Origin of the sequence: Mesorhizobium sp. M0292 (genome assembly GCF_040321695.1) — a bacterium.
In the GTDB taxonomy this organism is placed as follows: domain Bacteria; phylum Pseudomonadota; class Alphaproteobacteria; order Rhizobiales; family Rhizobiaceae; genus Mesorhizobium.
Map to the genome: position 1 here is coordinate 55,596 of NZ_JAMYSB010000001.1, position 227,378 is coordinate 282,973.

Consider the following 227,378-nt stretch of genomic DNA (forward strand, 5'->3'; position numbering starts at 1 on the left):
CGGCCTGATCCCGTACCTGTTCGGCGGCATCGCCATGACGGCGGTCGGCCGCGCGGCGGGCGCCATCGTCGAGGAGGTGCGCAAGCAGTTCCGCGAGGACCCGGGCATCATGGCCGGCACCTCCAAGCCGAACTATGCCCGCGCCGTCGACCTTCTGACCAAGGCGGCGATCCGCGAAATGATCATCCCCTCGCTGCTGCCGGTGCTGGCGCCGCTCGTCGTCTATTTCGGCGTGCAGCTGATCTCGGGCTCCAAGGCGTCCGCCTTTGCGGCACTCGGCGCCTCGTTGCTCGGCGTCATCGTCAACGGCCTGTTCGTCGCCATCTCGATGACTTCGGGCGGCGGCGCCTGGGACAATGCCAAGAAGTCGTTCGAGGACGGTTTTGTCGACAAGGACGGCGTCAAGCACCTCAAGGGCTCCGAAGCGCACAAGGCTTCGGTCACCGGCGACACGGTTGGCGATCCCTACAAGGACACCGCCGGCCCGGCGGTCAACCCGGCAATCAAGATCACCAACATCGTGGCGCTTCTGCTGCTGGCCGTGCTCGCGCACGGCTAAGGCAACGCCACTGCTTCAGGAACAAACCCGCGGGAGCGATCCCGCGGGTTTTTGTTTGAGATTTACGCTGGTGGCAGTCAACCCTCATCCGGCTCGGTGCCGGCATCGCCGCGCTTGCTGTAGCGATCGAGCAATTCGCTCACGCCAGGTTCGCGCTCAGGCATCGGCGCCAGGCCACGCAGGCGCCGCAGCTTGGCAAGGAAGGCGCCTCGCTTATACTTGCGGCGGAAGGCGCGGGCGCGGGGATGGATGCCAAGAGCCGCCATCAGCCTGCGCCTGAGATAACTCGATGCCGCCAGGCGAATGGGTTCGCCCGCGCAGCCAAGGATTTTCACGCGCAAGGCGTCCGGCGTCTGCATGGCGTCCAGAAGATCCTTCTGTTCCTGCGCATTGTCGCCGAGATAGGAACCCTTGCGTATGCCGGAATGCAGCTTGATCACCGTGAGGTGCGGCATCGTCGCCATCACCGCGCCCTTTCGCCATGCCCGAAACAGCCAGTCCTGCGAACTTTCGCAAAAGCACTGGCTGGCGGGTCGCCAAGGTCCGAGCAGGCTGAACGAAGCGCGGCGAAACATGTGTGCCGAGCCAAATCCTTCCGTCGTGACGGGGTCGTAAAAACCATCCTTGCCGATCCCGAAGATCGAATTGAAAGGATTGCCGGCCGCCGACGGCGGCTGGATGACGGCACCGCGCGCCAGCACCACGTCGGCGCCCGAGGCGTCGATCCAGCCGGTCATCGCCGCCAAATGGTCGGGAAACCACAGATCGTCGTGGTTGAGCAAGGCGACGAAGCGGCCACGCGCCCTGGCAAAGCCGATGTTGTTGGGACCGGACTGTTCGCCGAAATTGACAGGAAGATCGATGTAGACGATGCGGGCATCGTCAAATTCAGCGACAACGGCCGCCGTATCCGGCCTGCAACCGTCGCCGATGACCAAGGCTTCCCAGCCTTGCAACGTCTGGCGCATGACGCTGGTCAATGCCTGCCGCAGTGCTGCCGGCCGGTTGTGCGTCGCGACCACGATCGAAACCAGCGGTTCGCCGCCGGCCTGGTCGCGCTGCGCCGATGCTTCCACGCTACACCAGTCTGTAGGGAATGTGGTCGGTGTCTGGCGGCAGGCGCCAATGGTCGGGCTGATCGTAGGCATAGGCCTTGTCGACGAGGTTGAGCAGCACCGCCGTCTCCGCTCCGAGCGAAACAACACCGTGCCATATTCCGGGTGGAATGATGACGACCGCCGGGCGCAACGGGCCGATAATCTTGTGCCAGACGGCGCCGAAGGTCGGCGAGGCCTTGCGTCCGTCAAACAGCGAAATGCGAACGCTGCCGACGCAGCAGAACAGCCGGTCGGTGGTCACCGCGTGTGCATGCCAGCCAGTCACCGCGCCGGCATACAAGGTCCGTTGGAAGACCTGGCCGACCGGCTCCGAATCGAGCTCCCACTCCTCGCGAAAGATCTCGGTCAGATAGCCGGTGGAGGTTGCGACCGGCCTGATCTCCTTGACCCTCACGCCATCGATCGCCACCGGCTCGATGGGTATCCAGTCAGGCGTGACCACCTGGCCGTCAGCCGTTCCGGTCGCCATCCAGCCTGTCGGTTTTGTCCGGGTTTTTTCCGGCACGGATACTCCTCCCAATTCAGCGTGATGCGCCATTGGCCAGCACGGTCTGATACGAATTTGACCGGTCGCTGGCAAGTACGCGTCAATGTTTGCTGATAGCTTTCGACCTCACGGCACTTGATGTTTCCGACGCAATCGGAGGGCCGCATTGCCCAAACATCGTTCCGTTCTGCCCAAGCCCGGACCGTTCGCCTGCTTTAATACCCCGGCCATGGCCAGGACATTGCGATCGACGCGGTGTCTGCTCGCCCTCGCGGCGATTTCGGGCAGGGAAAGGCATTTCGGCAGGAAAAGACATGGACATGTTTTTGATGAAGGCTTCGCTTGCGCTGGCTGGAATTATTGCCGGCATCTACGTCTCGGGCGTAATCCATGATTTTCGCATCGATGATCTTACCGCCGGCCAGTACATGGCCATGCATCAGATGCGCGACCGGACGTTTACCCGGGTGATGCCGGTCGTCAGGCTGACGACGCTGGTGCTGATCGCGGCGACGGCGATGTTTGCGGTCGATGCCGGCCTGCCGCGCATCCTGACGATCGTCGCCGCGGCGCTGGTGGTGATCGACATTGGCTTCACCGTCAGCCGTCAGGTGCCGCTCAACAAACAGGTGCAGAGCTGGACGCCGGTGACCATCCCCGATGATTGGGCGCAGACGCGCGACAGCTGGGCGGCCAACCACAATCTGCGCCTTGTGCTTGGACTGGCCGAATACGCCTGCCTGTTTGCCGCGGTCATCCTGACGCTCAGCCGGTGATTCAGTTTTCGCGGAACGCCGCGGCATGGGTCGGCACTCCTGCCGGCCGCCGCCGTTGAAAACAGGAGTATTGCCATGCTGCACCACGCTTCATTCAACGCCCGCGATCCGCAGGCCGTCGCCAGCGTCCTTGCCGAAATGCTTGTCGCCACCGCGGTTCGTGCGCCGTCGCCGCCATTTCCTGAGGGAGCATGGTTCGTCTGCCTCGGCGACGATTTCGGCTCGCTGATCGAAATCCTGCCGTGCGGCACGGTTCTGGACCAGCAAGCGCCGCTCGGCATCGGCTTCGACCCGAACATGCGCCTGCGCTCCGGCTCGCATGTGCTGCTCAGCACGCCCAATTCGACCGAAACCATCCAGGGCATTGCCGCCCGCATGGGCTGGCATAGCGAGCTGATCGATGCGCGCCTGTTCAAGGTGCTCAAGGTCTGGGTCGAGGACGAAACCCTCGTCGAATTCCTGACGCCCGAGATCGCACCGCTGTACCGCGCGACATTCGGCTGGGGCGGCATGGCGACACTCGACGCCAAGCTGCGCGAGCTGGAGAGCCAGATGGCGGCAGCGCTTGCCGCCAAGGCCGCGAACCAGTCGGGCCGCAAGGATGACCAACCGGCCGGTGCAATGAGTCCGTGAGCACCGGGGGGCGCCTTCTGCTGACCTCCCGAGGAGAGTTCCCAAACGGCCGCCGAGGTCAACCGGCGCCGGCGCTGTCGCCGGCTTCCGCCTTCAGCCAGTTGATGAATGATCTGGCAGGCTCCCAGGCGGAGATGGACGGGTGGACGACGACGTAGTGGTTCCAGTTCGTCGGTATGTCCGTTGTCAGGAGGCGGACGAGCCTGCCTGTGCGCAAATCGCTCTCGACCAGCGACTTCCTCGCGATGGCGACGCCCAGACCGCTCGCCGCCGCTTCGACCGCCAGCAAGGTGCCGTTCAGATTCATGCCGTCGCCAACCGTATCCAGCGGCAGATTGTTTCTCTCGAACCAGTGGCGCCAATTGGCGCCGCTCTCGTCATTTTCGGCCGTCGTGTCGAGGATGCGAAACAGTCGCAGCACATCGTGCTGGTCTCTGACCGGGCCGTTGGCGGCGAGATAGTCGGGACTGACGACAGGAAAGATCGCATCTGCCATCAGCCATTCGGTCTTGACGGCCGGATAGTGTCCGCCGCCGAAGCGCAATGCGATGTCGACTGTTCGCTGCGAAAGGTCGACGACTGCAAGATCCGCATTGATGTCGATCTCTGTTTCGGGATGCTTTTTGCGAAACCTGTGCAGGCGCGGGGCCAGCCAGCGTACGGCATGCGAAGGAATGGCGGTGACCCTCAGCCTCGTGCGCTCGTTGCGCGCGACACTCGCGATCGTGCTCTGGATTTCCAGCAATGCGCGTCGCACGCCTGCGGACAATCTTTCGCCTTCAAGCGTGAGTTCGACGCGGCGGACATGGCGGGTGAACAGAAGCACGCCGAGATCGGCTTCGAGATCGGCGATGCGGTGGCTGAGCGCGCTTGGCGTAACATTCAGCTCATCGCCGGCGCGCTTGAAGCTGCCCAGCCGGGCAATGACCTCGAAAGCCCGAATGGATTCCAGTTGTGGAAGCCGTCTTGTCATTTGCCGTTACCCTATCCTGCCCATGGGTTCCTTAGCATGAATGAACTAAGCTCATCCATAGCTTCGTAAATAGTCTTTTGTCCAAGTGCGCAAATCATTGTAGCCATCCACTGCCCCCCGATTGCCGCCGTCGGAATGAGAGGCCGTTCATGGAACGAGCCTCGACTACGAACGACAGTGAAATGAAGACAATCGCTTGGGAGTACCCCATGACTATTCGACCCCCCGAGTTTGCGCATGCGCGCTTTTCGACCGCCATGTGGCCCCGAGCCGAATGGAGAAACGTCTATTGCGACCTGTTGCGCCGGATGGTGACCGACATGGATTTTAACGTCACGGAGGAAAAGCTCTCCGTCGACGCGACCATCCTGCGGCTGCCGGGCGTCGGCATTGCCGATTCGAGGACCACCGCCTTCCGCACCATCCGTTCCAGCGCCATGGCCAAGGGGACCGATGACTACATTTTCTTCATGTGTCTGGAGGGCGCTGCCACCTTCTCGCATCTCGGCCGCGAGGCCAGCATCGAGGCCGGCCAGGCAATCCTTCTGTCCTCCTCTGATCCGCATGTGATCGAGCGGGCGATGTCGCATCATCTCTTCATCACCATCCCCAAGGCAGCGCTCGGGCCCGTGGCTGCGAATGCGGATGCCGCCCTGATGACGCCGATGTCATGCGTGGGCGAAAAGTTCTTGCTGCTGACCAGCTATGTCCGTCTGCTGATGCAGGAGCCGAACCTGGCCGCGTCCGAATTGCGCTGGCTTGCCGCCAAGCACATACAGGACCTTGTCGCGGTCGTGGTCGGGGCAACGCAGGACGCCACTGAGGTCGCCGCAGGCCGCGGCATACGCGCCGCGCGGCTGCGCGCCATCAAAGCCGATATCGAAAGCAATCTGGCTTCCGGCGATGTCGGGTCCGACGCGCTGGCCGGGCGCCACCGCGTCAGCGCGCGCTATATCAGAAAGCTGTTCGAGGGTGAGGGTACCTCGCTGTCGCAGTTCGTGCTTGGCCGGCGGCTGGCGCTGGTTTGCAGCAAGCTATCCGACCTGCGCCTGGCACACCGCACCATCGGCGCCATCGCCTTCGACGCCGGCTTCGGCGATCTCTCGACCTTCAACCACGCCTTCCGCCGGCATTTCGGCATGACGCCTTCGGAAGCGCGGCAGAGTGCGGCTGTGCACCGCGCCTCGCTGGAGCCCGGCGGCCGAACAGGCCACGCGCGGCAAAGCGCGACGGGTGTTGCGGCCGCATGACCTCAAAACAAAACGAAGCAAAAATCTAAGGAAGGCGGTCGCTTCTTAGGCGCCGCCGCCAGGAATGGGGGGCGCCAGCTTGCTGGCGCCTTTGATGATCTGGCTGAGGAAGTTCTGGTCCTTGCCGCCGGTCGGCGTGGTGCGCGAGATGAAGTCGAAGATCTTGCCGTCCTTCAGACCGTAATTGGCAATCTGGGTGACGCGCCCGTCCTCGCCAAAATAGACCGCGAGCACTTTCTGGTCGACCAGGCGCGGCTTGTCGAAAGCGACATAGCGCTTGCGCGTTTGCGAAATGTAATAGAACGCCTCATTGTCGAAGGTGGCTTTCGTCGATGGCGTGCCGAGCGCCAGAAGCACCTGTTCGCGGCTGGAGCCCACCGGCACCGAATCGACAGCCTGCTGGTCGATAACATAGCCCTGCGTCAGCGTCTCGCTAGGGTTAAGGTCGCCGAACATCTTGGACGAATTGCAGCCCGACAGCGCGGAAGCCACCAGCACCAGCGAAACCGCGGCGGTGGCCCCAGGCAGAAAAGTCGACTTGAATTTCAGCGCGCGCAACAACAACTCCATTAGCTGGCCGCAACTTGCGCTGGGCGGCAAAACCGGTAAACCAGCTTGCTTGCCGATGCAACAAGGCCCATTCAAACAATCGGTCCCCAGGAGACCACCCTCAATGTTCCAGCGCCTTTTTGGCCGCGAACGCAATGCCAACCGCGCTATCACCGAGGCGCTTTACGCACAAATCGTGGCGGCGGCGCGGCAGACCGTGTTTTATTCCCACTGGAATGTGCCGGATACGCCGCTCGGCCGTTTCGAGATGCTGTCGCTGCATATGTTCCTGTTTCAGCACCGGCTGCGCGGCGAAGAGGGCGTCGCGCATGAGGTCGCGCAGGTGCTGATCGACGAGTTCTTTCTCGATGTCGAGCATTCGCTGCGGGAACTGGGCGTTGGCGATGTCGGCGTGCCCAAGCGCATGAAGAGGCTGGCCAAAATGTTCTACGGCCGTACCGCCGCCTATGACGACGCGCTGGAACGCAGCGACCGCGACGCGCTTGCTGCCGCCCTGGCGCGCAATGTCAGACCCGATGCCGGCGCCTGGCCGCAAGCCTTGCCGCTGGCGTCCTATGTAATCGATGCCGCAAGGCAGCTTGAAGCACAGCCGTCCGAATCGATCGTTTCCGGTGCCGTGGCGTTTCCCGTCGCGAAAGCGGAGTGAGGAGGGGAGACCAAGATGAAACATGTGGACACGCCTAGCCCGGTCTCATTTGCGGCCAATGTCGGCCGCCTGCCGCACAAAGGTTTGCAGGTGGTGATCGACGCCGACGCCGCGCAGCGCGCAATGCTTGCGCGCGAGCACGAGCTGCTTTCGGTCGAAAACTACCGTGCTGAGCTTTTGGTGGCGCCGTGGAAGCGCAATGGCGTCAAGGTCAGCGGCCGCGTCGAGGCTGATATCACCCAGGCCTGCATCGTCACCCTTGAGCCGGTCGCGGCCCATATCGACGAAGAGGTCGAGGCGCTGTTCCTGCCCGAACAATCCAAACTCGGACGGCAAGGTTTCGAAGGCGGTGGCGAAATCCTGCTCGACGCCGAAGGGCCGGACAGCCCGGAAACTTTCTCCGGCGACACGATCGACGTCGGCGCGCTCGCCGAACAGTTCTTCGGGCTGGCGATCGATCCCTATCCGCGCAAGGCAGGCGCCTCGCTCGATGCCGCCGGCCCGAACGAGCCCATCGAGAATGAATTCCAGCAAAAGCTGCGATCCTTGCTTGGAAAATCCTAAAACACGAAGCGATCGGAGAAAAGCCGGTTGTGCGGCAGCCCAAAACCGCTATTTTCGCCGAACCTTCGCGAGCCCCCGAATTTCGCGAGTTTAGTATTTCTTTCGCGGGCCATGTGCCCTGGCCCAAGCTAGTGAGATAAAGACCGCGTGATCAGGATTTCCATCGATGCCATGGGTGGCGATCACGGGCCAAACGTGGTCATCCCGGCACTCATGACGGTCGCCGTCAGGCGTCCCGACATCCGCTTCGTCATATATGGGCGCGAGGAATTGGTGCGCCCCGAACTCGCCAAATTCCCCAAACTGGCCGAGGTCAGCGAGTTCCACCATTGCGAAGTCGCGGTCAGGATGGACGACAAGCCGAGCCAGGCGCTGCGCCACGGCCGCTGGAAGTCGTCGATGTGGAAGGCTGTCGAAGCAGTCAAGAGTGGCAGCGCGCAGGCCTGCATTTCGGCCGGCAATACCGGCGCGCTGATGGCGATGTCGAAATTCTGCCTGCGCACGATGGCGACCATCGACCGTCCGGCGATCGCGGCGATCTGGCCCACGATGCGCGGCGAGAGCGTGGTGCTGGATGTCGGCGCCACCATCGGCGCCGATGCGCACCAGCTGATCGACTTTGCCATTCTCGGCACCGGCATGGCGCGCTCGGTGTTCGGCATCGACCGGCCGAAAGTCGGCCTGCTCAATGTCGGCGTCGAGGAGATCAAGGGACAGGAAGAGGTCAAGGAAGCCGGGCGCATGCTGCGCGAGGCCAACATGGCCTCGATGAATTATCATGGCTTCGTCGAGGGTGACGACATCGGCAAGGGCACGGTCGACGTGGTCGTCACCGAAGGATTTGCCGGCAACATCGCGCTCAAGACGGCAGAAGGCACTGTGCGCCAGATCTCAGGCTATCTGCGCGCCGCGATGAACCGCACGCTGATGGCCAGGATCGGCTATGTCTTCGCCAAGGGCGCTTTTGACCGCCTGCGCGAAAAGCTCGATCCGGGCCGCTCCAATGGCGGCGTTTTCCTGGGTCTGAACGGCATCGTGGTAAAGAGCCATGGCGGCGCCGATTCGGACGGTTTCGCGGCGGCCATCGAGCTTGGCTACGACATGGTGCGCAACAATCTGATCGACCGCATCGAGGCCGATCTCGACCTGTTCCATGCGCGCAACCCGCATGCCCAGGCAAACAGGAAATCCGACGCCACCGTCGACGAAAAGGAATAGGAAAGAGCTTTGATCAGATCAGTCGTGCGCGGCACCGGTGCTGCGCTGCCCCGCCGCATCATGAAGAATGCCGATTTCGAAGGCATGGTCGAGACCTCGGACGAGTGGATCGCCCAGCGCACCGGCATCCGCCAGCGCCATATCTCCGCCGATGACGAGACGACGGCGTCGCTGGGCGAGGCGGCGGCGCGCGCAGCGCTCGACAATGCTGGTCTTACGCCTGCCGACATTGATCTGATCGTGCTGGCGACCTCGACGCCCAACAACACCTTTCCGGCGACCGCCGTCGAGATCCAGAACCGGCTCGGCATGCATCACGGCTTTGCCTTCGACCTGCAGGCGGTGTGCTCGGGCTTCGTCTATGCGGTGACCACCGCCGACCTCTACATCAGAGGCGGCCTCGCCAAGCGCGTGCTGGTGATCGGCGCGGAGACCTTTTCCCGCATCCTCGACTGGAGCGACCGCTCGACCTGCGTCTTGTTCGGCGACGGCGCCGGCGCGCTGGTGCTGGAAGCGGATGAGGGCACCGGCGGCATTGCCGACCGTGGCGTGCTGGCGATGAGCCTGCGCTCCGACGGCGCCCACAAGGACAAGCTTTTCGTCGATGGCGGTCCCTCGACCACCGGCACGGTCGGCCATCTCAGGATGGAAGGCCGCGAAGTGTTCAAGCACGCCGTCGGCATGATCACCGATGTCATCGAGGCGACGTTTTCGCAGGCCGGCATAACCGCCGACGACCTAGACTGGTTCGTGCCGCATCAGGCCAATAAACGCATTATTGACGCTTCGGCCAAGAAGCTCGGGATTGCTGAGCAAAAGGTGGTGGTCACCGTCGATTTGCACGGTAACACCTCGGCTGCTTCCGTGCCGCTGGCGCTTTCGGTGGCCGTCGCCGACGGTCGCATCAAGAAGGGTGATCTCGTGCTCCTGGAAGCGATGGGCGGAGGCTTCACCTGGGGCGCGGTTCTCGTTCGCTGGTAAGTGCCGAACGGTCCGGTTTCGGTCCTTGACCTTGCCGGATCAATTACTTAGGCTCTGCCTTTACCTGTATCGATTTATGTTTTTTGAACTGATGGGACGGTCGCATGGGGGGAAAGACACTTACGCGCGCCGACCTTGCCGAAGCTGTTTACCGTAAGGTCGGCTTGTCACGCACTGAATCGGCAGAACTCGTCGAAGCGGTGCTGGACGAAATCTGTGAAGCCATCGTACGCGGCGAGACGGTGAAGCTGTCGTCCTTCGCCACCTTCCACGTCCGTTCCAAGAACGAACGCATCGGCCGCAATCCCAAGACCGGCGAGGAAGTGCCGATCCTGCCGCGCCGGGTGATGACCTTCAAGTCGTCGAACGTGCTGAAAAGCCGTATCCTGCGCTCGCACCAGAACAGCAAGGCCAAGGGCGGCAAATAGGTTCTGCCGCAGGCTTCGGTTGAAAACGCCGGGCCGTTTTGACGCCGGGCTTGAATATTGTTTCATAAACCGCTGAAATGATACCCGATTCGGTAGACTGGGCCGGATCGCCGTCCAGCGAGAGGATTTCGCCCATGGACAAGAGCCCCGACGCTTTCCGCACCATCAGCGAGGTCGCGGAGGATCTCGATCTGCCGCAGCACGTGCTGCGCTTCTGGGAAACCCGTTTCAACCAGATCAAGCCGATGAAGCGCGGCGGCGGCCGCCGCTACTACCGGCCACAGGATGTCGAACTGATCAAGGGCATCCGCCACATGCTCTACGACCAGGGTTACACGATCAAGGGCGTGCAGAAACTGCTGCGCGAGAACGGCAACCATTTCCTGGTCGCCATCGGCAATGGCGACATGGCTGCCGTCGAAGCGATCTCGCAGCGCAGGCAGGCCGATCAGGTGCCGCTGACGCCAGCCGCCCAGCCGCGCGGCATGGATGACGAGATGCTGGTCGGTCAGCCCAAGGTAAAACCCAGCCGCCGCTTTTTCGGCCTGGGCAAGACCGAGGAGGAAGGTCCGGTCCAGCCCGGCGCATCGAAACTGTCGCGCGACAACCGGGCCTTGCTGCAGGAGGCGCTGTTTGACCTCCTGGAGTGCAAGCGCCTGCTCGACCAGGTGCGCTAACCTTTCCGCTGTCTCGGGCAAGCAGACCGGAACCGGTTCTGCGGCCATGCGTTTGGCCTTCTCTCAAAAAGAAGGAAAACAATCATGGTATCGCTTTCGACCCTCTCCGATCTCGATCTCGAAAAGCAGGTCGCGACCCTTTCCAAAGAGCTCGCCGCGTTGCGCAAAGTCGTGGCCAAACGCGGCGGTGCTTACTACGAGGACGGGCGCGATGCCGCTTCGGACTATTATGGGCAGCTTGCCGACCTTGTCAGCGATGCGTTGCCGGCGATCAGGAAGCAGGGCAGGGCGATCGAAAAGACGGCGCGCGATCGTCCGGCAACAGCCGCTGCTGTTGGGTTGGTCGTGGTCGGCCTTCTCGCCAGCCTGTTGCTCAGCCGGCGCTAAAACAATTCACGAAAACAAAAAGAAAATGGCGGCCGTCCCGCGGACGACCGCCATTTCCCTGATCTGCGGCCGATTACTTGGCGAGCTTGATCTTGGCCTGCGGCGAAACCTGCGCGGTCTGGCTGCACTTGCCATAGACAGTGCCATTCTTGTCCGTGGCGTCGGTATAGGTGCCTTTGCACTCGATCGAGAGCACCAGGCAATGACCGGAGCCCTTGCAAACCGCGCCGCCGTCGCCCGTGGGATGCGTGCCGTTGGCGAAGGCCGAGGTCGGAACGGAAGCCGAACCGAAGGCCGAGACGATGAGGGCCGCGGCGAGCGTGATGCGCTTGAAGTTGGTCATTTGAGCATTTCCTTCTCCGGTCGAGGATCGCCACCATGGCGTCCTTCTGTGTTGGGATCGCCTTCTCGGCGTCCATGCCGGGTTAGTGCGGCCTCCAAAGCAAAGGTTCATGCGTGGTTCGAATTTTCTTCGCGTTTTTTCGCGACGTCGATTTTTAGCCTTCGCCAACGGACGGCGCCTGGCGGGGCCGGCCGGCATCGATCATGCATTTCGCGTGAAGTACGCTGACGTAGTAGCGCGGCATCCCATGCGAAGGTCGCACCGTGGCGTGCCCAAATGGCCAGCCAAGACCGAGTCCGCCCCCGGCTCTTGTCAGGTGGCGGCAGCAGTCATTGCCGCCACTTGGCACCGCGCTTTCTGCCACTCCCGGCTGCGACTATAACGCCAGTCCAAAGGTACCGGCGGAGGAGACGGGCGTGGTCGCAAATTACATCGACGAGTTCATCATGTTCTGCGCTGGGTTGTGGATGACAGGCGTTGGTTTTGGGCTGCTCCAAAGTCCTTTTCAGGCCCAGCAAGGTCAGCAGCCATGGTGGCTGCAGGTCGCGAAGCATTTCAAATGGATGGGGCCGCTTTTGATTTTGATCGCAATAGTGCTCGCGTTCGCGGCGCCGTCCTAGCGGGTTCCGACGGCATTGAGAGACCCGGGTGTCCTGCAGCTGGCTACCGCTGTGTTGTCGGCCTTGCGCCTGATACGTTCGTTGGGTGCGCTGTGGTTGCTCGCATTCTGGCGCATGGGCGCCATCGAATCCTGCCTTCAGCTTTTCCACGTGTCGCCTGGCAAAAACCAACGGGAAGGCGGCCTTGGCGAGGACTCCAGGGCCAGCCTTCCCGTTGGGCAAGTCGGCCGTGTCAGGCCTTCTTGGCCTCCACCTTGTTGTGGTGGTGGTGGTGGTGATGGTGACGGCGGTGATGCTTGTTGTGATGATGATGATGATGGTGGTGATGCTTCTTGTGCAGCGGTGCTGCGTCGGCGCTGCTGGCGCCGATGAGGGGCAGAGAGACAGCCAGGGCAAAAGCCAGCCCGAGAGCCGACAGGAGGGACTTCTTCATGACTTCGTTTCCTTTTCTGCGGGCTGAATTTGACCGTCACGGAGCAAGATCGGTGCCGGTTAACCCCGCAGTCATGACTATCGCCTCCGAACTTTTCGACAGTTTTTCCGGACTGTAGAATTTTGTTTCTGGATTGTGTCTGGCGGCTTCGTCGGCAACTTACATCGGCGGAACGACGCCGTTGGTGCCGACCACGACCCGGCCCGCGGTCAGCTTGCCGTCGCTGCCACGCTCGGCGTTGACGAACACCACAGCGCCAGGCTTGAGGTCGGCGGGCGTCGCCGGCGCGAAGGTCACCACCGGCGTCGTCTGCGGAATGGCGATCTGCTTTTTCTGGCCATTGTCATAGGTCAGCGTCACCGTGCGGCCTGCGATCTCGGTGACATCGGCGACCGTGCCGTTGGTCATCCGGCTGTTGGGCTCGAGATCCCACGGGCGGTCGCCTTCGCCGGCGCCTTTGAGCGCGGCCGGGAAGATCACCACCTCGAGCGCGCCGCTGCCGCCATCGGCCTTCGAAACAGAGGCAATGCCGAGGAAATCGCCTTGCTTGATATCCCCGGCATCCGCCTTGACGACGCCGGAAATCTTCCACCCTTCAGCCAGCGCGATGGCGTCGGTAGCGCCTTCGCGGGTCTTCACCGTCAGCGTCGATCCGGCAAAGGCGGTCACCGTGCCGCGAATGCGCACGGCCTCGGCGGCTTGCGCCGCGACCACGCTCGCGCCGGCGAGGCCTGAGATCGTGGCGAGCACGATGGCTGATGTCTTAAATGTCATGGATCTGATCCTCTTGGGGAAAGCTGGCCCGATGCGGCTGCCAGCAACATCAGGCTAACGCGCGAGCGGCGCAAAACCGCTGAACACTTCGGCGTGCGGTCCTTCAAAAGAACTTGATTGGGAGATCGGGGCAGAGATCCTATATGTGCCTGGCGCCTGGGGTTTTGACGCCGGTTCACGATGCTGTGACGGTCGGTTTGGGTCTTGGCAAATCGCCGTCAAGCGGGCATTGTCCCGGCTCTCAGGCAACACCCTATTATTTGATCCAAAACTCTTTAGCCCCATGGAGTTGCCAATGCCCCAAACTGCAAAACACGAACCCTTCTCCAGGCTGGCGGCCGATGTTGCGGCCGATGTTGCGCTTGAGCACCCCGGCCTCAAAGCCATCCGGGAGACAAAGGGATACAGTATTGAAGAGCTTTCCCTGACCTGCGGTCTGTCGACCAGCGAGATTGCCGACATAGAGAGCGGCAAGGACACCGATCCGTCGAAACTTCGCCGGATCGCCGCAGCATTGCAATTGCCGGAAACGGCCCTGATCGATGCCCCGGCGCCGACGGCCCCTGTGGAAAATCGGTCCGTTTCATAAACAACGACGCCAAAGCGTCGTTCAACGCGTCGTTCAACAAGCCCGCCATGGTTTGCCCTGGCGGGCTTGTTACATTCGCCCAATGGCGAATGTCATTTCTTGCTCGGATCGTCCGCCGGGTTGACGTAGGTGATCGCGAACGGTCCCTCGCCATGAACCTGGACAATGGTATCGCTTGTCGCCCAGGCGTAATGGTTCATTCCATGCGGGGCTACGCCGAAGCCGCCAGCGGTCAGTTCGATGCCTTTGGCCTCGTCGAGCTTGTCGCCCATGCCGATATGAAAATTGCCGGATATCACCGTCACATATTCCGAGGTGGGATGATTGTGCGCGGCAATTTTGTAGCCGGCCGGCAACTTCAACCGCAGCACGTAGATGCCCTCCTTCGACGGGTCCCCGGCGATGACAGCCATGTCCGCGCCGGCGGGCAGGACGGCAGGAGCAGGACCCCATTTGATAGCGTCCGCGTTTATCGGCATGTCGTCGGCAAGCACGGGCGCCGTTCCGATAAGCAGCAGCGCCAGAGCCGAGGCGAGCTTGAGCATGATGATCTCTCCGGTTGGTCGTGGGAGCACAGCATCAGCGCCGGCCCTGATCCATTGCGACCTACCAAGGCAGCAGCCCGAACACATCTCCCGCACGGGGGATGCGCCTTGCGTTGCCGACATGCGGCGCGACCCGTGGCATCGCTGCAGCCGTCGAGGGGCGGGGAGGTTGCCGCCGACCGAGCGTGAAGCTATCCAGTGTGAACGCTAACCGTTTTCGAATGGGACAATGCCGAGATGAGCCTTGAATCCGTGCGCGCCTTCCTGGCTGCCCATGCGCCCGATGTCGAAGTGCTCGTCACCGAAGCGAGTTCCGCGACGGTGGCGCTGGCGGCTGAGGCGCATGGCGTGGAGCCGGCGCAGATCGCCAAGACCATCTGCCTGCGCGTCGGCGGTGAGACCATGCTGATCGTGGCCGGCGGCATGTCGAGGCTCGACAACCGCAAATTCAAGGACCGTTTCGGCGGCAAGCCGCGCATGCTTGACGCCGACGAGGTTGTCGCAATTACCAGCCATCCCGTCGGCGGCGTCTGCCCATTCGGCCTGCCGGCGCCGCTGCCGGTCTATTGCGACGTCTCGCTGCGCGCCTTCGATGAAGTCGTGCCCGCGGCCGGCGCCACCAACGCCGCTGTAAGGCTCAGCCCGCAGCGCATGGCACAGATTGTCGGCGCCGAGTGGGTCGACGTCTGCCAGTAGCGAATCGTCGGCTGATTTCAGCAGGAGATTTCTGGGAGCAAAACGACTGCGAGCGCAGCTAGTAGAAGATTGAACGACCCATTATACGTGGCGGAATGAACGACGTTTTTGGTTACATCGCCTATGGTGAGAACGAGCTTTACCATCGCGGCGCGCTACTCAGCGCCCTCAAGCTTTTGCACCGTTGCCCGACCGCCAGAATAGTCGTCGCAACGGACAGGACTGACCTCTTTCGCGCTTATCCTGTTGAGACAATGCTCATAACGGCCGAACAGAAAGACCAGTGGTCTTTCGGCGGAAGCTACCATTTCGGTATCAAGGCCGGGGCTATGCGTGAGCTTTTGCAGCGAGCAGATCGGCTCCTTTTCATGGACACCGATATGTACCCGGTGGGTGACCCCTCGAAGGGCTTCCGCTCGATCTCTGCGACCCATTCCACTATGCGCCTGTGCGAAGGGCCGCATCGCATCTATCAGAACGCGCTGCCGGGCAAGAACATCAGCGTCGGCGGCCAGGTCCTGACCGGCCAGGAACCGATGTGGAACAGCGGCATCGTCGGGATCCACCGGGACAACCTCACAGCCATGGTGGACGCCTTCGCCGCTATCAAGGCGGTTCATGAGGTGACCGACACTTGGGCGCCCGAGCAGTTCTGCCTCGGGGTAGCCCTTTCTCAAAATGGCCGAACCATAAGCCCTCATAGCCTGCCGATCCGACACTACAATACCCGAGGCAAAAAGCAGTTCGCTGAGCCGCGCGTACATGCGTTCTTTAATGCTTACGGCTCGGTGCCAGTCGGCCAGCAGGTTGCAAAGGCCGGTAGATATCGTCTGTGGCGGACGCCCTTGGATTTATGGCATCAAAAGCATAGGAAGTCACTGTGACGGGGGGGCTATGCATGAGGAATCCGTTTCGATCCAGGCTGCCCTCAAGCGTGATCCTCGGACGTCACACCTATGGGGTGAGCCGGAGGAAGGTGTTTGGAACGTCTGCGGCCACTCCGTTGACCATAGGGGCGTTTTGTTCGGTGGCCGGCAATGTCAGCTTTGAGTGTTCGGGGGGAAGTCACACGCCCTGGGCTGCAACCACATTCCCGATCCATAGCCGCTTGATGGAATCAGTTGATCCCACTGAGCACGGTGGCGAACCCGTGGGCATCACCATTGCCAATGATGTTTGGATCGGCCGCGATGCGCTGATCATGCCAGGCATTCACATCGCCGATGGCGCCATTGTAGCGGCCGGGGCCGTCGTCACCAGGGATGTGCCGCCATACGCCATCGTCGGCGGGGTCCCGGCCAAGCTCATCCGCTATCGCTTTTCAGATGATGTCATTGGGAAGTTGCTGGCGATCCGGTGGTGGGAATGGAGCGACGAGAAGATCAAGCAGGAGGCTGCTTTTCTTACCGGCCCGATCGAATTTTTCTTGGAGCGACATGCCGGTGCGACACCGTAAGAACGCATCTTGCTGGTCGCTGCAGTGGGGCTGAGAAATTGCATGGCCACTTTGGGGGAAGCAGCTAGTCGCCTGTGTTGTTTGGTCGGAGTGGCCGGATTCGAACCGACGACCCCTTGACCCCCAGTCAAGTGCGCTACCGGGCTGCGCTACACTCCGGACCGCGCAAAGCCTTATATTTTCGAGAGTTGTGGTGCAAGGGCTAAAACGGCGCATGTGAACGAGCCGAACGAATATCACCTCGCTTGGCGACAGCGTGCCGAATCGCGGCGGCTCTGCGGATAGCTGAGAAAGTGGGACGCACCCAAATATCCAGGCAAACGTTCAATAGTGAGCACCAACATCCAACTTGTCGATGAAACACCAAGGGGATATGGCTCGCGCTTGAGCGACGAGAAGGATTGGACGTGAACTCCTGCTTTTTTCTTGCGGCTGACGGGGGCTATTTTCCGTATGCATGCTTGACAGCGCGCAGAATATTGGACGTCTCGGCGCCGACGACGCCAGGCTTCATTCTTTACGTTGGCGCAGGCGACGATGACATGCGGGTGGCGCGGCGCCTGCTCAAGGGTCAAGTCGAACTGGTCGACGTTTCGTCGTTCATGGAGAAGGTGAGATCCGGATTTCGCGACAGCGGCATTGCCGCGTTCATTCGACTGTTTGCGGACCAGATACCTGAATTCGAAGCTTATGATCGTATCGCGTACACGGACTGCGACGTGTTGTTCAACCGAGACATTGGCGACCTGACAGGCCAGAAGCTTCAGGCCCCGCTGCTGGCGGCCCATGATGATTATATGTATTTCCTGCCGACCTATCGGCAGAAGCTCTCGATGCAGCCGGGAGCTCCGTACTTCAATTCGGGCGTGCTGCTGTTTGACATGATATCTGTGCGTGCCCAATCGCTTTTGGAGCATACCCGTCAAGTCGCCATCGAGAAAAAGCTGAACGACCAGAACGCGCTAAACATCGCTTTCGAAGGCAAGTGGCAGACGATGCATCCGAACTGGAATTTGATGTCCAACTACACGAAAGAGTATCGATTCTCTCAGGCATACGCCCGGCATTTTTCAGGCAGCAAGCCATGGGGAAGCCAGGTCGGCGTAGAGCTCGACGCCTTGGCGGTCTATCGCGACCTTGCGAAGGACACGCCTTGGCTTCAACGCTTTCGGCAACGCATTCCATTCGAGCGAGGCGTGCTGAAGAGGCTGGGGCGCCGGATCGATGCCGCTCGGGGGCTTCTGCTCAACGATAAGAGAAAGAAACGGCGAGCTTACTATGATGGCCGCAAGACCCACAAGATCTATGCGGAGCAAGCTGATTCCGGGGCCCTGGCCGTCAGTTTCCCAGAAGTACTGGGAGGGTTCGCTTGAGCCGCTACGACGGGCCACAGTCAACGGGCGGGTATTGTAGCATGCAACAGAGATCATGTTTCTTTTTTGCTGCCGACCAAAAATTCTTCCCCTTTGCCTGTCTGGCGGCTCGCCGCGTCCTGGATGTTTCGGCACCGGTCGACGGCTTTATCCTGCACACTGGCATGATCTCCGCCGAAGACCGGGTTGCCGGCGAGCGTTTGCTCGATGGGAGGATCGGCATCATCGACGTGACGAAATTCATGGAGGCGACGAACTTCAACCGTGGAACGCATCCCACCCTTGCGACCTACATCAGGCTGTTTGCCGATCAATTGCCTGAATTCGAGCCATACGACCGCATCGCCTATTCAGACGCCGATGTGCTTTTCAACCGATCGATAGCCGATCTCGGCAACACCCCGCTCAATGCACCGTTGCTGGCCGCTCACGACGAGCAGAGTTACTTCGATGCAAAGTACAGGCAACATCTGCCGATGCAGCCTGGAGCGCCGAAATTCAACGCCGGCGTTCTTCTCTTCAACATGCCCCTGCTCAGGGCTGAGGGGCTTCTGGAGCGTACGCGGCAGCTGGCGTCCGAGCATGTCTACGGAATGGATCAGGGCGCATTGAACGTGGCCTTCGAAGGCCGATGGCAGACGATGCACCCGTTCTGGAACGTGATGACCAACTACAGCAGCCAGATTCCTTTCAGCAGGTGCTATGCTCGGCACTTCGCGTGGGGCAAACCTTGGGAGCCCCGGCCAGTCGGTGTCGAGGTCGACGCCATGGCGGTCTATCGCGACCTGGCGAAAGGCACCCCCTGGGCAGGACGCTTCAGCCGCAGCTGGCCGGTCAAGAGAGGGTTGATGAAGAATTTTGGCCGCAAGTTCGATGCCATCAGCGGCATCTTGTTGAACGACGAGAAGCGCAAACGCAGGGCGAGATTCGACGCCGAAAAGGTCAGCGCCATCTTCGCCGATCACGCCGACAAATCGATGCTGGCAGTGCAGTATCCCGAGCGGGTGACCGGTATCGCGAGATAATCGTCGGTCGCAATTCGTCCCGAGGGCGGGCCACTCGAACCCGTCTGCTTTCCCATCGGTTCGGTTTGCCGCCACCGGCCGCAACCCGCGCTGATGCCTGTATTCCAGCGCGATCGCGCCCCAGATCAGGCCGAGCAGCAGGTAGACATGGCGCCAGTGGTCGATGTCGATGAAGGTGCCGAGCCCGATATTGCCGATGAAAGCGACGTAGGCGCAGAGCAGATAGGGCTGCCATGGCCGGTCGCGCAAAAGGATGCGGAAGCCGGCGGCGATCGTCCACAGCGTCAGCGACAGGAACGAGACGAAGCCGAGCCAGCCATAATCCATCAGCGTCTTCAGCCAGATGTCGTGCGTGTCTTCGCCGAAAATGGTGCCGAATACCAGCGGGCCGATGCCGAGCGGACGTTCGAGCGCCATCTCGAAGCCGATCGTGTAGCGGGCGAAGCGGCCAAGGCGCGCCGTGTCGTAGCTCTGTTCGAGCTGGGCGCGGCTGGAAAACATCTCGCCGACGCCGGGCAGCTGCAGGATGACGATCATGGCGACCACCAGCAGGGTGACGGCGGCAATGGTCATGATGATGACGCGCAGCCGGAACTTGCCGCTGTTGCTTTGCAGGAACAGGGCGCCGGTGAGCAGGATGGCCGAGACGGCGAACATGCCCCAGGCGCCGCGCGAGAACGAAAAGAAGATGCCGGCGGTGATGATCAGCAGCGGCACCGCCAGAAGCGGCATGCGCGCGATCGAGCCGGTCAACAGCAGATAGAGCAGATAGATGCCGGGCAGCACCAGGAATGGTCCGAACACGTTCGGATCCTGGAAGGCGCCCTGGGCGCGGTCGTATCTGGTGAAGATTTCAGCGCCCGGGAAAGCGTGGAAATAGCCGGCAATGCCGAGCAGCGAGGTCACCACCGCGGAGACGACATAGGCGATGAAGATCAGCCGGTAGAGGCCGGGCTGCACCGCCGTCACCGACGAGAAGAACACCGCGGTGAACGCGAGAAACAGCGAGACGGCGAGATAGAGCGGTGTGTTGGCGAGATCGGCCATCTGCGTCATGGCAATCATGCCGCCGATGTTCATCGTGATCAGCAGCACGAGCAGCGGCACGGCGGCGCGCGATATGCGCAGGCCAAACAGCACCCACACCCCGATCAGCCCGAGCATGAAAAGATCGTAGGGCGCCGGTTCGTCGATGACGAAGCCTGACAGGAAGACGCCGAAAAACACCGCGCCCGAGGATATCAGCGCGATCAGCTTGGCATTGACCGCAGCCTTCGGCACATCATGGGAAATCGCGCTCAATAGGCGTTTTCCGTGTTGAGCAGCCGCAGCGGCGTCATGAGCAGGATGCGCAGATCGAACAGCATCGACCAGTTCTCGATGTAATAGAGGTCGTATTCCGTGCGCATGCGGATCTTCTCATTGGTGTCCATCTCGCCGCGCCAGCCATTGATCTGCGCCCAGCCGGTGACGCCGGGCTTGACCTTGTGGCGGGCGAAATAGCCGTCGACCACCTCGTTGTAGAGAAGGTTGTGCGACTGCGCGGCAATCGCATGCGGGCGCGGACCGACCAGTGACAGCGTGCCGAACAGCGAGTTGAAGAACTGCGGCAGCTCGTCGATCGAGCTCTTGCGGATGAAGCGGCCGACGCGGGTGACGCGCGGATCGTTCTTGGTCACCGTCTGCTTGGCGGTCGGGTCCGAGCGGTCGGTATACATGGAGCGGAATTTGTAGACTTCGACGATCTCGTTGTTGAAGCCGTGCCGCTTCTGCTTGAACAGCACCGGACCCTTGCTGTCGAGCTTGATGGCGATGGCCGTCGCCAGCATCACCGGGGAAAACAGGATGATGCCGATCAGCGAGAAGACGATGTCGAAGGCGCGCTTGGCGACCGAATCCCAGTCGTTGATCGGCCTGTCGAAGATATCGAGCATCGGCACCGAGCCGATGTAGGAATAGGCGCGCGGGCGAAACTGCAAAGCGTTCGAATGCGCCGAGAGCCGGATGTCGACCGGCAGCACCCAGAGCTTCTTCAGCAGCTGCAGCACGCGCGTTTCGGCAGTCAGCGGCAGCGACACGATCAGCATGTCGATGCGCGCGATGCGAGCGAATTCCATCAGCTCCGAAATGGTGCCGAGCTTGGGATAGCCGGCCACGATCGGCGGCGAGCGCTTGTCGCCGCGGTCATCGAAGATGCCGCAGATACGGATGTCGTTGTCTGGCTGCTTCTCGACCGAGCGGATCAGCATCTCGGCCGCCTTGCCGCCGCCGACGATGACGGCGCGGCGTTCCATGCGGCCGTTGCGCGCCCAGCGCCGGATCAGCTTCGACATCACCAGCCTGAGGCCGAACAGCAGAAGCAGGCCGACGACAAACCAGGTGCCGAACAGCAGACGCGAATAATCCTCCGACATTTTCATGATGAAGGCCGTCAGCGCCATCAGCGCGAAGGTGCCGGCCCAGACCATCAGCACGCGGCCGAGATTGGAGATCGGTCGCATCAAGGCGGAGATCTGGTAGCAATCGCTGACGTCGAGCAGCACCACGGCCACGAATGACGCCGCGGCAATGGTCAGCGGATATTGCCAGGCGAGATAGTTGAAGAAGCCGACAAAGTGGAAGTAGAGCGCGAGCCCCGACAGGAACAGCAAGCCGAATTCGCCGATGCGCAATACGCCGCTGACCATGACCGGCGACATCGTATCGCGCCGGTATTGCGAGGCGACCTGGCGGGCAACACTGTTCATGCCGCCGGGCGTGGGGCTCTCGGCAGGACTGTCGAATTTGCGCACCGCATCGGCCGAAAAGCGGCGCGTGGGGTCGGTCTCGTTCATCGGGTTTCCCACAAGCTTCCGCGATGACGATAGCAGAAAGAGAGCTAAAAAAACCTTGAGACAACTTGTGGTTTTGGACGGTCGTCTATCTGTTGAGCGCGGCGAAATAGGCCTTTTCGATTTCGGCGGCCATCACATCGGCGCCGAATCGCGCCTTGAGGCTGGCGGTATCGGGCATGACGCGCCGGTAGGCGTCGAGATCGCGCAGCGCTTCACCCACCTTGTCGCCGAGTTGGCGCGGATCGGGACGGATCAGGGCAGGGGATCCCTCACCGAAGATTTCGGGAATGCCGCCGACGGCCGTGGCGATCATCGGCCTGCCTGCGGCCAGCGTCTCCAGCACGATATAGGGCATGGCTTCCGCGCGCGACGGCACAACCACGAGGTCGGCCAGTGCAAAGGCCTCCCTGGCTGGCATAGGCGGCAAGAAGCGGACCTGTTTTTCGAGGCCCAGCCGTTTCACCTGCGCATGGTAGCGCGGCAGGTCGTCGCCATCGCCGACCATGACCGCGGTCAAGCGGCGCTCAAGCTGGGACCCGGCCAGCACCAGCGCGTCGATGAAAATGTCAGGCCCTTTGAGGTCGCGCATCATGCCGATGTAGAGCAGGTCGGCTGCGTCGGGCTGTGTGACCACCGGCTCGAATTCGGCGGCGCGCAGGCCGTTATAGACCAGCGTGTTCGGGATAGGCGGCTCGCCGACCTTCCTGCGATAGGTGCGCCGCTCATAGTCGGAGACGAACAGCAGGCAATCGGTGAAGCGCCCCATGAAGCGCTCCAGCGCGAAGAACAGCTTTCCGGTGGTCGTCGTTTCGTCATAGTGGAGGGAGCCGCCATGCGGCGAATAAAGGCGGGCTACGCGAGACCTTGATACCCGCAACAATGAGCCGAACAGACGGGCATAGGCGCCACCTTTGGCGCCGTGCCCGTGCAACACGTCCGGCCGCAATTCCTTGATGATTCGATAGGTACGCCAAGCGGAGGCGAGGTCGCCCGGTCCGACATGGCGCTGCATCGGCGTGCGATGGATACCGAGCGCCAGGCTGTCCTTCATCTGGTCGAACAGGCGTTCCTCGTATTGGCCGCCGGTGGTCGAATCGCAGACGATGCCGACAACATGTCCGGCGGCGAGCTGGGCCTCCGTCAGGTCGCGCACATGCCGGAAGATCCCGCCGACGGGTGAGCGAAAGCAGTGGACGATCCTGAGCTGGTCCGCCACGTTGATGTCAGAACAGGCGTTCGCGAACGTAGACCGTGTCGCCCGGCAGCAGCGGATCGGAGGTAACCACCCGGCCTGTCATCACCTTGCCGTTGATGTCGCGGGTGATGTCGACGCTTTCCTGGTTGGCGCGCGGCGAGAAACCGCCGGCAATCGCGATGGCCTTCTGCACGGTGAGGCCCGGCACGTAGGAATACTGGCCGGCGGCGCCCACTTCGCCCATGACGAAGATCGGCCGGTAGCGATCGATCTCGACCGACACGTCGGGGTCGCGCAGATAGCCTTGGCGCAGTTTGTCGGCGAGCGCTTTTTCCAGCTGCTGGGCCGTGTGGCCGCGCGCCGGCACCGCGCCGACCAGCGGGAAGGACATGTAGCCGGACTGATCGACACTGTAGGTGTTGGTCAGACCGTCCTGTTCGAACACGGTGACGCGGACACGGTCGCCGGCGCCGAGCCGATAGGGCTGGTCGAGTACCTCGTGGAAGGCCGCCGGCGTCGGCCGGTAGCTGGAGCAGCCGGCGAGCATCGACACGGCCAGCAGAGCGCGAAACAGACCAGCAGCGCTTTTCATGATCGGACACACACCTTCGTCGCTATGGCCGCCAGGACACGGCGGCAAACCTTAAGGATCTGGGTTCGTTATCATCCTGTTAGGGTTAATGGCCGGTAAAGGGACGCGGCCGATTTGGCGGCAATCGACAAAAAGCCGTATAGTTTTGCTGGCTTTGTTTACCGGATGTCAGCAAACCCTAACAGCTGCTTACCGCGATCTTAACGGCTGAGTTACCATAGTTGTTTACGCTACCATCTAGCCTCATGTCCGGAGCAGGAATGCATGTCCGACCAGTCCGCGGCCGCAGATGTCGATGTCGACCTGAGACAGCTCTTCGCCAGCCTGGCGCGGAACTGGCTGCGCATTCTTGTGATCACGCTTCTCGTCACTGGTCTCGCCTTCGCGTTCGCGTGGCTTGCCACGCCGCATTATAAGGCCACGACGCAGCTGAAAATCCAGTTGAGCGAATCGGCCTATACGCGGCCTGCCGGCACCAATGAAGACGACAAACCTGTGCTCGATGCGGAAGGTGTAGCAACCGAGGTTCAGGTCATTTCCTCGTCCGACATTCTCAAGCAGGTGGCTGCCGACCTTAAGCTGGGCGACAAGCCCGAGTTCAACTATGCGCTCGGCATGTCGCCGGTCACCCGGCTCCTGGTCATTGCCGGGCTGAAGAGCGATCCGGAAGAAATTCCGCTCGAAGAACGCGTGCTGACGAAGATGCGCGACAAGCTCAATGTTTATGGCGTGGAAAAGACCCGCGTCATCGCCGTCGAATTTTCCTCTGAAGATCCCCAGCTTGCCGCTGACATTCCGAACGCCATCGCCAAGGCCTACCTGGCCTATCAGGCGGACGCCAAGACCAAGTCGAACGCCGCCGCGACCGCCTTCCTCGGGCCGGAAATCGACGATCTGCAGAAGCAGGTCAGGGATGCAGAGGCCAAGGTCGCGGCCTTCCGTTCCGCCCAGTCGGACCTGTTGATGGGCGGCAACAATTCGGTGCTGGCGACACAGCAATTGTCCGAGCTATCGACCGAACTGTCGCGTGTGCGCGCCAGCCGCGCTTCGGCCGAGGCGACGGCCGAAAGGGTGCGCCAGGCTTTGCAGAATGGCGGTTCGCTGGACGCTGTACCCGAAGTGCTGTCTTCCGATCTGATCCAGCGGCTGCGTGAGCGTCAGATCGAGCTCAGAACCAACATCGCCGATCTTTCCACCACCTTGCTCGACAACCATCCCCGCCTGCGGGCGATGAGGTCGCAGCTTGCCGATCTCGACGGCCAGATCCGCAACGAAGCGCAAAAAATCATGCGCGGGTTGCTGACGCAGGCGCAGACCGCCCAGGCGCGCGAAAACCAGCTGATATCGGACGTCAACAAGCTGAAAGCGGCGTCGTCGCGGGCCGGCGAGGAGCAAGTCCAGCTGGATGCGCTGCAGCGTGAGGCGAACGTCCGGCGCCAGCAGCTTGAATCCTATATGGCGAGCTTCCGCGAAGTGTCCTCGCGCAAAAACTATCTGCCGGTCGATGCCAGCGTGTTTTCCGAGGCGCGCGTGCCGTCGGAACCCTATTTCCCCAAGCTCGTGCCGATCGTCGGCGCCGCCTTAGTCGGCTCGCTGCTGCTGATGTCGGTCATCACGCTGCTGCAGGAGCTGTTTTCCGGCCGCGCCATGCGTCCGGCCCCAGGGGCGCGCTTCGAGCGTATCGAGCAGGTTGCGATGTCGGCAATGTCGGCGCCGGACGTCGACCCGGAACCGGCTCCTGAGGTCGTGGAAGTGGACGATCAGCCGACGACCATGGAGTCTGAACTGGTGCCAGAGCCCGAACCGGCTCCTGCAGTGCAGGAGGACGCAGCGATCGCCGGTTCCGAACCGCAAGCCGAACCTGAACCTGTCCGCTCCAGCCTTGGCGAGATCGATGTCGAGAAGGCGGCGGAGAAGCTGATCGCCAGCGGTGCTGCGCGCGCCATCTTCGTCTCGCCCGAAGGCGATGAGGCCGCGGCCTCGGCAGTGCTGGTAGCGCGCGAAGTCTCCGACGCCGGCCTGCGCGTGTTGCTGCTCGACCTGACCGCATCGGGCGCGGCGTCGCGGCCGATGCTGGACAGCGGACTTTTCCCCGGCATCACCAATCTGCTGGCTTCGGAAGCGCAGTTCAGCGACGTCATTCACGCTGACCTCTATTCCGACTGCCATGTCGTTCCCGTCGGCACCGCCGATCCGGTTCGCGCCATGCGCGCCGCCGACCGGCTGCCGATCATCATGCAGTCGCTGACCACCGCCTATGATCTGGTCATCGTCGAATGCGGACCGGCCGATGCGCAAGGCATCAGCCGACTGGTCGGCGACAGCACCGAGGTCTTCATGTCCATGCTGCAGGCGGACGATGAGGTGGCGCAGGCCGCCGTCGAGCTGATCGAAAGCGGCTATCCCGACCTCACTCTGGTGACGCCGATCGGCCACGAGACGCCGGGTAACCCGGTGCCGGGACGACGTAGCGCCGCCTGAGACATCGGACAATTCAACTTAGGCGGCGCTACTACAGATTGGCTCGTCCATCGCCCGCCGGCTCCCGAAAAACCAAGCCTGTCAGTCGGCGCCGGGATCTACCCCAACTCCAGGGTTGTCACGCCAAATATTCGGCGCGAGTCGACCTTCGGAGGCGGGCCCTTGTACATGCGCGTGGTGGTGAAGGTCGGCCTGAAACCAATTGCTGAAAGCGCCGTGGTGAAATCGAAATTTTCGGCAGGAACGTCGATATGCAGGTCGCCACCTTCGCATGCGGCAGCCAGACTGCCCATGAGCTGCATCGCCGTCTCGGTGTCGTCGGCAAACAGCGGGCCGATCTTGTAACCCGAACGGCAGGGACGAGCCACGGCGTAGCCTATGGTGCCGAGTGAACTGATCGCGGCGAACCCGCAATTCGGCGGCTGCGCCCAGCGGTGCAGGAAGGCTCGTCGAGGCGCGGGGAAACAGCGGGCGTCATAGGCGATGATGTCGGGCACGAGTTGCGTGGTTATCATGCGCACCCCTTCGCTTCGGACGGGCGGGGTCGCGATACGGCCGCTGAAGCGGATGGTTTCGTACGCCGAGCTGAATCCCGTGCGGCGATAATTCGCCAGCTGCGCGGCGACCCCGTCGAGGCCGACCGTTCGGCCGGCCAGCCTGGCCATGCCCGCATTCCAGACTGCTTTGCCATGGCCTTTGCCGCGCATGTCTGGTCGGCAGATGTAGAGACCGATGAAACCGAAGTTGCCGCCATAGGCGACAGCCGAGATGGCGGCGGTCATCTCGTTGGCGACAAAAGCGCCGATGAACCCTTCAGGATCGGTTGGCCGGAACGCGGCGGCATCATCAAGGCCAGGGTTCCAGCCTTCAGCCGCCGCCCAGTCGATGAGAACGGTCAGTTCCGGCGGAGACAATGCGCGGACGGTAGGCTTCATAGCGTTCACTCCGCGGCGACCACCCCCGGCGAGAAGGATTTCAGCACGCCGCGATAGGGCTTGGCCAGCGGACTGGCATAGGCGCCGCGCTTCGAGGTCGACAGGCCCAATGCGATCAGCGCCTCGGCCTGCTTGACCGCCGCGCCGACGCCGTCGATGACGGGCAGGTCAAACTCTTCCTGCAACCGGTGTGCCAGGTCGGCCATACCGGCGCAGCCGAGCACGATGGCCTCGGCGCGATCTTCCGCGATGGCGCGGGCGATCTCGGCGCGCAGTTTCTCGACAGCGCCGGAAGCAGCGTCTTCAAGCGAGAGTACGGGAATGTCGGCGGCGCGCACGCGGGCACGCCCGGCCATGCCATAGCGCTGCACCAGCCCCTCGACAGGGACGCGCGAGCGTTCGGTGGTCGTCACCACTGTGAAGCGCTGGGCAATGTAGGAGGCGACACTGAGTGCGGCCTCGCAGATGCCGATGACCGGAATGGAGGCCATGGCGCGTGCCGCATCCAGGCCGGTATCGTCGAAGCAGGCGATGATGGCGGCCTGAGCCCCGGCACGTTCGCCGGCGGCGATCTCCATCAAAAGGCCGGGCACGGCCAATGCCTCGTCATAATAGCCCTCGATCGAGGCCGGCCCCATCGAGGAGGTGACCGCGATCACCTCGGTCCCGGCGCCGGCGACGCCGCGCGCCGCCGCCGCGATCGTCTCGGTCATGCTCGCCGTCGTGTTGGGGTTCACCACCAGTATCTGCACGATCAAACCCTGGCCCGCCTGCGGCCGACATAGAGGATGGCGCCCAGTGTGGCCAGGATCACTAGGAAGGAGAACACGGTGGTCACCGTGCCCAGTGCGTAGAGCACCGGCGTCGTGACATTGGTGGTCATGCCGTAGATCTCGAGCGGCAGCGTGTTGAAGGTGCCCGACGTCATCAGCGTGCGGGCGAACTCGTCATAGGACAGCGTGAAGCCGAACAGGCCGACGCCAATCAGGCTCGGCGCGATCATCGGCAGCACGACATGGGCGAAGGTCTGCCAGGAGTTGGCGCCCAAGTCACGCGCGGCTTCCTCATAGGCGGGCGAGAAGCGGTTGAAGACGGCGAACATGATGAGCACGCCGAAGGGCAAGGTCCAGGTCAGGTGCGCGCCGAAGGCTGACGTGTACCAGGCTGGGCGCAAGCCCACCTGCTGGAAGACGACGCCGATGCCGAGCGAAATGATGATCGAGGGTACGACGAGGCTGGCGACTGAGAGGTAGAACAGCGCGGTGGCGCCACGAAATTTTTGCCGGAAAGCGAGCCCTGCCAGCAGCGACACGACGACGGTGACGATCATCACCATGAGGCCGAGCACGAGCGAGCGCTTGAAGCTGCCGCCGAAATCGCCGACCGCCTGACGCTCGAACAGATTGGCGAACCAGTGCAGCGACACGCCATTGAGCGGGAAGGTGAGGCCGCCGGTCTCGCCTTGGAAAGAAAGGATCAGGATCGCCGACAGCGGGCCATAGAGGAACAGCACGAACAGAGTGAAGAAGGCCGCAAGCACATAGAATTCGAGGGTGCGTTTTTCGTGGCTCACCTCAAAGCTCCTTGCGGATGTCGACGATGCGCAGGATGCCGGCGACCATCAACAGCACCAACACCAGCAACACCACGGCATTGGCGGCGGCCGCGGGATACTGCAGCAGCGACATCTGGTTCTTCATCATCAATGCGACCGACGCGCTCTGGCCGCCCGACATCACCTGCACGGTGGAGAAATCGGCCATCACCAGCGTGACGACGAAGATGGTGCCGATCGCCATGCCGGGCTTCGCCAGCGGGATGACGACGTTCCACAAGACCTGCCAGCCGGACGCGCCGGCATCGCGCGCGGCCTCGACCAGCGAGCGGTCGATGCGCATCAACGTGTTGAAGATCGGCGTTACCATGAACAGCGTGTAGAGATGCACCATGGCCAGCACCACGGCGAATTCCGAATAGAGCAGCCATTCGATGGGTTTTGGCACCAGCCCCAATTGCACCTGCGTCGAGTTGATCAACCCGTTACGGCCAAGCACCGGGATCCACGAGATCATGCGGATGATGTTGGAGGTCAGGAACGGCACCGTGCAGACAAGGAACAGCACCATCTGCATGGCGGTGGTGCGGATATGGAAGGCGAGGAAATAGGCGACCCAGAAGCCGATCAACAAGGTCAGAGCCCAGACGATGGCAGCGAATTTGATGGTGTTGAGATAGGTCTTCCAAGTGACCCAGGATCCCAGCACGTCGGAATAGTTCGTCGTCAGGAAATCCGGATACATGGCGGCGAAGTCATAATCCCAGAAGGAGACGACGGCGATCATGATGATTGGCAAGAGCAGGAACGCACCGAGGATGAGCGCCAGCGGCGCCGATTGCAAATAGGGCGTGACGGCGCCAAGGGAGACGCGGCGGCGTCTGGCGGGCTTGGCTGCTGCGATGGCGGGGCTTTCGAGCGCGACTGTCATTGGGAAAATCCTCCGCGTGATCGCGATGACTTGCGATCCTTCGCGCCCCCCTCTGTCCTGCCGGACATCTCCCCCACGAGGGGGGAGATCGAACTCTCATAACGGCCTTCGCCAAACTCCAACGTTGCTAACGAAGAGCCGGCCATGACGCTGCCAATCTCCCCCCAAGTGGGGGAGATGTCCGGCAGGACAGAGGGGGGCGCGAAGGATCGCAACATCACAGTGAACGCGTCCGCTCTACGCCGCGATGAATTCGTTCCAGCGCTTCACCATGTAGCGGTCCTCGTCCATGACCGAGTTCCAGCAGGCGACCTTGCCCATGCGCTCTTCGAACGAACCGCCGTCGCGCACGGCGCCGGCCTTTTCCATGACGGTGCCGTCCGGCGCCTTGATCTCGCCCTTGGCCGGCTTGCCTTCGATCCAGTAGCCCCATTCGTCCTCGGACATGAACTTCTTGGCCGAGACCATATTGGCGGAATAGTAGCCCTGGCGGTTGAGATAGCCGCCGACCCAGCCCGACGTATACCAGTTGATGTATTCGTAGGCGGCGTCGAGCTCGGCGCCCTTGAGATGGGCGGCAAGGCCAAGGCCGCCGCCCCATGAGCGGTATCCTTCCTTGAGCGGCTGGAAGCGGCATGCGATGCCTTTGGAGCGCACGGCGGCGACGGCCGGCGACCACATCGACTGGATGACCACCTCGCCGGACGCCATCAGGTTGACGCTCTCGTCGAACGACTTCCAGAAGGCGCGGAACTGGCCGGCCTGCTTTGCCTTGATGAGGAAGTCGATCGTCTTGTCGATCTCTTCCTTGGTCATGTTGCCCTTGTCGGCATATTCGATGCTGCCTGTGGCCTCCATGATCATGGCCGCATCCATGATACCGATGGACGGGATGTTAAGGATCGCGGTCTTGCCCTTGAAGGCCGGGTCCATGATGTCGGCCCAGGTGGTGATGTCGCGGCCGACGAGGTCGGGCCGGATGCCCAGCGTGTCGGCATTGTAGATCGTCGGCACCATGGTGAACCACTTAGTCGGCGCCTTGGCGAAGGTCTTTGAGTCCTGCGCTTCGACATAGCCGACCGTGTGCGGCGCGGTGCCCTGGGCAATGATGCTGTCGGGCGTCAGCTTGCCGGTTTTGAACAACGGCACCAGTTCGTCGTAGTATTTCAGCTTGCTGACATCCATCGGCTGCAGCACGCCGCTCGGGAACACCTTCTTGCAGATCCAGTATTCGATGTCGGCGATGTCATAGCTGTCGGGCTGGGTCACGGCGCGCTGGGCGGCCGCGTCCGAATCGGTCGCCGTCATTTCCAGCGTGATGCCGAGGTCGGCCTTGCACTTGTCGGCGATCGCGTTCAGGTTCGACACGCCGGTGCCGAACTGGCGCAGCGTGATGTTGGACTGCGCCCAGATGGTCGGGAAGCCTGTAATGGCGCCCGAGCCTGCGGCGAGGCCGACGGCGGCCGCACCTGTCTTGAGCAACGAACGGCGCGAAATTCCGGTCTTTGTTTCTACTGTTTTTGTCATTCCTATTCCCCTGTTTTGTTTTGCTTCGTCGAATTCATGAATGAAGGCGGCCGAGGACGATGGCGTCCTCGGAATCCCAGGCGAGCGGTACGGCGTCGCCAAGGGCGACGGGTTTGGCGAAGAAGTCGGAATCGTCGATGATAACGGTGAAATCGTCGATGCCGCCGCCGGTGACCGACAGCTTCACCGTGGCGCCGCGATACTCGATGTTGGAGACGATGCCGGTGAAGCCAAGGCCGGGCGAGGGCGCTTCGCCGATGCGCACATGGTCGGTGCGGATGGCAATGTCGATCGGCGTGCCCACCTCCTGGCCCGCCTCCCGGCCTTGCCCGCGGGCGGCGAGCGAGGCGCCACCATTGACGTCGAAGACGACCATGCCGCCACGCTCGCTGGTGACCCGGCCGGAGATGACATTGTGGTCGCCCATGAAGCGCGCGACAAAGGCCGTGGCCGGCCTTTCGAACACATCTCGCGGCGGCGCCGCCTGTTCGATGCGGCCGTCATTCATCACCACGATCAGGTCCGCCAAGGCCATGGCCTCTTCCTGGCTGTGGGTGACGTGGACGAAAGTGATGCCAAGCGAGGTCTGCAATTTCTTCAGCTCGGCGCGCATGCGTATCTTCAGGAACGGGTCGAGTGCCGACAGCGGCTCGTCGAGCAGCAGCGCCTCGGGATCGGTGATCAGAGCGCGGGCGAGTGCAACACGCTGCTGCTGGCCGCCGGAAAGCTGCGCCGGCCTGCGCGTCGCATAGGCCTCCATCTGCATCAGCTTGAGCATGTCGAGCGCCTTGGCACGGCGCTGCTCCTTGTCGACGCCCTTCATCTTCAGGCTGAAGGCGACATTGTCGACAAGGTCGAGATGCGGAAACAGCGCATAGGACTGGAACATCATCGCCGTGCCACGCTTTGCCGGCGGCAGGTCGGTGACGACGATGTTGCCGAGGCGGACATCGCCCGACGAAATGCTTTCATGGCCGGCAATCATGCGCAGCGTCGAGGTCTTGCCGCAGCCGGAGGGGCCAAGCAGGCAGCAATAGGTGCCTGCCGGTATTTTCAGGCTGATGGCCTCGACGGCAGTCGTCGTTCCGTACACTTTCGAAACGGAGACGATGTCGATCTCGGCGGCTTTGGACATTCAGGCTTCCCCGTTTGGTCGCATTAACCAATGCATTATGCGTGCCAATCGGCGGCAATCGGCCCAAGCGTTTGAATCGACAGCAAAATCGGGGTTCTTGCCCACTGCCTAGCCGGTGGGCTATCTTGTGCATTGCACAAATTATGGGCGATTGTGCGCGATCCGCGCAAGAATCGTATGCAATCTTTTTTCGCTTGGTGTCCACTTTGCCTCTCGTGCGCAGGCGACGAGTTGCGCTAGAAGAGGCTGGGAACCATCATCGCCATGAACATTGCCGATCAGATCCATTCCGCCGACAGCGCCAACCAGGATCGCGCCCAGGCGATTCGCGACAATCTGCGGGACGCCATCGTTGACCGTCGGCTGACGCCCGGCACCAAGCTGTCGGAAGGCGAGGTCGGCACGCTGTTCGACGTCTCGCGCACGGTCGCGCGCGCGGCGCTGCAGATGCTGTCCTTCGAGGGGCTGGTGCGTACCGAGCGCAACCGTGGCGCCTTCGTCGCCAACCCTTCGCCCGAGGAAGCGCGCCAGGTGTTCGCATCGCGCCGGCTGATCGAGCCGGGCATCGCCATTGCCGCCTGCGGGCGGGTCACAGCCACCGATATCGCTGCGTTCCGAGCGCAGCTCGACGAGGAAGGGCGCTTCATCGCCGAGCGCGGCCCAACCGCCCGGCGCTCCGAAATCAAGGCGTCGGGCGATTTCCATCTGCTGCTCGCCTCCGTCGCCGGCAATGCCATCCTGCAGCGCTTCATGGAGGAGCTGGTGGCGCGTTCGTCGCTGGTGATCGCCCTTTACGGACGATCCGGCGTGTCGGCCTGCGGGCACAGTGAGCACACGGAAATGGTCGGCGCGCTGGAGAGCGGCGATTGCGGGTTGGTGAGCCGGCTGATGCTGCACCATATCGACCACATCGAGGCGGATCTCGACCTGCGGGTCAGGGCCGGCCCGGCGCTCCGCGAAGCGCTGAATTTCTGAACGCTAGTTTTCGTCGTCCGTGGGAGCGGGCGCTGCCTGTCCGGCGGCCTTGCGGCGCAGCATCTTGGTCAGCTTCCAGACCGTCGGGTTGTTCTTGATGAAGGCTTTCGCCCGTGCGCCCTGCCGCAGCGCCGACGCCAGGGCGCGTCCCTTCAGCGTCAGGGGCGCCAGCACCTCGAAATGCTGGGTCTCGATATCGCACCAGAGCCGCTTGTAGGGCTCGTCGCCGACCGAGAAATCATAGACATCGAAGCCTGTTTGGCACGCTTCCTCGATGATGTCGAAGAAAAGGAAATCGCCGGGGCTGGTGTGGCCGAGATCGTCCTCGGCGATGGCGCCGAATTCGCAGATCAGGCGTTTGCCCGAGCGGCTCGAGCCGGTGATTGCGCGCAGCTTGCCGGCCACTTCGAGCCCATGCAGCACAAAGGCCGGTTTCTCCTCGGCTAGCGCGCCGGCGAAGAGGGCACGGAAGAAAGCCCGCACCTCCGGCTCGCCGAAGACATTGGCGATGCCCATCTTGGCGAAACGGAACTCCTTCATCTCGAAGAAAGCGTCGAGCAGCCGGTTCACGTCTTCGGGTGTCTGCGCCTCGATGCGGCGATGAACGCCGACCGCCTCGAATTTGCGTGTCTGCGAACGGTGCTTCTTGCGCTTGCGCTTGCCGCCCACACGCGACAGCAGCGCATCGAAACCACCGTCGAGATTGACTGCGAGCGACAGGTTTGGGCTCGGAAAGTTGGAGAACGCCACCAGCGGATTGGCAACGCCATCGAGGTCGGGCAGAAGCCTTTCCAAGGCAACGAGATCGATGTCGGGACGCGCCTTGCCGATCGCCGTCACCAGCCTGCGGATCCCCCCAGCATCTGCCTTTGCCAGCCATGCCGGATCGGCGGCGGCGAAATTGCCGTTGGCATGGCGCCCGCCCATGAAGCGGGCGACGCGGAATGGACCAGTTCGCGTGATTTCCAGTGCCAGTGCAAAGACCGGCCTGTCCTCGATTGTCAGCGTGGCAATGACGGCATCGGGATTAGCCTGCGCCGTCCAGGCACGAACCCAGTCCGCGCTTTGCGCCGGCGCAAACAGCGCCGAACGGCAGAATTCGCCGTAAGAGGCGAGCGCGGCAGCATCTGCGATCGACACCGACAGACTGGTCTGGTCGGCAGCCGGCGTGCGCGCAGACGCCTTGCTTGCGGCGAGCCGATTGCCGTCAAATGACGCTGTGGCGTCAACCATACCTCAATCCTTAAGGCGTATTCGTCGCGATCAGGAGTTCGCGTCGGCGCGTTCCGTGCTTGGATCGAGCCTAGGCGCAAAAGGTGAATGAATGATCGACGGTGGTGAGGCAGTTCGGAAACTGGCGCTTAATATCGCCCGCTTTACCGGCCTTGCACCGCTGGCCAAGCCGTTTGTCGGCGGCATTGGCGCCATCCTCATGTTGCATCGGGTCACCGCCACGCCGGAGAAGCCGGACGGCGTTAACCGCCACCTCAACATCGCCCCGCGATTCCTCGACGCTCTCGTCGCCGACATGAAGTCGAGGGGCTATGCCTTCGTCACCCTCGACGAGGCGATCGAGCGCATCAAGGCCGGCGGCAAGGACGGCCAGTTCGCCACCATCACCGCCGACGACGCCTATCGCGACAACATGACCGAAGCGCTGCCAGTGCTCGAAAAGCACGACGCGCCGATCACCATCTATGTCGCGCCGGGTCTGATCGACGGCAGCGCCGATTTATGGTGGGACGTGGTCGAGGATATCGTCAACGCGCGGGAGCGTTTGACGCTGGCGACGCCGAAGGGGCCGGTGACCATAGACTGCTCGACCCACAGCAAGAAACTCCACGCCAATGCGCGTCTGCATGCCTATCTGACGCTCGAGGTGCGCGAGGAGGGTCAGCGCGCCGTGCTGCGCGATCTGGCGCGCTCGAACGGCATCGACCTCGATGGCTTGCGCCCAAGCACGCTAATGACCTGGGACGATATCCGCGCCGTGGCCGGGCACAGGCTGGTGACGATCGGCGCGCATACGGTCAACCACCGCAATCTGAAGCGGCTCGACGAAGCCGATGCGCGCCATGAAATCGTCGACGTCAGGCGCCAGCTGCAGGCGCAGCTCGGCGAAAACCCCCGTCATCTCGCTTACCCCTATGGTTACGCCAGCGCTGTCGGCTGCCGCGAAGTGGGCTTTGCCCGCGACGCCGGCTACGCCTCGGCGGTGACCACTCGCCACGGCGTGCTGCACGCCGAGCACGCCGGCTTCCTGCACGCGCTGCCGCGCATTTCGATCAACGGCCGCTACCAGAGCGTCGCCCATATCCGCACCATGTTGTCGGGCGTAACGACGCCGCTGGCCAATGCCGGCAAAATGGTCGTCACCATCTAACCTGGGGCGGGCTCTTCAGCCTTTCGGCGGCGGCTCCAGGATCAGCCATTTGATGATGCCCATCGCAGGCAGCACCCAGAACAGGCCGCTGAACAGGAAGAACAGGAAGTGCACCAGCGGGCTGGATTGCGACAGCTGCGCGACCGCTATGATCGACGCTACCAGCGCATAGATGATGACCAGCGCCACCAGCAGGAAAGTTCCGATCAGCTTTTTCAGGCGGATGGGCATGAGCGTTCTCGTTGATCGCCTCCGCTTAGGCCCAACCGCGCGCCTGTGCAACCCGGGAGATGCGGCGCGACGGCGTGCCGCGCCGTCCGGTCTTGTCAGCCGGGTTGCGATGGTTCACCAATCCGCCACGTCAACCTGCCGGGACCAACCCATGGCCGCCATATCAGCCGCCGCGCCTTACATTGACCGCGATCGCGATCTGCAAAACCGGGCTCTGCTGCGCGGCTGGCTTTATGTCGTGCTTCTGGTGCTGTTTGCGCTGGTGCTGGTTGGCGGCGCCACCAGGCTCACCAATTCCGGCCTGTCGATTACCGAGTGGAAGCCGATCCACGGGGTGATACCGCCGCTCAATGACGCGGAGTGGCAGGAGGAATTCCAGCTCTACCAGAAGATTCCGCAATATGCCGAGCTCAACAAGGGCATGAGCCTCGATGCCTTCAAGTCGATCTTCTGGTGGGAGTGGGCGCACCGTATCCTGGCGCGCAGTGTCGGCCTGGTCTTCGGCCTGCCGTTGCTGGTCTTGTGGGCGACGCGCCGCATCGAGCGCGGCCTTGGGCCAAAGCTGGTCGGTATTCTGCTGCTTGGTGGCCTGCAAGGCGCCATCGGCTGGTGGATGGTGGCCTCCGGCCTGGTCGACCGCGTCTCCGTCAGCCAGTACCGGCTGGCCACGCATTTGACGCTTGCCGCCCTGATCTTCACTGCCACCATGGTGGTCGCGCGCGGGCTGGCGCCGCATTCGGAGCCTGCCGCCGGCCGGCCGACACAAAGGCTGGCCGGCTTCATCGTGCTGCTGGCGCTGATCCAGATCTATCTCGGAGGGCTGGTCGCAGGGCTCGACGCCGGCCTGAGCTACAACACCTGGCCGCTGATGGACGGCAAGGTGATCCCGTCAGATTTGCTTCTGCTCGAGCCGGCCTGGCGCAATTTCTTCGAGAACCCGAAGACGGTGCAGTTCGTCCACCGGCTCGGCGCCTATACGGTCTTTGCCATCGCGCTCTGGCATATGATAGCGACGCGCCGGCGGCTGCCGGGCACGACACACGCACGCCGCGCAACGCTGCTGTTTCTGCTGGTGCTGGTGCAGGCCTCGATCGGCATCGGCACGCTGCTGATGCAGGTGCCGCTGCACATGGCGCTGACCCATCAGGCCTTCGCGCTTGTCCTGCTGGGATTTGCCGCCGCCCACTGGCGCGGCAACAAGGGCGCCTATCCACTGCCAACGCGGCCGCCCATGAACGCAGGTACATCGTCTACGGTGTCTTGGCCGTCGCAATAATCTATTTCGCGAACGAACTGCCTCGCTACGTCTAACGCGCGAGGCTGCGCCGGTCAGAAGCTGAGCCGCACCTTTCGGATCACTCCCGCAACCGACAGCTCGCGGTTCTCGTCGACCGCATTCTCGTCCTCATGATGCCATGCGGCCGACAGGCAGCCATAGGCGATGGCATGGTCGAGAATGGCAGCCGGCGTCTGGCCGAGTGTCCTGGCGAAGATCTCGGCCATATGCGCGATGCGCTCGGGATCGAGGCAGAGGTCGTCGCGCCCCAGTGGGTTGTAGAACAGATTGGCGGCGTCGAAGCCGGGATCGCCGAGCACGCCCTTCGGGTCGATCGCCAGCCAGCCGCGCGCACCGTGCAAAATGTTGTCGTGATGCAGGTCGCCATGCAGCGGCTTGACCGCATGCGGCGCATCGAGCAGCCGGTCCGCGATTTCGGCGGCCTCGATATAGAGGCTGTGCTCTCCGGCGTCGCGATCGGCTCCGGCCTTTTTGAACAGGCTGGCAAACCGTGTCCGCAGCGGCTGCAGGTCCGGCGGGGCAGGGTGTCTTGAGGGCGAGAACAGTCTCCCCATCAACTCGGCCGCGATTGCGGTCGCGGCGTTGTCGCCTTCCTTGGCCAGAACTTCGGAAAGCAGGGTGTCACCGGCATATTCCAGCAGCATGCGGTGGCCGTCCCGGCCAAGCAGCCGCACCGCGCCTTCGCCGCGCCGCCATGCGAGATAGTGCTCGCCGCGCAACTCGTCCTCGACATCGTCGAATGGTTTGAGCGCCTTGACGATGGCCGGCGAGCCGTCCTCACGCCGCACCTTCCAGATGCGGCTCGAAAACGTCTCGGCAATGAGCTCGGGCGCGCTGATCTTCCAGCGCTTTGGAAATGCAGGCGCGTCCATTCAGAGCGTGATGCCGAAAAGTGTTAAGCGGTTTTCGGGCGACAGAATGCTCTCTCCAACTGAATTAAAGGCCGAGCATCAGATCCATGTTCTGAACGGCAGCACCCGAGGCGCCCTTTCCGAGATTGTCATAGACCGCAATCAGCAGCGCCTGCGCCCGGTCGTCATTGGCAAAGACATAGACCTTCATGCGGTTGGTGCCGTTATAGACCTCGGGATTGATCTCGGGCAGGCGCTCCACGTGCTCGTAAGGAGCTACCTCGACCACGCCGCCCTTGATGGCGGCAAAATGGTCGGCGATTGCCGCGTGCAGTTCGGCGCCGGCCGGCACATGGTCGAGCCCGCCGAGCTGCAGCGGCACCACTGTGATCATGCCTTGGGCGAAATTGCCGACCGCCGGCTGCATGATCGGATCGTGCGACAGCTTCGCATAGGTGCGCAGCTCCGGCACATGCTTGTGCTGCAGGGTCAGCCCATAGACCTGGAATTCAGAGGCATCCTCGCCCTTGGCGACATAGTCCTCGATCATCGGCCGGCCGCCGCCCGAATAGCCCGAAATGCCATTGACCGTGATCGGGAAATCCGCCGGCAGCAGACCGGCAGCGACCAGCGGCCGCAGCGTCGCGATCGGCCCTTGCGGCCAGCAGCCGGGATTGGCGACGCGTTTCGCATTGGCGATGATCCTGGCCTGATCCTTGTCCATCTCGGCAAAGCCATATTCCCAGCCCTCGGCTACGCGATGCGCCGTGGAGGCGTCGATCACCTTGGTGGTGTCGTTGGCAATCAGCGATACGCTTTCCTTGGCAGCCGCATCCGGCAGGCACAGGATGGCGACATCGGCTGCATTGAGGAACTCGGCGCGCGCCACCGTTTCCTTGCGGCGCTCGGCCGGGATCGAGATGATCTCGAGGTCGCCGCGCTCGGCCAGCAGCGCCCGGATCTGCAGGCCGGTGGTGCCGTGTTCGCCATCGATGAAGATTTTCGGTTTCATGTGCCCGTCAATTCCCTGCTAATTCAGGCCTATATGCCCTGGCCATGGTTTGCCGCGCCATGGTTGCCGCTGTTCAGCTCTTCCGCCCGCGCTTTTCGCTCGGCCACCAGGCCGAGATAGTGCATGGCCACCATCGAGCCGGCGATCGCCGTTATATCGGCGTGATCATAGGCCGGCGCAACCTCGACGACGTCGGCGCCGACAATATCGACCTGGCCGAGCTGGCGCAGCGTCGACAGGATTTTCGCCGAGGACGGTCCGCCGGCAACCGGCGTGCCGGTGCCGGGCGCAAAGGCCGGGTCGAGGCAGTCGATGTCGAAGGTGAGATAGGTCTTCCTGCCGCCGGTGCGGTCGACGATCGCATAGGCGATGTCGGAAGCCCGCATCTCCTCGATCTCGTGACCGTAAAGGATCTTGATGCCGAACGTATCGGGGGCATGCGTGCGGATGCCGATCTGGATCGAGCGGTCGGGGTCGATGATGCCTTCATTGACGGCGCGGCCGACGAACGAACCATGGTCGATGCGCTTGCCATCGTCAGGCCAGGTGTCCTGGTGCGCATCGAACTGCACCAGCGCCAGCGGCCCGTGGATGGCGGCATGTGCCTTGAGCAGCGGCCAGGTGACGAAATGATCGCCGCCGAGCGACAACAGGAAGGCACCCGATTTCAGGATCTTCGCCGCCTCGCGCTCGATCGTGCCTGGTGTCTTCTGGTGATTGCCCGAATCGAGCAGGCAATCGCCATAGTCGATGACGGCGAGATGCTCGAACAGGTCGCGCGAGAACGGATATTGCGGGTCGTTGTCGAGGATCGCCGAGGCGCGGCGGATCGCCTGCGGCCCGAAGCGCGCGCCCGGCCGGTTGGTGACGGCGGCATCGAACGGAATGCCCCACACGACGGCGTCCGCGCCCTTTGCATCCTTGGTGTATTTGCGCCGCATGAACGACAGCGCGCCGGCATAGGTCGGCTCGAAGGAAGGCCCCGTCTTGGAGCGGGCGGTGAACGCGTTGTCGATGGTCTGGTTCGCCATTACGGGTCCTTCTTTGTTCATCGGGCTGCCACAACTATAGAACCGGCACGCAAGATGCCAGTCACAGCTTGGCGAAGGAGTTGTATCGCCAAGGTGCAAGGCCCGGCGGCTTCCTCTCCGGCAGCTGCGGCGATGAACTGGCGGTGCAGGCCGGCATTTCGGCCGAGATCACGGTTTCTGGGCCGAACGCGGCGCCACCATCATCCAGACCGACGAACCGAAGGCTGCGATTGGCTGGCTGGGGGCCAATGGGTTTCGGGTGCCTTATGTGGATGAGGCGAAGCCAGCCGAGCCGCGAATACGGCGAGTATCAATTAGAAATCGTACGTCGGCGCCATCACCCCACCCGGCGCTGCGCGCCTACCTCCCCATCGAGGGGAGGTAGGGCGTTGGCGCTTTAGATTCCGACAGTCGTAGCGATTGCGAGGCATGCAAGGCTGCCGCGACCTCCTACCTCCCCTCGATGGGGAGGTCGCGCCGAAGGCGCGGGTGGGGTGACAGCGCCGCCCGCAAAATCTTCACGCCGCTTTCGCCACCCCATCCAATTCCCTCAGCACATCAGCCGACAGCTCCAGGTCCGCCGCCGCCAGGTTCTCTCTCAAATGCCCGACCGACGACGTCCCCGGGATCAGCAGGATGTTCGGCGAGCGGCGCAGCAGCCAGGCGAGCGCAACCTGCAAGGGTGTGGCGCCGAGCCGCGCGGCCACATCCGACAAGGTCGACGACTGCAGCGGGCTGAAGCCGCCGAGCGGGAAGAACGGCGTGTAGGCGATGCCGGCGCGCGCCAGTTCATCGATCAACCCGTCGTCGTCGCGATGCGCCAGATTGTACTGGTTCTGCACGCAGACGATCTCGGCGATCCCACGGCCTTCCTCGACCTGCGCTGGGGTGACGTTGCTCAGGCCGATATGGCGCACCAGGCCCTTGCGCTGCAATTCGGCAAGCGCCGTCAACTGCGCCCCGATCGAGCCCTCGGCCGGACCCATCACCCCGAACATGATGCGCAGATTGACGACATCCAGCACCTCAAGGCCGAGATTCCTGAGATTGTCGTGCACGGCCTGCTCAAGTTCCCTGGCGGAATAGGCAGGCAGCCATGAGCCGTCGCTGCCGCGCCGCGCCCCGATCTTGGTGACGATGACGAGGTCTTGCGGATAGGGCGCCAGCGCTTCGCGGATCAGCTGGTTGGTGACATGCGGGCCATAATAGTCGCTGGTGTCGATGTGGTTGACCCCGGACGCCACCGCTTCGCGCAGCACAGCAATGGCCGCGTCCCGATCTTTCGGCGGACCGAAAACGTGCGGGCCGGCAAGTTGCATGGCGCCGTAGCCGAGCCGTTTCACGGTGTGGCTGCCGAGGGTGAATGTGCCGGATTTTTGGATGGTGGACATGGTCGATCTCCTTTGAGGAGGCGAAGATAGACGCTGCTCAACCTTGGGATAATAAGGTACAATCCGTACAGCTTGTGCGGAATGGCGAACAATGATGGATCTTGGCGATCTGAATGCTTTCGTGACGGTGGCGCGTGCCGGCGGTTTTCGCGAAGGGGCTCGCGCCGGCGGCGGCAGCGCGTCGGGCCTGAGCGAAGCGGTGCGCCGCCTGGAGACGCAGCTCGGCGTCAGGCTGTTCAACCGCACCACACGCAGTGTTGTTCCAACCGACGCAGGCCTCAGCCTGCTCGGACGGCTTGGCCCGGCGCTGTCGGAGGTGGAGGCGGCCCTCGACGTGGTCAATGGCTTTCGCGACAGGCCGGCCGGTTCGCTGCGCCTCAACGTCCCGGTCAGCGCCGCGCGGCTGATATTGCCCGACATCGTTCCGGGCTTCCTCGCCGCCTATCCCGGCATTCGGCTGGAGGTCATCGCCGATGAGAACTTCGTCGACGTGTTGGCGGCCGGCTGCGACGCCGGCATCCGCTATGACGAGCGACTGGAGCAGGACATGATCGCGGTGCCGATCGGACCGCGCGTCCAGCGCTTCGCCACTGGCGCCAGCCCCGCCTATCTCGAGCGCCATGGGCGGCCGCAGCACCCGAGCGACCTGCTTGGCCATGCTTGTCTGCGCGGTCGTTTTGCCAGCGGTGCGATGCTGCCGTGGGAATTCGAGCGCGACGGCGAGGTGGTGCGGGTCGACACGACGGGGCCGTTGATCGTGCGGATCGGCGGGGCGAGCGATCTTGCCGTCCATGCGGCCATTGCCGGCAGCGGCATCGTCGCTCTCTTCGAGGGCTGGCTTCGCCCTCACTTCGAAAGCGGCGCCCTGGAGCCCGTGCTCGAACCGTGGTGGCAGAGTTTTCCCGGACCATTTCTGTACTATCCCGGACGGCGTCTGGTTCCAGCGCCGCTACGGGCGTTTATCGATTACATCAAGGCCAGCAAGTTCTGAGACTTGAACCGAGGCCGGCGCCATCACCCCACCCGGCGCTTCGCGCCGACCTCCCCATCGAGGAGAGGTAGGGCGTCGCGCTCTTATGGTCGGGTTTTGGTGTCAGCCGAGCCCCCGTGGATTGTTCAGGGCGGCAAAACCGCCGTGACCCCTACCTCCCCTCGATGGGGAGGTCGCGCCGAAGACGCGGGCGGGGTGACTGCCGTGACCCAAACAAAAAAGCCGCCCGGAGGCGGCCTTTCGAGGTCTGGAACGTCGCAGCGCTTAGCGCTTCGAGAACTGGAAGGAACGACGGGCCTTCGCCTTGCCGTACTTCTTGCGCTCGACGACGCGGCTGTCGCGGGTCAGGAAGCCGCCCTTCTTGAGCACGGCGCGCAGTGCCGGCTCGTAGTAGGTCAGCGCCTTGGAGATGCCGTGACGAACGGCACCGGCTTGGCCGGACAGGCCGCCGCCGATGACGGTGGCGACGATGTCGTACTGGCCGGCGCGGTTGGAAGCGATGATCGGCTGGTTGAGGATCATCTGCAGGACCGGACGCGCGAAATAGGTCGCGAATTCCTTGTCGTTGACGACGATCTTGCCGGAACCCGGCTTCACCCAGACGCGCGCAATGGCGTTCTTGCGCTTGCCGGTGGCATAGGCGCGGCCCGACTTGTCGAGCTTCTGGACATGCACGGGTGCTGCCGGCTGGGTGTTGGCGTTGCCGGTGGCGGCGCCCAATTCTGCGAGCGAGGAAAGCTCAGCCATCTTATGCAACCTTCTTGTTCTTGGCGTTCAGCGCGCCGACGTCGAGGGTGACGGGCTGCTGGGCGACATGCGGATGTTCCGTGCCTGCATAGACGCGGAGGTTCTTCATCTGGCGACGGCCGAGCGGCCCGCGCGGGATCATGCGTTCGACGGCCTTCTCGACGACACGCTCGGGGAAACGGCCCTCGAGCAGCTGGCGCGCGGTGCGCTCCTTGATGCCGCCGGGGTGACCGGTGTGCCAGTAGTAGACCTTGTCGGTGAACTTCTTGCCGGTGAACACCACCTTGTCGGCATTGATGACGATGACGTTGTCGCCGTCGTCGACATGCGGGGTGAAGGTGGGCTTGTGCTTGCCGCGAAGATGATTGGCGATGACAGTGGCGAGACGGCCGACGACGAGACCCTCGGCGTCGATCAGCACCCACTTCTTCACCACATCCGCAGGCTTCTGCGAAAAGGTTGCCATGGATTTTTCTGCTTTCGGTTAGGACCTTCCGAAGAAGGCGTTTCTTGTTGCTTGGATTGGCGACAAGGCACTTGCCCGCCGCCAATAACAAAACGGCGGCCTTTGCGGGCCGCTGCTTCGTGACGGCTTATAGGCGAGGGGAGTGGGCACGTCAAGGCGCAGGAAACGCACCTCTGCTCGCAAAGTGTAATAAAAACAAAGGTTTGACCAAAAGGTATTATTTTACCACATCGGCGGCGCGCTTCGGCGGGATCGAATAGGTGCCGGTCGCATGCGCTACCGTGTGTCCCTTCGGTCCGGCAACGATGTCGATATCGAACACCATCAGGCTCTTGCCCAGCTTCAGGATGCGGCAATGGCCGTCGATCGGCCCGGCTTCGGCCTTGCGGACAAAATTGATGTTGAGGTTGACCGTAACCGAAAGCGCATCCGGTCCTGCGTGGCTGAGCACGCAGACATAGCCGCCAATGTCGGCCAGCGTGAACAGCGAGGGCCCGGACACCGTGCCGCCGGGACGCAAATGCCGTTCGCTGGCGTTGAGCCGCACCGTGCAGCCGCCCGGAAACACATCGAGCGCCTCATACGACGTGAACTCGTCGTTGAGCTGCGGGTAGACGCTGGCCATCAGCGCATTGACTTCAGCCGCCGTCAGCACCGGCTTGAGATTATCCTGGGCGGGCATGTCGGTCTCTCGTTCAATGCCGGGCCTGTATGAACGCAATGATGCGCTTCTGGCAACACCTCTGGCGCAAGCGATGGGTGTTGATGAAACTCGATCCGATATTAGATAGTCTGGCGCGCCGGCGGAATCGCGGAGACCTTGTCATGGCCGAAATCCTTTCTATCAAACCTGTTGCCATAGACGGGCCGGTCATCGCCAGGCTGGACAAGGGCGTGCTGCGCCTGACGCTCGCCAATCCGCCCGCCAATGCCTTGTCGCTTTCCGTCATGGCGGCACTGAGCGCCGAGCTCGACCATGCCAAGGTCAACAAATCGGTCCGCGTCATCGTCCTGGCGGCCGCCGCGAAAGTCTTTTGCGCCGGCCACGATCTCAAGGAAATGACCGCGCGCCGCGCCGACGCCGACAAGGGCAAGGGGTTTTTCGAGCAGACATTTTCGGCTTGCGCGGCGTTGATGCAGCAGATCGTGCGCCATCCGCTCCCGATCATCGCCGAAGTCGATGGCCTAGCCACCGCTGCGGGGCTGCAACTGGTTTGCAGTTGCGACCTCGCCATTGCCTCGCATGAAGCGACCTTCTGCACGCCGGGCGTCAATATCGGCCTGTTTTGTTCGACGCCGATGGTGGCGCTGTCACGCAACGTGTCTCACAAGCACGCCATGGAAATGCTGCTCACCGGCGAGACCATCGATGCCGCAACCGCCAAGGAATTCGGCCTGGTCAACCGCGTCGTGCCGCGCGAATACCTGAATCAGATCGTCACCAAATACGCGCAAACCATTGCCTCCAGATCATCTCTGGTGGTCAAGACCGGCAAGGAAGCCTTTTACGCGCAGGCCGAGATGGGGTTGGCGGACGCGTATGCCTATACCGGCCGCGTCATGGTCGAGAACATGCTGGCCCGCGACGCCGAGGAAGGCATCGGCGCCTTCATCGGCAAGCGCAAACCGGAATGGACGGACGAATAGGTTTTCGATCCATGGAACCGCGCATCTCCATCATCACCATCGCCACCGACGATCTCGAGCGCGCCGTGCGCTTTTACGAAGGCATGGGCTTGAAGCGCCACGCCGGCATCACCGATGGCGTCGCCTTCTTCCAGATGGGCGGCGCCATTCTCGGCCTGTTCCCGAGGCCAAGCGCCGAGGAGGATTCAGGCATTGCCTTCGCCGCAGCACCGTCGGCGGTCTACCTCGCCTACAACACCCGCTCCGATGCCGAAGTCGACGACGTGCTGGCGGCCGCCGAGAAGGCCGGCGGCAGGATCGTCAAGCCGGCAAGCCGCGCCTTCTGGGGCGGCTGGTATGGATATTTCGCCGATGCCGACGGCCATGTCTGGGAAGTCGCACACAATCCGGCCTTTCCGATCACGGAAGACGGCTCGATCTCGCTGCCCGACTGACCCGGATGGCGTACCGCAAGCAACTGACGCGGCTGAAGGCGCCCTATCTCAAGCGCATCCTGATTGACCCCGAGCGCGTGGAAGATTGGGAAAAATATCCATGGAACCTGCCGCTGTTTCGCGGCCGTGAATTCGAGCTCGAATTCACCACGCCGATCACCATCATTGTCGGTGAAAACGGCACCGGCAAATCGACACTGCTGGAAGCCATCGGCGCGCTGGCCGGTTACGACGAGGCCGGCGGCGGCAAGGGCTATCGTCCGGTCGATCATTCCATCGCCATCGACAAGAGCGGTGCGGCACTGGCGAATACATTCCGCGGCCACTGGCTGCCAAAAGTCACCGCCGGCTGGTTCTTTCGTGCCGAATCTTTTTACTCGGTCGCGCGCTATCTCGACCAGGCGGCACTCGAAGACCCGTTCGGACCGCCGCCGCCGGACTTCCTGTCCTGGTCGCATGGCGAAGGGTTCATTCGCTTTTTCGAGGAGCGCTGCCGCCGGCAAGGCATCTACATCCTCGATGAGCCCGAAAGCGCGCTGTCGCCGTCGCGGCAGATCGAATTGTTGAAGATGCTGCGGCGCATGGACCAGTCAGGCACGGCGCAAGTGATCATGGCGACGCATTCGCCGCTGCTGATGGCTTGTCCCGGCGCGCGGCTGTTTCGCATCAGCCGCTTCGGCCTCGACCCCACAGATTTCAGCGATACCGATCATTTTCGCATGATGCGCGACTTCTGCACGGACCCGCAGTCCTTTATGGAGGAAGCACTGAGGGAGACCGACGAGTGAACCACGATAGCTACGACAATGCCTATATCGGCGGCATCCTCAATTCGGTGAAGACCATCGCCATGGTCGGCGCATCGGCGAATGATGTCAGGCCAAGCTTTTTCGTGCTGAAATACCTGCTGGCCAAGGGCTTTTCGGTGTTTCCGATCAATCCGGGGCAGGCCGGCAAGGAAATCCTCGGCCGCATGACCTATGCCAGCCTTGCCGATCTGCCTGAACCGGTCGACATGGTCGACATCTTTCGCGCCTCCGCAGCGGTGCCCGGCATTGTCGATGAGGTGCTGAAGCTCGACCCCTTGCCGAAAGTCGTCTGGATGCAGCTTGGCGTGCGCGATGACGAGGCGGCGACGCGTGCCGAGGCGGCCGGTATCAAGGTGGTGATGAACCGCTGCCCGAAGATCGAATATGGCAAGCTGTCGGGCGAGATCGGCTGGACCGGCGTCAACTCCGGTGTGCTTTCGTCGAAGAAGCCGCTGATGCGGTCGGGATTCCAGAGTTTCGGTGTGCGCCAGAAGTAAGGCAGTGAATGGTGAATGGTGAATAGAAGGATTTTCCTGGAAGCCGGGTAAAGCCGCATATGAGCGGCTTGCAATCAAGGTGGGACTGGCCGACTTTGCGACCACCATTCATCGCTCACCATTGACCATTTCATCATTCACACGTTTACCGCTCAGAGAGGTTTTCGATGACCCGCACGCCCGGTTTCAACACGCTCGCCGTCCATGCCGGCGCCAAGCCCGACCCGGCGACGGGCGCACGCGCCACGCCGATCTACCAGACGACCTCCTTTGTGTTCGACGATGCCGACCATGCCGCCTCGCTGTTCGGGCTGAAGGCCTTCGGCAACATCTACACCCGCATCATGAACCCGACCCAGGCGGTGCTGGAAGAGCGGATCGCGGCGCTCGAAGGCGGCACGGCTGCACTTGCCGTTGCTTCCGGCCATGCCGCACAGGTGATCGTGTTCCACAATCTCATGCGGCCTGGCGATAATTTCGTCGCCGCCACAAGGCTTTACGGTGGTTCGATCAATCAGTTCGGCCATGCCTTCAAGAATTTCGGCTGGGAGGTGCGTTGGGCCGACACCAACGACATCTCCACTTTCGAAAGCCAGATCGATGGCAAGACCAAGGCGATCTTCATCGAGAGCCTGGCCAATCCCGGCGGCACCTTCGTCGACATCGAGAAGATCGGCGACATCGCCCGCAAGCACGGCTTGCCGCTCATTGTCGACAACACGCTGGCCTCGCCCTATCTGGTGCGGCCGATCGAGCATGGCGCCGACATCGTCGTCCATTCGCTGACCAAGTTCATCGGCGGCCACGGCAATTCGATCGGCGGCGCCATCGTCGATGGCGGCACGTTCGACTGGTCGAAATCCGGCAAATATCCGATGCTGTCGGAGCCGCGCCCCGAATATGGCGGCCTTGTCCTGCACGAAACCTTCGGCAATTTCGCCTTCGCCATCGCCGCGCGCGTGCTTGGCCTGCGTGACATCGGCCCGGCGATTTCGCCGTTCAATGCCTTCCTGATCCTGACCGGGCTGGAGACCTTGCCGCTCAGGATGCAACGCCATTGCGACAATGCGATCACCGTAGCCGGCTGGCTGTCCAACCACCCCAAGGTCGCCTGGGTCAACTATCCCGGCCTGCCCAGCGACAAGAACAACGCGCTGCAGAAGAAATACTCGCCGCAAGGCGCCGGTGCTGTCTTCACCTTCGGCCTGAAGGGCGGCTACGAGGCCGGCATCAAGTTCGTCGAGGCGCTCGAACTGTTCTCGCACCTCGCCAATGTCGGCGACACCAAGTCGCTGGTCATCCATCCGGCATCGACCACGCATCGCCAGCTTTCCGACGAGCAGAAGGTCAAGGCGGGTGCGGGACCGGACACGGTCCGGCTTTCCGTCGGCATCGAGGATGTCAACGACATCGTCGCCGATCTGGAACAGGCTTTGGCCAAGGTTTGATTTTTTGTAGTGAGTAGTGAGTAGTGGTCGGTATTCACTAGTTAGCAGTGATTAGTGATTAGCCACCCGTTCGAGGGAGCGCTTTCCGCTCACTACTCACTACTCACTACTCACTACTCACTAACCTGTTGGAGGCAAACCCTGTCCGCGCATTACCTGGCCATATCGACCGACAGCGTCGACGCCGAGATTGGCGCCCCGGCGCCGAATCGTCTGATTGCGGGCGATCCGAAGTTCCGCACCTGGAATGTCGAGGAGCGCGATGGCCGCCTCTATGCCGGCATCTGGGAAGCGACGCCGGGCAAATGGCGCATCGAATATGACGAATGGGAGTTCTGCCACATCCTGTCCGGCGTCTCGGTGGTTGCCGAGGATGGCGGCGAGGCGCGCACGGTGCGCGCCGGCGACAGCTTCGTGCTCAGGCCAGGCTTCAGGGGCAGCTGGGAAGTGCTTGAAACGACCCGCAAGGAGTATGTGATCAAGCTCTGACGCTCGCGGCGCGCTTGGACTTCACAAAAGCCGATCGATGTCAGTGTCGGAAAAGCCGTATCCGCTCATCATCTCCCTGTGCCAGGGACTTCCAAGCAAATCACTGAGACATGAATCGACGCGCTGGAGCAGGGTGGCACTGCCTTTGGCGAGAGCGAAAGCGCCGGGCGCTGGCTGTTTTTCGACTGCCGGGACGTCGACGACGTCGAGAGGCGCGTCGGGTCGCCGGCTCAGATAGCCGCGATGCGCGAGCGCTGCACTCGCATAGGCATGCACCACGCCGGCCGCGACGGCGTTAGCTGCTTCGGCCTGAGTGGCAAATATCCTTAGCCGTTCGGGCTGAATAGCGTTTTGCAGGGCCGTCCGGTGCTGGATCTGGCCCGATATGACGCCGATCAGCGCCGTCCGATCATTGGCGACGGACCGATAGCCATCAAAGGCGCGGGGATTGTCTTTCGCGACCAGCAATCCATTCGCCAGCATCCAGATCGGCCTTGTGAAGTCGACCAGCTTCCGGCGGTCGTCGGAAATGAACAGGCCGGTGGTTATGTCCCACCGATCTTCGGCAAACCCAGGCAGCAGCTCGGCAAACTCGGTCTCGATGGGCAAAAGTTCCAGCCCGAGCGTCAGGCAGACCCTCTTGGCCAGTGGGCATCGCTGCCGCCCAGACGTCCCGATCCGTCGATAAAGCAGAAGGGTGGTTCCTGTAGAAAGGCGAATCTCATTTTCTCGGGCATGCGTCGGCTCCGCCGTCCTCACAAGCTCACAATGAGCTTTTCCAGCCCATGAAAATGATAGGTGTCGCGGAAGCGCGGCTGCTCCGCAAGATGGAGTTGCGGCTGCCGCTCGAACAGGGTTTTCAGCGACACCTGCAATTCCAGCCGCGCCAGCGGCGCACCAATACAGAAATGGATACCGGCGCCGAACGAGACATTCTTCTGGTCTGGTCGGCCGGGCCGGAAGGCGCCAGGTTCGGCAAAGGCAAGCGGATCATGATTGGCCATGCCGAGCAGCAGGCCGACCGTCTCGCCCGGTTGTACGACAACCCCGGATGTCACCTCGACCTCCTGATAGGCGTAGCGGGTGAACATGTGCAGCGGCGCGTCGAAGCGCAGGCACTCCTCGACCGTCGCAGCGGTTGCTTCCGGCGAGGTGAAGAAACGGCCGGGGTCGCCGCCTTGCGCCAGCAACGTGCGCACGGCGTTGCCGGTTTGATGGACGGTCGCCTCGTGGCCGGCATTGAGCAACAGGATGGCGGACGAGACCAACTCGTCTTCCGACAGCTTTTGGCCATCCTCCTGCGCCGCGATCAGCAGCGACAGCAGGTCGTCGCCAGGCTTCTTGCGCCGCTCGGCGACATAGCCGCGCAAAAAGTCGGAAAAATCGCGCGCGGCGCGATTGGCCGCTTGCTCGGTCTCGCGCGTGCGGCCATGCATGTACATGGCCACCATCCGGTGCGACCAGTCGAGCAGTTGCGGCCCCATTTCGACCGGCACACCGAGCATTTCGGCAATGATGGTGATCGGCAAAGGTGCGGCGAAGCTGGGCAATAGATCGACCTGGCGCGGCTCGAAACGGTCGATCAGCTCATTGGCCAGCGCCTCCACGCGCGGCCGCAGCCGCTCGACCTGGCGCGAGACGAAGGCGCGGTTGACCAGGGTTCTGAGCCTGGTGTGCACCGGCGGCTCCAGCTCCAGCATCGAATTGCTCTCGATGCCGTCGAAAGCGGCCAAATGCGAGCGATCCTCGCCGATGCCGCGGCTGTCGGGAATGCCGGCCGGGTTCTGGCGGCCGAAGCGGCGGTCGCGCAACAGCCGGTTGACGTCGTCGAAGCCGCCAAAGCACCAGAAGCCGAATTCCTCCCAGAAGAAGGCATTCGATGCGCCATGCAGGACGGCATAGGCGTCGTAGGGGTTCTGGAAAAACGCCGGTTCGTGCGGATCGAGCCGCAGGCGGCGCGTGGCTGGATCAAAGGCGAGGTAGGGCGGCATGGATGTGGTCATGCCAGACCATTACCGCGGCTTGCCGGCTTGGTGCCAGACCGGATGTTGGCACCCGACGGCCCTATGGATTGAGCCAACCGAGGCGGACCTCGGCGAAGTACCGAAGTCTAATCCTCGCAATGCCTGGCAATATGCACGCGGCGCCAGCTGGTCGAGCCTTCCTGCACCACCACCCGGCGCGCCATCCTCTGGTATGACGGCGCTATCTGGGTGACGTGCCGCCGCTCGGGCCGCACCAGCACTTCATGGGCGACGCTTTCATATTCGGCCGGCAGCACAACCCGGCGTGTGCGCTCCGGTTCAAGCATCACCGTTTCGGCGACACGCGCGTAGCGGGCCTTGCGCCACACCTTGCACAGCACCTTGCGGCCGTGGATGACGCGCCATTCCCAAGCATAGCCGCCATCGTCGACCTGGACCGTGCGGTAAACGGTGCGGGTTCTCGCCGGTACGATGTCATAGGTGACTCGGGGCGGCGCGATCTGCTCGACGCGCTCCATGGTGCCATAGATCGGCGGATCATAGTCGACCAGCTGCCCGCCGGGACTGACCATGACGTCTTCATAGACGGTGTCATAGAGCGCCGGCCTGTGCACCGGCTCATAGCATTCGGCGGCCCGGCCGTCGGCAACCGCATCGGACACCATGCCGAGACCGGCAAGGCCGGAAATGGCGAGGCAAACAGTTTTCCTGATCATGGCACTCCCCCTGTTTGAACGCGAGAAGGTGAGGTTCAACGTTGAACTGTAGGGGATGGTTCTCCGGGGGAAAGCGGTTTCGCCGCGTTTCGTTAAGCGACGCGGTTAAGGAATTGCTACACCGCAAAAACGCCGCTGGCCGCGTTCGGACTTTCCCTTGCGCGGAAACCTTGATTCGACTTAACCAGATGGCTAGGAGCAGGCGGCCTTGCGCTAGGGTGAGCCGGCATCCTATTTACATTCTAACCATCAAGAACCGATTCTGCCCGATGTTCCGGCGCCGGAATCCCCATCTCCAAAAAGGGTAGTCCATGAAGAACCCCGTCGAAACCTACATGAACCTCGTTCCGATGGTGGTCGAGCAGACCAATCGCGGCGAGCGGGCCTACGACATTTTCTCGCGCCTGCTGAAAGAGCGCATCATTTTCATCACCGGCCCGGTCGAAGACGGTATGGCGACGCTGGTTTGTGCACAGCTTTTGTTCCTCGAGGCCGAGAACCCGAAGAAAGAGATCAATCTCTACATCAACTCGCCGGGCGGCGTGGTGACCTCGGGCATGGCGATCTACGACACCATGCAGTTCATCAAGCCGGCGGTGTCGACGCTGTGCATCGGCCAGGCGGCGTCGATGGGCTCGCTGCTTCTGACCGCCGGCCACAAGGACATGCGTTTTGCCACGCCGAACGCCCGTATCATGGTTCACCAGCCTTCCGGCGGTTTCCAGGGTCAGGCCTCCGACATCGAGCGGCACGCGCAGGACATCATCAAGCTGAAGCGCCGCCTCAACGAGGTCTACGTCAAACACACCGGCAAGAGCTACGAAGACATTGAAAAGACGCTTGACCGCGACCATTTCATGACAGCCGACGAAGCCAAGGATTTCGGCCTCATCGACAAGGTCATTTCGTCGCGCGAGCCGGTCGAAGGCGCTGCGGCATAAGCGCTGCATGGCAGTTGCGTGGCTGGATAACGCGCTTTTGCTGGGATTTGCGGCATTTCGGCCACAATTGGCTGTTCCCTCGGTGGATGGGATTGCCTACGTTAAGGCTATGTTGATTTTCGACGGCTTAGCTTTGTGCAGGGTTGGCGCGAATCATTGCGACGTTTTCTGATTTGTGTTTCGTACGGAATGCGTTGCGGGAGCCGGGACACTGGCGGCGGCGAATTCCCGCGATAGATAGAATATGCGCCCTTTCAGCCAGACCATCGGCGGGCGGCCATGAAAGGACAGGAAAATGAGCAAAGTCGGCAACAACAGCGGTGATTCGAAGAACACGCTTTATTGCTCGTTTTGCGGCAAAAGCCAGCACGAGGTGCGCAAGCTGATCGCCGGCCCAACGGTGTTCATCTGCGACGAGTGCGTGGAGCTGTGCATGGACATCATCCGCGAGGAGAACAAGACCTCGATGGTGAAGTCGCGCGAGGGCGTGCCGACCCCGCAGGAGATCCTGAAGGTTCTCGACGACTATGTCATCGGCCAGCCCTACGCCAAGCGCGTGCTGTCGGTGGCTGTCCACAACCACTACAAGCGCCTGGCGCATGCCGGCAAGAACAACGACGTCGAATTGGCGAAGTCCAACATCCTGCTGATCGGCCCGACCGGCTGCGGCAAGACGCTGCTTGCCCAGACGCTGGCCCGCATCATCGACGTGCCCTTCACCATGGCCGACGCGACGACGCTGACCGAAGCCGGTTACGTCGGCGAGGACGTCGAAAACATCATCCTGAAGCTGCTGCAGTCGGCCGACTACAATGTCGAGCGCGCCCAGCGCGGCATCGTCTACATCGATGAAATCGACAAGATTTCGCGCAAGTCCGACAACCCATCGATCACCCGCGACGTGTCGGGCGAGGGTGTGCAGCAGGCGCTTCTGAAGATCATGGAAGGCACCGTCGCCTCCGTGCCGCCGCAGGGCGGCCGCAAGCATCCGCAGCAGGAGTTCCTGCAGGTCGACACCGCCAACATCCTGTTCATCTGCGGCGGCGCCTTCGCCGGGCTGGACAAGATCATCTCGGATCGCGGCAGGAAGACTTCCATCGGCTTCGGCGCCATCGTCGCTTCGCCCGAGGATCGCCGCACCGGCGACGTGTTCCGCCTGGTCGAGCCCGAGGATCTCTTGAAGTTCGGCCTCATCCCCGAGTTTGTCGGCCGTCTGCCGGTCCTGGCGACGCTGGAAGACCTCGACGAGCCGGCGCTGATCCAGATCCTGACCGAGCCGAAAAACGCGCTGGTCAAGCAGTATCAGCGGCTGTTCGAGATGGAGAGTGTCGACCTGACCTTCCATGAGAATGCGCTGTCGGCGATCGCCAAGCGCGCCATCGAGCGCAAGACCGGCGCCCGTGGCCTCCGCTCGATCATGGAAGCGATCCTGCTCGACACCATGTTCGAACTGCCCGCCCTGGAAGGCGTGCGCGAAGTGGTGATTTCGGAAGAAGTGGTGACCGGCAGCGCCCGGCCGCTCTACATCTATTCCGAGCAGAAGGAAAAGAAGGGCAACGTCAGCGCCTGATCTGGCATCTGGCCTAACCTTTTTATGGAACGGCGCCCGCGGGGCGCCGTTTTGCTGTGGTGAGGTACCGATCCTTGTGACGGAGTGGATGAACGAACGTGTCGACCCTTGATCTTTGCCCCTCGTGCATCCAACTAACATCGGAAGGCCGTGGTGCCGAATTCTGTGCTGTAAAACTCCCGTCACAAACGGTGGTAGGCGGAACGATCCCCGGTCGTTAATATGAGATTCGCGGTTGGCTCAATTAGCGGCCGCGACATGAAAGGTTGGACAATGGCCAAAATATCCAAGGCTCCCAGCGACGGCGTCTTCGCAGTCCTCCCACTGCGCGACATCGTGGTGTTCCCGCACATGATCGTTCCGCTCTTTGTCGGGCGTGAAAAGTCGATCAAGGCGCTGGAAGAGGTTATGGGTCAGGAAAAGCAGATCCTGCTTGCCACCCAGATGAATGCCGCCGATGACGATCCCGAGCCCGATGCGATCTTCGACATCGGCACGCTCGCCAATGTGCTGCAATTGCTGAAGCTGCCCGACGGCACCGTCAAGGTGCTGGTCGAAGGCGCTTCGCGTGCCAAGATCGTCTCGTTCACCGACCGTCCGGACTTCCACGAAGCTACCGCCACGGCGCTGGTCGAGCCGGAGGAGGAAGAGGTCGAGGTCGAGGCGCTCGCCCGTTCGGTCGTCACCGACTTCGAAAACTACGTCAAGCTGAACAAGAAGATCTCGCCTGAAGTGGTGGGTGCCGCCAGCCAGATCGACGACTATTCCAAGCTCGCCGATACGGTTGCTTCGCACCTCGCCATCAAGATCCCCGAGAAGCAGGAGATGCTGGCCACGCTGTCCGTCAAGGAACGGCTGGAAAAGGCGATGGGCTTCATGGAAGCCGAAATCTCCGTCCTGCAGGTGGAGAAGCGCATCCGCTCGCGCGTCAAGCGCCAGATGGAGAAGACGCAGCGCGAATACTACCTCAACGAGCAGATGAAGGCGATCCAGAAGGAACTCGGCGAAGGCGAGGACGGCCGCGACGAGGCCGCCGAGATCGAGGCGCGCATCAAGAAGACCAAGCTCTCCAAGGAGGCCCGCGAAAAGGCGGAAGCCGAGTTGAAGAAGCTGCGGACGATGTCGCCGATGTCGGCGGAATCGACCGTCGTGCGCAACTACCTCGACTGGATCCTGTCGATCCCGTGGGGCAAGAACTCCAAGGTCAAGCAGGACCTGGCGTTTGCGCAGAACGTGCTCGACACCGATCATTTCGGCCTCGACAAGGTCAAGGACCGCATCGTCGAGTATCTCGCCGTGCAAAGCCGCCAGAAGAAGCTGAAGGGGCCGATCCTGTGCCTCGTCGGCCCTCCCGGCGTCGGCAAGACCTCGCTCGGCAAATCGATCGCCAAGGCGACCGGCCGCGAATTTATCCGCATGGCGCTTGGCGGCGTGCGTGACGAGGCCGAGATCCGTGGCCACCGCCGCACCTATATCGGTTCGATGCCCGGCAAGGTCATCCAGTCGATGAAGAAGGCCAAGAAGTCCAACCCGCTCTTCCTGCTCGACGAGATCGACAAGATGGGCCAGGACTTCCGCGGCGATCCGTCATCGGCCTTGCTCGAGGTGCTCGATCCCGAGCAGAACTCGACGTTCATGGACCATTACCTCGAGGTCGAATACGACCTGTCGAGCGTGATGTTCGTGACGACGGCGAACACGCTGAACATCCCTGCGCCCCTGATGGACCGCATGGAGATCATCCGTATCGCCGGCTACACCGAGGACGAGAAGATCGAGATCGCCAAGCGTCACCTGATGCCCAAGGTGATCCGCGACCATGCCCTGCAGCCGAAGGAATTCTCCGTCGGCGAAGACGCGATCCGCGGCATCATCCAGACCTACACCCGTGAAGCGGGCGTCAGAAGCCTGGAGCGCGAGCTGATGAAGCTCGGGCGCAAGGCGGTGACCGAGATCCTGAAGACGAAGAAGAAGACGGTGAGCATCACGGCGGCGAACCTCGCTGATTACCTCGGTGTTCCGCGCTTCCGCTTCGGCCAGGTCGAGGCTGACGATCAGGTCGGTGTCGTCACCGGTCTTGCCTGGACGGAAGTCGGCGGCGAGCTGCTGACGGTCGAAGGCGTCATGATGCCCGGCAAGGGCCGCATGACGGTGACCGGCAATCTGCGCGACGTGATGAAGGAATCGATCTCGGCGGCGGCCTCTTATGTCCGCTCGCGGGCCATCGATTTCGGCATCGAGCCGCCGCTGTTCGACAAGCGTGACATCCACGTCCACTTGCCCGAAGGCGCCACGCCGAAGGACGGGCCGTCTGCAGGTGCTGCCATGGCGACGGCCATCGTATCTGTCATGACTGGTATTCCGGTCCGGGCCGATGTGGCGATGACTGGCGAGATAACGCTTCGCGGCCGCATCTTGCCGATCGGCGGCCTCAAGGAGAAACTGCTCGCCGCACTGCGCGGCGGCATCAAGAAGGTGCTGATCCCGGAAGACAACGCCAAGGATCTGGCGGAGATACCGGACAATGTGAAGAACGGTATGGAGATCATTCCGGTCTCACGTGTCGGCGAGGTTCTGAGGCACGCGCTGGTGCGCATGCCGGAGCCAATCGAGTGGGTCGAGCCAGTCAATCCGCCGGCTTCCACCGATACCGTTGACGATGCTGGAAAGTCGCTTGCACATTAGAAACTACTAAAGTTGCAGTGCACAAAGAGAGAGCCGGGCCTTGAGCCCGGCTTTTTCATGTGAAAAACCCACCATTTCCGGGCTTTTTTCAACTTTTTTCCGGCTTTTTGACTTGGGTTTGCGAGCGCTTCTTTCTAAAGTCCCTCTCCTGCCGGATGAGTCGAAAGTTCCGGTTTTCTCATGGAAGGGAATTTTTATGAACAAGAACGAACTGGTTTCCGCTGTCGCTGAATCCGCGAGCATTTCGAAGGGTGACGCACAGTCGGCGGTTGAGGCGGTGTTCTCCGTCATCACTGGCGAACTGAAGAAGGGCGGCGATGTACGGCTCGTCGGCTTCGGAAATTTCACCGTCTCCAAGCGTGCGGCATCGACTGGCCGCAACCCGCAGACTGGCGCGGAAGTGAAGATTCCGGCGCGTACCGTGCCGAAGTTCTCGGCCGGCAAAGGCCTCAAGGACGCGGTCAACTAAAAATTTTTCAGAGAATGTTGAAAAGCCGGGTTCGCCCGGCTTTTCTTTTGCCTCGATGGCGGCAGGCCGTCAGCCCGCTGAGGCGAGCCTTCAGCCCACCGGCGCATCCGCGCGCATCAGGCCTTCCTGCTTGAGGTCCGCCCACAGCGCCGCAGGCAGCTTGGCATCGAGCAGGGCGCGGTTGCTTTCGACTTCACTCGGCCGCTGGCCGCCGGGGATGACCGACACCACGGAAGGGTGCAGCAGCGGAAACTGCAGCGCCGCCTCGATCAGCCTGACGCCATGGCGCTGGCAGACGGCCTCGATGCGCCCGACGCGATCCATGATGTCCCTTGGCGCCTCGGAGTAATTGTAATAGGCGCCTGGCTTCGGCCCGGTCGCCAGGATGCCGGAATTGTAAGGACCGCCGAGAACGATGCCGATGCCGCGTTGCTCACAGAGCGGCAGGAAGGTGGCAAGCGCTTCCTGTTCCAGCAGCGTGTAGCGCCCGGCCAGCAGGAACAGGTCGAAGTCGCCACGCTCCGCCAGCGTCTGGCAAACCTCCCATTCGTTGATGCCGCCGCCGAAGGCCTTGATCACGCCCTGGTCGCGCAGCGCAACCAGTCCGTTGTAGCCCGAGGCCATGAATTCCTCGATGCGCTGGTCTGACGCCTCCTTGCTGCCATGGGTGAAGATGTCGAGGTCATGGACGAAAAGGATGTCGATGCGGTCGACGCCAAGCCGTTCCAGCGACGCCTCGAACGAGCGCATGACGCCGTCGTAGCTGTAGTCGTAGACCTCCTTGCGCGTCGGTGTGTCGAAGAACTTGCCGATGCCGGTTCGTTCCTCCGGCGGGCAGGCGCGCAACAGGCGACCGACCTTGCTCGACAGCACATAATCGTCGCGCTTCCTGCCGCGCAGGAAGGCATTGAGCCGTGTTTCGGCAAGGCCCAGGCCATAGAGCGGCGCGGTGTCGTAGTAACGGCAGCCGGTCGCCCACGCCGCCTCCAGCGTGGCGTTGGCATCCGCGTCGGGGACGGCGCGGTAAAGGTTGCCGAGCGGCGCGCTGCCGAAGCCAAGCTCGGTGAAGTCGAGGCCGCCATTGCCGATGCGGTCGAAATGCCGTGTCTTCATGTCGTGCTGATTTCCTGGATTGATTGTCTGACATGACACTATCACGCCGCTGGCTCAGCAAAAGCCGCCATGGCCGTTGGACAGGCATTTTCGCGGTGATAGCATGAACAAAAACAAGCCTTTTTCCGAAAGCGCGCAACCCGAAATCACCGGCCACAAACCCAGCCGGACAGATGGGACTCTCATGACGAATGCCGGCTCGGATATGTTTTCGACCGCCCTGCAAGAGCTGGGCGCCGTACTGGCGCGCGTCGACGAAGCCGGCATCGACACCGCCTGCGAAACCCTGGCCCGCGCGCAAAAGATCGTCGTCTATGGCTGCGGCCGCGAGGCCTTGCAGCTCAAGGGTTTCGCCATGCGCCTCTATCACCTTGGCCTTGAGGTGTCGGTGGTCGGCGACATGAACACGCCACCGCTTCGCCCAGCCGATGTCTTCCTGGTCAGTTCCGGCCCGGGCGAGACGACGACGGTGCTTACCTTGATGCAAGTCGCCCGCCAGGCCGGCGCCACCGTGCTTTTGCTCACCGCCGAGGCAGGCAGTAGTGCGGTCGCGCTTGCCGACTTCACCTTGCTGATCCCGGCGCAGACCATGGCGCGTGACCAGGGGCCACAAAAGACATCGCTGCTGCCGATGGGCTCGGTCTTCGAAGGGGCGCTGTTCCTGCTGTTCGAGGTGATGGTGCTGAAGCTCAAGGCGCTGACCGGCCAGTCGTCCGAGGCCATGCGCACCCGCCACACCAACATGGAATAGATCATGCGCTACGAACTGATGTTGCCGCACCAGATCCGCAAGGCGATCGCCGAGAACTGGCCGGTCGCTCTCCCGCTCGGCGTGCTCGAATATCACGGCGAGCACATGGCTGTCGGCATGGACACGCTGGCCGTCGTCAAGACGCTGGAGCTCTACGAGAAGGAGGCCAACATCGTCATCCTGCCGGCTTTCTACTACGGTGCGGCGAGCTATGTGGTGGCAGCACCTGAAGGCAACGGCTCGGTGCAGGTCGGCGGCAACCAGCTGGCGCCGTTCGCCGAAGAATTGTTCTACAGCCTGCTGCGCATCGGCTTTCGTAACATCAACGCCATCATCCACCACCAGACCGAGAACTTTGCCGCCGGCATGCCGACCGATCTCGCCTTCAAGGCCGCCGGCCGCCAGGCGATTTTCCGCTTCCTCGAGAAGCAGCGCGGCGAGGGCTGGTGGGGCTCAGACGAGATGGCCGATTATTATGCCGGGCACGCCGCCGGCGAGAATTTCTTCAACTGGGTGCAGGTGCACCCGCTAATGTCGGCTGCCATGAACGGGAAGTATCCGTTCGATCACGCCGGTGTTGGCGAGACATCATTGATGCTGGCACTGTGTCCGGAAGCGGTCGATGCCGGGCGTTTTGGCGAGAATACCGCGTGGTATACGGCCAGTGCGCCGGAGGCCTCGGCGGAGCTAGGGCAGAAGGGCGTCGCGATGATCATGGATCACCTGAGGGCGATATTGGGGCGCTAGCAGACAAAGTCGCTCTGTAGCGATCCTTCACACCCCCTCTGTCCTGCCGGACATCTCCCCCGCAAGGGGGGAGATCAGATGTCATTTCCGCTTTCGCCAATCACCTACGTCGCAAGAAAAGCGATGCAGCCAAAGCTGCCGATCTCCCTCCTTGCGGGGGAGATGGCCGGCAGGCCAGAGGGGGGGTGCTGTCCCGCCGAGGTCAACAGTAGAGGGGCACGCCGCCTCTCGCCCTACTTCACCGCGCCCGCCGTCATGCCCATGATCAGATACCGCTCAAGCGCAATCCCGATGACCGCCAGCGGTGCGATCGCGGCGGTGGCAAGCGCCGCCATCGACCACCAGTTGATGCCTTGCGAGCCGGTCTGGCTCGCCACCATGACCGGGATGGTCTTGGCGTCGGTCGAGGTCAGCAGCGCGGCGAAAAAATACTCGTTCCAGCACAGCACCATCGCCAGGATGAAAGCGGCGACCATGCCCGGCAGCGCAATCGGCATGACGATGCGGAAAAAAGCGCCCCAGATCGAGAGGCCGTCGACCAGCGCTGCCTCCTCGAGCTCGACCGGGATCGAGTTGAACTGGTCGCGCATGATCCAGATGACGATCGGCAGCACCATCAGCGTGTAGAGCAGGATCAGGCCGATGCGTGTGTCGAGCAGACCGACTTCCCGGTAGAGCACCAGGAAGGGCAGGGCCAGCACCACCGGCGGCAGGATCAGCTGCGACAGGAAGAAGAAGGAGATGTCCTCGTTCTTGAACCAGGCGAACTGATAGCGGTAGCGGGTCAGCCCATAGGCGGCGAGGCTGCCGATGACGATGGCGAGGCTCGACGCGCCGACCGAGGTGATGACCGAATTCATGAAGCGCTTGAAAAACTCCTCGCGCACCGTCGAGGTCTGGAAGATCGAATCCGGCGACAGGCCGAGCGAGCGCCAGCCCTTCCAGTCCGGCTGGAAGTCGACGAACGGGATGAGGTGTCCTTGCGTGACGTCGACCGCGGTCTTGAACGAGGTGGTGATGGTCCAGTAGATCGGGAACAGGCAGATGAAGGCCCAGAACGCCAGCGCGCCATAGATGAAGATGCGATTGGCCAGAAAACCCAGCGGTGAGCGGATTTCCGAGGCAGCATAGTCGGTGGTCTGGACGCTCATTGTGCCTCGTCAGTTCACGTTGCGCACGAAGCGATTGGCGAATTTCAACAGCCAGGTCACGAACACGACGATGATGACGAGATAGGCCATCGCCAGCATGGTGCCGTAGCCGACATTCGAGCGGTCGCGGTATTCGCGGTAGATGAAGCTCGACACCGAATCGGTGGCGCCGCCAGGCCCGCCGGAGGTCACGGTGATGATGATGTCGGCGAGCTTCAACTTGAAGATGATGCGCAGGATCACCGCCGTGACCGACACCGGCAGCATCAGCGGGAAGGTGACCTGCCAGAAAGTCTGCCAGGGCGTGGCGCCATCGACGCGCGCCGCTTCCAGCACGTCGCGCGACATCGCCTGCAGGCCGGCAAGCAGCATGATCATCATGAACGGGATGAAGGTCCAGGCGTCGAGCACCATGATCGAGATGCGGGCGGTGATCGGGTTGGAGAAGAAGGCGGGGTTCTCCCAGCCGAGATGGCGCGCCAGCGTCGCCGCCGGCCCGAAACGGTACTCCATCAGCGATTTGCCGATCATCCAGGATACCGCGACCGGCGACAGCATCAGCGGCATCAGGAAGACGACTCGGAAGAATTTGCGCGCCCGGATCTGCGCGTTGAGCAGCAGCGCCAGGCCGAAGGCAATCACATACTCAACCAGCACGGCGAGCACATAAAGCACCATGTTGAACAGCGCGTTGCGGTAGTAGGGATCGGCCAGCATCTGCCAGAAATTGTCGAGCCCGTTGAACTTGCGGCCGGAAAAGGACGACAGGTTCCAGTCGGTCAGCGCGATATAGAAGCCGAACAGCGTCGGGAAGATCACCATGGCGATGGTGAACAGCAGCGCCGGCAGCAGGAACAGCGCGCGCTGGCCGTCCTCGCCGCGCGTCAGCACCTGGCCGATGCCGAGCGCCACGCCCCACACAACATAGGCGTAGACGATCGGACGCCAGGTCTCGAAGCCGAGCGTGGTGATCTCGTTCTTGTAGAGGATCTCAAACGCGATCACCGCCAGCAGGCCAAGCGTGGCGGCCGCCATCAGGGCAAAACCCGCCCGCTTGCGGGCCGGCGAGATCAGATCGGCTGGGCCGGCGTTGGCCGGCCATGCATTGGTGGTCTGGTCTGCCACGCGTCCCCGTCCGTTTAAAAAATCAAGCCTGCGACCGGCCCGAGCCGGTCAGGTCCGGCGGCTTGCACCGCCGGACCTGTTGTCACGATAGGATCAGCCTACACGCCGAGCGAGGCCTTGTAGAGCTTGATCTGGTTTTCGCGGCCGATCTGGTCGGTCAGCTTCTCCCAGGCCGCGGCAATGGCGTCGGCGCCTTCCTGCGCCTTCATCTTGCCGGCGAATGTGTTGGCCAGAATGTCCTCGGCAGCCGAATAATACTGGAAGATGCCGGGGATGCGCGGCTCGATCGCCGCGTTCGGATGGTTGTAGCTGTCGGCTTCCGACTTCAGATACGAGGTGATGAACGCCTCGTCGTAGCCTGCCGCCACCCATTCGGGAATGTCGAAATGCGAGTTGCGGTAGGGCTGGAAGCCGGACGGATACATCGCCGTCCAGATTGACAGGTCCTTGCCGCCGAGATGAGCGGCGGCCGACCACGCCGCTTTTTTCTTCTTTTCGTCAGTATCGACGCGGGCCATGACGTAGACGCCCCAGCCGAGATAGGCGCAGTTCGGCGCATAGTTCGGGCCGCTGGCGAGTTTGTCCCAAGCGCCGGTCTTGGCATTGTAGACGTCGTCGGACCCCGGCAGGATCGAGAAGCCGGTGACGTCGCCGATGACCGAGCTATCATTGGTCTTGACGTTGGAGCCGACGTCGCCCCACCAGGTGACCATCGAACCGGTGCCGGCCAGGAACTGCTGGAAGGCTGTCGTGTTCGGGTCGGCGTTGATCTGGTCGGCGGGCTCCGACGGCAGCGCGTCGATGACGTCCTGGATGGCGCGCACCCAGGCCGGATTGTTGATGCGCGGCTTCATCGTGTCGGCATCGAACAGCCAGGCCTTGTCGTCGGGATGCTTGGCATAGGCGGTGGCGCGGCTGCCGAGGAAGTAGAAGCCGAAACCGCCCCAGGCCTTGGGCGCATCGAGATAGCCGAAGACGTCCTGGTCCTTGAACTTCTTGCCCTTGAGGAATTTTGTGACGGCCTGGACTTCCTGCCAGGTCTTCGGCACACCCCATTCGGTGGCCGCGCCGCCGTCCTTCCACGCCTTGGCGAGGTCGGCATCGGCAAAAACGTCGGTGCGGTAATTGAAGTTGTGCGCATCGCCATCGACGGTGATCCGGTACTGCTTGCCGTCCCAGGTGCCGACCGGCGGCTGCAGATAGGCCACGACATCCTTCATGTCGATCTGCTCTTTGACCCAGTCGGGCATCTCGGACGTCAGGCCCTTGCCGCAGACATCGCCTTCGAAGGGCGCGCCCATCTCGATGATGTCGAAGTCGACGGTGCCGGTGGCGATCGACTGCTGCAGGCGGGCATTGTAGTCGGCCTGCGCCAGGTCGATCCAGCTGATCTTGGCGCCGGTATAGGCCTCCCACGGCTTCAGGAAGCCGCGGAACAGCACATTGTGCAGGTTCTGGTTGTTGAGGCCCATGAAGGTGAGCTCGACGCCGGCGAATTCGCCTTCCTTGACGTTGGCCTTGGTGGCTTCCAGGCAGAGTTCGCCGACCTTCTGGAAATCGGCATCCGTCGGCTGACCCTTGCCGACGCCGGGGATCTGCAGAATTTTGGAGCGTAGCTCGCTGGCGGCTTCAGCCGGGCGGGTGAAAGCGCCGAGCCCAGCGCCCGATGCGGCGGCGATCGCGGCCATCGAGGCCGCGCCTTTGAGTATGTCACGCCGGGTGGCACCCGCGCGGACGAGTTTTTCGTACAGACCGACTCTCATCTATTCCTCCCAGAACAACAGTCGTGAATTAAAATGCCAATCCCTCCGACGCCGAAACGTCGGCGGTTCTCCTTTATCATACGGGGACGTGGGACCCCACCCTGCGTCGCCTGGAGCTCCGATTTTCGGATAAAAATCCGACTGCCGGATTGGCAACAGCCAATATTTGCGTAATCGATTACCTTGTCAACACGAATGGCTTTTTATCGATAACATACCGACTTGCCCTTGCCGTTGGCAATGGCTAGCTTCACCGCGAGAAAAGGGGGGACGATGGCTCAAGTCGCGATCAGCAATGTGGCCAAGGCGTTCGGAACCGTCAAGGTCCTGCACGAGGTCAGCGTCGACATCGCCGATGGCCAGTTCGTGGTGCTGGTCGGCCCGTCGGGCTGCGGCAAGTCCACGCTGCTCAGGATGGTGGCCGGGCTGGAGACCGTCTCCGGCGGCACGATCGCCATTGGCGAGCGCATCGTCAACAATCTGCCGCCGGCCAAGCGCGACATCGCCATGGTGTTCCAGAACTACGCGCTCTATCCGCACAAGACGGTGGAGCAGAACATGGCGTTTGCGCTGAAGCTGCGCAAGACCGATCCAGCCGTGGTCGCCGAGCGGGTCAAGCGCGCCGCCGACATTCTCGACCTCAATCCGTACCTGAAACGTTATCCGCGCCAGCTATCCGGCGGCCAGCGCCAGCGCGTCGCCATGGGCCGCGCCATCGTGCGCAATCCGCAAGTCTTCCTGTTCGACGAGCCGCTCTCCAATCTCGACGCCAAGCTGCGCGTGCAAATGCGCACCGAGATCAAGGAACTGCACCAGCGGCTGAAGACCACCACCATCTACGTCACCCACGACCAGATCGAGGCCATGACCATGGCCGACAAGATCGTCGTCATGCGCGATGGCCGTATCGAGCAGGTCGGCGCGCCATTGGAATTGTTCGACCGGCCGGCCAATCTGTTTGTCGCCGGCTTCATCGGCTCGCCGTCGATGAACCTGCTCAAAGGCGTGGTGCGCAAGGGCGACAAGGTCGAGATAGCAGGCACGCTGTTCCCGGTCGCGGCCGGCAGCGCCGCCAAGGAGGGCCAGGCCGTGGTCTATGGCGTGCGGCCCGAGCATCTCGAAATCCATCCCGACGGCGTGCCGGCAAAGATCTCGGTGGTCGAACCCACGGGTTCCGAAACGCTGGTCTTCGTGCGCTTCGGCGACAGCGGCGAGATGGTGGCGCTGTTTCGCGAGCGCCACGACTTCAAGCCCGGCGACACGCTCAATCTCAAGCCGCGCCTCGACCAGGTCCATCTCTTCGACGCCGAGACCGGCAACCGGCTCTGATTTCCAATCGACTTTGACCAAACTGTTTGACGAGGACTGCCATGCTCAAAGGGATCAACCCATTGCTCAATGCCGATGTGCTCCAAGCGCTCAGGGCAATGGGACACGGCGACGATCTGATCATCGCCGACACCAATTTCCCCGCCGATTCGGTGGCAAAGCAGACCGTGCTCGGCAAGCTGCTGCGCATCGATGCGCCGGCGGCCGATGTCGCCAAGGCGGTGCTGTCGCTCTATCCGCTCGACACTTTCGTCGACGACGCGGCCGCGCGCATGGAGATTGTCGGCAAGCCGGACGAGATTCCGCCGGTGCAAAAAGAGGTGCAAAAGGAGATCGACAAGGCCGAGGGCAAGGCCTGGCCGATGATCTCGGTCGAGCGCTATGCCTTCTACGAGCGCGCCAAGAAAGCCTATTGCGTCATCCAGACCGGGGAGCGCCGCTTCTATGGCTGCTTCGCCTTTCGCAAGGGCGTCGTGCCGCCGGACGCCGAGTAGGGCCATGGCGTCGGGCAAGCCTGTAGTCATTCTGGGCGTTTTCGTCGCCGACACCGCTTACCGGGCCGATCGACAGCCGCGCATGGGTGAAACCATTCTTGGTAATTCCTTCAAGCTGGGACCTGGCGGCAAGGGCTCGAACCAGGCGGTGGCGGCAGGCAAGCTCGGCGCGGACGTCACCTTCCTGACCCGGCTTGGCGTCGATGCTTTCGCCGACATGGCCAAGGCGACCTGGGCAGAGGCGAGCGTCAAATCCGCCGTCATCGACACGCCGCAAAGCTATACCGGCGCGGCCTATATCTTCATCGAGGAGACAACCGGCAACAACGCCATTATCGTCAGCCCGGGTGCAGCGATGCTGATCTCGCCTGAAGACATCGAGGCCAATGCCGGCCTGATCCGTGGAGCCGGCGTCTTCGTCACCCAGCTCGAACAGCCGATCGACGCGGCACTGCGCGCACTCGAGATCGCGCGCGGGGCAGGGGTGACCACCATTCTCAATCCGGCGCCAGCGGCCAAGCTGCCGGACCGCAGCTACACGCTGTGCGACTATGTGACCCCCAACGAAACCGAGGCCGAGGAACTGACCGGCATCAAGGTTTCTTCGATCGACGACGCTCGCCGCGCCGCCGACAGCCTGCTCAAAAAAGGCATCGGCTCGGTCATCATCACGCTCGGCGAAAAAGGCGCGCTGCTGCACACGGCCGCTCGGTCCGACCATGTCCCGGTGGTCAATGCCGGCCCGGTGGTCGAAACCACCGGTGCGGGCGATGCCTTCAATGGCGGCCTGGCCGCCGCACTCGCCAAAGGCGTGGAGCCGCTGCAAGCCGTCCGCTTCGCCTGCGCCGTCGCCGGCATTTCGGTGACAAGGCCGGGTACGGCGCCATCCATGCCGACGCTGCATGAGGTCGAGGCGCTGCTGGCCGAGGGGTGAGGTCGTTGCGGGAGAGATCGAGTTCAGATCCGACCGGATCTGAATTGCCTCATGCAAGACCATGATTCTAGACGATTATGTCACATTTCTCCTGAGGAGAAATGGCGCGAGTGACGGGGCTCGAACCCGCGACCTCCGGCGTGACAGGCCGGCGAAAACGCCTGATTAATCAACGACTGATTCAATTCCTTACGCTCTCGAATTTGCGGGAAAAAGCGCGAAATTGAAACATGCTTATCAGAACTCCTCGTCGTAATCCGCGAGTCATTAACTTCCGATCCTCAGCTTATCGACGACGCGTCCGGGGGGTGCACGATCCTTCTGACGACGACGGGCACTGCGCGCGCGTATTTGTAGCAAGCCGCCAGGCTGAAGCTACACAACCGCCGGGCATGTTACTGCCTCGGATCATTAATTTTTCGCTAGCGTTTGATTAAGCCCCTTAGGGCCGGACGTCTGGGCGTTTTGTAATGCACGGCAATAGCCGGGCGGGCGCCGGTCGCCTCCGTCATGTCGCCGCTGCGCCGCGTCAGGCTTCTTTCTCACCAAGCCCGAAAAGTGTTTTCGAGAACTCCCATATCGTCTCCGCGCAAGGTTTTGCACCAATGCAGCGAGAGCTTGGGGCAAGGAGCCCGGCATTGATCGCCAGGGCTCCTGAGAGAACGGTGGACTCGGCGTCAGAGTCTCGTCGGTGGCCTTTTTCCAAGTGCCAGATTGAGGAGCGACACAGCTTCGTCGCGGCCAAGTTCGGAAGCCCATGTGTTCATCGTGCAAAAGCGCGAAATCTCGTAATGCTCGAGGGCTTGGGCAACAGCTAGAAGGCCGGCATCTAGTGCAGGCGCGCCCTTGTATTCTTCCATGATCTCGGCGCCCATCCGTGATGCCGACGATAGCCGCGCAGGTCTTTGCCTGTGGCTTCTTGCCGATCTCTTCGAGAACTCTGGGGCCTATTAGCTGCCGTTCAGCATTCGCCCCGAAATCGCGGTCACGCGTCTGGTGCCACCGTCGCCCATTGCTCGCCCAAATTGCAGATCCTTAGCGGGAGAGCGCTTCTGCTCTCACCACTCGCAGGCACGAGATATTTCGGTGTTGGGCGTGATGCACCTTTTTTCTCCGTCGATCAAAAATGGTGGGGCGGGAGATTCGCTCCCTTTTCGCGCCCCCTAAAAGCAGACGCTTGATTCGTTGACTGACCCTTAGGCGAAATTGTCTGTCCGCAAGCCAAGTATGTTCCGGAAACCAACAAGACCATCAGCGTCGAGTCGAGAATATCATGGCCGACAAGGATGCCTGTCATCCCTCCAGCAACGTATATTATGACGGTGACCACCATTATGGTGGCGCCAAAACGTTCCAGCGGATCAGCACTGATGCGCAGGACTCTTGTCGCATTCCGGATCGTCACGACGAATATTGCAGCCAATGTCAGCGCACCTGCGAGTCCGGCCTGCACCAAAGCCGTAAGGAAGCCGTTGTGAAAGTGGTTGAAGCCTTCGGTGGCGCCAAAGCGCTGTTTGAACCCCTGCCTTGAAAGCATCCGGCCGGCGGCCATTCCGTGACCAAAAAGGGGCGCTTGGCGAAAGGCATCGAGCCCGACGTCCCACAACCCGACCCGCAACCCGAGCGGCGTGGTATAATCGCCGTTGACGGCGAGGGCATTCCAGTCCTCGAACAGGACATGTGTGCGATCGGCGACAATCGGAGACGTAATTGCCGTGATGATCAATGTCGATGCGCCGGCAATCACCAGCAACTGCTTCATGTCTGATCGGAAGACCCTTTCGCGATGGGTCACAAGCACCGCTACCAGCGCGATGAGCAAGGCCACCCAGACCATGCGCGAGCCCGAGTAGAGTGTCGCCACCACACCGGCAAGCGCGGCGGCCGTGAGCGGCTTCCACGCTTTCTCGACCCCAGACAGAGCACCTGTAAGACACATCATCACGGCCAGGCAGGTGACCGTGGCAAACACGATGGGGTTTCCGGCCCCACCTTCGGGTCTCAGCATCCCAATCCAGTGGTATTGGACGATGGCCAGCACCAGTGCCCCGACACATGCTGCGGCGCTGGCACGAACGGCAGTGCGTGCGAGGCTCTCCTTGTCCATGATGCTCCACGTCGAATAGGAAATCGGGAACAACAGCAAGGTCATCAGGGGCAAGAAATGAGTGGCATCGGCCCGCAGCGTCCCGTTTACGATCGACGCCAGGATCTGGGCGGCGCAATAGGCATAGATGGCAGTGGTCATGGCAAGCATAGGCCGATCAATGTTAAGGCGCCGCCGGCCGGCCGCCAGCAGCGCCAATGACCAGAGCGCGCCGCCATGGAAGACGAAGCTCACCACCGAACCGAATACCGGCGGCGAAAAGAAGCAGGCGATCGAGAAATACTGGTTGACCTGGTCAGTCGTGAAATGGCGACGGAGCGATTTAAACAGGGTTCAATGCCTTTGTTCGTTGGCTTCCAGGTCGCCTGAGGGTCGGTTCGAACGACCCTGGCGCACGTCGGTTCGCCCTCTCCCTCCCGTATAGCTGCTCGCTTTCGCGTCTGATAGTGCCGAACGTCTCGTCCCTTCCGACGGCATGAGCGGCACCGCAAAGACTAAACCGCCCGGGCTCACCACCCATCACGCTGCGATCGCGTTTGAAAATCCCTTGGTCGCTCCCCGCCAGGACTGGAACATCAACACGTCCCAGAGTAGATATTGGTTGTTTTGGTGCCCGGAGAGGTGCTCGAACCAGGCACGCCGGATCGCTTCAGGCCGGAAGAATCCGTCTTCGCGCAGCCGGCGCTCGTCGAGCAACTCCTCGGCCCATTCGCGCAAAGCGCCGCGCAACCAGGAATCAATGGGCACGCCGAAGCCCATCTTGGGGCGTTCGACAAGCTCTTTTGGAAGATGCCTGTAAAGCAGCTGTCGCAGAGGCCACTTGGTCTGGCCGCCGGCGCGCAGAATTGAGAGCGGTAGCGACAGCACGAAGCTTATGAGTCGATGGTCGAGAAACGGTACACGTGTTTCAAGACTGACGGCCATGGCGGCGCGATCGACCTTCACCAGTATGTCGTCGGGTAGATAGCTCATAAGATCGATGTACATCATCCGCTCGACGCTACCGGGCAAATCCGGCAACGGTTCCAGGCCGGTCAGCATTGTTGGCGGCTCGACCGCATCCGAGATGATCTCGGTCGGGTCCCAGTGCGAGCACAGGCGACGGTAGACATCGTCCATGGTCCGCAGCGAAAGCACAGACGCGGCTTTGTGGATCATGTCGCCGACGCGTTCGCGGCGCAGGCGTTGCGGGAGGAGCGGCATGATCCCGCCCGCGAGGTTGTTGTAGAGGCCGGCCGACGGCAATGTCGCCAGGCTAGCAGACGCGCGGCGCAGACCGACCGGAATTCGGGACAACTTGTTCCAGAACGCATCGGCGAGCGCGTAGCGGTTGTAGCCTGAGAACAACTCGTCGCCGCCGTCACCCGACAACGCCACGGTAACGCTGCCACGTGCCAGTTTCGAGACGAGGAAAGTCGGGATTTGCGAGGAGTCGGAGAAAGGCTCGCTATAGATGCCCGACAGTTGCGGCACCACGTCGAGCGCGTCGCGCTGGTTGAGATAGAGCTCTGTATGATCGGTGCCGAGATGGCGCGCCACTTGCTTGGCATGGTGCGCCTCGTTGTAGCCGACGTCCTCGAAGCCGATTGTGAAGGTGCGCACCGGCCGCGCACTCATCGACTGCATGACTGCCACGACCGCGGAAGAATCGATGCCGCCAGATAGGAAGGCGCCAAGCGGCACGTCGGCGATCATCTGCCCTTCAAGTGAGCGGCGCAGATGACGCTCGACCTCGTCGACCACCTCTTCAGACCTGCCCAGGAAAGGCTCGCGCCGGCCTTGCGCTGCGACGTCGCTGGCGCGCCAGTAATTTTCGACGCGCGGCTCATTCATAGAATCGGAGAGGACGAGTAAGTGGCCGGGTCTCAGTTTCCGTATGCTCTGATAGATGCTGTAGGGCGCGGGGATGTAGTTGTGGCGCATCATCAGCGCCAACGCATTGCGGTCTATCTCCGGGCGCCAGTCCGGCAGAGGTTGAAAGGCGCTGAGTTCCGAGGCAAACGCGAAGGCCTTGCCGACACGGCCGTAGTAGAGCGGCTTTTCACCCACGCGATCGCGACCGAGAACCAGAGTTCTTTCACGCCGGTCCCAGACGCCAAAAGCAAACATACCGGCGGCCAGTTCGAGTGCTTTTTTGGTCCCTAGCTCTTCGATTGCGACCAGGAGGACCTCGGTATCGGCATGTCCACGCCACGCGTGTACACCAAATTGCTGGTCAAGGTGCGCCCGCATCTCGCCGTGATTGTAGATCTCGCCATTGAAGACAATGACATAGCGGCCTGTGTGAGAGATCATTGGCTGGGCGCCAGCCGAGGACAGGTCGATGATGGCAAGGCGGCGCTGGCTGAGCGCGACGCCCGCCTCGGCGTCGCTCCAGACCCCGTCGCCGTCGGGTCCACGATGTCGGATGTGGTCGGCCATCCGACGCACAGTATGGCCGCCGCCGCTCGTCGCAGCCGCTCCACCCACAATGCCGACGATACCGCACATCCGCCGTTACAGCTCCATATCGGCTTGCCCAAGTTATCCGCGCGTCACCAGACTGGGAAGAAGCCCGTGGCTATAAATCTATCCGCTCGAAACACCATTCACCACAGCCGGTGCCGAAAAGGCCAACTCCCGGCAGCACATTGAAACGCCGATCCGTGCGAAACCCAAGATTTTCCACAGTCCGCTCCAACTCGCTGGCTAACGCGGATTGATAGGGATAGCCGCCAAGCCAGTCGTCGACATCCGCCAGAAATTCCATGCCTCGGCGCGCGCGGTAGTTCCTTACAAACGATATCGGGTCCCGGTGGCGCAGGGTCCTTGCGACCATATAAGCCGAGACAAAGACCGCCTTGATCGGCGGCCGTACCCATCGATGCGAGGCGTAGAACCTCTTTTCGACCGTCCATAGTCCGCACAGCGGCGTCTTAAGATAGATCGCAATACCCAGTCGCCCAGAGCGGCCGACCAAGCCAGCCGCATTGGCGATCGCTGTCCACATATCTCCGGTATGGTGGAGGACCCCCCATGAATAGACGACATCGAACGTGCCGGTGGGCAGCGAGGATCTGTCAAGGATATCGGCCCGCTCAACGGTCCAATCGGCATCGGGTGCAAACCGGGACAGGACGGCCCTGGTCGTCTCCACGCAATCCGCGTCATAATCGAGTGCTGTGACTTTCGCCGCGCCGAGCCGGAGTGCGGCCGCTGAATGCAGCCCCGAGCCGCAGCCGATGTCCAGAAAAGTCATGCCGTTGAGGTCACCCGCCAGTCGACCAAGATCCTCACACGCCCGGTCCAGATGTTCGGCCTCGAAACGCGCGGCAAGCTCGGACCAGTTGCGGCCGAAATCATAGCGCGCGTTCATTTGTCGCCCACCTGTCGTCCTTTTTGCGTGGCACCGCCTCTGCGGATCATACCCGATAGTACTCCCGATACCATTCGCAAAGCGGAGAACTCCGACCTCTATTGGAATCCGGCCTGGATCCCGTCGCCTCCTCGAGCGAACTGACATCGACGAAAGTTGCCGGCACGTCACCCGGCTGCAGCGGCATGGGATTGCGGTTCGCCTTTAGTCGGAGCGCGTTCTCCAGCACCGCGATCAGCCGTTCAGCTGAACTGGCGAACTGCCGTCGATATTGTGGATTCTGAACGGCGCGTTGCTGATCGCCGGATCCGGCGACGCTTTCCCACTGCGGGTTGGGTGTCGCGGGCTGACGCATGGCGCGGACGATGCCTTCGACAATATCGCCCACATAAGTGAAATCGCGCTGCATGTTGCCATGGTTGAAGAAGTCGATCGGCTCGCCAGCGACGATGGCCTCAGCGAAGATGAGCAGGGCCATGTCTGGCCGTCCCCACGGACCATAGACGGTGGAGAAGCGTAATCCTGTCGTGGGCAGTGCAAACAGATGGCTGTATGTATGGGCCATCAGCTCGTTTGCCTTCTTGATGGCGGCGTAGAGGCTGAGCGAATGGTCAGCCGAATCGGGCACGCAAACGGCATGCGCGTGCTGGGGCCGTAGATCGAGCTCGATGACGCATAGACAAGATGGTTCACCGAGGCGTGCCATCCCAGGCCGATAACAGCAATGCGTTCGGACATAGGCAGCTTTCCTCAGGTAGTGAGTCGACGTCCTTGTATGGTAGGCGTTACGTCAATTCAACGACACGCTGTTGCCAAGGGGCAAGTCTCCGCTCGAAAGCAACTCTGAGACACTTTTGGCGAAGCATCTGCTCGATGTTGTGGATAACATGCGCCATGATTGGGTTTTGCGTGTCAAAAATCTACAAAGGTCGAATGGGTCGCGAGCAATCACCCCAAGAAATGACTGCATGAAACGAATCGTCGTCATCGTCAGCGAACCAACGTCCCTCGCAAGCACCAGGGGACACTTGCTTCTTGCGCTGCGCGATTCCGGGTACGAAGTTCATGCCATGGCGCCGGTCGACGCCATGACCATTCGTTGGCTGGCCGAGAACGGCGTCCACTTTCATCCATTGCCAATGGAACGAGCCGGGATTGCTCCGTTCGGCGATACGGTGTTGGCTTTTCGTCTCCACAACCGGCTAAGAAAACTCAAGCCTCAGGTGGTGTTGACCTGTGCAATCAAGCCGATCGTCTACGGCATGCCGGCTGCGTTGCTTGCCGGGATCCAGCGACGGCACGCACTTGTCACCGGCCTCGGCTACGCCTTCACGGACCGGCACAAGTCACCACGCTGGAGGATGGTAAACGCAGTGGCTCGGCTCCTCTATGCCGCAAGCCTTCGGGTTGCCACCACGGTCACCTTCCAGAACGACGATGACCGCAACGACTTCCGTCGCCTTGGGCTGCTCGGGCGGACCCAAGCTAATGTCGTCAACGGCTCGGGAGTCGATCTAGACCGATTCAAAGTCGCGCCACTACCCGATCAGCCGCGATTTCTGATGATTGCACGCCTGCTGCGTGACAAAGGCCTCGCCGAATATCTGGGTGCGGCGACGCTGGTTAGGGCTGTCAGACCTGACGCCCGTTTCCACCTCGTCGGAGATATGGATCCAAACCCCTCGGGGTTTCCATTATCGGAGGTTGAGGAGGCAGTCGCCGGCGGAGCCATCCGTTATCACGGACCGGTCGAGGACGTCCGTCACATCATCGCGGATACGCGTATCTTCGTGCTTCCGTCGTATCGCGAGGGGACGTCGCGATCGGTTCTGGAGGCCATGGCGATGGGGCGCCCGGTGATCACAACGGATGCGCCGGGTTGCCGGGCGCCAATCGTGCCCGGGGTCAACGGGCTGCTGGTTCCGGTTGGTGCCACGACATCGTTGGCTGAAGCCATGATCCGCTTGATAGACAACCCCGACGAAGCCGTATCCATGGGCAAGAACAGCCGATCGATTGCCGAACAGCGCTATGATATTCAGAAAGTTACAGCTGACATGATGGGCATCATCGAAGGGGGAGACCGAGCCGCAGGATGACATTCACAGGCAACCCATCGTCGAATCGGTACGAGTTCGGAGCCAATTGGGCGTCGTTCGTCGACAAACACTACTCGACTGAACGTCGGCAGGTGGCGGCCGACAAGCTTCTGTCCTTCCTCGGCAAGCAGAGCCTGGAAGGAATGGATTTTCTCGATATCGGCAGCGGCAGCGGGCTACACTCGCTTGCCGCCTTCGACGCAAAGGCGGATCGGATACATTCCTTCGACTTTGATCCGCTTTCGGTAAGTACCACCGGCAGGCTTCGCAAATTGGCCGGGGACCCGCCGAACTGGGCCGTCGAACGAGGTGACGTTCTCGATGCCGACTATCTTGAGGCGCTGGGCACTTGGAGCTTGGTCTATTCATGGGGCGTGCTCCATCACACTGGCGCCATGTGGCAAGCAATTGAGAATGCTGCACGAAGGGTAGGGCCTGGCGGCCTTTTCTTCATCGCTCTCTATTCGTCGAATGTCGTAACGCCTTCCGCGCAATTCTGGCTCAATGTGAAACGTCGGTACAATGCCGGCAACCCTCGTCAAAGGCGATGGATCGAATGCTGGTACATCTGGCGTTTCGGCCTTGGCAGAAATCCACTTCGGCTGCCAATGCTCCTGAAGCAGATTCGCGAGAAGAAAAAAGGTCGCGGCATGAGTTACATGACCGACGTCCGCGACTGGCTGGGAGGGTGGCCGATGGAGTTCGCCGACGACCAGGCCGTGATCGACTTCTTGAAGCAACGGTTCGATTTCGAAATCGTCAGGATATCCACCGGTGAAGCCTGCACGGAATTTCTCTTCCAGAACCCTGGCAAGGTGCAATCCAAACCGAACTGACGTGGCGGCCTTGCTGCACCGGCGGCGCCAGCCCGATCAGGCACGTTGCCGAACCCGTCCACGCGATGCATTCAAGCGATCTGTCCGCCGGTTGTCGTCGAGATATGCGGCTGGCGGTATTCAAGGGTTACGATCTCGTCGCAACTTTCAACTGTCGTGAGACGGTGTGCGATGATCAATATTGTCAGATCGGTGGGCAGTTCTCGGATCGCCTCCATGACTGCCGCCTCGGTCTCCATGTCGAGAGCGCTCGTCGCCTCGTCGAAGACGAGCACAGATGCCTGTTTGTACAAAGCCCTCGCGATGCCTATTCGCTGGCGTTGACCTCCCGACAGGCGGACGCCGCGCTCGCCAACACGCGTCTCGTAGCCCTGCGGCAAGCTTTCTATGAAGTCCGCCAACGCGGCCTGCTGCGCCGCGCTGCGGACGCGCTCGTGGTCGGTCCTGGCAGGGTCGATGCCGAAGGCGATATTGTCTGCGATGGACGCATCCGCCAGGAATATGCTTTGTGGCACATGTGCGATCTGTCTTTGCCAGGCACGTCGCGTAGCGCCGTCCAACGTCTGCCCGTCGATCTCGATCGCTCCGCTGGTCGGTTCCAGCAAACCCATGATCAGATCGACCGTCGTGCTCTTGCCGCTGCCGGTCTTGCCTACGAAGCCGACCTTGGTCCCCTTCGGGATTTTGAGATTGAAGCCTTCGAGTATCGGCGGCTGGTCGGAGGCGTAACGAAACGACACGTCCTTGAGTATGATCGCTTGTTCGAATGGCAGGCGCCTGGCTGGAGGCTCGTTCCATTCGGGGCCAAGTGGTGCTTCCAGCGCCTGGAGCACAACTTCGGCGCCGGCAAGATTGCTGAGTATCAACGCCCAATTGCCGTATACAAGCTGCATTGATGGCAGCAGACGCTGGGCTCCCAGCACGAATGTTCCAAGTATTGGCAGTACCTCGCCGGCATTGTTGGATCGGATGATGAGGAAATAGGCGAGGGCCGCGATGATCACCATACCCGCGGCTTCAATCGCGAAACGCGGAGCGCTGGCTGCAAGCGCGTTCGTTGCGTTGGCGCGTTGCAGGCGCAGGTCGAGTTCGCTGTAGCGGGAAAGAAAATATGGCTGTGTGTCATTGATAATGACATCGCGGATACCGCCCAGCCCCTCCTGTACAGAACGAATGCCTTCGGCCTGCGCGCTAGCGATGATCCGCGCATTCTGCTTGAGGTGTTTTCGGATCACAAGCGACATGGCGAGATACACCGCACCAAAGCCCGCGAAGATAACGAAGGTGATGATCGAACTTAGTATGAAAAGCGCTGCGACGACGAAGACACCGATGATTATGCCGCTGATTGATTGCAACAGTGGCAGCATCACGCCAGCGGTGATTGCTTGTACCTGTCGTAGCGCCGCCAACACCGAACTGGAGTTGCGCGAAACGTGGTAGTTGTAGGGCTGGCGCAGCACTCGGTCATAGACGGTCACGCCCACCTCATGTCCCAGCGAGAAGACGTATGAATTCGTGGCCCAGGTGAGGAGTATACGCACGGCACCGGCCACGATGGCCACTACGGAAAACAAAACCGTGAGCCCGAGCAGGCTGTCAGAAGAGCCGGTCAGCCGAAAGCCTGCAAGCTGACGCGCCAGAAACGACTGTCCGCCAACCGTCTCAGGATTGGCGATGCGCGCAAGAAACGGCAGCAAGGCACCAAGCGTGGCCGCTTCCGCCAGAGCACCGAACACCATCAGGACAAGGAGGCCGAAAAACTGCCTTTGCCGCCGCTGCGATACCTGCCGCCACAAGCGCCGCATTGTGTCGAAAGTGCTGCCCGAGTCTCGGTTTCCGCTCAACGCCAAATCGATGTCCGTATTCAGAGGGCCCAATGCACACGTCCAGCGGGCCACGACAAGCCACAACCGACGTCGATTGGCAATTTATCACAGAAGCGCCGAAGGTGGTCCGTCCACAAATTTCCTCGCAGTGGACTAGAAGCCACGGCCGCGACGAGGTGATAGTCTTCGACCATGAATGATGCCTTTGAGATTCGGTATCAAAAGTTGCGGCCAAGCTTAACTGCTGCATTGCTGTGCTCATTCGGCTTCTTCTCGGCAGGGGTTGGGGCGGCTTTCCTGCTGTTTGTCTCGGCCTATCCGCTCGGATTGATCAGCGCTTACCCGGCACCACCTGCCGAGGCAACCGAAGGGCCGCTGGGATTCCAGCAGAAGGTGGTGGATGTCGATGACCTCTACCGCGCTACGGACGAACCCATGCAGGCCTATCTCGAGCGCCTGACAAAGGCTGTCGCGGGTGGAATGGTGCATTATTGGACGGAAGGCGACAGCTGGGCTGCGACCGACACGTCCTACACGCGCATCAGCGTTTTTGACAACTACCTGCTCTGGATGCTCAGCTTCCGGCCGCAATATCGCGAAACGCTGCAAAATTATGAGTTTGTAACGCCCCGCAAAGGGCTTGCCCGGGGGTATGGGTTCTGTTCCCAGGTGTCCAAAATCGTCTATTCCATCCTTGCCGATCAAGGCATCGAGGCGACGATCTACAGTGTCCCCCAACACACCGTGGTAGTGTCGAACGGCAATATTCTGGATTCCGACTACGGCGTCTTTGTTCCTCGCTCGCTTGAGGACGTGCAGAGGGAGCCGTCAATCATCGACACCTACTACGCGCAATTCGCGCCGATGTTGCCCCTGCTGAAGACGGCTTATGGTGGGGCTTGGCAACCGGCTGGCACCATGGAGGACTTCGCCGGCGTGCGTGCATACGAGGCAAAGTTCGAGCGGCTCAAATGGGCACCGCCACTCGCCCTCCTGGCAACCGGAATGGTGCTTGCCACGTTCGGGATGATGCTGCGGCATCGTGAAGGACGCAGCCCGTCTGCTGCGCGGCAGGCTGGAGCTGATCTTGCCGGCTCGTGACCTTTTGTGGATTGTATGCGCAATACGACTTCTTCTTGCCGGCTCTGGACGCTATGTGGAAGCGGGAACGGGCGAGAACAGGCGGAGGGGTGAGCGACGCTGCGAGAAGACCTTGCGTTGACTAATGCTGAAAGCCGACAGCGCGTTGCCGCGCCTTCCACCGCGCGCCTGAGAAGGACCCGTCGCAACGTGCTCTTCATTATCGGGACGCTCGATCTCGGAGGCACGGAAAGCCAACTGGTGCTGCTTGCCAAGGAGTTGAAGGCGCGGGGCTGGCAGGTCGAGGTCTTTGCCCTCTCGTCGGGCGGTGTTCTTGCGGAAACGCTGAATCGTGCAGGTATCCGAATATCCTACGGGCTTCATCGCCCCAATCCCTTGCCCGCATCACTGACAGCGGCGGGGGCGGAAGAAAAATCGAGCGTTGCCCCCAAGACGCGGCCGAGCGTCAAGGCAATGCTGGTGCTCGGCGCCGCGATCACTTTGCTCGTTGGTCGCATCATTTTGACCCGGCCACGCGTGGTTCACGCCTTTTTGCCATTGACCAACTTTCTGGGCGCGTTGGCAGGTCGGTTTGCGCTGGCCCCACTCGTCATCACCTCCAGGCGCGGTCTCGGCAACCACCAGGAGCGATGGCCGCGGCTGAAGCGCATGGATCGAATCGCCAATCGGTTTTCACATGTGGTGGTCGCTAACTCGCATGCGGTCGCGGCCGACATGGCGGCCCGGGATGGCTATGATCTCGCCCGCGTGCGCGTGATTGCCAATGGTCTCGATCTGAGCCGTTTCGATGGTATCAGCCATCGCCGTGATGAGATCAGGCGCAGCCTTGGTCTTGAACCTGACGATGTCGGGGTCGTCATCGTCGCCAATCTTATTCCCTATAAGGGACACAAAGATCTTATCGACGCTTTCGCAAGCGCAAGCCAAAGTCGGCCGGAGCTGAGGTTGTTCATCGCCGGACAAGATCGAGGCATTGGGCAGGCGCTGATGGAGCAAGCCCAGCGGCTTGGCGTCGGATCGACAGTTCGGCTGCTCGGGGCTCAGGACGACGTACCAGGCCTGCTTGCCGGCATGGACATCGGCGTGATCGCCTCCCACGAGGAAGGCTTTTGCAACGCCCTGATGGAAAAACTCACCGCAGGCCTCCCAGTGGTGGCCACCAATGTCGGTGGAAATCCGGAGGCAGTTTCGGGCATGCCGGGTTGTGTGCTGGTGAAGCCTCGTGACCCTGCCGATCTGGCCCGCGGACTGCTTGCCGTTCTCGAGCGGTTGCCCGAGCAGACAGTGGACCGAAAATTTCGTCAGCGGGCGATGCGCGAACGCTACTCCATAAGGGCTATGGTGGACGCTTATGAAACCCTCTACCTCGCGGGCAAGTGAATGAGCGGGATTGCTCACTTCCAAGGCCCGGTGAATTCGGCGCCTACGCCGCGCAGCATCCTGCCATGTGTCGCCGCCGGGCTGTGTGCATTTGCCATAGTCATCTATCAGTCGTGGTTCATGCCCTATTTTCTGCCGTTCTTTACGGGCCGGGACGAGTTCGCCAGACTGGTTTTCCATGCCCTCTACGGCAGCGTGTTGATTGTTTCGATTGCCGTTCTTGCAATCCGTCGGGACGTGCGTGGCGCGATCCTCCTGCTCGCGATCGCCGGGGCGATGGCGGTTGCCCCGGTTGCGCTTCATCCACTTGGCATCGTCGCAAAGTGTTACCTTATTACCCTTTTCCTTGGCGGCGGGGCGATTGTCCTCATGCTCGCCTCATCGCCCGCAATGGTGCTGCGTCTATGTGCGTCGGTGACGGCGCTCAATGCGGTGGTCTGCTTCCTCGACCTTCTTTTTGCCAACGGCTTCACCAGTACGCTTGGCAGAGCCGCCGGCCTGGCGATCAATCCGAATGTGGCAGCCGCCGGCCTGCTTCTTGGCGCCGCGGCGAGCTATCGCGCCGTCGCGCCAAAATGGCGTGCCACTTTCCTTGTTCTCGTAAGCGCCGCTCTGCTCGTCACGCTTTCCCGCTCGAACATTCTTGCAGCCTGTGGCACCGTGGCGGTGCCGTTTGCCGTTGATATTTGGCAGCAATTTCGGGGTCACCGTCGTTTAAGGCTCGATCCAAGGGGCTGGGGTCGCCCGCTCGCCGTCGCATTAATACTGCTGGGGACAATCGGTGTCGCGCTCGCCACAAATGTTTATTTTCGCGTTTCCGTCGGCAACTCCTTCGCCGGGATGATCTCGGTTGGAAAGGCGCTCGATGAGGCGGCGGATGCTGTCGATTCGTCACATGATGAGGTTGCGTCGTCCGCCTTAGACCCGGTTGCGCCGTCGTCTCAACAAGCTCTGGCTGAATCAAGTTCGGCTGCGACGATTGACCAGCCGACGGCAGAACCTTCGATCAGATCAGACCCTCCGCAAGCCGATCCTGCGCGAGCCACTGCCTCATCTGCGCCTCCGTTCAGCGGCCTGCCTTCGTCCGCGACAGGCCAATTCACAAACGCTGCCAAGATCCAGGCGCTAGGCGAACGTCTCGTGGACGAGGGCAAGAGAAATTCGATCTCGGCAAGAGCACTCTTTCTGGAGCGAGGCCTGCTCGCGTACAGAGAAGGCGGCTTCTTCGGTCGCGGCCTTGAGGTGGCGCAGGCTCTCGCGCCTCACAACACCCTTGTCCTTTTCGCAATTGCTTTTGGGCACATCGGCTGGTTGATCCCGATCGGCCTGGTCGCTTCCGCTTTCTGGTATGTCCGCAGCGCCGGCGATCTGGCCCTTGGTGTCGCACTCGTGGGGGTCATGCTGACATCGCATGACCTCTTGCTGACGCCCTCTCTCTTTCTTCCGGTCGCGCTGGGAATTGGTGGGATGCTTGCCGAGCGGCGGGGATTTACTGAAACACATTCCTCAGCAAAAAAAGGCGAGCATCGCAGCTTTGCTTTTGGAGCTAATGCAGGCGTGATGGCCTTTGCGGCTGGCTGCATTGCGATATTGCTCATCACACCGTCGCTTGTTACCGGACGGCTGCAGAACGAGACCATGTTTACCGCAAGAGGCGGGTACGAGACGCTGCTACCACGCTCGCAATTTCCTGGCCTTTTCCAATTTGACAACCTTGTCCTCGATCCCCTGTTGAAGGCTTCAGACCTGCGTGAAGAAGGGACCCCGCTCCACCAAGTTGAATGGGCGCCGAACGCATGGCCGGCTGTTGGCCCGGGCGAATATACTTTTCGCCGGCGGGACGCGGTGCTGTTTTCGGCCACGGATTCGAGCGACCCTCGCCAAAACGGACGAACCTACGCAGTCGCCGTTCCGCTCTCAGTCAGCGCGCTGTGCCTTGCTCTCCTGGGCACAATCATCGCTTGGTCGATTGTGTCGACGTCTGCCTTGACGCCACGGATAAGTCGTCGCGAAGCCTCTCTATGACTTTCGGAACAACAAGGCGTGCCCCGTAGATGGAGAAGTGGTTCTCATCCAGGTAGAGGCTATGCCCTGCGCCGTCCGTCACATCACAGCCATTTGCCGAACAGATGGTTTCGCCGGGATCAAGCAGGTGAAAGCTGGAATGGCTGGCGAAAACCATGAATGCCTGGTCGAAGGCGACGTTCTCCACCCGGGTGGGAACCGGGCAGGGCAAGGAAAGGTAAGTCGGTCTCAAATGGCAGACCACATTGGCGTCCGGCGTGTGCCCGATCAGGATCACCGGACCGCGAAAAGCGGCATAGAGTTTCGCTAAGTCCTCAAGCATGGTCGCATACAGTTTTGCCAGGTCGGGCATCTCGACAGGCGCACCATCCACTTTCCGTTCGAGAAGAGTGCGATATCCGGGCCAGCGCTGCGCTTGGACAATGGCGAGAATGTCACCGGACTTCAACCAGCGAGCCGCCTGGTCGGTAGCATTCCGGCAGTGCCGCGTGACCGCGCCGTTTGTTCTGGTCTGGAACTCTGCTCCGAAATAGCAATTGCCGGCATCGGCCAGCAGGAAATGGAATTCTTGACCGCCGAGTTCTTGAAGCGCCCGCGTGTATTGGTCGATGTGCGAATCGCCGACCACGAGTATCTTCTTTGGACTTTGAAGGTTGCCGAACTCGCAGAAATCCAAGCAGGCCAACGAGCCAGTGATCGCCTTCAGGGCTGCGCTGTTGGCAAGTTCGTTCCCCGCGACGGAATGAAGACGCCACGGCATTCCGCCCGACATCGCGTAACTGACCACGGAACATGAGAGCAGGCCAGTCAAGGCAAGTCCAAAAGAGGGGAGGAAGCCATGGCCAGCGCGAAAAGGCTGCTCGACGAAATGAAACATCGACATGGCCATGACGAGGGCCAGAAGCCCGACGAAGAGCGCTTCGGTCGGAAGCAGGGGGCGAAGCAAACCGTATTCGCAAAACACGATCAGGGGCCAATGAACGAGGTAGAGCGAGTAGCTGATGCGACCAAGATAGCCGACTGCGCGATTGCGCAAGGCGAAACCTCCGAATCGCGAACGGTTCGCAGACAACACCATCGCGGCGCCGGTGGCAGGGGCAAGCACGTTCCAGGCGGGCGCGCCCGAACGGCTGTCGAAAGAGAACACTGCAAACGCTATGAGGGCCAAGCCCAGCCAGGCGAGCAGCTCGTGGACAAGGACAGGTCGCGGCTTGGGAAGCCAGACCAGCGCCGCGCCACAGGCGAACTCGAACACGCGAAATGGCGTGTTGTAAAACACGGTTGCACGGCCGTCGGCGATCCAGTCCGCCGCCGGGGTCCCTGCAAACGGCCAAAACGATCCGTCCTGGAATGCGACAATGAGCCAGAAACTGAGAATGGCAATCGTGATGATCGACCAAACCATTCGTCCTGGGAATGCGGCAAGCAAAACTGAAAGCAGCATCGGCCAGACGAGATAAAACTGCCACTCCACACTGAGTGACCATGTATGAAGGAGCGGTTTCATCCGCGCGGCGAGATCAAAGTAGCCGGACTCGCGCCAGAAAAAGATGTTCGAAACGCCGTAACTCGATGCCATCAGCGATTTCGCGAAGGTCTCCAGATGTTGAGGCGTAAGCAGAAGAAACGCGGCGATGCATGACAGGGAGAATGTCGCGAAAAATGCCGGCAGCAGGCGGCGAGCCCGGCGCGAATAGAAATGCGCCAAACTGAAACGCCCTGCCTCCACATCGGTGGCCACAATGCGGGTGATCAAAAAGCCGCTGATTACGAAAAACACATCGACGCCGACAAAGCCGCCGGAGAAACCTGCGAATCTCAGGTGGAAAAACAAAACAGCCAGCACCGCGACCGCTCTAAGCCCGTCTATGTCCGTGCGGTGACCGTCCCCAGCCGCTGCCGCACATGACGGGCTGCCGAACTGTCCTCCAACCCGCAACGCGCGGCTGTCTTCCGAACAGGCCATTCCAGCCGTGGTCGAGAGCGGAGCCTGGCCGCTTCGCATCCCGTTCAATTGCTCTTGCCAGCCGTTTGAGACGGCGTGGTGTTGGCAGCCGACAACCGGTTTTGCTCCTGGCCTTTCAGGGCCGGATAGAGACCCATCATTCGCGCGACGGCTTCGTCTGTCTCGGGCTTCAGGTTTCTGCGTATATGCGAACCATCTCGGTAGATGAACTCGCCATTGACGTAGGTTGCGCAGTGTCTGTCTGGACACATCCCTTTGAGCGGATCGACGAAGACGACGTTATTGTCATGAACGAGCGATGCGAGCGCGGACACCATAGGCGACCAGATCCGGAAGACTTGCTCGCTATTCATCTCGGTCGAACAACGCCTTAGCATACCGCTTTCGAGCATCGCTGCGCATGAAGTCAGGTCCAGGCCGGGACCAGGCACTTGGCCAATGATTGCGACGCGCCGATCCGCCCTTTCGACTTCCTGGATGAGGCTACGCAGGCCATCGCGCAACAACAGGACTTTGCTGGTCTGCCTCTCACCATTGTCAGCAAGGACATTGGTGTCGGCAAGGCTTGTCCAGGCTGCGGAGAGCACCACGAGGTAGATGTCATTGCGTTGTTTCAGCATGGCGACCGCGGCCTTTCGCGACGATGAGCAGCTTTCCCGATATCCGGCCAAATCCGGAAAGTCGCGGTGGACACCTTCTCCAAAGGCGGCCGGACAGGCGCGGTAAAGAAAGAAAGCCGTGTTTTCTCTTTTACCTGCGCTGTCTAACAGCGGCGCAAGATGCTCGGCATGGCTGTCGCCCCAGAGCACGGCGTGGCGCGCCGCTTTGTCCCAAGGCGCACCGAACGCGCAAAAGGTACTGCCCAACTCAGCGATGCTGACCATCTGCGGGCATGACCAGTCCCACATCACATCGAGGCTGCGCATTGCCTCGACTTGCTTCGAGATCCTGCTGGTGAAACCACGGGCTTCGAACACGGCATTGGCACTCAGGCAAACCATTGCCACCGCGGCGGCACCAGCGAGAAGCACGCTGGATGGCGGCGCCCGCAGGCGGCGAACGGGTTCCTCGATGAACCGCCAGGACAGATACGCCACCAGCCAGGCAACCGCTAAAAGCACGCACGATTCAACCGCCGAGGGCATTGCGGTGCCAATATAATGGCGGAAGAACACGAGGATCGGCCAATGCCAGAGATACAGGCTGTAGGAGATTCTGCCCGTCGATCGCAACGGCGCGCTCGCAAGCACGGCCGAAATCGTCGACTGCGACCGCGGCCAGACGACCAGAGCAGCCCCGATCACAGGACCGAGCGCGAAAACGCCTGGAAACGGTTGGCTCGGCGAGAGAAAAAGGATGCTTGCGACTACAAGACCAAGGCCGCTCAGCTCAAACCATTTGGACGTACGCCCGCGGCCTTTCGGTGGCGCAAAGACGAGCAGGCCGCCGATAGTCAACTCCCAGGCTCGGCTGAAGGGAACATAGAATGCCTGCTTCGGATCGGCCTCCACCAGATTGAGGGCGATCGAGAAGCTGACCAGCGCAACAATGCAGATCAGCGCGACGACGGGGAGCTGGCGGCCGCGTGACAGCCGGTTGGCAACCAGAAGCAACAGCGGCCATACGAGATAGAACTGCTCTTCGACGCCGAGCGACCAGAGATGAAGCAGCGGCAGCAGCGCCGCCTCGCGATCGAAATAGCCGGTATTCCAAAGGAAATAATAGTTTCCCAATCCGAACGTGGAATATGCCGCACTGCGTCCCAGACCTTCATAGTCGCCCGGCAGCAACAGAAACCAGCCGGCACCGAGTGAGAAGCAGATCATCACCAGCATCGCCGGCAATATTCGACGCATGCGTCTGCCGTAGAATTCCACAAGGGACAGTCCGCCGCCTTCAGCCATTAAAAGGCGGGTGATCAGGTAACCGGAGATAACAAGGAAGACATCAACGCCAGCAAAGCCGCCCCGAAAACCGGGCACGTCAAAATGGAAAAAAACCACTGCGACCACTGCGATAGCGCGCAACCCGTCAATATCTGGGCGATAGTCGGACTTCAAAGCTCCCCCCGAACAGTCCCTTGGCCTCTTAGCCTAATTGCGCGATATGAGTCGATGGCCTGAGTTATGCAGTGGCGGCACTCGCTGTTGGAGGTTCAAGTTGCATTGCGAGAAACGTGGAGATACCCCCACAATTTGTTTCGGCCAGAACGACGGAAATCTCCACATTGGTGGGGATGTGCCAGAATCAGCTATGGTCTGGTGACCAAAGGACGGAGAACTGGCAGGATTTCGGGTGGGTGTTTGTTCGCTGATGATATCGAGGGCGACGAAAACTCGCCAGCCTTGATATGAAAGTGGTTGTTTGCCCCATCCTCGACTGTATAGATGACGCTCCCGTGGGAGGACGTGGCAACCTTGGACAACCATAGCGCGGACTTGGTCGAATTTGGCCAGCACTCACATGTGCTGGTTACTGGCGGAGCAGGCTTCGTAGGGTCGGCGCTTGTCGATCTTTTGCTCGCCCGCCATTGCACCGTAACCGTCATCGACGATCTCTCGAACGGGCTGCTGCCCAATCTGCCCACCGGCAATTCCCGGCTGACGATCCGCACTTTCAGGGTTGGCGATCCGGCATACGGCGCGGCGGTCCACAATGAGGTCGGGTTGGCCGATGCAGTCTTCCACCTGGCGAGTCCGATCGGCGTTCAGCTTGCCCACATGGAGCGTTTTGCCGTCACCAGCCGCATTCTCGAATCAGGCTGTGCGATCGTGGAGGCGTGCAGAGTACACCGACGTCCGCTGCTTTACACGTCGAGTTCAGAAGTCTACGGCTCCGGCCGGGACAGGCCAATCACGGAATCCGATCCGGTGACGACGGACCTGCGACCGAGATGGGGCTACGCAGCTGCCAAGGCAGCGATCGAACATTTAGTGGCCGGACTGTTTTTTGAATTCGGAATCCCGACCTGGATCGTTCGACCATTCAACATGGCCGGACCGCGCCAGCGCTCGGCGACCGGCCTCGTCCTGCCGGTGTTCGTCGATGCAGCGCTGCGTGGTGAACCACTCGTAGTCCATGACGATGGAGAGCAAAGGCGGGCGTTCCTGCACGTTGCCGACGCCGCCGAAGGTCTGCTGCTGGCAATGCAGTGCCCGTCATTGCGTGGCCGGCCAGTCAACTTGGGCGGAAGCGAAGCGATTCAGATTGGAAATCTTGCAAGAATGGTGGTTGAGGCCACCGCGACGACCGCGCCCATTATCATGAAACCATCCAGCACGGTGTTTGGTGATCGGTTCGCCGTAACATACGACCGAGTACCTGACACCAGCCTGTTAACAACCATGACCGGATGGCGACCCGTGCGAAGCACGAGGCAGATGGTCCTCGACTGCATAGAGCACATGCGTACCGAACGAGTGGTTGCTTGACGTCTGGCTCCTTGGTCCCGTTCATCGGGGCCCTGCTCATCGCGGTTCCCGGCGTCTGGCTGTTTGCGCGTCTTGCGCGGCGTATCGGAGCCGTCTCCAAGGTCACGAAAGATCGATGGCACACATCAGGCGAGGTTCCCCGGCTCGCGGGGCCCGCCATGCTGATCGCGATGTCACCATGGCTCCCCGTTGAACATACTCTCCTGCTATCAGCCTTCTGTTTGATCGGGGCGCTCGATGACCTCCGATCTCTTTCTGCCGGTGCCAAGGCAGCAGCGTTGGCCGCCGCAGCTGTTTTGGCCGGTATCATTACGCATCTGTGGTGGGTTCCGATCATCATTTGGATCGCTTGCAACGCCGTCAATATGCTTGACCATGCCGATGGTCTTGCCGCGAGCGCAATCGCGGCCGCCTTCCTCGGGCTGGGCGGCGCTCTCGGTATGGCGGGCGTCGGAGCATGCCTGGGATTTCTATTCTTCAACTATCCGCCGGCACGCGTTTTCATGGGCGATAGCGGCAGCCTTCTCCTCGGAGCGGCAATCGTGCTACTCGCGTCGCAAAGAGGGTTTGACGCTTCCCTGGCGTGGATTGCCGTGCCGCTGATTGACGCCGTCTTCGTAATCAGTCGCCGCTTGCTGCAGGGGCGAAAACCTTGGATCGGCGGCACAGATCATCTTGGTCACACCTTGCTCCGCCTGGGCGTGAACCGCAGGGTTTTGCCCGCCCTATATGCAGCGACGGCACTGACGATCGGGCTTATGTTCTCGGTCTGGGCAAACACATAGGCACTTGAAGGCGTTGGGTCGAAGCTTCGGACACACGCCAGCGGCGTGTCGGCTTGCCGTGACTTCAGCCTAAAAGCTGACAGTCCGCTCGCGGCCCCAACTTGTTCTTGGGTTGCTATGACCCATCTGGCGGAAGATGCAACGGCAGAGCTTTATCTTGTCGGGGTAGCGCGCGTTGATTTAAAAATATGTGCGCTGGATCGCTTTGGCGACAACCGCGTTGCCGGCGATGGTCTCACACGCGCCTGAACATCGGTTTGTCAACACCGGGAGCATTGGGCTTCACGTCGTCCCGGTTGGGCCTGCCGAAGGCAGGCCGGTCATGCTCCTGCACGGCTTTCCCGACTTCTGGATCGGCTGGAGACGGCAGATCGATGCGCTTGCTACCGCCGGATTCCGGGTCATCGTTCCCGACCAGAGGGGCTACAACACCAGTGACAAGCCGAAAGCCATCCGTGAATACACGCTCCCCAAGCTCGTCGGTGATGTCGTTGCCATCGCCGACGCGCTCGGCATCGGAAGGTTTCACCTCGTCGGTCATGACTGGGGCGGTATCGTCGCCTGGGCCGCAGGCGCAAAGCTGCCGCACCGCCTGGAAAGGCTCGTCATCCTGAACGCGCCCCATCCCGAGGTGCTGCTTGCCCATTCCTTGCGATCTCCGACCCAGTTCCTGCGGAGCAGCTATGCGGCCTTCTTCCAGTTCCCCTTGCTGCCGGAGGCTTTTTTGGGGGCGGGGCGCTCGGCTCTGCTGGCACGGGCGCTCATCAAATCCAGCCGAACAGATGCCTTCACGGCGGAGGAAATCGCAGAGTATCGGCAGGCCTTGGAGCGACCGGGGGCGCTGACAGGCATGCTCAACTGGTATCGGGCGCTGCGCTTCCGCCCAAGCCTGAAGGAGCGGATCACGACGCCGACCCTTGTACTGTGGGGGATGCAGGACCAAGCTCTGGAAAATGGCCTGGCCGAGCGCAGTCTGGCCTTTTGCAACGATCGGGGCCTGCAGACGTTCGAGAAGGCGACGCATTGGGTACAGCGCGAAGAGGCCAGCGCGGTGAATGCCGCGCTTCTGGCGTTCCTGGACGGCTGAGATGCCGTTCCGTTCTGCAGGTGGCCTGACTCGCCGTGATCTCCTGACCGTGCTCGCTGCCGCGGCCACAACCCACCACCTTACCTCCTCTGCTGATGCAGCATTGGCAGAGGCCTCAACGGAGCATCCGATGCCACACGTCGTCCTTCTCGGGGATTCGATCTTTGACAACGCTGCCTATGTGGCGCGCGGGCCCGACGTAGTGCGGCAGCTGCGGGAGCGCTTGCCGGAGGGGTGGCGTGCAACGCTAAACGCCGTCGACGGCGCCGTCACAAGCGGCGTCGAGCGGCAGCTTGAACGGCTCCCCCAGGATGCTAGCCATCTTGTCGTCAGCGTCGGTGGCAATGATGCTCTTCGTCATGCAGGCATTCTGGAGCAGGGGGCCCGTTCGGTGGCCGAGGTTCTGGACAGGATCAGCGATGTCCGGGAGGAATTCGAGCACGACTACTGTACGATGCTCGAGGGGGCGCTGGGCCAAAACCTACCCACCGCTGTCTGCACGATCTACGAGGCGCGCTTTCCCGACCCACAGCGTCGTAGACTTGCCGCAACTGCCCTGACGGTCCTCAACGACGTCATCACCCGGGCGGCGTTCTCGCGCGGTTTGCCGCTCGTCGACCTGCGCTTGGTATCGAATGAGGACACGGACTTCGCCAATCCTATCGAACCGTCAGTGCAAGGCGGCGCGAAGATCGCGGCAGCCATCGCGGCACTTGTAGTCGAGCACGATTTAGCCGGACGTCGGTCGGTGGTCTTCGTCGGCTGAACGGCGTAATCGCGCCCGATCGTCTGCACTCCCGATGGTCGGTCGGACTGAAAGCAACAATTCAGACGGCCAGCACGATCTTGCCTTGAATACTGCCGTCGGCGGCGCGCTCATGTGCGCGCGATGCCTCGGCCAGCGGGAATGTGCTGTCGATGACGACACGCACAAGGCCGTCGTCGAGCAGGCGGGCGGCTTTTGCCAACTGCGCGCCATTGGATCGAACCTGTGTGGATGAGACCGTGATCCCCAGCCTCTCTGTCTCTTCGTGACCAGCGAAGCCCAGTGGGTTGACCAGGAACAGCGCGCCGCCCGGCTTCAGAACATGGAAGAAGCGCTCCATGTCCGCGCCGCCCACCGCGTCGAGGACAAGGTCGACGTCTCGAACGACATCTTCCACCGCGGTTGTCTTGTAGTCGATGAATTGATCCACGCCGAGATCGCGCATCAGCGCCTCGTTCTTGGCCGATGTCACCGCGATGACGCGCGCGCCCCGCCATTTCGCCAACTGGACGGCCAGATGCCCGACACCGCCTCCGGCACCATTGATGAGCACCGTCTTGCCGTCGAGGGGCACCGGCTCATGCGGTAAGGGCTGGAACGGATTCGGCTCGTCGTGGCCAAGTTCGATCAAGAACTGCCATGCCGTCAGAAGCGACATCGGCGCACCAGCCGCATGAATATGGTCGATGCCGGCTGGTTTCAACGCAACATGCGATGCCGGCACACTGACATAATGCGCGTAGGCATTGCTACCCGTCATCAAGTTATCGGGGAAGCGAACCATTGCGTAGACCTCGTCACCGATGCTGAACTCAGCGACGTCAGCGCCAACCGCTTCAATGACGCCCGACACGTCCGTGCCGAGAATCAGTGGGAAGGACGCGTTGGGTCGCCATTCTGGCGGCAGTGCGCGATAGCCATCCCGCAGATACCAGTCGGGCGGATTAAGCCCGGCCGCCTGGACTCGGACAAGCACCTCGCCGGGCTTCACACCCGGCCTAGGCGCGTCTTCGTACACCAGCATCTCGGGACCACCGAATGCGTGCAGACGGACTGCCTTCATCTTATCGCTCATTGGTGAAATCTCCGCTCAACCATGTCATTGGAGCGAATCTAGCGGCATGACCGCCGGTTGATAATCGGTGCCGATGGCGGTTAAGTAATGCCATGGCGGAACATATCACTTTGGATCGGCTCACTGGCATCATCGCCTTCGCGCGTGCGGGATCGCTGGGCAGCTACACGGCAGCGGCGCGCGCGCTGTCGATTTCCCCGTCGGCAGTCAGCAAGAGCGTCCAGCGGCTCGAGCGGCATTTAGGAGTGTCGCTGTTTACCCGTACAACGCGCTCGCTCACCTTCACGCCCGAAGGGCGCGACCTGCATGAGCGCGCGCTGCGTCTGCTACGCGAGGCGGAGGAAATAGAGCAGGCGGCAATGACCGCGCGCTCCGAACCATCGGGCACGTTGCGCGTGGCCGCGTCGCTGCCGATCGGACTGCATCTGATCGCTCCGGCTTTACCGGCTTTCCGTCGGCTCCATCCGAACCTGATCGTCGATCTCAGGCTGGGTGACCAGATGGTGGACATGATCGAGGAAGGGATCGATGTCGCTATACGCATCGGTGATCTGGCTGACACCCGGCTACTATCACGCAAGCTCGCACCCCATCGGCTTTGCTGCTTCGCCTCGCCAGCCTATCTCGAAGAACGCGGCACACCGACCCATCCCGATCACCTGGAAGGGCACGACACCGTCAACCTTCGATATCAGAGCACAGGCCAGGCCTTTCGCTGGCCCTTCCGGATTGGCGACCGTGAAATCGAGATCGTGCCCAATTCCGGTGTGGTCGCCGATGCCAGCGATGCCGTGCTCATCATGCTGGCAGCCGGCGGTGGGATAGGCATAGGCGCCTCCTTCATGGCGGCTCCCTATGTGAAGCGCGGCGAACTGGTCCCAGTGCTGTCCACGTTCGCGGTCGAGCGAAACAATGTCACCGTGCTCTGGCCGGCAAGCCGACGCGCCAACCCCGCCGTGCGCGCCTTTCTGACCATGCTCGACGCCGCTTTCACTCTGCGAATGGCAGCTTCAAGCACCGACTGATCTGGCGCGGAAGGGTCGCTAAAGGGCGAAAGCGGTCAATCACTGCTGATTGGCTGAACGGCAGCTATTCCGGGCACAACGTCCAAAAGCTGCTATTCCGTTTCGGCCCCACTACAGGCCGCCCCTCCTCGTCGAATAGCATTAGACTAGTTGATCGGCTACAACGACCTAGAGTGCTAGCAACGGGGAGGGCACATGTCGGCGAGTGCTTACGCATTGACTGGCTTCATCTCGTGGGCGCTGGCCCTGCTGATCGTGATGGAAGTTATCCGGAGCTACCTGGTGATCTCTGGGCAAGTCCCGGCAAACGGCTTTACGCCAGATAACCGAGCCCTCTCCCCGTTTATGCGGAGGTTAGCCCGTGCCCACGCCAACTGCATTGAAGGGCTTCCAATCTTCGGAGGTCTGCTCGGAGTCGCGATCATCATTTCAAAGACAGATGTCACGGATCCCTTGGCCTCCACGATGTTAGGCGCACGTATAGTGCAGTCGGTGATCCACCTCGTCTCAACCAGCCAACTCGCGGTCAGTCTCAGGTTCACCGCGTTCGCTGTGCAAATGGTGATTGGTGCGTATTGGTGCTGGTTGCTGTTGATCTGAAGAGTGGCGGAGCCCCGACGCAAAAGTGGGCCACCTCGATTCCGGGAGCCTTGGCAAACCCACTCCGGATCGTGACCCGAAAGACTGTCCCTTTTGACAGGCGAGCGAACCGCAAAACTGGTAGTGGCAAAACCGCCGTTGAGGCATGATATTGCTGTTGGATTTTGGGGCTACTCCCCAGCTTCGGAGAAGGATCGGCGTTCAGAGAGCAATTTGCACGCCTGGGCGCTGCGGCGCTCCCCAGCTTTTGGCCACACGCACGCCCTGCAAACGCTCGGGCTCCAGAGCGCCTGGCAGCGGAGCAGAGAATTGTTGGACTTTGTGAGTGTTAGAGGGAGAGGAACTGAGATTCAACCTTCTCCACCTGCACTTGGTCCTTGCACGCTGGCCTCAGCAGCACCTAATCCTGCCACGCAACCTGGAGGAGCAAGCCAGTGCTACCGAGCTATGTAGACACCGATCGGCTCGCGCTGTAGCCATAGGCCTCCGCCTGTCGGGGTTCACCGGCGCCGGGGTGGGGGGCCGGCCTAGGGGGGCCCAGCAACGCGCACGTCAGCCTAGCTATCTTTGAGTCGCCGGGTCCGGGGACCGCCAGGCTGGATTATACCCGACAAATCTTGATAGGCTGCCGTTCTGGGGGTCGCACGATGAACGAGGTTGAAAAGCTGGCCGTCGAGGTTGTCGCGACCGGCCTTGGCTGGCCCGAGGGCCCGACGGTGCTGCCCGATGGCCGAATTGTCATCGTCGAAAGCTATCGCAGCCAGCTGACGGCCATAGATCGCGACGGAAGTGCTCGCCAGTTCGCGTATGTTGCCGGAGCGCCCAACGCCTGCGTTCTCGGATCGGATGACCTGCTCTATGTCTGCCAGAACGGCGGCACGACCGGACCTTGGCGGGCCGCGGACATGACGACGCCATCGATCCAGCGGGTTGCCGAAGGCGGAAAGCCGGAAATCCTGCTGAGCGAAGTCGCGGGCATTCGGCTCAATGGGCCAAACGATCTTGTATTTGCTGCTGACGGCCGGCTCATCTTCAGCGATCCCGGCACATACAACCCGGGGAATCCGGACCCAAGCTACATCTTTGCCGTCAACCCCGATGGCAGTGCTTACCTTGCTCTCGGTTTCGACAAGCCGACCTTCCCCAATGGTGTGGCGATCGAAGCCGACGGCTCGATCATTTGGGGGGAGTCCTATACGGGGCGCGTCAAGCGGCAGCGTCCGGATGGTTCCGTCGAAGACCTGGGCCGCTTGCCTGGGGCCAATCCGATCCCGGACGGGCTGAAGGTCGGAGCCGATGGCCGCCTTTATGTCACGGATATTGCCGCCAACGGCATTCACGTTCTGAAGCCCAACGGCACAGCGGAGGGTTTCTTCGTCTGCGGCAAGGCAACGACCAACTGCGTCTTCTCGGGCGAGATGCTTTGGGTGACAAATGCCGGCGTGCTGGCGACCGGCAGCGATCCCTCCTTTGAGGGAACACTCTCCTGCGTGCGTGTTCCGGGAGGCGGTGGACCGACGCATCATGGTCGCATCGGCGGAAAGCAACCGTGAGTAGCTCCTCGTCCGCCTCAAACACAGGCGATGACCCCGGCGCCGGCGGTGCGGCATCGTCTGCTTCGATGGCGGCGTTGAAGCGCCTGTACAGCGTGGCCGCGGTCCGCATCGCCGCGCGGCGGACTTTGCCACGCCCGGTGTTCGACTTCGCCGATGGCGGTGCCGAGGATGAGCGAACGCTGCGCCGGAACGAGCAAGCTTTCAACGAGGTTGCCATTCTGCCGCGACCGCTCAACGGTGCAACGACGCGAGACCTTTCCCTTGACCTCTTCGGCGCGAAACTTGCCGTCCCGCTGGGCATCGCGCCAACCGGCCTGGCTGGGCTGTTCTGGCCCGACGGCGAGCGCGCAGCCGCCCGAGCCGCAGCGGCCGCAGGGACATTCTACTGCGCCAGCCACGGATCGGTCTGCACGCTGGAGGACATAGCAGCCACGGGAAGTAGCCCACGGTGGATGCAGGTGTTCGTCTATACCGATCGCGGCTTCACCCGAGAAATGGTGGATCGGGCGCGTGCCTCAAGCTACGACGCGCTGGTGCTCACCATCGACAACCAGATGCTTGGCAACCGTGAACGCGACATCCGCAACGGTTTTGCCATCCCGCCGCGCTTCGGTGTGGCCGGAACCCTCGCGGCCGCCACCAAGGCGGCGTGGCTTCTTCGTATGCGCACCCGACTCCCGAAACTGACCTTCGGCAACTACGCGCGCCCCGGAGATACGGCGACGGTCGGTGCATTGGCGGGCCGGATGGCGGCAATGCTCGATCCCGGACTCTCCTGGGCCGATGTCGACTGGCTGCGCACTGTCTGGTCCGGACCGTTGTTGCTGAAAGGCGTCCTGCATCCCAGCGAAGCCGCCGAGGCTGTAGCCCGAGGAATCGACGGCATCATCGTATCCAATCATGGGGGACGTCAGCTTGACGGCGCCGCCGCATCCCTGGACGCGTTGACGGCAGTTGTCGCGGCTGTCGCCGGCCGCGTACCAGTGCTTATCGACGGCGGCATCAGGCGAGGCTCTGACGTCGTCAAGGCCCTGGCGCTCGGCGCCTCGTGCTGTCTGATCGGGCGGCCGCAGTTGTGGGGGCTCGCGGTCGCCGGCGAGGAGGGGGTACGCCACGTGCTCGAACTTTACCGCAAGGAAATCGACCGCGTCATGGGACTGATGGGCGCGCGGAGCCTGCGCGACCTCGGGCCGGACTGTATTTCGTTCGTTCAGGGAATGGGGCCGCTACATGATTGAAGACCCACCACTGCTCACCATCAAGCGCCGTTTCGAACGGCCCGCAGCAGAAATCATCAGTGCTTTTGCGGGCGTGCCGGTTAGCCAGGTCGTAGACGCGATGGGGGGACGCGGCGCCTTGCATTATGCGATCAAGCCACTGTCGCCAGCTACTGCGACGATGGTCGGCGTCGCCGTGACCTGTCACTGCGGTCCCGCCGACAACCTCGCCCTGTTTGGAGCACTGGATGCCGCAGCAAGTGGCGATGTCATCGTCGCGGCCACCGACAGCTTTGCCGGTACGGCGGTAACTGGCGATCTCGTGCTCGGCATGGCGCGCAACAAGGGGGTCGCCGGCTTCATCACTGACGGCCTCGTGCGCGACGTTGTCGGGATCGAGGCGGTCGGGTTGCCGGTTTACTGTGCCGGGATCATTGCGAACTCGCCTGCGCGCAATGGTCCAGGCACGGTCGGATTCCCGGTGGTGGTGGGAGGAGTGACTATCTCGCCGGGAGACATACTGGTCGGCGACCGCGACGGTCTCGCCGTGGTGCCTCGCCTGGAGGCTGAGACGGTGCTGGCCCGGCTCTCCGCCATCAGGGCGGCTGAGAAAACTCTTGATGGCCTGGTGCGGCAAGGTCTCGAGATGCCCGACTTCGCCAAGGTCGTCCTCAAATCGAACAGGGCGCGCTTCGTTGACTGAGATGTGAGCTTCTCTAGCTGCGGGACATATGAAGCGCTACACGATTTCGTCCTTCCGATTTGGCACGAAACAGAGCCAAATCGGCGGCATTGACGAAATCGTTTGGCGTCTCGTTCTCGGTGGGCACCGCTGTTGCGACGCCGACGCTGATGGTCACGCGATCCGGGCCGTGGGGTATGTTCAACTCTCGCACGCTCTGGACGAGCCGCTCGGCGATCGCACTGGATTGTTCCAGTATAGTGTCGACCAGCACGATGACGAACTCTTCGCCTCCGTACCGCGCAGCGAGATCGGTGGAACGGCCGGAACCGCTCTGGATTACGCGGGCGATTTGCTTGAGCACATCGTCGCCGGCCATATGGCCATAGGTATCGTTGTATCGTTTGAAGTTGTCGGCATCGATCATCAACAGCGACAGTGGGGACTGTGCGCGAAAAGCGCGTTTCCATTCAGCCGCCAGATATTCGTCAAAATAGCGCCTGTTACCGAGACCCGTCAGGCCATCGATCCGCGTCAGACGTTCAAGCTCTAGATTTGCACTGATCAGCTGTCGCTGGCTTTCCCTCAGCGCTCGGTGTGCCGAGTCTCGCTGGACGTGATCCAGATAGGCCCGCGTGTGATATCGAATGCGTGCAATCAACTCGATACGATCCGGCAGTTTGACGAGATAGTCGTTCGCGCCCGCAGCGAAGGCTTCGCCCTTGGTGGCTGGATCTTCCTTGCTCGACAGCACAATGACTGGAACCGCGCGTGTCGACGCATGCTTCCTGTATTCTCGCACCAGATGTAACCCATCCACCCCGGGCATGACGAGATCCTGCAGGATAACGGTTGGCTTTACCTCATCCGCGACCGTCATCGCTCTCAACGGGTCGGTGCAGAAGTGTAAGGATATATCGGGCTCGTTGGCTAGAGCGCGCCTGACCGCCTCGCAAACCATGATCTGATCATCGATGAGCAGAACCATGGATGAATAGTTATCTGCGAGTGGCGGGACCAACTCTGGTTCTTGCGTCATCGGAACGGGCCTTTCACGTGGGGGCGCTCGCAGGCTTCGATTATACGTGAGCCGATCGCACCCAAAGGAAGAATATCAACAGCCGCGCCGATGTCGGCGGCGGCCTTCGGCATGCCATAGACGGCACTGGTTGCTCTATCCTGCGCGATTGTGAGATGCCCCTTGTCGCGGAGCTGTCTCAGCCCGCGCGCACCATCCCTGCCCATGCCTGTGAGCAGAACACCAATCACCGAGCCAAGCCACCATTGCGCCGCACTTTCGAAGAACACATCTACGGACGGCCGATAAACATTGTCCTTGGGGCTGGGCGTATAGCCAAGTTGCTGAGCTGACTTGAAAACCAGATGATCCGCAGAACTGGCAACGAGAACGGTGCCCGCTTGAGGACTATCCCTTTCCCCCGCCGGACGGATCGGGAGACGCGTATGCTGCCCTAGCCAATCAACAAGGCCTGGAACGAACTGAGCATCGAGATGCTGGACGAGCACAATCGCGCCGCCAAAATCAACGGGAAACGCGCTCAGGACTGCGGCAACGGCAGCCGGCCCGCCCGCAGAGGCGCCGATTGCTATCAGGCGTCGAGTTGACGGCTCAGCCGCACGTGACATCCGCCTTTTTGCCTGGGTAGGCGCATCACCGATCAACTTGCCTATCGTTCGTATCTTGTTCGTCAAAAGCCGGGCGGATTGCGAGGACGCGTTGCCTTCGATGCCCACCGACGGAATATCGACTGCGTCAAGCGCGCCATGACCCATTGCTTCGTAGACGCCGGCGAGGTTGGCTTCGATACTGGCGGTCACCAGCAAGATTGAGCAGGGGGTTTCCGCCATGATTCTGCGCGTCGCTTCCACGCCGTCCATCTCTGGCATCGCTAGATCCATGAGTATCAGATCCGGCAGATCACGTCTGCAGACCTCGACCGCCTCACGCCCATTGGTCGCGATCCACGCGACCTGATGTTCGCCGGTCGACAGGACCAGTCGACGCAGAAGTTCAACCGCCATCGGCATGTCGTTGACTACGCCGATTCTCATTCGCTGGCTTCCAATCTCGATCTCATTCAGCCGCCTCGCCAATCATGTCCACGACGGCATGGATCAGCGCCTCGTCCTGAAAACTACTCTTGGTCAGATAATAGTCCGCACCTGCGTCGAGCCCGCGCGCGCGATCTTCTTCCCGATCCTTGTATGAAACGATCATAATGGGTGTGTTCTTGAGATCAGCGTCCTTTCTGATCAAACTCACCAGCTCGATGCCATCCATGCGAGGCATGTCGATGTCGGTGACGACGAGATCGAAAGGACCAGACCGGACGGCATTCCACCCGTCCATGCCGTCTACCGCCACTTCGACCTCATAACCGTAATTGCCGAGCATCTTGCGCTGGAGTTCGCGAACCGTCAGTGAATCGTCAATCACGAGCACGCGCTTGCGCCTGCTCGCTTCGGGACCGCCCGCGGCGCGCCGAAGAGCTCGAAATCCGCTGGACGATGCAAGCTTTTCCACCGATCGGATCAGATCGTCGACATCGAAGATCAGAACGGGCGAACCATCTTCCATCAGGGCCGCTGCGCTGATGTCCTTGATCTTGGCAAACCGTGGATCGAGAGGTCTGATCACTAACTCGCGTTCCCCGAGAAAACGGTCAACGATCAGGCCGTACGCATCGCCCCGACCCGCATCTACGACGACGACCGATAGTTCGTTCGGTTCCGATCCGGGCTCACCTCGATCGAGCACCTCGCGAGCGGTGACCAGCCCGATCTGTCGATCGTTCAAACGAAAATGCGGCCGGCCCTGCAGGACGTTGATCTCCGTCCGCTGCAGTTTCAAAGTCTTGGAAATGGCAGCGAGTGGAAAAGCATAGGGCTCTCCATCGACATCGACGAGCAGCGTGCGCAGGACCGACAGTGTCAGCGGCAATTGCAGTTGAAATCGGGTTCCGTGGCCAAATTCTGAGGAGACGCTTGCGACTCCCCGGACTTCCTTCGTCATGGCTTGCACTGCATCGAGCCCCACACCGCGACCTGAGACGTCGGTAAGGCCCGCTTTCATGGAAAAGCCTGGCAGAAACAGAAACGCGAGCAATTCGCTTTCGCTGAGTGTTTCAGCACTTTCCCTGGTTGCAAGTTGCCGGGCGACGACGGTCTCGCGCAGCTTCGAGAGCTCTATCCCCCTGCCGTCGTCCACCACGGCTATCTGCAGCAGCCCGGCATTGTGCCTCGCTTCGAGCCTGATGAGCCCCTCTTCGGGTTTGCCCATCGCGAGGCGCTCCTCAGGCGGTTCAAGCCCATGGTCTACAGCGTTGCGCAGAAGGTGCCCCAAAGGGGCATCGAGCTGCTCGAGGATATCGCGGTCGATGCCGGTCGAGCCGCCTACGATCTCCAGTCGCACCCGCTTGCCAAGGGTACGACCGAGGTCGCGGATCATTCTCGCATAGTGTCGCACGCCGTCCTCAAAAGGCCGCATCCGGCTCGCCAACGTTTCGTCGTACAATCTGTTGGCAAGATCGGTCGCTTTCCGATCCACTGAATCCAACTCATCGAAACGCTGCGCCAGGAACGCTTGGCTCAAGCGAAGCTTTCGCTGCGCTTCAGCCAGCGCCTCCACCACCGCCGCATCGTTTGAAACCGGCGGCAGCACTGCATGAAGATTGTCGAACGCACTTGCGAGGTCCGATTGAAGTCGCTTCAGCCGTAGCAGCCCGTCAGCGAATGGCCTGAGCCGCCGAGCTTCCATCAGCGACTCGCCAGCCAGCCCGAGCAATCGGTTCAGGCTGTCTGCCGTCACCCGAACCATTCTATCAGAGCCGATGCTGCCGTGGGCTTGCGGTACCGCCCCAACGAGGAGGTTCGCTGAAGAGGTCGTCGCCAGTTGCTCCTGGGCATGATCTGGAGTTGCGAAATCAGCTGCAGAATCTTGGGGCCCGGGCTTTGCCTGGGGGAGGGACAACCCCTCGAACTTCGCGAGAAAGGTTTCGACTTCTGAGTTGGCGCTCTCGCTCGATGATCCCGATGCGATCAATTTCAAAAGGTCAGAACCTTGCAGAAGCGCATCTATATGCTCCCGTCGCACCCTCAGATGACCGCGTTGCGCTGCGACCAGGCAGTCTTCCATCGCATTTGCAACTTTGACTGCGGGCATCAGGTCGATGATGCGGGCAGCTCCTTTCAGGGAATGCGCGGCACGCATGCATGCTTCCAGGGCGTCGGCGGCGATAGGATCGCGTTCGAGTGCCAGAAGTCCAGAGGTTAGAGCCCGTGACTGCGTCTCCAGTTCGGCCTGGAAGAGGCTGAGCATCGAAACCTGGCTGAAGTCTTCATCTGTCATGCGATGCTCCGATCCAGCATCGTGAGCAGTTGTCGTGGATCGAGACAGCCAACGGCTCGTCCTTGCCATGGCAGCACGGCAACCGTAGCGGCCGACAGTGCCTTGCCAATCATGGCCGGAACAGCGAGAGTGTCGCGTTCCTGGTACCGATGTAAGCCGTGGATCTCATCAACCATAAAAGCAACCCGCTTGTCGCGCTCGCCTACCACGACAAGGCGGCGAAATACCTTGGTTCGTGTGCCTTGTTCCCCTTCCTTGCGCTCGTCTATCCCGAGCAATTCGGCCAGGGACAGGCAAATGAGCAATTCACCACGGACATTCGCAATGCCGAGCAGTGCACTGTTCCTGCGATGTGGAAGTGAATGAACGCGACGAGATTCAGCCACTTCATGAAAAATACCGACTGGAAGTGCCAGCCATTCCTCCCCCAAACGGAAGAGAACGGCCGTCTGCAGCGCGTCGTTGTCTGCCGAATCGATCCCTGCACGACCAGCGTTGTCAGGCCATTCGTCGCGAGATGCCGAGGGAGCTGCACGGTCGAGGAGGCGTCGTGCGATCTTCTTGTAGGTCGGGCAATTCCGGCAGTGGAGATGCTGCTCTAGTAGCGGACATGACTTGTCACCCCGTACGCCTATTTGCCGCCAGCAGTCGTTGATTTCGATCTGCTCCACCGGCTGAGCGATCCTTGTCGAAGCCGCCATCAACTGCCGCTCCTTTTCTGGACCCGACCCAGCCGGCCGGCCAGCGCCTCGGCGCCGTTATGGTCGCCTTGCTTGCTAAGCAGCAAGGCCAGATGGACAAGAGCTTCTCGATGATTTGGCGCGAGATAGAGCGCCTTGCGATAACTTTGCGCGGCTTCGGGTGCAGAACCATCCGCATCCTGGACGAGGCCCAGCAGGTAGAAGATTTCTGCGGAAGGACCGAACTCCTTGAGATGCGCCAGGGCGACCTCCTGTGCCTCCTTTACGCGTCCTGCATTGGCGATCCGTTCAACCGCGATGAGGCTTTCCGAGGCGTGTGCAAGCGGCTTGGCCGGAGCCTGCCCGCGGCCTTCATTGCCAATTGTCGGTCGGAACGGACGAAGAGGCTCGCTCTTGTTGACCTTAGGGCTTGGCGTCCGCACCGGGACGGCGGCCGAAACTTTCGGCGCCGTGGTCTTGACGGGCTCCGATTTCAGAAAGGCGAAGGCCAATGGCCATTCAGCGGAAATAAAGCCATGCACCCTTGGAAGAGCTGCTTCCGCCGGACCGACCAGAAGAAGTCCGTCTTTGGCCAGCAGGTCCTTCAGGCAGATCAATGCGCGATCCTGCAGCTCTCGATTGAAATAGATCAGCAAATTGCGGCAAAGCAGGATGTCATAGACCTCTTGCCCGAAAGGCGCGTGAGAACCGAACAGGTTTCCTACCATGAACCGAACCTGTTTCAGCACCCCAGCAACAGGCCGCAACCCGCCCTCGGTCGCTTCGAAATAGCGATCCTTGAATTCGAGATGGCTGCCGCGAAACGAATTGCGGCCATAGATGGCGCGTTCAGCCGTCGCGATATTGCGGCTGCTGACGTCCACGCCATCGATCTTGAACTCACGCGCCTCAAAGCCGGCATCGAACATGGCCATGGCGACCGAGTAAGCCTCTTCGCCGGTTGAACATGGCAGGCTCAGGATTCTTATCGGCTGAGCAGGCTTGTGCGCGCGCGCATGCCGCGCCAGCATCGTGAACGCTTCTCGGTCGCGAAAGAACCAGGTCTCTGGGATCACCACCGCATTGATCAGCTCCTGCAGCTCCTGCGAGGAACCGGCCAAGTGTTCCCTATAGGCCTGAGGGTTGGTTATCCGGCATGCTTCCATCCGTTCTCTGACCGCCTGACGAACCACTGTCGGACCAACGCTGGCACTGTCTAGTCCAATGGTTTCCGTCAGGAGCTTTTCTATTGCTCCGGTCATTGATCACCTATTGCCGCCTGGCGGAGCAAAGCGGTACGAATCTCTTCCGAAAGCAGCGCTTCCACTTTGACCCACTGAATGATCTCCGAACCATCGGAAGCCACCGGCCCAAGATAGGGCGGGGTTCCTGGTTCCAGTCCGAACGGCGCGAAATCGGCCGGGTCTCGCTCGATCGTATCCGTCACCCGTTCCGCGATCAGCCCCAGCAGGCGTCGCTCGCCATCATCCGCCGGATAGCGCGTCACAACGATCCGGGTGCTCAACAGGCGCTCCGATGGTCGGCCAAGCGCAAGAAGGGTGACATCGATCAGGGGGATGGGTATTCCGTTATAGCTGACCAAACCCACCACACCAGTTGGCGCACCCGGAAGAACTTTCACGTCGATATAGGGCAGCACCTCTTCAATTTTGTGGACATCGATCAAGTAGCGATCCGGACCCATGCTGAAGGCGAGGAATAGCATTGTCACCTCCTACTGCCGGCTCGCTATGCTCGTAGCTTGAACCTCGATATGCTACTTCGCATGCCGCCTGAGACTTGATTGAGCTCGTCGATCGCGAGCGTCGATTGCTGAAGGGACTCGACTGTTTGCTGAGCTGCCTCGCTTAGCTGGGTTAGCGTGTCGCTGATCTGCCCCGCGCCGGTCGCCTGTGCTTGCATGCCTTCATTGGCGACTTCGAAACGTGGCACCAGCCCCTGAACCTGCTGAATGATCTCGAAGAGTTGCCCGCCGACCTGCTGGATGTCCTGCATACCCCGACGGACCTGCTCGGAAAACTTGTCCATGCCCATCACCCCGGCCGCGACTGCCGACTGGATGTCCTTGACCATTTGCTCGATATCGTAGGTGGAGACAGCTGTCTGGTCCGCGAGCCTTCGGATTTCCGTCGCCACCACTGCAAAACCCCGGCCATATTGGCCTGCCTTCTCCGCCTCGATGGAAGCGTTGAGCGACAACAGGTTCGTCTGATCGGCCACTTTGGTGATGGTCGTCACCACCTGATTGATGCTGCCGGCTTTCTCGCTCAGGATCGCCAGTTTGGAATTGATCGCGCCAGCCGCTTCCATGACCTGCTGCATGGTTTCTTCCATACGGGTCAGCCCCGCTTGCCCCCCGCCAGCCACGGCAGCGGTTTGTTCGGCAACTGTGGAGACCTCGTTCATCGTGCGGACCAGTTCGTTTGATGTGGCGGAGATTTCCTTGGCTGTCGCTCGGATTTCTGTTGTGGTCGCTGCGATTTCAGTCGCAGTTGCCTGCTGTTGCTTGGAGGTGGCGGCGATCTCAGTTATCGACGTGCCGACCTGTATGCTGGACCTTTGAACCTGACCAATGAGGGTTGTGAGATCGTCCGCCATTGCGTTGAAGCCGTCGGCAAGCACGCTGAATTCGTCTCGGCGCCTCAGATCGAGCCGTTCGCTGAAGTCGCCTTGCCGCATCAGTTGAACCGCGTCGACCAAACGGGTGAGCGGACCTGTAATGGCGCGAAACAGCTGGTAACCCAAAAGAAGGGCTAGCCCGAGGGCTATCAACAAGCCAACGCTCAAACCGACTTCGGCCGTTCTGACGATCGAGCTGATCCGCTGCGTCGCGCTGTTTGCCTCGCCTCTGTGATCCTCAACCATGGCCTGCAGAGCGGACTGCAATTTTACAAAGATCGGCTCTACTTCGTTCTTGATAGCTGGGCTTTCATTGGGAGTTTCACCTTTCGACAAGGCAGCCCGGCTTGTTTCCAGCACAGCAGTTTCAGCCAGACGGAATTGGTTGGCGAGTTGTTTGACGGCTGCATAATTCTGCTTGTCGATATCGGAGACGATCGTTGCCTCATAGTCGTCCATCGACCGCTGCACCTGGTTGCGATTGGTCGTGATCGCGTTTTCAACCGTGCTTCTGTCTGACGGGTTGTCCTGAAGGGCATATTCCTGAAGCAGACTATGGGCCGCCATCTGGCCCGTCATGATCTCGGTACTGTGATAAAGGTCCGGAAGGATGCCCTTCTCGACCTCAGTCGCCTCCTCCCCCGCCTGAAGAAACCAGGCGTACGCGATGAGGGCTATCACGGACATGACCACCAGAACGGCTGCGAAACTGACGAGGATGCGGTGGCGTATTGTCAGACTCTTCATGGAACCGGTTCACCAATGGGGGGCATCGTGGGCTGCGCGACAAGCGCTCGTTCCGACATATTCGAAAAGGTGCGTCGAAAAGCGGTAGTCTGATGCTGAATGGTTTCTTTTCCGTTCCATAGCTAATGATGGCGAGGCGGCTCGCCAATCGGCGCCGCCAGAAGCGGTGGTCAAAGGACGACTGCCGTCCACGCACATCAGCCCGAGATCGGCTGGATGGCACGCCGCGTCAGGAGGAGCGTGGATGAGCTGCTTGAGGCCACGAATTGAATGACTGCTTAGGCCAGGTCGAGGCAAGAAAGCCGACGTCCTGCTTGCTGCCCCTAAGCTGCCAGGCGGGAACGCGCCTCATATCAGCCGTCCAGCATGATCGTCGCTACTGAAAGCGGAATCGCCGAAACCACATGTCGCAAACTGGCCAACGCGTAGATTGGCGTCGAGTGCGGGTTCGGCATTTGCAGGTGACGATAACTAAATGGCAAGCGCCCCCGCCTGAGGCCCTCAGGACTAAAAGATCTTGAGAAAACCAGTTTCAAATGCGCATCCTCAAGCGGCGGCCGCCCACCGCACGAGGATGGGCACAACGTGACGAGCGCTCTGGAGCCTAGAGAGAACTGACCCGACACCACCTTCCTTTGCGGCATTGCGGCGGCGCAAAAAGATTACGAGATGGAGCAGGCGTATTGCCAAATGGGTCCACCAGCGAGAGTTCGCGTTTTCCGCCTCGGCTGTGAACCCCACTTCCATTCGCTGGTCTTGCTCAGGTCGAGGTCTACTTTGCCATCGAGGGCTCATGTTGCGGCTCATAAGCAGGCGGTTGGGTAGGTCTCGGCCAGCACACGGCCCGGTGGCACTCACTGCGGTCCACACCGCAGTTGAAACTGACCACCCGACCCAGGGTTCGAAGACGGTCCCCGATCGGAACACCGAGCAGAGTGTGCTCGCGCTCCTCAAGTCACCGATATCCTTGGTGAAGACGTTGAAGGCGTGTGCAAAGGACGCCTCGACATCGGCGGAGTGATTAAACGGCTCGGCTACCGGATGCTTAGACATCGTTGACAAGGGTGCTATGGGATCATAACGTACCTGACTGGTATAACAGGTATGCCACATGATCGGAGTTCTGATCAAGCAGCGGAAGCTTTCGGACGAGGTGGCAGCGCACCTCGAACGGATGATCCGAGAGGGAGAGTTGGCCGAAGCCGACCGTCTCCCATCTGAACGGGAACTCATGCGGCAGTTCGGGGTAGGGCGGCCTTCCATCCGTGAGGCGCTGCTGCATCTGAGCAAAATGGGTCTTGTCGAGGTAAAATCGGGGGAGCGTGCCCGCGTCACTCGACCCACTCCTCAATTCGTGATTGACGCCCTTTCAGGGCCGGCTCGGCACATGATTTCGGCGCCGGGAGGCGTTCACGACTTCCAGAGCGCGCGCTTGTTTTTCGAGGTCGGTCTTGCCCGCAACGCCGCTGTGCATGCTACCCCGGAAGACATTGACAGCCTCAAGGAGGCGCTCGAACTCAACCGGCAGTCGATCGGCGATCTGGCGCGCTTCGAGCGCACGGACGTAGACTTCCATTACGTGCTGGCGGTAATCACCCGCAATCGGATCTTTACAGCTATTCACGCGGCCTTGGCTGAATGGTTGCTCGAACAGCGTCGCACCACATTGGCCAAGGGTGAAGACCGCAAGGCTTACCAGGCTCATCGCGAAATCTTCGAGGCCGTCGCCGCGCGCGATCCAGACGCGTCGGAGACGGCCATGCGCAGCCATCTCGAATATGTGGCCAAGCGGTATCTGCAACTTGCGAGGCCCAAGTGATGACCGGATTTGTCGTCTGGGTCGATTTCCGCCTGAGGCCTGGTGCCCGGGACAGATTCCGAGAACTTGTCGACGCCAATGCGACCGCCTCGATGCGCACCGAGGCCGGCTGTCGCCGCTTTGACGTGACGGAGGCGCGCGGCGAACTGGATCGGGTCCTGCTCTATGAGATTTACGATAGCGAGGCCGCATTCGAGGACCACTGCCGCACCGCTCATTTCGACGAATTCAATACGCAGAGCGCGCCGCTCGTCGTGACCAAGTTGGTGACGACCTGCGACCTCGTTCTTGAAGCCACGCATTGAAGCGAACATAGGCGGATTGGCCCATTGGGGCGAACGGGAGGAAGTGCATGTCGGAGCCAAGTCTCAGGGCGTTAGCTTCTCACAGGCGGGTCAAGCTCGGTACGCTCGTCGCCGAGTTCGCCACGCCGGGAATCGGTCACATCCTGAAGTCCGCTGGCTGCGATTTCGTCTTTTTCGACATGGAGCATTCGGGATTTAGCTTGGAAACGCTGAAGAGTGCGATCCGTTATTTCGAGGCGGCCGATCTGCCGGTCATGGTGCGTGTGCCGTCGCAGGACTACCATTTCCTCGCCCGCGCCATGGACATGGGCGCCGAAGGCCTGATCGCGCCGATGGTGAGCAGCGTCGAACAGGCGCAGCACATCATCAACTCCATGAAATACCACCCTGCCGGCGCCCGCGGCGTGGCGCTGCAGATCGCTCATGACCGTTACCGTCCGGGCTCGGTCGCTGACAAATTCGATGCCGCCAACAAGCGCTCGACGTTCATCTGCCTGATCGAGACCGCCGACGGCGTCAAGAACATTGACGGCATCGCGGGACTGGACGGGGTCGATTGTCTGTGGGTCGGACATTTCGATCTGTCCGTCTCGCTCGGCATTCCTGGCGACTTCGCCCACCCCACTTTCACTGCTGCAATGGCCAAAATCGTTGCCGCCGCCAAGAAGCACAACAAATCGCTTGGACGCTTGGTGCCCAACGTCGCCCAGGGACACGAGTTCTACGCACAGGGCTTCGATTTCATTTGTTATTCAGGCGACGTTTGGGTCCTGCACGACGCGATCGCCGACGCGGTTTCCAAGATCCGGGCCGGGTGCCAATAGGAGCGGAGGAGACGATGGACAGCGTGAAATTCAGGGTGGCGCTTTCCGGTGATTTCCGCAGGCCGGACGGCTCGCCGACCTACCCAGATTTCGATCTGGAGCCGCTGCGCAATGCGACAGCTGTCGAGATGGTGTTCCTGGAGTCAAACAGTCCGCTTCGCGCCGACCAACTTGAGGATTTCGATGCGCTGATCCTCCTCGCCCATCGTTTCGATGCCACGAGTGTCCCCAGGAGCGGCCGCCTGGCCGTCGTTGCCCGCTTCGGGGTCGGCTACGACACTGTCGACGTTGAGGCATGCACCGCAGCCGGTATTGCCTTGGTCATCACGCCCGATGGCGTGCGACGGCCCGTCGCCGTATCCGTCGTCACCTTCATGCTGGCGCTGACCGGCAAGCTGCTGACAAAGGACGCGCTCACCCGCAAAGGGTCTGTTGGTTTTGAGAAGCGCTCCGAACATATGGGGGTCGGCCTCGTCGGGCGTACGCTTGGGTCGCTGGGCATCGGCAACATCGGTGCCGAGGTCTTCCGCTTGGCGAAGCCCTTTGACATGCAATTCATTGCCCATGACCCGTTTGCCGACAAGGGGGTCGCTGCCGAGCTGGGCGTCGAGCTGGTAGGGCTGGAGGATCTGTTTCGCCGCGCCGACGTGCTGTCGGTGAGTTGCCCCCTGTCGCCCCAGACCCACCACATCGTCAATGCCGAGCGGATCGCCCTGATGAAGCCGACAGCTTACCTGATCAACACCGCGCGCGGCCCGATCGTCGACCAGAAAGCTCTGACGCAAGCACTGCAGGAGCGCCGCATCGCCGGCGCCGGTCTCGACGTGCTGGAACAAGAGCCTCCCGACGCAGACGATGCGATCCTCAAACTCGACAATGTCATCCTGGCGCCGCACGCGCTTTGCTGGACCGACCAGTGCTTTGCCGGCAACGGTGCCGCGGACGTCAAAGCGGTAATGGAGGTGCAGCGCGGTCGCGAGCCGCGCGGCGTGGTCAATCGCGAGGTGCTTTCGAGCGAGCTGTGGAAGACCAGGCTGTCTGGGCTCGCCGCCCGCTTTGGAACCTAGGAGGACACTGATTTTCGGCGCGCCGCCGCGGCCTGTTTGCGGCGACCTTACGGGAGGAAATGCTTGACCGCTGCGCCGGCGGACGAGTGAAGCAAAAGGAAAATGGGAGGACCAAGCACTATGAACGATCGTGAAAAACGTGACTTTCAGGCAGGTCTCGAAGCAGAGGTCGACGCCTTCATGCGCGGCGAAACCACCCGCCGAACTTTCATCACCCGCTTCGGTCAGATGACCGGCATGTTGGCCGTGTCCGGCCCGCTGCTGGGGATGATGACCGATTGGGCGCTGGCGCAGCAAACATTGGAATTGGCGGACGGCACGTCGCCGCTCGGCCAGGCGCAGGCCGCAGCCCTGAAAGCATCGAAGGAAGGGCCTGCGGACGGTTCCGCCTTTCGCGCGGCGGAGGCGGCCAAGGCGCATTCGGGCGTCACCCTCAACATGACCTACGAGGCTGGCCTGCAGGCACTCGACCCGCGCAATTTCAGCGGGCCGATGTGGGAGCAGCTTACCGGGATGAAGTCGAATGTCGTCGAGCTGTCGAACCCGGACCAGTACTCCAAGGCGGTCGCCGAGCACATCGCCGGCTCGGGTGCCTATGACGTCCTCGACATCTCGCCGGCCTGGACGCCGTCGCTTGCCGATGGCGGCGTCATCGCCCCGCTAGACGACTACATCGCCAAATACATGAACCCGGCAGACCTCGAGGACTATCATCCCCTGTACAAGGCGCTGCCGACCTACAAGGGCAAGATCTGGGGGTTCTTCGACGACGGCGACATGTTCGCTCTCTACTACCGCAAGGACATTTTCGAGGATCCGAAAATGATGGAGGCTTACCAGGCGAAGTTCAACACCAAGCTTGGACCGCCCAAGACATGGGAAGAATATGCCCAGATCGCCCAGTTCATCACCGACCAGATGGCGCCAAAGGTCTATGGCGCGGGACATTTCCGCAAGGCGGGCAGCCCCGGCAATCAGTTCGACTTTCTGCAGCAGTACCGGGCCAACGGCGGAAAACTCTTCGGCGACGACATGAAGGCAGGTTTGGTTTCGGATGCCGGCGTCAAGACGCTGACAAACATGCTCGCCGCAAACAAGGCCTCGATCCCCGGCAACAACGAGCTCGACGCCGTCTCCTTGTGGGCGGCTTTCCTGACCGGCAAAGTCGCGATGATCTATTCCTGGCCTCCTAGCGGCCGTATGGCGGCGAACTATTCGCAGTCGGCCACGGCAATCAACTTCATTCCGCAGTCCCAAATCGCCGGCAAGGTCGGCTATGCCGTGGTTCCGGGAAATCCGGAACATGCCACCGGCTACAACAAGGCACTGTCGGCCGACTCGCCCAACCCTGAGGCGGCGTATCTGTTCATGCAGTGGGTATGCTCGCCACCCGTCTCGCTGGCACGTTGCATGCTGCCCTACGCGCTACGCGACCCGTACCGCATCTCGCACTTCAAGTCCGAGCTCTACGGCGCGCTCTTCCCGAGTGCCAAGGAGTACCTTGCCAACCTCAACAACTCGGCAAACGTCGGTCTGCTCGACCCGATCATGCCAGGCGCGCAGGACTACTTCTTGAGCATCGATCGCATGTGCACGGCGGTGTGGGCTGGTGCGGATCCGAAGGCGTCGCTTGAAACGGCGGCCGCCGAGTGGAACGAGACGACCGACCGACTGGGTGTGGATTCGCAGAAGGGCTTCTACACCGAGTTCTTGAAACTGCCTGGCGCCACCGCCGACAACACGGTGGAAAAACTTGGCATGGCGGTCACCCTCTGAAGGGAGGCGGACTCTCTGGAGCAATTGGTGTTGCGGGCGCTTGGCTCGCAACACCTCCCCGCTAAGCGGCGATTGGATACGCCTATGCAGCCCACAGCCACGATCCGCCATTTGAAGGCCGCCGGCGCACCGCCCCGGCTGTCTGCCTTTGCCCAATGGGCTGACCGTCATTTCAAGTGGCTGCTGGTCGCCCCCGCTGTGCTGCTGATATTGGCACTGTCGATCTATCCGCTTCTGTTCTCGCTGGTGGTATCCTTCATCAACTACGACTTCCAGGTGCCGGGCCACGCCTTTGTCGGATTGAAGAACTTCGAGCGGGTCGTGTTCGATCCCGTAGCACGTTGGTCGCTGTTGCTGACAGCATCGCTGTCGGGCATCAGCGTCGCTATAGAGTTCGTTCTCGGCCTCCTGGTGGCGCTGACAATGGTGCGCAGCTTTCCGGGCCGCGGTGTGATCATGTCGATCCTGATCGTGCCGCTGTTCATCAGCCCGGTCATCGTTGGCCAAGCCTGGACGCTGCTCTTACAGCGGCCTTTTGGACCGACCAACTATGTCCTGACGCAACTATTGGGGCAGGAGGTTACGATCGGCTGGATGACGGAGCGCCCGTGGCTCTACGTCTCGCTGATCATCGCCGATGTCTGGCAGTGGACGCCGTTCATGTTCGTCATCCTGCTCGCCGGGCTGACCGCAATCCCACCCAATCTCTATGAGGCGGCAGAACTCGACGGCGTCAACGCCTGGCAGGTTTTTTGGGCGATCACGCTCCCGCATCTCGGGTCGATGATGCTGCTGGCGCTGACCTTCCGTCTGCTCGACGCAATCCGTATGTTCGATACCATTTTCATCATGACAGGGGGTGGCCCAGGAACACAAACCTACACGGCCTCCTATTATCTTTATACCATAGGCTTCACGCAGTTTCATCTGTCGCAGGCAACAGCAGGAAGTTGGCTGTTCCTGATCTTTACGGCGCTCATCGTGACGTTGCTGGTGCGTCGGCTCTTGAAGGTGGAACCGGTCTGATGGCCGCCGTCGCGCCCGCCCGCCGCAGGAAACGCCGGTCGTTGCCGATCGGCCGAATTCTGCTGCTGGGGTTCTTCCTGGTGTTCGTGCTCTGGCCGCTCTACTGGATGTTCAACACCTCCATCAAGCCCAGCGACGACTACCTCACCGTACCGCCTGTCTGGTTCCCCGCCGCTCCGACGCTTGTCCACTACAAAGCTGCGCTGTTCGCCTATCGTGGTCTCGACGGGCTCATCAACAGCCTGATTATTTCGCTTTCGGCCACGGTGCTTTCGGCGCTGCTCGGCACGCTGATGGCCTATAGCCTGGCGCGCTACGACACCGGCGGCAAGCATCTGTCTTTCTGGGTGCTGTCGCAGCGCTTTTTGCCGCCGATCGGGATCGTGCTGCCGGTGTTCCTGATCTATCGCCAGGTCGGGCTCTACGACACTCATGTCGGCCTGATCATCGCCTATACGGTCTTCACGCTGCCGGTCTCGGTGTGGATGATGTTCGCCTATTTCCGCGGCATGCCGAAGTCGATGGAGGAGGCGGCCCTCGTCGATGGCTGCACGAGATGGGAGGCGTTCTGGCGCGTTGCCGTGCCGCTCGCAGCACCGGGCATCGTCGCGGCGGCTGTCTTCGCCTTCATTGCATGCTGGACGGAGTTCTTCTTCGCTCTGATCTTGACCAGCCGAACTGCCTTTACACTGCCAACGGTCTTCCGCGCCTTCATCGGCTTCCAGGGCGCGCAATATGGCGAAGCCGCGGCCCTTGCCATCGTCTCCCTTGTGCCATCGATCGCCCTTGGGGTCCTTGCTCAACGTCATCTGGTGCGCGGGCTGACGCTCGGCGCCGTTCGCGGTTAGGAAAGCTCCCGCATGGCCGAAGTCAAAATTACCGGCTTGCACAAGCGCTACGGCGCGTTCCATGCCGTGCGCGGCATCGACCTGGACATTCGCGACGGCCAGTTCACCGTTCTGGTTGGACCGTCCGGCTGCGGCAAGTCCACGCTGCTCCGGACCATCGCCGGCCTGGAGGAGATATCGGAAGGCACGATCGAGATCGGCGGCGAGGTGGTCAATGATTTCCGGCCGCGCGATCGCGACGTGGCAATGGTGTTTCAAGATTATGCGCTCTATCCGCATATGAGCGTGGCCAAGAACATTGGCTTCGGCCTCAAGGCTCGCAAGATGCCGAAGCCAGAGGTCGAGGTGCGCGTGGCCGAGGCGGCACGCATGCTTGGCATCACTCCCTTGCTGGGGCGTTTTCCGCGCCAATTATCCGGCGGCCAGCGCCAGCGCGTCGCCATCGGCCGCGCCATAGTCCGCAACCCCCGCATCTTTTTGTTCGACGAGCCGCTGTCCAACCTCGACGCACAGCTTCGCGACGAAATGCGCGGCGAAATCAAACGCCTTCACCAGGACATTGCGACAACGATGATCTACGTCACCCATGACCAGATCGAAGCGATGACGTTGGCTGACCGCATCGTGCTGATGCGCGACGGGTTGATAGAGCAGCAGGGCGCGCCACTCGAGTTGTTCGAGCACCCGGCCTCAACGTTCGTCGCTGGGTTCCTGGGTTCGCCGCGGATGAGCTTCCTGCCAGGTACCCTTGCCTTGGACGCAGGCGCCGCTGCCATCCGGCTCGCGGATGCACTGCTGCCTTTAGCGCGCGGCAGGGGGCTGAAGGGCGTCGCGGACGGACAGCAGGTGCTGCTCGGGTTGAGGCCAGAACACCTCACTCGTGCGCACACTGCAACGCCGGAGCAGGGCACGTTTCGCTATGAGGCAACGATCGACCTGCTGCAGCCGACCGGCTCGCGCAGTTACGCGACATTCCGACTGGCCGGCGCGCCGGTGATGGCTGAGCTGCAGGCGCACGATGTCAGCCGTCCGGGCGAGAAGCTTGCGATCGACATCAACATGAACCGGGCCTCGATCTTCGACGCCACGACGGAGCGCGCAATTTGACCTCGGCAGCTTCCCTGGCAGTCCGCTTGTGTGGCACCGAAGAGCTCGAGGCACCGCTGCGCACGCTGCGCGCCGGATCCTTGTCGGTCGCGTTCGACAATGGGGCGTTGCGTTACATCCACGTTGGGACGATCGAGGTCTTGCGCGGAATCTCGTTTCTTGTACGGGACGAAAACTGGGGAACATGTACCACCGTTCTCGATGATCTGCGGATCGACGAGAGGCCGGATGCGTTCGCCATTGAATACCGTGCAACATGTGCTGCAACATCCGGCCGCCTGATTTGCCGGGCGCGCGTCTCAGGCCGTGGCGATGGTGCGCTGTCGTTTGTGGCGGAGGCAGAGCCCGAGACCGACCTTTTGACGAATCGGACCGGCTTCGTCGTCCTTCATCCGATCGAGGGCTTAGCCGGCAAGCCGATAAAGGTGCTGCATGAGGATGGTCACGACGAGCTATCGTTCTTGCCGGACCACATCGATCCAAAATGTCCGTTCACCGACATCCGGGCGTTGTCGCACGAGATCGCGCCTGGGATCTGGGCGACATGCACCATGGAGGGTGATGCCTTTGAGATGGAGGACCAACGCAATTGGTCTGACGCCTCGTATAAAACATATGTCCGCCCTCTGCGTCGCCCGTGGCCTTACAGACTGCCCAGGGGCCAGAAATTCACGCAGGCCGTCCGGCTTCACGTGTCAGGAACGCTCCCTGCCGGGACGTCTGAAAATCGCAATCCACTCATCAACCTGACGATCGGCGGACCGGTCGGCCGAGTGCCCCGCACTGGCGTCGGCGTCGCCGCCGACGAGGCAAAGCACGCGCTCGAAACCCCCGAGCTCCTACGACGAATGGCTCCCCAGTGGATGGTCTGCCAGGTCGATCTCCGGATCGCACACGGCCAGGACGAACTAGAAAACTACGCCGCGCTCGCACGGCTGACCGGCGCTGGAGTGGTCCTCGAGATTATCACCAAGGGCACGCGCGATCCATTCGGCGAATTGGCGCCGGTCGCGGATGCTGTCCACTCACTCGGCCTCAAACTAGAAGCTGTCTCCGTCTTTCCGGCGCAGGACATGACATCCGTACAGCCGGGAGCACCGTGGCCGACTATGCCCAGCTTCCACGAAAGCTACTCCGCCGCTCGCCGGGCTTTCCCGGGCATCGCGCTGGGCGGCGGCATGGCCGCTTACTTCACCGAACTCAACCGCAAGCGTCCGCCAGCCGAAGCGCTCGACTACGTGACCTTCACCACCTGTCCCAGCGTGCACGCCGCAGATGATGTCTCGGTGATGGAGACACTTCAGGCAATCCCCCATCTAATCCGCTCCGCGCATGCTTTCATGGGGGAACGCTTGCCACTGCGTATCGGTCCCATCCAGCTCGGCTGCCGTGAGAACCCATACGGAAAATCCACTACGCCGAATGAAGCGAACGCTCGCGTCTGTCTATCGCGCATTGATCCTCGTCAGCGCGGGCTGTTCAATGCGGCTTGGACTGTCGGATATTTCGCGGCCTGCGCTCGCGAAGGAATCGATGCCGTCGCGTTCGGTGACTTCGCCGGCCCCTTTGGCCAAATCCATAGGAAGGCTGATTTCGTGCAGCCATGGTATGACCAGCAGGATGGCCCAACGGTCTATCCCGCTTTCCATGTCTTGGCTGGTCTCTCAAAGCTCGGCGGAGCCACCTTGCTGTCCGTAGGAACTTCCGGCTGTGACGGCGTCGTGACGATCGCGGCTGAAAAAGATCGCCGCGTGACCCTGTGGTTCGCTAACCTTACCGCCAAGACGCAATCTGTGAGGCTTTCGGATTCGCCGAGCAGCGCCCGCATTGCTCTTCTCGGCGCCGAGCAGTTCGAGCGGGCGGCAACCGATCCCGACTTCATGGAAAGTTCCGCAAGACCGCTGGATGATCAAAGCATCTCGCTTGGCGCCTACGCCGTCGCGCGAGTCGACCTCGATCGATCGTCTTAGGCCTAGCCGATGTTCGCTGTTTGGCCAAACCCCCGTCAAAGATGAGGGTGGTAGTTCCATACTCTAAGGCAGCGCGCGGGATCCATCTCGCTTATACGTTCGAATATCGCGACGCCGACCAGGCTCGCCAGGTTCCGCCTGCCGAGACGCCAAGTTTTGAGGCCGCTCGCGCCGAAGCGATCCGTTGCGTAATCGGCCTGTTGGCTGATCTGGGCGATGACGATATGACCGGATGGTTAGTACGGATGCGCGATCAGGCAGGCAACGAGCTTTGCACGATCGACGTCGCCGAGGCCGAAGCCGCCCGGCAGGCCAACGACAACACGCCGCTTTAGGGACGACCGCTCACGTCTGTGTCGATACGCCAGCCCTTATTCAATTAGATCGTCGCCAGTCGGAACTTTTGTGATGTTGAGCCCTTGTCCATTGAACAGTGGAGGTACCAATGGCTAACCTGGGAAAATTGGCGATCGCGATGCTCGGCGTTCTGGCATACCAAAATCGCGACAAGATCGGCGACATGATCCGTGGAGCGGGCGATCGCAACCCAAATGATCCGCAAGGCGGGATTCTGGATCAGCTTTCAAAAGGCGTTTCGGGGACCGCGCTTGGCGATATTCTCGACCGGTTCAGAGGGGCAGGCGCCGGATCGAAGGTCGATTCGTGGGTAGGCACCGGGCCGAACGAGCCGATCCAGCCAAGCGAGGTGGAAGCAGCCATAGACGAAGACACCCTGACTTCCCTCTCGATGCAGACCGGCCTTTCGCGCGAGGAGCTCATAAGCCGGATCACGCGAGATTTGCCTGAGGCCGTCAGCAAAATGACGCCTACTGGTGAATTGCCCGTTGAGGCGCCGAAAAGCTCCGGTGAGACGACCTTGCTCGACGACGTGCCATCGCACAGGACGCAAGCGAATTCAGGCGGTCAAAGCGATATCTAAGGTGACGGCTATCCATCAGGGAGAGATACTAAATCGTACTGGCGCGCGAGTTGGCATGATCGGGCAGGGCGGTCACGGTGGTCATACAGCAAACGTACTTGCCGAGTTGGATCTATTGGCCGCGCTACTCGATTCCCGCTGGCGCATTCCAGGCACATCAATTCGTTTTGGACTGGATGCGCTCGTAGGTCTGTTTCCCGTACTCGGAGATGCGGCGACGGGCATTGTCTCGGCCTACATCGTCTTGCGAGCTCGAAACGTCGGTGCCGGAAATGGGTTGGTCGCCCGCATGCTAGGCAACGTGCTGCTGGATACGCTCGTAGGAAGTGTCCCAATTCTCGGCTCGATCTTCGACGTCTATTTTAAGGCGAACAATCGCAACATCACTCTGCTGCGCCGTCACATCAACAAGTGAGGCGGATAACCAATCGTCGCGATGCAATTCTTCTAAAAGGCTCGGAACCGACAGGGGCGCTGGGGCTTGAGTCGCGATTCCTGGAGTCGCGAGCATATGACCAGTGCCATTGACCGGCTTTCGTTCATCGAGTTCCAATCGCCCACACTGGTCGAGAAAGCTCCCGAAGGCGGAGATTGGCTTCACGAGATCAAATATGACGGCTACAGGACGCAGCTGGTCGTTGAAGGCGGAAAGGCGCGAGCATTCACGCGTCGCGGCTACGATTGGTCCCACCGTTACAAGAGGATTGTTCAGGCCGCGGCAAGGCTGCCGGTCAAATCCGCTATCATCGATGGTGAAGCTGTCGTCCTGGGCGACACCGGCCTGCCGGACTATCAAGCCCTGGAACGTGAGCTGGGCAACCCAAGTTCGCTGCGGATGACTCTCTACGCTTTCGACCTCCTGTACCTCGATGGCCGTGATCTACGGGAACAACCGTTAGTGAAGCGCAAGGCTGCGCTGAAGAAGCTGCTGACCGAAACCGAGCCAACCCTGACTTATGCCGAGCATCTGGAGGTGAACGGCAAGGATATGTTCGACCATGCCTGCCGGATGGGCATAGAGGGAATCGTATCCAAGCGAGCGGATGCTCACTACCGCTCGGGCGTCCAGACCAGTTGGGTCAAGGTCAAATGTGTCAAGAGCGACACTTTTCCAATCGTGGCTTTCGTCGAGAAACTTGGCGCGCAGCCGCGCCGCATCGCATCGTTGTACATCGGCAGGCGAGAGGGCGACCGGCTGCTTTATGCCGGGAAGGCCCAGACCGGCTATACGCTGGACGCAGCCCGGCGCGTTAGGGAGCGGCTTGATCCGCTTGTAATCGCCAAGTCACCGCTGTCGGAGCCGATCAAGAAGCCCAAGGCGACATGGGTCGAACCAGACGTTCTTGCCGAGGTGCAATTCAGTGGCGTGTCGGACCGGGGCATCTTGCGTGAGGCGGTCTTCAAGGGACTCCGCGAGGACCTTCAGGCAATCCCGCCCAAGCCTCCATCGCCGTCCAAGCGGAGGTCGGAAGGACAACACGGCGTCCCGCGCGAGAACATTCTCCAGCTGCTACCCGATGCGGTTGCACCTTCCAAGGAAGAGTTGGCAGACTATTGGCGGCGGGTCGCTGATCAAGTTCTAGTTCATCTCGTTCGGCGACCGCTGAAGCTGGTCCGCCACGCCTCCGGCGCAACCTTCTATCACAAGGGACCGCTACCTCGGATACCGTCGTCCGTGCACCAGCTCCGCGTTCAAAAGCGCGAAGGCGGCGAAGGCGTTCGGGTATGGATAGATGACATGGATGGTCTGCTTGGCTTGGTCGAGATGGATGCCGTTGAGCTTCATCCTTGGAACGCGACGATTGAAGACATCGAACATGCGGACCGGCTCGTCCTCGACCTCGATCCCGGAGAAGGCGTGCCATGGGACGCTGTGATCGAGGCCACGCTGGCGCTACGGGGCATCTTGGAAGCGGCAGGCTTGGAGAGCTGGCCAAAGGTCACTGGCGGCAAAGGCATCCACTTGATGGCCCCGCTCGTTGCGAAGATGACCCATGACAGCGCCCGGAATCTGGCCAAGTCGCTCGCCCACCGTCTGGTTGATACCTATCCTGACCGATACCTGTTGTCAGCTGACCCCGCAGCCCGAGGAGGCCGGATCTTTCTCGACTATCTCCGCAACGGACGGGGCAATACCGCAATAGGCGCTTTTTCCCCGCGAGCGCGGCCCGGCTTCCCAATTGCCCACCCGGTCACATGGAAGCAAGTCGAGGCGGGCATCCGGCCAGACGTTTTCACCCTCGCGCAGCCTTTCAGACCCGCTCGTCGAAAAGCCGCGTGATGCGTCGCGACCATCAGCCGATATCAGCCCGTTTTCTTGCCTCGCGTTCGAGCCTCTTCCGGTCGTTGCCGTGTTCTCTGATTAGTTCGCGGACCTGTTCTGGCGTGATACGATGCTGTTTGGCGAAATAGCGAACCTCATAATCTTCATCGACTGATACACGATTGCGATCTCGAAAATCACGCTTGCTCTTATCGTCTGCCATTATCTTTCCTCCTGATCAGAGAAACAACGACCGACGTTGTATGTTCCCGGCGCCTCACTTCGGCCGCCAGAGGCGCGGGCTGTCCGACCAGGCATTGCGAAGGTGATCTGGCGAAAGTTGGTTGGCCAAAGGCGAGGGTGATTTCGTTTGCTGTTCGGGATAGCTGACCGTCGATCGAGCCTGCCTGCGGGCCTCTTGGTTTTTTACGACGCCAGTCGGAACCCAGACGGGTCGCAGATGATTCAGATGCGCATCCGGGCTATCAACGAGGATCGTGAGCAAAATGGCGGGGGGTGACCACGAAGGCGACAAAACTGCGCTCCGGGAGCCCAAAGTTTCGTCTAGGACGCATGACCCGGGTCACAGCGCCGCGGCACGAGTTCGACTTCATCACCAAGGTCGGCCGCATAGACCGCGCCGGAGCTCTCGCAATGTTGCAGAGGCATATGGGAGATATAGAGGCGGTCTTTTTCGGAACTGATGTTTTGGCCAAAGCGCTAGACCAGCCTGCCGAGTGACGCTCAGTTAATCCCTATCGCGGCGCCCAGCCAGCCTTTCCGTTGCCGCTCAGTAAGCCGGCACAAGGCGCGTGTTTCGCAACGGCAAGGCCATGGTGAACTGCAAGCCGTCACGATGGTAGTTCAATTCGATCTTGGCGTTGCATTGCACGGTCACGACTTTTTCCAGAAGTGTCGTGCCAAACCCCCGGCGACTGGGCTGCTCGACTTTCGGCCCATCTCGTTCCCGCCAGTCAAGATTGACGATCTGTGTATCGCCGGACCCGCCTAACGACCAGCGGACATCAAGGCGGCCTCCCGTTTGCGAAAGCGCGCCAAACTTCGACGAATTGGAGGCCAGTTCGTGGAAAGCCATCCCGACAGGGACCGCAATGTCGGCGACTAGCGCTACGTTCGGGCCTTCCATAACGATACGCGGCCTGTCGCGCGTCTCATAGTGGTCAAGCTCGCTTTCGAGCAGCTTGTGCAGCGAGGCAGTCTGCCAATAATCGTCGGTAAGCATCGAATGGGTCTGGGCCAGGGAAACGAGCCTGGCTGAAAAATCGCGTACGAAATCATCGACGTTGCCGCTCGACTTGGCCGTCGCGCCCATCATGGCGCGAACGTTGGCCAGCGTGTTCTTGACGCGGTGATGCAGCTCGCGGATGAGCAATTTCTGCCGATCGGCGACCTCCCGCTTCTGTTCGATGTAGGACTGGACCTCACGCTGGCGGGCGCGGGCACGCAAGGCGGAGCGCACCGAGTTGGCGAGGCTCGAAGCCAGAAATGGCCGTTCAAGCACGATCAGATAGCGGTCCAGAAATGCCACTCGCGTGTCGACTTCGTTCCCCCGCATCGTCAGAAGCACGATCGGAAAATCCGACCATGCGGGTTGGGCTTCAAGCCAGGCCGCAAACTGCGTTCGATCGGAACTGAGCAGGGCCTCCTCGGCCACCACAAGGCACTGAGCCTCGTCGAGAAGCGGCACTGCCTCTTCCAAGCTGCCGCACACACGCGAGGCAATCTGGTTTGTAGCCAGGATGGAGGCCGCGACCCTCGCGTCACGGCCAAGCGGCGCCAGCACGAGAACGGCGGGGCTGGACGACATCACAGCGCCTTGTCCCTCAGAAGGTCTGTCGGCTTGCCTTCAAATTCCGGAGATCCCATCAGGATACCGCGGAATTGTTCCAGTGGCTCACCTACGGCCACGCCGTTACCGCCGATTTTAAACTCACGAATCGTCTCTTCGTGGGGGCCGACACGTTTCTTGACAACCGAAATCGCGCGTCTCAACTGACCTGCGTTCTCGAAGAAGCGCAGAAGCATGATGGAATCGCAGAGATAGGTCATGTCGACCGGCGCTGCCGTTTGCCCAAACAGCCCGTGATTGGCCAACAGCAGGATCGTCGCCACTGCCTTCTGATTGAGATAGGTGAGAATCTCGTGCATCTGAAGCACCAGATGTTGTTCTTCGGACATGGCATTGAGATAGCCAGTTAGGCTGTCGATCACGACGATCCGCACATTGGATTCTTCGACGGCCGCTTGGATGCGCGAAGACAATTCCCCTGGTGAAAGCTCAGCCGGATTGACAGATTCAAGCATCAGCGTGCCGTCCTCGGCAAACGGCTCCAGGTCCATGCCGAGCCCGGCGGCGCGCGCCAAGAAGATGCGCTTTGTCTCGTCAAACAACAGCACCAGCACACGCTCGCCACGCTCGAGTGCGGCATAGCAATAGGTGCAGGCAATTGTAGACTTGCCAACGCCAGACGGCCCCATCAGCATCGTGCTGGTACCACGGGCCAGCCCGCCGCCAAGCAGGGTGTCGATCCGGTTGTTGCTCATGGCCGGCGTATCATGCTCGGCCACCTCATGCTCGGCTGCAACGAGCCGCGGATAGGCGATAACGCCGCCTGGGCGAATGACGAAATCGTGAAAGCCGCCCCGGATCTGCACGCCGCGCATTTTGATCACGCGTAGCCGCCGACGCTCTCCACCATAGACGGGCGACAGCTGCTCCATCCGAATGACGCCGTGACTGATCGAATGCAAATTGAGGTCATCCTGCTCAGCGGTCAGGTCGTCGAGCATAAGCACCGTCACATTGTTGAGCATGAAGAAGCTCTTCAATGCCAACACCTGGCGCCGGTACCGCAGTGACCCTTGCGATAAAAGTCGAATTTCAGAGAGCGAATCGAACACCACGCGATCGGGTCTGACGCGTCCGATCTCGACCATGGCAGACTGCACGGTTTCGCCGAGTTCCAATTCCGAGGAATGGATCAATGTCTGTAGCTGCGCAGGATCGAAACTGAGCTCCGGCGGCACAAGTTCAAGAATTTGCACCCCCTTCAGATCCCAGCCGTGACGGCCAGCAACCGAGAGCAGTTCGCGCTTGCTTTCTGACAAAGTGATGTAAAGACATGTCTCGCCATTCTTGGCGCCCTCGATCAAAAACTGGAGGCCAAGAGTGGTTTTTCCAGAACCTGGTTTCCCTTCGATGAGATGGGAGCGGTTCCTGGCGTAGCCGCCACGAAGAATGTAGTCGAGGCCGCTAACTCCAGTTGTGATCGCCGAGGCGTCGTCTCTGTCCAACTAATCCCCCAATGTAATTTCGAGAACCAGATAACGACAGGCACCTTTCGCGGTTCCACGTCTCTCGGTGAGCGCCCTTGTCGTGAGACTCACGAAAAGGCGACAAGAAACGCGGCAAAAAAGGGCGCCGTACCTCTCGGAGCCCTTTTTCAAGTTCAGTTTGGAACCGGCGACCTACCAGCCTTGCCGGCCATACCAGTCATCGATGTCGCGCCGGGCGCGGTCCTTCTCAATGCCGTAGCGCTCCTGAATCTTGCCTTCCAACTGATCGCGGTTACCGGCAATACGGTCCAGATCATCGTCTGTGAGTTTGCCCCACTGTTCCTTGACCTTGCCCTTTACCTGCTTCCAATTGCCTTCGACACGGTTCCAGTCCATGGCACCTATCCTTGTTTGTTTCGGACTGAGAAAAACGCCGTCAGGCTAGCGGAGTTCCCGTCAAGTTTGAGCAGATCGACCGATCGAAGCGTGGCGAGGTAGGCGGCCCCGAAGCAACCCGCCCTGGAACGCGATGATGGCTTGCCGCGCCGGCCGTGTTCTCCACCGTCTTGGCCACAGTCGCTCGCGAGACCAGCTTCGTTGAACAAACACCGACAGGGATAGCGTGAAGCCACTATGCTGCGTTCGTCATCCAAGCCTGGCGTCAGATACTAATTCTTTCTGTTGGGAGCCATGTTCCCTGCGGCTTTTGCCCTGAAGCGCCTTACCCGGCTGCGTGTGCCGCAGCTCTCATCCGAGCACCACCGCCTGCGCCCGCCACGCGAGGTGTCGATGAAAAGCCAACCGCAGTTCGGCCCGGTGCACTCGCGCACGCGGCGGCGGTCATTCCTGGACACCAAAAACTCGGCTGTCTCAAAGGCCACGCGGTGGCCGATAGTGTTCAGACTGGCTGCGTCGGTCCACTGCCAAGCGAGGCGGTCGCCGGACGGGAAAAGCGAGCGCTTCGGCAGGGCTAGGGCGACTGTATCGCGCACGATTTGCAAGGCATCGTCCGGCGCCCGGGCGCCTGCCGCCTCGGTCTGGAGAGCCGCGTAAACGGCCTCGCGCAAAATCTTGGCCTTTTCCAATGCCGCCTCCGCAAGGAGCGGGCGGGCGGAAGCCTCCGCGAGCAGTGCTCGCGCCTCATCGACGTCGATCAAATCGGCACGTCCAGCCCAGACGACCAGGTCGGCATAGGTCTGCAAGAGGTCTGGCCCCCACACATCGCGTCGCGCGTCGACCGTGTTGACGAAGTCCAAGCAGGGGTGACCGCCAACCATGCGCATGTCGACGATAGTCTTCGCACCATCCATCCCGGAAACATCGGTTGGCGGAACCGTATTGGCAAGAGGCCGTTGTAACGAAATAAACGTCCTTTGGCCGTTACGACGAACCAACAACGCCCAGCGAAGGCTGCTTCCGATGAACCGCAACACAGCGACATTTCTGGTTTTATGTGTGATCTGGGGCACCACGTGGATCGGTATCAAGGCAGGGATCGCCACCGTGCCGCCTCTGATGTTCGCAGGCACGCGTTTTACAGTAGCCGGCTTGCTGATCCTCAGCGCGACGCGCCTAAGGGGCGCTGCTCTACCACGGGTGGCGAAAAGGAGTTGGCCGCGTCTTTTCGTTGTTACGTTGTTCATGATTCCGCTTTGCTATGGCCCACTCTTTTGGGGCATGCTCTATGTCGATACGGGCACCGCGGCTGTTCTTGAGCTTTCGCTGACCCCTGTCACGCTGCTTGGATTTGCGTTGCTTCTGGGGGACGAACGCTATGACGGCCGCAGGCTCTTTGCGATTTTGCTCGGTGCGGCCGGTCTGTGCATCCTGTTCGGGCCCGAGGCCTATGCTAGTTGGACACACGCAGACCAGCAGGGCAGGGGGCTCCGGCTGCTGGCGATGACAGCGGTGGCGTCGGCAGCTGTAATCTATGCATGGGGTTCGGTGCTCGCGCGGCCGCTTCTTGAGGTATATTCATCGGACTTCATCGCCGGCTTCACCACCCTTTTCGGGGGCGCATTCCTAATTCTCATCTCACTCGTTGTGGAGCCAGGCGCGGCCGCGGCTCTAAAAGGCGATTGGGGCTGGCCGGCCTGGGTCGGGTGGCTGTTCCTCGTGCTGTTTGGTTCGTTCATAGGCTACACACTCTTTATCCGGCTCCTGCACGAAATCGGCGCCTCGCGCGCCGGAGCATTTGCCTTCGTCTCACCCGTGATTGCCGTCGTGCTTGGCATCATCACCTACGGCGAGGAGGTTAGCCTGATCGACATCATCGGCATGGCTATCATGCTCTTCGCAGCGTTTCTTGCGCTACGCGAGCGCAAACAGGAAACATCATCCGCTTCCCCGCCGTTGATTCCACGCTCCGCGCGGGCCGATGGCAGAATATGAAAGACGGCGCGCGCATCCAGCCGCCAATCAGCCTTGAGATGGAAAAGCACAAGGTTCGCGTCTATGCGAAAAGAGGGCTTTCCCGGCAGCGTATCCCGCCTACACCGGCGGCGAGGAAAGCTCCAGCTCATATGAAAACACTAGTCGGCGAGGGATTTTGCCGAGTTGCTGTCAAGATTGTAGGCGGGATTTGATGGAAAAATCGCGAGGCTGCAATCAGCGACCTATTCGTTCCGATCGCGATGCAGGCTATCCGCCAACGCGTCGACAAAGTGTCAGCCGCATCGCTTCAGTTCCGCCACCTGAACGCCGAGACGGAATGCCTGACCATCGGCATAAGAACGTGCATAGCTTTCTGCTTCGAACGGAAACGTCAGGGTGCTGCCGTAGGCGGTGACGCGGACCGTCCACTTCTTGTCGCGAACGAGTTCGACCGAATTGTCGGGCGACGTCATGATTTCCTCCGGCACCAGCAAGGCGAAGGCACGGATAACGTCGCAAAGGTCGTTTGAATGCAAACAATCCGACACGCTCATGTCGCTTGTTCTATACGCCCAGACTTTCTCTCGATTAGAGCAGCGCCCGGCTGCAATGTCGGTGGCGTTAAGTCCCCTAGCTGCCAAGACCTTTCCCATTGGGTCGGTCCCCTTGCGGCCTCACGCAGCGACCTTTCTGAACCCAATCGCCGAGATCGTCAGCCCGCAGTGTCTTCGAGAGAATAGCCGGCAAGCCGCAGGGTGCGAATGGCAACTCTGCGACGACTGCTTCAACAACTTTCGCGACTGGCTCATGTGAACGTCGACCACCTGGGCGCTCACACTGGCTTTCTGCGACCAGCCAGCTGCGGTGAATTCATCACGGCTGATCACCTTTCAGGATTCTCGAGCATGTGGCGCACCAACTTGAACTCGATCGGCCCAAGAGGAATCTCCCCGGTGCTGCAAATACGGTGGTATCGAGCTCCATCTCGAGGTCGCGATATATCAGTGGTCTGCGCTTCTGCGCCAATTTCGTGACGGTAGCCCAATCGCGAGCCTTCGCAGGTGGTCGAGGAGCTATTGCGGCGCAAATGGTCTGATGAAGCGTTCGTCGAGGGAGATGCACCGGCCGCGGCTCCGTCGAACTCAACGAGGGAAACGGAAGTCAGACGTTCCTGGATTGGCCTTGTTGAACGGTCGATCCCAATGGCTGAAGAGTACGGCGCGACATTGAGGGCGCCAGCGAACCAGCTCTAAACCGGTCGAGCTAGTAGCCGGGCCGGGTCAATCCGAGACAATTTCGTAGTGAAGAAGCTGGGCTTCGTCGAGTGCCGACTTCACTCCAGGCGAGATGACGCCGGAGCCGAAGAGGATAATATCTTCACGGCGTACGAATACTTCATGGCCCAGTCCCATGGACACAAACGTGCCCGAAGAGCTTCGTTCGAGAAGCCGAGCTCTGCCATTCAATATGGTGAAGGCGGCGTGGGACCTCGATACCCAGGGCCGCTCGACGATGATGTCGCATTCCGCCGATCTGCCGATTGTCACGGATTCGCCGTTTCGACAGGATCGCAGCTGATCTCTGTAGCGGATGACCAGATGAATCTGCCGCGGCAGGACCGAGCGTCTATCTGTAGTGGCGCCATGGCTGGTGATCTGCGTACCGGGGGCCCCATCGTCGCTCCACAGGGTATAGACATCGAAGAACTCTTGCTTCCCCTTCAAGGCCATTTTGTCGAGGAGCCGCAGGCCCTTGCGGCTTCTCGGGGAAAGGGCTTCGCAGAAGCTCTGGCTGATCAGCACCTCTCCGGGGTTCGCCGTGGTGGACAACCTTGCTGTGACATTGACAACGTCACCGAATATCGCGCCCCGCGCGCGAATGACCGCCCCGAAATGCAATCCGATACGGGCGCTTAACGGACCTTTAGTCAGTTGGTGGCTGATTTGGCAGACGGCCCTCAGCGCCATTTCCGGGCTCTCGAAGAGGCTGAGTATGTCATCGCCCTTCGAGTAAATGAAATCACCACCGTGCTTGGCGACGATCTCGCGCATCGTGTCCAGGCAATGCGAGACCTGCTGTAGAGCGGCATCGTCTCCGATCCGCTCATAGAGTGGCGTGCTGCCCACGACATCAGCTAAGAGGACTGCGGCAAGAAGCGTTTCCTGGTCCATCGATCTCGTGTCCGACCCAAAAAGTCAGCGTGCGTGTATAACACACGAGGTTGCCTGCGACATGTCTGCTCGTGCGCCTGGGGCCGGGGCGATGCCTCAGGTGATCGTCGCGGACGGTCGGGCATATGCCATTCGTCGGCTTCGTGCCGGCATCCAGAACCCTCTTCGCCCCAATCGTTCGCGACTTCGGTGCTATGAGTGGACTTGTCTTTTTAGGTTCGGAAAGGCTGACCGAGTTGCAACGGGCGACGGCCTTCTCATGCACCATCAACCACGACCCGATCTCGGCCCTCCGACTTCGCACGGAATAGTGCCAGATCGGCGGCTTTGACGAGATCATTCGGGCTCTCGTTCGTATTTGGGACCGGTGGCGACGCCAACGCTGTGCTTTGCGATAAGATCACGGATCCATTGATCAGATTTCAGGTATATTCTCTTTGAAGATCACCTGAAGTCGTGGTTGATGCGGTTCATAGTTCAGGTGCCTGACAGAGTGGCTTAAAATGTTGAGCGCTTCCCGCGCCTCGACGCGCGGATTTTGATCTATGACCGCATCGAGCGTCCCATCCAACAAAAGTTCCTTGGTGCCGTCTGTCACCTCGTGGCCGAGAAAGAGAATGTCTTTCGCGCGTCCACGCTCCTTGAGCGCCCGAGCGATGCCGGTGTTGCCGGCGCCGACATTGTAGATCGCGGCAAGATCGGGGTGCCGGTCCAGAAGCGCTGATGCTTCCGAATAAGCCTTCTCTCGGTCATCCAGCATTTCGCGCATCTCGACGATCTTGAGATTGGGCGACTCCTCGGTCAAGATGTGCCGGAATCCCATCTCGCGTTCCTCATGGCCGCGATAGGACAGCGAACCGGCGAACAGCGCCACCTTGCTTGGGCGTTCCGATCCCATGAAGCGGTTGAGCAGATAGCCGGCCAGCCGCCCCGCGGCGCGGTTGTCGATGCCGATATAGGCCACTCTCGGAACATGCAGGATGTCGGAGGCGATGGTCACCACCTTGACGTCATTGGCCGACAGCGAGCGGATCGCCTCGCGCACCGTCGGATGATCGAGCGCGATCACGCCGACGCCTTGTGTCTGTCCACGCAATTCTTGCAGCAGGCGGGCGAGCCGGTCGGGGTTGAAGCCCTCTATGGTGGCGATGTGGACGTCGAGATCGGGGCGCGCCAAGGCCTGCGCCTCGATGTGTCGATGCAGCATCTTGATGAAGGAATTGGTGCCGGCCGGCAGAGCGAAGTCCAGACGGATGACCTCTCCAGGTGAGGGCCTGGGCGGCGCTCCGTTCGGGCCCTCGGCGATGTAGCCGAGGCGCTGCGCCATTTCGAGCACGATCTCACGCGTGCGCGCCCGCACACCTGGCCTGTTGTTCAGCACGCGGTCGACGGTGGCGGCGGAAACGCCGGCTTCCCGGGCTATGTCAGTCAAGGTGGAACGCACCGTCTTCATCTCCTCAATGCATCAGATCGCACAATGCCGCTAGCCCGTCCGACGGCCACAGCTGCCAGCCATCAGCGATTCTGATGGGAAATGATGTATCGAGCCTTAGCCGATGCGCAAGGAGGTTGGGCTAAATCGCGTCGCCCGGCGTGATAGTCGCGTGCCAGAAAAGGCAGATTTCCCATCAAATCGAGGCATTGAGCCCGTGTGTCGACCTTTGCATCACGTATTTTCTCCGCAGTTGCGGTGTTACGATGTATTTTGAGTATTTATGATGTTGACAGCCTTCCGGTGCTGCCGTCAATATCCCTCAACGGGCTTGTGGAGGAAACATTGGCCCTGAGGGAGGAATTCCTATGTCTGATCTGATCCGCATATCGCGACGCGGCTTGTTGGCGTCCGGAGGAAAGGCGGCGGCGTTCGTGGCTGCGGCCGGTATCGCCCCGCAATTCATCCGTCCCGGCCGTGCCCTTGCGGCCGACGCGCTGGCGCCAGGCATGGTCGGCGGCCCCACCGGTTTCGAGGGCGCCGAGCGCTATCAATATGGCGCCGACACGCCGGAAGGCCGTGCCGTTGAGGCGGCCAAGGCCTTGAAGGGAGCTGGCAAGGCACCGGCCAAGATCGTACTTGGCCTGTCGGATGGCTCGATTGGCCAACTCACACAGCCTTTCCCAGCGGGTGCGCCGTCGATCAAGGAGCTGTGGGAAAAGGAAACCGGCATCCAGATCGAGATCGTCGGCCTGCCGAACGGCCAGGAATTCACCAAGACGATGCAGGACATCTCCACCAAGGGTGGGGCCTATGACATCTACTCGACGGAATGGAACCGCCTCGGCGACCTTGCCGAGACCGGCGGCATCGCCAAGCTCGACGACTTCGTCGCCCAGTACAAGCCCGAATGGGACGATCCCAAGACCGGCTATGTCGACGGCGCCAAGGGCGTGTCGCTGCTCAACAAATATCGCGGGTCCAACTATGGCGTGTCGCTGGACGGCGACTTCCAGACCTGGGTCTACCGCAGCGACCTGTTCGGCGACGCCGCCGAGCAGAAGGCGTTCAAGGACAAATTGGGCTACGATCTGGCGCCGCCGAAGACCTGGAAGCAGCACAGTGACATCGCGGGCTTCTTCCAGCGCCCCGACAAGGGCCTGTTCGGCTCCACCGACCTGCGCAACCAGGGCTGGGGCTACACCAACTGGTATCAGCGCTATGTCTCGATGGCATCGCCCAACCAGTTCCTGTTCGGCGACGACGGCAAGCCGCTGATCAATTCCGAGCACGGCATTGCCGCCACCAACGGATATGTCGGCTCGCTCGTTCATCACTCGCCGGACGCGATCTCCTGGGGCTGGCCGGAGCAGTATGGAAATTTCGCCAAGGGCGGCGCGGCGATGACCTGCGCCTTCTCGAACCTGCCGAAATTCCTCGACAATGCCGGCAACAAGGATTCCGCCGTCACCGGCAAGATCGGCTCGATGCTGCCGCCCGGCCGCGAAGTCGACGGCAAGCTGATCAGCCGTTCCGTGCTGTGGTTCTCGCTGACCGGCATGGTCTCGTCTCAGTCGAAAAACCAGGAGGTCGCCTACCTCCTGCTGCAGTGGCTGGGCTCCGCCCGCATCTATGCCTGGATGAGCGCCAATCCGGGCGGCTATCTCGATCCGTTCCGGCTCTCGGATTTCTCCGATCCGCTGGTGCGCCAGACCTACCACGCCTACCACATCGACGTGGTGCGCGAGACCGTCGCCCGCACGGTGCCGACGATCAACTATCCCGGCGCCACCGCCTTCCACAACGCATTGGACGAAAACCTGATGGCGTCGCTGACCAAGGCCAAGACAGCGGAACAGGCGATGGCCGACACGGAAGCGGAGTGGAAGAAGATCGCCCGCCGCATCGGCGAGGACAAATTGCTTGAAGCCATAAGGACCAACAAGGAGGCCTGGCCGACTGTTCTCGATCCAATCAGCTGATCCGTCTCCCTGGATCAGCGCTGGAGGGGAGGAGCATCTGTTCCTCCCCGCCGCAGTCAACGCCACCAGCAAAGCAGCTAGATGAAGCGTTCCGTCCCCTTCGAGATATTCCGCTACGCCGCGAACTTCGCGGCGATGGCGGTGACGCTGGTGCCGATCCTTTGGATGGTGTCGATGGCCTTCAAGCCGATCGCCGAATGGTCGGCGACCGGCGCCGACCTGACATGGTGGCCGAAGAACCCGACGCTGGGCAATTTCCAGTTCGTCTTCGGCGAGTCCAACAACAATCTGATCGTGGCGCTCGACCGCACCGCGCTGAAGCCGATCCTGTCGTCGCTGCTGTCTTCTGTGTTCGGCACGGCGATCGCGATGTCGGCGGGCACGGCTGCGGCCTACGGGCTGTCGCGTTTCGGCTCGGGCCAGAACCTGCCGCTGGCGCTGATCCAGCTCAGGCTGTTTCCGCCAATGGCGGTGATGATCCCGGTCATGATCATGTGGGCCTTCCTGAACTTCACCGACAGCTGGTTTGGCCTGGCCCTGATCTACGGCATCGTCACCCTGCCGTTCGCTTTCTGGCTCATGAAGACCTTCTTCGACGACATGCCGCGCGAGATCGAGGAAGCGGCGCTTGTCGAAGGTTGTTCGCGGCTGCGCGTCTTCACGCGCATCACGCTGCCGATGATGCGCGCACCGCTGGCCAGCGCCGCCCTCTTCGTCTTCATCCTCAACTGGTCGGACTATCTGATCGCGCTGCTCCTGACGACGCGCGAATGGGTGACGATCCCCGTCTACATGGCCTCGCTGTCCTCCTCGATGACCGGTCAACTCTATGGCGCCAAGGCCGCGCTCGGTCTTATCGCCGCGGTGCCGCCGGTCATCATGGGCATTGCCATCCAGCGCCATCTGGTGCGCGGGCTGACGTTCGGCGCGCTCAAGCAATGAGCGCGGTGACCGTGACTGTCTCGAAGGACGCAAAGGCCGCGCTTGGCAAGCCCGTGCTGCGGGACGAGGGAGCGCGGCTGGGATTCCGGCTGACGCTGCCGGCGCAGATCCTGGTGCTCTTCATCTCCGTCTTCCCGCTGCTGATGCAGCTCTACATCAGCGTCACCGAGTGGTCGCCGCTATCCGGCCTGGGCTGGTGGAACGCATGGGAGATGTGGAACAGCTTCGCCAACTACACCGACCTTGCCGCCGATGCGCGCTTCTGGAGCGCGCTGAGGCGCACGGCCATCGTCATGGTCGTGTGCGTGCCCGTCGAATTCCTGCTTGGCCTGGCATTGGCGACGCTGTTCGCGGACGATTTTCCGGGCAAGCGGATCTTCTATTCGATCCTGCTGATGCCGATGATGGTGGTTCCGGCGGTGGCCGGCTACATGTTCTTCATGCTGTTCCAGTCGGGCGGGCCGCTGAACGACATCCTGTCGGCACTCAGCGGTTCCCGCGTCACCATCGCCTGGCTGTCTGACCCCACACTGGCGCTGATCGCGGTGATCATCGCCGATATCTGGCAGTGGACGCCGCTGATGTTCCTGATCCTGCTTGCCGGCCTGGTCGGCGTGCCGCAGGACCAGATCAAGGCGGCGACCCTGCTCGGTGCCAATCCGTGGCAGCGCTTCGTCACCATCGTGCTGCCGAAGATCAAGACGATCATCATCATCGCGCTGGCGATCCGTGTCATCGAGAACTTCAAGATCTTCGACACGCTCTACATCATGACCGGCGGCGGCCCCGGCGTCGCCACGGAGACGATCTCCGTCTACATCTACAAGGTCACGACGCAGGACCTGATCTGGGGCTATGTGGCGGCGATCGCGCTGGCCATCCTGGTCGTGCTTTCGATCGTTGCCGTATTCGCCATGAAGCGCATGGCGCGGGCAAGGCTGGTGCCGGCATGAGCGCGATCCAGCTGCGCAACCTGGTCAAGACCTTTGGCGACTTCACCGCTCTGAAGACCATGAATCTCGATGTTGCCGATGGCGAGTTCATGGCGCTGCTCGGGCCTTCAGGCTGCGGCAAGTCGACGACGATGAACATGATCGCCGGCATGGAAGAGCCGACCAGCGGCAAGATCCTGTTCGGCGAGCGCGACATGGCTGGCGTGCCCATGGGCCGCCGCGGCGTCGGCTTCGTTTTCCAGAACTATGCCATCTTCACCCACATGACGGTGCGCCAGAACCTTGCCTACGGGCCGCGGATGCGTGGTGCGGCGAGAGCCGAGATCGACCGCCGCGTCGGCGCCGTCGCCGAGCTGCTGCAGTTGACGCCGCTGCTCGACCGCAAGGCCGACCGGCTCTCGGTCAACATCCTGCAGCGGGTGGCAATCGGACGCTCGGCGATCATGGAGCCGGCCATCTTCCTGCTCGACGAGCCGCTGTCCAATGTCGACGCCGCCTTCCGGGCGGTAATGCGGACCGAGCTCAAGCAGCTGCAGCGCCAGTTCAGGCAGACGATGGTCTACGTCACCCATGACCAGCTCGAGGCCATGACCATGGCCGACCGCATTGCCGTCATGGATCACGGCGTGCTGCAGCAGGTGGGAACGCCGCTGGAAGTCTACAACAATCCAGCCAATGTCTTCGTCGCCCGCTTCATCGGCGCTCCGGGCATGAACCTGCTGAAGGGAAGGCCGGCGGAGAGCGACCGGGGCCTGGTGGTCGATCTCGGGCAGCTGGGGGTCACGCCGACGCTGCCGGATGCGCTGGCCGCCACCTTGCGCGGATCGCGCTCCGAGGTGCTTTACGGCTTCCGGCCCGAACAGGTGTCGCTGGTGCAGAGCGGGCAGGGCCTCGCCATGCCGGTGAGCTTCGTCGAGCGGATCGGCGCGAGGACCATCGTCCATCTCGGCGATGGCGAGACCGCCGTGAAGGCGGTGTTCGACAATGCTGTCGGACTGTCGATCGGCGAGCTTGCCGTCGTCGCCCCCGTGGCATCGTCCGTGCGTGTCTTCGATGCCCGCAGCGGCATTGCGATGAAGGCAGGTTGACATGGCCGATATCGTCTTTCGCAATGTCAGCAAGCGTTACGGCACGACGCTCGCCGTCGACGACGCCTCATTCACCGTCAATGACAACGAATTCTTCTGCTTCTTCGGGCCGCCGCTGTCGGGCAAATCGACAATCCTGCGCCTGGTGCTCGGGCTGGAGACGCCTGACGCCGGAGAGATCCTGATCGGCGGCAAACCGGTCAACACCGTCTCTCCGGCCGAGCGCAATGTCGCCATGGTGTTCCAGAACCTGGCGCTGTTCCCGCATATGAGCGCGCGCGAAAATGTGCGTTTCCCGCTGGTCGAGCGCAAGGTCGCCGAGGCCCAGATCGAGAAGCGTGTCGCCGATGTGGCCGCCAAGCTGCATATCGGCCACATCCTTCACAAGCCGCCGGCGCAGCTTTCCGGTGGCGAGCGGCAACGCGTGGCCATAGCCCGGGCCCTGGTGCGCGACCCGAACGCCTATCTGATGGACGACCCGATCTCTGCGCTCGATGCGCGGCTGCGCGAGGAAACGCGCGTCGAGCTCAAGCGCATCCAGCGCGAACTCGGCAAGACGCTGATCTACGTCACCCATGACCAGGAAGAGGCGATGTCGATCGCCGACCGCATCGCGATTCTGGAGAATGGGAGGATCCGACAGATCGGCGCCCCGTCCGAGATCTACGACCGCCCGGCGAACACCTATGTGGCGCGACTGCTTGGTTCGCCGATGATGAACATCCTCAAATCCGTTCGCGGCGAAGATGGCGTCGAGGCCGCCGAAGGCACGGTCAGCATCGACGATCGCGCTGCTCCGGCCGACGCGATCGAAATCGGGCTGAGACCGGAGGACATCAAGGTCCTGCCCTGGGTCGACGGGGGCGCTGGCCGCCCGGCGCGCGTATTCGAGGTCGAGCCCCTTGGCGGTTACACGGTGGTAACGCTCGCCGCCGGAGAGGCGCGGCTGAAGGCGCTGCTGCGCGGCCAGCCCGACATCAGGCCGGATGCGGTGGTAGCGATATCCTGCGAGCCGGCCCGGGTGCATTATTTCGGGCAGGACGGAGGCGCGTTGGCGAGATGATCGCGGCTGCGAAAACAGAATTGCGGGAGGAAGACATGGCGGGCGAAGGCTTCGAGCCGGACGTGAAGGTCCGCACGAAAGAATACCGTATCGGCTGCATCGGCGCCGGCATGATCATGGCCGAGTGCCATCTGGCAGCCTATCGCGAAGCGGGGTTCAACGTGATGGCGATCGCCTCGCGGACCCTTTCCAATGCGCAGAAGGTCGCCAAGCGTTGGGACATCCCGACCGTGCACGACACGCCGGAACAGCTGATCGAGGATTCCGAGGTCGAGATCGTCGACCTGGCGTTTCCGCCCGACCAGCAGCCGGCATTGATCCGCCATGTGCTGAAGCAGCCTCACATCAAGGCGATCCTGGCGCAGAAGCCACTGGCGCTGTCGGTCGATGAAGCCGTGAAACTGCGCGACGAAACGGCCAGGTCCGGCAAGATCCTCTCGGTGAATCAGAACATGCGCTACGACCAATCGATGCGTGTGCTGAAGCAGATCATCGAGAGCGGCGCGCTGGGCGACATCGTCTTTGCGCAGATCGACATGCATGCGATCCCGCACTGGCAGACCTTCCTTCAGGACTACGACCGGCTGACGCTGGCCAATATGAGCGTGCATCATCTCGACGTGCTGCGCTTCCTGTTCGGCGATCCCTCGGAAATCACCACGCTAACACGCAAGGACCCGCGCACGACATTCGAACATACCGACGGCATCACCGTCTCGACGCTGCGCTTTCCCTCCGGCGTGCTCGCCGTGTCGCTGGAGGATGTCTGGTCCGGCCCACGTCAGGAGGGCTATCTGGACGACCAGCACATCAACTGGCGCGTCGACGGCACCAACGGTGTCGCCAAAGGCACGATCGGCTGGCCGAAAGGCGTGGCCTCGACGCTGACCTATGCCTCGACCGAGACGACGGATGGCAAGTGGGTCAGCCCGAGCTGGGACACGATGTGGTTCCCGCATGCCTTCATCGGCGTGATGGAGCAATTGCAGCATGCGGTGAAGACAGGCGCGCCGCCGGCGCTCTCCGTCGCCGATAACGTCAAGACGATGGCACTGGTCGAGGCGGGCTACCGCTCGATGGCGCAAGGCCGCACCATCAAAATGTCCGAGATATCGATCGACTGAACATGCCGCCGAATAGTGTGGCGGCTGAATCGCTTACAGGGAGGAATTCACATCATGATGCAGGCAGGTATTTTCACGGGCTATTTCCCGTACGGGCTCGAAGAGACGGCAAAGAAGATCCGCGGACTCGGTTTCAACACGGTGCAGCTCGACCTGCATTTTAGGGATATCGATCTGTCGGCCGGGCAGATCACTGAGGAAAAGGCCAAGCAGGTGCGCGACGTCTTCCGCGACAACAACCTGCCGATCTGCTGCGTGTCGGGCTACACCAACATTATCCACCCCGATAAAGTCGAGCGCGACAAGCGCGTCGGCTATCTCAAGGAAATCATCCGCAATGCGCGCGCCTTCGGCTCGCCCTACGTGATCTCGGAGACCGGCACCTACAACACCGAATCCGACTGGGTGCATCACCCCAAGAACAAGACCGAGGAAGGCTTCGAGGAATGCCGCAAGGTGATCTCGGAGCTTGCCCAGACGGCTTACGACCATGGGGCGGTGTTCCTGCTCGAAACCTATGTCAACAATGTCGTCGGTTCGGTCGAGGAGACGGTGAAGATGTTCGCCCAGGTCGACCATCCGGGCCTCGGCCTGTTGATGGATCCGACCAACTATTTCGAGACCCACAATATCGACAAAATGGACCAGATCCTCAACCAGGTGTTCGACACGCTGACCGACAAGATCAAGATCGCGCATGCCAAGGACGTCAAGCGTTCGGGCAGCGACAAGTCGGAAAAGCATGCCGACATCGGCGACGAGGATGCGATGGAGAGCCACACGTTCCGCGGCGTCGGCGAGATCGAGCTGCCGGCGCCCGGGCTGGGATCGCTGAATTACGATCTCTATCTGCAGCGGCTGGCGGAAAAGCACCCAAACATCCCGGTCATCATCGAGCATCTCTCGGAAGACGACGTGCCGCGCGCGAAGAAATTCCTCGACGGGAAGTTCCGCGCCAACGGCCTGTGAGCGCCGGTTGCGCCGCCGGCGCATGGCGGCGCAACTCCAACCAAGGGAGGAATGAATGTTGAAATTCGCATTGAAAGTGGCTGCCGCGGCAACGCTGGTAGCCGGGGTCTCCTTGAGCCTGCCGGCATTCGCGCAGGACGGCCAGAAGACCTTCTATCTGCTGTCGCATGGTGGCCCTTCGGACGCGTTCTGGATCGACTGGAATGCCGGCGCGACCAAGGCCTGCGACCAGCTCAAGGTGACCTGCAAGATCTCGTTCAGCGGCGGCGACATGGCGGCGCAGAAGGAGGCTTTCAACTCGGCGCTCGCCGCCAAGCCGGACGGCATCGCTACCACCTCGGCTCAGCCCGGCCTGTGGACGGAGGAGGTGAAGGCCGCAAAGGCCGCCGGCATACCGATCGTGTTCTTCAACACCGATGATCCGGCGATCGGGCGGCAGGCCTATGTCGGGGCCGACCTCAGGGAAGCGGGCGTCATCTGGGCCAAGTATCTCGTCGACCATAAGATGGTGAAGCAGGGCGACAAGGTGTTCCTGCCGGTCGAAGTGCCGGGCGCCAGCTACCAGCAGCTCGAGACCGAGGGCATCGCCAGCGTCTTCGATCCGCTCGGCATCAAGTACGACGTGGTCGATTGCGGCACCGACCCGGCCGGCATCATCGCCAAGATGACCGACTACATGGTCGCCAACGATCCGCCGGCAATCATTGCACTGGGCGATTCCGTGGCAGCAAGCATCAAACGCGTCTTCGACGGGGCCGGTGTGTCGGCCGGCAAGGTCCCGGTCGTCGGCTGGGGCAACTCAAAGGAGACGGCCGAGGCGGTCAAGTCCGGCTTCGTCAATGCTGCGGCCTGGCAGTACCCGTCGGCGCAGGGCTTCATGCCGGTGGCGCTGCTCGGGCTTGCGGCCTCTGGCGAGCCGATTGGCTACGACATTCACACATTCAGCCTCTACGACGCCTCGAGCGTCGAGCCGATCCTGAAACTCTACAACAAGTGACGACAATCGGCGCCCGCCCCGAAATGGCGGGCGCCGGACGAAACGCATGGTCCTGACAGATATGGCAATCACAGCAGACGACGACACGCAGCGAGCGAAGGGCAGGTCTGCGCTGCTGCGTTCGCCGCAATTCTCCTCGCTCATCATCCTCATCGTGCTGCTCGTTGTATTCGCCATCGCCGACGGCAACTTCCTGTCGCCGCTCAACATATCCAACATGATGGCGTTCCTGCCCGAGCTCGGCATCATCGCTCTCGGCATGACGCTGCTGCTGACGGCGGGCGAGTTCGATCTGTCGGTCGGCGCCGTGTTCGGCCTTGCGCCCGTCGTGGTGATGCTGCTGGTGCAGAATGGCGGTATCGACATCGGCGTCGCCCTCCTGGCCGGGCTTGTGCTGTGCATCGCGATCGGCGCCATCAACGGGCTGATCGTCACCAAGATCGGCATTTCCTCCTTCCTGGTCACGCTGTCGATGCTGCTCGTCGTGCGCGGCGCGGCGCTCTACATCACGCAGGGATTCCCCCTGAAGTCGTGGGACCAGCCCGGCTTCTTCGTCACGCTGCTGGCCGGCAGCTTCAATGTAGGCTCGTTCCGGTTCTACACCTCGCTCTGGTGGTTCATCGGCCTGTCGCTGCTGGCGATTTACATCCTGCGCTACGCCAAGCTCGGCAACTGGATCAGCGCCATCGGCAGCAACCGCAACGCAGCGGTGGCGCGCGGCGTGCCGGCCGACCCGGTCAAGATGTGGCTGTTCGTCCTGACCTCGGTGGTGGCCGGGCTGGCCGGCATGATCAGCGCGTTCCGGATTTCGGCCGCCTCGCCGGTGGCCGGCACCGGCTACGAACTCGAAGTGATCGCGATGGTGGTGGTCGGCGGCACGGCGCTCACCGGCGGGCGCGGCACCATCCTCGGCACCATCGTCGGCGCGCTGATGCTGCGCGCCATCCGCAACGGCATCGTGCTGATCGGCGTGCCGGGCTTGGCATACAACATCTTCGTCGGCGTCATCATCCTCGCCATGCTCATCCTGCACGCTTTGCTGCAGAAGAACGCCGCAAGGAGCTGACGATGGAAGTGCTGCGTCTGCAAAACCTGCAAAAGTCCTTCGGCAACGTGCGTGCGCTGAAGAACGCCTCGTTCACCCTCAACGAAGGCGAGGTGGTTGCCCTGCTCGGCGACAATGGCGCCGGCAAGTCAACGCTGATCAAAGCGATCTCCGGCGTCTTCCCGGCCGACCACGGCGACATCTTCGTGCGCGGCGAGAAGGCATCGATCCGCTCGACGCGGGAAGCGATGGACCTCGGCATCGAGACCATCCATCAGGACACATCGCTCGCGCCGGACCTCAGCATCGCGCGCAATCTTTTCCTGGGCCGGGAGCCGGTCAATTTCGGCTGGCTCGGCGTGTTCGCGCCGCTCGATCTCGCCAAGCTTCGCAACGCCGCCTCGGCGCTGCTGAAGCGGGTCGGCATTTCGAAAAAGCTCGATGCCGATGCACTGGTGAGCACGCTCTCGGGCGGTGAGCGGCAATCGATCGCGATCTCGCGCGCCATGCAGTTCGCCGCCAAGGTGATCATACTCGACGAGCCGACCAACAATCTTGGCGTCGAGGAAACCCACGGCGTGCTGCGCTTCGTCAAGGAGGTGCGCGACGCCGGCCACTCGGTGCTGCTCATCACCCACAACATCCACCACGTGTTCCAGGTCGCCGACCGCATCATCGTCATGCGCCGCGGCGAAATCGTCGCGGAACAGACGGTCGCCGACACCGACCTGTTGACGGTGGAAAGCATCATCACCGGCGCCGACATGTCGGCCTTGCTCAAGGAGGCGAGGGCAAAGTGAAGGACGTCGCATGGTAGAGCTTTACGGCAAGACGCTGTCGCGAAGGCAGGTGGCCGAGCGGTCCGGCATGCTGTCGCAGTTTGCCGGTGTGCGGCTTATGACGCTCGGCGACGGCGTGGAGCGCGGCATCCGGATGCTCGAGTTCCGCACCGGCTCCGGCCTGCGCTTCACGGCGCTGGTCGACCGGGCGCTTGATATCGCCGATTGCGACTTCCGGGGCCAGGCGATCGGCTGGCATTCGCCGAGCGGCTTTCGGCACCCCGGACTGCACGAGCATGAAGGGGAGGACGGTTTCGCCTTTGGCCGGTCGTTCTCGGGGCTGCTCGTCACCTGCGGCCTCGATCATATACTGGGCCGGCAAGACGTGCCGGCCGAAAGCTACAATTATCCCGGGCGCAAGCGGGTATTGCACTCGCTGCATGGCCGCATCGGCACCGTGCCGGCGCGGCTGACCGGCTACGGCGAGGCCTGGGACGGCGACCGCTGCGTGCTGTGGGCGGAAGGCATCGTCCAGCAGGCAACCGTGTTCGGCGAGGATCTCCAGTTGCTGCGCCGCATCGAGGCCGATGTCGGCGGCACCGAGATCCGGCTGTCGGACCGCGTCGTCAATCATGGTTTCAGCCGCACGCCGCACATGTATTTCTATCACGTCAACGTCAGCCATCCCTTGCTCGACGAGGGTTCGCGCTACCTGGCGCCGATCCGGGATGTCGTCTGGGCGGCGCACGCCGGCGATCGTTACGAGGCGCAGAAGGTCGGCTACCGAACCGTGCCGGCGCCGCAGCTGGGATTCAGCGAGCAGGTCTGGGAGCACGAGCTTGGCGCCGATGCGGCGGGCGAGGTGCCGGTGGCCGTCGTCAATGACCAACTGGGGCTCGGCTTCGAGGTCGTTACCCGCAAGGATCAGCTGCCCTGCACCTATCAGTGGCAGAACTTCCAGGCCGGCCTATATGCGTTGGGAATCGAACCCTCGACGCATCATGTTCTGGGCAATCTCGCCGCGCGCGAACGGGGCGAGATGATCTGGCTGGACCATGGCGAAAGCCGCTCCTATGACGCCGTGTTCCGGGTGCTCGACGGTGCCGGTCAGATCGCCCAAGCGGAAGCGAGGATAGGGTCGATCGCCCGGCAGCCGCAACAGGATTACCCTGCGCCGTCGGGCGCTTTTGCGAGACTGCAGGCGTGACCGGCTTGAAACACACGATCGGTTGCCGCGGCGGGCGGGAAGTGCGCCGGAATACGGAAGCAGGCGCGGCCCGGCCGACCCCAGGCGGCCCTTGCGGAGCGCAGGCGGGAAACGGAGATGACGATGACGGCAAGCAGGAAGCGCGACTACAGCCTGGTCGGTGAAAGCACCAAGCGCGCCATCGAGACCGGATTGGCTTCGGCCGAATGGTATCACACCGATGTCCCCCGCAGGGCGATCAAGGAGTTGATGCAACGCTCCGACGGGCCGGCGATCCGCGACACGATCATCTGGGTCGCGGCGATCCTGGTGTCGGCCGCCGGCATCGTATGGTTCTGGGGCACGTGGTGGGTGGTGCCGTTCCTGTTCGTCTATGGCGTGCTTTACGGCTCGTCGAGCGACTCGCGCTGGCACGAATGCGGCCACGGCACCGCGTTCCGGACGCGCTGGATGAACGATGTCGTCTACCAGATCTCAAGCTTCATGCTGATGCGCAACCCCGTGCAATGGCGCTGGAGCCATGCCCGCCATCACACCGATACCATCATCGTCGGCCGCGATGCCGAAATCGCCGTCATGCGTCCCCCAGATCTGCTAAGGGCGGCGCTCGCCTTCACCGGTATTCTCGATTTCCGCTATTCGCTGCCGGCGCTGGTGCGCCAGGCGTTCGGCAAGCTGTCCGATGAAGAGAAGAGCTATATCCCCGAGATGGAGCAGCACAAGGCGGTGATCGCTGCGCGCTGGCATGTCGCCATCTATGCGGCGACAGTCGGGCTGGCGTTGTTCACGTGGTCGCTGCTGCCGCTGGTGCTGATCGGCCTGCCGCGCCTCTATGGCAGCTGGCACATGGTGCTGACAGGGTTGCTGCAGCATATCGGCCTGGCCGACAATGTCGTCGACCACCGGCTGAACACGCGCACCGTCTACATGAACCCGGTCAGCCGCTTCATCTACTGGAACATGAATTATCACGTCGAACACCATATGTTCCCGATGGTGCCCTATCATGCGCTGCCAAGACTGCACGAGCTGATCAAGCACGACCTGCCGGTGGCGAACCCGTCGATGTGGCATGCCTATCGCCAGGTCTGGCCGGTGCTGCTTCGACAGCTGAGATATGAGGATTTCTATCTTAAGCGGAAATTGCCGCCGACAGCCAGACCCTATCGCGGCGAATTTCACCAGGTGGATATGTCGGCGGCCGCTGAATAGCGATAGCGAATTTGCCGGAGCCGGAGATGGCTGACTGGATTGAAGCGTGCGCGGTGGACGACATCTCGAAAGAGGATGTCATCTGCTTCGATCCTCGCGGTTTGCCGCTCGCCCGATGACGAGTTGTTAGCCACCGACGGATATTGGACGCATGAGAAGGCGCATCTAGCCGAAGGGCTGGTGATCGACGACGTCATCGAATGCCTTGAAGCACATTGGCCGCCGACGCCGTCTATTGCAGCGCCGGCTATGCCACGACGAAGCGCATGGCTGATCTCGCCATCGGCTAATTGACCATGTTCGCCTCATTCCTTCCCGCGCGACCTGGACCGGCGGGCTCAAGGCCGTCGGCAGGACAGCTGAGGCCGCCGTGCAAGCCTTCGAAGCGGGCAAGCAGTTGGAGGCGGCCGGCGCGATCGGCGCGGAAGTCGCTTTGCTCATATTGGCGACGAAGCGCGACGGATCTGTACGGGCACGCCCGCGACGAGCGCAACAACCAACACAATCTCGAACATAAGCGTAGGGAGAGACGTTCCCTCGGCCGCAAGCGACGTCCTCAGATTTTCAAGCTCGACGGAAGCGCCGCTCAAAGCAGCAAACCGTGCGAACAGTCCGGCGACAAACCTCTCGGCGAGCTGGTCGAAGCCCGAAATCAACGTAGTAACGTCCGGTTCCGCCGTCGTGTCCACGATTTCTCCCCTTCAAAGCCTCGGAAGCGAAGTCCGGCAGTCCGCCGTCGACCGGTGTCTCGCTATCCCAGTCAACCGTCGAACAACTCAAGCTTTTCTGCCCGGCCTTGCCCGCGCGGGTCCGAGCGTACTGAACTTTGTCGGCCCAGAGCGCGACGACAACGTCGATGTCGTGGGTTCTCACGTGCCATCAGACGCGTCTAAACCTGCCCGCGTTCCTTCTGTTGCGCGGTTCCGAGTCCCCAAGCCAACGTAGAATAGCGGAACGCGCAGCAGTGGAACGTAATTTACGTGGGAGGCGATGGATTCCTGAGCGCAACGCCCAAGCGGTTCGTGAACATAGAGATTTCTCTACTTTGATCCAAACCGCAGCGAAAGGGCTAGCCCGGAAAGGCTCAAAGGGAGGCAGCTCGGACGTTGGACCTTAAAAGTTGAACGGCCGCTATCGTCCTTGCTTGCGTCACGAGCGGACCTACTGTTTGCGGCCCAACTCCGGTCATTCGAAAACCGGCGGTGGATGACCACCCCGGCGCAATGCGGACGGCTTTCCACCGAACGGGGGAAATCAATCCGCGACACGCTTCGAGCCGAGGTGCAGCGTTCGTGCGCGAGGAATGGCGCGGGCGGCTTCGAGAGATCGTCCGTCACTTCCAGGAGCACAGCACCACCCCTGCCATACGACGCTGATCCTTGGTTCAGCCGACGGCCTGACGCCATCAACCCGCCAGGGGTCGGACTACGCGAAGCGTGCCGCCGCTCCGGCTTCGCCTTCGCGGTGATTGCGGCCATCGGCCGAACACATCGGGCGCCTGTCAGCGGGGGAGGGTCCTCCGCTTCAAACAGGAGCCGGATCGATGTCCCTCGCCGACGCGCATGCCTTTGCCTTCAGCCTCGCCGCCACCCTCTGGTAATCATCGTCATCTTTCCTGCCGGCGACGGCACTCTCTCGGTCGTGCCCGCGAACAAGTATGACGGCGACGACACCGCCATCATCGGCGAAAACGACCCGTTCGCCCCATGACGGGGCGGACATTGCCGCTGGCAAAACAGAGCTTTGGCAGTTTTCGCCCGTGGTTTTCGTTGCTATGCTTTGCGCTGCGCCGAGGTGGTGGTGGAAGGCGCAATCGCCGCTATTCTCTCGGAGACACCACCATCCTCGGCATGTTCGTTTGTATGGCGGCCATCGGCATCCTGTGGTGGTTGCTCTTCACGCTTGCTATCTAGCCCTTCCGTTGTTCGTCGGCGTCAGCGCAGCCACGTGGGGATTCAACACCGGTGCCGGGTGGCTTGGCGCGATCCTCGTCGGTAGCCTCGCAGCCGGGTTGACGCTCAGCGTCGGCCAAATCCTCCTCAGCGTTGTCAGCCCCATGTGGGCCAAGCTGGCCATCAGGCTGGTCTTCATCGCGCCTGCGATCGTTGCCGGCTACAATGCCTCCCATGGCATCGCGAAACACATGATGCCTTCCTGGCAGGTCGTCTTTTCCGTCATTGGCGCGACCGCCGTCGGCGTCACGGCATATCTCCGGGTGGTGGGCATGACAGCCGCCGACCGATCCGGCAGGAACGTGGTTCGCGCCTAGACCCGCGCGGACGAGGCGGATGGACCAGACCGAGGAAGGCCTAGCCACCTCCTTATCGGTCGTGGAGCAATCGGGTTCCATGCCAGAATCGAGCAACGGCCACGTGCCGGCGCGGCCCCGTCTGCGGACTTGGACTTTCTTCGGTCGATGCCCATGGCAGACCGACAAGTCGGTAGCAGGACGGCAGCGCGCGCGGTGGCGGCGGCGGCGTTGCAGGTGCGCGGAATCTGTGCCTGGAAATGCGTGGGCGATGCCGGTGAAGCCTGTAGCGATTTGCCAGTGGCGCGTTGCACGCCAACGTCTCCGTTGCCAATCTGTCCCAAGAGCGCTCCAAACGGCCTCTTCAATGGGCTGATCTGGCCGAAGGACGGCTGAAGCCTCGACCGCCTGGGCCGCAACGGCGCGTCTCGACTTTCTTCCCCTGCCAGCGCCCACCCCATGCGGCAAGCGCATTGGGACCCCGAGCGCCGCCATTCCTCGCGAGACAAGAAAGTCGTTCTTGCGCCGTCCTCCGCTTTGCTTCGGTCGCAAGCGATGCGTCGTCGGTCGCCTCCGGCCAACCGATCGCCATCGAGGCCGCATGGTGCGGGCTCGGAACAGAAAACGGAGACTTACAATGGCTACCATCGGCACCTTCAAGAAGTCCGCCTCGAACGAATTCACCGGTGAAATCGTCACCCTCAGCGTCCAGGCCAAGAACGTGCGCATCGTCCCAGACACCCGCGCCACTGGCGAGAACGCTCCCAGCCACCGGGTGCTGGTCGGCCGCGCCGAGATCGGGGCCGCATGGTCGAAGACCTCCAACGAGGGCCGCGACTACCTGGGCCTCAAGCTCGACGATCCGAGCTTCAACGCACCGATCTACGCCAACCTCTTCGACGACGAGGAAGGTGAGGGTTTCTCGCTCATCTGGTCCCGCCCGAACGCGCGGCGGGGTGACTAAGGACCCGCGCAGGCCCCGGCCGGAAGGCCGGGGCCTTCTTCCGCGGACGTCCGGTTCGGTTCTCCCAAGCCGAGAGCGATGCCGAAACCGCATCGCCCGATGCTGATCAACCATCCTCCGCTGGCAAAATTGCTTCTATAAAATGCAGGCTCACACGATGAAGACGAGGCAAGCGATGATCGAGCCGTTTGACGAAACCGCGCCGACCAGTGACGAACTCACCGAATACGATCGGGAACACGTCAAGCTCTATATGCGCCTGCTTGACGCCGCCGACGACGGCGCGGACTGGCGCGAGGTGGTCGAAATTCTCTTCGGCATTGATCTGACGAAGGAGCCACAACGCGCCCGGCGCATCCACGACAGCCATCTGGCGCGAGCGCGCTGGATGGCGCGTGCAGGCTACCGTCATCTCTTGCGTCGACCCGGCAACTAGCACCACAGCGCCTGCGGTTCGCGGGTGATGCCGAAGTGGCATCACCCGATGCCCGGCAAGGGTCTTCCGCCAATCGCTACAACCCGGAATCGTTTGGAGGCGGGGTCTACGCGTTTGCGAGGAGCTCTTGGATGAGGCCGGATACGTCGCATTGGCGAGACAATGACAGCTACGATTATTTCGATACTTTACCAATCGAAGGGCTCGCCTGGGAGTGTCTGCGACGTCACGAACCCTATCAACGGCACTACCGAGCGCTCCTGACCGCAAGAGCCGAGAAAGCACCATTCCGGCCTGAGGCACAGCGGCTGTGGGGGTTGCGATTTCCCGGCTAGGCCGGATTTGTCCGCCTTGGCGCAAGACGTTCTGTGGTCGCCTGACGTCGATCCAGCTGTGGTTTCTCTCGTGCCGGCGCCGGAATTCCTGTCGTCCTTGCGATCGGCGCCGTTGACCGGCCTGGGCGTGGTCCACGACAGCCCGGAAGGGCACCACTTTGTCCATAGTGCAGGTGTTGTCACTCAACTTCTCCTTCTGCCCGGCAGTGACCCGCACAGCCCTCTGGCAGCCTTGATTCCCCTGGACGAGGAAACGTTGGGACGGATCGAAGCACTCACCCGCTTCTGGCGTTCCTTGCAGGGACGCCCCACACCTTCGGACACGCGGATGACCCCGCAGCAGCGACGCCGCTTTCGTCTGATGATGCAGGCCGCTGACGGCCACTCGAATGGCGCGAGCTACCGCGACATTGCCATCGCCCTTTACGGGTTTAAGCGCGTCGCCGCTGATCCCTGGAAGACCTCCGCGCTGCGCGATGCGGTGATCGGTCTCGTCGAAGGCGCCACCGCCATGATCGGCGGCGGCTATTTGCAAATCCTGCGTCATCGCCGCCGATCCTAGCGGGGTCTGGCCGCGCAAAAGGGGTGGAGTTTTAACCCCCCTCAATTTCCCCATCCCGGACGAAGCTTACTCTCCGCCACCGTGGTCTCCGTCCACCGCTGAACGCCAGCGGCTGCCCAAAACCCCACGGAGGTTCGACCCATGCGACCCGATATCGCCGTTTTGCCGCCGCGCTTCCTGCGCACCAAGGAAGCCGCGGATTTCCTCAGCCTGTCCGCCCGCACGCTGGAAAAGCACCGGACCTATGGCACTGGTCCTTCCTACCGAAAGCTCGGCGGCCGCGTCGTCTATGCCGTCGACGACCTTCAGGCCTGGGCCGAACGCGGCGCTGTCACTTCGACATCCGATCCGCGTGGGTCGGTCCTGCCCGCGAAGCGTCATACACCGACGCTGCCGGCGCATGGCGGACGATACGCACGCTGACCGCGCGCGGATTTCCAGATGGTGGCGCGAAACCAATCCCTTTCGGACCGCGGGCAGCTCGACCTTTTCCGGGCGCTGCCTGGCGACTTCGCCCCACGAGACGCGCAGGATCTCATGGCCTATCCGTTCTTCTCACTTTCCAAGACCCATCGCATCACCCCGATCGATTTTGCCGCCGGCGACGTCACGATCCGGGTCGAGGCCGTACCCGATCATGGCATGGCGACCATCTGGGACGCCGACATCCTGATCTGGGCCGCGAGCCAGATCGTCGAGGCCCGTGACACCGGGCTTCGCACCTCGCGCCTTATGGCCGCAACGCCCTATGAGATCCTTACCTTCGTCGGCCGCGGCAAGAGCCTGCGCGACTATCAGCGCCTGAAGGCGGGGCTTGATCGACTGCAGTCGACCACCGTCTCGACGACAATTCGTCAGCCCGCCGAAGGCCGGCGTCACCGCTTCTCTTGGATCAATGAGTGGCAGGAGCGCATCGACCGCCATGGCAAGCCCGCGGGGATCGAGTTGATCGTCCCCGACTGGTTCTACCGGGCGGTCCTCGATGACGCGCTCGTGCTGACGATCAATCGGGCCTATTTCGACCTGACTGGGGGGCTGGAGCGCTGGCTCTATCGGCTGGTGCGCAAGCATGGCGGACGCCAGCGCGACGGCTGGCGCTTCGACTTCCGTCACCTTCACCAGAAATCCGGCAGCCTGTCGCCCTACAAGCGCTTTGCCTTCGAGCTGCGCGACATCATCCGCCGCCAGCCGCTGCCCGGCTACACCCTTGCGCTGGAAGTGGAGATTGGCGGCCGGGTTCTGCTTGCCTTCGAGCGGATCGGCTCCTGTGGAAGGCCTGTGGACGGCCTCGTGCTATCGGGAACCGGACCTATCGTGCCATCGGGAACCGCAGGCTCGTGCTATCAGGAACCGAAACGGGGCCTAACCCTAGGAAAGCAAAGCAGAAATCGCGCCCTTAACTTAGACTCTAACCCAGATTCTAACTTTGAAGAACGCGCGCGCAATGTGCAGAGGCTGATCCGCCGAACCAGCGACGCACTCGGGATAGAGACCGACAAGACCTCCAATGCGCCATCGGTTTCTGGCGGTCGCATCACGGCAACCAGCGCTTCCGAAGGTCCGACTCCGCCGCTTGATCCGCGCTCGGGAGCCACCCGATGAGCGCCGCACCCCTCAATCGAAAGAGCCGTGTCGGCAAGGCAACTTTGACGCTGCATCTCGCCCGTGAATTGACCTCCAAGGGAAATCAGTTCGCGATTTTCGTCGTGCGCCCGACCACCGAGCTGACGACTCAGGAGCGCGACCGCATCGCCGCTCTCCAGCACGACATCAGCGTCGCCGACACGCTGCGCGCGAGGCTCGCGCGCGAATTTCCCACCACATCAGGAGAACCGAAATGATGGGCATCGCGGCTCCCCGCATGCGCGACGCGTTCCCGGCCACGCACCACGCTCGCGACGATCTCGTCCATGTCGAACTGACCTGGGTCGCGAAGAGACAGGAGAACTGGATCCTTTTCGGCACGCACGCCCGCGAACAGATCGTTGATCGTCGCCGGCGCATCCTGTCCTTTCGCCCCGGCACGGTCTTCGCGTTCGTGCGCTGGGCCGCGAACGACTTCGGAACGATCTTCTCACGCATCGATATCGTGCGTGCGGTCGCGTCTGGCGAAGCCTATCAGACGCTGCCCTTCGTGCGACCCGGCGGCGACATCCTGCTGAAGGTCGAGAGCTGGCCCAAGGTCGAACGCGTGCTGCAGGCGATTGACGCCATTCAGCGCCTCGGCATCGAGCCTGAGTCGGTGTCGCCCGATCATTGGCGGCACATCCACAACCGGATAACCGCCGGCCATGCGCCGCGCAGCTACACACTCGACCAACATCGTGCCTTCCTGCTGCGCAAGAGGACCGAGCCGTGACGCGCGCCGGGATCATCTTAGCCAGCGTTATCGCAACCATGGGCGTCGGTCATCCCGGCCTCACTTCGATGCCCGCGAAGCTCATCTGGAATGCGTCAGCCAGCGCACCGATCGGCTTCTACACGATCGACTTCGACGGACCCTTCGAGGTCACCGATCTTGTGGCCGTCGACGCGCCTGAGCCGCTCGCGGCGTTCCTCGCCGATCGCGGCTATCTGCCGAGGGGCGTGCCACTCCTGAAGCGCATCCTTGGCGTTGCCGGGCAATGGGTCTGTCGCTTGAACCTCACCATCACTGTCGATGGTATCGAGGCGGGGATGGCGTTGACGCGTGACCGGGCCGGCCGTGACCTGCCGGTCTGGCAGGGTTGCCGCCGCATCGCGAGCGGCGAAGTCTTCCTGATGAACCGGCATGTCCGCGACAGCTTCGACGGCCGCTACTTCGGCCCCACTTCCACCGCCCAGATCATCGGCCGCGCCGTCCCGCTGTGGACCGACGAGGACGGCAACGGCCGCTTCGAATGGCGCGCGCCCACGCGGTGAGCGCGCGACCGGCGGCGCGCGTCGTGCCGCCAGTCTTCATCACCGCACAACTGAAAACAGGAGCCAGACATGCAACAGATCGGGGAATTCACGCGCCAGAAGACTGGCTATCGCGGGCGCATCCACACGCTCAGTCTCAACCTGGATATCGCCATTGTGGCGGCAGAGGCGAGCGAAACGGAGAATGCGCCTGACTATCGCGTTCACGCCGCAAGCGAGGACGGCCCCGAGATCGGCGCCGGCTGGAAACGCTCCAGCGAAAAGGCCGGAGACTATGTCTCGATCCAGCTCGACGACCCGACCTTCGCGCAGCCGATACGCGCCAACCTCTTTCGCAATGGCGACGACAAGACGTCCTGGTCGCTGCACTGGGCGCGCCCGCGCGACCGTAGCGAGAAGGATTGAACGATGCGCGCTCGCCGTCCGTCGACGAGCCATCGCAATGCGCCCGGGCCGCTTCGCGCTGCCCGGCGCATGGCTCTGCTCCTCCTTTGCGGCCTGTCCGTTGCGACCGTCATGCCGGCGGCGACCTTGGCGCAGGAAACACCTCTCACACGATCGTCGCAACGCGATCCGTTCGGCGCGCATATCGCAGAAGCCTCGCGCCGCTTCGGCGTTCCGACCGCGTTGATACGCGCCATCATGCGCAAGGAAAGTGCGGGGGCTGTGCGCGCCGTGTCCAGCGCAGGCGCCCGCGGCTTGATGCAGATCATGCCCGGCACATGGGATGAACTGCGCGCCCGCTGGTCGCTCGGCCACGATCCATTCGATGCCCGGGACAATATCCTGGCTGGAACGGCGTACCTGCGCGAACTGCACGATCGCTTCGGCTCTCCGGGATTTCTGGCCGCCTACAATGCGGGACCTGCACGCTACCAGGCCTACCTCACTGGGCGTCCGTTACCGGCCGAGACCCGCGCCTATGTCGCCGCATTTGCGCCCCTGATCGGTGAAAGCGAGGGTATGCGCCCTTTCGCCGTTACGTCTGTCGAGGCCATTCCCTGGAAGCGCGGCTCGCTGTTCGTCGGTCAGCCGGATCGCAAACAAGCTGTCGCTCGGGTGCCAACTGAGCGACCACCAAATGACGCGAGCTCTGGGCCCACCTTGCGCGATGTATCCGCCATCGTGCCGCTGTCCGAAGGCCTCTTCGTCGCGCGAGCCGGCGACAGGATCCAGCCATGAGCGCGCATGGGCGTTTTCGCGCAACCGCATGCTCCCGCGCACCGTGGCGTGGATGGAGGCGGAAGGTGGGCAGAACAACCGGAAGATGGCGAGATAAAAGGCCGCGAGGTGCGGCGTCGGTCGGTTGTGTTGTTTCAATAGGTTATGCAGGATTTCCGCGAGGTGCGAATATCTGGCGCACCGCGCTCGAACAACGATTTGCGTGTGATTTCTGTGCCTTGGCACGATGTGCGGAACTCTTTAGATGACTGGCGAGGACGATCTTCGAATCCGCCCCGGCCGCATCCGCTCGTCAGGCACCCAGCGCGCCAGGCCCTTCATCGCGCAGGCGCTTGCCGCCGCCCAGAAGGCGGGCGCCCGTATCTCCCGCTCCGGCCGGATCAGTCCCGGTAATCGCTCGACCTTCGGGCGTGGCCGCTCGGCGAGCGTGCGCGCCAATCGTCTCCTCACCGGCCGCTCGCGAACCGTGATCATCAAGACGCGGCTGGTGCGCCATCACGCGCGCGCCGCGCCGCTTGCCGCCCATCTCACCTATCTGCGCCGCGAGGGCGTCACCCGTGACGGGGAGAAGGCCAGGCTGTTCGGGCCGGAGGCCGGGGAGGTGGATGGCGGTGCTTTTGCCGAGCGGTGCAGCGATGATCGGCACCACTTCCGCTTCATCGTCTCGCCCGAAGATGCCGTCGACATGGCGGACCTCAAATCCTTCGCCCGCGATCTGATGGGCCAGATGGAAAAGGACCTCGGCACAAAACTGGATTGGGCTGGCGTCGATCACTGGAACACGGACAATCCGCACCTTCACATCATCCTGCGCGGCCAGACTGATGACGGGCAGGATCTTGTGATCTCGCGCGATTACATCAAGGAGGGGATGCGCGCCCGCGCGGCCGATCTTGTTACCCAGGAGCTCGGCCCGCGCACCGATCTCGACATCCATCGCAATCTGCAGCGCCAGGTCGAAGCCGAACGCTGGACCCAGCTTGACCGGCAGCTTGTTCGCGACGGCCGCGACACAGGCGTTGTCGATCTTGGGTCCCCGGCGAACGCTCAGCCCGATGAGTTTCACGTGCTGAAGGTCGGGCGGGTGCGCAAGCTCGAAACCGTTGGCCTTGCCGAACAGGTCGGCCCGGGCCAATGGATGATCGACGACAAGGCCGAGGCAACGCTGCGCGAGCTTGGCGAGCGCGGTGACATCATCAAGCGGATGCACCGCGCCCTGACAGAGCAGGGCATCGAGCGCGGCTCGGCGACCTATGTGCTGGCGGCGGAGCGCCTCGACACGCCGATCGTCGGTCGGCTGGTCGACCGCGGTCTCGATGACGAGTTGAAGGGCAGTGCCTACGCCGTGGTCGATGGCACCGACGGCCGCACCCATCACATCAAGCTGTCCGATCTCGATGCCGCCGGCGACAGCGCTCCGGGTTCCATCGTTGAGCTGCGCAAGTTCCATGACGCGCAGGGACATGGGCGCGCAGCACTCGCTGTCCGTTCCGATCTCGATATTGAGCGGCAGGTCACCGCCGCCGGCGCGACCTGGCTTGACCGTCAGAATATTGCCCGCGAACCGATTGCGCTGTCGGAATCCGGTTTCGGCGCCGAGGTACGGCAGGCAATGCAGCGCCGTGCCGACCACCTCGTCCAACATGGCCTCGGCGAGCGGCATGGCCAACGCACAACCTTCACTCGCAACCTGATCGACACGCTGCGTCGCCGCGAGTTGGATGCGCTCGGCGAAAAGCTCTCGGCCGAAACCGGCCAGCCTTTCAACCGCGTCCGCAGCGGCGAGTTTGTGGCCGGTTCCTGCCGGCAGCGCTTCACGCTCGCGTCGGGCCGCTTCGCCATGATCGATGACGGCCTCGGTTTCCAACTGGTGCCCTGGACGCCGTCTCTCGAAAAGCATTTTGGCCGCCACGTCTCGGGCATCGCTCGCGATGACGGCGGCATCGACTGGAGCTTCGCACGCAAGCGAAGCCTCGGTCTCTAACCCATTGTGAAGAAAGGACCGCTTCTATGTCCGCCACCAAGATACTCTGGGGCCAGATCCTCGCGGTCTTGATGATCGTGCTGATCACCATCTGGAGCGCGACGCAATGGGTGGCCTGGCGCCTGGCGTTCCAGCCCGAGCTCGGCAGGCCATGGTTCCATGTCCTGGGCTTTCCGTTTTACCTTCCGCCGTCCTTCTTCTGGTGGTGGTATGGCTTCGATGCCTACGCGCCGTCGATCTTCGTGGAGGGAGCCTTTATCGCGGCTTCCGGCGGTTTCGCCTGCGTCGCCGTCGCCATCGGCATGTCGGTCTGGCGGGCTCGCGAGGCCAAGAAGGTCGAGACCTACGGCTCCGCCCGCTGGGCCGACAAGCAGGAGATCAAGGCAACGGGCCTTCTCGGCTCCGATGGAGTGGTGCTTGGGCGGTTTGACCGCGCCTATCTGCGCCACGATGGACCGGAGCACGTGCTGTGCTTTGCGCCCACACGTTCGGGCAAGGGTGTCGGCCTCGTCGTCCCGTCGCTGCTGACCTGGCCGAGTTCAGCCGTCGTCCATGACATCAAGGGCGAAAACTGGCAGCTCACCGCAGGCTTCCGCGCTAGGCATGGCCGTGTCCTGCTGTTCGATCCAACCAATCCGAAATCCTCATCCTACAACCCGCTGCTAGAGGTGCGCCGCGGCGAATGGGAAGTCCGAGACGTTCAAAACATTGCCGACATCCTGGTCGATCCCGAAGGCTCGCTTGAGAGGCGAAACCATTGGGAGAAAACCAGCCATGCCCTGCTGGTCGGCGCGATCTTGCATGTCCTCTACGCCGAGAAGGACAAGACGCTTGCTGGCGTGGCCGGTTTCCTCTCCGATCCAAAGCGGCCGATCGAATCGACGCTGTCCGCAATGATGAAAACTGCGCATCTGGGTGACGCGGGTCCACACCCGGTCATCGCCAGCGCCGCGCGAGAGCTGTTGAACAAATCAGACAACGAGCGCTCCGGCGTGCTGTCCACCGCCATGTCGTTCCTTGGCCTTTATCGCGATCCTGTCGTGGCCGAGGTCACGCGCCGCTGCGACTGGCGCATCAGCGACCTCGTCGACGACAAGCATCCAACGACACTCTACCTCGTCGTGCCGCCGTCCGACATCAACCGGACCAAGCCGCTCATTCGCCTGATCCTCAATCAGATCGGTCGCCGCTTGACGGAAGATCTGCAGGTGAGGGCGAAAGGGCACCGGCTGCTTTTGATGCTCGACGAGTTCCCGGCGCTTGGCCGCCTCGACTTCTTCGAGTCGGCGCTCGCCTTCATGGCCGGCTACGGGCTGAAAAGCTTCCTGATCGCTCAATCCCTCAATCAGATCGAGAGGGCGTACGGCGCCAACAACTCGATCCTGGACAGTTGCCATGTCCGGGTAAGCTTTGCCACCAATGATGAGCGCACCGCCAAGCGCGTGTCCGACGCGCTGGGAACAGCGACCGAGATGAGGGCCATGAGGAACTATGCTGGCCACCGGCTGTCGCCGTGGCTCGGTCATCTCATGGTCTCCCGCTCGGAGACGGCTCGCCCTCTGCTCACGCCGGGTGAAGTGATGCAGCTCCCATCCACCGACGAGATTGTCATGGTTTCGGGTGCACCGCCGATCCGCGCCAAAAAGGCGCGCTATCATGAGGATGCTCGCTTCCAGGAACGTATCCTGCCGCCGCCGGTGCTGAAGGCGGCGGCGGAGGAGGGGAGGCCCGACGACTGGACGAAACTGCCGCTGCCTTCCCGTCCGCAGATTGCTGAAGCCACGTCGGCACCGTCGGCCACGGATGACGACACAACTGATTCCGAGCGTCGTCGGCAACCCGAGCTCAGTCGCGTCGATCAGGTCGTGAAGCCTTCGACCGAGAACGAATTCGAGATCGATCACCTGGACGACGTGGAAGACGAGGCTGCCCGCAACCGTCGACTGACGCGTCTGATGCAGGGCATTGCGCGGCAGGCGTCACTCGACCCCGGCGACGGCGTGGATATGTGAGGCTGCCATGGTAAAGCCGCCCCGCAAACAACGCCTGTCCGTCTATCTCGATCCGAAGGTCATGAGCAGGCTGGCCGAACATGCGGCGCGACGAGATTTTTCACGGTCGCTCGTCGCTGAGGCGGCCATCGAGTCGTTCCTCTCACCCGATGCCGCCGAGCGACAGGAGGCGGCGATCACCAAGCGGCTTGACCAGCTCGATCGCCGTATGACACGCCAGGAGCGCGATGTCGCAATTGCCGTGGAGACGCTCGCTGTTTTCGTCCGCTTCTGGCTGGCGACAACACCAGCGTTGCCCGAGCCTGCGGCGCAGGCAGCCCACGCCAAGGCTGGCGAGCGCTATGATGCCTTCGTCACAGCGCTCGGCCGGCGCCTGGCGAAAGGTCCAAAGCTCCGACAGGAAATCTCCGAGGATATCGATGGCGGCCTGGACACAAACCAGCCCGGCAGGCCCGTGGGCTAAATGGACGGGCGGACTGAGATTTTACAAGCCTCGATCAGGATTCTTCGTTGAAAAGTATAGTCTGTATGCTATAAGGCGAGGGCGAATGAAAAACCAAAAGCCCGCAGTATGGATGGGGTCGTCGAAGGGCGACCTGCGCGGGTTTCCGGTCGATGTTCGCCGGTTGATGGGTGTCGCAATCAACGACGCGCAGAATGGTGAGGAGCACCCGGCTGTCAAGGCCCTGAAGGGCTTTGGGGGCCGCAGCGTCCTCGAGGTGGTCGACGACTTCGACGGAGATACCTATCGGGCCGTCTATGCCGTGCGCTTTGCCGGGGTGATCTACGTGCTTCATTGCTTCCACAAGAAGTCGAAGAAGGGCAGGGAGACACCCAAGCACGAAATCGATCTCGTGACAGTGCGATTGAAGGCGGCCGAGGCTCACTACCGCGAAAACTATGGGAAAGGAACAAAGTCATGACAGAAGACATCACCGCCGAAGTGAGCAGCGGCAACGTGTTTGCGGACCTCGGCTTTGAGAATCCCGAAGAGGAATTGCTCAAGGCCAAGCTGGCCCGCGAGATCCGCGCCATTATCAAGCGCCGGCGCCTGACCCAGGCGAAGTCGGCTGAACTGCTCGGAATGAAGCAGCCCGACGTCTCCGCGATCGCGACCGGGCGCACGGGGAAGTTTTCAATAGACAGGCTGGTTCGCTGTCTGGACCGGCTCGACTACAAGGTCGACGTGGTGGTTCGCCACAAGCCTCGACGGTCAACTCGTGCTGAAGCCGCTTGATCAGACAGCTTTGCCTACGAGCGGACAATTGATTGTCCAGGTTTGGATGGGCGCCACCGCAACAGGACGGTAGGATTAGCGAAAAGCACGCACGAAGGTGGACACCCTTCGTCAGACCTACGGCGACAATTTCGCAGCTGGGCTTCGCAGCGACTTCGAGGCTATCGACGGTGTTGCAGCGCGCCAGCGTCGGCTCTCTAAGCCCCGGACCTAAGGCGCGCGCTTAGACCTCAATCCAAGCGTAGGCGGCACCAAAGATCCCGAGCGTCAGAGCAATAAACCAAGCCCATCCCTTCAACGAGGCGCGCACGTCTTCAGGCTTTGCGCCTTTTTCGTTGTCGTAGTCGTCCATAATCAGGCTCCATGTTTTCGATCTTGGCCGGGTACAAAATCAAGAGACGCTGGGCAACCCTCGCAGCTGTCGCAGCGGATTCGCCTTTGTACGGCGTGACATGCGCAGTCTAATACGTGGATTACGGGTCCCGTCCTGTCGAGGACCATAATATAATCGCCGTACCTAAAGCAGAACTAATAATGGCCGCCTTGCGCCGTTTACGTCGGCACCGCCAATCTCCTGTATTTGCACGCTACGTCACTACGCCTCGACATAGGTGTTGAAACCACTCGAGATACGGCTCTCTTAATCATCCCCGTCCAGGGGCCGCCGATGTTCCCCGGATCGAAACGGGGACAGGATGGCAGCTTCGCCTCACAATTCAGAAGGTCTGGCTCGCGGCGCACGCATGTTGCGCACAGCGCTCGGACCCGCGATCGCGCGCTATCTCGACGACGCCGGCATCGTCGAGGTGATGCTCAATCCCGATGGGCGTTTGTGGATCGATCGCCTGTCCGAGGGTTTGTCCGACACAGGAGAGCGCCTGTCGGCGGCGGACGGCGAACGCATCGTTCGCCTCGTCGCTCATCATGTCGGTGCCGAAGTCCATGCCGGCGCCCCACGCGTCTCGGCGGAGTTGCCCGAGACGGGCGAGCGCTTCGAGGGGCTTCTTCCTCCCGTCGTCGCGGCGCCCGCCTTCGCGATCCGCAAGCCCGCCGTCGCCATCTTCACCCTTGAGGACTATGTCGCGGCCGGGATTATGTCGGCGCGCCAGGCGGACACGCTGCGCCAGGGCGTTGCCAACCGCGCCAACATTCTCGTTGCAGGCGGCACCTCCACGGGCAAGACCACGCTGATCAACGCGCTGCTCGCTGAAGTGGCCAAGACCGCCGATCGCGTCGTCATCATCGAGGATACGCGCGAACTGCAATGCGCCGCGCCAAATCTCGTGGCAATGCGCACGAAAGACGGCGTCGCGTCTCTATCTGATCTTGTCCGCTCATCGTTGCGCCTGCGCCCCGACCGCATCCCGGTCGGCGAGGTGCGCGGGTCCGAGGCGCTCGAACTGCTCAAGGCCTGGGGCACCGGCCATCCCGGCGGCCTCGGCACGATCCACGCCGGCAGCGCCATTGGCGCGCTCCGCCGCATGGAACAGCTCATCCAGGAAGCCGTCGTCACGGTTCCACGCGCTCTGATCGCCGAAACGATCGACCTGGTTGCCGTCCTTTCCGGCCGCGGTTCCGCGCGCCGGCTGTCCGAACTCGCCCGTGTCGATGGCCTGCGCCCGGACAGTGATTACCGGGTCGCGCCAGCCGTCCTCGATGGCGACGAGGGCCCGACCTTGCTCGTCCAAAACCCTGAAGGAGAAAATCCATGATCCAACGCCTGCGCCTCACGCGCCATCGTCTCGCCATGACAGTTACGGGTGCCACGCTCATCCTGGTGATGGCCGCGCCCGCCCATGCCTCCGGCTCGTCGATGCCGTGGGAACAACCGCTGCAACAGATCCTCCAGTCGATCGAAGGCCCGGTTGCCAAGATCATAGCGGTGATCATCATCATCGTCACCGGCCTGACACTCGCCTTCGGCGACACGTCGGGCGGCTTCCGCCGGCTCATCCAGATCGTGTTCGGCCTGTCCATCGCTTTCGCGGCGTCGAGCTTCTTCCTGTCGTTCTTCTCGTTCGGCGGCGGAGCGCTGGTCTGATGGCGGGCGCTGTCGAACAGAGCGGCCCAATGCCGGACTACGCAGTGCCGGGTTATGCGGTCCTCGTGCACCGGGCGCTGACCGAGCCGATCCTGCTCGGTGGCGCCCCGCGCGCCATTGCCATCATGAACGGGACGCTCGCGGGCGCCGTGGGGCTGGGACTGCGTCTCTGGCTCGTCGGCGTCGCCATCTGGGCCATCGGCCATGTCGCCGCCGTCTGGGCCGCCAAGCGCGATCCGCTTTTCGTCGACGTCGTTCGCCGGCATTTGCGCATCCCAGCGCATCTCACTGTTTGAGCGAGGTCGCACCGATGATGAACCTTGCCGAATATCGCAACCGTAGCAGCCGGCTCGCCGACTTCCTACCCTGGGTGGCATTGGTCGGCGCCGGCGTCGTCCTCAACAAGGATGGCAGCTTCCAGCGGACCGCGCGCTTTCGCGGCCCCGATCTCGACAGCGCCGTTCCGGCCGAACTGATTGCCGTCGCCGGCCGGCTCAACAATGCCTTCCGCCGTCTCGGCTCCGGCTGGGCGATCTTCGTCGAAGCGCAGCGCCATGCCTCGACCCGCTATCCCGACAGCAGCTTTCCGGATGCGGCCTCCACGCTAGTCGATGCGGAGCGAAAGGCGGGCTTCGAGGAGGCCGGCGCGCATTTCGAGTCCAGCTACTTCCTGACGCTCACCTATCTTGCGCCCGCCGAAGACACCGCCCGCGCGGAAAGCTGGCTCTACGAAGGCCGCGAGAAGAAGGGCCTCGACCCCAACGCGGCGCTGACCGGGTTCACTGACCGCAGCGACCGCGTCTTGCGCCTTGTCGAAGCCTTCATGCCGGAGTGCCGCTGGCTCGATGACGCCGAGACGCTGACCTATCTGCATGGCTGCGTCTCGACCAATCGCCACCGTGTCCGCGTTCCCGAAACGCCGATGTATCTCGACGCCATGCTGGCCGACCAGCCGCTGACCGGCGGGCTCGAGCCGCGGCTTGGCGCGTCGCATCTGCGCATTCTCACGGTCACGGGATTCCCGACCGCAACCACGCCGGGTCTGCTCGACGAACTGAACCGGCTGGCGTTTCCGTATCGCTGGTCGACACGCGCGATCCTGCTCGACAAGACCGATGCCACCAGGCTGCTGACGAAGATCCGGCGTCAATGGTTCGCCAAGCGCAAGTCAGTGGCGGCGATCCTCAAGGAGGTGATGACCAACGAGGCGTCCGTCCTCGTGGACACCGACGCCGCAAACAAGGCCGCCGATGCCGACATGGCGCTGCAGGAACTCGGCGCCGACTATGCCGGCATGGCCTATGTCACCGCGACGGTGACGGTGTGGGACGATGATCCCAACATCGCCGACGAAAAACTGCGCCTGGTCGAAAAGGTCATCCAGGGCCGCGACTTTACGGCGATTATTGAAACCATCAACGCCGTCGACGCGTGGCTCGGCAGCCTGCCGGGTCATGTTTATGCCAACGTCCGTCAACCTCCCATCTCCACGCTCAATCTCGCCCACATCATTCCGCTTTCCGCGGTGTGGGCGGGGTCGGAACGGGACGAGCATTTTGCAGCGCCCCCTCTGCTCTTCGGCAAGACCGAAGGCTCGACCCCGTTCCGGCTTTCGCTTCACGTCGGTGACGTCGGCCACACGCTGATCGTCGGCCCGACCGGCGCGGGCAAGTCCGTGCTCTTGGCACTGATGGCGCTGCAGTTCCGCCGCTATCCAGGGTCACAGGTTTTCGCCTTTGATTTCGGCGGCTCGATCCGCGCGGCGGCACTCGCCATGGGCGGCGACTGGCATGATCTCGGCGGCGATCTCAGCGATGGGGCGATCGACAGTGTCAGCCTTCAGCCGTTCGCCCGCATTCACGATGTCCCCGAGCGCGCCTGGGCCGCCGACTGGATCGTTGCGATCCTGACGCGCGAGAATGTGACGATCACCCCTGAGGTCAAGGAGCATATCTGGACGGCGTTGAGTTCGCTGGCGTCCGCGCCTGTCGCGGAGCGCACCATCACCGGTCTGGTCGTGCTGCTGCAATCAAATGACCTCAAGCAGGCATTGCGCCCCTATTGCGTCGGGGGTCCCCATGGCCGGTTGCTCGATGCCGAGCGCGAGCATCTCGGATCGGCGTCGGTCCAGGCATTCGAAACCGAAGGACTGATCGGAACGGGCGCTGCGCCCGCGGTGCTATCCTATCTCTTCCATCGCATCGAGGACCGGCTCGATGGCTCGCCAACGCTTCTCATCATCGACGAAGGCTGGCTTGCGCTGGACGATGAGGGTTTTGCTGGCCAGCTCCGCGAATGGCTGAAGACGCTGCGCAAGAAGAACGCCAGCGTGATCTTCGCCACGCAGTCGCTCAGCGACATCGATGGTTCGGCAATCGCGCCCGCGATCATCGAGAGCTGCCAGACCCGGCTTCTGCTGCCGAACGAGCGCGCCATCGAGCCGCAGATCACGGCGATCTATCGCCGCTTCGGCCTCAACGACCGGCAGATCGAGATCATCGCGCGGGCGATGCCGAAGCGCGACTATTACTGCCAGTCCCGTCGCGGCAACCGGCTGTTCGAGCTGGGACTGTCGGATGTGGCGCTCGCGCTTTGCGCCGTATCCGCGAAGACCGACCAGGCCGCGATCTCCCGCATCGTCGCTGAGCACGGCCGCGACGGGTTCCTCGCTGCCTGGCTTAGCCACCGTGGCGTCGGCTGGGCCGCTGAACTGGTTCCCGCCCTAACCAGCCCCGCCCTCACCAACAAGGAGAAGTCCCCATGAAACTGCACCGCTCCCTTGGCATGCGGCTCGCTGCCGCCCTGCTTGTCGCTCCCGCCGCGCTCTCGCCCATGCTGGCAACGCCCGCACAGGCCTTGATCGTTTTCGATCCCTCGAACTATTCGCAAAACGTCCTGACGGCAGCGCGCTCGCTCGAGCAGATCACCAACCAGATCACCTCGCTTCAGAACCAGGCGCAGATGCTCATCAACCAGGCCCGCAATCTCGCAAGCTTGCCGTTCTCCTCGCTGCAACAGCTCCAGCAGTCAGTGCAGCGTACGCAGCAATTGCTCGGTCAAGCGCAGAACGTAGCCTACGACGTGCAGCAGATCGATCAGGCCTTCCAGCAGAAATATGGCAACGTCTCGCTGTCGGCTTCGGATCAGCAACTCGTCGCCGACGCGCGCTCGCGCTGGGGCAACACGGTTGGTGGCCTTCAGGATGCCATGCGTGTGCAGGCGGGAGTCGTCGGCAACATCGACACCAATCGAACGCAGATGTCGGCGCTGGTCGGCCAAAGCCAGGGTGCGACCGGAGCGCTTCAGGCAACACAGGCCGGCAACCAGCTCCTCGCGCTTCAGGCGCAGCAGCTCGCCGATCTCACCGCTGTCGTCGCCGCGAACGGTCGGGCGCAAGCGTTGCAATCGGCCGAACAGGCCACCGCTGCCGACCAGGGCCGAGAGCAGCGCCGGCGCTTCCTGACGCAGGGCTCGGGCTACCAGCCCGGCAGTGCGCAGATGTTCTATGGCAAGAACTGAGGTCGGCGCGATGGAAGGCAAGCTCCTCGCTCGCATCGGCGCGGTCATCTTCATCGCGGTCGCTTTGACAGTGACCGCAATCGAGATGAGCAGCGAGGACGACGAGCCTGACGCCCTTGCGACGGGGGACCGTTCCGTCGCGCCACAACACCCACTCGCGGCCGAATTGCGCCGCTGTTCCGGGATCGGCGAGGCCGGTCCTCGCGATCCCGGCTGTCTGAAAGCGTGGGCAGCCAGCCGGCGCCGGTTTCTCGGTCAACGTGACTCGGCAACCGCGCCTGCTCCGCTAGCGCCGACAACGCTGTTTCCGAATGTGCCGCCGTCAGCCGACCGGAAAGAAGGGAAGCGGGCGGATGTGACCGCTCCCGCGATGCAGGTCGAGCCGCCCCGGCCGGAGGCTCGCTGACATGGGCGGCATGGGCGTCATCGACCATTTCCTCGAAGTCTTCACGCGCTACATCGACAGCGGCTTCGGCCTGCTCGGCGGCGAGGTCGGGTTCATCGCGACGACCCTGATCGTCATCGACGTGACGTTGGCTGCGCTCTTCTGGTCCTGGGGTGCGGACGACGACATCATGGCGCGCCTCGTCAAGAAGACTCTGTTCGTCGGCGTCTTCGCCTATCTCATCTCCAACTGGAACAATCTCGCCCGCATCGTCTTTGAAAGCTTCGCCGGGCTTGGCCTGAAGGCCTCGGGTACGGGTTTTACCGTCAACGATCTCATGCGCCCGGGCAAGGTGGCGCAGACCGGGCTCGATGCCGGCCGGCCGTTGCTGGACTCGATCTCGAACCTGATGGGCTATTGGTCCTTCTTCGAGAACTTCATCCAGATCGCCTGCATGTTCTTCGCCTGGGCGCTGGTGCTGCTGGCCTTCTTCATCCTGGCAATCCAGCTTTTCGTCACGCTGATCGAATTCAAGCTGACCACGCTCGCCGGTTTCGTGCTCATTCCCTTCGGTCTGTTCGGCAAATCCGCCTTCATGGCCGAGCGGGTGCTTGGCAACGTCATCTCGTCCGGCATCAAGGTGCTGGTGCTCGCCGTCATCATCGGCATCGGCTCAACGCTCTTTTCCGAGTTCACCGCGGGGTTCAGCGGCAACACGCCGTCGATCGACGATGCCATGGCGATCGTGCTGGCCGCGTTGTCGCTGCTCGGCCTTGGCATCTTTGGACCGGGCATTGCCAACGGTCTCGTCTCCGGCGGCCCGCAACTCGGTGCGGGCGCGGCTGTCGGGACCGGGCTCGCCGCCGGCGGCATGGCAGCAGTGGGCGCCGCCGCCGCCGGTTCCGTCGTGTCCGGCGGCGCGGCTGTCAGCGGCGGTGCTGCAGCGGCGGCCCGTGGCGGTGCCGCCATGGCGGGCAGGGCGTCCACAGCCTACGGCCTCAGCGCGGCCGGAGAGTCTGGCTTTTCTGGCGTCGCATCCGGGCTCGGCGGTGTCATCAGAGCCGGCGCCCAAGGTGCCATCTCACCGCTCAAGCGTGCGGCCAATAATGCGGCAGGCAGCATGAAGCACAGCTACCAGTCGGGCGCTCGCGCTGCCTTCGAGACGACGGGCGGGTCATCCACGGCTGGCACAATCGGCGCGAACGCGCCCGAAGCCGGCTCCGCACCCGTCGCGTCCTCCGCAACCGAAAGTCAGCCAGCCTGGGCGAAGCGCATGAAGCGCTCGCAACAGATGACCCATGGCGTCCAGGCCGCCGCCCACGCCGTTCGCAGTGGCGACAGCCATGGCGGCGGCTCCTCGATCAACCTCTCTGAAAGTGACTGAGCATGTTCAAACGACCGTCCACGCACTACGGCAAGTCCCCACAACCCGAGACCCCCTACCAACGCGCTGCTCAGCTCTGGGACGAGCGCATCGGTTCGGCTCGCGTGCAGGCGCGCAACTGGCGCACCATGGCCTTCGGTTGCCTGGCGCTCGCCGCGGGGTTCTCGGCCGCGCTCATCTGGCAATCCGCCAAAGGCTCGATCGTGCCTTGGGTGGTGCAGGTCGATCGTCTCGGCCAGGCGCAGGCTGTGGGACCTGCGGTCGGCGACTATCAGCCGAACGATCCGCAGATTGCCTTCTACCTGGCGCACTTCATCGAACAGGTGAGGTCGATCCCCGCCGATCCGGTCATCGTGCGGCAGAACTGGCTGCGCGCCTACGACTTCGCGACGCAGGGCGGGGCGCTGGCTCTCAACGACTATGCGCGCGCCAATGACCCGTTCACCAAGGTCGGCAAGCAGCAGGTCGCCGTCGATGTGTCGTCGGTCATCCGCGCATCGCCGGTGAGCTTCCGAATCGCCTGGGTCGAACGCCGCTATCAGGACGGCTCACTGGCTTCCACGGAGCGCTGGTCCGCCATCCTCACCATTGTCGTCCAGCCCCCGCGCGACGCTGATGCGCTGAGGAAGAACCCGCTTGGAATCTACATCAACGCCATCAACTGGTCGAAGGAGCTTGGACAATGATGCCCGTACTCTGCAAAGCCGCCCCCTGGGGGCGTCCGGTTTTCCTCATCCACGCAATGCCGGCCTTCCGCAAAATGGCCCTTCCAGCGCTTTTGCTTTGCACTTCGGCGCTTGCGGGCTGCGCCACCAGGCAGAAGCCGCCGGAGATTTCCTATGACGATCCGGTCCCGGCCGTGCATGCCGTCGATCCGCCACCGCCCGTCAAGGTGGTGGAGCTGTCGAAGCCGCTGCCGCTTCCAGGCCAGTTGAAGCCGGTCGGCAAGGCCGCAAAGCCCGACCCGGAACCGACCGATCCGACCGCGCGCGTGAACTTGGCCAATGCGGCCGCGCGCGTCCAGCCTGTCCGCAACGGCTTCATCAACTCGATGCAGGTCTATCCATTCGTCGATGGCGCGCTCTATCAGGTCTATGCCTCGCCGGGGCAGATCACCGACATCGCGCTCCAGCCCGGCGAGCAGCTCGTCGGTTCCGGTCCCGTCGCCGCCGGCGACACCGTGCGCTGGATCATCGGCGATACCGAGAGCGGTACGGGCGGCGCCAAGCAGGTCCACATCCTCGTCAAGCCGACGCGCGCCGACCTTCTCACCAATCTCGTCATCAACACCGATCGGCGGACCTATCACATGGAACTGCGCTCGACGCCGTCGACCTATATGGCATCGGTTTCCTGGCAATATCCGCAGGACCAACTCATCGCTTTGCGGCGTCAGAACCAAGAGGCTGAAGCTGTGCAGCCGGTCTCGACGGGCATCGATCTTTCTCGCGTCAATTTCCGATACCAGGTGACAGGCGATCGCGCACCATGGCGGCCGTTGCGCGCCTTCGACGATGGCAAGCAGGTGTTCATCGAGTTCCCGCGCGGCATCGGCCAGGGTGAGATGCCGCCACTGTTCGTGGTCGGGCCGGAAGGTGACACGTCCGAGCTGGTCAACTATCGCGTGCGCGGCAACTACATGATCGTCGACCGGCTGTTTGCCGCCGCCGAGTTGCGCTTTGGCGCCGGCAAGAACCAGCAGCGCATCCGCATCTCCCGCACCGATGGGGTGAAGAGCAGTCGATTTTCATGGATGCGTGGCCCTGGTGAGACCCCGCAAGCGACGTCCCTCCGAACAAACAGGGGAGGGTCGTCATCATGAGCGACAGATTGGATCCCGGGAAGGAAGAGGGCCGGGGGCCGGCGGATGACGCCCGGCCGGAGGCGTCGGTCGAGGATGACGCCCGGCCCCTGACAGGCGAGCCGGCCGCGGCCATGCGGCTGCGCGCCGAGCAACCGCGGGTGACGCGTCTGTCCCGCAAGGCGCTGGCCGCGTTGGGGCTCACCGCAAGCCTCGCTGTCGGCGGTGCGCTGATCTACGCGCTGCAGAACCGTCAACAAGGCCAGGGTCAGGAGCTGTACTCAACCGACAATCGCTCGACGCCCGATGGGCTCGCCGGCCTGCCAAAGGACTATGCAGGCGTCCCAAAGCTTGGCCCACCGCTTCCCGGCGATCTCGGCCGCCCGATCCTCGCCGCGCAGAATGGCGGCCCCGCGCTATCAACAGGTCCCGTTGGACTGGACCAGGAGGAGCAGCGCCGGGAGCAGGAACTGGAAGCGGCGAGGACGGCGCGCTTGTTCGCGTCCACGCAAACGCGGCCTGCAAGTGACACGACCGTCGCTCAAGTCACGACAGAAACCGTGCCACGGCCTGATCTCTCCAGCCTTGGGTTCGCGCCGCAGCCGGCCACGCCCTCGGCGCAGGACCGGCAGCGCGCGTTCCTTGATCAGCCGGCGGACAAGCGAACCGTCTCGCCTGATCGCGTCGCGGCGCCGGCGTCGAAAAACGTCCTGCAGGCGGGCGCTGTCATCGCGGCCGCCCTCATCACCGGCATTCGCTCCGACCTGCCGGGTCAGATTACCGCGCAGGTGACGGAGAATGTCTATGACAGCCCCACCGGACAAGTCCGTCTCATTCCGCAGGGGACGCGCCTCATCGGCCAGTATGACAATGGTGTCGGCTTCGGCCAGCGTCGCGTGTTGCTGGTCTGGACCAGACTGATTTTTCCGAACGGCCGCTCCATCATTCTGGAACGTCAGCCTGGCGCGGACGCGGAAGGCTATGCTGGGCTCGAGGACGGCGTTGACTATCACTGGGGCGAGCTCTTCAAGGCTGCAGCGCTCTCCACGGTTCTGAGCATCGGTGCGCAGGCAGGCTCATCGGGCCAGGAGAGCGACATCATGCGCGCTCTTCGTCAGGGTGCTTCCGACAGCATCAGCCAGACAGGCCAGCAGATCGTGCAGCGGCAGCTCAATATAGCGCCGACACTCACCATCCGACCGGGATACCCGGTGCGCGTCATCGTCACGCGCGATCTCGTGCTTGAACCTTATGGAGGCTGAAATGGCCAAGCTGAAACTGGGGCCAATCGCTGACGACAAACCTGTCAAGGTCATGGTGGAGCTTCCCGCGGCATTGCACCGTGACCTGACCGCTTATGCCGAGATCCTCGGCCGCGAAGCGGGGCACCGGCCCGCCGATGCGCCGCGCCTCATCGTTGCGATGTTGGAGCGGTTCATTGCGACGGATCGGGGCTTTGCCAGGGCAAAGCGTTCGGAAAGTGCTGGCTAAGGGCCTGGGGACCGGAGTCGAACCGGGTCAGTCGCGCCTCCCATTCATGGCGTGACTTCAGAAATCGCGCCGCGGCGAGCTCCTCCATTGACAGGTCCCGGGTCGTGCTGCTGTCGCCATGTTTCTTGCGGTCCCAACCAGCCGCAAGAGCGCGCGCTTTGGGTTCGATTCAAGCCACACTGCCTTGATCCAACTGATGCTGCTCTGCCCACGGATCGGTTTCCACACTGTGGCGTCGATGGCGACTGTCCTGGCAAAACCCTCGCCCGCCAGAGTGACGCCTTGACCGAGTTGCACCTTGAGGATGACCGTTGCTTCGCTGGCGCGACATATCTGGATAGCGGGGCCACCATTCGCAGCGATATGCTCCAGCAATTGCGGATCCCGGGAGGATTCGCCTGAAACCAGCAGACACGTATCTGCAAGATCTGCCCATCTGACCGCAGGCTTTTCTGCAAGCGGATGGTAGCAGGGCAGGAGAACGAACAAGCGCTCGTGCGCAAATATCTCGCTACGGCACGGGGCGGCGTTCTCAAGCCCGTGCGTGAAGACGATGTCGAGGCGCCGGCGGCGTATAGCCGCCAGGCACTGTTCGAGTGGAACGTCTTCGATCTCGACGCACACGTCTGGATGTAAACGGCCAAAACGATCGATGAGACGTGTCACGAACGTGCGCCCCATCTGGGCGCATAATCCTATCCTGAGCGTTTTGACATCCTGTTGACCGCGACTACCTCCAGCCAGTGCATCCTGCAAGCCTTCATAATGGGCCCGGACAAGATCGACCCAGGCCCGGCCTGCCTCGGTCAGCCGAACGCCATGGACGTCGCGGTCAAACAACTGCATGTCGAGCAACTGCTCGAGAGCTACGATGTTGCGGCTGACACAGGATTCCCTCACTCTGAGAACTCTTGCAGCCTGCCTGAGGCTGCCATGGTCGACAGCTGCGAAGACATGGTCCAAACGGCGGAGCGTGTTGTCGACCTGTCCCAAGGCGCAGGAGCCTATTCCTGCGCGGCAGGGACGCTAACGGGCAGGGGCGGACACAAGCTCGTTTCGTAGACGTACTCGTGCGGAATGGCCGGAGTGGCCATCTGGGAGAGGTACCGGTTTAGGTTTTCCTCGCTATTGCTCGCCGCCAGGCTACAGAAATTTCCGCTGTTCCACGTCAGTGAGCAGTAGCTGAAATGCTGGCGTATGGCGTCGGCCATCTGTGCCAAAGTCACCTCATTGCCGAACATCGTATCCAGAACGAGGGTTTGCTTCTTCTCGATTTCATCTGGGGGAAAATAGCGCGCCTTGAACCCAAAATCCTTCTGGTATTCGCGACGCCTGTAGTCCGGCTCCTCGGTTGCCCGGAACTTTTCGACGAAGACGAAGATTCCGTCCTGCTTGAGGTGCTGGGTCACGAATTCGATCTGGCTTGCTCTGTTGGGCGAGTACATCTGAAAGGTCGTATCTTCGAGAATGATGTCGAACCCGTGGGCAAAATTTGCCAGTCGCGGATCTGAACGCAGGACGTCCTTTGTCAAATGATGAAAGGGGCCGACGAAGAAGTCAGCGTGCGGCGGTTCGCCATAAGCCATGAAGCAATTGTAATTCTCCGCGTTCGGGCTGCACGACAGTGTGCGTATCTGTCCCTCCGACAGTTCGGACAGTGTCCTCGCCATCGTGCCTTCCGCTGTTCCAAGGCTGTATAGCGAATGCGGACCACCACGATCCCGTGCGTATTTCAGCATTGCGTAGGCCGTCCGGCACTCCTCCTCCAATCTGTAGGGAATGCTGCCGTGATAATGCTGGTCAAAAAAGCCTTGTCGTGCCGCATGCAGGCTGACCAGGCCGCGCAGCAGTTCATCGCTCGGCAGAAGCCGGGCGTCGGCGACGGGCTTGCGGATTGGCATCCCGCTCTTGCCAGCGGCGGTCGCCGCGAAAAAGCCTGCCAGTCCGTTGATCCGTGGGCCGTGGTCGCACTCAGCCAGAAAGTCGTCGAGTCCACGCATCGCAGTATGCCTCCAACACCGTTCCATTGGTGAGATGCCGATACGTCGATGGGGGAAATTCCACCAAGATAAGTGGGGTCTAATATTTCACCGGGCTCAAGTATTGGCTGAGCCAACTGGTAGGCCTGCCGGATACAGGCGGCTTTCACTCGTTTGCCATTTTTTCGCTAAAGTCACATCTTCTACCAATCCAGAGTTATTTGTGTGTTGTTCAGCAACCCATGGTTCGCCACATCATGCGACGACTGGCCGCTCGCCAGTAAGGAGGCTGCGGATACGTGAATACTCTTGCCCTCGACCCGACCGAGAACCGCCGGTCACGCCACCAATCGCTTGCCCACAAGTATGAGAATTGGGGCAGCGTACGGGCGGACGTGGTCAAAAGAACCGGGCTTGAGCGCCAGGAAACAAGAATCCTGCAGCCAAACCATTTGTTCCTGATGAACCTGAAGGGCACGGCGTGCCGCGGAGAAGACATCGTGGATGGGCGCCGGATTGCCTTTTTGCCGCGCCGGGCCGGTTCGATAATCTTCATGCCCGCCGGCAGTGATTGGAATGGGTGGGACGAGGGGGACGCGACCGCTTCCTACCTCCTAGTCTCGATTGCAAAAGAGTTCGCCGACGATGTGTTTGCGGGAACGGCTCGCCATCGCCCGGCAGTGCTGCCGCCGTCGATCGGGTTTCGGGACGGCACTGTAGAGTTGGCGTTGCAGAGGATTGCCTTGGAGCTCAAGCAGCCTGACCCCATCAGCGCAACGATGGTGGAGTGCCACGCCACGCAATTGCTCGGCCAAATGTTGAGGTTGAACGGCTTCCATCAGGAGCCGGCAAAAGGCGGTTTGTCATCGTTCGATCTCAAGCGGGCGGTGGACATGATCGAGACGTTGTCGGACGGCAGACCTACGCTCGCCGATCTGGCGAAAGAGATTGGGGTTAGCCGGTTCCATTTCTGGAGGGCCTTCAAGCAGTCGACAGGCATGACGCCGCACGCATTCATTGCGCAGCGACGGCTGGAGCAGGCCGCGGACATGCTGCGATCGACCAGTCTGTCGGCGACGGAAATCGCGATGGAATGTGGTTTCGGCAGCTCGAGCCATTTCACGACCGCCTTTAAGCGGGCATTCGGCGCGGTCCCGACGGAGTTTCGTCGTAACTGCAGAATCTAGCCCGCCGCTTGTCGGTTCTCAGCAAGTATCGGAAAACCCCAACATCACAGTAAAGCAGGCTTGGCGGAAGACGGTATCCATCGGCGGTCAGCCGGATACGCCGCTCATGTCAAACCTGGTTCGAGTTCATCATGCCAAAGGACGGGCCGGCCGGTCCAGTCCCTGCCTCGGATTCCTGGCCAGCACGCTATCGGCGGCCGTTGCCCGAAACGGCTACTACATCGCATCCGCCTGGATTCTCGTCGAGCGAGGGTACGGAACCGCCGGCGTGGCGACGTTCCTTGCGATCGTCAGCGTTGTCGAATTCATCGCGAGCCCTCTGGCCGGTGTAGCGGCGGATCGATTTGACAGGCGATGCTTGAACGTTGCGGCAGACCTCAGCCGCTTCGTCGTTATGCTGGCTACCGCTTGCGCGCTTCTCGACATGGACGTGTTTGTGATTATCTGTCTGTCAGCGGCCTTCTTTTCGTTTTGCGACCGTGTCGCGCTTACAAGCTCTCAATCAATGATCCCCGTGATAGCTGACGGCCGCGATCTTGTAGCCTCGAATTCCGCCGTCTTCTTCGTCATGCAGGTCGGCAATCTCGGCGCAGCTTTGCTTGCAGGGCCTTTGCTGCATGATCGCTCCCCAGTCCTGCCATTCACCGTTATTGCTGCCTTCTTTTTGTTTTCATCGGGCTGCCTAGCCTTGATGCGGCTGCAACCGGTTTCGCGTGATGTCCGCTTCGCCAAAATCTCGGCAGCACAATTAGATCCAAGCCTGCGTCGTCTCATCGGCGTCTACGCGCTTCTCTACACAAGCGCGGTGCTTGTCAGCGTCATGGGATCTAGCTTCGTCTTCCAGGAGCAGAAGGGTACTGCCGCGGATTTCGGCTACCTTGAGGCTGCATGGTCGGCGGGCTCACTGATCGGTGCGGTCTCTCTATTCCGGATTGAAAGAGCGATGAGTACCCACGTGCGGCATCTCATGCTTTTGGGCTTAACGGCGCTGGTACTCATGGCGCTGGCATCTCTGCCCACGCCCTGGACAGTGATCCTTTTTGTCGCGCTCGGATTTCTATACAATCTTGGACGCGTCAGCGTTGAAGTCACATTGCAGTCGCATGTATCCATTTATCTTTTGGGCCGGGCCAAAGGCATTATGCATAGTGTGGCCGTGGTGCTCGGGTTACTCATCTTCGGCATTGCCGCCGCTGTCGGAGATCGAGCATTTCCTTCGACGATTTTCTTGAGCTTTGGCGTGGCGCTCCTCGTCAGTATTTTGTGTTTGAGCGTGGGTGTAATTCAGACACGAGAAAAAGGTGAAACGTGAGGTGGAAGAGCTAACAGCAGGCGTAGATGCGAAACAGGCAGTCCTGGGGTCGCTGACGGCACTCTACCCCTGGATGAGCCCATACCATTCCCGGCCGATCCGTGATTATGCGTTTCGCCTGTTTACGGCGCCGGCTTCGGTTCCCATGCCAGAAATCCGGCTCCGAGCCTTCACCAAACTACTCGACATCATCAGGAAGGCAGCGACACGAAACGGGTTGTCTGCCGATACCGCCTTGGAAATCTGCAGGGATTTCCAAAGGCGCCGCGTGTTGCAGACAGGCCCTCATTTGTTTCTCCTCCTGGAGCCGGAAGCCTATTATACGCATATCTTCAGCCTCCTTGGTCTCTCGGCGCATGGCTGTTCGACCTACGTTTCCTACGCCGTTTCGACGGTGAATCTCGTCGAAAAGCCACGCAAGGGACCAGGCTGGATCACCGTTGACGGCAAGCCGGTCAACGTCTTTGGCCTGAGCCGAAGCCGGATGATCGGATACAGCCTGCTAGCCGGGCCGGGACCTTACAGGTTCGAGTTGTTACCGACGGAGCCAAGCACTGGCGGAGACGCGCTCACGCTGCTTCGTAGCCTTCTGCCGAAGACGCAATTCGAGCGGCCCGCGCACGCCATCAAGGCAGCCAATCTCATCCTTTGGCCAAAAATGTTCGGAGGCCGCTTCGCCTTCCTGCAGATCGACGACGAGGATGTTGCCGACCTGGTGGCCAACCATCTGTCGGAGGAAAATTCCTGGCTACGCATGAGACTGCTGGAAGACCCGAAGTTCGCTTCCAACATCCTTGCCGGCCTCGACGGACTCGCGTCTGGCCCGTGGAGTGGCTGGCTCGCTCGGGGTACTGATTTCTTCTGGTTCTATGAAAATGGCAAACGCCGTCCGCTGCGTCTGATCGCCGGCGAACTCATCGATCCTGCGACCGGTATGAAGGTGGCGTGCTTCACAGCCCCCGACATTCTCGAGCGGCTGGCAAACCGCAGCCTTGTCCCGAATCTCCTGCTGATGTTTCTGGTTTTGTCGATCCTGCCCGGCGTGCGCGCGCTTGGAGGCAGCTATCAGCCGATCTACTACCCCCTGATGCGCTATGTCGTCTGCCGGGCGCTCAAGGCCGCAGGTGTGGATGAAGATCTTCGGCAGGCTCTCGCAAACGAGGACATACCGGGTGCCTGGGGACATCGGGTAATTGAGTGTGACGATGATCCGCTCGAACTATTCCTAAATGGCAGGAACCGTGGGTTGATTGGTCTTATCGACCGCCTGGGCGACATTTCCTTCGCCGAGGCATGTGGAACCATGAGAGGCTTCGTGACTGATCCGTCGTGGCATGAACTTCACAGCCGGTTGCGGAACGGGCTGATTGCGCCGACCGATGAGGAATGGGCTTTTTCCTGAAATGTCCTATGCACTTCCTATTTGTACGCCGGTTACGAATGGCAGCTTTGCGCCCCATGTCGGTCATTGAGCAAGCCATAGTTGCATCCGAAAGCGGACACTTCCGCCAACGGCCACCTTTGCGCTTACCGGCTATCCCAACGGAGCAACAGGCGGTTACGCTCGACGCCGCTCGGCGCCTCGGTAATCGACGCTCTTCAAAATTCAGCCTGGATTGGTGCCGTACTGACGAAGCCAGTAGCACTAACGCCTTCCCGCCCTGGGCCGCGTTCGCTATGTCTGGCCGCGCCGTCCGCCTTGGATCCACCTGATGTGCCCAGGACAGCTTGTATGACCACAAGCTAATATGCTACCTTGCACAATGCGCGGATTGCTGGCACTTGGAATGCTGGTTTTGGCGGCTACAACAGCAGCCGCAGGTGAGCAGTTGTTCGACTCCATCGCCGCCGGCGACAAGGTTGCCGTGGAGCAAGCCCTGGCAGGCGGTGCCGACGTCGACAGCCGGGCGCGCGACCAGGCAACGCTGCTCATCGCTGCAGCGCTCGATAACCAGCCGGAAATCGCCGACTTCTTGCTGGCCAAGGGTGCCGACATCATGGCGCGTAACTCGGGCGGCTTTACCCCGCTTCATGCGGCGGCCTTCTCGGGCAGCCTGCCGATCGCCAAGCTGCTGCTGGAAAAAGGCGCGGTGCTCGACGATGCCGCCAACAAGGCGGGTGCTACGCCGTTGCTGGTGGCCGGCGAGGAAAACCACATTGAACTGGCCGAGTTCCTCATTGCGAAAGGTGCCAATGTGAACCATGCCGAGGGGCATGGCTACATGCCGATAACGCGCGCATTCTGGAAGGGCAACACGGATATCATACGACTTTTCAAACGCCATGGTGCTACCTGCCAAGCCAAAATTCTTGGCGAGGCGAACGCGGCGAAGTGCGCCGAGATCCACGATTAACGGAGGATACAGATGAGCACGATGATCAAGCCACGACTGGTTCGGAGTTTGGGGACGGCTGCCCTGGTCGCGGTAGCTGTGGTCGCCGGCGCGGGATCGGCATGTGCCGACGATTCGGTAAACACCGGCTATTTTGGTGGTGTGGCGATCATGGGCTACGACACGGTCGCTTACTTCACTGACGGCAAGGCCGTGAAGGGCTCCGAAGAGTTCACTTATGAATGGCTGGGGACACCTTGGCATTTCGCCAGCAAGAAACACCAGGAAATGTTCATGAGCGAACCGGTCAAGTACGCTCCTCAATATGGCGGGTACTGCGCCGGCGAAGTCGTGGGCGGGGGGGTCACGGTCAATGTCGATCCTGAGGCATTCAAGATTATCGACGGCAAGCTCTACCTGATCTACGACGTCGACAATGCCGATGATTTCGCCGCGCATGCAGCTGAAAATATCCCGAAAGCCGATGCCAACTGGCCGAAGGTCGCGGCCAATTTGGAACTCGATCACTATCATTGAGACGCGCGTGTGCGTCTACCGAACCACGGTGAAGTGAAACACCTTGCTTGTATTGGCATAGGAGTAGCTTTTGCCGGCGGCGTCGTTGCGTCTGTAGACGGGACCACAGTCGGGGCGACCGAACAGGTTCTCGCTCTGCTCGCACAACAGATCGCCATCGACGTAGACGGTCTCGGTGACTAGCCGCGTCGTAGAGCGGAAGGCCGCCTTGCCGTCGCTTCCGATCTGAAGGAAGGCTGGTTGGAGACCGGGTTCGATCTGGCCTTGCAGTGTATGGCCAATGACGAGGGACGCGATCTCGGCACCCTTTAACTGGTCCTGTTCGGCCGGGGTAAAGCCGAAGCGCCATTGGGGGAGGCCCGCCTGGCGCAGTGCGGCGACGAGTATCGCCAGATCCTGCGGATTCCGAAAATGTGCATGAGTCATCTCCCACCCAGCCAAAGAGTCCACGTAGCTGGACCCTGCTACGAGGCGGAGCCCCTCGGCGATTGCGGCTTTCGCATCCGGTAGGCGGCCGCCGCGGACATACGCCGCAGCGAGCGTAAACCGAAAGTTGCCAACCGTGGACGCATCGTCGCGTGTGTGCTCGAGAGTCTCGATCGCTTTCTCGACATTGCCCTGGAGCAGAAAAACCAGCCCAGCAGTTTCCCGGTTGATCGCTGAGAGGTCGGGGTCGAGCCTGAGCGCCGTCTCGACCGCAGTGGCTGCCTCGGCATGATTGCCGGCGTAGAACTGAACATATCCAAGGGCTGCTTGCGCCTCTGCATCGCCCGGACCGATTGAAACAGCCTTCTTGGCAGAGGCAATCGCATCTTCGTAGCGGCGATTCACGACCTGCATGATCCCAAGAATAGCATAGGGCGACGAAAGGTCAGGGTCGAGTTCCAAAGCTCGGCTCGCCTTCTCATATGCTCTCTTTCGTGCTGGCGCGCTCTGGATGACGTCGTTGAAGGCCTCCCGCCAGATATAGATTGTGGTGCGCGCGTCGGCCGCGAAGGCTTCGGCAAAGGCGGGGTCAAGCTCCTCCGCCTTGTCGTAGAGCGCAAGCGCCTCCCGCAGCCCGGCCTGCAGGACGCTGCGTGACGCCGTCTCGGCTTGTAGATAGTAATCATAGGCCTCGAGATTGCTCGTCGGCGGCCGCGCCATGCGCTCGCTTTCCGCTGCCGAAGGTTGCATGCCAAGCGCCTTGGCGATCTCGCCGCTCATCTCGTGTTGGACGGCAAACACGCCGGCCATGCCACGGTCGAACCGGTTGGCCCACAGATTGTCGCCCGTTGCCGTATCGATGAGCTGGGCATTGAGGCGGATCTGCTCGCCGGTGCGGCGGACGCTCCCCTCGACAACGAAGCGGACGCCAAGGTCGCGCGCGACGTCCGCCAGCGCTGCAGGCTTGTTCTTGTAGGCGAACACCGAGTTGCGCGCGATGACGTCCAGACCGGACAGCTTGGTGAGGTCGGTGATCAGATCCTCGGTGATGCCGTCAGCGAAATAGTCCTGGCCTGGATCGCCGCCGAGGTTTGCAAACGGCAGCACGGCAACCGATGGCCGCGATGGCACTGAGAACTTCTGCCATGCGAAAATGCCGGCAATCGCGGCGATCGCCAAGGCGGCGGCGCCTGCCAGGATGATGACGCGCGAGCTCGGCCGGTGTGGCGCGGCCGTGACCTTTCCCGATGCTGCGGGATCCAGCAGCAGTCGATAGGCGCGAACCGGATCGGCGATGTTCTTGAGGCGCTGCTCGCCAAGACTGGCAAAGCCGACATCAACCTTGTGAACGGCATGATCAAATGCGGTTCCGGAGATACATACACCCCCCGGCTCGGCCATAGCCTCGAGGCGCGCGGCGATGTTGACGCCATCGCCGTAGATGTCATTTTCCTCTACGATGACATCACCGAGATTGACGCCGATGCGAAACCGGATGTGGCGGGGGTCGGAGGTGCCCGGGTCTCGGACAGCCATCCGGCGCTGAATCGCGGCAGCGCATTGGACGGCATCAACGACGCTGGCGAATTCGACCAGCGCCCCGTCTCCCATGAGCTTGATAATCCGACCGTGGAATTCCTTGATCGCGGGGTCGACCAGTTCTCGACGGCAACCCTTCAGTCGTTCGAGCGTGCCGACCTCATCCTCGCCCATGAGCGTGCTGTAGCCGACCACGTCGGCAGCAAGGATCGCGGTAAGCCTTCGCTCCATACCTGCCTGCGCCCTCCTTGGTCGATCAAGCGGCTTCGCGCAGCCTATTCTAGTCCCGCATCGGACGCGAGTGTGTGCGTCCGTTATGACGCGCGTGTGCTTCTACTGAACAACCGTAAAGTGAAACACCTTGCTTGAGTTGACGAAGGAATAGCCGCCGCCTCCATCGTCGCCGCGTTTATAGACGGGTCCACAGTCGGGGCGCCCGAACATATTCTCGCTCAGCTCGCACAATAAGTCGCCATCGACACGGACGGTCTCGGTGACCAGCCGCGTCGTGGAGCGGAAGGCTGCCTTGCCGTCGCTCCCGATCTGGAGGAAGGCTGGTTGGAGACCGGGCTCAAGCTGACCCTGCAGAGTATGGCCCAGCACCAGCGAGGCGATCTCCTTGCCCTTCAAGCGGTTGTGCTCATCGCCGGTGAAACCGAACGGCCATTCGGGCAAGCCCGCCTGCTGCAACGCGTCGACGATGAGAGCCAAATCCTGCGGGTTACGATATTGGGCACCGTTGAGTCGGTATGCGGACAATGAATCGAAACCTGGTGTGGACATGGCACCTAGCCCCTCGGCCACTGCCGCCCTGGCATCCTGCAGGCGGCCGGCGCGGGCGTAGGCGGCACCAAGCGTGATCGTGAAATCTCCGACTGACGGCGCATCGTCGCGGGTGCGTTCGAGGGCCTCGATCGCCCTGTCGTTGCTCCCTTGAATTAGAAAGACCAGACCGGCAATTTGCCGGTTTACAGGTGAAAGGTTGGGATCGAGCCTGAGCGCCGTCTCGACCGCTTCGGCAGCCTCAGCATGACTGCCGGCGAACAGTTGCACGTATCCCAGGGCTATTTGCGTCTCAGCATCGCCGGGGCCGAGTGCGACGGCTCGCTCGACCGAAGCGATGGCTTCCTCGTAGCGGCGATCCACGACCTGCATGATCCCAAGAATAGCATAGGGCGACGAAAGGTCAGGGTCGAGTTGCAAAGCTCGGCTCGCCTTCTCATAGGCGCGCTTGCGCGCAGGTGCGCTCTGCATGATGTCATTGAACGATTCACGCCAGATATACACCGTCGTGCTTGCATCCGCCGCGAAGGCTTCCGCAAAAGCGGGGTCGAGCTGCTCGGCCTTGTCGTAGAGCGTGAGCGCCTCCCGCAGGCCGTCGCGCCGACCGGTCCGTGCTGTCTGCTCGGCACGAAGATAGAAGTCGTAGGCTTCGAGGTTTTCGGTCGGCGGCCGCGCCATGCGCTCGCTTTCCGCTGCCGAAGGTTGCATGCCAAGCGCCTTGGCGATCTCGCCGCTCATCTCGTGTTGGACGGCAAACACGCCGGCCATGCCACGGTCGAACCGGTTGGCCCACAGATTGTCGCCCGTTGCCGTATCGATGAGCTGGGCATTGAGGCGGATCTGCTCGCCGGTGCGGCGGACGCTCCCCTCGACAACGAAGCGGACGCCAAGGTCGCGCGCGACGTCCGCCAGCGCTGCAGGCTTGTTCTTGTAGGCGAACACCGAGTTGCGCGCGATGACGTCCAGACCGGACAGCTTGGTGAGGTCGGTGATCAGATCCTCGGTGATGCCGTCAGCGAAATAGTCCTGGCCTGGATCGCCGCCGAGGTTTGCAAACGGCAGCACGGCAACCGATGGCCGCGATGGCACTGAGAACTTCTGCCATGCGAAAATGCCGGCAATCGCGGCGATCGCCAAGGCGGCGGCGCCTGCCAGGATGATGACGCGCGAGCTCGGCCGGTGTGGCGCGGCCGTGACCTTTCCCGATGCTGCGGGATCCAGCAGCAGTCGATAGGCGCGAACCGGATCGGCGATGTTCTTGAGGCGCTGCTCGCCAAGACTGGCAAAGCCGACATCAACCTTGTGAACGGCATGATCAAATGCGGTTCCGGAGATACATACACCCCCCGGCTCGGCCATAGCCTCGAGGCGCGCGGCGATGTTGACGCCATCGCCGTAGATGTCATTTTCCTCTACGATGACATCACCGAGATTGACGCCGATGCGAAACCGGATGTGGCGGGGGTCGGAGGTGCCCGGGTCTCGGACAGCCATCCGGCGCTGAATCGCGGCAGCGCATTGGACGGCATCAACGACGCTGGCGAATTCGACCAGCGCCCCGTCTCCCATGAGCTTGATAATCCGACCGTGGAATTCCTTGATCGCGGGGTCGACCAGTTCTCGACGGCAACCCTTCAGTCGTTCGAGCGTGCCGACCTCATCCTCGCCCATGAGCGTGCTGTAGCCGACCACGTCGGCAGCAAGGATCGCGGTAAGCCTTCGCTCCATGTGCGGTTGTCCTGCCTCCCTAGCTCAAAGCTTCGCTGAGCGTATTCGACTGGCGTTTCGAATGCGAGCATGCTTGGCCTACTGGACAGCGATAATGCAACCACGTCGTTTTGAAGACATTGCCCTCATGGCTCAGCCTTGTGCGAAACCGGATGTTGCCGCATGGCTGATGTGGGTCGAGATCGGCCTCTGTCGTTCTTAACTGGCCACAAGCGGACTTACTGGTCCCGGCCCCAAGGCTGCCGGTCAGCAATGCGCCTCATTTCGGTCGTTCAGGCCGCGCTGACGGTTTCCTGAAAGCTGCCTGTCCGTTCAGCCTATTGTCCGGCGAGGAGATCGGCACAATTCGGCATCCGCCATCGTAACCGCAATTCGTCATCTCTCACCGGGTTGACAATCGCTCCTCAGGCGCCATGCTGCAGTGCAACATGGCTAGCTACGAAACCAGCATCATCAAATCGTCGCGCATCGAATGCCTGGACGGGCTTCGCGCGCTTGCGGCGATCTGGGTGCTGGTCGGGCACTGCATGCTTTTGACCGGCTGGCAAATTCCGATCGTCAGCGAGCCGGATCTCGGCGTCGACCTGTTCATCATGCTGTCCGGCTTCCTGATGGTGTTCCACTATCAGCTGCGCCAGGAAAAGGAGCCTTGGCAAAGATCGGAAACCTGGCTCAAATTCTGGACGCGCCGCTATTTCAGGATCGCGCCGCTGTTCTATGTCATGCTTTTCCTGGCGCTGGCGCTTGGCCCCTATCTCTACGATTGCAGGATCATCATCGACGATTTCCTCTCCAGATCGCACCAGGCGCCGGAACGCTACCTCGACGGCAGCCTGAAAAACATCGTCGCTCATCTCACCTTCCTGTTTGGGCTGGTGCCGAGCCTCGCCTATCGCACGCCGCTGCCTGACTGGAGCCTGGGGCTGGAGATGCAGTTCTATGCCGTGTTCCCGGCCGTCATGCTGCTGGTGCGCAGGCTGGACTGGATCAGGAGCGCCCTTGTGGTCGCGGCGGCCGGCTGCGTCATCGTGTTTGCGATGCGGCTGTTGTCGATCCATTTTCCGATGCCGTCCTTTCTGCCGCTGAAGATGCAGATATTCCTGTGCGGGATGCTGCTGGCCGGAGTCGTGCATCAGAGCCAGCCGCGATCTATCCTGTACTTGGCACTGGCGCTGCTGCTGGCGGCGCTGCCCTTTGGCGGCGATCAGGGGCTGGGCAAGCTTCTGGTGCGCGAAGCGCTGGTGGCGGGCTTCTTTGCCCTGGTTCTCTACCGCATGCTGCCTGGAAGGGCGGGAACGCTGGCGCGAGCGATCGCCGTGACGCTCAGCAACCGGTTCTTCCACCTGATGGGCGAGCTTTCCTTCAGCATCTACCTGATCCACCTGCTGGTGCTGCAGCCCGTCGCGGCGTTCGTCATCAGTGAGTTCGGCCACGAATTGTCGGCGCCGCTGCGCTTCGCCATCGTCGTTGCCGTTGTGCTGCCGACGGTGACGTTGCTGTCCTGGATCACCTACACTCTGATCGAGGTCCCCGGCCAGAAGGCGGGCCGCTTCGTCGTCCAGCGCTTTGGCCGGAAAACTGCGCCGGTGCTCGAGAAGACCCCGGCGGAGTAGGGCGCCAAGTCAGCCAGTTCCCTCGATTGAATTCACCTACGACTGTGTCACGCCCTCTTGTGTGCGGCGAGATGAAGGCCGATGCCGCAGCAGGGACCGGATAATGTTGTCGTAGATGTAATTGGCGACAAGCGCGAGGCCACGAGAATGAGACAGGGCCAGATCAGCTTGTCGTCAACTGTCGCTTTGACGAATTTTTCCGAAGTTCAGCTTAAGACGGTGCGCCGACTCAGCCGGAACGGGCAGGCAAACCCTTCCCCTGCGCTGGCGCATGTCGCGGCGATTTCCTGCTGTGGTGGATAAGGCAACCGAACCGATGATCAAGATGAACATAGGGGCTGACTAGGCTAAGCGCTGGCGAGATCAAGCGGTACGCGGGGAGAAAAGGCGCTTGTCGCCCGCAACCTGTTCATGGGCAGTGGTTTTGGCGGTGATAATCATCTTGGCTGGTCTGATCGGGCACAAGGCCCACATCCTGCTGTAGTCTTCGGATCAATGGATTGCGCCAGCCCTCGATCGGGTGCATCTGCAAAGCAAAAGCCCGCCGCGTCTGGGCCGAGAGCGGCGTGCCGTCTTATTGCCGAGAGTTGAGCGCCCCTGCCACATGCAACTTTCGCGTTGGCGCACGAGTGCGGGCACATTCGACGAAAGCGATGCGCCTCGCGTCTGCCGTTTGGATCAGCTTCGCCATTGCCTCGCGCCCGCCGGTCGGCTGGCTGTCGAGGTGGCTGCCGATCAGCAGCGGCGGCAGGGTGGCATCCGTGCCCTCGCGGCGGATGAAAAGGTTTGCCATGGCGTCCTGGAAAACCGCGAAGCCGCGCGCGAGCGCCAATTCCGCCAACAGGCGCCGGGCGCCGCGATCCTCGATGCTGAACGCCTGTCGGTTTACGCCACCGGCTGGCGTCGCGCCGATCCGGGCGAAGGCATCGAGCCGGCCCAGCAGCCGCTCGCCGTCGATCTCCGACACTAAAGTCACCGCTTGGATGAAGGCCTTCACCCGTTGCGGATCGACCTGATTCCACCACACTCCATCATGTTTCAGCGAGCTGGCGACAATGACGCCGTCGACGATGTCCAAGATATCGTTGGCGTTGTCGGGTGTCACCCCGCTGCCGACAAGCGTCGGCAGTCCGGCGGCGTCCTTGATCATCCTGATGTAACTGAGGTCGGCGGCGTGGCCAGTGCGCTGGCCGGTGGCGATCACCGCGTCGGCATCGAAGAACACGAGGTCCTTGACCTGCTCCTCGATCGGCCGGTCGCCGACGATCGCGTGGGCGCCATGCTTGACATGCGCGTCGGCGAAGATGCGGATACCGTTGGCCCGAAGCCTAGCGCGGAAACGCATGGCGCGCGCCGCTTCGCCTTCGATAAGGCCCTCATTGGCGACATAGGCATTGGCCCATTGATTGACGCGCACGAAGGCTGCACCGGAGGCACTGGCGATCGACAGCGCGGGAATGGAGGCATTGGCAAGCACATTGATGCCGATCGGCCGGCCGAGTTCGCGGCGGATGCGGTCGGAGACGACGGACATATAGGCTGAAGTTCGACATGCCGGGGGCGGCATTCTCTCCCGATATGGTCAAAACCGTCGAGGAGGCCGCCAATACCCTACAGCTGCCGCACAAACAGATGATCTCGGGTGCATTCCATGACGCGCTGTTCCTCGCCCGGGTGGCGCCTGCCGTGATGATCTTTGTGCCGTGCCGTGACGGGCTGAGCCACAACGAGGCGGAATATGTGGAGCCTGCCTACGCGGTTACCGGCGCGCGGGTTCTGCTTCAAGCGGCCACCGTCGCCGCCTCTTAGGCAGCGACGGTGGCACAGGCGTGCTGGCGTGAAGAGGCAACCTGTGGAGGTGCCCGTCCGTCATTTCGTGACGTCGGCGGGCTGCAACGGGTGGTCAAGGCCGCCGAGCTGCGGCGGATTGATCGCGGACGTATGATCGGCCCACATTCAACACCTGCCCCAGCAGAAAAGCCCACCAGATCCCTGGGCCGTCATTGACGCCGTGGTTGATAAGGCGGTGACGATCTCGTCGGCTTGTCGACATAGCGATCTGCTGGGCCGCCTCGGCCACCGGCAGGGAATCCCCACGCCCGCCATGGACCTTGCCCGTGCCGATCGCGAGTAACTGGTCGAGGTGTGCCTTCCAGCCGTCCAGCGTCAGGTGTGGTGCGCCGTAGCCCCACATCGTTGCGGGTCCGTCGCGGGTCAGCCAATCTGGCAAGCTGTTACATCAGGGACGCGGTCGCCAGACGACTGCGAACGCCGTTCGGCTTCTGGTCGCCAACGTACTCGACTTTCGTGTCTACCAGACGATCGCTGTCGATCCCGGCTGCGGTCAAGATATCCTCGACCGCCTTCAGGCGCTGCTTGGCCAGTTCCTTGTTTGTCTTTGCAGCGTCGGCGCCGGTGAGTTCCATGGCCGCGAGAGCCGTCAGTTCGACATTGCAACGTGAGTCTCGGATGCTGGCGGCGAACTTCTCGAGGTCGGCCTTGACCCGCGGTGAGATCACATAGGACTGGCTATAGAAAAACAGGTCGACCTGCACAGGGCTGCGCTTCTCATATTGCCGGCAAGATATGCCTTGCTTTGGCAGCGTGTACAGTATCGCGCTCCGCGCCGTATTGGTGTCGGCGGCGCCGTCGTCAACCCAATGCGAAAGCACCAGCACCATTTCGGGCTTGACGCCTTGCGCCTTGAGAAAATCGCCGGTTGCATCGAGCCTGAGACCAGCGATGTCGTAGGCTTTTTTGTAGTTGCCTTCCTTGCTCGCCGTTGCGTAGAGGCGGTAGCCGCAATCGTGCCCAGCATCCTTGACGAAAGCCGCAAGGGCCTTCGCGGATTCCTCGGATATCTTGCCGTCACCTTTTTTGAAGAGGACGCGATGTGCATTCCACTGCGTGCATTTAGACCCCATGTCGCGTTCCTGGGCGGCCGCGCCGAAAGACATTGCGCATCCGGTAATGACAATAAATGCCAGAACAAGGCCCAGCGATTTCTTCATTGTCTTGGCGCCTCCACGCGGACTTAATCTACTACCGCACTTAAACGTCGACAAGGCGCGACCGCGTCCCGACAACCCGCGCCCCTCAGTCCCACACCAGCAACAGCTTGCGCCAGAAAGCATTGGACGGCATCGGCTTCGAGCCGGATGGCAGCCGGATTGCCAGGTAGATCGTCAGCCACTTGCGATCGACCTCCCGGGTCGAAACTTTCAGGTCATGCAGTTCGAACGGTCTCGAGACGCGCGTCCATCCCGAGAATGACAGCGCGCCGACAGGTGCATCGTGTTTCCACACAAGTTTTTCTTCCTGCCTGCCGAGCGCCATGGCGAACTCGAATGGGGATGCTTCATCGTGGGCGATCTCCACTGTCGCGATGACACTTCTGGCAAAGGCCGGGAAGGCCGAATTGAGGGCGGCAACAACCGGACCGTGCGTATTCGGCCGCAGGAATATACCGCCATTGTCGCCGGCGATGAGCAGCGTCGGCAGCTCGGAGGGATAATCCGTCACAAGCGCCGCACGCTTCAGGTCATCATTGGTCATTCGGCGGGTGCGTTGGCGCTGTTGGGGTGCGTTGAGGCGCGGGCGCCTGGCATCGTTCGAAACGACATGGCGGATATGGACGCTTGAAAAGCCGCCGAGGACGCGCGCCTCCGGGCGGCTGCCGCCGCATTTGACTGCCAACAACAAATCGCGTCGGCCGGTAGCCGGCGAACTGACCATCGCCCCTATCTCACGCGCTTCGTGCCGTCGGCTGACATCAGCCCAACCGCTCCCGCTGCCATCCTCAAGCAGCCGGGCGAAATTGCTGAAGGTCTGGTTTTCTGCGTCTACGATCGCGAGCTGAAACTGCGCAGAGCCCGTCAGTTCCTCGTCGAGGTAAACCCAACACGTCGCGCCTACGGTGCCCGGCGGGCAGACTCCCTTCAGCAAAGCCATGGTGACATTGCTGCCCCTGGCTTCGAGGAACAACTGGTCTGGAGACAGTTCGACATAGCTCAGCAGGTCCGGATCGGCATCCGGATACGAACCGACATGAGCTAGGCGCATGGGCTCGGCGGAAAGATACTGCTCGCTGTACAGCGAGGAATTCAACTCGGGCACCGTCTCTCCGGTCGCCGCGTTGAGTATTTCAACCACACCCACAGCAAAGTCGCTTCGTCCTGCACGGGCGAGAAGCGAAATTGCGGTATCCGCCCTGCCTTCGCGTGCCGCGATCTCGGCCAGCAACTGCATGGCGTCCGCGGTATTGGCGGGACCTGTACTCAACCTGAGATACCGCTCGTCGTTAACCCGCAGCTCCAGATTCCAGAGGTTGAGCTCCTTCTCATGATTATCGGTGTTCGAGCTGATGGCGAGTTGCACGAACATTTCTGTTTTCGCGAATCGATGCTTTCGAAAGACAGCGATGATCGGCTTGCGATTCCTCAGCCACTCGGCATTTCGGTTCATGCCCGTCGGTGCCGACCGGTACCAATAGAGCGGCTCCGGGACGGGGACGATCTCCAGGCCTGCCAGATCCGCGCGAAGGAAAAACTCCCAGTCGCTTGCGGAAAACCCCCGCTCTTCGTTGAGGTAACCTATCTTGTCGAACACCTCACGCCGGAACATCGCATTGGCATCGCCATACGGATTGTTGAGCATGGCGATGTCCGTCGGCCCGCCGACCGGGAAGTAGAGCACATAGCCGCTCCTGGTGTCCGGCGGCACGAAGGGCTCGTTGAGCCACTTGGCGAAGGTCGTGCAGATATCGGCGCCGGAATTTTGCATGCCGGCGACGAACGTACTGACGGCGTTTGGGAACAGCACGTTGTCGTCGTCCAGGAACAGGATCAGCGAACCCCTGGCGGCGCGGATACCGGTGTTGCGCGCCTTGCCGAGGAAGCCGTTCTTCTGCTGGATGATCCGCCATCCTCGCTGCTCGAACTCCGGTTCGAGTTCCGCCAACAGGTTGATTGCATCGGGATCGGTGCTGCCGTCATCGACGACAATCAATTCGATGTTGGGATAGTCCTGGCGTCGAACCGAGGCAATCGCCTGCGGCAACAGGTGCACCCGGTTGTAGTGCGCAGTGATGATCGAAACGAGCGGCCGTTGGCTCCGCCTGCGACTGGAGACCTTGCCGGGTTCGCGGGAGAATTTCGCGTGCAGCCCGCTCCAGGCTTTCTCGAGCGCTTCCCGCTTTTGCAGGGGCTTTGCCGGACGAAACGATCGGCTTTCCAGCACAGACGCTATTTTGGCCGCGATGGCGGAGGCCGACGCATCCATCAGGACGGCATCGGCCGACTTCGGATGGAGAACGTCACGAATGCTGCCGACATCTGTCGCAATGAACGGGATCTCTTCGTTAAGGCACGTCATCACTTCCAGCGGCAGCTGAGCCGCTGAGTGCGTCATCGCCACCAGAGCATGACTCTGCCGCAGGTATCTATAGATGTCAGGCTCATCTCGAATGGGCAGGAGCTTCAATTTGAACGGCCATTGCCGCGCACGCCGAACGATCATGCCACCCGAATGCTCGCCCAGGACATGACCAAACGCGCCGACTACCGTCACTGTCAGATCGGTGACGCCGCTGTCGGCCAGACGATCGAGCGCATCGCAGAACAGCGTCAGCCCATCGCGCGCCTCTGTGCCTGAAAAATGAATCACTTCGGCGGTTGGCCGATCCCGCGGCCTGTAGTGATCGACAGCGAAGTTGGAACGCCACTCCTCCGGCTCGAGGGGCGCAGCAATGTGATGGCTGGTGGGCAACTTCCATCCCGCCTTGGCCATCCAGTCGAGCAGCGACTGGCCAGCGATGACAAGATGGTCGCACGTCTCGGCCGACCTCTTTTCCATGTGCGCGACGGTCATCTGCTCCTTGCGTTCGACCGCCCGTGAATTGGCTTCCAGCTTCCACACAAGGGGCTCATGTGCGAGCACGATGATCGTAGGAGGATCGGGAAAGACACCTGTGCGCTTCGCAAGGGTGGAGAAATGCGCCAGTCCGCCTTCAAGCGCAAAATAGACGACGTCGAATGCATTCTGCTTGAGGTAGTGGTAGGCGGCCAATGAGTTCTTGTCGCAGGACTCCGTGCCGCGCAGCAACTCGGGCGAGGGCGGCAACAATTCGAGCCGCACCAGGAAATTGTCGAAGCACCATTTGCCCAGCCTGACTATTTCCTGATCATCGGGCTGGCTGCCGAGCGGGCTCGGCGCCCAAAGCAGCGTCACGGTATCGCCGGTTCCGGCCAGATGCTGCGCCAGCGCGTAGGTTACCGACCCGTGATCGCCAGTCGCCGTCGAGCCGAACTCAACCTCCGAAACGACACACACATTGCGAGGCTTATGGCTTGCCTGTCGCTTGCCCGTGGGCATGGCGCCTGCCTTGGAACCAATGCTCAATGACCCCCCCTTGTCAGGCCGCTTCGTTCGAAACAGTCTTGCCAACAGTTGGATAACACTTTGATAATCGTTTCGCGGGACTCTCAGCAGCGTACCTGCCTTTCGCGTAAACTGGTTGATGACCTCGGATGGTTGAACTTCGATCCCCAAAACATCTCGCGCGACTGGACGACCGGCGCATTGACGTGACCGATGGCGAGATCTTGTGCTTTGTCGGACTGCGCAACGAAGCCCAATTGCTGCGGCAACTTCTCGACCACTACCGCGGCCTGGGCGTCGATCGGTTCTTCTTCCTGGACAATGGCTCCACGGATGGGACCCGCGAATTGATCCTGGAGCAGCCGGACAGCCACTGCTTCCACACGGAAGGATCGCATTTCGCTGAAAACATCGATCCGCCGCGATGGATCAACACGCTCATGAATGTGTTCGGCACCGGCCATTGGTGCCTTTCGATCGACGCCGACGAACTTCTCGTCTATCCCGATTTTGAGCGGGCAAATCTCCAGCAGCTTTGCAGCTACCTCGATTCGACCGGCGTCGACGCTGTCATAGGCTCCATGATCGACATGTACGCCGATGGCCCGTTGGCCGAATACAGCTATGATGGCAAGATCCCGCTTGTTGAAGCTTCACCCTACTTCGACCCGGAGCCGGGATGGCTGCGTCCGCGCGACGGTATGTACCCACCCGAGCAGATGTTCGGTGGCGTGAGGGAACGGGTCTTCTGGCACGGCCGGTTCAAGCAAACTTTTCCCCCGTGCCTGACAAAGGTGCCGATCGTGAAATGGGGGCGCGGCACGCGTTATCACGTCGCACAGCACACGATCAGCAAGGTCCGATTCAGCGAACTGCGCGTCGCATTGCTGCACTTCAAATTCGTCTGGGGATTCCGCCAGAAATCAGCGTCGTCTCTGAGTGAAAATGCGCAGCTCAAGGAAAAGACGCTTGAGGAGCGCGCTGCCTACATGGAGGCCTTGGAGCGCAATCCGAAACTCGCGCTTCGGAACCAAAGCTCCGTCTGCTATCGGGGTGACGGCGCGCAACTCGTCGAACTCGGCTGGATGACGACCTCGGAGCCCTTCGCCGGTTTCGTTTCGACCCTGGCCATGCAACACCAGCGCAGCGACTACGCCACCTGATGTGCTCGAACTACTGAGGGAAAATCCGGCTGATGCTTATCCGCCGTAGCGGCCGCCACCTTCACCGTGGCCTTTGCCCTCTTCACCGCCCGCAAACTGGCCCAAACTGTTGAGAGCAAGCGCCTTGCAGGCTGTCGGAGCGTTCGGGTACCGGTGCAGATAATCCTCAAGTGCCTCGATGGTGCCGGTTTTAAGGGCCTGCTCGCAGGCAAGCTCGGCTTCCTTGACGCCAACTTCGGTCTTCGCCTGCGCCGCGTCAGAAAAAGCGACGCTCAACCCCAGCAGACTAAGTCCACCCAACAGTAGAGAATGAATCCTACGCATAACGCACCCCACCTACTCAACCCACTGAAACATTAGCGTCTGTTAACGTTTTGTCAACCATTCTTGGAAGGTTCCACCAACGTGGTTAACGCGCACGACCGATGAACGGGCCTGGCTTGCGCTCGGATCTCCCTTGCCTGGTTGGATCGACGTTTAGTCGCTGAACAGTGTCAGCGTGCGGAAGAACGCATTCGTGGGAAAACCGTTGGACGTTGCGGTGAAACGAACGGCGAGAACGATTGAAAGCAGCATCTTCCTTCGTGTGCGAAGCGTTGCCACCAAGTGATGACGCACAAATCTGTCTTCGATGCTCATCCAGCCTGAGAAGGCGATCGTTTGCTTGCCGATGTCCTGTTGCCAATCTATGGGCTGGTCGGGTCGAGCAAGGGCGAGAGCAAAATCCATCGCCGGCGCATCGGCATGAGCGATTTCGACGGATGCTTCAACCTTCCGGAAGAAGGCTGGAAAATGATGATCAAGCGATGCAGCGACCGGGCCGTCCGCATGCGGACGCAAGAACACCCCGCCGTCGTCCGGTGCGACAAGCAGCAGCGGGAGAGCCGAGACGCGGGGTGTAAGCAACCGCGCACTCCGCAGCATGTCGTAGTCGAGAATGATAGAACCGCCGCCGACATCAGGACGGTCGGCGGCATTGTGGTCTGTGGCGGGGCGCCCAAGCAAAGTGGCAGCCGTATCGGGGCGGCCGATCGACCCAGCAATGCTGGCAAGCTTCTCTATGGCCGCATCGCTGTTCGGCTCGATGCCGCAAAGCTCCAGATATTTCCGATTGCCGGGGGTATATTTCAGGTTTTCACGGGCACTTTCAATTTCAGACCGGTGCGCGTTCTGGGCAATGGCCAAATGATGCAGCAGGCGGGCGCCATCGGGCAGGCTCGACCTGAACGCCTCCAGGATGGGAAGCCGGTTGTCGTACCAGTTCGACGTCCGAAACATGCCATCCGGTTTCGAGCGATACCAGTATAGCGGCTTTGGAATCGTCCTGATCTTGAGACCGGCGAGAGAGGCTCGGGCAAAGAATTCCCAGTCGTGCATGGCGTAGCCCGGCTTTTCGATCAAGAACCCGATCCGCGAGAAGACAGACCGGCGCATCATCGCATTCGCGTCACCGTAGACGTTATGGATCAGGCCGAGCGCGTCGGGACCACCCAGAGGCAGGTACTGGATCAGCCCGTCGGCGCGATCTTCGGGCACGAAATCCTCGTAGAAGATCAGTTGGAACGCAGTGCAGATGTCGGCACCCGATGTAGCCATCGCACGCACGAAATGATCGACGGCCTCCGCAAACAGCGCGTTGTCGTCGTCGACGAACAGGATCAACTCGCCATGCGAAGCGCGGATGCCGGCATTTCGCGCCGCACCGAGGTGCTTGTGCGGTCGGCGCAGAATCTTCCACCCGCGCTGACGGAAGGTCGGTTCCAGCGTATCCAGCAATCGCCTGACTTCATCCAGGTCGCTTCCGTCGTCGACCAGAACCAGTTCCAGGTGATCATAGGTTTGCGCTTCGATCGCAGCGATTGCCTGTTTAAGATAGAGCGGCCGGTTGCGATGGGCCATGACAATAGAGACCAGGGGTGACGACCCGGCACTTTTGTCGACGCGCCAGCGCCTAGTTGGCGTCGGCAAGTTGCGCGTATCCAGCCAGGACTGCCGACATTGGCTCAGGCTGTCGACAGGCAGTGGGCGAGGCGGGTCGTCGAGCGCCGCCGAAATGGCCTGCGCCAACGCGGCGGCGTCAGGATCGACCAGCCGCGGCTGCCTCGCCTGCGCACTCCAGCGCTCGGCGTTCGCGTCGACATTGGTCGCAACGAAAGGCAATCCCGCCTCGATGCATGCGGCAACGGTGCCGCCCGTCGATGCGGCGTGGGCGGGGATGACGGCAATCGCGCCGGCCCGCGCGACGTAGTCGAGCTTTGCGGCGGGGCTTGCGTGCGCCAACAGGTTGACCTTGAACGGCCACCGCTCGGCGCGTCTCAGCAGCAGTCCACCGCTGTGCTCGCCCATGATCTTTCCAAATGGACCGAATGCGGTGACCGTCAGCCCTTTTGGCGCCATTGGCGCTATGATGTCGAGCGCGTCGCAAAGCAGCGTCAGGCCATCGCGGAAGCGCCATCCGGCCAAGACGGCAAGTTCTCCGCCCGTCGACGATCGCACACCGGCTGGAGCGAGACGATGCTGCAGCGGCAACATCGGCGTCACGATCGCCTTCTTCACCTTCCAACCCTTCGACAACATCCAGTGTCGCAAGGCTGCGGACACACAGATCGTCCGGTTCGCCATCTCGGCGCAGTATTTCTCCATATAGGCGACGGCAATCACCTCGGCGCTGTCGAAGAACGCCTTGTCGGCTTCATGTTCCCATTCTTCCGGAGCGTGAGCGACGACCACGATCGGCGGCGCGGCAAAAGCCGCAGTCTCGACAGCCAGCAGCGTGTAGTAAGGCAGCCCGCCCTCAAGGGGCGCGTAGACCAAATCGTGGCCGGACCGTTCGAGATAATGCAGCACAGCGGCGGACCGGCTCTCGGGTGTCGTCAGCCAAGGAAGCAGCTGATCGGACTTGTCGAGAATGACCAGCCGCACCGATGCCGCCTCCAGCTCGCGGTGGCGCGCGGCCTCCTCCGTTGGAGCATCCCTGCCTGGAACCCATAGCAGGGTGACGTCGTCCCCCTCTTCGGCAAAAAGCCTGGCCAACTCGACCATGGCGCCATCTTCGCCGCCATGGTCGATTGCATTCGTCACGACGCAGACGCGGCGAGGCTTGCCTTCCTTTGACCTCCTCCGCTCCTTGCCACCAACGGCCATCCGACTTCCTCTGATCCAAATCCGCCGATTGCGCTACGCAGCACAGTCATCTGCAATGATGCCTGCGACAGGTTTACTTTTCAGTGATCATGCTTCTGCGTCATTGGTAAACCAAATCGTCAATCAGGTTCTAAAACGACTGCATAATCGATCGACTGATTCAAATTTAGCGACACGGAATATTCAATTTTTACGCCTCCCAGCTAGTCATTGACGGCATAGCAGGAGGCGCAAATGAAAACGACAATGAAGTTTCTCGGTGCGCTCGGTTTGATCGGCGCACTGGTCTCGGCAAGCTCCGCAGGAGAATTGCTGCGTCCGCGCATCAGCCTTGGCACGGCCAACGTCAAGACCATCAGTGGCGATCGCGGCGGCTATGTGATCGACTATGCCATTCGTGCGCTAAAAATGCGTCGCAGTGGCACTTTTGTGCGGTTCAACGGTTCGTGCGACTCGGCCTGCACGCTTTATCTGTCGATGCCCAAGAGCAAGGTGTGCATTACGCAGAGCGCGTCGTTCGGCTTTCACCTGCCGTATGGCGTTTCTGCGCGCGGCAATCAGGTGGCCGCGAATTTCATGATGAAAAACTACCCTGGCTGGGTTCGCGGCTGGATCGCCAAGCGTGGGGGGCTAAAGAGCTCCATCGCGACCATGACATACGCGGATGCGAGCCGCTTTCTGCCGACGTGTCCTTCCCAACAGCAGGGCATGACCGTCGCGAGCCTGAGCCCAACGCGTCTGCGCGGCGGCTGATTGCCTGCGCAGTACTGAAACGTCATGACGGCGGGTGGTCGACGGCGCCCGCCGTTCGTCAATTCATATGGCGGGTGCCCAGTTGATGGAACAGCTCACCTGGGAACAACGCCTCGCCGATTATCGCGTGGATTAACCAGTTCTCAAGAGGCGTGGTTAACGCAAGCTCCATTTCATTGACTCTTTTTTAGCGCAAGCCGATTCTGCGGGTGGGGGTTTGAAGGCTGTCGGCCATTGTTTGGGGCCGAAGCGCAAACTGGCGGCGGGTAGTTTGTATGAGCATCGGCGGCAGTAGGGGGTCGGCGAGCCGACCTGAGAGCGGCCTTACGCAGTCGAAGGCGGGGACCGCTTCGGCGAAGAATGTGCGCTTCCGGCGCAGGAGCCTGCGGGTCATCTGCACGGGCCTGTTGTCGTGGCTGCTTTTGGGTGTCTACCGCGGCGCAATCATTGATCCGCAAACCACGGTATCAGGCCTTTTGGCGGCCGTCCCCAAGGGATTGGCATCGAGCTACTATGACCTGATTGTCGTTACGTCCCTGACTGTGACGACTTTGGTCCTGCTGTTCCTGGCAAAGGCGAGCCGTCTCGGCTCAGCAATCGTCGTCTTGCTCTTCTATGTTGCTATCGTGGTCTCTCTGGGCTGGGGATTTGCCAACATCAATCTCGTCAAAATGCTGGGCGAACCGTTCACGTTCCAGTGGCTGGTCTATGGCGACTTCCTGCAGAATGCCGATGCCAGGAACGCGATGGGCGACGCGCTCAACATCAAGGACTTCGCTACCCTTTCCGGGTCCGTCATCCTGGTGCTCATTCTTGGCTATGCCGCGGCCAGTTTGTGCCAGCGGCTGAGCGCCGCTGGCTACGGGGCCTTCCTGGGCGTGCTCGTTGTGTGTGTCGGCGCTGCCATCGCCGGTAGTGGACACCACGTACGTGCGGAAGCGCTGCCGGCGGCCGAGATCGACAATCCGATCCTGTATTTTGTTAAATCGGCCCTGCTCAATCCAACGCCGGTCGTGCTGACGATGAATGCCAGCACCAATGACCCGGATGTCGCCAGCGTCGGCGAGCGACCGCCGGAAACGTCGACCTTCAAGGCGCCGACGCCGAACCCGATCAAGAACGTGCTGATTTTCATGATGGAGTCGGTGCCATCCAAATACATCGAGACGTTTGGCGGCAAGTATCCGGTCACGCCGAATATGAAGAGGTATGCAAAGGACTCGATACGATTCGACAACATATATGCGCACGCACCGTCCACGCATTACTCGATATTTTCTCTGCTCACCTCGATGTACAACGACATTTCATATTACGGCATGACGGCAAGGTACCCCTATCTGCCGCTGGACTCGATCTCCAACACCTTGTCCAAGAACAATTTCCGCACAGGGTTTTTCTGGAGCGCGGATTCCCGATTCCAACGGGTCGATGAGTTTTTCCTCAACAAGGGACTGGATGTGATCCAGGACTACCGGGGGCAGAAATGCGGCACCCCGACCTTCAAGCTCAGCTCCGAGCAGTGGAAAAACATGGACTACAACAGTGACCTTTGCACGGCGCAGTCGATCATCGACTGGATGAACAAGGACGAGGCAAAACCTTTCTTCGGCATCATGTTCACGGCGATGACCCATTATCCCTACATCACCGACAGCCCGATGTTTTCGAAGATGGCGCCTTCCTCCGATGGCAACACGCTGGTCCACTACTCGGACGACCAGAAATTCAATGCCTATCTCAACGCCCTGAAGGTCGGCGATACGGCCCTTGGCGAGATCCTTGAATCGCTCAAGCAGTCTGGCAAGCTCGATTCGACGCTGGTGGTCATATTGGGCGATCACGGCGAAGCGTTCGGGGAGCATGGCGACTACATTCATGCCAGCGCGATTTACGAGGAAAACATCCACATCCCGCTCATCATGATCAACAAGCATCTCTTTCATGATGAAGTTGCTCACCCGGTCGGCGGCATCGTCGATATCGCCCCGACGATCTTCGACATACTCGGACTTGCGCTGCCCAAGCAGTGGCAGGGGCGCACTTTGTTCAGCGAGCAACGGCCAAACAAGACCTTCTTCTTCAATCCCTGGGCCGGTTTCCTGTTCGGCTATCGCGAAAACGATCGAAAGGTCATCTTCAACGCGACCACCGGCAAGGTGGAGGAATACGACCTCAAGGCCGATTCCGATGAGCGAACCAACCTCTTCACTGATGCCGGGGATCGAAACGCGCTGCTGCAGCCCATCGCCGGATGGGTGCAATCGCAGAGAGAGCGCGTGGCCGACCTGGTGGCCGCCGCGGCGAAAGAGACAGGACGTTGCGCCATCACCAGTCTGGAGGTCGACGCTGCCGGCATTAATCTCCGGGGCGCGCCTCGGTTCGATGTCGTGGTCGACGGAAAGACCACAGCCGAGATCGACGTCCCGGGCAAGGAAAGCGTCGCATCGACGCCGGAAGCCGCCATGGCGGAGCTGATGCAGGCGTCAACCCTGGCCAAGCCGTTCCACATCGATCTCAGCAGCGTGCCTAACCCGAAGACGATCGAGCTTCGCTACACCAACGACCTGTGGGGCGGAGACGGCAAGGCAGGTGATCGCAATCTGTTCATCAAGAGCGTCAAGGTGAACGGTCAGTTGGTGCCAAACACCAGACTGCGTGTCGACGAGCAATCGCACGGCTACACCGACGACAACGGGACCGCCATGTACAGCAACGGCTCGCTATGGGTTAGCGGCCCGTTCGTCGAGGGATGTGTATAGCGTGCCGCGTGGCAGACCGTCGTCCTCGATTTGCAGCCCGTGCGCGCCGCGGCAGACACTGACCGTCCTACCGGTTGACATCTTCGAGGGGTACTCACTAGCATGCGAAACACTGACGGTTGCAGCGTGGAGCCACTTGTCAGCGCAGGACGGACCGGGCCCGTTCTTGCGGTATGCTCGGCTGGTCGACGCCCGCTTGGGAAGCGAACATTGAATGCGACCGCTCAGCATGACGAACAGGACCGGATTGCCATTTGAGTCAGCGAGCCGGGCGAGGCGACATCGACTTGCCATCTCGTTTGCGCCCGTCCTGGCCATTTGGTGCCAGATGGCGCTTTGCGGAGCCGCGCACGCAGCTGGTCCCAAAGACAGCGGCCCTGCAGATGCCGTTGCCGTTCCCACGGCTTTCCAACTTCAGCTTGTTTATGCTGACCGCACGTGGATATGGGATAACGGAGCGGCCTATTTCGGACAGAAGGATCGACCGGTCCGGGCCTGGACCTCCGAGCAAGACACGGCTTCTGTCGGCGAAGGCAGATGGCATCTGAGCAACGATGGCAAGATGTGCATGGATCTCGTCTGGCGGTCCAAGACCTACGCCGCAGCGCCGATCCGCACGTGTTTCAGCCACCGCTTCCGGAGTGGGACCCTCGAACAGCGCAAGGATCCGGACGGTGTCTGGTACAGTTTCCGGCACTCTCCGGGAGACCCTTCCGACGAGCAACGAAAGTTCGAGGAAGGCGATACAAAGGGCGCGCAGTTCGACAAGATCCGTACCTCGATCGATTCCAAAAGTTGAGGCTCGCCGAGAAGCTCACCCACCTCAATGAGCCCACGTCCCCGACAACGACAAACAGGGACGACTACAAGCTTTGCGAGCTGGTGATGTCCTCCGATGCATTTGGTATTCCTGGCGAAGTTGACCGGCGGCGCCTCGCTGTCGGCATCGGAATTGTGAACGCGGTGGCCTCCAGCCCGAAGAACGGGGCGGCTGTCCTGACGATGGTATCGATGTCGGAAAGTTCCGGCACGAAGCCCAGGTGTTCGCGCGCTTTGATCGGGTCCGCATAGAGCTCCGCCGGGTCTCCCGGGCGCCCGGGCCGGAAGACAACCGGAACCGATTTGGACGTCATCCGGGTGACCGCCTGGAGAATCTCCTTGATCGAAACCCCGCGCCCGGTGCCGAGATTGACCGACAGGTTTTCGCCACCCGCCTCCAGATGCATGAGAGCCCTCAGATGCGCGCGGGCCAGATCGCTGACATGGATGTAATCGCGCACGCAGGTGCCATCCGACGTGTCGTAGTCTGTGCCGAAAACCTCGATCTCGTCGATTGTGCCTGATGCGGCCATGAGCACGCGCGGGATCAGGTGCGTTTCAGGCGAGTGCCACTCACCGAGCTCGCCGTCGGGATCGGCGCCGCAGGCGTTGAAATAACGCAGGATCGCATATTTCATTCCGTAGGCGCTGGCATAGTCGCTGATGATCTGCTCGCCCATCAGCTTGGTTCGCCCATAGGGGCTGATTGGATTTTGCGCCAAGGTCTCTCGAATGGGCAGTGTTTCGGGAACGCCGTATGTCGCGCAGCTGCTTGAAAAGATAATGTTTTCGATAGAACTCGAGCGTGCCGCGTCAAGCACCGCGATGGTACCCGACACATTGGTCGAATAGTACTCTGCGGGCTCGTGAACAGACTCGCCCACATAGGCCAGCGCAGCAAAGTGGATGATCGCTTGCGGCTGGTAGGTGCTGATCGCCTGCTGTAGCGCCTCCCGGTCCCGGATATCGCCGACAACAAGCGGCCCCCAGGCAACGGATCTCTCGTTGCCACGGCTCAGATTGTCAAAAACGACGGGCAGGTAGCCGGCAGCTGACAACAGCTTGCAGGTGTGGCTGCCGATGTAACCGGCCCCACCCGTCACCAGGATTGCCGGGCGGCTCATTACATCGCAGCTTCTTTGACGCGCCGGTTCGGGTAGAGAAGGGCGTCAAAATACGCCGTGGTATGCGCGAGCCCCTGGCTCAGGCTGATCTTTGGCTCCCAGCCAAGATTTTCCCGGGCAAATGAGATGTCCGGCCGACGCTGCTTGGGATCGTCGACCGGCAGCGGCCGATGCACGATCTTCGAACGTGAGTTGGTGTATTCGAGCACCTGTGTCGCCAGTTCCAGAATGGTGAATTCGGCAGGGTTGCCGAGATTGACCGGGTGCTGCGGTGCGCTCGGTGCGTTCATCAACTGGATAAAACCTTCGATGAGGTCGTCCGCGTAGCAGAATGAACGGGTCTGCCGGCCGCTGCCGTAGACGGTCAGGTCGTCACCGTGCAATGCCTGGACGATGAAGTTCGAGACGACGCGGCCATCGTCTGGTTGCATGCGGCGGCCATAGGTGTTGAAGATCCGTGCGACGCGGACATCGAGGCTATACGTTCTCGAATAGTCGAAGAACAGCGTCTCGGCCGAACGCTTGCCCTCATCATAGCAGGATCGCGGACCGTGCGGGTTGACGTTGCCGAAGTAGCCTTCCGGCTGCGGATGTACCAGGGGGTCGCCGTAGACTTCGGACGTCGAAGCCTGAAATATCTTCGCATTGTTCCGCCGCGCGAGTTCGAGCAGGTTCAGCGAACCAAGCACGCTTGTCTTGAACGTATGGATCGGATTCGCCTGGTAATGCGGCGGGGACGCCGGACAGGCGAGATTGTAGATTTCATCGACCTGGAGATCCACGGGCAGAGGGTCGACAATGTCGTGCTCGATGCACGTAAATCGCGGATCGCGCACGAGGGGATTGAGATTGTATCTTTTGCCGGTGTGGAAATTGTCCAGCGCGAGAACGTCGTATCCATCCCGCAAAAGACGCTCGCACAGATGCGAACCCAGAAATCCTGCCCCACCGGCAACCAGCGCGCGACCCTGATTGGAATTCGCGCCCCTTCGGCTGTTCCCGGCCCCGAGTTTCAGAACATTGACAGTTCTACCCATACTCCACCCCTTCGCCCTTACGCTCTGCGCACACTACTGCCGGCCATAGCGTTGCCGGGCGACGTTCCTGAGAACGTCACAAACCTTCCGCTCCCGCGGAATCGTCCACTCCTGATGTCTGTCGATTGCTTTTTGAGTTGCTGGGCGGTGCTACTCGGCTATTAGCTGCCGTTCAGCATCCGATACGCCCCGAAACCGCGGTCACGCGCCTGATGCCACCATCGCCCATTGCTCGCCCAAATTGCACATCCCAACGTTTCGAAAATATACCTGTGCAAAACATAGTCAACTAAATTAGCGAATCGTTAACCGTGTTCATTCGGGAGTGGTTAATCGCGGGGCGGCAGCGCAGCCACATAAATCTGAGGATTGGGCTATAAACTTGAAAGTACCACAGTAATATAAAGACCATTTTTCTGATCTTTCGAGGGGCTATCGCCGGAAAGTTGATCATCAAGACACTCTCACCTCTGCAAAAAATAGGCAGATGTAAGACTAATACTTACGTTAGCAAACTTTATACTAAGAGAGGTGTAGCATTTGGAAATATCGAAAATATTCGTAGATGCGACCTTGTCAATAAAATCTTACAAGCCAATGCGGTTGGTTCCCGAAGCGTGCCGAAATCCCCGCCAGTTCAGCCCTCAACTGCCCGACGAGATCTTGCGCGACGAGCGGGGGTGATCGCGACCGATAGCCCCGGACGCCTACCTCTTTCACCGTCGGCCCGGGATTGACGCACACAACCGCTCTCCGCAGTCGTAGCCTTCGTTGGCAGATGCAGCATACCCCAATAACCCGGTCCATTCTGAAGCGATCCGCGTATGGTTTGCGGATGTCGGAAGCAGAGATCCAGTCGAAGCCGCGCGAAAACGGTCGTCGTCCCTTCTGTCGAACGGCTGTCTCAGGATGACTGTGGCCGGCAGCGAGCGTGGAGATGCCAGGATATGTGCTCTGCCGAGCTTACCGCGGCTGATCCCTATTGATCGCGGCAGCTTGCGGCCCCAAAAGCTGCCTGGCGGGAATGCGCCTCATATCGGCCGATAGGGCGTTCCTATCCGTGCCGATAAGCGGACGTCGATAAACAACCCGCCATGAACGGCTTTCGTCATCAGGGGTCGCCCGAGGCGTTTGTAGCGTTCGGATCGGGCGGGCGGGTTGATATGAGACCCGGCGTCTTGGCGATTTAGAATGGAATCGGCCGCTATGAGCGCCGCAACCGTCTCCCTGTCCTGTTGCCGGCGCTCGCGGGAGTGTAACCCTGTGCCGGGTGTCCTTGCCCGGCGCAGGGTAGGTTTCCACGCCCGCTCAACTGCTTGACGCCGGATTGTTTCAGAGGCCGGCTGGAAACGTGCCGTGCCCACTTTCGATCGTTGCCAATTGACCACTAAGGACTGCACCATTCTTAAGGTCGTGCAGGAGCGCCACCACGCCCGCAGTGACACATTCTCGGATTTACTTGACCGGAAGATTACGAGCGCGATTGTGATGTTTTCGGGAAGACATCCCCGAACGTGGTGACCCTCAGCACCCGCGTCGCCTCTCGGGTAAATGACGGCCCTGCTGAAACCCGTATCGTGGCACATGACGAGATGCGCGGTCTTGTTGGCATGCTTTTCTCGAAGCGCCGCGACAGCAAATACCGCAGCGGCCGGTCGACCGCCTGGCTGAAGATCAAGAGCTATATGGTTGAAGAATACGATTTGCTCGGCGTCGAGCGTGAAGCTGGCAGGCCGGCTTTCGCTCTGATGGCTGAGCGCCGCACCGGCGTTATGTCGGAAGCGCATTCGTCACCTTGAACCGGGAAATGCGCGAGAGGCTATGGAAACGCGTCCAGGAGCACTCAGGCGGCGCCCAAGGGCATCATGAAGCGGCCGGCGACGCAATGGGTAAAGCCGGGCCTCATTGGACGCGTGAAGCACCTGCGCGGCGAGGATGGCCTGCGTCATGCCTCACTGCAGGATTTCCGCGAGGAAGATTGAACGCTATATCGGAGCCATGCCAGCAGCAGATCGCCCTACCGTCCGCTTCGCCTATCAACGCGGCTTTCAGGTCCTCGACGGAAGCGCGATCCTCCAGACGTTCGAGAAACAGGACGAGGCGTTCAAGTTCGTGCTCGGCCGAGGTGCTCGCGTTTGGCTGGCATGGTCGCGGACCATCATAGGAGGGCAGACGGCGCCCTTCGATTTCGCCGCAGCGTTCCAGCAGGAAAAGGTCGGCCGCATCATGAAGACGATGCACGGCCCAGCCGCAGGCACTTGGTTCTGGACCTGCCATGACGGCGGCGCGCACGGAACAGTCGAAACGAAAGATGAGGCTGTTGTTGGAGTCGAGCGGCATTCACGCGGCGCATCGCCGGGGCGCAGATCTACGCTAACCGGCCAGCGCGATCCAAAGCCAAAGCCTAGGCCGCTGGTGAGGCCTAGGAACAGCTTGCCGGCCCCAGCATGGTCCCAATTTGGGACGAATATGTTTGGCACCCATATTGCATCCACATCTTTCGCCGGCTGATCCCCGGTCCTGATCGCGTACTCTGATCAGGTGTAGGCTCGCCGGGCTCGAGGTAGTTGGGGTCTTCGCCCGGCGAGTTGTCTAGCAATGTTCAGTCATGTGATGCCATACTCCGAAATGGCGCAGGCACTCCGCAGGTTGTGCATCGCCCGACCAAGGTCCGATCGGTATAGGACTTCAGTCGCGAAGAGGGCCGATACGCTGTACGATTCCGAATAGTTGTTACATTTCACACTGTTACAAAGAGCCTCGCGGTCGTTAGTCGCCCATTGCAATGAGCATTTATCTAAAGTTCATTCATTCGAATTAGGAAACACTTATAAGCCGCTCTATAACGAATCGGCGAGGTGGCTATTCGCCGAGGAGGTACCATGACGTCCCGAAAAACGCTGTTGGCAGCGCTTGCCGCGCTTGCGCTAGTGACCGCTCCTGCTTTCGCTGGCGCGGGTGGAAACGGTGGTGGTCACGGCAATGGTGGTGGTCACGGCAATGGTGGTGGTCACGGCAATGGTGGTGGTCACGGCAATGGCGGCAAGTCCGGCAACAGCGCTTCGCACGGCAAGTCGGCATCGGCTCACGCCGGAAAGAAGACCTCGGGCGACGACCAGGTCGCCGTCGACGACATTGAGGTCGCCGCGACGCCTAAGGACAAGAACATTCACGCCAAGCTTGGCCGGCTGAACTCGCTGCAGCGCAACATCAACGCCTATATGAACTCCAAGAGCAAAAAATTCGCCGGCATTCAGGCTTATGTGACAGGGTCGGCGGCCGCCAAGGGCGCCCAAGCCGCGGTAGATGCCGCCCAAGCCGAAGTCGACGCGTTGAACGCCAAATTGAACGACCCGAATACTCCGGCCGACCAAGTCCCGACCCAGGAGCAGATCGATGCAGCGCAGGCGGCGCTCGATGCCGCCAATATAGCGGCTACCGATGCTGCTGCCGCCGTCCCATCGCTGGATGACGCGCTCGCCGATATGGCCAACAAGCCGGTAGACGCCGAGGTCACCGAATGGGCCAACGGCGTGCTTGCCGAGAAGATCGACGAGATGGCTGCCAAACAGGCTCCTGAGCCAACACCGTAAGCCGAACGTTCAAGCCGCCGGGTCACACCCCCCCGGCGGCTTTTGGTGGCTCTACGGAACCCCTCAGGGAAAGCGTTACGCAGCGATGAGCCAAGCTCCGTTCACCGGCTTTTTTGTACATAAGCGGAACCTGAAATTTGGGGGCTTGTTGATAGAACGGCAGCGAGTGGGTGTTCGCTGCTGGTCGAGGTCCCGCAAGACTCGGCCGGGCTCGCATCACACCTGCCCCGGTACGGTGCGAGCCCATCGTCGCGCGACCAAGCGAGATCCCATGTGTCGGTCCATATTTGATACTAGGGGACGGCGGTTCATCATCACGATGGTTTATGGCACGTTGTCCGCCATGCCGAGCGCCAGACTCTGTCTTGGCCGTCTGCAGCAAGCGCTGGTCGATAGCGGCGGCCTTGAACGCCGCAAATGCTACGGCCGGACTGCAGCTTCCATCCTTGGCCTCCGCAATTAATCGGCACGCATTTCTATAGGCCGCCGCTTCCTTATTTGGCCACTGCGGGTTGGGACCCAGCCGTAGGGGAATGGCTTCCAAAAATTGTATGGAACCGTGGCGACGACCACACATTTCTACCTAAGCGATCGATTCCTCGGATGTAGCCGTGACGACGGAAACATGCGGCACCTGGAAGAGAGGCTAAGTCGCATGAAAGACCAGTGGAATCCGACCACCAGTTCATCGAAGGCGCCCGCCGTAGCCAGCGCTGGGCGGAGAGAGAACTGGAATCCCTACAATCGACCATCCAAGAGACGCGCCGCATCCTAGAGGCCTCACGGAAGCTCTTGGAAAAGATTGCCGAGCGCGAACACCCTACCCAGCCGTAGGAATGGCCGGTGCAGTTGGGCAGCTTGTGGGGGCTTAACCGCACCGGCCACTGCGGGAAGATATGAGGCCCCCCGCGCTGCTTAAGATATAGGCATATTAGCAACCGAGCAAATTATCTCGCATTGCCATCTTGAAGGCTCAACCGCGAAGCCAACTTAGTTCGAGAGAATGGGCGGATTGGTGAACGCGATGTCGCACCCCGGTAGCAGTGAGCATCTTTGGGCTTTGGACCTTGCCGACCTGCGCAAGCAGTTTGGAAAGTTCGTTCAAGAGCGCGGAACAGCGCCTCTTGAGTGGGACGAGCACACCAAGCTGTTCCATGAAGAACGAAGGGAGCGCTGCCAGGAAACGGACCCTACCGGGCAGTAGGGGAATCACTCAGACCGTCAACGACGAGATGGAAGCCGAGGTCGACGAAGCCGCCGTCGAGCGCCCCCACGAATAGCCATTTTGCCGTACGAATCCGTACGGTCGTTTTGATTGAAGAAAGGGTCTCGGCGGGCCTATAAAGATGGTGTTTACCATTGCCTTTTTGGGAGGATGCGATGGTTGCAACGCCCATAGATATCGCTCAAGCGGCCACTGCGAATACGGCCACCTTGCTGAAGTGGCAGAAGTCCATGGAGGAACGCGCCACATTTCGCCAGAACATGGATCAATCGCGCAGGGCGATTCAAGTTTCACGCGAACTGCTGGAGCGCCTTCGTCAACGTCATCGCGACGACAATAGCGTCGCGGATGCGCAAAAGGATTAGCCGCCAGGGCAGACGGTGAGACAGGTCCGGGAACCTTATTGCCGCAAACCGGTTCGGGCTGCTCGCCTACGCTCAGATCGAGGTCCCCGGCTAGAAGGCCGCTCGCTTCGTAGCCCAGCGATTTGACCGGAAAAAGAGTGCTGGTGCTCGAGAGCATCAACCGCGGCGCATAACCACTGACGTTGCCTGCTCCCCCTGAGGGCGTTAGTAGCCCGCAACCGGAACATCACATGTGCTGGTGCATTGCTAGTGAACGCCAATTCGACTGGGGCGCAAAATGCATCGCGCGATCACAAATGCATGGGCAATGGTGCGAGAAGCCATCGTTGGGTTCGTCAACGACAATGCTCTCAGCCATGGCGCGGCAATCGCTTTTTATGCCACAACATCGTTGGCGCCAATTCTGCTCATCGTGGTTGCAATTGCGGGTCTCGCATTCGGTCACGAGGCAGCCCAAGCGGCATTGTCCGCCCAAATCACAGGGATGATGGGTACAGAAAGCGCAAATATCCTGCAAACCGCATTGAAGAGCGCATCCGAAAAGCCATCCGGCGGCACCTGGGCGGCGGTGATTGGCATCATCACCTTGCTTGTGAGCGCTTCCGGGGTCTTCGGCGAAATACAGCAGTCTTTGAACATGATATGGAAGGTCGAAGCGCAGGGCAGTTCGTTGTCGCGCCTGGTGCGCGCACGTGCGGTAAGTCTGGGACTGGTCACCGCACTTGGCTTCATGTTGCTCGTCTCTCTAGTCGCGAGCGCGGCGATTTCGGCCCTAGGCAACCTCATCAACGCACAGTTGCCGTTCGGGACACTTGTACTGGCCGTTATCAACGCGATCGTTTCTTTTGTCCTCCTCGCAGCTATTTTCGCCGCTATCTTCAAGATCTTGCCTGATCGAACCCTGGAATGGCGGGATGTCTGGATTGGCGCTGTTGTAACCGCTGCCCTGTTCACGCTCGGGAAATCGCTTATCGGTTGGTATATAGGCTCCAGCGCGGTCGCGGCCTCATATGGGGCCGCCGGTGGGCTGCTCGTCATCCTGCTGTGGGCTTACTACTCGGCGGAAATTTTTCTTCTCGGTGCGGAAATCACTCGCGCCTATTCCATTCGACACGGCAGCAGGTCCGATCTGGATGCTGTGCTTCACGGTGCTTGACTGCAAAACATGCCACTAAAGACCAAATCGACTAGGCGCGCGGCGCACCGAATGGCCGCCTTCGCGACGCCACCCGCATCATCACCCGTCGGCGCCGACCGCATCACCGAGCAGGGCAGGCGAGCTGGATACGATCGACGCCATATGATGAGTGCAAGGGTCACTGGTGGGTCAAACCATCGCGGTCACAGTTTGAGTTGGTTGGGAAGACGCGGTTCAGCGGCGACGCGGACGGCGCTTGCGTATCGGCTTTGATCTCGCGCGCCTGCCGTCCGGCGCCTTCTTGGCGGCAGCGGAGCGGTACAGGTTCATGAGGTCAATCAGGAGCCGAATAATGGCAATTGCAGTTGCAGCATCGAGCCAGCCCGCAATGCTGTTGAGCATCGGGATTGTTCTCCAAGCTTACGACGTGAAAGCGGTCGAAGGACCTTGGCGGCAGTGCAATTCTTCGCCTAGGCAGGGACTGTCACCCATTGGTTGTGGCACTCAGTTGCCAGCTACCATGACATGAAAAAGGCCTCGGAAGGAGGCCTTTGGATGGTGTGAGCGAGAATCTCCACCAAACAAATTATCCCACGTTTTGTGCATGCAGCGCAAGCCGTTCGGCTTGGCCAAGGCGCGCTTGGCGCCTTGATGCTTGGCACCGTGACCGTCACCCCTGCTCTTCAGCCGCAGCCGATAGTCGCTGTCGGCAATTTCAGCTGCGGCAATGCGATGTCATTGTTGGCGCCAAGAAATCAGCTCTTCACGTTGCTTCCGCGAAATGTGATCCTTGCAAGCACCAAGCGCAAGCTCATCAGGCAGAGGGTGTAATGGACTTAGCGGGCGTTCTCATATTGTGAAACGCCGAACGGATCCCGGGTCCCTGGAAGGGCGGCAGCAAACGTCAGAGAGCCGCACTTCCAGGGAGGCTGGATCAATAGTCGTTGTTGTAATAGCGATCATCGCAAGGCGCCGTGTAGATCCGGCCGCGGCGGTCCTGGTAACGGCAAAGCTGTTCGCCGCGGCGCTGCGGCGTGGTCGACTGGCCGATGACGGCGCCGAGCAAGGCGCCGCCGGCGGCACCCACGACCGTGCTTTCGGTGTTGCCGCCCAGTGCCTGGCCGGCGAGGGCGCCGACACCGCCGCCAATGAGTGCGCCTGTGGTTGCCCTCTGCTGCTGTTCGGTTTGAGTCGCGCAGCCTGCAAGTGCTGCAGTCATGAGCACGGCGGCAATGGTTTGTCTGATGATCATCTTGGAACTCCTTTGGAGCCCCAAACGCGGATCGGGGCGAATGGTTGCCAGTTGCTGGCGCATTGCGGCCAAACGGCGGCACGCCCGCTCACGAAATGAGACGTGGTTTCTCGGGCCTTGAAGACAATGGTTGCCAAAGCGGAAACGGCCTGCGCGAACAGGTCAATAGCGCATCGGTTTGAATCCGCTTGAGGAGCAGCTACGCTGCCTCGTTGCGCATCGCCTTTTGCGCGGCGGCGATCAGGAATCCAGATCGGCTGCAGCCATGCCGTTCCGCATATTGATCGATGTGGTTGAGGACATCTTCCGAGATGGTGACGTTGACGCGCACGACCTTCTTCGCCTCGGCTTTCAGGGCAACCAGGACGGCGACCCGGTTGAGATTGTCATTGTTCGACACGACATCTTCCAGGGACGATGGCTCGGGAATGGCTTCGCCATCCTCGACAAGGCCTTCGAGATGGAAGGCCAGGGCCTCTTCGGCCATGGCGCGGGCGTCGTCCAGGCTGGTGCCGGCGGTGACCACGCCCGGAAAATCGGGAAAGGATACGCCGAAGTCGCTGTCCGCTTGCTTGTGGATCAGTCCGATATAGTGACGCACGGGTCGGTTCCCCAAGGAGCGGCTTCGAGGCTCGATCAGACTATCGAGCCATTCGACACAAACTGTCGAGGTATTCCTAATGGGACCGTAGGAAGCTGCCTAGTAGGTTGGGCATGCCCCAGGCAGACATTGCCTGGGCAACGGTCGAGAGTGTGGGGAAAGTGCCAAAGTTAGATGGCGGGAACCAGACTGTGCGTAGAGTTCGCGCCGCGCAGTACGTGCGCATGTCGACGGAACACCAGACCTACTCGATCGACAACCAAGCGGATGCCATTCGCGACTATGCCGACATCATGGCTTACGACATTGTCGCCACTTACGAGGACCTCGGTCGCAGCGGTTTAAACCTTGGAGGGCGCCCCGGTCTTCAGAAGCTGTTGGCCGATGTCGAAAGTGGGCGAGCCGATTTTGAGACGGTTGTGGTCTATGATGTAAGCCGTTGGGGGCGTTTTCAGAACATTGATGAAAGCGCAGCCTACGAATACCGATGCCAGATGGCCGGCGTCCGTATCGAATTTTGCGCCGAGCAATTCGCAAACGACGGCAGCATCGGGTCAGACGTCCTCAAAGCAATCAAACGGAGCATGGCTGCCGAGCAGAGCAGAATGCTCTCGCAAAAAGTCTTCATCGGCCAGGCGAGGTTGATCCGGCTGGGCTTCCGGCAGGGCGGGAAGGCCGCCTTTGGCCTGCGGCGCCTGCTTGTCGATCAACACGGCCGTTCAAAAGGCATCCTTTCATCCCACGAATACAAGAGCCAGCAGACGGATCGAATAGTTCTGGTGCTCGGCCCACCTGACGAGATTGCGACAGTGAAGTGGATCTTCAGTCACTTTGTCAGAACACGCAAGACAGAGCTGGAGATGGCAAGACTGCTGAACAAGCGCGGCGTGCTCAGCGATTTGCGGCGACCATGGACGCGGGAATCCGTCCACTCGGTGCTGACCAACGAAAATTACATTGGCAACAGCGTCTGGAACAAGCATTCGGCCCGGCTGAGAAGCCATCAAGTCCGTAATCCCCCCGAACAGTGGGTGCGGGTGGAAAACGTCCTGGAGCCGATCGTCGACCGCAAACTGTTCGACCGGGCGCAGATCGTGCTCAAGACCATCTATCGCCACATGACCAACGACGAGATGCTGGCTGCTCTTAGGGCACTTCTGGCTCGCCGTGGCGCCTTGTCGTTGGCCATGATCGACGCCGATCCGGGGTGCCCGCCGGCCCAACGCTACCAGTGGCGTTTTGGAACCATTGTCAAAGCCTATGAACTGATCGGATACGAGCCATCCAAAAACTACCGCTTCATCGGCGTGAACCGGCACCTGGAATCAATGAGGCTGCAGATTATCCGGGATCTTGTGGGCGCGATTGATAAGCAGGGCGGGGTTGCTGCCCATGACATGGCGATGGACCTCCTGCGGATAAACGAGGAGATCACGGTGGCGATTACAATGGGCCGATGCAGGGTTTCCGGCTTCGGCTATCCACGCTGGTTTTCCAAGGCCGATAAACGGCCACTACCCGACATTTTCGTCCTGATCCGTATGAATCCCGGCGACCTGACCGTCCGGGATTATTTGATTGCGCCTGCGCATGAGATCGCTGGCAAATCGGAACTGCATGCCATCAATGGGATACCGCTGGACAGCTATATTTTTCCCACGCTCAATCCCATTGTCAGGCTGGCAGAGCGAGAGCCTGTGGGGGGCGTGGCTTGGTAGTCAAGCGCTTACCCAAGGACGCCGCCTACCGTGCGTTGGAAAAGGGTGGCGACAGACATGCGAGCAATATTGTTGCTGGCGCATTAGGGTCCAAGAAGAGGCTTCGTTCACACGAATTTTTGGCGACCTACGATACGGAATGCAAACGCATGCGCGATTTCGTCACGCAAGCGGCTAAGTCTGAACAGAGCCTAGACCGGATAGTAGCGGCGCTCCACCTGATGATGCGCGACAAGCAATTCTGCGCCACGCTGGTGTCCGAGGGCTTCAGGACAATGCCAAGCCTACTGGCACATAGGTTGCGTGGCGCGACCCGCGAGCCGCAAATGTTCTGCTCTCCCGGAAAACCCGCTTCCGAGACAGGCGAGAACCGGAAAGCCGTTAACGGAATTTGCCCTGATGTCCTCGACCTGCTTCGGGACGCGCCGGTGAAAACAAAAATCTTCGGGTTGCTCCAGAAGGTGCTGCCAGCCAGGCAATTGGAGATTGCCCGGCTGATGGTGGCGATGGACCGGGTCAGGATCACCTACGCGAGACTACTCGTCGCTCTGACACCGCAAGCCCTGCTGGTCGAGGGTTTTAATCTCTCAACGATCACCACACAGGCGGAAGACCAGCGCGGCGCGATGGTGCTCGATGTCGGCGCGCTAAGCCTTGCGGTTCTCAGCGCCGCGGAACGTCATGGCCAGGTGGGCCTGGAGCTTGTCGCAGCCAACCGCTTTTTCGACCGGTTGATGGATAATTCCAGAGTGGTGCGGTATCTCGCCCGGACCTTTCCGGGGCATTTTGAAGAGTTTCACAGCTTCTCGATGCCATGCCTCGAACAGGGGCGCTAGATGGTCGGACGTCAACTCCTATACAAACCGATCGCCGTCGCCGGGATGCAAACAACAGAACCAATGTGACTTCTGTCCAGGCCTCGAAAACCCAAACCCGCCGAGCTTGCCGCAGCCAGAATGCTCGCAAAGCGATTTTCGATCGGCTCTCGGCCGCGCGGAATCGCTGTCATCCCTTCGGCAAGCCGGCTCGGTTCGTCGCTCATAACGGGTTGATCGGCCCGACCAGGCCGGGATGGTCGTTGGGCAACTTGTTGACGGCGCTCGTGTTCACCTCACGTCCAACGCGGTTGAACTGCAGCTGACCGTCGATGTCGTGGCTGAGAATGTCCTTGAGGCTTTCCTTGGGCGTCGCCGGGTCCAGCCAGGCGTCATAGTAGGCCGCGTCGAGAATGAGAGGCTGCCGATCATGCAACTGCTTCATCGGTTCTGCGGCAGGCTCGGTGATGATGGTGCAGCTGGTTATGTCGAGATTGGAATTGTAAGCCCAAAGCCCGGCGAACGAGAAAGGCGCGTGGCCTGGCTGGTAGATGTGCCAAGGGTCTTTCTTGCCGTCGGCAGGCGATATCGTCCACTCGTAGAAGCCATCGGCAGGGATCAGGCAGCGCTTGGACTTGTAGGCGTCGCGGAAGGCGGGCGCTGTATCGATGCCCTCAATCCTGGCATTGAACATAGCCGCCTTGGGCATTTCCTTTGCCCAGAAAGGGACCAGCCACCAGCGCCCTTCACGCAGCCTGTGGTTGCCATCCTCACCGGCAGTGACGAATGGGACATCCTGAGTCGGCGCGATGTTGTACCGGGGCTCGTCGTTGCGGCCCGTCTCCGCCGGCGCAGTCAGGCGGTAGAGCCGGTGGATTTCCGACCACGACAGATATTTGGTGTAACGTCCGCACATCGCTCTGCCTCAGTTGCGCAGGAGTTCAGGCACGCTGAGCGGGCCAAGGTCGGAATTCTCCTATACTCGTCGCTGCGGCGCCAGACGCTGCGTTTCTCGGCGGCGGTGGCCGATTGATTGCCTTAGTAGCCTTGCGGAAGGCTCTGGGCGACCGCAGAGTTCGCCTTGGTGTGCGCTGTGGAGGCAAAAAGGCAAAGCCGACAACGATCATGCCATGTCCCTCTCACTGCCGACTTAGCAAAGGCTCTCGCAAGGAACGCCGTCCTTGTCGCGGTCGAGCTTGCCGCCCCAAGAGCAGTTGGCCAAGTACCAATTAGCCTCATCGCACGAACTGATCTGGGGACAAGTTCGCCGCGGCTGACAAGAATAGCTCTGCGCCACCTGCCCATTGCTCATCATGCCGAGTGGTTGTTTTGCAGACGGCTTGGTGGTGCCGTTCGCATGCTCTGCGCGCCAATCCCATGGCGCCTGAAACGCCCCAGCCCACAGACCGACCTTCGCTGCCTGGGCCTTCGCCTGCTGTCCTGCGTAGGCTCCGTGGCTGTAGCGCGGCCAATCTAGTGCCAAGCCCCGCTCGACAAGCCAGCTCTGGACGTTGCGACCGTCGGCGCGATCGCAATCCCCAACAAGCCGGCCGTACCGGTCTCGGTTAACAAAGCTGCAGTGCAACGGACGCGATGCAGCCAGGAACTCGTGCAAGGCTTGGGCAGCATGGCGCCCGCAGGCGTATTCGAAGCCCTTACCGTCGTCGCAATATTGCTTACTCTCGGGCGCATCGATGCCGTTCAAGCGGATGCGCTGTCCGTGGATCTCGATCGTGTCGCCGTCGATCACAGACGCGACACCGGCGATCGGCGCCGGCTTCGAGCCGAACCAGTTCGATGCATTGATCTCTGGCAAACTTTCGCTGTGCTGGATGGCGGTTTGCGCGACCAGAGCGCCAGCCGCTACCGCAGTCACCAAAATCAGGCGCCGCGGCACATTCGCCCATCGGTGCGCACGGCTATGCTTGGCACCGGCTCGCTTTCGCCAGCGATCAGATCGATTGTCGTATCGGTATTTGTCCACGCCCTCTTCCCCGCAGGGAGGATGCGACTGTTTCAACAAAGAGTCCAGAAGACGAGACGCGCGGAATGCTAGCGCGGAAGCCGATGCGTGCCGACGCCCTCGACTTCGATCTCGGTTAAGCGGGTTCGATGGCCTGTTGGGGTGCATTCGGCTGTCGGGCCTGACCGGCGCGCTCCCGAAGGTGCATTCACGCGGGAAAACCCGCCTTTCTGAAGCCTGACATAAAAAGCTCGAGGGCAACCTGGTCGGCGAACGGGAAACCTGAAAACAACCGGACAGTCAGGTCGTGTTTCCTCGTCAGTGCTTCCTCGACTTCAACGCGCGCCTTCTGCGTCTCGCCCAAATGTGCGTACGCCGCTGCGAGGAACGCATGAATGAAGAATTGGTCGCCGGCCTTCTGGTACGAACTGATGGCCTCCACGTACCTTCCAAGCAGGAAGAGGGAGCTGCCCTTCACCTCCCAGAACCAAATTGGAGGTAACGGGTCGCGCAGGAGCGCAGTTTCGAGCACGTTCAGCGCCATCTCGGCCCGTCCGCCGTAGTTGAGCCAGCTTGCATAGTCCCCCGCTATGTTCATGTCTAGCGGGTTCAACGAGCGCGCTTGCTCGAAATGCACTCCCGCATCGCTGTGCTGGCGCATGTGCGTAAGCACCAGCCCCATGCTCTGGTGACAGACGCCATCGCTCCTGTCGAGAGCGAGCGCCGTTCGTGCCGACTCCCAGGCCTTCTGTAGCGTCCGCGGATCGTTGTCGTACCAAAATCTGCCGACGAGGGCCTGCGCGAGGAAGCCGTGGCCTTGAGCGAACGTCGAATCGAGCTCGACACACCGGACGAATAGGGGCTCGGCCATGTCCAGTTCATACCGGTAGAACTGCGCGCGCCCCTGCAGGTAATAGTCGTATGCATCCCAATCGGCGGGAGGCTTGCGTCTTGTCCGGCTCGTCGAATCGGCCTCCGCCCGGCCTTCGACCATCGAGGCGATGAGAGCCGCAACCTCGTCTTGCAATGCGAAGATGTCGTCGAGGGCCCCGTCGTACCGTTGGGCCCACAGGTGGGTGCCGGTGGCGGCGTCAATCAATTGTGTGGTGATCCGAATGCGATCACCGAGCTTTCGCATGCTGCCTTCGACGAGGTAGCGAACTCCGAGTTTGCGATGGGCTTCGGCAATGTCCAATGCCGGATGGCGAAACTGAAAAGATGAATTGCGCGCGATGACAAGGAGGGAGCGGAACCTGGCCAGCTCCGTAATTATGTCCTCGGTTATGCCATCGCTGAGATACTGCTGGTCCTGATCGCCGCTCAAGTTGGCAAAAGGCAGGACCGCAATCGACGGCTTGCCGGACTCTGGTATCGCTCTGCGGGATGCGCTCGCCACCGGCTCGACAGTCCCGGTGAAGCGGTAGCCGACGCGAGGCACCGTGGCGATCCACTCGCCGCCGTTGTCAGCCGGACCGAGTGCCTTTCTCAGTGTCGCTATTTGGACCGTAAGGTTGCCTTCCTCAACGGCGGTTCCCGGCCAGGCAGCGTCCATCAGTTCGGCCTTGGTCAAGATCTCGCCGGGCCGGGCCGTGAGCGCAGCAAGCAGCGTCAGCCCACGATGCCCAACAACGATCGGGATCTGCTCTTTCAGGAGCGTCCCGATGTCGGGATCGAGTACGAACGGACCAAAAGCGATGCGTGTCCCCTGCATCTGGGCATATTAGACGTTCCGGCGGATTTCGGAACAGTGTCGGCACCGCTTTAATCCCCGGGGCGCTTTCGAGGCCTATGCCCAGAACGCGGCCACCTGTCCATCGATCAGAAGATAGCGATCGGGCGCTGGCCGCTGCGCAACAAGGCGGCATTGCCGCGCGGCCATTTCGGGCCATGGGTGGAGAAGCAAGGGTGCCTTTTCAGCAGCATGGCCGAGCTATGCATGCGGCTGGGTGCCAGGCGCCAGTACGCGAGACGGCCAGGACAGCGGGCGGCGAAGCGACTGGACGACGAAATATCGCGACCTGGTTCGGTCATGACTCCGCCCCGTTTTCGGTAGTTTCACTCGTCGCAGGTGCCGTTTGGCCACCGCACCCGCATTCAACGGGTACTAGCTTAGCAAAATGGCCAGGCGAGTTATATTCTGCTCGCCAAGCGCACTCGAGATGATTTCTACCAAGCCGCAACCTATTTCAAAGCTAGACCAGCCTCCACCAATCGCCGGAACGCTTCCGATCTGGTGGGAAGATCTGGCTGAGTGCGACGCCATTCGTCTACGCGAGCAAGTAGGTCGGTCGAGAGCCGCAACTCGAAGCGTTCAGTTTTGTTGTCGACAGGATCAGGAACGTTTGACAATAGCGGTGTCCGTAATGTACGTAATGTGGTTCACTCTTCGTGACCGAACGTCGTGCAACAACACGTCGTTCGGCCTAGCCACAACCCAAGCTGTGTGGAGTTCGGATCGTGGCTGACTCCGACAATACCACGACTTTGTCTCTCGTCACCCGCAGGAGAGCAATTGTGGGAACGACAAATGCAGCTGCGAGACTCAGCCTAAGCGCATTTGCTTACAGCGATCCGGGCGCGAGCCGATCAATCAGTCCTGCAGTAGCGCGCGGTGCGGATGTCGGCAGGCTCATGAACAGACTGAATGGGTGTGCCTTCAGCAGCAGGACCTGAACAGAAACCAGACCGCCAAACTCACTATCAAGCCCGAGGATTTAAGAGCCGGACACCTTCACCTCTCTGCCCTACAGACAAGAATTCGACCCCCGCTTTTGTCAGGGCCGCTTCAATGGCCTGCAAAGTGCTAATCCGGGAATCCACCTTGCCGTTTTCCAACCGGACCAGCGCGTTAAGCGAAACAATAGCCTTGTCAGCGAGTTCCTGCTGAGACCAACCCAGCAAAGCTCGTGCGGCTCGAATCTGTCGTGGACTGACCATGGGTCCACAATTGGCAGGCAGATTTTCTTTGCTACCGATAGGGTTCTTTTACACCCTATAAGGTATACGAAATGGCGATTCGGCTTTCAGATAACGTACCGACAGACTCTCTGTCGGCTGGCTAATGGAGCATCGAAAAGCCTTGTTGAAACCGCAGCGCTTCGTCCTCCTTCGGACGGAGCCGAAGCCAAAGATCGACAGTGACCCTCATCCCGCCGATCAGCATGTCGGCAGGCAGATTGCGACCGTCCGCGTCCAGTCGGACGTATCGCAGGCCCAACTTGCCCGATCCATAGGCATCAGCTTCCAGCAGCTCCAGAAATACGAGAACGCGCGGAATCGCGTGAGCGCTTCGATGCTCTACGAAATCGCCAGGTCGCTCGGCGTTCCTGTCAGCCGCTTCTTCGAAGGTCTGCCGGGAAACGATGAGACCCGCGTCGAGGCGCGGCCCCTGCCGGTCGATGAGCGCCTGGATTTCATCGCCAGCGCGGAGGGTCGGCGCCTGATTGAGGGGCTAGTGAACCTTCCACCGCGTCTGCGTGGTCGCATCTCGTCCCTGGTCTCAGCGCTAGGGGAAGAACTGGTCCTGCTAGACACGAAGGCAGAGAGCGAGACGGCCGGCGAGTCCGCGCCGGCCGAATGCAAGACCGTCTGACGGTCGATCGCGGTAGTCAGCCGAATTTTCGGGCAGCGGGCACGGTGATGCGGCCGCAAGCCGAGGATACTTTGATCTCGACGCCGAACGCCCGAGAGCGCGTCGCGAATTCCTCAAGCATGTCTCGCGCCTCGCTTCCAGTGATGGCGACGGGCACCAGTCTGCCCGTTGCGGATCCGGGAGACTGAGTTTCCGCCCCGATCGCGACGGGCAGGAGGTCTATTTCTGTGAGGCTTCCGCCGGCGTCATAGCGGCAAGCGGCGACGATGCTTTGCCAGACTTCCGGTGGATCCCATTCGGTTTCGTCGGCGTGGACGTGGAAGAGAAAATTTCCGAGGCCATAGAAGATCGGCGCGCCATTGTAGATTTCCACCGCCTGCAGCACCGGAGCGCCGTGGCTGACGAAGAGGTTGGCGCCGGCGTCAATGCACATCCTAGCAAAGGTCTGCACCCAGCGCGGCACGTCCTGCCAGCCTGGTTCCCAATGATGGTGGTGCAGATAGGCAATGACGAAATCGCCCTGTGCCGCCGCGTGCCGGATGGCGGCCAGATGGACACTTGCACTCTGCTGATCGACTTCGATCATACGGCCGAAGTCTGCGGCTTGCGTGAACACGGTGCCGTAGAAATTGATCTCCGTGCCGGCCGACACCTCTACCGGGTCCTCCGGTTGCGCATAGTTGGCCAGTTCAAAGGGGGAGCTTTGCAAATGAGCGCCCAGCCTTGCCAGTCTGCTGAAATGTCCGTCCGGTACCCCGATCTTGCGACAGGTGTTCAGACGATTGACGCCGGGCCGAGCCGGCCGGAAGGCCGTGCGGTCTTCGGCATACATGTTGGTCGGGCCGGGGCCTGCATCCATCGCAAGAAGCGCGACCTCGCGCGCGCCCAGCCGGCGTCGGCCCGGTTTCCTCGCGTCAGTCTCGTCGGCCCCGATGCCGGCATGCAGGAGACCGCGCGCTTCCACTTCCTCCAGGGTCGAGAGGATGCCGCCAGCGCCGAGATCGAAGGCGTGGTTGTTTGCCAGAGCAAGCGCGTTGAAACCGATGGCCTGCAATGCGTCGAGCACTTCAGCCCTGGAATATCCGAAGTATTTGCCCTTGGTCGGCCACCCGCCGTGCTTACCCAGGATCGTCGACTCGAAGTTGGTGAAGACGACGTCGCCTTGGCGCAGGAAATCCGTAACCGCGATGAAGCGTTCGTTTTTGACGTCACGTATGTCGTGCTTGATCAGGGATTGGCCGGTGACGACCGCGCAGAACTGGTCTTTCATGGAACTCGCCTTGAAGGAGGGTAGGGCGCAGGCGCCGGCGTTCCGGCCAGCGCCACGTCAATGTCGAAGTCGGTTGCCTCTATTGCGAGATGGCTGGCGAGATATCGCTCTTGAACCATTTCAGGCTCAGCGCCTTGATCGTCCCATCCTTGGTGGCCGCGTCGATGGCCGCGTTGAACCTGGCGAGCAACTCCGTATCGTCTTTGCGCAGACCTGCGCCGACGCCCGGCCCCCAGAGCCCGCCATTCAGTTCAGGGCCGAAAAACACCACATCCGAGCCGGAAGGCGTCTCCAGAAAATCGCGCCAGGTGAAATAGTCGGCGAGGCCGCCGTCGATGCGACCCGCGGCAAGATCGAGCTTCATGTTGTCCTGGCTGTCATAACTGCGAATGGTCACGACATCGCCCAGCATTTCCTTCACGACTGCTTCCGAATTGGACGAGCGCAGGGCTCCGATCGCCTTGCCGGCGAGTGTCGATCTGAGGCGCTCGATGGTTGCCTTCTCTTTGTCGCCGATGGTCGAAAGGTTGACCTTTTCCTTGGTGTCGCCGGCGTCGAGACCCAGGTCCTTGCGCACCACGAACTGGTTGAAGCCGGTGGCGTAGGGGATCGAGAACGCGATCGACTGCTTGCGTTTTTCCGTGATCGCCATGCCAGACATGATCACGTCGAACTTGCCGACAAGCAGTGCCGGGATGATCCCGTCCCAATCCTGCGGGACGAAGGTACATTTGATCTCGATCCGACGGCACAGCTCCTGCCCAACATCGATATCGTAGCCATAGAGTTGACCGTTCGCGTCGGTGCCGTCCCAGGGCGGCGAGGCGCCTTCAGCGGCAATCGATATGACGCGCTCGCTTTGCGCGCTCGCCGGGACTGCCGACATCAGGGATACGATAGAAACAGCAATAGCCAGGGGTATGCGCATGATGCACCTCTTCGTTGGTTGGATGGAAAGGGGAGCCCAGAACCTAGGCGTCAGGGCAGGGGCGTCGTGATCTCTGGGTCAGGTAGGGCGGGGCGCAATCGCGCCTTTCGTCGGCGAACCGGATGGCCGTCGGTCGACAGCCATCGCTCCAGCAACTGGATCGCTTTCACCGCGATCGAGGTGAGCGATAGGTAGATCGCTCCGGCGACGATGAAGATTTCGTACGGCGCGAACGTGGTCGACACCATCTGTCTCGCCATGCCGGTGATCTCAAGCAGCGTCACGGTGCTCGCGAGCGACGAGCCCTTGATCATCCCGACGATCTCGTTGCCGTAGGCCGGGAGCGATATCCTGAAAGCGATCGGGAAGGTGACCAGGCGAGCGATCTGGAAGCGTTTCAAGCCGAGAGATGTGGCCGCCTCGGTGACACCCTTCGGCACGGACTGGAGACCGCGGCACAGGATCTCGGTGGTGTGTGCCGCGCTGTTCAGCGAAAATGTCAGAAGGGCACACCAGAAGGGGTCGCGCAGGATCACCCAGAAGATGCTTGTTCGCACCGCCTCGATCTGAGCGAGGCCGTAGTAGAGCAGAAAGAGCTGAACCAGCATCGGCGTTCCGCGGATCACATAGGTGTATGCGAGCACCGCGAGCGAGAAGCCGGGACGTCCGAACGCGCGGATGAAGGCCAGCGGCACGGAAAGAAGAAATCCGGCCGTCAGCGACAAGACCGTCAGGGTCAAAGTGAGACCAACGCCCGAAGGCAAGACAACCAGTGCGTCAAATATCAAGCCGAGGTTCATGGGCCTTCCCTCCTACCGGCCGAGAGCCGGATAGCGCCGCTCAGTCAGCCGGATCGACAGCAACGTGACGGTGGTCAGCGAGAGATAGAGAGCGGAGGCCGCAAGGTAGAAAGTCAATGGTGCGCGCAAGGATCCGGCCCCCACATACGCAACGCGCATGATGTCGGTCAGGCCGACGATCGAGACCAGTGCGGTATCCTTGAAGAGCGAAATCCAGAGATTGCCATAGGCAGGCAGCGCCAGCCGCAGCATCTGCGGACCGATGACGAACATCCAGCGCTGCCAGGCGTTCAGCCCAAGCGACTTTGCCGCTTCGGTTTGGCCCGCTGGCACTGCCGCTATCGCACCGCGAAACACTTCGATCGCATAACCGCTGAAAATGACCGAGAGCGCGATAACCCCTGCGGTGAATGCGTTCACCTCGACATACCGGCCGGCGATCTTGCTGGCGAGCGTGGTTCCGCCGAAGTAGATGAGCAGGATAACGAGAAGTTCTGGTACACCACGGACGACTGTGGTGTAGGCGGCCACGACCGCGTTGAGGCGCGGCTTTGCCGTGCCCTTCGAAATCGCCAAAAACAGCCCGAATGCCGTACCCAGGCAGCCGCTGACAAGAGCCAGGCTTATGGTCACGGTAAGTGCGACAACAAACTGAGTAGTAAAACCACCCATGGGGCGCTTTCCTCGGCTCGCAATTGCCGCAGGATATGTCGGTCTTTATTGCCGAGACCAAACCATATAACCCAAGGTTGCGAGTTGTTATATTTCTAATGTGGAGTTAACTTGAGATACTAGCCAATTCTAACGCTTAAAATTACACACTCAATCTATAACTTTTATTATTTTATCTATAACGCGTCGTTATATACTGAGGCAGTTCGTTGCTCCCCAGGTTGGCGTTGTCTGCCGCCGGGTGGTTATCAGGGAAAGGCGCGCAGGGAATGGAGTTGTTGCAGAGCGACCTCAAGCTCCGTCAACTGAAGGTCTTCCGGGAAGTGTTGCGGGCCGGTTCGACAAGGCGGGCGGCGGCAGCGCTCGGGATAAGCCAGCCGGCCGTCAGTCAACATGTGAAGCAACTCGAGACCACGCTCGGCATCACACTGTTCAAGCGATCAGCCAACCGCATCGTCCCCTTGCAGGAAGCTTGGGAGCTTCTGCGAAACGTAGAACTTGCCCTGACGTCCCTGGATCGGCTGGAAGCGTCGATCTTCGCGATGAAGAACGAGGAAAAGCAGCGGATCGCGATTGCCGCGCCTTCTGTTTTCGGTTTCGTGACCTTGCCCAAGGTCGTGGCGATTATCCGCTCACAGACCGCTTCGAATGTCCGGTCGATTTCTGGAAGCTACGAGCAGATCGGCGAACACATCCTGGCCGGCCGCGCCGATCTTGGAATTTCGAGACTGCCTCTGGATCCAGGCTTGTTTGAATGGGCGCCGCTTGGGTCGGCACGAAACGTATGCATTTTTCATCCCGACCACCGCTTTTCAAAACAGACCTGTATCGAGGCGCAAGACCTGGCAGGCGAAACGATCGTCGATATCGATCCCCAGTTTGCCGCCCACCAGATGAACTTCAATGCCTTGCGCTTCGCCGGCGTTGAGCCGGACATACTGGTGGAATTCGATTGCAACGGTCACGAAGCCGGATACGTTTCGGCTGGCCTGGGCATTTCGATCACAAACGAGATCATCGCACGTGAGTACGCGGCGTTTCAGCTGGGAGTAAGGCCAGTGGAACCGTCCGCGCTCTATCACTACGTAGCGATTTGGCAGAGGGGCAGGACCTTTTCCAACGCCTTGAATGTATCGCTCGAGGCGATAATCACAGCGTTTTCGAAGACGCCGACGAGAGAGCAACAGTTTCTCCAGACGTCGTCCTAGCCGGCCATGGTTTATTTCGGTTGGGACGTGCCGCATAAGGCCCAACCGGGAGGCTTTCTGCGAAGTGACGCGAATGGCTAGCCTGAACGGCCAAACCGATAGCGAGCGCTCCGCGAACGGCTGGATCGACGGCCCCTATCCGGCGCAGATGGTGCCGTTGGCCGTTCCCGAAGCGGTGCAGGAATTGGTGGCTTCCAGTCTAGAAGTCCAGTCTCGCCCAATGGGCGGCCCTACGCCGCCTTCAGCGCAGGCAATTGCGGGATTACGCTCACCAGGCAGGGTGCTGGTCTGGACTGGCACTGGCAATCCGAAAAGCGGACAGACCTCCCAGAGCGCCGGCAGCTTGTTGCAGAGCTTGCGCGCTCCACGCCGTCCTTTCATGGCGCGGCGAAGTTTCTGTGTCGCGCTCGCAGGGCAACAACTCGCCGCTCCCTGGATCCTTGGGGAGCGACGAGCGCGGGTTGCTACCGAACCTTCCGCCGTCGTTGAACTATGCTGGATGAGTCCAGCTACTCCAGATCGATTGCCCGCCGGCTCATGCTGGCGAGCTTTTTGCGTCAGCCGGGAACATTCCCGCTCCAAGGCAGTTCGGTCACACCCGGCTCGTTCTTCAGCGGTCCGGCCGGTGACCAAGATGCGTCCATGGTCGGCCCGCGCAGCCTCGGAAGCAGGCGCGGGCCATCCCCATCACAAAGCCCGCTGATCGGACCGACGGGCTTCTTCAGTTTCACCACGCAAAGAAAGGCCCGGTCGTGAACTGACCCCATAAAGTTGGACGGTTCATTGAGTTGGTAGGATTAATGGCTGGTTCCTGTATTGCACAGGGGCCAGCCCTTTCAAGCCCAGATTCCAATTTCCGGAACCATTCAGCGCCATGGATACACGCTCTGCGGGGTGGCTGATCAAGAGCCGATCTGCGCTCACATCATACTTGACGCATCCTCCCTGGGGGGATACCGGTGGGCATGTCCGAAGGCATCCATAGTTCTCATCCGGCTATCGTGAAGCGCTTAAAGCGCGCACAGGGGCATCTTGCATCCGTGCTTGGCATGTTCGAGGCGCAGCGATCCTGCCTGGACCTGGCGCAGCAACTCCATGCAGTGGAGAGCGCCATCAGCAGCGCAAAGCGAGAACTGATCCACGATCATATCGAACATTGTCTGATCGACACGGAAGCGGGAGGCAACTCGCTGGCAGAGCTCAAGCAACTGGCGAAATACCTATGACCAGTATCGGCGCACGCGTCTTGGATTGGTTCGGCTTCGGGTCACATGATCATGACGCGCATGCTCATGACGATGGCTCGCACGGCCATACGCACGGGGTCATCGACGCAACGATTGCAACCACTGACCGCGGCATCTGGGCCATCAAATGGTCGTTCGTCATCTTGGCCATGACGGCGGCATTGCAGATGGCCGTGGTGTTGGTGTCACGCAGCGTGGCGCTGTTGGCCGATACGATCCACAACATAGGCGACGCCACAACCGCCATTCCGCTCTGGATCGCATTCATGCTGGCACGACGCAAGCCGTCACGGACCTTCAGCTACGGCCTTGGCAGGGTAGAGGATCTGGCCGGTATCATTATCGTGCTGATCATTCTGTTCAGCGCCATCGTCGCCGGGTACCAGGCTATCGAGCGCCTGGTCAGTCCGCAGGCAGTGACTCATCTCGGTTGGCTGACCGCGGCGGGCATTGTCGGCTTCCTCGGGAATGAGGCCGTCGCGGTGTTTCGCATCCGTATCGGCAGGGAAATCAACAGTGCGGCGCTCGTCGCCGACGGCTACCATGCCCGCACCGACGGGCTTACCAGCCTTGCAGTGGTCATCGGCGCCATGGGCGTCTGGCTCGGATTTCCACTGGCCGACCCGATCATCGGGCTTCTCATCACGGTCGCTATATTCGGTATCGTCTGGCAATCGGCGCGCTCAGTGCTCACCCGCATGCTCGACGGCGTCGAGCCGGGCGTGATGGCCGAAATTCAGCATGCCGCTGCGCATGTGCAGGGTGCTCGCGTTGTCGACGCCAAGGCCCGCTGGATTGGCCACAAGTTGCATGCCGACATCGCTATTGCAGCCGACGGAACCTTGCCTCTCTCAGAGGCAAACAAGATCACGGCGGCGCTGGAGAACGAACTGTTCGAACACATGCCGGCGCTCGCAGCTGCCAACATCCGGTTTTCGACCGACCAAGGTGAGCACGAGCATCCGCACTCTCATGATCAGGGCGAACATCACGGCCACCAGCACTGACAACTGCCGGAAACCACTCGCTTTTGCCGGTCTCGGCTGATGTTCCAGGCGCTTGTCGAATTTCAGCGCTCCATATACCTGGCGCTCGCAGATCAGATAAAGCTGCTGTCAGTTGGCGGTGATTGGCTTGCGTTCCTTGCCTTTCTGCCGATGGGCCTCCTGTTCGGTGCGGCACATGCTCTGACGCCCGGCCACAGTAAGGCTGTCTTGGCGACTTACCTTGCAGGTTCGGATGCGAAGGTTTCGCGCGGCCTCCTGGTGTCGATTACGCTGTCCTTCACTCACGTGGCGACAGCGGTGCTGATCGCCGTATTCTCCCTGCCGCTCGTCTCGATTGCATTGGGCAGCGTTGGACGCGCACCACCGCTTGAGGGTGTGAGTCGCGGTCTGCTCGGGCTGATCGGCGTCTGGATGCTTTGGCGTTCGGTGAGCCACGGCCACCATCACAAGCATGAGGGCGAGGCCGTTGGAGTCATGGCCGGTTTGATTCCGTGCCCGCTGACCCTTTTTGTCATGACCTTCGCGATTTCCAGAGGGGTGCCGGGAGCTGGAATTCTGTTGGCAATCACCATGATGGTGGGCGTGGCCCTAACGCTGTCCAGCGTGGCGGTACTGTCGATCTTGTTTCGGGAGCGCCTGGTGCATTTTTTCGACAGCAGGCCACGGCTGTTCGATACCATATCGCGAGCAATCGAAGGCGCAGCGGGCCTTGCCCTCGCCAGCGTAGCGGTCTGGCAACTTACAGCCGGATAGAGCCACAGCTGTCCACAGACCCTCTCCTTTCTTAGGAAAAGGCGATGAGAAGCTGCGGCACGCAAGGCTGCTGGATTTCTGGGAGGATGATGGAAATGGCGGTGCCTAAGAAATAGCGCGCCACCTACGCCTGGATGTACGGCGCCCAAGCGCGCAAGGATGGCAAGGAGCGTGAGGCGCCAGCTTACTGGCAGGAACATGCCGATGCGTGGCTGCAGGGCTTTGACGGTGTGGCGATGGCTGGTTTTGGTAAGACCAAGACCGTCAAGACGAGATGGAAGCCGAGGTCGACGAAGCCGCCGTCGAGCGGCCCGCCGAATAGCCATTTTGCCGTATGCCGTATGGTCGTTTTTGATTGAAGAAAGGGCTTCGTTGGGCCTATAGAGATTGCGTTTACCATTGCCTTTTTGGGAGGATGCGATGGTTGCAACGCCCATAGAAATCGCTCAAGCCGCTACTGCGACTACGGCTACCTTGCTGAAGTGGCAGAAGTCCATGGAGGAACGCGCCACGTTTCGCCAGAACATGGATCAATCGCGCAGGGCGATCCAAGCCTCACGCGATCTGCTGAAGCGCCTTCGCCAACGTCATCGCGACGACATGGCGGAAAGTTCGGAAAATGCCAACCCGTCTACTGCGCCGATATCGCAACGCGCCGGCAGCTAGCGGGAGGCGACCAGAGCCGATGTGATGGGTAAAGTTTCACTGGCCGTTCCTTGGGTGGGCAGGCAAGTTAAACTTTGTCAACGAGCGGCCTTTTTCGCGCTCGCGGAAGCGCCACGTGGCTTTCGACCAGGCGCACGTGCTCGGCCTCGACAGTCACCAATGGCCGGAGGCTGACGGTTACCTTGTCCCCGTCGATGCGTGTGACAGGGCCGATCAATTTCATATGCTGGCCAATCACAGCCTTCGAAGTCGAATCGACAACAGAATGCGGGAAGTCGTAGGAGGGGATCGTCACGCTTATGCGATCGGGCGTCACGCGGCCGCGCACAATCGCCGTGACTGCGACCTCGTCGCCAACTTTGATACTTCCCCGAGCCATGCCCAAGACTTTGGAGCAGCCGGCGCCAGCGTCAAGATGAGGGGGAGCTAATAAAACCCCTCCGCGCCGCGATGCAACATCCAGCGCTAATGCGGATTCCACCTGAAAGATCGATTCCCCAGGTCTTATAATCCGTAATTAGCCTGTTGGAGGTGGAGGGAACTGCGATGGGCGGCACAGTTCAGAACACAAACTCAGACAGTGTGGAGTGGCCGAAGCCTGCTGAGAACGGCTGGTCCGCGTTATAGAGAAGGGCAAGGAAGACAGCCGATCGAGCTCGAATCTTATGCCATGGCCTCTGAGGAAGGCCAACGGATCCGTCTAATCTCGAGAAGTTCGGTCGCGAGGCTTTGCCGGTCCTGTCCCATTCCACTGGATGAACTGCGCGTTCTGGCCGGTGATACGAGCCTTTGAGCTACGGCCGAGTATGGTGAGGCCACGGAGACGATCCGGATCGAAGGGCAAGGAACAGCTTGCCTGCCCCCTTCAGCATTTGGACTTAGGTCTGATTGCTCCGCGTAAATGGCCGAAGCGGAAACATTTCTCCTTCTACTTTGTTGCAGTGGCCGTGCCGCTGAGGAGAACTTGCACAGCGCCTCTATCAAATGAACTGCGCGACGTACCTTTAGAATTCCAATGCCCCTCCTGTTCACGCCGTATGGTGAGAAGGGGATCCTGGCTGAAAACGATTGCCGGTTTCAAATGCGATAGTTGCAGGTCCAGAGTGCGGATCGGCTACGAAGAGAAGCTGGCCATATTCGAGCGGCACCTTAGAAAGGTGAGCGCCAGCACAAAGTCAGTGAACAACCGCCCTTGTTAGCGGCCGCTTTAGAGATCGGGTGCAGTGGGTACACGGGCTTTTCCCCGCTATCCTTTTTTCTCCCGGCCCCGCCACCGTCTATTATCGGCGGCTAGGCCGCTATCACCTTCTGAGCGGGCTAGCGATGGAGTGCCTTGGACGGTGAAAACGATTCCGGCATCCTCAAACGCTTTGCGGATGGCGGCGATGTTGTGGGGCCGCGGTTTCCTGTATCCGTTCTCAAGATCGCTGATCACCATCTCGCTAAGATTGGCCTTGGCGGCAAGTCGCACACGCGGCCAGTTCAGTAGGGCTCGTGCTGCTCTGACTTGATCTGCTGAGAGTACGGTTCGGCTGTCCATAGCCAGTCGAACATTTAGTATCGCTAAACTGTTCCCCTTGACCTTCTGCGATTTCTAACGGTGTGAGGCCGGCCTGTCGCAAGCCGTCATCGATTGTGGCTGCAACCTTTCGGACGGTTGTTACCTCGGCACCAACAAGACGTGCTGCCTGCATTCTTGCTTGGAGATCAGCCAAGCGGGCAACCAGGGCTTGCGTCCTCTCGAGTTCAGGGTTCGTCATGTTCATTGTCCAGCTGAGTGGCAATTTGAATTGTCCGGCTGAGTAGCGTTTGAATGCACACACTCGCCACCCAAGGGTGGCGAGCGTGGGTTCGTTCGAAATCTCAGTCGTAAACTTTCACGATCTTGCGGGTGCCCGGATCTACCAGGACCGTGCGGTTGTCGACCACCACGTAACGGTATTTGACGTTCGGGACCTCGTGGATCTCCACAGTTTCCGGCAGAGCTGTCCCGACGTTCAATTCCACGCCGGGAAGGTTCACCGAAGCCAAGGGCTGCTTCTTGACATACTCACGGATGACCGTGTCCTGTTCCGGCTGGATGATAATGTCGTCAGCGGCGGCGGAGCCGATCCCCGCCAAGAGCAACATGGCTGCGGCGGTGTTCACAAAGTGCATCTTCATATCTTCTCTCCTGCAAGGACCGGCACACGACGACCATCGTCCCGCACTGCCCGGCAACCAACTTTGAACCGGGGTAAACGTTCCCGCCTACGCACCTTTGTCTAATCCGATTGGTCTAAAGTCCGACCGTACAACGCAATGGTCTTACCTTTGGACTAGGCGGAACGGATTAGGGTTCAGCCTGTTGGTTCTCCACAACGGGAGAGAACAAATGGATCAAAGTGTTGGCCAGGCGCGATGGTTGCTCGCACCGATTTTTGCAACAGCCGTTACCTTTCTGGTAATGGCGGTCGTCCTTAGCTGACATGTCTTGGATCGGCGCAGCCAGGTCCCTTCCTGCGCTGATAGGATTCGCGAGTTGCTTGAGCGGCTGGCGAATCCTCTATTTTACCGTGCGCTGGGCCTGCTCCTTCAGCAGGCGGGGCGCTTCGTTCAGCTCATGTAACTTGGGAGGTTTACTATGGATCGGCGATCCTTTTTGACAGCGATATTTGGCGTTGCAGGGGCAGCAGCCTTTGCAAGCGCCGTCCGGCCTATCAACGCATTGGCCGGTGTTCCAGCGGCAAAAAGCGGCATTCTCGAAGAACTCGACGCGCCAGACGCCTTCGACAACGAAGGTACTCACGCGGAAGTGGAGCCGGTCAACCATCGGCGCTACTACGACCAAGATTACGACCAAGATTACGACCCAGATTACTACCACCGGCGCCGCCGCCGCCGGCGCGGCTGGAGAAGAGTCTGCCGTAGTTACTGGCGACACGGGCGCCGTCGGGTCCGGTGCTATCGCCGACGTGGTCCTTCGGTCGTCTTGCGATTTTAGCCAGTTGGCTGCTTCTGCCCATGGCCCGTTCCGGCTGATGTGCTGAGAACGGGCCGGTACGATTCCTTTTTCGTGGCAAACGCAATCCATCTGTCCAAGGGCACTCATCAGCAGGGCCGATGGACCTGACTTACAGCTTGGTGGTGTCGCTGTGGTGCGCCAGGAGCGGTCTGACGATCCCTCTTCTGCAGCCCTTCGGCTGCCGCCAGCCTGGGAAAGCTTTTCGGAACGTTTGGTTCTGGCCGTTAGGCCACGGGGCCAAGCTCAGTCATCAGGACACCCCGCAAGCGATGAGCAGCGGGGCCTGGCAAGGCCCGGCGACCTCCTTTTGACATACGGGGAGAAACCAAGAAGGGCGCCGAGCCTAACCGGCGCTGCTTTCAGGGAGACGACGTCGGACGAGATGAGAGTAGGCGATAATGCTAATCTCTGCGAACCATGCGAATGAAGGAAAGCCGTGTGCGATTCTTCGCTATCCAGCCACGAACCTCTGCCTTTCGGACATGGCGGTCCGTCGCTCGATCGAAGATGAAGAACGCCTGATGTAGCTGCTCGACTTCGTAGAGCCCGACCCGGATCTCGAACCCTGTCTGGCCGGTGGCATCGAAGTCAACGGGACCGATGACAGGGAAGGCGACGACGATGGCGAAGCGGACGACGAGCGCGAAGCCATCGATGCCGAGTATGGCTTCATAGAGGGAGGGCAAGGCCTATAATTGTCCGGTCGAGAATGAATAGCCCGCTGCCTCACGGTGGCTGGCTTCAGTTTTTGTGTGGCACGATGTAGCGACTGCTCACCGCACCCGCCCCTGTGCCCCGCGTGACGACAATCGTGCTGTACCCGGCTGGAACGGAACCTGTAGCGGAGGGATCAATCGAACTGCATCGCCCCACGATCTCCCCGTTGGGAGCGCCCTCGAGCCTCACGGCTAACGCCAACTCGCATGTCTCAAGGGATCCGAACATGGACGGTGATGTATCGAGTGGCTTGCAGACTCCCTGGGCGGGACTGCAAGAAAGCAAAATCATCACAGCTGCAGTTGCCGGATCCATTCGTGAAGCTCCGTTGTTCGACGAGCCTCAACGCGGAATAGCGAGCTTTGTTTCGCAGGTGCTAAAATATGAGTTTTCTGGTCTGGCTCACGGTGGCGGACTTTTCATTGTCACAGCTTTCGAGTTCAGCAGCGTTGTGGAAGCAGTCCGCTGCGCGCGTCAAAACGCTATTGCTACGCACAGTGCCGGGGTGCCCGGTATCGTCGCATTGAGTTCCGGATTGGCATTCACCTGGGTGACGTCGTGCAGGAGCACGATGGCGACCTGATGGGTAGTGGCGTCAACATCGCCGAGGGTATCCGGGTTGCCCGGGCGTAGCGGCTTTGAAGCCGCCGATTATAAGTATTCTCGCCCTGTGGCCGCCGATTCTGCGAATTAAGGATTGGACGAATAGGCATGGGGGAAAAAGGCCGTTATTCTAAGTTCTCATTCACCCTCGATGCAGGAATAACGAGATCACGGAGTAGGAAAATCGCATGCTGTGCGGCGGAGGTGCTGACACGGGCGAAATTCACACCCGCTCAACGACAAGCGCCCATCCGCTGTCCCGATGGACGGTGGATAGAGTTTTGGTGCCATGAGCCAAACCCACACATTACAACCGTCATCTATCCGCTTCCCGGTACAGCCGCGGCTCGTGCCGGCGGTCAAGGCGGCGCGTTATCTCCACCTGACGCTGCGGGAATTCATGGAATTGCTGCCCGCGTTGCAGGATCAAGGCTTTCCCAAGGCCTGCCCAATCACCGGCAACTACGACATGGTTGCGATCGACTCCTGGCTCGATCGACGCTCGGGTCTTGCAGGATCGGGATCCGGCGGGCAGTCTAGCATTGACATTGCAAGAGCGAGGCTGGCGACGCTTGGGTAAGATCAAGTTGAAGCACTACGTCATCCGTAAGGGCAGGTACGGCTACTGGCTGCCGACGCCGAAGATGGTCGAAGCTGGCTTCAGATGCATTTCCTGTGGAATCGACGGGCCTGAGGCTTGGACGATAGCCAGGGAGTGGGAAGACCGCTGGCAGGAACTCCGCAAGGGCAAGGAGCCGTCGCGCCTGCATGTATGGCCAAAGGATTCCATCGGAGACGCCTTTGCACGCTATCGCCGCATGGATGCATGGAAGCGCAAGCCACCGCGCACCCGCGAGGATTGGGAACGCGGCTGGACCTTCATCGAGCCGTACTTCGCCGACCTGCCGCCAGCCGACATCACCCTCGAGCTGCTCGACGACTGGTATGGCCGTCTGCTCCGGGTCAAAGGTGTCGACATCGCCTACCGTGCCGTAAAGACGTGGCGTTCGCTCTATAATGTCATGGCCGGCATGAAGCTATGCCCGCCCGGCTCCGACCCATCGCAGGCGATCCGCCGCCAGACGCCACCACCGCGCCACCAGACCTGGACGGCAGGCGAGGCGGTGCGCATGGTCAAGGGCGCCTGGCGCGCCGGCTACCGCGGACTGGCCTGCGTCATCGCCGTTGCGTGGGACACGAGCTTCTCACCCGTCGACGTGCGCACGCTCACACCGGCGCAGGCAATGCAGACAGCACAGGAATGGGGTTTTCTGATTGCACGCAGCAAGAGTGGCGAGGCGGCTTTCGGCACGCTGTCGTCACGCACGCAGCGCCTGGTGCTGGCCTATGTCGAATCACTAGGCGTCACCCTGCTTGACGATGCGCCGATCTTTCGCTCGCGCGGTTTCGCGCCGGGCCCGAAGGGCGGCCGGCCGCGCGCCGGCGTGCCTTACACCAAGGATTCTCTGGTCGACGACTTTGCCGATCTGCGCACGCTGGTGTTCGGGACATCGGAGAAGCGGCGGCTGATGGACATGCGGCGTTCCGGCGCGGTCGAGGCAAATGCCGGAGGCGCGTCGGTCGAGGCAATCTCGGCCAAGATGGGCAATTCGATCGACGGGAACAAGGCGCTGCAGAAGACCTATATGCCGGTCAATCTGGCCGCCGTCCGCTCAGCTGACGCCAGCCGCCGCAAGGGCAGAAAGCTGCTTGGCCTGGAACGGAACGAATACAGAAAGTTGAAACTCTCCGCAGAATGAGAGTTGAAACTTTTCAAGGGGCGGTAGCTAACCCCTTGAAATTAATGGCGCGAGTGACGGGGCTCGAACCCGCGACCTCCGGCGTGACAGGCCGGCACTCTAACCAACTGAGCTACACCCGCGCATTGGACGAGCACGTGTCAGCCGTGTTCGTCGTTGGGGCGGTGGATAAGGGGTTCGCCACCGGGTGTCAAGCGCAGCTGGACAGCATAAACGCAAACAGGAGAAGGTTTTTTGATGGGCGGCACTTTGCCCGCGAAAACCACTGTGCGGCTAAGCTCGCAGCTGTTCATTTGGCCTTGCGAAGCCGGTTGCGACCGCTTAAAGGTCCGGCCGGAGCGGGCGATTAGCTCAGTTGGTAGAGCGCTTCGTTTACACCGAAGATGTCGGCGGTTCGAGCCCGTCATCGCCCACCAAGATCCCGGATTCCGGGCGCGGCCTCAAAGAGCCGCACCCCTTTCATGCCGGCACCAGTCTACTTCCTGATGTAGCAGGTCTTCTTCGCACGGGGAGCGGGATCCTCGTCAAAGGCATCGTTGCCGCAGCGCACGCCGTTCCTGAAAACGCCTTGCGTGAACCGACCGCGCGCTCCGTATCTGACCACTTGGCGGCCACGGAAATCACAGAACTGATTCTCTCGGGCGCAGGCCACCCATCTGCCGCGGCC

218 protein-coding genes, 3 tRNA genes and 8 pseudogenes (2 of these 229 cut by a window edge) are annotated in these 227,378 nt (G+C 61.3%); 136 read left to right on the plus strand and 93 right to left on the minus strand.

The annotated features are described in order from the left end of the window. A protein-coding gene (locus NKI96_RS00285; protein WP_023689501.1) for a sodium-translocating pyrophosphatase crosses the window boundary here: on the plus strand, window positions 1-559 show its end. It extends 1,583 nt beyond the left edge of the window; the window shows 559 of its 2,142 coding nt (coding positions 1,584-2,142); the start codon falls outside the window, past its left edge; its stop codon occupies window positions 557-559. Between the two features lie 77 nt (window positions 560-636). Here NKI96_RS00285 and NKI96_RS00290 read toward each other — a convergent pair whose 3' ends face one another. Beyond that, window positions 637-1,635, minus strand: coding sequence for a glycosyltransferase family 2 protein (locus NKI96_RS00290; protein ID WP_352802472.1), 999 nt, complete (start codon window positions 1,633-1,635; stop codon window positions 637-639). Window position 1,636: 1 nt separating this feature from the next. Continuing rightward, window positions 1,637-2,182, minus strand: a complete 546-nt coding sequence (locus NKI96_RS00295) for a dTDP-4-dehydrorhamnose 3,5-epimerase family protein (protein ID WP_245259899.1) — start codon at window positions 2,180-2,182, stop codon at window positions 1,637-1,639. A 296-nt stretch (window positions 2,183-2,478) separates the two neighbouring features. On the opposite strand from NKI96_RS00295, the gene NKI96_RS00300 reads away from it, so the two are divergent. Together NKI96_RS00300 and NKI96_RS00305 are read left to right on the plus strand one after the other, a co-directional pair. Next, entirely contained in the window at window positions 2,479-2,940 is a 462-nt protein-coding gene (locus tag NKI96_RS00300) for an anthrone oxygenase family protein (RefSeq protein ID WP_352802475.1), read from the plus strand. Between the two features lie 75 nt (window positions 2,941-3,015). Next, on the plus strand, window positions 3,016-3,573 hold the full coding sequence (locus tag NKI96_RS00305) for a hypothetical protein (protein WP_023705063.1): 558 nt from the start codon (window positions 3,016-3,018) through the stop codon (window positions 3,571-3,573). Window positions 3,574-3,631: 58 nt separating this feature from the next. On the opposite strand, the gene NKI96_RS00310 is transcribed toward NKI96_RS00305, so the two are convergent. Further along, window positions 3,632-4,546 carry a LysR substrate-binding domain-containing protein gene (locus NKI96_RS00310; RefSeq protein ID WP_023727524.1) on the minus strand — a complete coding sequence of 305 codons (915 nt, stop codon included), beginning with the start codon at window positions 4,544-4,546 and terminating at the stop codon, window positions 3,632-3,634. A 209-nt stretch (window positions 4,547-4,755) separates the two neighbouring features. Between NKI96_RS00310 and NKI96_RS00315 the strand changes: the two genes are divergently transcribed. Next, window positions 4,756-5,796: a helix-turn-helix domain-containing protein gene (locus NKI96_RS00315; RefSeq protein WP_198024431.1), complete on the plus strand. Its 1,041-nt coding sequence runs from the start codon at window positions 4,756-4,758 to the stop codon at window positions 5,794-5,796. Between the two features lie 45 nt (window positions 5,797-5,841). On the opposite strand, the gene NKI96_RS00320 is transcribed toward NKI96_RS00315, so the two are convergent. Continuing rightward, window positions 5,842-6,354 (minus strand): outer membrane protein assembly factor BamE, encoded by a 513-nt coding sequence (locus NKI96_RS00320; protein WP_023669368.1) that lies wholly within the window; start codon window positions 6,352-6,354, stop codon window positions 5,842-5,844. A 115-nt stretch (window positions 6,355-6,469) separates the two neighbouring features. Here NKI96_RS00320 and NKI96_RS00325 point away from each other — a divergent pair, with 115 nt between their 5' ends. The 7 genes from NKI96_RS00325 to NKI96_RS00355 all read left to right on the plus strand — a co-directional run bounded on the left by NKI96_RS00325 (window position 6,470) and on the right by NKI96_RS00355 (window position 11,267). Continuing rightward, entirely contained in the window at window positions 6,470-7,012 is a 543-nt protein-coding gene (locus NKI96_RS00325) for a ubiquinol-cytochrome C chaperone family protein (protein WP_023669369.1), read from the plus strand. Between the two features lie 15 nt (window positions 7,013-7,027). Beyond that, window positions 7,028-7,576, plus strand: a complete 549-nt coding sequence (locus NKI96_RS00330) for a YceD family protein (protein WP_023727526.1) — start codon at window positions 7,028-7,030, stop codon at window positions 7,574-7,576. Window positions 7,577-7,723: 147 nt separating this feature from the next. Continuing rightward, the gene (gene plsX, locus NKI96_RS00335; RefSeq protein ID WP_023669372.1) at window positions 7,724-8,794 is read left to right on the plus strand and encodes a phosphate acyltransferase PlsX; all 1,071 of its coding nucleotides are present in this window, start codon (window positions 7,724-7,726) and stop codon (window positions 8,792-8,794) included. Window positions 8,795-8,803: 9 nt separating this feature from the next. Next, window positions 8,804-9,775: a beta-ketoacyl-ACP synthase III gene (locus NKI96_RS00340; RefSeq protein WP_023669373.1), complete on the plus strand. Its 972-nt coding sequence runs from the start codon at window positions 8,804-8,806 to the stop codon at window positions 9,773-9,775. A gap of 104 nt (window positions 9,776-9,879) precedes the next feature. Beyond that, the gene (locus tag NKI96_RS00345; protein WP_006201891.1) at window positions 9,880-10,203 is read left to right on the plus strand and encodes an integration host factor subunit alpha; all 324 of its coding nucleotides are present in this window, start codon (window positions 9,880-9,882) and stop codon (window positions 10,201-10,203) included. Between the two features lie 134 nt (window positions 10,204-10,337). After that, window positions 10,338-10,880: a MerR family transcriptional regulator gene (locus NKI96_RS00350; protein ID WP_023669374.1), complete on the plus strand. Its 543-nt coding sequence runs from the start codon at window positions 10,338-10,340 to the stop codon at window positions 10,878-10,880. An 84-nt stretch (window positions 10,881-10,964) separates the two neighbouring features. Continuing rightward, entirely contained in the window at window positions 10,965-11,267 is a 303-nt protein-coding gene (locus NKI96_RS00355) for a hypothetical protein (protein ID WP_023669375.1), read from the plus strand. A gap of 73 nt (window positions 11,268-11,340) precedes the next feature. Here NKI96_RS00355 and NKI96_RS00360 read toward each other — a convergent pair whose 3' ends face one another. Continuing rightward, a complete protein-coding gene (locus NKI96_RS00360; protein WP_023669376.1) occupies window positions 11,341-11,610 on the minus strand; it encodes a hypothetical protein in 270 nt (89 codons plus the stop codon). Between the two features lie 416 nt (window positions 11,611-12,026). Between NKI96_RS00360 and NKI96_RS00365 the strand changes: the two genes are divergently transcribed. After that, window positions 12,027-12,230 carry a hypothetical protein gene (locus NKI96_RS00365; protein WP_023697438.1) on the plus strand — a complete coding sequence of 68 codons (204 nt, stop codon included), beginning with the start codon at window positions 12,027-12,029 and terminating at the stop codon, window positions 12,228-12,230. Between the two features lie 232 nt (window positions 12,231-12,462). Here the strand turns inward: NKI96_RS00365 and NKI96_RS00370 are convergent, their stop codons facing one another. Together NKI96_RS00370 and NKI96_RS00375 are read right to left on the minus strand one after the other, a co-directional pair. Continuing rightward, complete coding sequence (locus NKI96_RS00370; RefSeq protein WP_352802478.1) at window positions 12,463-12,663, minus strand: hypothetical protein; 201 nt, start codon at window positions 12,661-12,663, stop codon at window positions 12,463-12,465. 159 nt (window positions 12,664-12,822) lie between these two features. After that, on the minus strand, window positions 12,823-13,437 hold the full coding sequence (locus NKI96_RS00375; protein WP_023693276.1) for a hypothetical protein: 615 nt from the start codon (window positions 13,435-13,437) through the stop codon (window positions 12,823-12,825). A gap of 295 nt (window positions 13,438-13,732) precedes the next feature. Between NKI96_RS00375 and NKI96_RS00380 the strand changes: the two genes are divergently transcribed. Then, window positions 13,733-14,026 carry a helix-turn-helix domain-containing protein gene (locus tag NKI96_RS00380; protein WP_023693277.1) on the plus strand — a complete coding sequence of 98 codons (294 nt, stop codon included), beginning with the start codon at window positions 13,733-13,735 and terminating at the stop codon, window positions 14,024-14,026. 92 nt (window positions 14,027-14,118) lie between these two features. Here the strand turns inward: NKI96_RS00380 and NKI96_RS00385 are convergent, their stop codons facing one another. Next, window positions 14,119-14,571: a cupin domain-containing protein gene (locus NKI96_RS00385; protein ID WP_023693278.1), complete on the minus strand. Its 453-nt coding sequence runs from the start codon at window positions 14,569-14,571 to the stop codon at window positions 14,119-14,121. Window positions 14,572-14,808: 237 nt separating this feature from the next. Between NKI96_RS00385 and NKI96_RS00390 the strand changes: the two genes are divergently transcribed. The 3 genes from NKI96_RS00390 (at window position 14,809) to NKI96_RS00400 (ending at window position 16,723) form a co-directional block, all read left to right on the plus strand. Continuing rightward, on the plus strand, window positions 14,809-15,267 hold the full coding sequence (locus tag NKI96_RS00390) for a YbaK/EbsC family protein (RefSeq protein ID WP_023669382.1): 459 nt from the start codon (window positions 14,809-14,811) through the stop codon (window positions 15,265-15,267). Between the two features lie 95 nt (window positions 15,268-15,362). Then, window positions 15,363-16,151, plus strand: coding sequence for a hypothetical protein (locus tag NKI96_RS00395; protein WP_023693279.1), 789 nt, complete (start codon window positions 15,363-15,365; stop codon window positions 16,149-16,151). Window positions 16,152-16,417: 266 nt separating this feature from the next. Further along, window positions 16,418-16,723, plus strand: coding sequence for a CatB-related O-acetyltransferase (locus NKI96_RS00400; RefSeq protein ID WP_050587086.1), 306 nt, complete (start codon window positions 16,418-16,420; stop codon window positions 16,721-16,723). Window positions 16,724-16,805: 82 nt separating this feature from the next. Here NKI96_RS00400 and NKI96_RS00405 read toward each other — a convergent pair. Next, window positions 16,806-16,882 (minus strand) — tRNA-Pro (locus NKI96_RS00405). 248 nt (window positions 16,883-17,130) lie between these two features. Between NKI96_RS00405 and NKI96_RS00410 the strand changes: the two genes are divergently transcribed. Continuing rightward, the gene (locus NKI96_RS00410; RefSeq protein WP_210164288.1) at window positions 17,131-18,096 is read left to right on the plus strand and encodes a glycosyltransferase family 8 protein; all 966 of its coding nucleotides are present in this window, start codon (window positions 17,131-17,133) and stop codon (window positions 18,094-18,096) included. Between the two features lie 41 nt (window positions 18,097-18,137). Beyond that, window positions 18,138-19,121, plus strand: coding sequence for a glycosyltransferase family 8 protein (locus NKI96_RS00415; protein WP_023693280.1), 984 nt, complete (start codon window positions 18,138-18,140; stop codon window positions 19,119-19,121). Window positions 19,122-19,196: 75 nt separating this feature from the next. Here NKI96_RS00415 and NKI96_RS00420 read toward each other — a convergent pair. The 4 genes and pseudogenes from NKI96_RS00420 to NKI96_RS00435 all read right to left on the minus strand — a co-directional run. Then, a pseudogene (locus tag NKI96_RS00420) lies at window positions 19,197-20,423 on the minus strand (O-antigen ligase family protein); the annotation flags it as partial. Next, the gene (locus NKI96_RS00425) at window positions 20,420-21,955 is read right to left on the minus strand and encodes an undecaprenyl-phosphate glucose phosphotransferase (protein ID WP_023669388.1); all 1,536 of its coding nucleotides are present in this window, start codon (window positions 21,953-21,955) and stop codon (window positions 20,420-20,422) included. The pseudogene NKI96_RS00420 and the gene NKI96_RS00425, both read right to left, overlap by 4 nt. 85 nt (window positions 21,956-22,040) lie before the next feature. Continuing rightward, window positions 22,041-23,171: a glycosyltransferase gene (locus NKI96_RS00430; RefSeq protein ID WP_023805115.1), complete on the minus strand. Its 1,131-nt coding sequence runs from the start codon at window positions 23,169-23,171 to the stop codon at window positions 22,041-22,043. 7 nt (window positions 23,172-23,178) lie between these two features. Continuing rightward, window positions 23,179-23,742, minus strand: coding sequence for a polysaccharide biosynthesis/export family protein (locus NKI96_RS00435; RefSeq protein WP_023669390.1), 564 nt, complete (start codon window positions 23,740-23,742; stop codon window positions 23,179-23,181). A 264-nt stretch (window positions 23,743-24,006) separates the two neighbouring features. Here NKI96_RS00435 and NKI96_RS00440 point away from each other — a divergent pair, with 264 nt between their 5' ends. After that, window positions 24,007-26,223, plus strand: coding sequence for a GumC family protein (locus NKI96_RS00440; protein ID WP_352802483.1), 2,217 nt, complete (start codon window positions 24,007-24,009; stop codon window positions 26,221-26,223). Between the two features lie 98 nt (window positions 26,224-26,321). Here NKI96_RS00440 and NKI96_RS00445 read toward each other — a convergent pair whose 3' ends face one another. The 6 genes and pseudogenes from NKI96_RS00445 to NKI96_RS00470 form a co-directional block, all read right to left on the minus strand. Beyond that, window positions 26,322-27,158, minus strand: coding sequence for a GNAT family N-acetyltransferase (locus NKI96_RS00445; RefSeq protein ID WP_352802818.1), 837 nt, complete (start codon window positions 27,156-27,158; stop codon window positions 26,322-26,324). A 5-nt stretch (window positions 27,159-27,163) separates the two neighbouring features. Then, a complete protein-coding gene (locus NKI96_RS00450; RefSeq protein ID WP_352802485.1) occupies window positions 27,164-27,910 on the minus strand; it encodes an aspartate/glutamate racemase family protein in 747 nt (248 codons plus the stop codon). 2 nt (window positions 27,911-27,912) lie between these two features. Beyond that, window positions 27,913-28,731 carry an ABC transporter permease gene (locus NKI96_RS00455; protein ID WP_352802488.1) on the minus strand — a complete coding sequence of 273 codons (819 nt, stop codon included), beginning with the start codon at window positions 28,729-28,731 and terminating at the stop codon, window positions 27,913-27,915. A gap of 1 nt (window position 28,732) precedes the next feature. After that, a pseudogene (locus NKI96_RS00460) lies at window positions 28,733-29,560 on the minus strand (ABC transporter permease); the annotation flags it as partial. A gap of 321 nt (window positions 29,561-29,881) precedes the next feature. Beyond that, entirely contained in the window at window positions 29,882-31,171 is a 1,290-nt protein-coding gene (locus NKI96_RS00465) for an ABC transporter substrate-binding protein (protein WP_023700524.1), read from the minus strand. A 34-nt stretch (window positions 31,172-31,205) separates the two neighbouring features. Beyond that, entirely contained in the window at window positions 31,206-32,306 is a 1,101-nt protein-coding gene (locus NKI96_RS00470; RefSeq protein WP_352802492.1) for an ABC transporter ATP-binding protein, read from the minus strand. A gap of 264 nt (window positions 32,307-32,570) precedes the next feature. Between NKI96_RS00470 and NKI96_RS00475 the strand changes: the two genes are divergently transcribed. Beyond that, complete coding sequence (locus NKI96_RS00475; protein ID WP_023669398.1) at window positions 32,571-33,281, plus strand: GntR family transcriptional regulator; 711 nt, start codon at window positions 32,571-32,573, stop codon at window positions 33,279-33,281. 3 nt (window positions 33,282-33,284) lie between these two features. Here the strand turns inward: NKI96_RS00475 and NKI96_RS00480 are convergent, their stop codons facing one another. After that, the gene (locus NKI96_RS00480; protein WP_023669399.1) at window positions 33,285-34,514 is read right to left on the minus strand and encodes a GNAT family N-acetyltransferase; all 1,230 of its coding nucleotides are present in this window, start codon (window positions 34,512-34,514) and stop codon (window positions 33,285-33,287) included. Between the two features lie 91 nt (window positions 34,515-34,605). Between NKI96_RS00480 and NKI96_RS00485 the strand changes: the two genes are divergently transcribed. Beyond that, on the plus strand, window positions 34,606-35,664 hold the full coding sequence (locus NKI96_RS00485) for a polysaccharide deacetylase family protein (RefSeq protein ID WP_352802494.1): 1,059 nt from the start codon (window positions 34,606-34,608) through the stop codon (window positions 35,662-35,664). 15 nt (window positions 35,665-35,679) lie between these two features. Here the strand turns inward: NKI96_RS00485 and NKI96_RS00490 are convergent, their stop codons facing one another. Further along, window positions 35,680-35,895: a DUF2842 domain-containing protein gene (locus NKI96_RS00490; RefSeq protein WP_023669401.1), complete on the minus strand. Its 216-nt coding sequence runs from the start codon at window positions 35,893-35,895 to the stop codon at window positions 35,680-35,682. 151 nt (window positions 35,896-36,046) lie between these two features. On the opposite strand from NKI96_RS00490, the gene NKI96_RS00495 reads away from it, so the two are divergent. Further along, a complete protein-coding gene (locus tag NKI96_RS00495; protein WP_352802497.1) occupies window positions 36,047-37,171 on the plus strand; it encodes a COX15/CtaA family protein in 1,125 nt (374 codons plus the stop codon). A 53-nt stretch (window positions 37,172-37,224) separates the two neighbouring features. Here NKI96_RS00495 and NKI96_RS00500 read toward each other — a convergent pair whose 3' ends face one another. The 3 genes from NKI96_RS00500 to speB all read right to left on the minus strand — a co-directional run bounded on the left by NKI96_RS00500 (window position 37,225) and on the right by speB (window position 40,086). Continuing rightward, window positions 37,225-38,064 (minus strand): aminoglycoside phosphotransferase family protein, encoded by an 840-nt coding sequence (locus NKI96_RS00500; protein WP_023734128.1) that lies wholly within the window; start codon window positions 38,062-38,064, stop codon window positions 37,225-37,227. 64 nt (window positions 38,065-38,128) lie between these two features. Continuing rightward, entirely contained in the window at window positions 38,129-39,055 is a 927-nt protein-coding gene (gene argC / locus NKI96_RS00505) for an N-acetyl-gamma-glutamyl-phosphate reductase (RefSeq protein WP_352802500.1), read from the minus strand. Window positions 39,056-39,084: 29 nt separating this feature from the next. Continuing rightward, window positions 39,085-40,086 (minus strand): agmatinase, encoded by a 1,002-nt coding sequence (gene speB, locus NKI96_RS00510; protein WP_023669405.1) that lies wholly within the window; start codon window positions 40,084-40,086, stop codon window positions 39,085-39,087. Window positions 40,087-40,184: 98 nt separating this feature from the next. Here speB and NKI96_RS00515 point away from each other — a divergent pair. Then, window positions 40,185-40,404 (plus strand): annotated as a pseudogene (locus tag NKI96_RS00515) (glycerophosphodiester phosphodiesterase family protein); the annotation flags it as partial. A gap of 200 nt (window positions 40,405-40,604) precedes the next feature. Here NKI96_RS00515 and NKI96_RS00520 read toward each other — a convergent pair. Then, window positions 40,605-41,477 (minus strand): aldo/keto reductase family oxidoreductase, encoded by an 873-nt coding sequence (locus tag NKI96_RS00520; protein ID WP_352802503.1) that lies wholly within the window; start codon window positions 41,475-41,477, stop codon window positions 40,605-40,607. A gap of 91 nt (window positions 41,478-41,568) precedes the next feature. On the opposite strand from NKI96_RS00520, the gene NKI96_RS00525 reads away from it, so the two are divergent. Further along, a complete protein-coding gene (locus NKI96_RS00525) occupies window positions 41,569-42,468 on the plus strand; it encodes a LysR family transcriptional regulator (protein ID WP_352802506.1) in 900 nt (299 codons plus the stop codon). Window positions 42,469-42,732: 264 nt separating this feature from the next. On the opposite strand, the gene rpsI is transcribed toward NKI96_RS00525, so the two are convergent. From rpsI to NKI96_RS00540, 3 genes are all read right to left on the minus strand, one after another. After that, window positions 42,733-43,215, minus strand: coding sequence for a 30S ribosomal protein S9 (rpsI, locus tag NKI96_RS00530; protein ID WP_352802508.1), 483 nt, complete (start codon window positions 43,213-43,215; stop codon window positions 42,733-42,735). 1 nt (window position 43,216) lies between these two features. After that, window positions 43,217-43,681: a 50S ribosomal protein L13 gene (rplM, locus tag NKI96_RS00535; RefSeq protein WP_023669409.1), complete on the minus strand. Its 465-nt coding sequence runs from the start codon at window positions 43,679-43,681 to the stop codon at window positions 43,217-43,219. Between the two features lie 217 nt (window positions 43,682-43,898). Next, a complete protein-coding gene (locus NKI96_RS00540; RefSeq protein WP_023693292.1) occupies window positions 43,899-44,363 on the minus strand; it encodes a PaaI family thioesterase in 465 nt (154 codons plus the stop codon). A gap of 143 nt (window positions 44,364-44,506) precedes the next feature. On the opposite strand from NKI96_RS00540, the gene NKI96_RS00545 reads away from it, so the two are divergent. From NKI96_RS00545 to NKI96_RS00570, 6 genes are all read left to right on the plus strand, one after another. Then, entirely contained in the window at window positions 44,507-45,328 is an 822-nt protein-coding gene (locus tag NKI96_RS00545) for an enoyl-CoA hydratase (RefSeq protein WP_352802511.1), read from the plus strand. An 11-nt stretch (window positions 45,329-45,339) separates the two neighbouring features. Next, the gene (locus NKI96_RS00550) at window positions 45,340-45,762 is read left to right on the plus strand and encodes a VOC family protein (RefSeq protein ID WP_352802514.1); all 423 of its coding nucleotides are present in this window, start codon (window positions 45,340-45,342) and stop codon (window positions 45,760-45,762) included. A gap of 5 nt (window positions 45,763-45,767) precedes the next feature. Beyond that, window positions 45,768-46,550, plus strand: a complete 783-nt coding sequence (locus NKI96_RS00555) for an AAA family ATPase (RefSeq protein WP_352802517.1) — start codon at window positions 45,768-45,770, stop codon at window positions 46,548-46,550. After that, window positions 46,547-47,068 (plus strand): CoA-binding protein, encoded by a 522-nt coding sequence (locus NKI96_RS00560; RefSeq protein WP_023705040.1) that lies wholly within the window; start codon window positions 46,547-46,549, stop codon window positions 47,066-47,068. Before NKI96_RS00555 ends, NKI96_RS00560 begins: the two co-directional genes overlap by 4 nt. Before the next feature lie 167 nt (window positions 47,069-47,235). Beyond that, complete coding sequence (locus NKI96_RS00565; RefSeq protein WP_023711524.1) at window positions 47,236-48,516, plus strand: O-acetylhomoserine aminocarboxypropyltransferase; 1,281 nt, start codon at window positions 47,236-47,238, stop codon at window positions 48,514-48,516. Between the two features lie 141 nt (window positions 48,517-48,657). After that, on the plus strand, window positions 48,658-49,005 hold the full coding sequence (locus NKI96_RS00570) for a cupin domain-containing protein (RefSeq protein WP_023734124.1): 348 nt from the start codon (window positions 48,658-48,660) through the stop codon (window positions 49,003-49,005). Window positions 49,006-49,026: 21 nt separating this feature from the next. On the opposite strand, the gene NKI96_RS00575 is transcribed toward NKI96_RS00570, so the two are convergent. The 3 genes from NKI96_RS00575 to NKI96_RS00585 all read right to left on the minus strand — a co-directional run bounded on the left by NKI96_RS00575 (window position 49,027) and on the right by NKI96_RS00585 (window position 51,706). Beyond that, complete coding sequence (locus tag NKI96_RS00575) at window positions 49,027-49,764, minus strand: transporter substrate-binding domain-containing protein (RefSeq protein ID WP_023734123.1); 738 nt, start codon at window positions 49,762-49,764, stop codon at window positions 49,027-49,029. Then, the gene (locus tag NKI96_RS00580; RefSeq protein WP_352802520.1) at window positions 49,761-51,008 is read right to left on the minus strand and encodes a cytochrome P450; all 1,248 of its coding nucleotides are present in this window, start codon (window positions 51,006-51,008) and stop codon (window positions 49,761-49,763) included. The genes NKI96_RS00575 and NKI96_RS00580 overlap by 4 nt, the downstream gene beginning before the upstream one ends. Before the next feature lie 107 nt (window positions 51,009-51,115). Further along, on the minus strand, window positions 51,116-51,706 hold the full coding sequence (locus NKI96_RS00585) for a hypothetical protein (RefSeq protein ID WP_352802523.1): 591 nt from the start codon (window positions 51,704-51,706) through the stop codon (window positions 51,116-51,118). A gap of 311 nt (window positions 51,707-52,017) precedes the next feature. Here NKI96_RS00585 and clpP point away from each other — a divergent pair, with 311 nt between their 5' ends. The 4 genes from clpP (at window position 52,018) to NKI96_RS00605 (ending at window position 57,371) form a co-directional block, all read left to right on the plus strand. Continuing rightward, window positions 52,018-52,647: an ATP-dependent Clp endopeptidase proteolytic subunit ClpP gene (clpP, locus tag NKI96_RS00590; protein WP_023682306.1), complete on the plus strand. Its 630-nt coding sequence runs from the start codon at window positions 52,018-52,020 to the stop codon at window positions 52,645-52,647. A 295-nt stretch (window positions 52,648-52,942) separates the two neighbouring features. After that, entirely contained in the window at window positions 52,943-54,217 is a 1,275-nt protein-coding gene (gene clpX / locus NKI96_RS00595) for an ATP-dependent Clp protease ATP-binding subunit ClpX (protein WP_023682305.1), read from the plus strand. 273 nt (window positions 54,218-54,490) lie between these two features. Further along, the gene (lon, locus tag NKI96_RS00600) at window positions 54,491-56,902 is read left to right on the plus strand and encodes an endopeptidase La (RefSeq protein WP_023682304.1); all 2,412 of its coding nucleotides are present in this window, start codon (window positions 54,491-54,493) and stop codon (window positions 56,900-56,902) included. Window positions 56,903-57,098: 196 nt separating this feature from the next. After that, window positions 57,099-57,371 carry an HU family DNA-binding protein gene (locus tag NKI96_RS00605; protein WP_023669423.1) on the plus strand — a complete coding sequence of 91 codons (273 nt, stop codon included), beginning with the start codon at window positions 57,099-57,101 and terminating at the stop codon, window positions 57,369-57,371. Between the two features lie 90 nt (window positions 57,372-57,461). Here the strand turns inward: NKI96_RS00605 and NKI96_RS00610 are convergent, their stop codons facing one another. Further along, window positions 57,462-58,484, minus strand: coding sequence for an aldo/keto reductase (locus NKI96_RS00610; RefSeq protein WP_023669424.1), 1,023 nt, complete (start codon window positions 58,482-58,484; stop codon window positions 57,462-57,464). Between the two features lie 184 nt (window positions 58,485-58,668). Here NKI96_RS00610 and NKI96_RS00615 point away from each other — a divergent pair, with 184 nt between their 5' ends. Both NKI96_RS00615 and NKI96_RS00620 read left to right on the plus strand, forming a co-directional pair. After that, a complete protein-coding gene (locus tag NKI96_RS00615) occupies window positions 58,669-59,235 on the plus strand; it encodes an SIS domain-containing protein (protein ID WP_023689464.1) in 567 nt (188 codons plus the stop codon). A gap of 3 nt (window positions 59,236-59,238) precedes the next feature. Beyond that, entirely contained in the window at window positions 59,239-59,982 is a 744-nt protein-coding gene (locus NKI96_RS00620; protein WP_352802526.1) for a creatininase family protein, read from the plus strand. Between the two features lie 233 nt (window positions 59,983-60,215). Here NKI96_RS00620 and NKI96_RS00625 read toward each other — a convergent pair whose 3' ends face one another. The 3 genes from NKI96_RS00625 to NKI96_RS00635 form a co-directional block, all read right to left on the minus strand. Continuing rightward, window positions 60,216-61,133 (minus strand): carbohydrate ABC transporter permease, encoded by a 918-nt coding sequence (locus tag NKI96_RS00625; protein WP_023669427.1) that lies wholly within the window; start codon window positions 61,131-61,133, stop codon window positions 60,216-60,218. 9 nt (window positions 61,134-61,142) lie between these two features. Further along, complete coding sequence (locus NKI96_RS00630) at window positions 61,143-62,258, minus strand: carbohydrate ABC transporter permease (protein WP_352802529.1); 1,116 nt, start codon at window positions 62,256-62,258, stop codon at window positions 61,143-61,145. Window positions 62,259-62,356: 98 nt separating this feature from the next. Continuing rightward, window positions 62,357-64,021 (minus strand): ABC transporter substrate-binding protein, encoded by a 1,665-nt coding sequence (locus NKI96_RS00635; RefSeq protein WP_023669429.1) that lies wholly within the window; start codon window positions 64,019-64,021, stop codon window positions 62,357-62,359. Between the two features lie 273 nt (window positions 64,022-64,294). On the opposite strand from NKI96_RS00635, the gene NKI96_RS00640 reads away from it, so the two are divergent. The 3 genes from NKI96_RS00640 to rbsK are packed head-to-tail and all read left to right on the plus strand — an operon-like array spanning window position 64,295 to window position 66,778. After that, on the plus strand, window positions 64,295-65,350 hold the full coding sequence (locus NKI96_RS00640; protein ID WP_023689461.1) for an ABC transporter ATP-binding protein: 1,056 nt from the start codon (window positions 64,295-64,297) through the stop codon (window positions 65,348-65,350). Between the two features lie 41 nt (window positions 65,351-65,391). Next, window positions 65,392-65,844, plus strand: coding sequence for an RbsD/FucU family protein (locus NKI96_RS00645; protein WP_023693301.1), 453 nt, complete (start codon window positions 65,392-65,394; stop codon window positions 65,842-65,844). Window positions 65,845-65,848: 4 nt separating this feature from the next. Continuing rightward, window positions 65,849-66,778, plus strand: a complete 930-nt coding sequence (rbsK, locus tag NKI96_RS00650) for a ribokinase (RefSeq protein ID WP_352802531.1) — start codon at window positions 65,849-65,851, stop codon at window positions 66,776-66,778. Window positions 66,779-67,455: 677 nt separating this feature from the next. Here the strand turns inward: rbsK and NKI96_RS00655 are convergent. The 5 genes from NKI96_RS00655 to NKI96_RS00675 all read right to left on the minus strand — a co-directional run bounded on the left by NKI96_RS00655 (window position 67,456) and on the right by NKI96_RS00675 (window position 72,868). Next, window positions 67,456-67,653, minus strand: a complete 198-nt coding sequence (locus tag NKI96_RS00655; protein WP_373420122.1) for a DUF892 family protein — start codon at window positions 67,651-67,653, stop codon at window positions 67,456-67,458. A gap of 245 nt (window positions 67,654-67,898) precedes the next feature. Then, complete coding sequence (locus NKI96_RS00660) at window positions 67,899-69,119, minus strand: O-antigen ligase family protein (RefSeq protein ID WP_245260552.1); 1,221 nt, start codon at window positions 69,117-69,119, stop codon at window positions 67,899-67,901. Between the two features lie 285 nt (window positions 69,120-69,404). Beyond that, on the minus strand, window positions 69,405-71,375 hold the full coding sequence (gene asnB, locus NKI96_RS00665) for an asparagine synthase (glutamine-hydrolyzing) (protein WP_352802534.1): 1,971 nt from the start codon (window positions 71,373-71,375) through the stop codon (window positions 69,405-69,407). 70 nt (window positions 71,376-71,445) lie between these two features. Continuing rightward, entirely contained in the window at window positions 71,446-72,240 is a 795-nt protein-coding gene (locus tag NKI96_RS00670; protein WP_023693305.1) for a class I SAM-dependent methyltransferase, read from the minus strand. A 46-nt stretch (window positions 72,241-72,286) separates the two neighbouring features. Continuing rightward, window positions 72,287-72,868, minus strand: a complete 582-nt coding sequence (locus NKI96_RS00675) for an NAD-dependent epimerase/dehydratase family protein (RefSeq protein ID WP_050587088.1) — start codon at window positions 72,866-72,868, stop codon at window positions 72,287-72,289. Between the two features lie 340 nt (window positions 72,869-73,208). On the opposite strand from NKI96_RS00675, the gene NKI96_RS00680 reads away from it, so the two are divergent. Both NKI96_RS00680 and NKI96_RS00685 read left to right on the plus strand, forming a co-directional pair. Further along, window positions 73,209-74,339 carry a glycosyltransferase family 4 protein gene (locus NKI96_RS00680; RefSeq protein WP_023693306.1) on the plus strand — a complete coding sequence of 377 codons (1,131 nt, stop codon included), beginning with the start codon at window positions 73,209-73,211 and terminating at the stop codon, window positions 74,337-74,339. Next, window positions 74,336-75,175: a class I SAM-dependent methyltransferase gene (locus NKI96_RS00685; RefSeq protein WP_023693307.1), complete on the plus strand. Its 840-nt coding sequence runs from the start codon at window positions 74,336-74,338 to the stop codon at window positions 75,173-75,175. The genes NKI96_RS00680 and NKI96_RS00685 overlap by 4 nt, the downstream gene beginning before the upstream one ends. A gap of 71 nt (window positions 75,176-75,246) precedes the next feature. Here NKI96_RS00685 and NKI96_RS00690 read toward each other — a convergent pair whose 3' ends face one another. Then, window positions 75,247-77,055 (minus strand): ABC transporter ATP-binding protein, encoded by a 1,809-nt coding sequence (locus NKI96_RS00690; RefSeq protein ID WP_245260551.1) that lies wholly within the window; start codon window positions 77,053-77,055, stop codon window positions 75,247-75,249. A 141-nt stretch (window positions 77,056-77,196) separates the two neighbouring features. Between NKI96_RS00690 and NKI96_RS00695 the strand changes: the two genes are divergently transcribed. The 3 genes from NKI96_RS00695 (at window position 77,197) to NKI96_RS00705 (ending at window position 81,510) form a co-directional block, all read left to right on the plus strand. Beyond that, a complete protein-coding gene (locus NKI96_RS00695) occupies window positions 77,197-78,105 on the plus strand; it encodes a hypothetical protein (protein WP_155921567.1) in 909 nt (302 codons plus the stop codon). 117 nt (window positions 78,106-78,222) lie between these two features. Then, a complete protein-coding gene (locus NKI96_RS00700; RefSeq protein WP_081731240.1) occupies window positions 78,223-79,485 on the plus strand; it encodes a glycosyltransferase in 1,263 nt (420 codons plus the stop codon). Then, complete coding sequence (locus NKI96_RS00705; RefSeq protein ID WP_023693311.1) at window positions 79,486-81,510, plus strand: hypothetical protein; 2,025 nt, start codon at window positions 79,486-79,488, stop codon at window positions 81,508-81,510. Here the strand turns inward: NKI96_RS00705 and NKI96_RS00710 are convergent. Continuing rightward, window positions 81,440-83,515, minus strand: coding sequence for an acyltransferase family protein (locus NKI96_RS00710; RefSeq protein ID WP_084567714.1), 2,076 nt, complete (start codon window positions 83,513-83,515; stop codon window positions 81,440-81,442). The two genes, NKI96_RS00705 and NKI96_RS00710, sit on opposite strands and share 71 nt — an antisense overlap. A 5-nt stretch (window positions 83,516-83,520) precedes the next feature. Then, on the minus strand, window positions 83,521-85,536 hold the full coding sequence (locus tag NKI96_RS00715) for an acyltransferase family protein (protein WP_023693313.1): 2,016 nt from the start codon (window positions 85,534-85,536) through the stop codon (window positions 83,521-83,523). 357 nt (window positions 85,537-85,893) lie between these two features. On the opposite strand from NKI96_RS00715, the gene NKI96_RS00720 reads away from it, so the two are divergent. The 4 genes from NKI96_RS00720 to NKI96_RS00735 all read left to right on the plus strand — a co-directional run bounded on the left by NKI96_RS00720 (window position 85,894) and on the right by NKI96_RS00735 (window position 89,545). Then, a complete protein-coding gene (locus NKI96_RS00720; protein ID WP_196815225.1) occupies window positions 85,894-86,907 on the plus strand; it encodes an NAD-dependent epimerase/dehydratase family protein in 1,014 nt (337 codons plus the stop codon). A gap of 158 nt (window positions 86,908-87,065) precedes the next feature. Next, a complete protein-coding gene (locus NKI96_RS00725; protein WP_245260008.1) occupies window positions 87,066-87,692 on the plus strand; it encodes an MraY family glycosyltransferase in 627 nt (208 codons plus the stop codon). 229 nt (window positions 87,693-87,921) lie between these two features. Next, window positions 87,922-88,779, plus strand: coding sequence for an alpha/beta fold hydrolase (locus tag NKI96_RS00730; RefSeq protein ID WP_023693316.1), 858 nt, complete (start codon window positions 87,922-87,924; stop codon window positions 88,777-88,779). A 130-nt stretch (window positions 88,780-88,909) separates the two neighbouring features. Further along, window positions 88,910-89,545: an SGNH/GDSL hydrolase family protein gene (locus NKI96_RS00735; RefSeq protein WP_023693317.1), complete on the plus strand. Its 636-nt coding sequence runs from the start codon at window positions 88,910-88,912 to the stop codon at window positions 89,543-89,545. Between the two features lie 61 nt (window positions 89,546-89,606). Here the strand turns inward: NKI96_RS00735 and NKI96_RS00740 are convergent, their stop codons facing one another. After that, the gene (locus tag NKI96_RS00740) at window positions 89,607-90,620 is read right to left on the minus strand and encodes an NADP-dependent oxidoreductase (RefSeq protein WP_023693318.1); all 1,014 of its coding nucleotides are present in this window, start codon (window positions 90,618-90,620) and stop codon (window positions 89,607-89,609) included. Window positions 90,621-90,712: 92 nt separating this feature from the next. Between NKI96_RS00740 and NKI96_RS00745 the strand changes: the two genes are divergently transcribed. The 5 genes from NKI96_RS00745 (at window position 90,713) to NKI96_RS00765 (ending at window position 95,721) form a co-directional block, all read left to right on the plus strand. Beyond that, the gene (locus NKI96_RS00745; protein ID WP_023693319.1) at window positions 90,713-91,645 is read left to right on the plus strand and encodes a LysR family transcriptional regulator; all 933 of its coding nucleotides are present in this window, start codon (window positions 90,713-90,715) and stop codon (window positions 91,643-91,645) included. A 195-nt stretch (window positions 91,646-91,840) separates the two neighbouring features. Next, window positions 91,841-92,245 (plus strand): MAPEG family protein, encoded by a 405-nt coding sequence (locus NKI96_RS00750; RefSeq protein WP_023693320.1) that lies wholly within the window; start codon window positions 91,841-91,843, stop codon window positions 92,243-92,245. Between the two features lie 647 nt (window positions 92,246-92,892). Beyond that, window positions 92,893-93,798, plus strand: a complete 906-nt coding sequence (locus tag NKI96_RS00755) for an SMP-30/gluconolactonase/LRE family protein (RefSeq protein WP_023693321.1) — start codon at window positions 92,893-92,895, stop codon at window positions 93,796-93,798. A gap of 68 nt (window positions 93,799-93,866) precedes the next feature. Continuing rightward, a complete protein-coding gene (locus tag NKI96_RS00760; protein ID WP_032902123.1) occupies window positions 93,867-95,039 on the plus strand; it encodes an alpha-hydroxy acid oxidase in 1,173 nt (390 codons plus the stop codon). Continuing rightward, window positions 95,032-95,721, plus strand: coding sequence for an RraA family protein (locus tag NKI96_RS00765; RefSeq protein WP_023689452.1), 690 nt, complete (start codon window positions 95,032-95,034; stop codon window positions 95,719-95,721). The genes NKI96_RS00760 and NKI96_RS00765 overlap by 8 nt, the downstream gene beginning before the upstream one ends. Before the next feature lie 13 nt (window positions 95,722-95,734). Here NKI96_RS00765 and NKI96_RS00770 read toward each other — a convergent pair whose 3' ends face one another. The 7 genes from NKI96_RS00770 to NKI96_RS00800 all read right to left on the minus strand — a co-directional run bounded on the left by NKI96_RS00770 (window position 95,735) and on the right by NKI96_RS00800 (window position 104,136). Further along, on the minus strand, window positions 95,735-96,688 hold the full coding sequence (locus tag NKI96_RS00770) for a response regulator (RefSeq protein WP_023669440.1): 954 nt from the start codon (window positions 96,686-96,688) through the stop codon (window positions 95,735-95,737). Window positions 96,689-96,735: 47 nt separating this feature from the next. Next, the gene (locus NKI96_RS00775) at window positions 96,736-97,773 is read right to left on the minus strand and encodes a chemotaxis response regulator protein-glutamate methylesterase (protein WP_023821093.1); all 1,038 of its coding nucleotides are present in this window, start codon (window positions 97,771-97,773) and stop codon (window positions 96,736-96,738) included. A 22-nt stretch (window positions 97,774-97,795) separates the two neighbouring features. Then, entirely contained in the window at window positions 97,796-100,069 is a 2,274-nt protein-coding gene (locus NKI96_RS00780) for a hybrid sensor histidine kinase/response regulator (protein ID WP_023669442.1), read from the minus strand. Continuing rightward, on the minus strand, window positions 100,066-100,770 hold the full coding sequence (locus NKI96_RS00785; protein WP_081725531.1) for a chemotaxis protein CheW: 705 nt from the start codon (window positions 100,768-100,770) through the stop codon (window positions 100,066-100,068). The genes NKI96_RS00780 and NKI96_RS00785 overlap by 4 nt, the downstream gene beginning before the upstream one ends. Next, on the minus strand, window positions 100,770-101,870 hold the full coding sequence (locus NKI96_RS00790) for a CheR family methyltransferase (protein ID WP_245260550.1): 1,101 nt from the start codon (window positions 101,868-101,870) through the stop codon (window positions 100,770-100,772). Before NKI96_RS00790 ends, NKI96_RS00785 begins: the two co-directional genes overlap by 1 nt. Window positions 101,871-102,007: 137 nt before the next feature. Continuing rightward, window positions 102,008-102,475, minus strand: coding sequence for a chemotaxis protein CheW (locus tag NKI96_RS00795; protein WP_023669446.1), 468 nt, complete (start codon window positions 102,473-102,475; stop codon window positions 102,008-102,010). Window positions 102,476-102,498: 23 nt separating this feature from the next. Beyond that, a complete protein-coding gene (locus NKI96_RS00800; RefSeq protein ID WP_023689447.1) occupies window positions 102,499-104,136 on the minus strand; it encodes a methyl-accepting chemotaxis protein in 1,638 nt (545 codons plus the stop codon). 1,111 nt (window positions 104,137-105,247) lie between these two features. Here NKI96_RS00800 and nanR point away from each other — a divergent pair. The 13 genes from nanR (at window position 105,248) to ligD (ending at window position 118,099) form a co-directional block, all read left to right on the plus strand. After that, window positions 105,248-105,955 carry a transcriptional regulator NanR gene (nanR, locus tag NKI96_RS00805; RefSeq protein WP_023682279.1) on the plus strand — a complete coding sequence of 236 codons (708 nt, stop codon included), beginning with the start codon at window positions 105,248-105,250 and terminating at the stop codon, window positions 105,953-105,955. Further along, window positions 105,955-106,260, plus strand: coding sequence for a putative quinol monooxygenase (locus NKI96_RS00810; RefSeq protein WP_023669450.1), 306 nt, complete (start codon window positions 105,955-105,957; stop codon window positions 106,258-106,260). The genes nanR and NKI96_RS00810 overlap by 1 nt, the downstream gene beginning before the upstream one ends. 47 nt (window positions 106,261-106,307) lie before the next feature. Next, window positions 106,308-107,084, plus strand: coding sequence for an HpcH/HpaI aldolase family protein (locus NKI96_RS00815; RefSeq protein WP_023807875.1), 777 nt, complete (start codon window positions 106,308-106,310; stop codon window positions 107,082-107,084). 14 nt (window positions 107,085-107,098) lie between these two features. Then, on the plus strand, window positions 107,099-108,151 hold the full coding sequence (locus NKI96_RS00820) for an NAD(P)-dependent oxidoreductase (RefSeq protein ID WP_023821091.1): 1,053 nt from the start codon (window positions 107,099-107,101) through the stop codon (window positions 108,149-108,151). 120 nt (window positions 108,152-108,271) lie between these two features. Then, window positions 108,272-109,927, plus strand: a complete 1,656-nt coding sequence (locus tag NKI96_RS00825; RefSeq protein ID WP_023689443.1) for an extracellular solute-binding protein — start codon at window positions 108,272-108,274, stop codon at window positions 109,925-109,927. Window positions 109,928-109,957: 30 nt separating this feature from the next. Continuing rightward, window positions 109,958-110,953 (plus strand): carbohydrate ABC transporter permease, encoded by a 996-nt coding sequence (locus tag NKI96_RS00830; protein ID WP_245264565.1) that lies wholly within the window; start codon window positions 109,958-109,960, stop codon window positions 110,951-110,953. Beyond that, window positions 110,953-111,801, plus strand: a complete 849-nt coding sequence (locus tag NKI96_RS00835; RefSeq protein ID WP_023827582.1) for a carbohydrate ABC transporter permease — start codon at window positions 110,953-110,955, stop codon at window positions 111,799-111,801. The genes NKI96_RS00830 and NKI96_RS00835 overlap by 1 nt, the downstream gene beginning before the upstream one ends. 12 nt (window positions 111,802-111,813) lie before the next feature. Beyond that, window positions 111,814-112,908, plus strand: coding sequence for an ABC transporter ATP-binding protein (locus NKI96_RS00840; RefSeq protein ID WP_023669457.1), 1,095 nt, complete (start codon window positions 111,814-111,816; stop codon window positions 112,906-112,908). Further along, window positions 112,905-114,878: a D-apionate lactonase family protein gene (locus NKI96_RS00845; protein ID WP_023821090.1), complete on the plus strand. Its 1,974-nt coding sequence runs from the start codon at window positions 112,905-112,907 to the stop codon at window positions 114,876-114,878. The genes NKI96_RS00840 and NKI96_RS00845 overlap by 4 nt, the downstream gene beginning before the upstream one ends. 20 nt (window positions 114,879-114,898) lie before the next feature. Then, on the plus strand, window positions 114,899-115,213 hold the full coding sequence (locus NKI96_RS00850) for a DUF6894 family protein (protein ID WP_352802546.1): 315 nt from the start codon (window positions 114,899-114,901) through the stop codon (window positions 115,211-115,213). 110 nt (window positions 115,214-115,323) lie between these two features. Continuing rightward, window positions 115,324-115,818, plus strand: coding sequence for a YidB family protein (locus tag NKI96_RS00855; protein WP_023682271.1), 495 nt, complete (start codon window positions 115,324-115,326; stop codon window positions 115,816-115,818). 55 nt (window positions 115,819-115,873) lie between these two features. Next, complete coding sequence (locus NKI96_RS00860; protein ID WP_352802549.1) at window positions 115,874-116,233, plus strand: DUF4112 domain-containing protein; 360 nt, start codon at window positions 115,874-115,876, stop codon at window positions 116,231-116,233. Window positions 116,234-116,329: 96 nt separating this feature from the next. Beyond that, on the plus strand, window positions 116,330-118,099 hold the full coding sequence (ligD, locus tag NKI96_RS00865; RefSeq protein WP_352802552.1) for a DNA ligase D: 1,770 nt from the start codon (window positions 116,330-116,332) through the stop codon (window positions 118,097-118,099). 13 nt (window positions 118,100-118,112) lie between these two features. On the opposite strand, the gene NKI96_RS00870 is transcribed toward ligD, so the two are convergent. The 5 genes from NKI96_RS00870 to NKI96_RS00890 all read right to left on the minus strand — a co-directional run bounded on the left by NKI96_RS00870 (window position 118,113) and on the right by NKI96_RS00890 (window position 122,811). Beyond that, window positions 118,113-118,304 carry a DUF3606 domain-containing protein gene (locus tag NKI96_RS00870; protein ID WP_023715431.1) on the minus strand — a complete coding sequence of 64 codons (192 nt, stop codon included), beginning with the start codon at window positions 118,302-118,304 and terminating at the stop codon, window positions 118,113-118,115. 567 nt (window positions 118,305-118,871) lie between these two features. Next, window positions 118,872-119,909, minus strand: a complete 1,038-nt coding sequence (locus NKI96_RS00875) for a sensor histidine kinase (protein ID WP_023822882.1) — start codon at window positions 119,907-119,909, stop codon at window positions 118,872-118,874. After that, the gene (locus NKI96_RS00880; RefSeq protein ID WP_023734086.1) at window positions 119,909-121,396 is read right to left on the minus strand and encodes an ATPase domain-containing protein; all 1,488 of its coding nucleotides are present in this window, start codon (window positions 121,394-121,396) and stop codon (window positions 119,909-119,911) included. Before NKI96_RS00880 ends, NKI96_RS00875 begins: the two co-directional genes overlap by 1 nt. A gap of 174 nt (window positions 121,397-121,570) precedes the next feature. After that, window positions 121,571-121,774 (minus strand): CsbD family protein, encoded by a 204-nt coding sequence (locus NKI96_RS00885; protein ID WP_023669466.1) that lies wholly within the window; start codon window positions 121,772-121,774, stop codon window positions 121,571-121,573. A 272-nt stretch (window positions 121,775-122,046) separates the two neighbouring features. Further along, complete coding sequence (locus NKI96_RS00890) at window positions 122,047-122,811, minus strand: CGNR zinc finger domain-containing protein (protein WP_155921724.1); 765 nt, start codon at window positions 122,809-122,811, stop codon at window positions 122,047-122,049. Here NKI96_RS00890 and NKI96_RS00895 point away from each other — a divergent pair. Further along, complete coding sequence (locus NKI96_RS00895; RefSeq protein WP_023689436.1) at window positions 122,798-123,769, plus strand: DMT family transporter; 972 nt, start codon at window positions 122,798-122,800, stop codon at window positions 123,767-123,769. The two genes, NKI96_RS00890 and NKI96_RS00895, sit on opposite strands and share 14 nt — an antisense overlap. Before the next feature lie 275 nt (window positions 123,770-124,044). Here the strand turns inward: NKI96_RS00895 and NKI96_RS00900 are convergent, their stop codons facing one another. From NKI96_RS00900 to NKI96_RS00910, 3 genes are all read right to left on the minus strand, one after another. Then, on the minus strand, window positions 124,045-124,305 hold the full coding sequence (locus NKI96_RS00900) for a hypothetical protein (RefSeq protein WP_023689435.1): 261 nt from the start codon (window positions 124,303-124,305) through the stop codon (window positions 124,045-124,047). Between the two features lie 726 nt (window positions 124,306-125,031). Further along, entirely contained in the window at window positions 125,032-125,922 is an 891-nt protein-coding gene (locus tag NKI96_RS00905; protein ID WP_023822878.1) for an adenylate/guanylate cyclase domain-containing protein, read from the minus strand. Between the two features lie 415 nt (window positions 125,923-126,337). After that, entirely contained in the window at window positions 126,338-127,366 is a 1,029-nt protein-coding gene (locus NKI96_RS00910) for a LacI family DNA-binding transcriptional regulator (RefSeq protein WP_023669472.1), read from the minus strand. A 356-nt stretch (window positions 127,367-127,722) separates the two neighbouring features. Between NKI96_RS00910 and NKI96_RS00915 the strand changes: the two genes are divergently transcribed. The 13 genes and pseudogenes from NKI96_RS00915 to NKI96_RS00975 all read left to right on the plus strand — a co-directional run. Next, the gene (locus tag NKI96_RS00915) at window positions 127,723-129,336 is read left to right on the plus strand and encodes an extracellular solute-binding protein (protein ID WP_023822875.1); all 1,614 of its coding nucleotides are present in this window, start codon (window positions 127,723-127,725) and stop codon (window positions 129,334-129,336) included. 81 nt (window positions 129,337-129,417) lie between these two features. Then, window positions 129,418-130,278, plus strand: a complete 861-nt coding sequence (locus tag NKI96_RS00920) for a carbohydrate ABC transporter permease (protein WP_023822874.1) — start codon at window positions 129,418-129,420, stop codon at window positions 130,276-130,278. Beyond that, window positions 130,275-131,231 carry a carbohydrate ABC transporter permease gene (locus NKI96_RS00925; protein ID WP_352802558.1) on the plus strand — a complete coding sequence of 319 codons (957 nt, stop codon included), beginning with the start codon at window positions 130,275-130,277 and terminating at the stop codon, window positions 131,229-131,231. The genes NKI96_RS00920 and NKI96_RS00925 overlap by 4 nt, the downstream gene beginning before the upstream one ends. Next, complete coding sequence (locus tag NKI96_RS00930) at window positions 131,228-132,319, plus strand: ABC transporter ATP-binding protein (protein WP_352802561.1); 1,092 nt, start codon at window positions 131,228-131,230, stop codon at window positions 132,317-132,319. The genes NKI96_RS00925 and NKI96_RS00930 overlap by 4 nt, the downstream gene beginning before the upstream one ends. Window position 132,320: 1 nt before the next feature. Further along, a complete protein-coding gene (locus tag NKI96_RS00935) occupies window positions 132,321-133,382 on the plus strand; it encodes an ABC transporter ATP-binding protein (RefSeq protein ID WP_023822871.1) in 1,062 nt (353 codons plus the stop codon). Window positions 133,383-133,417: 35 nt separating this feature from the next. Continuing rightward, window positions 133,418-134,506 (plus strand): Gfo/Idh/MocA family protein, encoded by a 1,089-nt coding sequence (locus NKI96_RS00940; protein WP_352802564.1) that lies wholly within the window; start codon window positions 133,418-133,420, stop codon window positions 134,504-134,506. A 54-nt stretch (window positions 134,507-134,560) separates the two neighbouring features. Beyond that, entirely contained in the window at window positions 134,561-135,475 is a 915-nt protein-coding gene (locus NKI96_RS00945) for a sugar phosphate isomerase/epimerase family protein (RefSeq protein ID WP_352802567.1), read from the plus strand. Between the two features lie 55 nt (window positions 135,476-135,530). Then, on the plus strand, window positions 135,531-136,472 hold the full coding sequence (locus NKI96_RS00950; protein WP_023822867.1) for a sugar ABC transporter substrate-binding protein: 942 nt from the start codon (window positions 135,531-135,533) through the stop codon (window positions 136,470-136,472). A gap of 61 nt (window positions 136,473-136,533) precedes the next feature. Next, window positions 136,534-137,538 (plus strand): ABC transporter permease, encoded by a 1,005-nt coding sequence (locus NKI96_RS00955; RefSeq protein WP_050589199.1) that lies wholly within the window; start codon window positions 136,534-136,536, stop codon window positions 137,536-137,538. After that, on the plus strand, window positions 137,535-138,317 hold the full coding sequence (locus NKI96_RS00960; RefSeq protein WP_196815278.1) for an ATP-binding cassette domain-containing protein: 783 nt from the start codon (window positions 137,535-137,537) through the stop codon (window positions 138,315-138,317). The genes NKI96_RS00955 and NKI96_RS00960 overlap by 4 nt, the downstream gene beginning before the upstream one ends. A gap of 10 nt (window positions 138,318-138,327) precedes the next feature. Beyond that, window positions 138,328-139,503, plus strand: a complete 1,176-nt coding sequence (locus NKI96_RS00965; protein ID WP_023822864.1) for an aldose 1-epimerase family protein — start codon at window positions 138,328-138,330, stop codon at window positions 139,501-139,503. 117 nt (window positions 139,504-139,620) lie between these two features. Next, window positions 139,621-140,715 carry a fatty acid desaturase family protein gene (locus NKI96_RS00970; protein WP_352802571.1) on the plus strand — a complete coding sequence of 365 codons (1,095 nt, stop codon included), beginning with the start codon at window positions 139,621-139,623 and terminating at the stop codon, window positions 140,713-140,715. 26 nt (window positions 140,716-140,741) lie between these two features. Further along, a pseudogene (locus NKI96_RS00975) lies at window positions 140,742-140,919 on the plus strand (Rieske 2Fe-2S domain-containing protein); the annotation flags it as partial. Between the two features lie 233 nt (window positions 140,920-141,152). Here the strand turns inward: NKI96_RS00975 and NKI96_RS00980 are convergent. After that, window positions 141,153-141,404, minus strand: a complete 252-nt coding sequence (locus NKI96_RS00980) for a hypothetical protein (protein ID WP_023822862.1) — start codon at window positions 141,402-141,404, stop codon at window positions 141,153-141,155. A gap of 1,032 nt (window positions 141,405-142,436) precedes the next feature. Between NKI96_RS00980 and NKI96_RS32485 the strand changes: the two genes are divergently transcribed. The 18 genes from NKI96_RS32485 to NKI96_RS01065 all read left to right on the plus strand — a co-directional run bounded on the left by NKI96_RS32485 (window position 142,437) and on the right by NKI96_RS01065 (window position 154,576). Continuing rightward, window positions 142,437-142,628 carry a hypothetical protein gene (locus tag NKI96_RS32485; RefSeq protein ID WP_373420175.1) on the plus strand — a complete coding sequence of 64 codons (192 nt, stop codon included), beginning with the start codon at window positions 142,437-142,439 and terminating at the stop codon, window positions 142,626-142,628. Between the two features lie 8 nt (window positions 142,629-142,636). Continuing rightward, on the plus strand, window positions 142,637-142,984 hold the full coding sequence (locus tag NKI96_RS00985; protein ID WP_023822860.1) for a hypothetical protein: 348 nt from the start codon (window positions 142,637-142,639) through the stop codon (window positions 142,982-142,984). Window positions 142,985-143,600: 616 nt separating this feature from the next. Next, entirely contained in the window at window positions 143,601-143,927 is a 327-nt protein-coding gene (locus NKI96_RS00990) for a DUF736 domain-containing protein (protein WP_023731557.1), read from the plus strand. Between the two features lie 175 nt (window positions 143,928-144,102). Next, window positions 144,103-144,363 carry a DNA -binding domain-containing protein gene (locus NKI96_RS00995; protein WP_023715497.1) on the plus strand — a complete coding sequence of 87 codons (261 nt, stop codon included), beginning with the start codon at window positions 144,103-144,105 and terminating at the stop codon, window positions 144,361-144,363. 131 nt (window positions 144,364-144,494) lie between these two features. After that, window positions 144,495-144,698 carry a transcriptional regulator domain-containing protein gene (locus tag NKI96_RS01000; RefSeq protein WP_245260694.1) on the plus strand — a complete coding sequence of 68 codons (204 nt, stop codon included), beginning with the start codon at window positions 144,495-144,497 and terminating at the stop codon, window positions 144,696-144,698. A gap of 16 nt (window positions 144,699-144,714) precedes the next feature. Next, a complete protein-coding gene (locus NKI96_RS01005) occupies window positions 144,715-145,260 on the plus strand; it encodes a DUF2285 domain-containing protein (protein ID WP_245260693.1) in 546 nt (181 codons plus the stop codon). A 141-nt stretch (window positions 145,261-145,401) separates the two neighbouring features. Next, complete coding sequence (locus tag NKI96_RS01010) at window positions 145,402-145,683, plus strand: helix-turn-helix transcriptional regulator (RefSeq protein WP_023822857.1); 282 nt, start codon at window positions 145,402-145,404, stop codon at window positions 145,681-145,683. An 18-nt stretch (window positions 145,684-145,701) separates the two neighbouring features. Continuing rightward, window positions 145,702-146,862 carry a replication initiator protein A gene (locus NKI96_RS01015; RefSeq protein WP_023822856.1) on the plus strand — a complete coding sequence of 387 codons (1,161 nt, stop codon included), beginning with the start codon at window positions 145,702-145,704 and terminating at the stop codon, window positions 146,860-146,862. Then, complete coding sequence (locus NKI96_RS01020) at window positions 146,859-147,101, plus strand: hypothetical protein (RefSeq protein WP_023822855.1); 243 nt, start codon at window positions 146,859-146,861, stop codon at window positions 147,099-147,101. Before NKI96_RS01015 ends, NKI96_RS01020 begins: the two co-directional genes overlap by 4 nt. Next, complete coding sequence (locus tag NKI96_RS01025) at window positions 147,098-147,619, plus strand: DUF2840 domain-containing protein (RefSeq protein WP_031198890.1); 522 nt, start codon at window positions 147,098-147,100, stop codon at window positions 147,617-147,619. The genes NKI96_RS01020 and NKI96_RS01025 overlap by 4 nt, the downstream gene beginning before the upstream one ends. Beyond that, window positions 147,616-148,161, plus strand: a complete 546-nt coding sequence (locus tag NKI96_RS01030; RefSeq protein ID WP_031198889.1) for a S26 family signal peptidase — start codon at window positions 147,616-147,618, stop codon at window positions 148,159-148,161. The genes NKI96_RS01025 and NKI96_RS01030 overlap by 4 nt, the downstream gene beginning before the upstream one ends. 69 nt (window positions 148,162-148,230) lie before the next feature. After that, window positions 148,231-148,566, plus strand: coding sequence for a DUF736 domain-containing protein (locus tag NKI96_RS01035; RefSeq protein ID WP_023715504.1), 336 nt, complete (start codon window positions 148,231-148,233; stop codon window positions 148,564-148,566). Window positions 148,567-148,569: 3 nt separating this feature from the next. Further along, a complete protein-coding gene (locus tag NKI96_RS01040) occupies window positions 148,570-149,343 on the plus strand; it encodes a lytic transglycosylase domain-containing protein (RefSeq protein ID WP_352802577.1) in 774 nt (257 codons plus the stop codon). 244 nt (window positions 149,344-149,587) lie between these two features. Continuing rightward, complete coding sequence (locus NKI96_RS01045; protein WP_023822905.1) at window positions 149,588-151,327, plus strand: relaxase/mobilization nuclease domain-containing protein; 1,740 nt, start codon at window positions 149,588-149,590, stop codon at window positions 151,325-151,327. Between the two features lie 26 nt (window positions 151,328-151,353). Further along, entirely contained in the window at window positions 151,354-153,339 is a 1,986-nt protein-coding gene (locus NKI96_RS01050; RefSeq protein WP_023808381.1) for a conjugal transfer protein TraG, read from the plus strand. A 7-nt stretch (window positions 153,340-153,346) separates the two neighbouring features. Continuing rightward, window positions 153,347-153,802 (plus strand): ribbon-helix-helix domain-containing protein, encoded by a 456-nt coding sequence (locus NKI96_RS01055; protein ID WP_023694923.1) that lies wholly within the window; start codon window positions 153,347-153,349, stop codon window positions 153,800-153,802. Between the two features lie 112 nt (window positions 153,803-153,914). After that, the gene (locus NKI96_RS01060) at window positions 153,915-154,262 is read left to right on the plus strand and encodes a type II toxin-antitoxin system RelE/ParE family toxin (RefSeq protein WP_031198907.1); all 348 of its coding nucleotides are present in this window, start codon (window positions 153,915-153,917) and stop codon (window positions 154,260-154,262) included. Then, the gene (locus NKI96_RS01065; protein WP_023822904.1) at window positions 154,259-154,576 is read left to right on the plus strand and encodes a helix-turn-helix domain-containing protein; all 318 of its coding nucleotides are present in this window, start codon (window positions 154,259-154,261) and stop codon (window positions 154,574-154,576) included. The genes NKI96_RS01060 and NKI96_RS01065 overlap by 4 nt, the downstream gene beginning before the upstream one ends. 223 nt (window positions 154,577-154,799) lie before the next feature. On the opposite strand, the gene NKI96_RS01070 is transcribed toward NKI96_RS01065, so the two are convergent. Beyond that, window positions 154,800-154,928, minus strand: a complete 129-nt coding sequence (locus NKI96_RS01070) for a hypothetical protein (protein WP_023694925.1) — start codon at window positions 154,926-154,928, stop codon at window positions 154,800-154,802. 343 nt (window positions 154,929-155,271) lie between these two features. On the opposite strand from NKI96_RS01070, the gene trbB reads away from it, so the two are divergent. From trbB to NKI96_RS01125, 11 genes are read left to right on the plus strand one after another with little or no spacing between them, the layout of a single operon-like run. Continuing rightward, the gene (gene trbB / locus NKI96_RS01075; RefSeq protein WP_031198906.1) at window positions 155,272-156,288 is read left to right on the plus strand and encodes a P-type conjugative transfer ATPase TrbB; all 1,017 of its coding nucleotides are present in this window, start codon (window positions 155,272-155,274) and stop codon (window positions 156,286-156,288) included. Beyond that, window positions 156,285-156,617, plus strand: coding sequence for a TrbC/VirB2 family type IV secretion system protein (locus tag NKI96_RS01080; protein ID WP_023822903.1), 333 nt, complete (start codon window positions 156,285-156,287; stop codon window positions 156,615-156,617). Before trbB ends, NKI96_RS01080 begins: the two co-directional genes overlap by 4 nt. Further along, on the plus strand, window positions 156,617-156,913 hold the full coding sequence (locus tag NKI96_RS01085) for a VirB3 family type IV secretion system protein (protein ID WP_023694928.1): 297 nt from the start codon (window positions 156,617-156,619) through the stop codon (window positions 156,911-156,913). Before NKI96_RS01080 ends, NKI96_RS01085 begins: the two co-directional genes overlap by 1 nt. A gap of 14 nt (window positions 156,914-156,927) precedes the next feature. Beyond that, window positions 156,928-159,381 (plus strand): conjugal transfer protein TrbE, encoded by a 2,454-nt coding sequence (trbE, locus tag NKI96_RS01090; RefSeq protein ID WP_352580031.1) that lies wholly within the window; start codon window positions 156,928-156,930, stop codon window positions 159,379-159,381. After that, a complete protein-coding gene (gene trbJ, locus NKI96_RS01095) occupies window positions 159,378-160,136 on the plus strand; it encodes a P-type conjugative transfer protein TrbJ (protein ID WP_023715510.1) in 759 nt (252 codons plus the stop codon). Before trbE ends, trbJ begins: the two co-directional genes overlap by 4 nt. Before the next feature lie 10 nt (window positions 160,137-160,146). Further along, entirely contained in the window at window positions 160,147-160,542 is a 396-nt protein-coding gene (gene trbK-alt, locus NKI96_RS01100; protein ID WP_023694931.1) for a putative entry exclusion protein TrbK-alt, read from the plus strand. A 1-nt stretch (window position 160,543) separates the two neighbouring features. Continuing rightward, window positions 160,544-161,905 (plus strand): P-type conjugative transfer protein TrbL, encoded by a 1,362-nt coding sequence (gene trbL, locus NKI96_RS01105; RefSeq protein ID WP_352504299.1) that lies wholly within the window; start codon window positions 160,544-160,546, stop codon window positions 161,903-161,905. Between the two features lie 2 nt (window positions 161,906-161,907). After that, a complete protein-coding gene (gene trbF / locus NKI96_RS01110) occupies window positions 161,908-162,591 on the plus strand; it encodes a conjugal transfer protein TrbF (protein WP_023697518.1) in 684 nt (227 codons plus the stop codon). Next, window positions 162,588-163,727 carry a P-type conjugative transfer protein TrbG gene (gene trbG / locus NKI96_RS01115; protein ID WP_245260697.1) on the plus strand — a complete coding sequence of 380 codons (1,140 nt, stop codon included), beginning with the start codon at window positions 162,588-162,590 and terminating at the stop codon, window positions 163,725-163,727. Before trbF ends, trbG begins: the two co-directional genes overlap by 4 nt. Next, on the plus strand, window positions 163,724-164,968 hold the full coding sequence (locus NKI96_RS01120) for a TraB/TrbI/VirB10 family type IV secretion system protein (RefSeq protein WP_023694970.1): 1,245 nt from the start codon (window positions 163,724-163,726) through the stop codon (window positions 164,966-164,968). The genes trbG and NKI96_RS01120 overlap by 4 nt, the downstream gene beginning before the upstream one ends. Before the next feature lies 1 nt (window position 164,969). Next, window positions 164,970-165,197, plus strand: a complete 228-nt coding sequence (locus NKI96_RS01125) for a DUF2274 domain-containing protein (protein ID WP_023716200.1) — start codon at window positions 164,970-164,972, stop codon at window positions 165,195-165,197. Between the two features lie 57 nt (window positions 165,198-165,254). On the opposite strand, the gene NKI96_RS01130 is transcribed toward NKI96_RS01125, so the two are convergent. Both NKI96_RS01130 and NKI96_RS01135 read right to left on the minus strand, forming a co-directional pair. After that, window positions 165,255-166,190, minus strand: a complete 936-nt coding sequence (locus NKI96_RS01130) for a LysR family transcriptional regulator (protein WP_031198902.1) — start codon at window positions 166,188-166,190, stop codon at window positions 165,255-165,257. Window positions 166,191-166,201: 11 nt separating this feature from the next. Next, window positions 166,202-167,197, minus strand: coding sequence for a class I SAM-dependent methyltransferase (locus tag NKI96_RS01135; RefSeq protein WP_023694972.1), 996 nt, complete (start codon window positions 167,195-167,197; stop codon window positions 166,202-166,204). A gap of 278 nt (window positions 167,198-167,475) precedes the next feature. On the opposite strand from NKI96_RS01135, the gene NKI96_RS01140 reads away from it, so the two are divergent. The 5 genes from NKI96_RS01140 to NKI96_RS01160 all read left to right on the plus strand — a co-directional run bounded on the left by NKI96_RS01140 (window position 167,476) and on the right by NKI96_RS01160 (window position 172,545). Next, window positions 167,476-168,363, plus strand: a complete 888-nt coding sequence (locus NKI96_RS01140) for a helix-turn-helix transcriptional regulator (protein WP_023808432.1) — start codon at window positions 167,476-167,478, stop codon at window positions 168,361-168,363. 106 nt (window positions 168,364-168,469) lie between these two features. Beyond that, entirely contained in the window at window positions 168,470-169,675 is a 1,206-nt protein-coding gene (locus NKI96_RS01145) for an MFS transporter (protein WP_023822898.1), read from the plus strand. After that, the gene (locus tag NKI96_RS01150; protein ID WP_155921727.1) at window positions 169,665-171,077 is read left to right on the plus strand and encodes a hypothetical protein; all 1,413 of its coding nucleotides are present in this window, start codon (window positions 169,665-169,667) and stop codon (window positions 171,075-171,077) included. Before NKI96_RS01145 ends, NKI96_RS01150 begins: the two co-directional genes overlap by 11 nt. Before the next feature lie 361 nt (window positions 171,078-171,438). Then, window positions 171,439-172,029, plus strand: a complete 591-nt coding sequence (locus NKI96_RS01155; RefSeq protein WP_031198904.1) for an ankyrin repeat domain-containing protein — start codon at window positions 171,439-171,441, stop codon at window positions 172,027-172,029. Window positions 172,030-172,041: 12 nt separating this feature from the next. Continuing rightward, window positions 172,042-172,545 carry a YHS domain-containing (seleno)protein gene (locus NKI96_RS01160; RefSeq protein ID WP_023707420.1) on the plus strand — a complete coding sequence of 168 codons (504 nt, stop codon included), beginning with the start codon at window positions 172,042-172,044 and terminating at the stop codon, window positions 172,543-172,545. Window positions 172,546-172,560: 15 nt separating this feature from the next. On the opposite strand, the gene NKI96_RS01165 is transcribed toward NKI96_RS01160, so the two are convergent. Continuing rightward, window positions 172,561-174,741 carry an adenylate/guanylate cyclase domain-containing protein gene (locus NKI96_RS01165; RefSeq protein ID WP_023694976.1) on the minus strand — a complete coding sequence of 727 codons (2,181 nt, stop codon included), beginning with the start codon at window positions 174,739-174,741 and terminating at the stop codon, window positions 172,561-172,563. 102 nt (window positions 174,742-174,843) lie between these two features. Continuing rightward, a complete protein-coding gene (locus tag NKI96_RS01170) occupies window positions 174,844-177,021 on the minus strand; it encodes an adenylate/guanylate cyclase domain-containing protein (RefSeq protein WP_023822754.1) in 2,178 nt (725 codons plus the stop codon). Between the two features lie 428 nt (window positions 177,022-177,449). Here NKI96_RS01170 and NKI96_RS01175 point away from each other — a divergent pair, with 428 nt between their 5' ends. Beyond that, window positions 177,450-178,634, plus strand: coding sequence for an acyltransferase family protein (locus NKI96_RS01175; protein ID WP_031198854.1), 1,185 nt, complete (start codon window positions 177,450-177,452; stop codon window positions 178,632-178,634). 697 nt (window positions 178,635-179,331) lie between these two features. Here the strand turns inward: NKI96_RS01175 and NKI96_RS01180 are convergent. Beyond that, window positions 179,332-179,610 (minus strand): annotated as a pseudogene (locus tag NKI96_RS01180) (Zn-dependent hydrolase); the annotation flags it as partial. Beyond that, window positions 179,608-180,180: pseudogene (locus NKI96_RS01185) on the minus strand (BtpA/SgcQ family protein); the annotation flags it as partial. The pseudogenes NKI96_RS01180 and NKI96_RS01185, both read right to left, overlap by 3 nt. Between NKI96_RS01185 and NKI96_RS01190 the strand changes: the two are divergent. Beyond that, window positions 180,180-180,443, plus strand: a pseudogene (locus NKI96_RS01190) (M20/M25/M40 family metallo-hydrolase); the annotation flags it as partial. The pseudogenes NKI96_RS01185 and NKI96_RS01190 sit on opposite strands and share 1 nt — an antisense overlap. A 94-nt stretch (window positions 180,444-180,537) precedes the next feature. On the opposite strand, the gene NKI96_RS01195 reads toward NKI96_RS01190, so the two are convergent. The 3 genes from NKI96_RS01195 to NKI96_RS01205 form a co-directional block, all read right to left on the minus strand. Further along, entirely contained in the window at window positions 180,538-180,828 is a 291-nt protein-coding gene (locus tag NKI96_RS01195) for a hypothetical protein (RefSeq protein ID WP_023670626.1), read from the minus strand. 40 nt (window positions 180,829-180,868) lie between these two features. After that, a complete protein-coding gene (locus tag NKI96_RS01200; RefSeq protein WP_352802590.1) occupies window positions 180,869-181,645 on the minus strand; it encodes an OmpA family protein in 777 nt (258 codons plus the stop codon). A gap of 85 nt (window positions 181,646-181,730) precedes the next feature. After that, entirely contained in the window at window positions 181,731-185,006 is a 3,276-nt protein-coding gene (locus NKI96_RS01205; protein ID WP_352802593.1) for a DUF6212 domain-containing protein, read from the minus strand. Between the two features lie 155 nt (window positions 185,007-185,161). On the opposite strand from NKI96_RS01205, the gene NKI96_RS01210 reads away from it, so the two are divergent. Then, window positions 185,162-186,175 carry a glycosyltransferase family 2 protein gene (locus NKI96_RS01210; protein ID WP_023685755.1) on the plus strand — a complete coding sequence of 338 codons (1,014 nt, stop codon included), beginning with the start codon at window positions 185,162-185,164 and terminating at the stop codon, window positions 186,173-186,175. A gap of 36 nt (window positions 186,176-186,211) precedes the next feature. Here NKI96_RS01210 and NKI96_RS01215 read toward each other — a convergent pair whose 3' ends face one another. Then, window positions 186,212-186,499 carry a hypothetical protein gene (locus NKI96_RS01215; RefSeq protein WP_023707299.1) on the minus strand — a complete coding sequence of 96 codons (288 nt, stop codon included), beginning with the start codon at window positions 186,497-186,499 and terminating at the stop codon, window positions 186,212-186,214. Between the two features lie 153 nt (window positions 186,500-186,652). Then, window positions 186,653-188,836, minus strand: a complete 2,184-nt coding sequence (locus NKI96_RS01220; RefSeq protein WP_502900242.1) for a glycosyltransferase family 2 protein — start codon at window positions 188,834-188,836, stop codon at window positions 186,653-186,655. A 717-nt stretch (window positions 188,837-189,553) separates the two neighbouring features. Here NKI96_RS01220 and NKI96_RS01225 point away from each other — a divergent pair. The 3 genes from NKI96_RS01225 (at window position 189,554) to NKI96_RS01235 (ending at window position 193,633) form a co-directional block, all read left to right on the plus strand. Then, window positions 189,554-190,072 carry a hypothetical protein gene (locus NKI96_RS01225; RefSeq protein WP_023746383.1) on the plus strand — a complete coding sequence of 173 codons (519 nt, stop codon included), beginning with the start codon at window positions 189,554-189,556 and terminating at the stop codon, window positions 190,070-190,072. A 275-nt stretch (window positions 190,073-190,347) separates the two neighbouring features. Beyond that, a complete protein-coding gene (locus NKI96_RS01230) occupies window positions 190,348-192,834 on the plus strand; it encodes a sulfatase-like hydrolase/transferase (protein ID WP_023693727.1) in 2,487 nt (828 codons plus the stop codon). 229 nt (window positions 192,835-193,063) lie between these two features. Beyond that, on the plus strand, window positions 193,064-193,633 hold the full coding sequence (locus tag NKI96_RS01235) for a DUF995 domain-containing protein (protein ID WP_245260687.1): 570 nt from the start codon (window positions 193,064-193,066) through the stop codon (window positions 193,631-193,633). Between the two features lie 64 nt (window positions 193,634-193,697). Here NKI96_RS01235 and galE read toward each other — a convergent pair whose 3' ends face one another. Together galE and NKI96_RS01245 are read right to left on the minus strand one after the other, a co-directional pair. Next, window positions 193,698-194,777 carry a UDP-glucose 4-epimerase GalE gene (gene galE, locus NKI96_RS01240; RefSeq protein WP_023670637.1) on the minus strand — a complete coding sequence of 360 codons (1,080 nt, stop codon included), beginning with the start codon at window positions 194,775-194,777 and terminating at the stop codon, window positions 193,698-193,700. Further along, window positions 194,777-195,814 (minus strand): UDP-glucuronic acid decarboxylase family protein, encoded by a 1,038-nt coding sequence (locus tag NKI96_RS01245; RefSeq protein ID WP_023670638.1) that lies wholly within the window; start codon window positions 195,812-195,814, stop codon window positions 194,777-194,779. Before NKI96_RS01245 ends, galE begins: the two co-directional genes overlap by 1 nt. Window positions 195,815-197,406: 1,592 nt before the next feature. On the opposite strand from NKI96_RS01245, the gene NKI96_RS01250 reads away from it, so the two are divergent. Next, entirely contained in the window at window positions 197,407-197,613 is a 207-nt protein-coding gene (locus NKI96_RS01250; protein ID WP_023693726.1) for an ATP-dependent DNA ligase, read from the plus strand. A gap of 103 nt (window positions 197,614-197,716) precedes the next feature. Here the strand turns inward: NKI96_RS01250 and NKI96_RS01255 are convergent, their stop codons facing one another. Continuing rightward, window positions 197,717-198,154, minus strand: coding sequence for a hypothetical protein (locus NKI96_RS01255; protein WP_023822760.1), 438 nt, complete (start codon window positions 198,152-198,154; stop codon window positions 197,717-197,719). Between the two features lie 542 nt (window positions 198,155-198,696). On the opposite strand from NKI96_RS01255, the gene NKI96_RS01260 reads away from it, so the two are divergent. Beyond that, complete coding sequence (locus tag NKI96_RS01260; protein ID WP_352580030.1) at window positions 198,697-199,407, plus strand: hypothetical protein; 711 nt, start codon at window positions 198,697-198,699, stop codon at window positions 199,405-199,407. Window positions 199,408-199,429: 22 nt separating this feature from the next. Here NKI96_RS01260 and NKI96_RS32490 read toward each other — a convergent pair whose 3' ends face one another. Beyond that, the gene (locus NKI96_RS32490; protein WP_156940630.1) at window positions 199,430-199,984 is read right to left on the minus strand and encodes a DUF982 domain-containing protein; all 555 of its coding nucleotides are present in this window, start codon (window positions 199,982-199,984) and stop codon (window positions 199,430-199,432) included. A gap of 803 nt (window positions 199,985-200,787) precedes the next feature. Between NKI96_RS32490 and NKI96_RS01265 the strand changes: the two genes are divergently transcribed. Both NKI96_RS01265 and NKI96_RS01270 read left to right on the plus strand, forming a co-directional pair. Then, window positions 200,788-200,997, plus strand: a complete 210-nt coding sequence (locus NKI96_RS01265; protein WP_023669236.1) for a hypothetical protein — start codon at window positions 200,788-200,790, stop codon at window positions 200,995-200,997. A gap of 277 nt (window positions 200,998-201,274) precedes the next feature. Continuing rightward, on the plus strand, window positions 201,275-202,153 hold the full coding sequence (locus tag NKI96_RS01270; RefSeq protein WP_352802602.1) for a YihY/virulence factor BrkB family protein: 879 nt from the start codon (window positions 201,275-201,277) through the stop codon (window positions 202,151-202,153). A gap of 216 nt (window positions 202,154-202,369) precedes the next feature. Here NKI96_RS01270 and NKI96_RS01275 read toward each other — a convergent pair whose 3' ends face one another. The 3 genes from NKI96_RS01275 to NKI96_RS01285 form a co-directional block, all read right to left on the minus strand. Continuing rightward, window positions 202,370-202,537: a hypothetical protein gene (locus NKI96_RS01275; RefSeq protein WP_023669234.1), complete on the minus strand. Its 168-nt coding sequence runs from the start codon at window positions 202,535-202,537 to the stop codon at window positions 202,370-202,372. A 532-nt stretch (window positions 202,538-203,069) separates the two neighbouring features. Next, entirely contained in the window at window positions 203,070-203,387 is a 318-nt protein-coding gene (locus tag NKI96_RS01280; RefSeq protein WP_023690487.1) for a YMGG-like glycine zipper-containing protein, read from the minus strand. A 199-nt stretch (window positions 203,388-203,586) separates the two neighbouring features. Next, complete coding sequence (locus NKI96_RS01285; RefSeq protein ID WP_023694071.1) at window positions 203,587-203,988, minus strand: type II toxin-antitoxin system HicB family antitoxin; 402 nt, start codon at window positions 203,986-203,988, stop codon at window positions 203,587-203,589. 113 nt (window positions 203,989-204,101) lie between these two features. Between NKI96_RS01285 and NKI96_RS01290 the strand changes: the two genes are divergently transcribed. Together NKI96_RS01290 and NKI96_RS01295 are read left to right on the plus strand one after the other, a co-directional pair. Then, complete coding sequence (locus NKI96_RS01290) at window positions 204,102-205,706, plus strand: recombinase family protein (protein ID WP_081731347.1); 1,605 nt, start codon at window positions 204,102-204,104, stop codon at window positions 205,704-205,706. Further along, window positions 205,700-206,542 carry a plasmid partitioning protein RepB C-terminal domain-containing protein gene (locus NKI96_RS01295; RefSeq protein ID WP_031198691.1) on the plus strand — a complete coding sequence of 281 codons (843 nt, stop codon included), beginning with the start codon at window positions 205,700-205,702 and terminating at the stop codon, window positions 206,540-206,542. The genes NKI96_RS01290 and NKI96_RS01295 overlap by 7 nt, the downstream gene beginning before the upstream one ends. 202 nt (window positions 206,543-206,744) lie before the next feature. Here the strand turns inward: NKI96_RS01295 and NKI96_RS01300 are convergent, their stop codons facing one another. The 4 genes from NKI96_RS01300 to NKI96_RS01315 all read right to left on the minus strand — a co-directional run bounded on the left by NKI96_RS01300 (window position 206,745) and on the right by NKI96_RS01315 (window position 211,421). Further along, window positions 206,745-207,437: an SOS response-associated peptidase gene (locus NKI96_RS01300; protein WP_352802607.1), complete on the minus strand. Its 693-nt coding sequence runs from the start codon at window positions 207,435-207,437 to the stop codon at window positions 206,745-206,747. A gap of 234 nt (window positions 207,438-207,671) precedes the next feature. Next, window positions 207,672-208,505: a thermonuclease family protein gene (locus tag NKI96_RS01305; RefSeq protein ID WP_245260658.1), complete on the minus strand. Its 834-nt coding sequence runs from the start codon at window positions 208,503-208,505 to the stop codon at window positions 207,672-207,674. A gap of 187 nt (window positions 208,506-208,692) precedes the next feature. After that, window positions 208,693-210,195, minus strand: coding sequence for a winged helix-turn-helix domain-containing tetratricopeptide repeat protein (locus tag NKI96_RS01310; RefSeq protein ID WP_023694074.1), 1,503 nt, complete (start codon window positions 210,193-210,195; stop codon window positions 208,693-208,695). A 989-nt stretch (window positions 210,196-211,184) separates the two neighbouring features. Then, window positions 211,185-211,421 carry a helix-turn-helix domain-containing protein gene (locus NKI96_RS01315; protein WP_023694075.1) on the minus strand — a complete coding sequence of 79 codons (237 nt, stop codon included), beginning with the start codon at window positions 211,419-211,421 and terminating at the stop codon, window positions 211,185-211,187. Between the two features lie 142 nt (window positions 211,422-211,563). Between NKI96_RS01315 and NKI96_RS01320 the strand changes: the two genes are divergently transcribed. Beyond that, window positions 211,564-212,076 (plus strand): helix-turn-helix domain-containing protein, encoded by a 513-nt coding sequence (locus tag NKI96_RS01320; RefSeq protein WP_245263170.1) that lies wholly within the window; start codon window positions 211,564-211,566, stop codon window positions 212,074-212,076. Between the two features lie 16 nt (window positions 212,077-212,092). On the opposite strand, the gene NKI96_RS01325 is transcribed toward NKI96_RS01320, so the two are convergent. The 4 genes from NKI96_RS01325 to NKI96_RS01340 all read right to left on the minus strand — a co-directional run bounded on the left by NKI96_RS01325 (window position 212,093) and on the right by NKI96_RS01340 (window position 215,746). Continuing rightward, window positions 212,093-213,346 carry a CapA family protein gene (locus NKI96_RS01325; protein ID WP_023699947.1) on the minus strand — a complete coding sequence of 418 codons (1,254 nt, stop codon included), beginning with the start codon at window positions 213,344-213,346 and terminating at the stop codon, window positions 212,093-212,095. A 79-nt stretch (window positions 213,347-213,425) separates the two neighbouring features. Next, window positions 213,426-214,274 (minus strand): transporter substrate-binding domain-containing protein, encoded by an 849-nt coding sequence (locus tag NKI96_RS01330; RefSeq protein ID WP_023694077.1) that lies wholly within the window; start codon window positions 214,272-214,274, stop codon window positions 213,426-213,428. Between the two features lie 50 nt (window positions 214,275-214,324). After that, a complete protein-coding gene (locus NKI96_RS01335; protein WP_023694078.1) occupies window positions 214,325-215,074 on the minus strand; it encodes an ABC transporter permease in 750 nt (249 codons plus the stop codon). 12 nt (window positions 215,075-215,086) lie between these two features. Next, window positions 215,087-215,746: an ABC transporter permease gene (locus NKI96_RS01340; RefSeq protein ID WP_023822420.1), complete on the minus strand. Its 660-nt coding sequence runs from the start codon at window positions 215,744-215,746 to the stop codon at window positions 215,087-215,089. 269 nt (window positions 215,747-216,015) lie between these two features. Here NKI96_RS01340 and NKI96_RS01345 point away from each other — a divergent pair, with 269 nt between their 5' ends. The 5 genes from NKI96_RS01345 to NKI96_RS01365 all read left to right on the plus strand — a co-directional run bounded on the left by NKI96_RS01345 (window position 216,016) and on the right by NKI96_RS01365 (window position 220,627). Beyond that, complete coding sequence (locus NKI96_RS01345) at window positions 216,016-216,954, plus strand: LysR family transcriptional regulator (protein ID WP_023694079.1); 939 nt, start codon at window positions 216,016-216,018, stop codon at window positions 216,952-216,954. A 965-nt stretch (window positions 216,955-217,919) separates the two neighbouring features. Next, a complete protein-coding gene (locus tag NKI96_RS01350) occupies window positions 217,920-218,180 on the plus strand; it encodes a metal-sensing transcriptional repressor (RefSeq protein ID WP_023684828.1) in 261 nt (86 codons plus the stop codon). After that, a complete protein-coding gene (locus NKI96_RS01355; protein ID WP_023694080.1) occupies window positions 218,177-219,208 on the plus strand; it encodes a cation diffusion facilitator family transporter in 1,032 nt (343 codons plus the stop codon). The genes NKI96_RS01350 and NKI96_RS01355 overlap by 4 nt, the downstream gene beginning before the upstream one ends. A 39-nt stretch (window positions 219,209-219,247) precedes the next feature. Beyond that, window positions 219,248-219,961 carry a HoxN/HupN/NixA family nickel/cobalt transporter gene (locus NKI96_RS01360; protein ID WP_023822419.1) on the plus strand — a complete coding sequence of 238 codons (714 nt, stop codon included), beginning with the start codon at window positions 219,248-219,250 and terminating at the stop codon, window positions 219,959-219,961. 420 nt (window positions 219,962-220,381) lie between these two features. Beyond that, window positions 220,382-220,627, plus strand: coding sequence for a hypothetical protein (locus tag NKI96_RS01365; protein ID WP_023723634.1), 246 nt, complete (start codon window positions 220,382-220,384; stop codon window positions 220,625-220,627). A gap of 1,246 nt (window positions 220,628-221,873) precedes the next feature. On the opposite strand, the gene NKI96_RS01370 is transcribed toward NKI96_RS01365, so the two are convergent. From NKI96_RS01370 to NKI96_RS01385, 4 genes are all read right to left on the minus strand, one after another. Beyond that, window positions 221,874-222,167: a helix-turn-helix domain-containing protein gene (locus NKI96_RS01370; protein WP_081725558.1), complete on the minus strand. Its 294-nt coding sequence runs from the start codon at window positions 222,165-222,167 to the stop codon at window positions 221,874-221,876. A gap of 323 nt (window positions 222,168-222,490) precedes the next feature. After that, window positions 222,491-222,790, minus strand: coding sequence for a DUF1236 domain-containing protein (locus NKI96_RS01375; protein WP_023669226.1), 300 nt, complete (start codon window positions 222,788-222,790; stop codon window positions 222,491-222,493). Between the two features lie 382 nt (window positions 222,791-223,172). Beyond that, window positions 223,173-223,439, minus strand: a complete 267-nt coding sequence (locus NKI96_RS01380; RefSeq protein WP_155921665.1) for a hypothetical protein — start codon at window positions 223,437-223,439, stop codon at window positions 223,173-223,175. A gap of 593 nt (window positions 223,440-224,032) precedes the next feature. Next, a complete protein-coding gene (locus NKI96_RS01385; protein ID WP_023694089.1) occupies window positions 224,033-224,317 on the minus strand; it encodes a hypothetical protein in 285 nt (94 codons plus the stop codon). Between the two features lie 467 nt (window positions 224,318-224,784). Here NKI96_RS01385 and NKI96_RS01390 point away from each other — a divergent pair. The 3 genes and pseudogenes from NKI96_RS01390 to NKI96_RS01400 form a co-directional block, all read left to right on the plus strand. Next, window positions 224,785-224,978 (plus strand): annotated as a pseudogene (locus NKI96_RS01390) (adenylate/guanylate cyclase domain-containing protein); the annotation flags it as partial. A gap of 262 nt (window positions 224,979-225,240) precedes the next feature. Further along, window positions 225,241-225,531: a hypothetical protein gene (locus NKI96_RS01395; RefSeq protein WP_023690232.1), complete on the plus strand. Its 291-nt coding sequence runs from the start codon at window positions 225,241-225,243 to the stop codon at window positions 225,529-225,531. Next, window positions 225,524-226,711 (plus strand): site-specific integrase, encoded by a 1,188-nt coding sequence (locus NKI96_RS01400; RefSeq protein WP_050587145.1) that lies wholly within the window; start codon window positions 225,524-225,526, stop codon window positions 226,709-226,711. Before NKI96_RS01395 ends, NKI96_RS01400 begins: the two co-directional genes overlap by 8 nt. A gap of 45 nt (window positions 226,712-226,756) precedes the next feature. Here the strand turns inward: NKI96_RS01400 and NKI96_RS01405 are convergent. Further along, window positions 226,757-226,833, minus strand: a tRNA-Asp gene (locus NKI96_RS01405). Between the two features lie 218 nt (window positions 226,834-227,051). On the opposite strand from NKI96_RS01405, the gene NKI96_RS01410 reads away from it, so the two are divergent. Then, window positions 227,052-227,127 (plus strand) — tRNA-Val (locus tag NKI96_RS01410). A 59-nt stretch (window positions 227,128-227,186) separates the two neighbouring features. Here NKI96_RS01410 and NKI96_RS01415 read toward each other — a convergent pair. Beyond that, window positions 227,187-227,378 carry the 3' portion of a hypothetical protein gene (locus tag NKI96_RS01415; RefSeq protein WP_245260656.1) on the minus strand. The gene runs 390 nt beyond the window's last position, so only the last 192 of its 582 coding nucleotides appear in the window; its start codon lies off the right edge, out of view; it ends in the stop codon at window positions 227,187-227,189.

Coding starts and splice junctions, on each gene's coding strand:
- NKI96_RS01270 (WP_352802602.1), top strand. CDS start 201,275: ATGCATCGCGCGATCACAAATGCATGGGCAATGGTGCGAGAAGCCATC.
- NKI96_RS01310 (WP_023694074.1), bottom strand. CDS start 210,195: ATGCAGGGGACACGCATCGCTTTTGGTCCGTTCGTACTCGATCCCGAC.
- NKI96_RS00810 (WP_023669450.1), top strand. CDS start 105,955: ATGACCGGATTTGTCGTCTGGGTCGATTTCCGCCTGAGGCCTGGTGCC.
- NKI96_RS00795 (WP_023669446.1), bottom strand. CDS start 102,475: ATGCTATTCCTCGCCTTCAGCATGGGTCCGGATCGCTACTTGATCGAT.
- NKI96_RS00855 (WP_023682271.1), top strand. CDS start 115,324: ATGGCTAACCTGGGAAAATTGGCGATCGCGATGCTCGGCGTTCTGGCA.
- NKI96_RS01135 (WP_023694972.1), bottom strand. CDS start 167,197: ATGCGTGGACTCGACGACTTTCTGGCTGAGTGCGACCACGGCCCACGG.
- NKI96_RS00935 (WP_023822871.1), top strand. CDS start 132,321: ATGGCCGATATCGTCTTTCGCAATGTCAGCAAGCGTTACGGCACGACG.
- NKI96_RS00345 (WP_006201891.1), top strand. CDS start 9,880: ATGGGGGGAAAGACACTTACGCGCGCCGACCTTGCCGAAGCTGTTTAC.
- NKI96_RS00375 (WP_023693276.1), bottom strand. CDS start 13,437: ATGACATTTAAGACATCAGCCATCGTGCTCGCCACGATCTCAGGCCTC.
- NKI96_RS01195 (WP_023670626.1), bottom strand. CDS start 180,828: ATGTGGGGCTACGGCGCACCACACCTGACGCTGGACGGCTGGAAGGCA.
- asnB (WP_352802534.1), bottom strand. CDS start 71,375: ATGTGCGGTATCGTCGGCATTGTGGGTGGAGCGGCTGCGACGAGCGGC.
- NKI96_RS01160 (WP_023707420.1), top strand. CDS start 172,042: ATGAGCACGATGATCAAGCCACGACTGGTTCGGAGTTTGGGGACGGCT.
- NKI96_RS00835 (WP_023827582.1), top strand. CDS start 110,953: ATGGCCGCCGTCGCGCCCGCCCGCCGCAGGAAACGCCGGTCGTTGCCG.
- NKI96_RS01070 (WP_023694925.1), bottom strand. CDS start 154,928: ATGGACGACTACGACAACGAAAAAGGCGCAAAGCCTGAAGACGTGCGC.
- NKI96_RS00605 (WP_023669423.1), top strand. CDS start 57,099: ATGAACAAGAACGAACTGGTTTCCGCTGTCGCTGAATCCGCGAGCATT.
- NKI96_RS00385 (WP_023693278.1), bottom strand. CDS start 14,571: ATGCTCAAGCTCGCCTCGGCTCTGGCGCTGCTGCTTATCGGAACGGCG.
- NKI96_RS00920 (WP_023822874.1), top strand. CDS start 129,418: ATGAAGCGTTCCGTCCCCTTCGAGATATTCCGCTACGCCGCGAACTTC.
- NKI96_RS00640 (WP_023689461.1), top strand. CDS start 64,295: ATGGCTCAAGTCGCGATCAGCAATGTGGCCAAGGCGTTCGGAACCGTC.
- NKI96_RS01040 (WP_352802577.1), top strand. CDS start 148,570: ATGCGCGCTCGCCGTCCGTCGACGAGCCATCGCAATGCGCCCGGGCCG.
- NKI96_RS00860 (WP_352802549.1), top strand. CDS start 115,874: ATGATCGGGCAGGGCGGTCACGGTGGTCATACAGCAAACGTACTTGCC.
- NKI96_RS00305 (WP_023705063.1), top strand. CDS start 3,016: ATGCTGCACCACGCTTCATTCAACGCCCGCGATCCGCAGGCCGTCGCC.
- NKI96_RS01025 (WP_031198890.1), top strand. CDS start 147,098: ATGATGGGCATCGCGGCTCCCCGCATGCGCGACGCGTTCCCGGCCACG.
- NKI96_RS01020 (WP_023822855.1), top strand. CDS start 146,859: ATGAGCGCCGCACCCCTCAATCGAAAGAGCCGTGTCGGCAAGGCAACT.
- NKI96_RS00940 (WP_352802564.1), top strand. CDS start 133,418: ATGGCGGGCGAAGGCTTCGAGCCGGACGTGAAGGTCCGCACGAAAGAA.
- NKI96_RS01050 (WP_023808381.1), top strand. CDS start 151,354: ATGTCCGCCACCAAGATACTCTGGGGCCAGATCCTCGCGGTCTTGATG.
- NKI96_RS00425 (WP_023669388.1), bottom strand. CDS start 21,955: ATGAACGAGACCGACCCCACGCGCCGCTTTTCGGCCGATGCGGTGCGC.
- trbL (WP_352504299.1), top strand. CDS start 160,544: ATGGGCGGCATGGGCGTCATCGACCATTTCCTCGAAGTCTTCACGCGC.
- trbJ (WP_023715510.1), top strand. CDS start 159,378: ATGAAACTGCACCGCTCCCTTGGCATGCGGCTCGCTGCCGCCCTGCTT.
- NKI96_RS00870 (WP_023715431.1), bottom strand. CDS start 118,304: ATGGCAGACGATAAGAGCAAGCGTGATTTTCGAGATCGCAATCGTGTA.
- NKI96_RS00585 (WP_352802523.1), bottom strand. CDS start 51,706: ATGATCAGGAAAACTGTTTGCCTCGCCATTTCCGGCCTTGCCGGTCTC.
- NKI96_RS00300 (WP_352802475.1), top strand. CDS start 2,479: ATGGACATGTTTTTGATGAAGGCTTCGCTTGCGCTGGCTGGAATTATT.
- NKI96_RS01380 (WP_155921665.1), bottom strand. CDS start 223,439: ATGGTTGACCGGCTCCACTTCCGCGTGAGTACCTTCGTTGTCGAAGGC.
- lon (WP_023682304.1), top strand. CDS start 54,491: ATGGCCAAAATATCCAAGGCTCCCAGCGACGGCGTCTTCGCAGTCCTC.
- NKI96_RS00500 (WP_023734128.1), bottom strand. CDS start 38,064: ATGGACGCGCCTGCATTTCCAAAGCGCTGGAAGATCAGCGCGCCCGAG.
- NKI96_RS00435 (WP_023669390.1), bottom strand. CDS start 23,742: ATGAAAAGCGCTGCTGGTCTGTTTCGCGCTCTGCTGGCCGTGTCGATG.
- NKI96_RS00380 (WP_023693277.1), top strand. CDS start 13,733: ATGCCCCAAACTGCAAAACACGAACCCTTCTCCAGGCTGGCGGCCGAT.
- NKI96_RS00755 (WP_023693321.1), top strand. CDS start 92,893: ATGAACGAGGTTGAAAAGCTGGCCGTCGAGGTTGTCGCGACCGGCCTT.
- NKI96_RS00390 (WP_023669382.1), top strand. CDS start 14,809: ATGAGCCTTGAATCCGTGCGCGCCTTCCTGGCTGCCCATGCGCCCGAT.
- NKI96_RS01250 (WP_023693726.1), top strand. CDS start 197,407: ATGCGCGGTCTTGTTGGCATGCTTTTCTCGAAGCGCCGCGACAGCAAA.
- NKI96_RS01235 (WP_245260687.1), top strand. CDS start 193,064: ATGACGAACAGGACCGGATTGCCATTTGAGTCAGCGAGCCGGGCGAGG.
- NKI96_RS01215 (WP_023707299.1), bottom strand. CDS start 186,499: ATGCGTAGGATTCATTCTCTACTGTTGGGTGGACTTAGTCTGCTGGGG.
- NKI96_RS01080 (WP_023822903.1), top strand. CDS start 156,285: ATGATCCAACGCCTGCGCCTCACGCGCCATCGTCTCGCCATGACAGTT.
- NKI96_RS00725 (WP_245260008.1), top strand. CDS start 87,066: ATGCTGATCGCGATGTCACCATGGCTCCCCGTTGAACATACTCTCCTG.
- NKI96_RS01045 (WP_023822905.1), top strand. CDS start 149,588: ATGACTGGCGAGGACGATCTTCGAATCCGCCCCGGCCGCATCCGCTCG.
- NKI96_RS00465 (WP_023700524.1), bottom strand. CDS start 31,171: ATGACAAAAACAGTAGAAACAAAGACCGGAATTTCGCGCCGTTCGTTG.
- NKI96_RS01170 (WP_023822754.1), bottom strand. CDS start 177,021: ATGGAGCGAAGGCTTACCGCGATCCTTGCTGCCGACGTGGTCGGCTAC.
- NKI96_RS00525 (WP_352802506.1), top strand. CDS start 41,569: ATGATGGATCTTGGCGATCTGAATGCTTTCGTGACGGTGGCGCGTGCC.
- NKI96_RS01355 (WP_023694080.1), top strand. CDS start 218,177: ATGACCAGTATCGGCGCACGCGTCTTGGATTGGTTCGGCTTCGGGTCA.
- NKI96_RS00635 (WP_023669429.1), bottom strand. CDS start 64,021: ATGAGAGTCGGTCTGTACGAAAAACTCGTCCGCGCGGGTGCCACCCGG.
- NKI96_RS01010 (WP_023822857.1), top strand. CDS start 145,402: ATGCGACCCGATATCGCCGTTTTGCCGCCGCGCTTCCTGCGCACCAAG.
- NKI96_RS00875 (WP_023822882.1), bottom strand. CDS start 119,909: ATGTCGTCCAGCCCCGCCGTTCTCGTGCTGGCGCCGCTTGGCCGTGAC.
- NKI96_RS01330 (WP_023694077.1), bottom strand. CDS start 214,274: ATGCGCATACCCCTGGCTATTGCTGTTTCTATCGTATCCCTGATGTCG.
- NKI96_RS00995 (WP_023715497.1), top strand. CDS start 144,103: ATGATCGAGCCGTTTGACGAAACCGCGCCGACCAGTGACGAACTCACC.
- NKI96_RS01055 (WP_023694923.1), top strand. CDS start 153,347: ATGGTAAAGCCGCCCCGCAAACAACGCCTGTCCGTCTATCTCGATCCG.
- NKI96_RS01065 (WP_023822904.1), top strand. CDS start 154,259: ATGACAGAAGACATCACCGCCGAAGTGAGCAGCGGCAACGTGTTTGCG.
- NKI96_RS00815 (WP_023807875.1), top strand. CDS start 106,308: ATGTCGGAGCCAAGTCTCAGGGCGTTAGCTTCTCACAGGCGGGTCAAG.
- NKI96_RS01205 (WP_352802593.1), bottom strand. CDS start 185,006: ATGCCCACGGGCAAGCGACAGGCAAGCCATAAGCCTCGCAATGTGTGT.
- NKI96_RS00775 (WP_023821093.1), bottom strand. CDS start 97,773: ATGAGAATCGGCGTAGTCAACGACATGCCGATGGCGGTTGAACTTCTG.
- NKI96_RS01375 (WP_023669226.1), bottom strand. CDS start 222,790: ATGAAGATGCACTTTGTGAACACCGCCGCAGCCATGTTGCTCTTGGCG.
- NKI96_RS01125 (WP_023716200.1), top strand. CDS start 164,970: ATGGCCAAGCTGAAACTGGGGCCAATCGCTGACGACAAACCTGTCAAG.
- NKI96_RS00915 (WP_023822875.1), top strand. CDS start 127,723: ATGTCTGATCTGATCCGCATATCGCGACGCGGCTTGTTGGCGTCCGGA.
- NKI96_RS32490 (WP_156940630.1), bottom strand. CDS start 199,984: ATGTGTGGTCGTCGCCACGGTTCCATACAATTTTTGGAAGCCATTCCC.
- NKI96_RS01315 (WP_023694075.1), bottom strand. CDS start 211,421: ATGGTCAGTCCACGACAGATTCGAGCCGCACGAGCTTTGCTGGGTTGG.
- NKI96_RS00490 (WP_023669401.1), bottom strand. CDS start 35,895: ATGCCCATCCGCCTGAAAAAGCTGATCGGAACTTTCCTGCTGGTGGCG.
- clpX (WP_023682305.1), top strand. CDS start 52,943: ATGAGCAAAGTCGGCAACAACAGCGGTGATTCGAAGAACACGCTTTAT.
- ligD (WP_352802552.1), top strand. CDS start 116,330: ATGACCAGTGCCATTGACCGGCTTTCGTTCATCGAGTTCCAATCGCCC.
- NKI96_RS00625 (WP_023669427.1), bottom strand. CDS start 61,133: ATGAGCGTCCAGACCACCGACTATGCTGCCTCGGAAATCCGCTCACCG.
- NKI96_RS00735 (WP_023693317.1), top strand. CDS start 88,910: ATGCCACACGTCGTCCTTCTCGGGGATTCGATCTTTGACAACGCTGCC.
- NKI96_RS00620 (WP_352802526.1), top strand. CDS start 59,239: ATGCGCTACGAACTGATGTTGCCGCACCAGATCCGCAAGGCGATCGCC.
- NKI96_RS00820 (WP_023821091.1), top strand. CDS start 107,099: ATGGACAGCGTGAAATTCAGGGTGGCGCTTTCCGGTGATTTCCGCAGG.
- NKI96_RS01335 (WP_023694078.1), bottom strand. CDS start 215,074: ATGAACCTCGGCTTGATATTTGACGCACTGGTTGTCTTGCCTTCGGGC.
- NKI96_RS01255 (WP_023822760.1), bottom strand. CDS start 198,154: ATGCCGCTCGACTCCAACAACAGCCTCATCTTTCGTTTCGACTGTTCC.
- NKI96_RS00900 (WP_023689435.1), bottom strand. CDS start 124,305: ATGAGCGTGTCGGATTGTTTGCATTCAAACGACCTTTGCGACGTTATC.
- NKI96_RS00785 (WP_081725531.1), bottom strand. CDS start 100,770: ATGGCGGCTTCGACAAGGATCGCTCAGCCGGTGGAGCAGATCGAAATC.
- NKI96_RS00990 (WP_023731557.1), top strand. CDS start 143,601: ATGGCTACCATCGGCACCTTCAAGAAGTCCGCCTCGAACGAATTCACC.
- rpsI (WP_352802508.1), bottom strand. CDS start 43,215: ATGGCTGAGCTTTCCTCGCTCGCAGAATTGGGCGCCGCCACCGGCAAC.
- trbE (WP_352580031.1), top strand. CDS start 156,928: ATGATGAACCTTGCCGAATATCGCAACCGTAGCAGCCGGCTCGCCGAC.
- NKI96_RS00475 (WP_023669398.1), top strand. CDS start 32,571: ATGAACATTGCCGATCAGATCCATTCCGCCGACAGCGCCAACCAGGAT.
- NKI96_RS01300 (WP_352802607.1), bottom strand. CDS start 207,437: ATGTGCGGACGTTACACCAAATATCTGTCGTGGTCGGAAATCCACCGG.
- NKI96_RS01280 (WP_023690487.1), bottom strand. CDS start 203,387: ATGATCATCAGACAAACCATTGCCGCCGTGCTCATGACTGCAGCACTT.
- NKI96_RS00950 (WP_023822867.1), top strand. CDS start 135,531: ATGTTGAAATTCGCATTGAAAGTGGCTGCCGCGGCAACGCTGGTAGCC.
- NKI96_RS00965 (WP_023822864.1), top strand. CDS start 138,328: ATGGTAGAGCTTTACGGCAAGACGCTGTCGCGAAGGCAGGTGGCCGAG.
- trbF (WP_023697518.1), top strand. CDS start 161,908: ATGTTCAAACGACCGTCCACGCACTACGGCAAGTCCCCACAACCCGAG.
- NKI96_RS01350 (WP_023684828.1), top strand. CDS start 217,920: ATGTCCGAAGGCATCCATAGTTCTCATCCGGCTATCGTGAAGCGCTTA.
- NKI96_RS01260 (WP_352580030.1), top strand. CDS start 198,697: ATGACGTCCCGAAAAACGCTGTTGGCAGCGCTTGCCGCGCTTGCGCTA.
- NKI96_RS00825 (WP_023689443.1), top strand. CDS start 108,272: ATGAACGATCGTGAAAAACGTGACTTTCAGGCAGGTCTCGAAGCAGAG.
- NKI96_RS00885 (WP_023669466.1), bottom strand. CDS start 121,774: ATGGACTGGAACCGTGTCGAAGGCAATTGGAAGCAGGTAAAGGGCAAG.
- NKI96_RS00740 (WP_023693318.1), bottom strand. CDS start 90,620: ATGAGCGATAAGATGAAGGCAGTCCGTCTGCACGCATTCGGTGGTCCC.
- speB (WP_023669405.1), bottom strand. CDS start 40,086: ATGGCGAACCAGACCATCGACAACGCGTTCACCGCCCGCTCCAAGACG.
- NKI96_RS01340 (WP_023822420.1), bottom strand. CDS start 215,746: ATGGGTGGTTTTACTACTCAGTTTGTTGTCGCACTTACCGTGACCATA.
- NKI96_RS01120 (WP_023694970.1), top strand. CDS start 163,724: ATGAGCGACAGATTGGATCCCGGGAAGGAAGAGGGCCGGGGGCCGGCG.
- NKI96_RS00765 (WP_023689452.1), top strand. CDS start 95,032: ATGATTGAAGACCCACCACTGCTCACCATCAAGCGCCGTTTCGAACGG.
- NKI96_RS00615 (WP_023689464.1), top strand. CDS start 58,669: ATGACGAATGCCGGCTCGGATATGTTTTCGACCGCCCTGCAAGAGCTG.
- NKI96_RS01360 (WP_023822419.1), top strand. CDS start 219,248: ATGTTCCAGGCGCTTGTCGAATTTCAGCGCTCCATATACCTGGCGCTC.
- NKI96_RS00730 (WP_023693316.1), top strand. CDS start 87,922: ATGGTCTCACACGCGCCTGAACATCGGTTTGTCAACACCGGGAGCATT.
- NKI96_RS01345 (WP_023694079.1), top strand. CDS start 216,016: ATGGAGTTGTTGCAGAGCGACCTCAAGCTCCGTCAACTGAAGGTCTTC.
- NKI96_RS00750 (WP_023693320.1), top strand. CDS start 91,841: ATGTCGGCGAGTGCTTACGCATTGACTGGCTTCATCTCGTGGGCGCTG.
- NKI96_RS00705 (WP_023693311.1), top strand. CDS start 79,486: ATGAGCGGGATTGCTCACTTCCAAGGCCCGGTGAATTCGGCGCCTACG.
- NKI96_RS00780 (WP_023669442.1), bottom strand. CDS start 100,069: ATGACAGATGAAGACTTCAGCCAGGTTTCGATGCTCAGCCTCTTCCAG.
- NKI96_RS00945 (WP_352802567.1), top strand. CDS start 134,561: ATGATGCAGGCAGGTATTTTCACGGGCTATTTCCCGTACGGGCTCGAA.
- NKI96_RS01265 (WP_023669236.1), top strand. CDS start 200,788: ATGGTTGCAACGCCCATAGATATCGCTCAAGCGGCCACTGCGAATACG.
- NKI96_RS01225 (WP_023746383.1), top strand. CDS start 189,554: ATGAAAACGACAATGAAGTTTCTCGGTGCGCTCGGTTTGATCGGCGCA.
- NKI96_RS00655 (WP_373420122.1), bottom strand. CDS start 67,653: ATGGGCGCCGAGATCATGGAAGAATACAAGGGCGCGCCTGCACTAGAT.
- NKI96_RS01365 (WP_023723634.1), top strand. CDS start 220,382: ATGGTTGCAACGCCCATAGAAATCGCTCAAGCCGCTACTGCGACTACG.
- NKI96_RS00645 (WP_023693301.1), top strand. CDS start 65,392: ATGCTCAAAGGGATCAACCCATTGCTCAATGCCGATGTGCTCCAAGCG.
- NKI96_RS00670 (WP_023693305.1), bottom strand. CDS start 72,240: ATGAACGCGCGCTATGATTTCGGCCGCAACTGGTCCGAGCTTGCCGCG.
- NKI96_RS00315 (WP_198024431.1), top strand. CDS start 4,756: ATGACTATTCGACCCCCCGAGTTTGCGCATGCGCGCTTTTCGACCGCC.
- NKI96_RS01395 (WP_023690232.1), top strand. CDS start 225,241: ATGAGCCAAACCCACACATTACAACCGTCATCTATCCGCTTCCCGGTA.
- rbsK (WP_352802531.1), top strand. CDS start 65,849: ATGGCGTCGGGCAAGCCTGTAGTCATTCTGGGCGTTTTCGTCGCCGAC.
- NKI96_RS00545 (WP_352802511.1), top strand. CDS start 44,507: ATGGCCGAAATCCTTTCTATCAAACCTGTTGCCATAGACGGGCCGGTC.
- NKI96_RS00770 (WP_023669440.1), bottom strand. CDS start 96,688: ATGGTTCTGCTCATCGATGATCAGATCATGGTTTGCGAGGCGGTCAGG.
- NKI96_RS01245 (WP_023670638.1), bottom strand. CDS start 195,814: ATGGGTAGAACTGTCAATGTTCTGAAACTCGGGGCCGGGAACAGCCGA.
- clpP (WP_023682306.1), top strand. CDS start 52,018: ATGAAGAACCCCGTCGAAACCTACATGAACCTCGTTCCGATGGTGGTC.
- NKI96_RS01175 (WP_031198854.1), top strand. CDS start 177,450: ATGGCTAGCTACGAAACCAGCATCATCAAATCGTCGCGCATCGAATGC.
- NKI96_RS00445 (WP_352802818.1), bottom strand. CDS start 27,158: ATGAAGCCTACCGTCCGCGCATTGTCTCCGCCGGAACTGACCGTTCTC.
- NKI96_RS00905 (WP_023822878.1), bottom strand. CDS start 125,922: ATGGACCAGGAAACGCTTCTTGCCGCAGTCCTCTTAGCTGATGTCGTG.
- NKI96_RS00540 (WP_023693292.1), bottom strand. CDS start 44,363: ATGCCCGCCCAGGATAATCTCAAGCCGGTGCTGACGGCGGCTGAAGTC.
- NKI96_RS00470 (WP_352802492.1), bottom strand. CDS start 32,306: ATGTCCAAAGCCGCCGAGATCGACATCGTCTCCGTTTCGAAAGTGTAC.
- trbK-alt (WP_023694931.1), top strand. CDS start 160,147: ATGGAAGGCAAGCTCCTCGCTCGCATCGGCGCGGTCATCTTCATCGCG.
- NKI96_RS00555 (WP_352802517.1), top strand. CDS start 45,768: ATGGCGTACCGCAAGCAACTGACGCGGCTGAAGGCGCCCTATCTCAAG.
- NKI96_RS00930 (WP_352802561.1), top strand. CDS start 131,228: ATGAGCGCGATCCAGCTGCGCAACCTGGTCAAGACCTTTGGCGACTTC.
- NKI96_RS01015 (WP_023822856.1), top strand. CDS start 145,702: ATGGTGGCGCGAAACCAATCCCTTTCGGACCGCGGGCAGCTCGACCTT.
- NKI96_RS00800 (WP_023689447.1), bottom strand. CDS start 104,136: ATGAAGAGTCTGACAATACGCCACCGCATCCTCGTCAGTTTCGCAGCC.
- NKI96_RS00840 (WP_023669457.1), top strand. CDS start 111,814: ATGGCCGAAGTCAAAATTACCGGCTTGCACAAGCGCTACGGCGCGTTC.
- NKI96_RS01210 (WP_023685755.1), top strand. CDS start 185,162: ATGGTTGAACTTCGATCCCCAAAACATCTCGCGCGACTGGACGACCGG.
- NKI96_RS00330 (WP_023727526.1), top strand. CDS start 7,028: ATGAAACATGTGGACACGCCTAGCCCGGTCTCATTTGCGGCCAATGTC.
- NKI96_RS00355 (WP_023669375.1), top strand. CDS start 10,965: ATGGTATCGCTTTCGACCCTCTCCGATCTCGATCTCGAAAAGCAGGTC.
- NKI96_RS00970 (WP_352802571.1), top strand. CDS start 139,621: ATGACGATGACGGCAAGCAGGAAGCGCGACTACAGCCTGGTCGGTGAA.
- nanR (WP_023682279.1), top strand. CDS start 105,248: ATGATCGGAGTTCTGATCAAGCAGCGGAAGCTTTCGGACGAGGTGGCA.
- NKI96_RS00695 (WP_155921567.1), top strand. CDS start 77,197: ATGAATGATGCCTTTGAGATTCGGTATCAAAAGTTGCGGCCAAGCTTA.
- NKI96_RS01060 (WP_031198907.1), top strand. CDS start 153,915: ATGGGGTCGTCGAAGGGCGACCTGCGCGGGTTTCCGGTCGATGTTCGC.
- NKI96_RS00415 (WP_023693280.1), top strand. CDS start 18,138: ATGCAACAGAGATCATGTTTCTTTTTTGCTGCCGACCAAAAATTCTTC.
- NKI96_RS00550 (WP_352802514.1), top strand. CDS start 45,340: ATGGAACCGCGCATCTCCATCATCACCATCGCCACCGACGATCTCGAG.
- NKI96_RS01370 (WP_081725558.1), bottom strand. CDS start 222,167: ATGGACAGCCGAACCGTACTCTCAGCAGATCAAGTCAGAGCAGCACGA.
- NKI96_RS01200 (WP_352802590.1), bottom strand. CDS start 181,645: ATGAAGAAATCGCTGGGCCTTGTTCTGGCATTTATTGTCATTACCGGA.
- NKI96_RS00580 (WP_352802520.1), bottom strand. CDS start 51,008: ATGACCACATCCATGCCGCCCTACCTCGCCTTTGATCCAGCCACGCGC.
- NKI96_RS00360 (WP_023669376.1), bottom strand. CDS start 11,610: ATGACCAACTTCAAGCGCATCACGCTCGCCGCGGCCCTCATCGTCTCG.
- NKI96_RS01290 (WP_081731347.1), top strand. CDS start 204,102: ATGCCCCAGGCAGACATTGCCTGGGCAACGGTCGAGAGTGTGGGGAAA.
- NKI96_RS00485 (WP_352802494.1), top strand. CDS start 34,606: ATGATCGACGGTGGTGAGGCAGTTCGGAAACTGGCGCTTAATATCGCC.
- NKI96_RS00495 (WP_352802497.1), top strand. CDS start 36,047: ATGGCCGCCATATCAGCCGCCGCGCCTTACATTGACCGCGATCGCGAT.
- NKI96_RS01155 (WP_031198904.1), top strand. CDS start 171,439: ATGCGCGGATTGCTGGCACTTGGAATGCTGGTTTTGGCGGCTACAACA.
- NKI96_RS00710 (WP_084567714.1), bottom strand. CDS start 83,515: ATGCGAAGCGGCCAGGCTCCGCTCTCGACCACGGCTGGAATGGCCTGT.
- NKI96_RS01085 (WP_023694928.1), top strand. CDS start 156,617: ATGGCGGGCGCTGTCGAACAGAGCGGCCCAATGCCGGACTACGCAGTG.
- NKI96_RS00610 (WP_023669424.1), bottom strand. CDS start 58,484: ATGAAGACACGGCATTTCGACCGCATCGGCAATGGCGGCCTCGACTTC.
- NKI96_RS00395 (WP_023693279.1), top strand. CDS start 15,363: ATGAACGACGTTTTTGGTTACATCGCCTATGGTGAGAACGAGCTTTAC.
- NKI96_RS01165 (WP_023694976.1), bottom strand. CDS start 174,741: ATGGAGCGAAGGCTTACCGCGATCCTTGCTGCCGACGTGGTCGGCTAC.
- NKI96_RS00440 (WP_352802483.1), top strand. CDS start 24,007: ATGTCCGACCAGTCCGCGGCCGCAGATGTCGATGTCGACCTGAGACAG.
- NKI96_RS00955 (WP_050589199.1), top strand. CDS start 136,534: ATGGCAATCACAGCAGACGACGACACGCAGCGAGCGAAGGGCAGGTCT.
- argC (WP_352802500.1), bottom strand. CDS start 39,055: ATGAAACCGAAAATCTTCATCGATGGCGAACACGGCACCACCGGCCTG.
- NKI96_RS00310 (WP_023727524.1), bottom strand. CDS start 4,546: ATGACAAGACGGCTTCCACAACTGGAATCCATTCGGGCTTTCGAGGTC.
- NKI96_RS00745 (WP_023693319.1), top strand. CDS start 90,713: ATGGCGGAACATATCACTTTGGATCGGCTCACTGGCATCATCGCCTTC.
- NKI96_RS00925 (WP_352802558.1), top strand. CDS start 130,275: ATGAGCGCGGTGACCGTGACTGTCTCGAAGGACGCAAAGGCCGCGCTT.
- NKI96_RS01275 (WP_023669234.1), bottom strand. CDS start 202,537: ATGCTCAACAGCATTGCGGGCTGGCTCGATGCTGCAACTGCAATTGCC.
- NKI96_RS00895 (WP_023689436.1), top strand. CDS start 122,798: ATGAACCGCAACACAGCGACATTTCTGGTTTTATGTGTGATCTGGGGC.
- trbG (WP_245260697.1), top strand. CDS start 162,588: ATGATGCCCGTACTCTGCAAAGCCGCCCCCTGGGGGCGTCCGGTTTTC.
- NKI96_RS01230 (WP_023693727.1), top strand. CDS start 190,348: ATGAGCATCGGCGGCAGTAGGGGGTCGGCGAGCCGACCTGAGAGCGGC.
- NKI96_RS00370 (WP_352802478.1), bottom strand. CDS start 12,663: ATGAAGAAGTCCCTCCTGTCGGCTCTCGGGCTGGCTTTTGCCCTGGCT.
- NKI96_RS00350 (WP_023669374.1), top strand. CDS start 10,338: ATGGACAAGAGCCCCGACGCTTTCCGCACCATCAGCGAGGTCGCGGAG.
- NKI96_RS00760 (WP_032902123.1), top strand. CDS start 93,867: ATGGCGGCGTTGAAGCGCCTGTACAGCGTGGCCGCGGTCCGCATCGCC.
- NKI96_RS01325 (WP_023699947.1), bottom strand. CDS start 213,346: ATGAAAGACCAGTTCTGCGCGGTCGTCACCGGCCAATCCCTGATCAAG.
- NKI96_RS01000 (WP_245260694.1), top strand. CDS start 144,495: ATGAGGCCGGATACGTCGCATTGGCGAGACAATGACAGCTACGATTAT.
- NKI96_RS00685 (WP_023693307.1), top strand. CDS start 74,336: ATGACATTCACAGGCAACCCATCGTCGAATCGGTACGAGTTCGGAGCC.
- NKI96_RS00480 (WP_023669399.1), bottom strand. CDS start 34,514: ATGGTTGACGCCACAGCGTCATTTGACGGCAATCGGCTCGCCGCAAGC.
- galE (WP_023670637.1), bottom strand. CDS start 194,777: ATGAGCCGCCCGGCAATCCTGGTGACGGGTGGGGCCGGTTACATCGGC.
- NKI96_RS00565 (WP_023711524.1), top strand. CDS start 47,236: ATGACCCGCACGCCCGGTTTCAACACGCTCGCCGTCCATGCCGGCGCC.
- NKI96_RS01145 (WP_023822898.1), top strand. CDS start 168,470: ATGTCAAACCTGGTTCGAGTTCATCATGCCAAAGGACGGGCCGGCCGG.
- NKI96_RS00520 (WP_352802503.1), bottom strand. CDS start 41,477: ATGTCCACCATCCAAAAATCCGGCACATTCACCCTCGGCAGCCACACC.
- trbB (WP_031198906.1), top strand. CDS start 155,272: ATGGCAGCTTCGCCTCACAATTCAGAAGGTCTGGCTCGCGGCGCACGC.
- NKI96_RS00680 (WP_023693306.1), top strand. CDS start 73,209: ATGAAACGAATCGTCGTCATCGTCAGCGAACCAACGTCCCTCGCAAGC.
- NKI96_RS00325 (WP_023669369.1), top strand. CDS start 6,470: ATGTTCCAGCGCCTTTTTGGCCGCGAACGCAATGCCAACCGCGCTATC.
- rplM (WP_023669409.1), bottom strand. CDS start 43,681: ATGGCAACCTTTTCGCAGAAGCCTGCGGATGTGGTGAAGAAGTGGGTG.
- NKI96_RS01035 (WP_023715504.1), top strand. CDS start 148,231: ATGCAACAGATCGGGGAATTCACGCGCCAGAAGACTGGCTATCGCGGG.